Annotated in this window: 211 protein-coding genes, 1 pseudogene and 2 riboswitches (2 of these 214 only partly in view); of the genes and pseudogenes, 87 read left to right on the top strand and 125 right to left on the bottom strand. The window is 62.9% G+C overall.

The genetic code is table 11. The annotated features are described in order from the left end of the window. A protein-coding gene (locus DIZ22_RS19340) for a response regulator transcription factor (RefSeq protein ID WP_072895389.1) crosses the window boundary here: on the top strand, nt 1-396 show its 3' portion. It extends 246 nt beyond the left edge of the window; 396 of the gene's 642 nt are visible here — the last part of the coding sequence; the start codon falls outside the window, past its left edge; it ends in the stop codon at nt 394-396. A 615-nt stretch (nt 397-1,011) separates the two neighbouring features. Here DIZ22_RS19340 and DIZ22_RS19335 read toward each other — a convergent pair. The 4 genes from DIZ22_RS19335 to DIZ22_RS19320 form a co-directional block, all read right to left on the bottom strand. Continuing rightward, nucleotides 1,012-1,593 (bottom strand): TetR/AcrR family transcriptional regulator, encoded by a 582-nt coding sequence (locus DIZ22_RS19335; protein WP_122928611.1) that lies wholly within the window; start codon nt 1,591-1,593, stop codon nt 1,012-1,014. Continuing rightward, on the bottom strand, nt 1,590-2,054 hold the full coding sequence (locus DIZ22_RS19330) for a DUF1348 family protein (RefSeq protein WP_122928608.1): 465 nt from the start codon (nt 2,052-2,054) through the stop codon (nt 1,590-1,592). The genes DIZ22_RS19335 and DIZ22_RS19330 overlap by 4 nt, the downstream gene beginning before the upstream one ends. Before the next feature lie 439 nt (nt 2,055-2,493). Then, nucleotides 2,494-4,038 carry a cryptochrome/photolyase family protein gene (locus DIZ22_RS19325; RefSeq protein ID WP_122928606.1) on the bottom strand — a complete coding sequence of 515 codons (1,545 nt, stop codon included), beginning with the start codon at nt 4,036-4,038 and terminating at the stop codon, nt 2,494-2,496. Nucleotides 4,039-4,043: 5 nt separating this feature from the next. Next, entirely contained in the window at nt 4,044-4,184 is a 141-nt protein-coding gene (locus tag DIZ22_RS19320; protein ID WP_072895396.1) for a DUF2256 domain-containing protein, read from the bottom strand. A gap of 282 nt (nt 4,185-4,466) precedes the next feature. On the opposite strand from DIZ22_RS19320, the gene DIZ22_RS19315 reads away from it, so the two are divergent. Genes DIZ22_RS19315 through DIZ22_RS19295 form a run of 5 tightly spaced genes read left to right on the top strand, consistent with a single transcriptional unit; the run spans nt 4,467 to nt 8,795 of the window. Beyond that, nucleotides 4,467-4,703, top strand: coding sequence for a phosphopantetheine-binding protein (locus DIZ22_RS19315; protein ID WP_235654635.1), 237 nt, complete (start codon nt 4,467-4,469; stop codon nt 4,701-4,703). Then, the gene (locus tag DIZ22_RS19310; protein WP_072895399.1) at nt 4,703-5,899 is read left to right on the top strand and encodes a beta-ketoacyl-[acyl-carrier-protein] synthase family protein; all 1,197 of its coding nucleotides are present in this window, start codon (nt 4,703-4,705) and stop codon (nt 5,897-5,899) included. Before DIZ22_RS19315 ends, DIZ22_RS19310 begins: the two co-directional genes overlap by 1 nt. Then, entirely contained in the window at nt 5,896-6,975 is a 1,080-nt protein-coding gene (locus DIZ22_RS19305) for a type III polyketide synthase (protein ID WP_072895402.1), read from the top strand. Before DIZ22_RS19310 ends, DIZ22_RS19305 begins: the two co-directional genes overlap by 4 nt. A 3-nt stretch (nt 6,976-6,978) precedes the next feature. Then, nucleotides 6,979-7,680, top strand: coding sequence for a methyltransferase domain-containing protein (locus tag DIZ22_RS19300; RefSeq protein WP_072895405.1), 702 nt, complete (start codon nt 6,979-6,981; stop codon nt 7,678-7,680). Beyond that, nucleotides 7,677-8,795 (top strand): NAD(P)-binding protein, encoded by a 1,119-nt coding sequence (locus DIZ22_RS19295; RefSeq protein ID WP_122928858.1) that lies wholly within the window; start codon nt 7,677-7,679, stop codon nt 8,793-8,795. The genes DIZ22_RS19300 and DIZ22_RS19295 overlap by 4 nt, the downstream gene beginning before the upstream one ends. 180 nt (nt 8,796-8,975) lie before the next feature. Here DIZ22_RS19295 and DIZ22_RS19290 read toward each other — a convergent pair whose 3' ends face one another. After that, entirely contained in the window at nt 8,976-9,383 is a 408-nt protein-coding gene (locus DIZ22_RS19290) for an HIRAN domain-containing protein (RefSeq protein ID WP_161489728.1), read from the bottom strand. A gap of 709 nt (nt 9,384-10,092) precedes the next feature. Here DIZ22_RS19290 and DIZ22_RS19285 point away from each other — a divergent pair. The 4 genes from DIZ22_RS19285 (at nt 10,093) to DIZ22_RS19270 (ending at nt 16,166) form a co-directional block, all read left to right on the top strand. Further along, a complete protein-coding gene (locus DIZ22_RS19285; protein WP_346427737.1) occupies nt 10,093-10,569 on the top strand; it encodes an RNA polymerase sigma factor in 477 nt (158 codons plus the stop codon). Continuing rightward, nucleotides 10,553-11,491 carry a FecR domain-containing protein gene (locus DIZ22_RS19280; RefSeq protein ID WP_122928602.1) on the top strand — a complete coding sequence of 313 codons (939 nt, stop codon included), beginning with the start codon at nt 10,553-10,555 and terminating at the stop codon, nt 11,489-11,491. Before DIZ22_RS19285 ends, DIZ22_RS19280 begins: the two co-directional genes overlap by 17 nt. Before the next feature lie 128 nt (nt 11,492-11,619). Then, nucleotides 11,620-14,529, top strand: a complete 2,910-nt coding sequence (locus DIZ22_RS19275) for a TonB-dependent receptor (protein ID WP_240626780.1) — start codon at nt 11,620-11,622, stop codon at nt 14,527-14,529. Between the two features lie 29 nt (nt 14,530-14,558). Then, nucleotides 14,559-16,166: an FAD-dependent oxidoreductase gene (locus DIZ22_RS19270; RefSeq protein ID WP_122928597.1), complete on the top strand. Its 1,608-nt coding sequence runs from the start codon at nt 14,559-14,561 to the stop codon at nt 16,164-16,166. A gap of 71 nt (nt 16,167-16,237) precedes the next feature. On the opposite strand, the gene DIZ22_RS19265 is transcribed toward DIZ22_RS19270, so the two are convergent. Continuing rightward, nucleotides 16,238-17,725 (bottom strand): phytoene desaturase, encoded by a 1,488-nt coding sequence (locus DIZ22_RS19265; RefSeq protein ID WP_122928857.1) that lies wholly within the window; start codon nt 17,723-17,725, stop codon nt 16,238-16,240. 136 nt (nt 17,726-17,861) lie between these two features. Here DIZ22_RS19265 and ispH point away from each other — a divergent pair, with 136 nt between their 5' ends. Continuing rightward, nucleotides 17,862-19,730 carry a 4-hydroxy-3-methylbut-2-enyl diphosphate reductase gene (gene ispH / locus DIZ22_RS19260; protein WP_122928594.1) on the top strand — a complete coding sequence of 623 codons (1,869 nt, stop codon included), beginning with the start codon at nt 17,862-17,864 and terminating at the stop codon, nt 19,728-19,730. Here ispH and DIZ22_RS19255 read toward each other — a convergent pair. Further along, nucleotides 19,727-20,341 (bottom strand): PAS domain-containing protein, encoded by a 615-nt coding sequence (locus DIZ22_RS19255; protein WP_048939287.1) that lies wholly within the window; start codon nt 20,339-20,341, stop codon nt 19,727-19,729. The genes ispH and DIZ22_RS19255 overlap by 4 nt on opposite strands. 83 nt (nt 20,342-20,424) lie before the next feature. Between DIZ22_RS19255 and folE the strand changes: the two genes are divergently transcribed. The 6 genes from folE to DIZ22_RS21980 all read left to right on the top strand — a co-directional run bounded on the left by folE (nt 20,425) and on the right by DIZ22_RS21980 (nt 24,455). Beyond that, nucleotides 20,425-21,057, top strand: a complete 633-nt coding sequence (gene folE / locus DIZ22_RS19250; RefSeq protein WP_081215307.1) for a GTP cyclohydrolase I FolE — start codon at nt 20,425-20,427, stop codon at nt 21,055-21,057. Nucleotides 21,058-21,334: 277 nt separating this feature from the next. Continuing rightward, the gene (locus DIZ22_RS19245) at nt 21,335-22,018 is read left to right on the top strand and encodes an FAD-dependent oxidoreductase (protein ID WP_235654631.1); all 684 of its coding nucleotides are present in this window, start codon (nt 21,335-21,337) and stop codon (nt 22,016-22,018) included. After that, nucleotides 22,015-22,773: an SDR family NAD(P)-dependent oxidoreductase gene (locus tag DIZ22_RS19240; protein ID WP_122928591.1), complete on the top strand. Its 759-nt coding sequence runs from the start codon at nt 22,015-22,017 to the stop codon at nt 22,771-22,773. The genes DIZ22_RS19245 and DIZ22_RS19240 overlap by 4 nt, the downstream gene beginning before the upstream one ends. 91 nt (nt 22,774-22,864) lie before the next feature. Further along, nucleotides 22,865-23,404, top strand: a complete 540-nt coding sequence (locus DIZ22_RS19235) for a lipocalin family protein (RefSeq protein WP_080993714.1) — start codon at nt 22,865-22,867, stop codon at nt 23,402-23,404. Nucleotides 23,405-23,530: 126 nt separating this feature from the next. Then, nucleotides 23,531-23,932: a hydroxyisourate hydrolase gene (uraH, locus tag DIZ22_RS19230; RefSeq protein ID WP_097385151.1), complete on the top strand. Its 402-nt coding sequence runs from the start codon at nt 23,531-23,533 to the stop codon at nt 23,930-23,932. A gap of 355 nt (nt 23,933-24,287) precedes the next feature. Further along, nucleotides 24,288-24,455 carry a DUF6771 family protein gene (locus tag DIZ22_RS21980; protein WP_164488918.1) on the top strand — a complete coding sequence of 56 codons (168 nt, stop codon included), beginning with the start codon at nt 24,288-24,290 and terminating at the stop codon, nt 24,453-24,455. Between the two features lie 15 nt (nt 24,456-24,470). On the opposite strand, the gene DIZ22_RS19225 is transcribed toward DIZ22_RS21980, so the two are convergent. From DIZ22_RS19225 to DIZ22_RS19185, 9 genes are all read right to left on the bottom strand, one after another. Next, on the bottom strand, nt 24,471-25,400 hold the full coding sequence (locus DIZ22_RS19225) for a HEPN domain-containing protein (protein ID WP_097385786.1): 930 nt from the start codon (nt 25,398-25,400) through the stop codon (nt 24,471-24,473). 54 nt (nt 25,401-25,454) lie between these two features. Beyond that, entirely contained in the window at nt 25,455-25,943 is a 489-nt protein-coding gene (locus tag DIZ22_RS19220) for a MarR family transcriptional regulator (RefSeq protein ID WP_122928589.1), read from the bottom strand. A gap of 88 nt (nt 25,944-26,031) precedes the next feature. After that, nucleotides 26,032-26,493, bottom strand: a complete 462-nt coding sequence (locus tag DIZ22_RS19215) for a hypothetical protein (RefSeq protein ID WP_122928587.1) — start codon at nt 26,491-26,493, stop codon at nt 26,032-26,034. A gap of 49 nt (nt 26,494-26,542) precedes the next feature. Continuing rightward, nucleotides 26,543-26,905: a hypothetical protein gene (locus tag DIZ22_RS19210; RefSeq protein WP_097385785.1), complete on the bottom strand. Its 363-nt coding sequence runs from the start codon at nt 26,903-26,905 to the stop codon at nt 26,543-26,545. A gap of 60 nt (nt 26,906-26,965) precedes the next feature. Then, nucleotides 26,966-27,535: a helix-turn-helix transcriptional regulator gene (locus DIZ22_RS19205; protein WP_004209634.1), complete on the bottom strand. Its 570-nt coding sequence runs from the start codon at nt 27,533-27,535 to the stop codon at nt 26,966-26,968. A 159-nt stretch (nt 27,536-27,694) separates the two neighbouring features. Further along, a complete protein-coding gene (locus DIZ22_RS19200) occupies nt 27,695-28,294 on the bottom strand; it encodes a GntR family transcriptional regulator (protein WP_122928584.1) in 600 nt (199 codons plus the stop codon). Further along, the gene (locus DIZ22_RS19195) at nt 28,291-29,163 is read right to left on the bottom strand and encodes a phytanoyl-CoA dioxygenase family protein (RefSeq protein ID WP_097385149.1); all 873 of its coding nucleotides are present in this window, start codon (nt 29,161-29,163) and stop codon (nt 28,291-28,293) included. The genes DIZ22_RS19200 and DIZ22_RS19195 overlap by 4 nt, the downstream gene beginning before the upstream one ends. Continuing rightward, entirely contained in the window at nt 29,160-29,786 is a 627-nt protein-coding gene (locus DIZ22_RS19190; protein WP_097385148.1) for an acyl-homoserine-lactone synthase, read from the bottom strand. The genes DIZ22_RS19195 and DIZ22_RS19190 overlap by 4 nt, the downstream gene beginning before the upstream one ends. A gap of 114 nt (nt 29,787-29,900) precedes the next feature. Further along, nucleotides 29,901-30,578, bottom strand: a complete 678-nt coding sequence (locus DIZ22_RS19185) for a LuxR family transcriptional regulator (protein WP_235654842.1) — start codon at nt 30,576-30,578, stop codon at nt 29,901-29,903. Here DIZ22_RS19185 and DIZ22_RS22305 point away from each other — a divergent pair. Continuing rightward, on the top strand, nt 30,507-30,866 hold the full coding sequence (locus tag DIZ22_RS22305) for a hypothetical protein (RefSeq protein ID WP_235654846.1): 360 nt from the start codon (nt 30,507-30,509) through the stop codon (nt 30,864-30,866). The genes DIZ22_RS19185 and DIZ22_RS22305 overlap by 72 nt on opposite strands. Nucleotides 30,867-31,978: 1,112 nt before the next feature. Here DIZ22_RS22305 and DIZ22_RS19180 read toward each other — a convergent pair. From DIZ22_RS19180 to DIZ22_RS19170, 3 genes are all read right to left on the bottom strand, one after another. After that, complete coding sequence (locus DIZ22_RS19180) at nt 31,979-32,296, bottom strand: HU family DNA-binding protein (protein WP_164488933.1); 318 nt, start codon at nt 32,294-32,296, stop codon at nt 31,979-31,981. A 54-nt stretch (nt 32,297-32,350) separates the two neighbouring features. Next, entirely contained in the window at nt 32,351-32,530 is a 180-nt protein-coding gene (locus tag DIZ22_RS22300; protein WP_235654630.1) for a hypothetical protein, read from the bottom strand. A 246-nt stretch (nt 32,531-32,776) separates the two neighbouring features. Further along, complete coding sequence (locus DIZ22_RS19170) at nt 32,777-33,211, bottom strand: DUF488 domain-containing protein (protein WP_004209627.1); 435 nt, start codon at nt 33,209-33,211, stop codon at nt 32,777-32,779. A gap of 432 nt (nt 33,212-33,643) precedes the next feature. On the opposite strand from DIZ22_RS19170, the gene DIZ22_RS19165 reads away from it, so the two are divergent. Then, a complete protein-coding gene (locus tag DIZ22_RS19165) occupies nt 33,644-34,252 on the top strand; it encodes a DUF4142 domain-containing protein (protein ID WP_063141878.1) in 609 nt (202 codons plus the stop codon). Between the two features lie 291 nt (nt 34,253-34,543). On the opposite strand, the gene trxC is transcribed toward DIZ22_RS19165, so the two are convergent. Both trxC and DIZ22_RS19155 read right to left on the bottom strand, forming a co-directional pair. Further along, nucleotides 34,544-34,999, bottom strand: a complete 456-nt coding sequence (gene trxC / locus DIZ22_RS19160) for a thioredoxin TrxC (protein WP_080604481.1) — start codon at nt 34,997-34,999, stop codon at nt 34,544-34,546. A gap of 2 nt (nt 35,000-35,001) precedes the next feature. After that, nucleotides 35,002-35,184: a DUF3008 family protein gene (locus DIZ22_RS19155; protein WP_004209625.1), complete on the bottom strand. Its 183-nt coding sequence runs from the start codon at nt 35,182-35,184 to the stop codon at nt 35,002-35,004. Nucleotides 35,185-35,538: 354 nt separating this feature from the next. On the opposite strand from DIZ22_RS19155, the gene DIZ22_RS19150 reads away from it, so the two are divergent. The 14 genes from DIZ22_RS19150 to DIZ22_RS19080 all read left to right on the top strand — a co-directional run bounded on the left by DIZ22_RS19150 (nt 35,539) and on the right by DIZ22_RS19080 (nt 48,074). After that, nucleotides 35,539-35,859 (top strand): DUF736 domain-containing protein, encoded by a 321-nt coding sequence (locus DIZ22_RS19150; RefSeq protein WP_004209624.1) that lies wholly within the window; start codon nt 35,539-35,541, stop codon nt 35,857-35,859. 733 nt (nt 35,860-36,592) lie between these two features. Then, nucleotides 36,593-36,910 carry a DUF736 domain-containing protein gene (locus DIZ22_RS19145; protein WP_072895440.1) on the top strand — a complete coding sequence of 106 codons (318 nt, stop codon included), beginning with the start codon at nt 36,593-36,595 and terminating at the stop codon, nt 36,908-36,910. A 73-nt stretch (nt 36,911-36,983) separates the two neighbouring features. Then, nucleotides 36,984-37,307 (top strand): DUF6499 domain-containing protein, encoded by a 324-nt coding sequence (locus DIZ22_RS22295; protein WP_313039205.1) that lies wholly within the window; start codon nt 36,984-36,986, stop codon nt 37,305-37,307. Beyond that, nucleotides 37,228-37,806, top strand: a complete 579-nt coding sequence (locus tag DIZ22_RS19135; RefSeq protein WP_072895446.1) for a DUF2285 domain-containing protein — start codon at nt 37,228-37,230, stop codon at nt 37,804-37,806. The genes DIZ22_RS22295 and DIZ22_RS19135 overlap by 80 nt, the downstream gene beginning before the upstream one ends. A 129-nt stretch (nt 37,807-37,935) precedes the next feature. Beyond that, a complete protein-coding gene (locus DIZ22_RS19130) occupies nt 37,936-38,199 on the top strand; it encodes a helix-turn-helix domain-containing protein (RefSeq protein ID WP_004209621.1) in 264 nt (87 codons plus the stop codon). 4 nt (nt 38,200-38,203) lie between these two features. Then, complete coding sequence (locus DIZ22_RS19125) at nt 38,204-39,088, top strand: replication initiator protein A (RefSeq protein WP_122928580.1); 885 nt, start codon at nt 38,204-38,206, stop codon at nt 39,086-39,088. A gap of 220 nt (nt 39,089-39,308) precedes the next feature. After that, a complete protein-coding gene (locus tag DIZ22_RS19115; RefSeq protein ID WP_004209619.1) occupies nt 39,309-39,821 on the top strand; it encodes a DUF2840 domain-containing protein in 513 nt (170 codons plus the stop codon). Continuing rightward, nucleotides 39,818-40,408 (top strand): S26 family signal peptidase, encoded by a 591-nt coding sequence (locus tag DIZ22_RS19110; RefSeq protein ID WP_072895456.1) that lies wholly within the window; start codon nt 39,818-39,820, stop codon nt 40,406-40,408. The genes DIZ22_RS19115 and DIZ22_RS19110 overlap by 4 nt, the downstream gene beginning before the upstream one ends. Further along, nucleotides 40,395-40,736 (top strand): DUF736 domain-containing protein, encoded by a 342-nt coding sequence (locus DIZ22_RS19105; protein WP_072895458.1) that lies wholly within the window; start codon nt 40,395-40,397, stop codon nt 40,734-40,736. The genes DIZ22_RS19110 and DIZ22_RS19105 overlap by 14 nt, the downstream gene beginning before the upstream one ends. Then, on the top strand, nt 40,733-41,416 hold the full coding sequence (locus DIZ22_RS19100) for a lytic transglycosylase domain-containing protein (protein ID WP_122928577.1): 684 nt from the start codon (nt 40,733-40,735) through the stop codon (nt 41,414-41,416). Before DIZ22_RS19105 ends, DIZ22_RS19100 begins: the two co-directional genes overlap by 4 nt. 307 nt (nt 41,417-41,723) lie before the next feature. Beyond that, on the top strand, nt 41,724-42,074 hold the full coding sequence (locus tag DIZ22_RS19095; RefSeq protein ID WP_235654629.1) for a hypothetical protein: 351 nt from the start codon (nt 41,724-41,726) through the stop codon (nt 42,072-42,074). Beyond that, entirely contained in the window at nt 42,071-43,933 is a 1,863-nt protein-coding gene (locus tag DIZ22_RS19090; RefSeq protein ID WP_072895467.1) for a type IV secretion system DNA-binding domain-containing protein, read from the top strand. Before DIZ22_RS19095 ends, DIZ22_RS19090 begins: the two co-directional genes overlap by 4 nt. Beyond that, nucleotides 43,933-46,695 carry a MobF family relaxase gene (mobF, locus tag DIZ22_RS19085; RefSeq protein WP_072895503.1) on the top strand — a complete coding sequence of 921 codons (2,763 nt, stop codon included), beginning with the start codon at nt 43,933-43,935 and terminating at the stop codon, nt 46,693-46,695. Before DIZ22_RS19090 ends, mobF begins: the two co-directional genes overlap by 1 nt. A 695-nt stretch (nt 46,696-47,390) precedes the next feature. Continuing rightward, nucleotides 47,391-48,074: a CDP-alcohol phosphatidyltransferase family protein gene (locus DIZ22_RS19080; RefSeq protein ID WP_063141852.1), complete on the top strand. Its 684-nt coding sequence runs from the start codon at nt 47,391-47,393 to the stop codon at nt 48,072-48,074. A gap of 183 nt (nt 48,075-48,257) precedes the next feature. Here DIZ22_RS19080 and DIZ22_RS19075 read toward each other — a convergent pair whose 3' ends face one another. Continuing rightward, the gene (locus tag DIZ22_RS19075; protein WP_063141850.1) at nt 48,258-49,151 is read right to left on the bottom strand and encodes an SDR family oxidoreductase; all 894 of its coding nucleotides are present in this window, start codon (nt 49,149-49,151) and stop codon (nt 48,258-48,260) included. A 394-nt stretch (nt 49,152-49,545) separates the two neighbouring features. Between DIZ22_RS19075 and DIZ22_RS19070 the strand changes: the two genes are divergently transcribed. Together DIZ22_RS19070 and DIZ22_RS19065 are read left to right on the top strand one after the other, a co-directional pair. Continuing rightward, nucleotides 49,546-51,237 carry an FAD/NAD(P)-binding protein gene (locus tag DIZ22_RS19070; RefSeq protein ID WP_122928575.1) on the top strand — a complete coding sequence of 564 codons (1,692 nt, stop codon included), beginning with the start codon at nt 49,546-49,548 and terminating at the stop codon, nt 51,235-51,237. Beyond that, a complete protein-coding gene (locus tag DIZ22_RS19065) occupies nt 51,234-51,734 on the top strand; it encodes a DUF1543 domain-containing protein (RefSeq protein WP_122928572.1) in 501 nt (166 codons plus the stop codon). The genes DIZ22_RS19070 and DIZ22_RS19065 overlap by 4 nt, the downstream gene beginning before the upstream one ends. Nucleotides 51,735-51,794: 60 nt before the next feature. Here the strand turns inward: DIZ22_RS19065 and DIZ22_RS21970 are convergent, their stop codons facing one another. The 3 genes from DIZ22_RS21970 to DIZ22_RS19055 all read right to left on the bottom strand — a co-directional run bounded on the left by DIZ22_RS21970 (nt 51,795) and on the right by DIZ22_RS19055 (nt 53,782). After that, on the bottom strand, nt 51,795-51,971 hold the full coding sequence (locus tag DIZ22_RS21970; RefSeq protein WP_163000303.1) for a hypothetical protein: 177 nt from the start codon (nt 51,969-51,971) through the stop codon (nt 51,795-51,797). A 169-nt stretch (nt 51,972-52,140) separates the two neighbouring features. Next, complete coding sequence (locus DIZ22_RS19060) at nt 52,141-53,337, bottom strand: DUF2252 family protein (protein WP_072895472.1); 1,197 nt, start codon at nt 53,335-53,337, stop codon at nt 52,141-52,143. 190 nt (nt 53,338-53,527) lie between these two features. Then, nucleotides 53,528-53,782: a hypothetical protein gene (locus tag DIZ22_RS19055; protein ID WP_063141512.1), complete on the bottom strand. Its 255-nt coding sequence runs from the start codon at nt 53,780-53,782 to the stop codon at nt 53,528-53,530. Between the two features lie 201 nt (nt 53,783-53,983). On the opposite strand from DIZ22_RS19055, the gene DIZ22_RS19050 reads away from it, so the two are divergent. The 4 genes from DIZ22_RS19050 (at nt 53,984) to DIZ22_RS19035 (ending at nt 58,958) form a co-directional block, all read left to right on the top strand. Further along, nucleotides 53,984-54,259 carry a PadR family transcriptional regulator gene (locus tag DIZ22_RS19050; protein WP_201038990.1) on the top strand — a complete coding sequence of 92 codons (276 nt, stop codon included), beginning with the start codon at nt 53,984-53,986 and terminating at the stop codon, nt 54,257-54,259. A gap of 20 nt (nt 54,260-54,279) precedes the next feature. Beyond that, complete coding sequence (locus tag DIZ22_RS19045; RefSeq protein ID WP_234780522.1) at nt 54,280-55,434, top strand: hypothetical protein; 1,155 nt, start codon at nt 54,280-54,282, stop codon at nt 55,432-55,434. 177 nt (nt 55,435-55,611) lie between these two features. Beyond that, on the top strand, nt 55,612-57,321 hold the full coding sequence (locus DIZ22_RS19040) for a thiamine pyrophosphate-dependent enzyme (protein ID WP_072895478.1): 1,710 nt from the start codon (nt 55,612-55,614) through the stop codon (nt 57,319-57,321). Then, nucleotides 57,318-58,958, top strand: coding sequence for an FMN-binding glutamate synthase family protein (locus tag DIZ22_RS19035; protein ID WP_063141506.1), 1,641 nt, complete (start codon nt 57,318-57,320; stop codon nt 58,956-58,958). Before DIZ22_RS19040 ends, DIZ22_RS19035 begins: the two co-directional genes overlap by 4 nt. 866 nt (nt 58,959-59,824) lie before the next feature. Here DIZ22_RS19035 and DIZ22_RS19030 read toward each other — a convergent pair. The 10 genes from DIZ22_RS19030 to DIZ22_RS18980 form a co-directional block, all read right to left on the bottom strand. Then, nucleotides 59,825-59,971 (bottom strand): lmo0937 family membrane protein, encoded by a 147-nt coding sequence (locus DIZ22_RS19030; RefSeq protein ID WP_004209597.1) that lies wholly within the window; start codon nt 59,969-59,971, stop codon nt 59,825-59,827. Between the two features lie 396 nt (nt 59,972-60,367). Beyond that, nucleotides 60,368-60,853, bottom strand: a complete 486-nt coding sequence (locus tag DIZ22_RS19020; RefSeq protein ID WP_004209592.1) for a hypothetical protein — start codon at nt 60,851-60,853, stop codon at nt 60,368-60,370. 268 nt (nt 60,854-61,121) lie between these two features. After that, a complete protein-coding gene (locus DIZ22_RS19015; RefSeq protein WP_240626777.1) occupies nt 61,122-61,334 on the bottom strand; it encodes a hypothetical protein in 213 nt (70 codons plus the stop codon). 91 nt (nt 61,335-61,425) lie between these two features. Further along, entirely contained in the window at nt 61,426-62,490 is a 1,065-nt protein-coding gene (locus DIZ22_RS19010) for an AI-2E family transporter (protein ID WP_122928570.1), read from the bottom strand. A gap of 115 nt (nt 62,491-62,605) precedes the next feature. Next, complete coding sequence (locus DIZ22_RS19005) at nt 62,606-64,825, bottom strand: amylo-alpha-1,6-glucosidase (RefSeq protein ID WP_122928568.1); 2,220 nt, start codon at nt 64,823-64,825, stop codon at nt 62,606-62,608. Between the two features lie 8 nt (nt 64,826-64,833). Continuing rightward, complete coding sequence (locus tag DIZ22_RS19000; protein WP_122928566.1) at nt 64,834-65,928, bottom strand: glycosyltransferase family 4 protein; 1,095 nt, start codon at nt 65,926-65,928, stop codon at nt 64,834-64,836. 160 nt (nt 65,929-66,088) lie between these two features. Further along, nucleotides 66,089-66,289: a hypothetical protein gene (locus DIZ22_RS18995; protein WP_072894357.1), complete on the bottom strand. Its 201-nt coding sequence runs from the start codon at nt 66,287-66,289 to the stop codon at nt 66,089-66,091. A gap of 57 nt (nt 66,290-66,346) precedes the next feature. Further along, complete coding sequence (locus DIZ22_RS22290; RefSeq protein ID WP_240626851.1) at nt 66,347-66,664, bottom strand: helix-turn-helix domain-containing protein; 318 nt, start codon at nt 66,662-66,664, stop codon at nt 66,347-66,349. A gap of 786 nt (nt 66,665-67,450) precedes the next feature. Then, nucleotides 67,451-67,741, bottom strand: coding sequence for a hypothetical protein (locus DIZ22_RS18985; protein ID WP_010337908.1), 291 nt, complete (start codon nt 67,739-67,741; stop codon nt 67,451-67,453). 58 nt (nt 67,742-67,799) lie between these two features. Beyond that, a complete protein-coding gene (locus tag DIZ22_RS18980) occupies nt 67,800-68,351 on the bottom strand; it encodes a type 1 glutamine amidotransferase domain-containing protein (RefSeq protein ID WP_010337909.1) in 552 nt (183 codons plus the stop codon). 229 nt (nt 68,352-68,580) lie between these two features. Between DIZ22_RS18980 and DIZ22_RS18975 the strand changes: the two genes are divergently transcribed. Further along, nucleotides 68,581-69,231: a sigma-70 family RNA polymerase sigma factor gene (locus DIZ22_RS18975; protein ID WP_010337910.1), complete on the top strand. Its 651-nt coding sequence runs from the start codon at nt 68,581-68,583 to the stop codon at nt 69,229-69,231. 204 nt (nt 69,232-69,435) lie between these two features. Here the strand turns inward: DIZ22_RS18975 and amyA are convergent, their stop codons facing one another. Then, complete coding sequence (amyA, locus tag DIZ22_RS18970) at nt 69,436-70,914, bottom strand: alpha-amylase (RefSeq protein WP_122928563.1); 1,479 nt, start codon at nt 70,912-70,914, stop codon at nt 69,436-69,438. A 242-nt stretch (nt 70,915-71,156) separates the two neighbouring features. Between amyA and DIZ22_RS18965 the strand changes: the two genes are divergently transcribed. Further along, the gene (locus DIZ22_RS18965; RefSeq protein ID WP_004209582.1) at nt 71,157-71,417 is read left to right on the top strand and encodes a hypothetical protein; all 261 of its coding nucleotides are present in this window, start codon (nt 71,157-71,159) and stop codon (nt 71,415-71,417) included. Nucleotides 71,418-71,511: 94 nt separating this feature from the next. Here the strand turns inward: DIZ22_RS18965 and DIZ22_RS18960 are convergent, their stop codons facing one another. The 5 genes from DIZ22_RS18960 to DIZ22_RS18940 form a co-directional block, all read right to left on the bottom strand. Then, nucleotides 71,512-71,865, bottom strand: coding sequence for a response regulator (locus tag DIZ22_RS18960; protein WP_004209581.1), 354 nt, complete (start codon nt 71,863-71,865; stop codon nt 71,512-71,514). Next, nucleotides 71,858-75,283, bottom strand: coding sequence for a chemotaxis protein CheB (locus tag DIZ22_RS18955; RefSeq protein ID WP_276309023.1), 3,426 nt, complete (start codon nt 75,281-75,283; stop codon nt 71,858-71,860). Before DIZ22_RS18955 ends, DIZ22_RS18960 begins: the two co-directional genes overlap by 8 nt. Further along, nucleotides 75,280-75,837, bottom strand: a complete 558-nt coding sequence (locus tag DIZ22_RS18950; RefSeq protein ID WP_063141486.1) for a PAS domain-containing protein — start codon at nt 75,835-75,837, stop codon at nt 75,280-75,282. Before DIZ22_RS18950 ends, DIZ22_RS18955 begins: the two co-directional genes overlap by 4 nt. A gap of 130 nt (nt 75,838-75,967) precedes the next feature. Beyond that, a complete protein-coding gene (locus tag DIZ22_RS18945; RefSeq protein ID WP_004209576.1) occupies nt 75,968-76,462 on the bottom strand; it encodes a nucleoside deaminase in 495 nt (164 codons plus the stop codon). A gap of 182 nt (nt 76,463-76,644) precedes the next feature. Then, entirely contained in the window at nt 76,645-78,789 is a 2,145-nt protein-coding gene (locus tag DIZ22_RS18940) for a catalase (RefSeq protein WP_097385143.1), read from the bottom strand. A gap of 331 nt (nt 78,790-79,120) precedes the next feature. Here DIZ22_RS18940 and DIZ22_RS18935 point away from each other — a divergent pair, with 331 nt between their 5' ends. Next, nucleotides 79,121-80,830, top strand: a complete 1,710-nt coding sequence (locus tag DIZ22_RS18935; protein WP_240626775.1) for an ATP-binding protein — start codon at nt 79,121-79,123, stop codon at nt 80,828-80,830. A 185-nt stretch (nt 80,831-81,015) separates the two neighbouring features. Next, nucleotides 81,016-81,864, top strand: coding sequence for a transglutaminase family protein (locus tag DIZ22_RS18930; protein ID WP_122928558.1), 849 nt, complete (start codon nt 81,016-81,018; stop codon nt 81,862-81,864). A 167-nt stretch (nt 81,865-82,031) separates the two neighbouring features. Here the strand turns inward: DIZ22_RS18930 and DIZ22_RS18925 are convergent, their stop codons facing one another. The 3 genes from DIZ22_RS18925 to DIZ22_RS18915 are packed head-to-tail and all read right to left on the bottom strand — an operon-like array spanning nt 82,032 to nt 85,805. Continuing rightward, complete coding sequence (locus DIZ22_RS18925) at nt 82,032-84,053, bottom strand: M3 family metallopeptidase (protein ID WP_097385140.1); 2,022 nt, start codon at nt 84,051-84,053, stop codon at nt 82,032-82,034. Next, on the bottom strand, nt 84,046-84,861 hold the full coding sequence (locus DIZ22_RS18920) for a transglutaminase family protein (protein ID WP_010336625.1): 816 nt from the start codon (nt 84,859-84,861) through the stop codon (nt 84,046-84,048). Before DIZ22_RS18920 ends, DIZ22_RS18925 begins: the two co-directional genes overlap by 8 nt. Next, nucleotides 84,855-85,805 (bottom strand): transglutaminase family protein, encoded by a 951-nt coding sequence (locus DIZ22_RS18915; RefSeq protein WP_004209569.1) that lies wholly within the window; start codon nt 85,803-85,805, stop codon nt 84,855-84,857. The genes DIZ22_RS18920 and DIZ22_RS18915 overlap by 7 nt, the downstream gene beginning before the upstream one ends. A gap of 32 nt (nt 85,806-85,837) precedes the next feature. Between DIZ22_RS18915 and DIZ22_RS18910 the strand changes: the two genes are divergently transcribed. After that, complete coding sequence (locus DIZ22_RS18910) at nt 85,838-86,596, top strand: N-formylglutamate amidohydrolase (protein ID WP_122928555.1); 759 nt, start codon at nt 85,838-85,840, stop codon at nt 86,594-86,596. A gap of 60 nt (nt 86,597-86,656) precedes the next feature. Here the strand turns inward: DIZ22_RS18910 and DIZ22_RS18905 are convergent, their stop codons facing one another. Next, nucleotides 86,657-86,950, bottom strand: coding sequence for a hypothetical protein (locus tag DIZ22_RS18905; RefSeq protein ID WP_122928553.1), 294 nt, complete (start codon nt 86,948-86,950; stop codon nt 86,657-86,659). Nucleotides 86,951-87,234: 284 nt separating this feature from the next. Further along, complete coding sequence (locus tag DIZ22_RS18900; protein WP_004209566.1) at nt 87,235-87,789, bottom strand: hypothetical protein; 555 nt, start codon at nt 87,787-87,789, stop codon at nt 87,235-87,237. A gap of 465 nt (nt 87,790-88,254) precedes the next feature. On the opposite strand from DIZ22_RS18900, the gene DIZ22_RS18895 reads away from it, so the two are divergent. Further along, complete coding sequence (locus tag DIZ22_RS18895) at nt 88,255-89,955, top strand: GGDEF domain-containing protein (protein WP_063141471.1); 1,701 nt, start codon at nt 88,255-88,257, stop codon at nt 89,953-89,955. Between the two features lie 76 nt (nt 89,956-90,031). Here DIZ22_RS18895 and DIZ22_RS18890 read toward each other — a convergent pair whose 3' ends face one another. Beyond that, a complete protein-coding gene (locus DIZ22_RS18890) occupies nt 90,032-90,241 on the bottom strand; it encodes a hypothetical protein (protein ID WP_081215291.1) in 210 nt (69 codons plus the stop codon). A 265-nt stretch (nt 90,242-90,506) separates the two neighbouring features. On the opposite strand from DIZ22_RS18890, the gene DIZ22_RS18885 reads away from it, so the two are divergent. Then, a complete protein-coding gene (locus DIZ22_RS18885; protein ID WP_122928550.1) occupies nt 90,507-91,226 on the top strand; it encodes a glutathione S-transferase in 720 nt (239 codons plus the stop codon). Nucleotides 91,227-91,235: 9 nt separating this feature from the next. Here DIZ22_RS18885 and DIZ22_RS18880 read toward each other — a convergent pair whose 3' ends face one another. The 9 genes from DIZ22_RS18880 to DIZ22_RS18840 form a co-directional block, all read right to left on the bottom strand. Further along, entirely contained in the window at nt 91,236-92,084 is an 849-nt protein-coding gene (locus tag DIZ22_RS18880; RefSeq protein WP_122928548.1) for a formate/nitrite transporter family protein, read from the bottom strand. Between the two features lie 49 nt (nt 92,085-92,133). Beyond that, on the bottom strand, nt 92,134-93,978 hold the full coding sequence (locus DIZ22_RS18875; protein WP_122928546.1) for an acetyl-CoA hydrolase/transferase C-terminal domain-containing protein: 1,845 nt from the start codon (nt 93,976-93,978) through the stop codon (nt 92,134-92,136). Next, on the bottom strand, nt 93,975-96,068 hold the full coding sequence (locus tag DIZ22_RS18870) for a 3-hydroxyacyl-CoA dehydrogenase NAD-binding domain-containing protein (protein ID WP_240626771.1): 2,094 nt from the start codon (nt 96,066-96,068) through the stop codon (nt 93,975-93,977). The genes DIZ22_RS18875 and DIZ22_RS18870 overlap by 4 nt, the downstream gene beginning before the upstream one ends. 8 nt (nt 96,069-96,076) lie before the next feature. Continuing rightward, complete coding sequence (locus DIZ22_RS18865; protein ID WP_122928543.1) at nt 96,077-97,363, bottom strand: acetyl-CoA C-acetyltransferase; 1,287 nt, start codon at nt 97,361-97,363, stop codon at nt 96,077-96,079. Continuing rightward, nucleotides 97,360-99,606, bottom strand: coding sequence for an acyl-CoA dehydrogenase (locus DIZ22_RS18860; RefSeq protein WP_122928541.1), 2,247 nt, complete (start codon nt 99,604-99,606; stop codon nt 97,360-97,362). The genes DIZ22_RS18865 and DIZ22_RS18860 overlap by 4 nt, the downstream gene beginning before the upstream one ends. Before the next feature lie 183 nt (nt 99,607-99,789). Continuing rightward, nucleotides 99,790-102,750 (bottom strand): PAS domain-containing protein, encoded by a 2,961-nt coding sequence (locus DIZ22_RS18855; protein ID WP_122928539.1) that lies wholly within the window; start codon nt 102,748-102,750, stop codon nt 99,790-99,792. A gap of 33 nt (nt 102,751-102,783) precedes the next feature. Continuing rightward, the gene (locus DIZ22_RS18850; protein WP_010336640.1) at nt 102,784-103,011 is read right to left on the bottom strand and encodes a hypothetical protein; all 228 of its coding nucleotides are present in this window, start codon (nt 103,009-103,011) and stop codon (nt 102,784-102,786) included. A gap of 28 nt (nt 103,012-103,039) precedes the next feature. After that, nucleotides 103,040-104,335 carry a sorbosone dehydrogenase family protein gene (locus DIZ22_RS18845; protein ID WP_122928537.1) on the bottom strand — a complete coding sequence of 432 codons (1,296 nt, stop codon included), beginning with the start codon at nt 104,333-104,335 and terminating at the stop codon, nt 103,040-103,042. After that, entirely contained in the window at nt 104,332-104,760 is a 429-nt protein-coding gene (locus DIZ22_RS18840) for a DUF2231 domain-containing protein (RefSeq protein WP_017503768.1), read from the bottom strand. Before DIZ22_RS18840 ends, DIZ22_RS18845 begins: the two co-directional genes overlap by 4 nt. Nucleotides 104,761-104,946: 186 nt before the next feature. Between DIZ22_RS18840 and coxB the strand changes: the two genes are divergently transcribed. From coxB to DIZ22_RS18815, 5 genes are read left to right on the top strand one after another with little or no spacing between them, the layout of a single operon-like run. Beyond that, nucleotides 104,947-105,915 carry a cytochrome c oxidase subunit II gene (gene coxB, locus DIZ22_RS18835; RefSeq protein ID WP_122928534.1) on the top strand — a complete coding sequence of 323 codons (969 nt, stop codon included), beginning with the start codon at nt 104,947-104,949 and terminating at the stop codon, nt 105,913-105,915. Further along, nucleotides 105,912-108,434: a cbb3-type cytochrome c oxidase subunit I gene (locus tag DIZ22_RS18830; protein ID WP_122928532.1), complete on the top strand. Its 2,523-nt coding sequence runs from the start codon at nt 105,912-105,914 to the stop codon at nt 108,432-108,434. The genes coxB and DIZ22_RS18830 overlap by 4 nt, the downstream gene beginning before the upstream one ends. After that, nucleotides 108,431-108,808 (top strand): hypothetical protein, encoded by a 378-nt coding sequence (locus tag DIZ22_RS18825; RefSeq protein WP_004209549.1) that lies wholly within the window; start codon nt 108,431-108,433, stop codon nt 108,806-108,808. Before DIZ22_RS18830 ends, DIZ22_RS18825 begins: the two co-directional genes overlap by 4 nt. Then, entirely contained in the window at nt 108,805-109,401 is a 597-nt protein-coding gene (locus DIZ22_RS18820; RefSeq protein ID WP_122928529.1) for a cytochrome c oxidase assembly protein, read from the top strand. The genes DIZ22_RS18825 and DIZ22_RS18820 overlap by 4 nt, the downstream gene beginning before the upstream one ends. Continuing rightward, on the top strand, nt 109,398-110,438 hold the full coding sequence (locus DIZ22_RS18815) for a c-type cytochrome (RefSeq protein WP_122928527.1): 1,041 nt from the start codon (nt 109,398-109,400) through the stop codon (nt 110,436-110,438). The genes DIZ22_RS18820 and DIZ22_RS18815 overlap by 4 nt, the downstream gene beginning before the upstream one ends. 200 nt (nt 110,439-110,638) lie before the next feature. Here the strand turns inward: DIZ22_RS18815 and ligD are convergent, their stop codons facing one another. From ligD to DIZ22_RS18795, 3 genes are read right to left on the bottom strand one after another with little or no spacing between them, the layout of a single operon-like run. Continuing rightward, nucleotides 110,639-113,152 carry a DNA ligase D gene (gene ligD / locus DIZ22_RS18805; protein ID WP_122928524.1) on the bottom strand — a complete coding sequence of 838 codons (2,514 nt, stop codon included), beginning with the start codon at nt 113,150-113,152 and terminating at the stop codon, nt 110,639-110,641. After that, nucleotides 113,149-113,625, bottom strand: coding sequence for an MgtC/SapB family protein (locus DIZ22_RS18800; protein ID WP_004209544.1), 477 nt, complete (start codon nt 113,623-113,625; stop codon nt 113,149-113,151). The genes ligD and DIZ22_RS18800 overlap by 4 nt, the downstream gene beginning before the upstream one ends. Further along, nucleotides 113,625-114,509 carry a Ku protein gene (locus DIZ22_RS18795; RefSeq protein ID WP_004209543.1) on the bottom strand — a complete coding sequence of 295 codons (885 nt, stop codon included), beginning with the start codon at nt 114,507-114,509 and terminating at the stop codon, nt 113,625-113,627. The genes DIZ22_RS18800 and DIZ22_RS18795 overlap by 1 nt, the downstream gene beginning before the upstream one ends. 315 nt (nt 114,510-114,824) lie before the next feature. Between DIZ22_RS18795 and DIZ22_RS18790 the strand changes: the two genes are divergently transcribed. Both DIZ22_RS18790 and DIZ22_RS18785 read left to right on the top strand, forming a co-directional pair. Further along, nucleotides 114,825-115,433, top strand: a complete 609-nt coding sequence (locus DIZ22_RS18790) for an NAD(P)H-dependent oxidoreductase (protein WP_122928522.1) — start codon at nt 114,825-114,827, stop codon at nt 115,431-115,433. A 5-nt stretch (nt 115,434-115,438) separates the two neighbouring features. After that, entirely contained in the window at nt 115,439-116,386 is a 948-nt protein-coding gene (locus DIZ22_RS18785; RefSeq protein ID WP_072894286.1) for a cation diffusion facilitator family transporter, read from the top strand. On the opposite strand, the gene DIZ22_RS18780 is transcribed toward DIZ22_RS18785, so the two are convergent. The 3 genes from DIZ22_RS18780 to DIZ22_RS18765 form a co-directional block, all read right to left on the bottom strand. Beyond that, nucleotides 116,383-117,318, bottom strand: a complete 936-nt coding sequence (locus tag DIZ22_RS18780) for a cation transporter (protein WP_072894283.1) — start codon at nt 117,316-117,318, stop codon at nt 116,383-116,385. The genes DIZ22_RS18785 and DIZ22_RS18780 overlap by 4 nt on opposite strands. Next, a complete protein-coding gene (locus DIZ22_RS18775; RefSeq protein WP_072894281.1) occupies nt 117,315-117,761 on the bottom strand; it encodes a hypothetical protein in 447 nt (148 codons plus the stop codon). Before DIZ22_RS18775 ends, DIZ22_RS18780 begins: the two co-directional genes overlap by 4 nt. A 530-nt stretch (nt 117,762-118,291) precedes the next feature. Continuing rightward, nucleotides 118,292-119,530: a site-specific integrase gene (locus DIZ22_RS18765; protein ID WP_004209538.1), complete on the bottom strand. Its 1,239-nt coding sequence runs from the start codon at nt 119,528-119,530 to the stop codon at nt 118,292-118,294. Between the two features lie 536 nt (nt 119,531-120,066). On the opposite strand from DIZ22_RS18765, the pseudogene DIZ22_RS18760 reads away from it, so the two are divergent. Next, nucleotides 120,067-121,314, top strand: a pseudogene (locus DIZ22_RS18760) (MFS transporter); the annotation flags it as partial. Between the two features lie 68 nt (nt 121,315-121,382). On the opposite strand, the gene DIZ22_RS22450 reads toward DIZ22_RS18760, so the two are convergent. The 3 genes from DIZ22_RS22450 to DIZ22_RS18750 are packed head-to-tail and all read right to left on the bottom strand — an operon-like array spanning nt 121,383 to nt 126,057. Further along, nucleotides 121,383-122,375 (bottom strand): nuclease, encoded by a 993-nt coding sequence (locus tag DIZ22_RS22450; RefSeq protein WP_313040002.1) that lies wholly within the window; start codon nt 122,373-122,375, stop codon nt 121,383-121,385. An 8-nt stretch (nt 122,376-122,383) separates the two neighbouring features. Further along, nucleotides 122,384-123,562: a YdcF family protein gene (locus DIZ22_RS18755; protein ID WP_122928519.1), complete on the bottom strand. Its 1,179-nt coding sequence runs from the start codon at nt 123,560-123,562 to the stop codon at nt 122,384-122,386. Then, entirely contained in the window at nt 123,562-126,057 is a 2,496-nt protein-coding gene (locus DIZ22_RS18750; RefSeq protein ID WP_017501016.1) for a TonB-dependent receptor, read from the bottom strand. Before DIZ22_RS18750 ends, DIZ22_RS18755 begins: the two co-directional genes overlap by 1 nt. Before the next feature lie 124 nt (nt 126,058-126,181). Between DIZ22_RS18750 and DIZ22_RS18745 the strand changes: the two genes are divergently transcribed. Beyond that, nucleotides 126,182-127,294, top strand: coding sequence for an ROK family transcriptional regulator (locus DIZ22_RS18745; RefSeq protein WP_048936705.1), 1,113 nt, complete (start codon nt 126,182-126,184; stop codon nt 127,292-127,294). A 100-nt stretch (nt 127,295-127,394) separates the two neighbouring features. Here DIZ22_RS18745 and DIZ22_RS18740 read toward each other — a convergent pair whose 3' ends face one another. The 11 genes from DIZ22_RS18740 to DIZ22_RS18690 form a co-directional block, all read right to left on the bottom strand. Further along, a complete protein-coding gene (locus DIZ22_RS18740) occupies nt 127,395-127,961 on the bottom strand; it encodes a DUF1993 domain-containing protein (RefSeq protein WP_048936706.1) in 567 nt (188 codons plus the stop codon). Nucleotides 127,962-128,026: 65 nt separating this feature from the next. Continuing rightward, nucleotides 128,027-128,419 carry a Dabb family protein gene (locus DIZ22_RS18735; protein WP_048936707.1) on the bottom strand — a complete coding sequence of 131 codons (393 nt, stop codon included), beginning with the start codon at nt 128,417-128,419 and terminating at the stop codon, nt 128,027-128,029. Between the two features lie 85 nt (nt 128,420-128,504). Further along, entirely contained in the window at nt 128,505-129,539 is a 1,035-nt protein-coding gene (locus DIZ22_RS18730) for a LacI family DNA-binding transcriptional regulator (protein WP_048936708.1), read from the bottom strand. A 73-nt stretch (nt 129,540-129,612) separates the two neighbouring features. Further along, a complete protein-coding gene (locus tag DIZ22_RS18725; RefSeq protein ID WP_004209527.1) occupies nt 129,613-131,295 on the bottom strand; it encodes a GMC family oxidoreductase in 1,683 nt (560 codons plus the stop codon). A gap of 43 nt (nt 131,296-131,338) precedes the next feature. Then, entirely contained in the window at nt 131,339-132,187 is an 849-nt protein-coding gene (locus DIZ22_RS18720) for a sugar phosphate isomerase/epimerase (RefSeq protein ID WP_048936709.1), read from the bottom strand. Next, nucleotides 132,184-132,747, bottom strand: coding sequence for a gluconate 2-dehydrogenase subunit 3 family protein (locus tag DIZ22_RS18715; RefSeq protein ID WP_004209525.1), 564 nt, complete (start codon nt 132,745-132,747; stop codon nt 132,184-132,186). The genes DIZ22_RS18720 and DIZ22_RS18715 overlap by 4 nt, the downstream gene beginning before the upstream one ends. After that, the gene (locus DIZ22_RS18710) at nt 132,744-133,595 is read right to left on the bottom strand and encodes a DUF1080 domain-containing protein (RefSeq protein ID WP_122928517.1); all 852 of its coding nucleotides are present in this window, start codon (nt 133,593-133,595) and stop codon (nt 132,744-132,746) included. Before DIZ22_RS18710 ends, DIZ22_RS18715 begins: the two co-directional genes overlap by 4 nt. Before the next feature lie 18 nt (nt 133,596-133,613). Continuing rightward, nucleotides 133,614-134,528 (bottom strand): TIM barrel protein, encoded by a 915-nt coding sequence (locus DIZ22_RS18705; protein WP_122928514.1) that lies wholly within the window; start codon nt 134,526-134,528, stop codon nt 133,614-133,616. Then, complete coding sequence (locus tag DIZ22_RS18700) at nt 134,525-135,817, bottom strand: MFS transporter (protein ID WP_048936712.1); 1,293 nt, start codon at nt 135,815-135,817, stop codon at nt 134,525-134,527. The genes DIZ22_RS18705 and DIZ22_RS18700 overlap by 4 nt, the downstream gene beginning before the upstream one ends. 68 nt (nt 135,818-135,885) lie before the next feature. Next, nucleotides 135,886-136,950 carry a sugar phosphate isomerase/epimerase gene (locus DIZ22_RS18695; protein ID WP_017501007.1) on the bottom strand — a complete coding sequence of 355 codons (1,065 nt, stop codon included), beginning with the start codon at nt 136,948-136,950 and terminating at the stop codon, nt 135,886-135,888. Further along, nucleotides 136,947-137,315 carry a c-type cytochrome gene (locus tag DIZ22_RS18690; protein WP_026109143.1) on the bottom strand — a complete coding sequence of 123 codons (369 nt, stop codon included), beginning with the start codon at nt 137,313-137,315 and terminating at the stop codon, nt 136,947-136,949. The genes DIZ22_RS18695 and DIZ22_RS18690 overlap by 4 nt, the downstream gene beginning before the upstream one ends. A gap of 127 nt (nt 137,316-137,442) precedes the next feature. Between DIZ22_RS18690 and DIZ22_RS18685 the strand changes: the two genes are divergently transcribed. Beyond that, a complete protein-coding gene (locus DIZ22_RS18685; RefSeq protein WP_048936713.1) occupies nt 137,443-138,579 on the top strand; it encodes a Gfo/Idh/MocA family oxidoreductase in 1,137 nt (378 codons plus the stop codon). A 45-nt stretch (nt 138,580-138,624) separates the two neighbouring features. Here DIZ22_RS18685 and DIZ22_RS18680 read toward each other — a convergent pair whose 3' ends face one another. The 7 genes from DIZ22_RS18680 to DIZ22_RS18650 all read right to left on the bottom strand — a co-directional run bounded on the left by DIZ22_RS18680 (nt 138,625) and on the right by DIZ22_RS18650 (nt 148,552). Beyond that, on the bottom strand, nt 138,625-139,770 hold the full coding sequence (locus DIZ22_RS18680; protein ID WP_048936714.1) for a glycoside hydrolase family 43 protein: 1,146 nt from the start codon (nt 139,768-139,770) through the stop codon (nt 138,625-138,627). A gap of 77 nt (nt 139,771-139,847) precedes the next feature. Continuing rightward, the gene (locus tag DIZ22_RS18675; RefSeq protein ID WP_048936715.1) at nt 139,848-140,861 is read right to left on the bottom strand and encodes a cupin-like domain-containing protein; all 1,014 of its coding nucleotides are present in this window, start codon (nt 140,859-140,861) and stop codon (nt 139,848-139,850) included. Further along, nucleotides 140,858-141,568: a SapC family protein gene (locus DIZ22_RS18670; RefSeq protein ID WP_048936716.1), complete on the bottom strand. Its 711-nt coding sequence runs from the start codon at nt 141,566-141,568 to the stop codon at nt 140,858-140,860. Before DIZ22_RS18670 ends, DIZ22_RS18675 begins: the two co-directional genes overlap by 4 nt. A 149-nt stretch (nt 141,569-141,717) precedes the next feature. Further along, the gene (locus tag DIZ22_RS18665; protein ID WP_107917524.1) at nt 141,718-144,744 is read right to left on the bottom strand and encodes a TonB-dependent receptor; all 3,027 of its coding nucleotides are present in this window, start codon (nt 144,742-144,744) and stop codon (nt 141,718-141,720) included. Nucleotides 144,745-145,026: 282 nt separating this feature from the next. Further along, nucleotides 145,027-146,538 (bottom strand): tryptophan halogenase family protein, encoded by a 1,512-nt coding sequence (locus DIZ22_RS18660; protein ID WP_048936854.1) that lies wholly within the window; start codon nt 146,536-146,538, stop codon nt 145,027-145,029. 47 nt (nt 146,539-146,585) lie between these two features. Next, nucleotides 146,586-147,887, bottom strand: coding sequence for a cation:proton antiporter (locus DIZ22_RS18655; protein ID WP_048936718.1), 1,302 nt, complete (start codon nt 147,885-147,887; stop codon nt 146,586-146,588). 125 nt (nt 147,888-148,012) lie between these two features. Then, nucleotides 148,013-148,552, bottom strand: a complete 540-nt coding sequence (locus DIZ22_RS18650; protein WP_048936719.1) for a molybdenum cofactor guanylyltransferase — start codon at nt 148,550-148,552, stop codon at nt 148,013-148,015. A gap of 72 nt (nt 148,553-148,624) precedes the next feature. Here DIZ22_RS18650 and DIZ22_RS18645 point away from each other — a divergent pair, with 72 nt between their 5' ends. Together DIZ22_RS18645 and DIZ22_RS18640 are read left to right on the top strand one after the other, a co-directional pair. Continuing rightward, nucleotides 148,625-149,836, top strand: a complete 1,212-nt coding sequence (locus DIZ22_RS18645; protein WP_080993524.1) for a cupin domain-containing protein — start codon at nt 148,625-148,627, stop codon at nt 149,834-149,836. Beyond that, nucleotides 149,824-150,390, top strand: coding sequence for a pseudouridine synthase (locus DIZ22_RS18640; protein WP_010336407.1), 567 nt, complete (start codon nt 149,824-149,826; stop codon nt 150,388-150,390). Before DIZ22_RS18645 ends, DIZ22_RS18640 begins: the two co-directional genes overlap by 13 nt. A gap of 868 nt (nt 150,391-151,258) precedes the next feature. Here DIZ22_RS18640 and DIZ22_RS18630 read toward each other — a convergent pair. Further along, on the bottom strand, nt 151,259-151,579 hold the full coding sequence (locus DIZ22_RS18630) for a hypothetical protein (protein WP_048936720.1): 321 nt from the start codon (nt 151,577-151,579) through the stop codon (nt 151,259-151,261). A gap of 271 nt (nt 151,580-151,850) precedes the next feature. Between DIZ22_RS18630 and DIZ22_RS18625 the strand changes: the two genes are divergently transcribed. Next, nucleotides 151,851-153,695: an ABC transporter ATP-binding protein/permease gene (locus DIZ22_RS18625; RefSeq protein ID WP_048936721.1), complete on the top strand. Its 1,845-nt coding sequence runs from the start codon at nt 151,851-151,853 to the stop codon at nt 153,693-153,695. Nucleotides 153,696-153,699: 4 nt separating this feature from the next. Here the strand turns inward: DIZ22_RS18625 and bluB are convergent, their stop codons facing one another. From bluB to phhA, 11 genes are all read right to left on the bottom strand, one after another. Next, nucleotides 153,700-154,335, bottom strand: coding sequence for a 5,6-dimethylbenzimidazole synthase (bluB, locus tag DIZ22_RS18620; protein WP_048936722.1), 636 nt, complete (start codon nt 154,333-154,335; stop codon nt 153,700-153,702). After that, the gene (gene cobO / locus DIZ22_RS18615; RefSeq protein ID WP_048936723.1) at nt 154,335-154,940 is read right to left on the bottom strand and encodes a cob(I)yrinic acid a,c-diamide adenosyltransferase; all 606 of its coding nucleotides are present in this window, start codon (nt 154,938-154,940) and stop codon (nt 154,335-154,337) included. The genes bluB and cobO overlap by 1 nt, the downstream gene beginning before the upstream one ends. A 2-nt stretch (nt 154,941-154,942) precedes the next feature. Then, on the bottom strand, nt 154,943-158,662 hold the full coding sequence (gene cobN, locus DIZ22_RS18610) for a cobaltochelatase subunit CobN (RefSeq protein WP_048936724.1): 3,720 nt from the start codon (nt 158,660-158,662) through the stop codon (nt 154,943-154,945). Continuing rightward, nucleotides 158,662-159,714 (bottom strand): cobalamin biosynthesis protein CobW, encoded by a 1,053-nt coding sequence (gene cobW / locus DIZ22_RS18605; RefSeq protein WP_037519491.1) that lies wholly within the window; start codon nt 159,712-159,714, stop codon nt 158,662-158,664. Before cobW ends, cobN begins: the two co-directional genes overlap by 1 nt. A 176-nt stretch (nt 159,715-159,890) precedes the next feature. Beyond that, nucleotides 159,891-160,133: riboswitch (cobalamin riboswitch) on the bottom strand. A gap of 30 nt (nt 160,134-160,163) precedes the next feature. After that, nucleotides 160,164-160,541, bottom strand: coding sequence for a Rieske (2Fe-2S) protein (locus DIZ22_RS18600; RefSeq protein WP_048936725.1), 378 nt, complete (start codon nt 160,539-160,541; stop codon nt 160,164-160,166). Beyond that, entirely contained in the window at nt 160,538-161,182 is a 645-nt protein-coding gene (gene maiA / locus DIZ22_RS18595) for a maleylacetoacetate isomerase (RefSeq protein WP_048936856.1), read from the bottom strand. Before maiA ends, DIZ22_RS18600 begins: the two co-directional genes overlap by 4 nt. Continuing rightward, nucleotides 161,179-162,471, bottom strand: a complete 1,293-nt coding sequence (fahA, locus tag DIZ22_RS18590; protein WP_048936726.1) for a fumarylacetoacetase — start codon at nt 162,469-162,471, stop codon at nt 161,179-161,181. Before fahA ends, maiA begins: the two co-directional genes overlap by 4 nt. Continuing rightward, nucleotides 162,468-163,784: a homogentisate 1,2-dioxygenase gene (gene hmgA / locus DIZ22_RS18585; protein WP_048936727.1), complete on the bottom strand. Its 1,317-nt coding sequence runs from the start codon at nt 163,782-163,784 to the stop codon at nt 162,468-162,470. Before hmgA ends, fahA begins: the two co-directional genes overlap by 4 nt. Next, nucleotides 163,777-164,817: a 4-hydroxyphenylpyruvate dioxygenase gene (gene hppD / locus DIZ22_RS18580; protein WP_048936728.1), complete on the bottom strand. Its 1,041-nt coding sequence runs from the start codon at nt 164,815-164,817 to the stop codon at nt 163,777-163,779. Before hppD ends, hmgA begins: the two co-directional genes overlap by 8 nt. 10 nt (nt 164,818-164,827) lie before the next feature. Further along, entirely contained in the window at nt 164,828-166,039 is a 1,212-nt protein-coding gene (locus tag DIZ22_RS18575) for an amino acid aminotransferase (RefSeq protein ID WP_048936729.1), read from the bottom strand. Beyond that, entirely contained in the window at nt 166,036-166,902 is an 867-nt protein-coding gene (gene phhA, locus DIZ22_RS18570) for a phenylalanine 4-monooxygenase (RefSeq protein WP_048936730.1), read from the bottom strand. The genes DIZ22_RS18575 and phhA overlap by 4 nt, the downstream gene beginning before the upstream one ends. Nucleotides 166,903-166,996: 94 nt before the next feature. Between phhA and DIZ22_RS18565 the strand changes: the two genes are divergently transcribed. Further along, entirely contained in the window at nt 166,997-167,482 is a 486-nt protein-coding gene (locus DIZ22_RS18565; protein WP_004209492.1) for an Lrp/AsnC family transcriptional regulator, read from the top strand. A 42-nt stretch (nt 167,483-167,524) separates the two neighbouring features. Here the strand turns inward: DIZ22_RS18565 and DIZ22_RS18560 are convergent, their stop codons facing one another. Together DIZ22_RS18560 and DIZ22_RS18555 are read right to left on the bottom strand one after the other, a co-directional pair. Beyond that, on the bottom strand, nt 167,525-168,511 hold the full coding sequence (locus DIZ22_RS18560; RefSeq protein WP_048936731.1) for a transketolase C-terminal domain-containing protein: 987 nt from the start codon (nt 168,509-168,511) through the stop codon (nt 167,525-167,527). Next, nucleotides 168,508-169,503: a thiamine pyrophosphate-dependent dehydrogenase E1 component subunit alpha gene (locus DIZ22_RS18555; RefSeq protein ID WP_026108932.1), complete on the bottom strand. Its 996-nt coding sequence runs from the start codon at nt 169,501-169,503 to the stop codon at nt 168,508-168,510. Before DIZ22_RS18555 ends, DIZ22_RS18560 begins: the two co-directional genes overlap by 4 nt. Nucleotides 169,504-169,707: 204 nt before the next feature. Between DIZ22_RS18555 and DIZ22_RS18550 the strand changes: the two genes are divergently transcribed. After that, nucleotides 169,708-170,715 (top strand): NAD(P)-dependent alcohol dehydrogenase, encoded by a 1,008-nt coding sequence (locus DIZ22_RS18550; RefSeq protein WP_048936732.1) that lies wholly within the window; start codon nt 169,708-169,710, stop codon nt 170,713-170,715. 16 nt (nt 170,716-170,731) lie between these two features. Beyond that, a complete protein-coding gene (locus DIZ22_RS18545) occupies nt 170,732-171,031 on the top strand; it encodes a hypothetical protein (protein ID WP_004209488.1) in 300 nt (99 codons plus the stop codon). Between the two features lie 130 nt (nt 171,032-171,161). On the opposite strand, the gene DIZ22_RS18540 is transcribed toward DIZ22_RS18545, so the two are convergent. Beyond that, complete coding sequence (locus DIZ22_RS18540; protein ID WP_122928512.1) at nt 171,162-172,850, bottom strand: FAD-dependent oxidoreductase; 1,689 nt, start codon at nt 172,848-172,850, stop codon at nt 171,162-171,164. Nucleotides 172,851-172,984: 134 nt separating this feature from the next. On the opposite strand from DIZ22_RS18540, the gene DIZ22_RS18535 reads away from it, so the two are divergent. Then, complete coding sequence (locus DIZ22_RS18535) at nt 172,985-173,785, top strand: enoyl-CoA hydratase/isomerase family protein (protein ID WP_048936734.1); 801 nt, start codon at nt 172,985-172,987, stop codon at nt 173,783-173,785. A 142-nt stretch (nt 173,786-173,927) separates the two neighbouring features. On the opposite strand, the gene DIZ22_RS18530 is transcribed toward DIZ22_RS18535, so the two are convergent. The 7 genes from DIZ22_RS18530 to DIZ22_RS18500 form a co-directional block, all read right to left on the bottom strand. Then, nucleotides 173,928-175,031 carry a Gfo/Idh/MocA family oxidoreductase gene (locus DIZ22_RS18530; protein WP_048936735.1) on the bottom strand — a complete coding sequence of 368 codons (1,104 nt, stop codon included), beginning with the start codon at nt 175,029-175,031 and terminating at the stop codon, nt 173,928-173,930. 1 nt (nt 175,032) lies between these two features. Then, on the bottom strand, nt 175,033-175,263 hold the full coding sequence (locus DIZ22_RS18525) for a biotin/lipoyl-containing protein (protein ID WP_004209482.1): 231 nt from the start codon (nt 175,261-175,263) through the stop codon (nt 175,033-175,035). Between the two features lie 118 nt (nt 175,264-175,381). Continuing rightward, nucleotides 175,382-176,035, bottom strand: coding sequence for a carboxymuconolactone decarboxylase family protein (locus tag DIZ22_RS18520; protein ID WP_004209481.1), 654 nt, complete (start codon nt 176,033-176,035; stop codon nt 175,382-175,384). 22 nt (nt 176,036-176,057) lie between these two features. Then, nucleotides 176,058-176,360 (bottom strand): DUF1330 domain-containing protein, encoded by a 303-nt coding sequence (locus tag DIZ22_RS18515; protein WP_037508193.1) that lies wholly within the window; start codon nt 176,358-176,360, stop codon nt 176,058-176,060. Between the two features lie 17 nt (nt 176,361-176,377). Next, nucleotides 176,378-177,727: an MFS transporter gene (locus DIZ22_RS18510; protein WP_235654623.1), complete on the bottom strand. Its 1,350-nt coding sequence runs from the start codon at nt 177,725-177,727 to the stop codon at nt 176,378-176,380. 161 nt (nt 177,728-177,888) lie between these two features. Then, nucleotides 177,889-179,307: an acyl-CoA reductase gene (locus DIZ22_RS18505; RefSeq protein ID WP_048936738.1), complete on the bottom strand. Its 1,419-nt coding sequence runs from the start codon at nt 179,305-179,307 to the stop codon at nt 177,889-177,891. Then, nucleotides 179,304-180,689: a hypothetical protein gene (locus tag DIZ22_RS18500; RefSeq protein WP_234415683.1), complete on the bottom strand. Its 1,386-nt coding sequence runs from the start codon at nt 180,687-180,689 to the stop codon at nt 179,304-179,306. Before DIZ22_RS18500 ends, DIZ22_RS18505 begins: the two co-directional genes overlap by 4 nt. Nucleotides 180,690-180,758: 69 nt before the next feature. On the opposite strand from DIZ22_RS18500, the gene DIZ22_RS18495 reads away from it, so the two are divergent. Genes DIZ22_RS18495 through DIZ22_RS18485 form a run of 3 tightly spaced genes read left to right on the top strand, consistent with a single transcriptional unit; the run spans nt 180,759 to nt 183,549 of the window. After that, entirely contained in the window at nt 180,759-181,412 is a 654-nt protein-coding gene (locus tag DIZ22_RS18495; protein ID WP_234415684.1) for a TetR/AcrR family transcriptional regulator, read from the top strand. 50 nt (nt 181,413-181,462) lie between these two features. Then, on the top strand, nt 181,463-182,689 hold the full coding sequence (locus DIZ22_RS18490) for an MFS transporter (RefSeq protein WP_048936740.1): 1,227 nt from the start codon (nt 181,463-181,465) through the stop codon (nt 182,687-182,689). Further along, the gene (locus tag DIZ22_RS18485; protein WP_048936741.1) at nt 182,686-183,549 is read left to right on the top strand and encodes an SDR family NAD(P)-dependent oxidoreductase; all 864 of its coding nucleotides are present in this window, start codon (nt 182,686-182,688) and stop codon (nt 183,547-183,549) included. The genes DIZ22_RS18490 and DIZ22_RS18485 overlap by 4 nt, the downstream gene beginning before the upstream one ends. 98 nt (nt 183,550-183,647) lie before the next feature. Here the strand turns inward: DIZ22_RS18485 and DIZ22_RS18480 are convergent, their stop codons facing one another. The 4 genes from DIZ22_RS18480 to DIZ22_RS18465 all read right to left on the bottom strand — a co-directional run bounded on the left by DIZ22_RS18480 (nt 183,648) and on the right by DIZ22_RS18465 (nt 189,637). Then, nucleotides 183,648-184,583, bottom strand: a complete 936-nt coding sequence (locus DIZ22_RS18480) for an SDR family NAD(P)-dependent oxidoreductase (protein WP_107917525.1) — start codon at nt 184,581-184,583, stop codon at nt 183,648-183,650. A 2-nt stretch (nt 184,584-184,585) separates the two neighbouring features. Beyond that, the gene (locus DIZ22_RS18475) at nt 184,586-185,623 is read right to left on the bottom strand and encodes a dihydrodipicolinate reductase (RefSeq protein WP_048936858.1); all 1,038 of its coding nucleotides are present in this window, start codon (nt 185,621-185,623) and stop codon (nt 184,586-184,588) included. A 26-nt stretch (nt 185,624-185,649) separates the two neighbouring features. Continuing rightward, on the bottom strand, nt 185,650-187,839 hold the full coding sequence (locus DIZ22_RS18470) for a TonB-dependent receptor (protein WP_048936743.1): 2,190 nt from the start codon (nt 187,837-187,839) through the stop codon (nt 185,650-185,652). A gap of 133 nt (nt 187,840-187,972) precedes the next feature. Continuing rightward, nucleotides 187,973-189,637, bottom strand: a complete 1,665-nt coding sequence (locus DIZ22_RS18465) for an MFS transporter (protein WP_048936744.1) — start codon at nt 189,635-189,637, stop codon at nt 187,973-187,975. A gap of 160 nt (nt 189,638-189,797) precedes the next feature. On the opposite strand from DIZ22_RS18465, the gene DIZ22_RS18460 reads away from it, so the two are divergent. Both DIZ22_RS18460 and DIZ22_RS18455 read left to right on the top strand, forming a co-directional pair. Next, nucleotides 189,798-191,054 carry an acetyl-CoA C-acetyltransferase gene (locus tag DIZ22_RS18460; protein ID WP_048936745.1) on the top strand — a complete coding sequence of 419 codons (1,257 nt, stop codon included), beginning with the start codon at nt 189,798-189,800 and terminating at the stop codon, nt 191,052-191,054. 82 nt (nt 191,055-191,136) lie between these two features. Continuing rightward, nucleotides 191,137-191,601, top strand: a complete 465-nt coding sequence (locus DIZ22_RS18455; RefSeq protein WP_004209468.1) for a MarR family transcriptional regulator — start codon at nt 191,137-191,139, stop codon at nt 191,599-191,601. A 114-nt stretch (nt 191,602-191,715) separates the two neighbouring features. On the opposite strand, the gene DIZ22_RS18450 is transcribed toward DIZ22_RS18455, so the two are convergent. Together DIZ22_RS18450 and DIZ22_RS18445 are read right to left on the bottom strand one after the other, a co-directional pair. Continuing rightward, the gene (locus DIZ22_RS18450) at nt 191,716-192,018 is read right to left on the bottom strand and encodes a hypothetical protein (RefSeq protein ID WP_004209466.1); all 303 of its coding nucleotides are present in this window, start codon (nt 192,016-192,018) and stop codon (nt 191,716-191,718) included. Nucleotides 192,019-192,216: 198 nt separating this feature from the next. Continuing rightward, nucleotides 192,217-193,008 (bottom strand): SDR family oxidoreductase, encoded by a 792-nt coding sequence (locus DIZ22_RS18445; RefSeq protein ID WP_048936746.1) that lies wholly within the window; start codon nt 193,006-193,008, stop codon nt 192,217-192,219. Nucleotides 193,009-193,227: 219 nt separating this feature from the next. On the opposite strand from DIZ22_RS18445, the gene DIZ22_RS18440 reads away from it, so the two are divergent. The 5 genes from DIZ22_RS18440 to DIZ22_RS18420 are packed head-to-tail and all read left to right on the top strand — an operon-like array spanning nt 193,228 to nt 198,832. Next, nucleotides 193,228-194,454 (top strand): CoA transferase, encoded by a 1,227-nt coding sequence (locus DIZ22_RS18440; protein ID WP_048936859.1) that lies wholly within the window; start codon nt 193,228-193,230, stop codon nt 194,452-194,454. Between the two features lie 36 nt (nt 194,455-194,490). After that, on the top strand, nt 194,491-194,781 hold the full coding sequence (locus tag DIZ22_RS18435) for a hypothetical protein (protein ID WP_122928510.1): 291 nt from the start codon (nt 194,491-194,493) through the stop codon (nt 194,779-194,781). Between the two features lie 10 nt (nt 194,782-194,791). Next, on the top strand, nt 194,792-196,288 hold the full coding sequence (locus tag DIZ22_RS18430; RefSeq protein WP_048936748.1) for an AMP-binding protein: 1,497 nt from the start codon (nt 194,792-194,794) through the stop codon (nt 196,286-196,288). A gap of 1 nt (nt 196,289) precedes the next feature. Then, nucleotides 196,290-197,444 carry a CoA transferase gene (locus tag DIZ22_RS18425; protein WP_048936749.1) on the top strand — a complete coding sequence of 385 codons (1,155 nt, stop codon included), beginning with the start codon at nt 196,290-196,292 and terminating at the stop codon, nt 197,442-197,444. Next, nucleotides 197,438-198,832 (top strand): amidohydrolase family protein, encoded by a 1,395-nt coding sequence (locus tag DIZ22_RS18420; protein WP_048936750.1) that lies wholly within the window; start codon nt 197,438-197,440, stop codon nt 198,830-198,832. Before DIZ22_RS18425 ends, DIZ22_RS18420 begins: the two co-directional genes overlap by 7 nt. Here the strand turns inward: DIZ22_RS18420 and DIZ22_RS18415 are convergent. Continuing rightward, nucleotides 198,794-199,741: an enoyl-CoA hydratase/isomerase family protein gene (locus tag DIZ22_RS18415; RefSeq protein ID WP_048936751.1), complete on the bottom strand. Its 948-nt coding sequence runs from the start codon at nt 199,739-199,741 to the stop codon at nt 198,794-198,796. The genes DIZ22_RS18420 and DIZ22_RS18415 overlap by 39 nt on opposite strands. A gap of 73 nt (nt 199,742-199,814) precedes the next feature. Here DIZ22_RS18415 and DIZ22_RS18410 point away from each other — a divergent pair, with 73 nt between their 5' ends. The 3 genes from DIZ22_RS18410 to DIZ22_RS18400 all read left to right on the top strand — a co-directional run bounded on the left by DIZ22_RS18410 (nt 199,815) and on the right by DIZ22_RS18400 (nt 203,009). Continuing rightward, nucleotides 199,815-200,798 (top strand): AMP-binding protein, encoded by a 984-nt coding sequence (locus DIZ22_RS18410; protein WP_122928508.1) that lies wholly within the window; start codon nt 199,815-199,817, stop codon nt 200,796-200,798. A gap of 77 nt (nt 200,799-200,875) precedes the next feature. Continuing rightward, nucleotides 200,876-201,742 (top strand): helix-turn-helix domain-containing protein, encoded by an 867-nt coding sequence (locus DIZ22_RS18405; RefSeq protein ID WP_004209457.1) that lies wholly within the window; start codon nt 200,876-200,878, stop codon nt 201,740-201,742. Next, nucleotides 201,735-203,009: an amidohydrolase family protein gene (locus tag DIZ22_RS18400; protein WP_037508167.1), complete on the top strand. Its 1,275-nt coding sequence runs from the start codon at nt 201,735-201,737 to the stop codon at nt 203,007-203,009. The genes DIZ22_RS18405 and DIZ22_RS18400 overlap by 8 nt, the downstream gene beginning before the upstream one ends. Nucleotides 203,010-203,175: 166 nt before the next feature. Here the strand turns inward: DIZ22_RS18400 and DIZ22_RS18395 are convergent, their stop codons facing one another. From DIZ22_RS18395 to DIZ22_RS18375, 5 genes are all read right to left on the bottom strand, one after another. After that, the gene (locus tag DIZ22_RS18395; RefSeq protein ID WP_048936753.1) at nt 203,176-204,537 is read right to left on the bottom strand and encodes an aromatic ring-hydroxylating dioxygenase subunit alpha; all 1,362 of its coding nucleotides are present in this window, start codon (nt 204,535-204,537) and stop codon (nt 203,176-203,178) included. A 74-nt stretch (nt 204,538-204,611) separates the two neighbouring features. After that, nucleotides 204,612-205,391: an enoyl-CoA hydratase-related protein gene (locus DIZ22_RS18390; RefSeq protein WP_048936754.1), complete on the bottom strand. Its 780-nt coding sequence runs from the start codon at nt 205,389-205,391 to the stop codon at nt 204,612-204,614. Then, nucleotides 205,391-206,638 carry an acetyl-CoA hydrolase/transferase C-terminal domain-containing protein gene (locus DIZ22_RS18385; RefSeq protein ID WP_048936755.1) on the bottom strand — a complete coding sequence of 416 codons (1,248 nt, stop codon included), beginning with the start codon at nt 206,636-206,638 and terminating at the stop codon, nt 205,391-205,393. Before DIZ22_RS18385 ends, DIZ22_RS18390 begins: the two co-directional genes overlap by 1 nt. Further along, entirely contained in the window at nt 206,635-207,516 is an 882-nt protein-coding gene (locus DIZ22_RS18380; protein ID WP_048936756.1) for a CoA ester lyase, read from the bottom strand. The genes DIZ22_RS18385 and DIZ22_RS18380 overlap by 4 nt, the downstream gene beginning before the upstream one ends. Nucleotides 207,517-207,526: 10 nt before the next feature. Next, nucleotides 207,527-208,693: an acyl-CoA dehydrogenase family protein gene (locus DIZ22_RS18375; RefSeq protein ID WP_048936757.1), complete on the bottom strand. Its 1,167-nt coding sequence runs from the start codon at nt 208,691-208,693 to the stop codon at nt 207,527-207,529. Between the two features lie 164 nt (nt 208,694-208,857). On the opposite strand from DIZ22_RS18375, the gene DIZ22_RS18370 reads away from it, so the two are divergent. The 3 genes from DIZ22_RS18370 (at nt 208,858) to DIZ22_RS18360 (ending at nt 212,447) form a co-directional block, all read left to right on the top strand. Continuing rightward, nucleotides 208,858-210,021, top strand: a complete 1,164-nt coding sequence (locus tag DIZ22_RS18370; RefSeq protein WP_048936860.1) for a CoA transferase — start codon at nt 208,858-208,860, stop codon at nt 210,019-210,021. A 103-nt stretch (nt 210,022-210,124) separates the two neighbouring features. Further along, on the top strand, nt 210,125-211,507 hold the full coding sequence (locus tag DIZ22_RS18365; protein WP_048936758.1) for an aromatic ring-hydroxylating dioxygenase subunit alpha: 1,383 nt from the start codon (nt 210,125-210,127) through the stop codon (nt 211,505-211,507). 19 nt (nt 211,508-211,526) lie between these two features. After that, nucleotides 211,527-212,447 carry a TIGR03619 family F420-dependent LLM class oxidoreductase gene (locus DIZ22_RS18360; RefSeq protein WP_122928506.1) on the top strand — a complete coding sequence of 307 codons (921 nt, stop codon included), beginning with the start codon at nt 211,527-211,529 and terminating at the stop codon, nt 212,445-212,447. A gap of 70 nt (nt 212,448-212,517) precedes the next feature. Here the strand turns inward: DIZ22_RS18360 and DIZ22_RS18355 are convergent, their stop codons facing one another. Beyond that, nucleotides 212,518-213,432 (bottom strand): acyl-CoA dehydrogenase family protein, encoded by a 915-nt coding sequence (locus DIZ22_RS18355; RefSeq protein WP_122928504.1) that lies wholly within the window; start codon nt 213,430-213,432, stop codon nt 212,518-212,520. Then, entirely contained in the window at nt 213,432-214,577 is a 1,146-nt protein-coding gene (locus DIZ22_RS18350; RefSeq protein ID WP_048936761.1) for an acyl-CoA dehydrogenase family protein, read from the bottom strand. The genes DIZ22_RS18355 and DIZ22_RS18350 overlap by 1 nt, the downstream gene beginning before the upstream one ends. A 140-nt stretch (nt 214,578-214,717) precedes the next feature. Between DIZ22_RS18350 and DIZ22_RS18345 the strand changes: the two genes are divergently transcribed. The 4 genes from DIZ22_RS18345 to DIZ22_RS18325 all read left to right on the top strand — a co-directional run bounded on the left by DIZ22_RS18345 (nt 214,718) and on the right by DIZ22_RS18325 (nt 219,613). After that, complete coding sequence (locus DIZ22_RS18345) at nt 214,718-215,032, top strand: non-heme iron oxygenase ferredoxin subunit (protein ID WP_052076579.1); 315 nt, start codon at nt 214,718-214,720, stop codon at nt 215,030-215,032. Between the two features lie 238 nt (nt 215,033-215,270). Then, nucleotides 215,271-216,479, top strand: a complete 1,209-nt coding sequence (locus DIZ22_RS18335; protein ID WP_048936763.1) for an acyl-CoA dehydrogenase family protein — start codon at nt 215,271-215,273, stop codon at nt 216,477-216,479. Continuing rightward, complete coding sequence (locus DIZ22_RS18330; protein WP_048936764.1) at nt 216,476-217,456, top strand: acyl-CoA dehydrogenase family protein; 981 nt, start codon at nt 216,476-216,478, stop codon at nt 217,454-217,456. Before DIZ22_RS18335 ends, DIZ22_RS18330 begins: the two co-directional genes overlap by 4 nt. Nucleotides 217,457-217,480: 24 nt before the next feature. Next, nucleotides 217,481-219,613, top strand: coding sequence for a PKD domain-containing protein (locus DIZ22_RS18325; RefSeq protein WP_122928502.1), 2,133 nt, complete (start codon nt 217,481-217,483; stop codon nt 219,611-219,613). 40 nt (nt 219,614-219,653) lie between these two features. On the opposite strand, the gene DIZ22_RS18320 is transcribed toward DIZ22_RS18325, so the two are convergent. Beyond that, nucleotides 219,654-220,196 (bottom strand): hypothetical protein, encoded by a 543-nt coding sequence (locus tag DIZ22_RS18320; protein ID WP_048936765.1) that lies wholly within the window; start codon nt 220,194-220,196, stop codon nt 219,654-219,656. Between the two features lie 145 nt (nt 220,197-220,341). On the opposite strand from DIZ22_RS18320, the gene DIZ22_RS18315 reads away from it, so the two are divergent. Together DIZ22_RS18315 and DIZ22_RS18310 are read left to right on the top strand one after the other, a co-directional pair. Next, nucleotides 220,342-220,785 (top strand): hypothetical protein, encoded by a 444-nt coding sequence (locus DIZ22_RS18315; RefSeq protein WP_048936766.1) that lies wholly within the window; start codon nt 220,342-220,344, stop codon nt 220,783-220,785. 141 nt (nt 220,786-220,926) lie between these two features. Next, on the top strand, nt 220,927-221,586 hold the full coding sequence (locus tag DIZ22_RS18310) for a hypothetical protein (protein WP_004209437.1): 660 nt from the start codon (nt 220,927-220,929) through the stop codon (nt 221,584-221,586). Nucleotides 221,587-221,614: 28 nt separating this feature from the next. Here the strand turns inward: DIZ22_RS18310 and DIZ22_RS18305 are convergent, their stop codons facing one another. The 5 genes from DIZ22_RS18305 to thiC form a co-directional block, all read right to left on the bottom strand. After that, nucleotides 221,615-222,016, bottom strand: coding sequence for a hypothetical protein (locus DIZ22_RS18305; protein WP_048936767.1), 402 nt, complete (start codon nt 222,014-222,016; stop codon nt 221,615-221,617). Nucleotides 222,017-222,284: 268 nt separating this feature from the next. Continuing rightward, on the bottom strand, nt 222,285-222,533 hold the full coding sequence (locus DIZ22_RS18300) for a hypothetical protein (RefSeq protein WP_048936768.1): 249 nt from the start codon (nt 222,531-222,533) through the stop codon (nt 222,285-222,287). Between the two features lie 194 nt (nt 222,534-222,727). Next, complete coding sequence (locus DIZ22_RS18295) at nt 222,728-222,994, bottom strand: DUF2442 domain-containing protein (RefSeq protein ID WP_004209434.1); 267 nt, start codon at nt 222,992-222,994, stop codon at nt 222,728-222,730. Next, complete coding sequence (locus DIZ22_RS18290) at nt 222,978-223,211, bottom strand: DUF4160 domain-containing protein (RefSeq protein ID WP_010335477.1); 234 nt, start codon at nt 223,209-223,211, stop codon at nt 222,978-222,980. The genes DIZ22_RS18295 and DIZ22_RS18290 overlap by 17 nt, the downstream gene beginning before the upstream one ends. Nucleotides 223,212-223,305: 94 nt before the next feature. Further along, a complete protein-coding gene (gene thiC, locus DIZ22_RS18285; protein ID WP_048936769.1) occupies nt 223,306-225,201 on the bottom strand; it encodes a phosphomethylpyrimidine synthase ThiC in 1,896 nt (631 codons plus the stop codon). Nucleotides 225,202-225,256: 55 nt separating this feature from the next. Further along, a riboswitch (TPP riboswitch) is annotated at nt 225,257-225,364 on the bottom strand. Between the two features lie 109 nt (nt 225,365-225,473). Between thiC and DIZ22_RS18280 the strand changes: the two genes are divergently transcribed. Then, a complete protein-coding gene (locus tag DIZ22_RS18280) occupies nt 225,474-225,758 on the top strand; it encodes a hypothetical protein (RefSeq protein WP_234415687.1) in 285 nt (94 codons plus the stop codon). Nucleotides 225,759-225,780: 22 nt separating this feature from the next. After that, nucleotides 225,781-227,792 carry the 5' portion of a prolyl oligopeptidase family serine peptidase gene (locus DIZ22_RS18275; protein ID WP_048936770.1) on the top strand. Its footprint extends 85 nt past the window's final position, so only the first 2,012 of its 2,097 coding nucleotides appear in the window; its start codon is at nt 225,781-225,783; the stop codon falls past the right edge of the window.

Genomic DNA, 227,792 nt, shown 5'->3' with positions numbered 1-227,792 from the left:
ATGTTCACTCTGCAACGTAGCAAAACCACAATTGCCAGCGCCCTGAGTGCAGGCTGCAAAGCGTATTTCTCAAAAATTGAAGGGCCGTCGGTTTGGCAGCAGGCGATGGACCATGCCCTTAAAGGCGAACCCTTCTTTTCAGGAGAAGCGAGCGAGTTCCTGGTCGAGCACGTGCTGGACGAAAGCGTAATCCCGCTGCGGCGGCTTACCCCGCGACAGCGTCAGATTGTTCAGCAGATCGCTGAAGGGCGGCGAAACACGGAAATCGCTGAAGTTTTGGGCATGAGCGTCAAAACCGTGGAGGCACATCGCCTGGAAGCGATGAAACGCCTCGACTTACGAAATGTGGCAGACCTTGTTCGATATGCGATTCGCAATTCCATCATTGAACCATGATCAACGCTAGCTCACCGAAATTCCGTCCCTCAGGGCAGTAGAAAGCTGAGTGTAGAAGGCTTCCTGGACATGTAGCAGCTAAGGGATCAGCCGCCGTCGCTTCAGCTCCATTAAAGCGCCTTTTTGCCGTGGGGTTAGGCACTCCCAGCCAGTAACCCCAGTCAGCTCAAAAAACAAAACATCGGCGCTATACAAAATGGCTTCAGCTTCGGCGTAAATATAATCTCGAAGATCATATCTTCTGCGCTTTTCGCCGTGCACCATTATCTCCTTCATCGACTACAGGGAGAGGCTAAGCCGCTCGTCGACGCAATGAGATCGGGAATTATACTTAATTTGGATTAATTTTTCGCCGAGGCTCACGCCATTGACGTAATCGCGACGGCATGCCTTTTGCCTTCAATAGCTGACCTCCCTCTCTCGGAGACTCTCACCCGGCCGCCAATTGGCCGAAATGGGTCGACTTCGGAACTGGAAACCGGACCTGCAAACCGTAATGATACTGATCTGCAGTCGGCTGGTTTGGGCGTTAATGTTTGAATATTTAGGCTACCTGGCAGACAATATCAGGAAATTTGAAACGAACCGCCCGAATGTCGGGCAACTTCGAGAATCTCAGCCGTAGCGGACGATCGCATCGAGCAAGATCGACCGGAGGCGATGAACGATCCGCTGAAAGCTCGCGTCATCACCAAGCGCCCGCGCCAGGACGATTGCACCCTGTATACCCGATACTGCCTGTTCAGCGAGATCCACGGACATCGCTGGCGGAACCTTTGCCACTTCGAGGCAGTGGGCCAGGGCCGAGATCCATCTAGCGAAATAATCTTTCACCTTCACCGCGAAGGCTTCGCCAGAGGAATTAAGCCCAAGACAACCGACGACGCATACCCGCCTCCCAGAGCGGAAATAGGCGGTCACGTCGTCGAACATGGCCGTGACAGCCGCAGCTGGATCAGAAACACTCTCGAGCGGCGAGAAAATCGCGTCAGCGAACCAACCGTCGATGTTCTCAAGGACCGCCTCCATCATCTCTTCCTTGCCGCGGGGGAAGAAGTTGTAGAGGCTCCCTTTACCAAGGCCCGTTGCCTTCGACAAAGAGGCCAAGGTCGCGCCCTCGAAGCCATGCTCGCGGAATGCTTCTGCCAACGCCGGCAGCGCACTTTCACGATCAGTGAGGGCGCGCTTGGTACTCAAAGCCCGAGGTCGCTCAGCGAAGCGTGGTCATCGGGACGGCGGCCGAGGGGCCAGAAGAACAGCCGCTCCGATTCCTTGATCGGCATTTCGTTGATGCTGGCGTGGCGGTTCGACATGAGTCCGTCTTCGGCAAAGAGCCAGTTTTCGTTTCCGTAGGCGCGGAACCACTGCCCGGCGTCATCCCGATACTCGTAGGCATAGCGCACGGCAATACGGTTGCCGGTGAACGCCCACAGCTCCTTGATAAGCCGGTATTCGTGTTCCTTGTTCCACTTGCGCTCAAGGAAGGCCTGCGCCTCCTGACGACTGGTTGCGAACTCGACGCGATTACGCCAGCGGGTGTGGAGGGTGTAGGCCAGAGCCAACTTGGCGGCGTCGCGGGTGTTCCAGCCATCTTCGGCCAGACGGACCTTCTCGACAGCGCTTTCGTGGGTGAACGGGGGCAGAGGGGGACGGGACATTTGATTTCCTTTCGGGATGTGAATGGTCTTGCCAAGCGCCAGGGCCGCAATTGCCGCAGCAGGAAGGGCAGCTATGAAGTGTGGCGTTCACTCGACTCCCCTTTTGAAGTTTTGACTTGTACCTATCGGTACAATCTTTGACCTTTCGGTACAAGTCATTTTTCTCGCGGTAAATCGGCATCCGGTCCATCGCCCCGAAAACGCTGCATTTTCAGATTTTGCGGTGTGGAAAGCGTGCGCCGAATGTGGTCGACACCGGACGGCATACGCCGCGATTCAGGGCTCAAGCCTATGATCAGTGGGGACGATGACAGACCCTCAGTTGGGGCAATGGCCCCGCAAACGGGGCACATTCATTAGAAACCGGCCGGCCACAGTGATTTGCTACGCGCCACCAACGAACCCCTGCTCGTGAAAGGCTGCGCCATCATCCGTTAACTCAATATGACTCTTCGCCCTCGAGATCGAGCCGGCGAAAAAAGGCGGCCGCCTGCTCCAAGGTCGCATGCTGGTCCTGATCTGATTGCCGATCCCAGTTGCGGTACGGCATCGCCAGTCTTCGATTGCCGCCGAGTTTATCTCGATGGCGGATGAGGAAATCCCAATAGAGCGCGTTGAACGGGCATGCATCGTACCCGATCCGCTCCTTGACGTTATATCGACAGTTGCCGCAGTAATCTGACATTCGGTTGATGTACGCGCCCGACGAAATATAAGGTTTTGATCCGAGAAGCCCGCCATCGCCGAATTGGCTCATACCCAATGTATTAGGCAGCTCAACCCACTCATAGGCATCGATATAAACTTCAAGGTACCACAGGTGGACCTGCCGGGGATCGGCGCCGATCAGCAACGCGAAATTGCCCGTCACCATCAACCGCTGGATATGATGTGCATGCGCGGTCGCGAGCGTCTGTCCAATCGTTTCCGACAGGCAATGCATGTCGGTGTCGGCGTTCCAGTACCAGCTCGGAAGTGTCCGGCTGTGCTCCAGGAAATTGCGATCGACATAGCCAGGTCCTTCCCGCCAATAGATGCCGCGCATGTACTCACGCCATCCGATGATCTGGCGGATATAGCCCTCAACCGAATTTAGCGGTGCGGTGCCGCTGCGATGTGCTGCTTCGGCGCGTCGGCACAAGTCGAGAGGATCGAGCAGCCCCGAGTTGATATAGGGTGACAGAATAGAGTGCCAGAGGAACCGCTCACCGGTCAGCATCGCGTCTTCATAGTCGCCGAATTGCGGCAGCGCGTTCGCGAAAAAATTGTCGGCTTGTCGCTGCGCATCTGCGGCGGTCACAGCATAGTCGAAAGCTTGAAGATCGCCAGGATGGTCTGCGAACCGATCGTTCACCAGCCCGATGACGTCGCGGGTGATCTGGTCCGGCTTGAAACGGAGCGGGCGCGGCATCAGCAGGTCGGCCTGAGCAGGCTTGCGATTGTCCTTATCGAAATTCCAGCGCTCTCCAACCGGCTTGCCATCGTCCATCAACAGACCGGTCTTCCGGCGCATTTCTCGATAGAAAAATTCCATTTTAAGGTCGCGCCGGCCGGTCGCCCATGCATCGAACTCGCCGTGCGAGCATATGAAGCGTGTATCCGGACAAATATCGACTGGCAGACCGAACAGCGTCTGCCAGCTTTCTAGCATGGCGGCCACGCGCCATTCACCCGCTTCGGTGACGACGATCCGTTCAACCCGGTGCCGCTGGATCGCGCGCGCAATCTCACCGGTAAAATTGCCGCTGTTTTCAGGGTCGTCCAATCGCACATAGTCGACGCGCCAGCCAGCGGCCTCGAGCGCTAGAACATGATGCCGCATCGCGGACAAGATATAGGCGAGCTTAATTTTGTGGTGCCGGACATATGTCGTCTCTTCTACGACCTCCATCATAAGTATGACGGCATCGCCGGGCACTACCGCACGCAGCGAAGACAGATTGAGCGACAGTTGATCGCCCAACACGGGAATGAGCGTTGTCATAACCGCTACTTTTCCCCCAAGCAGCGGCAGCGCTGTGAACAGAATTTAACCTCATCCCAATCGCGGGCCCACTTCTTGCGCCACGCGAACGGACGCTGGCAGGAGATGCATATTTTGGTGGGCAAGGTCGACTTGTGATGGGGCATGTCACGCAAACGCACCACAAGCCGATCGGAGCCAATTCGCAATCGGGCGGTAACTTGCATTGGCGAGCGCCGGATTGGCAGCTTTCCGCCCCACACGGCGGGACAGTCGGAATTTTTCGGTCTCTTCATCTTAAGCGAAAATCGAGCGCTTTGCGACTGCCAAGGATTCTTGTTCGCCGATTTGGTCAAGCTGACTTATCTACTGCGCGAGATGCGCTTGACGGGCCGGTCTTCCATCCGCAAGTTGCACGGCGACAGGGGTGTCCGGCGGAGAGCAATTGAATGTCGATCAGCCCAGATGCCATCCTCGACATCTTCGAGACCGAGACCGGCCTCCCTCGCGACAAACTCCGCCCTGAAGCGACCTTGGCAGAACTCGACATTGCCTCGCTCGACCTTGTCAGCATTGCCTTCGAAGTCGAAGATAAATTGGGGGTCGAGATAAGAACGGACGACCTCAAGCCCGACATGACCGTCGGCGCGCTGATCGAGCAGATCCAGCTTCTGCGTTCGGCCTGATGGGAGAAGCTGTCGTCCTCACCGGCATGGGCTGTATCAGCGGCCTGGGTGTCGGAGTGGCGAGAAACTGGTCGCGAACGCTCGCCGGAGAGAGCGCGATCCGACCGATCGAACGGAATGGAATTACCGGCGTAGCTGCTTGGATCGCGACACAGGACAAGCCAGATCCAGCAGTCTGGCGCCGTTTCGGACGGCTCGATCCACTGTCGCTATTTGCGTTGGTTGCCGCAACGGAAGCCGTGGCACAGGCAGGCCTTGAAGGCCATTGTGTGCTGGAGGACCGAACGGCCATCCTGCTGGGCTGTGGCAGCGGCGGCAACGCAACGATCGACGAGGCATATGAGCGCCTCTATGCCCATCAGTCAAAGGTCCATCCCCAGACCATCCCGTCCTCAATGATCTCCGCGCCGGCGTCTCATGTGGCGATGGCGCTGGGCGTGCATGGCCCGACCTTCGTCCTGGGCAGTGCCTGCGCCTCATCCGCCCATGCCATTGGAGAAGCAATGCACATGATCCGTTCTGGTCGGGTGGACGTTGCCATAGCGGGGGGAACCGAAGCTTGTCTGACGCCAGGATCATGGACGGCATGGTCGGCGCTCGGCGTGCTGGCATCCGACACATGCCGCCCTTTCTCCCGCGATCGGCGCGGCATGGTGCTGGGAGAGGGAGCCGCAATATTGGTGCTGGAAAGCGAAGCGCATGCCCGGTCGCGAGGCGCAACGATCTTTGGCGAATTGGTCGGCTATGGCGCCAGCAGTGATGCCGCCCATATCACAGCACCCGACCGCGAGGGCATCATACGCGCTATCCGGGCTGCATATGCGGATGCAGATGTCGATCCCGCTTCGCCTGCGCTGATCTCTACCCATGGCACGGGAACGCTGCTCAACGATGCGTCAGAGGCACAAGCGTTGCACGCCTTCTATGGCGCTGGCCTCAAAGCGCATCGTGCCGTAGCGACCAAATCCAGTCATGGTCATATGATTGGAGCGACCGGCGCGATGGAATTCCTGCTTGGAATGGTGGCGCTTCGCGAGGGATGGGTTCCCCCTGTCCTCCATCATCTAGGCCCAGACGATAGCTGCGACATGGTGCCATTGGCATTGGAAGCGGAGAAGATCGGCCAGCGGCTGCTCGTGTCGAACAGTTTCGCCTTCGGCGGCCTCAACGCGGTGCTCATCGGACGATTGGCATGACGGCGGTTGCACACATCAACGCCATCGGCACTGCCAAGCCGCCGCACGAGGTCCATGACGCCTTCGTTCGTTTCGTTGCAGGTCGCATAGAAGCCCCCAAGACGCGACGGCTGTTCGAACGCATGGTGGAGCGTGCAGGCATAGAACAGCGTTTCTCCTATCTCGAGCCCGTCACGCTCGATGATGGAACGATCACGGATAGCGACGGCTTTTACGGTCCCGAGGAATGGCCCGGCACAGACGCGCGCATGGCTCGCTACGAGCGCGACGCTCCGCGTCTTGGCCTGGCCGCCATCAGCGCCTTGGGTGATGCGCTTGACCCTGGCTCGGTGACCCATCTGGTGGTCGCCTCCTGTACCGGCTTCATGGCCCCGGGCCTTGATCAGCGGATCGCTGCGGCGCTCGGTCTCCACCCTGGTGTGGAGCGGACCGTGGTGGGCTTCATGGGGTGCTATGCCGCCGTCAATTCGTTGCGGCTGGCACATCATATCGTTCGCTCGGAGCCGGCTGCGCGCGTACTCGTGCTGACGCTGGAATTGTGTACGCTACATTTCCAGAAGACACTCGATCTGGAGCGGCTTTTAGCGATGCTGCTGTTCGGCGATGGCGCAGCTGTCGCGCTCGTGAGTGCCAAGCCTCATGGCCTTGCGCTTGATGATTTTCGTGCAACTACCTTGCCCGGCTCAGCAGAAGCAATCCAGTGGACGATCCGCAATCAGGGTTTCGACATGCACCTGGGCGGCGAGGTCCCGGGGCATATCGGGAATGCGTTGCGGCAGGAGATGAAGCGGAACGACGCCGATGGGCTTCTAAGGGGACAAAAAGATTATGATCTCTGGGCCGTTCATGCCGGTGGCCGATCCATCCTCGATGCGGTGGAGCAGGCACTGGAACTGTCGCCCGATGCACTGGACGCCTCGCGCACGATTTTGCGGGAGCAGGGCAACATGTCTTCCGCCACATTGATGTTCGTGCTGGCGCGCATGCTGGCAGAGCAAGGGGACGCGCGCGGCATCGCCATGGCATTTGGACCAGGATTGGCCGCCGAGAGCTTCCGCTTCACGCGGCTTGGTTGATCCATGGTCGACCTCTCCGCGCGATCTGGTCAACTGGAGTGGATGGACGGTGATAATGTGCCGGCAGAGCAGTTCGCCGCTTGTCTCACCGATCTGGCCAGAGTCAACACTGTCACCCTCGCCCGGCCGCCGACGCTAGGTTTCGTGGCGCAGGCGCTGGAAAAGACGTCGCCGGGTCATGTCCTGACACTGGTGGATATAGGCTATGGCGCGGGAGACATGCTGCGCGCCATTCGCCGCCTGGCCGAGAGCAAGAGACGGGCGATCCGCCTGATCGGCATCGACATCAACCCGCGTAGCCTGCCCGCTGCCCGGACCGACACGCCAGCGGAAATGGCGATCGAATATCGAACCGGCGACGCGATGGCGATGGATGAGCCGATCGACCTCATCATCAGTTCGCTCGTCACGCACCATATGAGCAATGAGGAAATCATATGCTTCCTTCGCTGGATGGAAAATCGAGCGCGGGTCGGCTGGTTCGTGAACGACCTGCATCGCCATGCGCTGCCTTATCATGGCTTTCGCCTGCTTTCGGCGGCAATGCGCTGGCATGCCTTCGTACGACATGACGGGCCACTATCCATCGCCCGCTCTTTTCGTCACGAGGATTGGCTGGGGTTGCTGGAGCAGGCAGATCTTGCAGACAAGGCCACGCTCCGCTGGCATTTCCCTTTCCGGTATTGCGTGTCGCGCTGGCAGTGAAGGCAGATGCGCTGATCGTGGGCGGCGGACTGTCCGGGGCTGCAGCGGCAATCTGCATCGCTCGGGCGGGCCGATCCGTCCATCTACTGGAATCGCAGGAGGGCATTCACCACAAGGCGTGCGGCGAATTTCTGTCCATAGAGGCGCAACAGCATCTGCAGCATATCGGCCTCGACCTCGACGTTCTGGGCGCCTCCCAAGTGCGCTTCATGCGGCTGGTGACGAACGGCGGGATAGCCGAGGCCCGTCTTCCGTTCGTGGCGCGAGGCCTTAGCCGGTCGCGGTTGGACGAGGCGCTGATCGACATGGCTGCCAAGTCCGGGGCATATATAGAGCGGCCGGTCCGGGCGCTTGATCTTCTGCCGGGCGGCATACGCACGAATGTTGGCGAGCGGCACGGTCGTGCCATTTTGCTGGCGACCGGCAAGATCAGTCTGCGCACCTTGCCAAAGATGGTGCCCGAAAATGCGCATGTTGGTTTCAAGATGCACTGGCGCCTGCCTGGAGCCGCGCTCGCCCGACTTGAAGAGTTGATCGAATTGACACTCTTCCCCGATGGCTATGCAGGTCTCCAATTGGTGGAGGGTGGCATCGCGAACCTCTGCCTTGTCCTGCGGCGGGAACGACTGACGGCGCTGGGCGGAAGATGGGAGGATGTTCTGGCAATGATCGCGCCGCTTTCGCCAGGCCTTCGCGCGGTTGCCGATGGGGAGCCTTTACTCGCCCGACCTGTAACCATCGCCAATCTACCCTATGGCCGCATTCACGCATCAGACGATGCTGAAGACATTTATCGGGTGGGTGACCAGGCCGCAATGACGGCCTCGCTCACAGGTGATGGTATGGCCATCGCATTACGCAGCGGCTGGCTTGCGGCGCAATCCATTCTCGCAGGACAGCCCGCGCCAATCTATCATGAAAGGCTGCGGGCGATGGTCGGGCCGCAGATTCGGCGAGGTATGGTCTTGCAACGTCTTGCCGAAAAACACTGGTTATCTGGTGCGGCCGTTGGCGTGCTTCGTGCGTGCCCCGCCCTGTTACGCTGGATGGTCAAAGTGACCCGTTTGCCAGAAGCGAAGGCTGATGCGACGCTTCGGTCTCACCGTCAATTGTAAGAGGATGATTAAACCGTAAGAGGATGATTAAACCGTAAGAGGATGATTAAACCGGTAGTGAAGCCCTAATGTCGGCAGGACAATGCTACGTCTGCCGACGATCGCTTTCGGACATCCGGTTTTCACCCATCAGTCTGATCAAGCGGCTTTCGTAGCGCCCCGCCGTCGCGCCATCATTCATCACTCGAACAATCGACCTGTTCGCTGATAAAACCAATCCAGGATGACCGTACGCTTCGGCGGCTCGCCATGTATGGACGTGATCAAAGCGTACAGCGTATAGCCTCTGGGCGGCATCGCTCCGGCGACCCAGCTTCCCAGCGGCAAATAGCCTATCTGGTGACCTTCCTGGTTCCAGACCATGATCGCGCATGGATTAATCGGGTTACCCGGCTCAGTTATCAATGCGACGCTTTGACCGACCGAGCAGCGCGCGATCGCATCCTGAAAGTAGCTTTCGCCTACTATGGAAATCGGCTTTATATCGTGCGCACTGCGGACATTATGAGCGCTTTTCAATCCCGATCTCCGTTGTTTTCTCTCTCCACCGATGCCTCTCACGGCGGATCGCAGCGTTTTAATGGACATCCTACCTCCCGCCATCGATCGCGCTATTTGAAGGGGCGCGCGGTGATAGGCTCGTGGGGAGATGGCCGACATACTCGAAGATTTCTTGCGTGTCAGCGTGCAGGAAAGATCGCGATGGCGCTTGGGAATGTGGTTCGCCCGTCGCACCAGTCGGATATATAGCTGGCGGGCCTAGCGCGCACGCAGCCAGTCGCAAGAGCCCAGACCGGTGTAGGGTGTTCTTCGCCATTTTGGTCCTTGCCAACAGCGTCAAATCCAAGCGTCGCGCCAATTTGGTCTGCATCATGCCACCGGGAATAATCATCTTTGGCACGGCCCTAATGAATCATGCTTCCAGAGTGCGGCAATCGGGATATGTCCGATAGTTACCGCAATTTATCGGATTATCATCTCCCTTTGCAATTCATTGATCTCACATCAGCGCTTGGAACCTAAAATCCGCTGAAAGAAGCGAAAAAATCCCATCGGGTGGCAGCGAAGGATCGGGATAGTCAGTCAGTTTTTGCGGAGATTGTTCGAGTATGTGCACCTATCGGCGCGTATCCGTTTCTCCGCCACAAAATTGCTTTAACCGTGACGGAAATGCCTCTTCCATGGCTCTTGGCAACGAGAGAGGAGAGAAATTACGGAACGCGACGCGCTTGCCAGATGGGTAGCACGGGAAATTCTGCCCCATGAACGTGACCTGCGGAGCTGGTTGCGGCGGCGTGTGCTTGCGGCGGCCGATGTGGAGGATATTGTGCAGGAATGCTATTGCCGTCTGGCCCAACTGCCTGATGTTGCGCATGTTGCCGTGCCGCGCGCCTATCTTTTCACGGTGGCGCGACACATATTGCAACGACAGGTGGAGCGGGCGCGGGTGGTTCGCATCGAGACTGCGTCCGGCATTGATGGTTGGGAAGAGGAAGGTGATCCTCTGACGCCCGAGCGCTTCGTGCAGGGACGCCAGGAATTGGCCAGGGTACAGGCGGCGCTCGCACAGCTGTCCGATCGTGCCCGCCGTATCTTCATCATGCGCAGGGTCGAGGGCTTGAGCCAGAAGATGATTGCCCAGACGCTGGGCGTCAGCGAAACCATTGTCGAGAATGAGGCGAGCCGCGGCTTGAGAACCATTCTTCGCACATTGACCGAGCCCGAACAGGAACAGCCTTCGAGCAGCGGAGGTGTCCATGCGCGAAAGCATTGACGAGGCAGCTGCCAACTGGGCCATGCGCCATCCCTTGGATGCGCATCAGCAGGCCGCTCTTGACGCATGGCTCGCACAGGACCGGCTCCATGCCGGGGCGCTGCTGCGTGCGCAGGCTGCCCTGGCCCTGGTGGAGGAAGCGCTTGTTGCCGACGCCGGGCCGGAGCACGGCTCCCATTGGACGCGGCGTCGATGGATGGCGGCCGGGGTCGGTGGTGCCATGGCGGCGGCGATTGCAGGCATGGTCGGGTTTTCGCGCTGGACGGGGGAGCATATCGCGACCGAGCGCGGTGAAATTCGGCGTCTTCCGCTCGAGGATGGTTCGGTCGCAACGATCGACAGTGGTAGCGACCTGCGGGTTGCCCTCGACGAGGAAAGCCGGCGCGTCACGCTGGCAAAAGGCCAAGCCTGGTTTCAGGTTGCAAAGGACCGGCGGCGTCCCTTCATCGTCGATGCCGGCATCGCGCAGGCAAGGGCGATCGGCACGGCCTTTTCCGTCAGTCGGACCGAAAATGGCGTGCAGATTGCCGTGACCGAGGGGATCGTGGCAACCTGGGCCCGTAACGGGGCAGGGGCGATGACCATCCTCAAGGCCGGGGATTTTGCGACCTTCGAGCGGGGGGCGCTGGTTCCCGCCACTGGCAATTCACCGCAGGCGATAGAGAGGTCGCTCGCCTGGCGAGCAGGTGAAATCGCGCTCGAAGGGGACACATTGTCTGACGCCATTGCCCGGTTCAACCGCTACAACAAGCAGCAATTGGTGCTGTCCGACCCAAGCCTTGCCAATGAGAAGCTCGTCGGCCTGTTCCGGATCGACAATCCGGCAGGTTTTGCGCGAACCTTGGTCGTTTCCCTCGATATTTCGGTAACGACGACGGCAGAGGAAATTCGCCTTTCGCGAAAAAAGATCGCAGGCCGCTGACGGAAAACCGACCCGCCCGTCTCTTGATGATCGAGAGCGCACCAGAAAACAGGGCGCCAGACAGGGGAGGATGTATGAGAGCTTCGCGCGCCCATTTTCTTGCGGCTTCAGCCAGCCTGGCCTGGAGTATGGCTTCGCCTGCGGAGGCGGCGGCCCAGATCCGGCGATTCGATATCCCCGCGCAACCGGCGCGCACCGGCATCCCGCTCTTTGCCAGACAGGCGGGTATCGAAATATTGGTGTCGGCACCCACAGCTGAAAGCGTTACCATTTCCGGTGTCAAAGGGGCGATGGATGTGTCGCAGGCGCTTCAGCGCCTGCTTGCAGGCACGGATCTCGTCATGGTCAGGGTCGGCAGCGCCATCGTGCTCAAGCGAGGCAAGGCCGGTCCGACCCCGGCAGCCGCTTTCACCATGATGCCGGCAGGCGAGCCCGATCCACAGGAGCATGAAACGGCGGGCGTAGCACCAGATAATATTGGCTCTTCCGACAATCAGGCGGCGCAGGACATCATCGTCACCGGCATTCGCGGCTCGTTGCAGCAGTCGATCAATGTGAAGCGCCGCGCCAGCAACATCGTCGATGTCATCACGGCGCAGGATATCGGCAAGCTGCCTGACCAGAATGTCGCTGAATCCATGAGCCGCATCACCGGCGTCCAGATCACCCGGCGCGAAGGGGATGGTTCCAACTTCACCGTCCGCGGCATTTCCCAGAACCGTCTGGAAATCAACGGCCGCACCTTCCTGGGACCGGGTGCAGGGGGCAGTGCGTCGCTTGAATCGATCAGTCCGGAAATCATCGGCAGCATCGTCGTTTCGAAGTCTCCCACCGCCGACATGCCCGAAGGGGCGCTCGGCGCGACCGTGAACCTGAAGACCAAGCGTCCGCTCGACCTTGACGACCTTGTCATCAGCGGGCGGCTTCAGGGTGCCTATACCGACCAGGCCGATCATCTTGGTTACCGAGGCTCTGCCCTTGTCTCGAAGAATTTCGACGATCGCTTCGGCGTCCTTGCCAGCATCGCCTATTCCAACACCCATACCCAGGGACAGTCATTCGATTCCGGCGGCTGGACCCGTACCGATGCCATCGACGGCGATGGTGACGGCGTCGACGATCCCGGCCTCTTCCGGCCGAATCGTTTCATGGCGCGCATCTATGATCGGCGGGAGCAGCGCCTGACGCTCAACAGTTCGCTGCAGTTTCGTCCTGCCGACAATTGGGAGATCATTCTCGACGGCACTTATTCCCGGCTGAAACGGGAACGCAACAGCGCCAATTACCAGATTCTCTTCAATAATAATGACGTCGATGCCGTCGCTGACGAACATGGCACGGTTGTCAGCGGCACCTTCACCGGCGTGACGCTGCGGCCGCTCATCTATGACGAGCCGACCGAGTTCCGATCCACCAATCTTGGTTTCTCCACCAAATATGATGGTGATGTCGTGACGATGTCGGCGGACGCTTCCTACAGCAAGGGCAAGGGCACGGATGGTGGCCCTGGCGCATCCTTCACCTATGTGGTGGTCCCGCGTGCCGGCAATGTCACCAATGCGAGCTATGATTTCTCGAGTGGTGGCCCGGTACCCAACCTCTCGCTCGACACCAATTTCGACCGTAATGATCCGGCGCAATATCAGCTGGCATCGATCTTCGATGGTGACAATATCACCAACAACAGCGGCTATGACAGCCGTGTCGATTTCGACATCCGCACCGATTGGGGCTTGCTCAGCTCGATCCAGGTCGGCTCGCGCTACGAGAAGATCAAATTTTATTCGGAATCGCCACAGAGCGTCCCCTCCGCGGCAAGCCTGCTGGCCGTTGGTGACAAGAATGGCGATGGCATCATCACCGTCGATGAGATGCCGGGACTCAATTATGACAATAGCATGAGCAGCTTCTTTCCCGGAGCCTCGGGCGATTTTCCACGCGACTTGCTGACCGGGACCGTGGACAAGGATGTTGCACGCGATGCATTTGGCCTGCCGATCCCTCGTGCCGACACGATCCCGCTTGGTCGCGTGTCGATCCGCGACGTGGATCAGGACACGCTCGCCTTCTATGTCCGGGCCAATTTCAAGAGCGAGGTCGGATCAATGCCGATCACCGGCAATGCGGGAGTGCGCTATATTAGTATCGAGCGCATATCCTCGGGCTATCTGTCGGATACACAGGCAACCGCGTCGAAATCGCGCTTCGACTATTGGTTGCCGAGCGCCAACCTCTCGCTCGAGCTGTCTCCCAGCCTCATGTTCCGCGCTGCCGCTGCCAAGGTGGTCGCGCGTCCCAGCCTCAACGATGTCGGGGTGAGCTTCATTCCATTCATCGTCGCCCGCACGGGATCGCGTGGCAATCCCGCCCTGCGGCCGTTCCAGGCAACGCAATATGATGCCACACTGGAATGGTATTTTGCGCCGTCCAGTGCGCTGACGCTGGCGGGATTCTACAAGGACGTCAGTTCCTTCACCATCAACACGACCCGGCCCGAATTCGTGCCCGGCCTGTCGACGGGGCCGGACGACCTGTTCCAGATTACCCAGCCGGTCAATGGCAAGTCGGGTACCATCAAGGGATTCGAACTGGCCTATCAGCACGCGCTGCGTTTCCTGCCGGCGCCCTTCGACAATCTCGGCATCCAGGCCAATTATACCTTCGTCGACAGCAAGACGCCGCTGGTAGACGAGGCGACCCAACGCGGCCTGCCATTGCCGGGCCTGTCGAAGCATAGCTATAATCTCATCGGCTATTATGAGGACGAGCTGCTGTCCTTCCGGGTCGCCTATATCCACCGAAGCAAATATCTGCAGGGGCAGGGCAGCGCCGCATCGGGCGGCAGCTCCTATATGCAGGCCAGGGGGCAACTCGACGCTTCGGCCCAGATCAACCTCACCAAGACCGTCCGCCTGACGGCTGAGGCCATCAATCTCACCCGGTCCGTCGAACGGCAATATCTCCAGGATCCGGCGCGCCTGCTCAGTTCGCTGCGAGAGGACCGCCGTTTCTTCTTCGGCGTGGCGGCGACTTTCTGATGGCTGGCAGGATCAAGGCGCTTCGCCCCATGCTCGCCGCGGCGCTTCTGCTGGCCGGCGCGACCGACGCCAGCACGGTTGCCCAAACACCGGCGGATATCGTGATATATGGCTGCACCTCGGCCGGCGTCATTGCGGCGGTCGAGGCACGGCGGCTGGGCCGGTCGGTGCTTCTCGTCTGTCGCGACGCCTATGTCGGCGGCATGACGACCAATGGCCTGGGCTGGTCGGACACCGGCAATCATCGCGCCATTGGTGGCCTCTCGCTCGAATTTTATCGGCGGGTGAAGCGTCATTATGATGATCCGGCTGCCTGGACCTTTGCCAGGCGTCCGGAGAACGCCGAGAATTTCGTCAATGACGATGCGATGTGGCAATTCGAGCCCAAGGTGGCTGAGGAGATTTACGAGGCCTGGCTGAAGGAGGCCGGTGTTAATGTCGTTCGATCCCAGCCGATCGATCGGCGGGACGGGGCCGTGGAGGTGCGAGCCGGTCGGGTTGTCGCCTTCCGTTCCGGGACCGGTCGTCGTTTTGCCGGCCGTGTCTTCATTGATGCCAGCTATGAAGGCGATCTGATGGCAGGGGCAGGGGTGGGCTTTGCGGTCGGGCGCGAAGCCAATGCCACCTATGGCGAGACGCTGAACGGCGTCCAGATGGCCAACACGACCAACCATCAGTTTACCCTGGACGTCGATCCCTATGTCATCCCCGGCAAGCCGGGCAGCGGCCTGCTGCCGCGGGTGACGGCAGATCCGATCGCGCCGGACGGCACCGGCGACCATCGCATACAAGCCTATACATTCCGCATGTGCCTGACCGACGTGCCTGCCAACCGCACGCCTTTTCCCAGGCCGCGCCATTACGATCCGCGCCAATATGCGTTGCTCAAACGCTATATGGATGCGGGCTATCGCGACTTTTTCCGCAAATTCGATCGCATTCCCAACGGCAAGACCGACACCAACAATTTCGGTGCCTTCTCCTTCGATGATATCGGCATGAATTACCGCTATCCCGAGGGGACCGACACCGAACGGGCTGCCATCATCCAGGAGCATGTGGACTATCAGCAGGGACTGCTGTGGTTCATGGCAAACGATCCTGGCGTGCCGGCCGAGACGCGCACGGAGATGGCGCGCTGGGGCCTGTGCAAGGATGAATTCACGGCCAATGGCAACTGGCCGCGGGAAGTTTATGTGCGCGAAGCGCGGCGCATGGTTTCGGACTTTGTCATGGCCGAACCGCATCTGCGCGGCACGAAGGCGACGCCCCGGCCGGTCGGCATGGGATCATATAATATGGACTCGCACAATGTCCGGCGGATCGTCGATGCAAGAGGCTTTGCGCGCAACGAAGGGAATATCGAGGTCAGCCCGGAACGCGCCTATCCGATCAGCTATGATGCGATCATCCCGAAGCGCCAGGAAGCAACCAACCTGCTGGTCCCGGTCGCCTTGTCGGCATCGCACATTGCCTATGGCTCGATCCGAATGGAGCCTGTCTTCATGATCCTTGGCCAATCGGCCGCTGCTGCTGCATCCATCGCGATCCGGGAGGGCAGGAGCGTGCAGGATGTCGATTACGGGATGCTGAAACAGCAATTATTGTCCGAGCAGCAGATCTTGGCGCTGGACTGATAACGGATCATCCATAGAGCCTGAGCGATAGAGCTCTGTAGGCCTATAGAACAGCAATGTTCATACGGGCCTCAGGGCCTCCCGGTTTGCATCATGAGCCCTGCAGTCGCTTTGGCACTTCCGACAACGCCTGGGATGCCCGCGCCGGGATGGGTACCTGCTCCTACCAGGAAAAGATTTTCAAATCGGTCATCACGATTATGTGCTCGAAACCAGGCGCTCTGCGTCAGCACCGGTTCCAGACTGAACGCGCTACCAAGATGAGCGTCCAAATCCCTTTGGAAATCTTCCGGCGTATAGTGAAAGCAGATTTCGATCCGATCCTCGATATCGGGGATCAACAGGTCGCGAATGCGGCCTATGATGATTTGGCGATAGCGGTCGCCCTCCTCCGCCCAATTGACTGGCGCAGCGCCCAAATGCGGCACAGGGGCGAGCGCGTACAAGACCGATTTGCCGGCAGGAGCCACGCTTGCGTCACTGGCTCCGGGATTATGCAAATAGATTGACGGGTCCTTCGGCAAGCGGCCCCCCTTGTAAATGTCGTCCAATAAGGGACCGTAGCGATCGGAAAAAAGAATCGAGTGGTGCGCGATTTTTGGAAAATTTCCCTTAATTCCCATATGTAAAACAAAAAGACTGGGAGAAAATCGCTTAGCTTCGAGTGAATGCCTTTTCCTCAATGCGTGAGAAGACCCGACGATCATTTTATAGGTGCTGACAACATCCGCGTTGGAGGCGATCTGATCTGCATGAATGCGACGTCCAGCCTGCGTGATCACGCCAGTTACGCGACGCCCTTTATGTAAAATTTCCCGTACCGGTTCATTCAGCATGAGCGTTCCGCCCAATCGCTCAAAAAGCGCCACCATCCCATCGATGAGTGCGTTGGTGCCGCCAGTCGTCCACCATATTCCTCCCTCCCGCTCCAAGTGGTGGATGAGGGCGTAGATGCCACTCGTGCTCATCGGATTCCCCCCGACCAGCAAAGTGTGGAATGACAGGGCCTGGCGTAGCTTTTCGTTCCCCACGAAGCTCGATACGATTGCATAGACAGACCGCCATGCTTTGTGCCGGGCAAGGGCGGGTGCCGCTTTCAACATGCTCTTGAAATCAAGAAATGGGACAGCACCCAGCTTCACGTAGCCCTCCTGGTAAACTGACCGCGCATAGTCCAGAAACCGGCGGTAGCCTTCGATGTCTTTCGCATCCAGCTTGGCAATCTCTTTTTCCAACAGCGCGTCATCATTGGAATAATCGAACTGTGTGCCATCGTTCCAGACAAGCCTATAAAAGGGGCTCACCGGCTTGAGGGTCACATCCTCATCCATTCGATTGCCTGAAAGCATCCATAATTCTTCCAGGCAGGCCGGATCGGTAATCACGGTCGGACCGGCGTCGAATATGTAACCTTCTCTTTCCCAGCGATAGGCTCGCCCGCCTGGGCGATCGCGTGCCTCAATAAGCGTCGTGCCGATACCGGCACTTTGCAAGCGGATTGCAAGCGCAAGTCCCCCAAAGCCTGATCCGATGACGATTGCAGAAGGCTTTGATGACATCATGTATCGCCTTGGTTTGAGGAATGCTGGTTCAAGGCATCGCTATGGAATTGGTGGAGTGCCACAACCTGTCCAAAGGGGAGTATGGTATTCAAAGCCAAAAACTGAAAATATGTCAGATAGATAGGATGAGGCGATGATCAGCGCACCAGACGATAGAGAAGATCAGGCTTTTTCTCCTGGGCCCAGACGGGTGCTGTTGGCCAATCCGCGTGGCTTTTGCGCTGGCGTACGACGTGCGATTGCAGCCGTTGAGGACGCGCTGCATGTCCATGGTGCTCCTGTCTATGTGCGCCATGCGATCGTGCACAACCGAAGGGTGCTAAAGCAGCTTGAGGAATTAGGCGCCGTTTTTGTCGAGGATGTGAGCGAAATCCCTCAAGGCGCAGTCACGATATTGTCCGCGCATGGAAGTGCAGCCGCCGTGAAAGCGCAGGCGGATCAACGTGGTTTGCGCGTCGTGGATGCCATTTGCCCTTTGGTCGCAAAAATTCATTCCGAGGTCGCTCAATGGAATTCGCAAGGCCGCCACGTCTTGCTCATCGGCCATGCGGACCATCCCGAGATAATCGGAACCACTGGACAATTGCCCCGTGACGCCATTTCGATAGTAGCGGATCTGGCCAGTGTCAGCGCCCTCCCCCTGCCAGATGAAACGCCAGTAGCTTACGCCGTCCAGACGACCTTTTCAGTCGCCGATTCAGCACGATTGATCGAGGCGATAGAGGCTCGATTCTCCAATTGCGTCGGTCCGCGTTCAAGCGATATCTGCTATGCAACCACAAACCGGCAATCTGCTGTGACGCAAATAGCGCCGCGTTGCGATATCATGTTGATTGTTGGAGATCCCACATCTTCGAATGCGCGCCGACTGGTCGAAGCGGCGCTGGCGGCTGATTGTCCGCAGGCATTTCTGATCGAAGATGCTGAAGATTTGGCTCATATTCCTCTGGCGAAAGCCTCTACAATAGGGTTGAGCGCAGCCGCATCCGCCCCGGACGAGGCGATTGAAGAAATATGTTCCTGGCTCGATGGCCTTGGCTTCTTGCGCGAGGAAATGGCTGGACCGGAAGAATCAATCCGATTTCGACCCATTTCAGTGGTAACGACCGAGCAAGCCCCTCCGCATCTGCCCAAGATTCTGGCTGATGATCGTGCAGCAGTCGACACGGTGCTGATGGATGCGATCGGTGACTGTCCCACACGCAATATTCGTCTCGCCGACGCGATGCGCTACGCTGCTACGGCAGGAGGAAAGCGTTTTAGAGCCGCTCTTGCCCTGGCTGTGGCTGAAATGTTGGGGGGTGACCGGGGTTCGGCACTGCGTGTCGCTGCGGCAATTGAGTGCGTTCATGCTCAGTCCCTCGTCCACGACGATTTGCCCTGCATGGACGATGACGATCTTCGGCGAGGACGACCTACCGTTCATCGTCGGTTCGACGAGGCCACAGCGGTCCTGGCGGGCGATGCTCTGCTGGCGCTGGCCTTTGAAATTCTCTCTGATCCGCGCACCCATGCCGATGCGGCCGTGCGCAGCGAACTTGTTCTGGGCCTTGCGAAATGCATCGGTCAGGACGGACTTGCCGGCGGTCAGATGATGGATCTGTATACCGAAGCAGATCTTTCACGAGAAGGGCTCATCGATTGCCTCAATCGGAAAACTGGCGCACTTGTGCGGTTCGCAGTGGAAGCAGGCATGTTGCTGGGCCGAAGCAATGCGCAAACGCGCAGCGCGTTAAAGTCCTATGCTACTGACCTCGGCCTTCTTTTCCAGCTCAGGGACGACCTCCTCGATTCTGAGGGCGATGCAGCCATTGTCGGAAAGGCCGTAAACAAGGACAAAGATAAAAGCCGGGGGACCGGCGTCACGGTCCTGGGAGCAAAAACTACAGCTCTTGAAGTGGAAGCGCTCCTGCGCGCATGCGATAGCGCTCTGGAGCCGTTTGGCATAAGCGCTGCCCGATTGAGGACTTTGGCCCGGTTCGCTGCGCGGCGCGACCTCTAGAGGCCAGCTTCTATCGCAATCCGGATTGCCTCTGCCACCGACCGCACTTCCAAAGTTCGAAGAACGGCAGCGCGGTGCATCTTAACCGTCCGCTCGGTAACCCCCAGCTCGAACGCGATTTGTTTGTTGAGGCGCCCTTGGGCAAGCGCCTCGATTATTTGACGCTGACGGCCACTAAGATTTTCAATTCGCATGCGTGCCTGCTGATGGCGGCTGACCGGCCGATCGTCGATGGCCATCTGAGAACCCAGAAAGAATTCCAGTTCGCCTTCGTCATCGAAAAGCGGCGCAACCATTACAGCGTTGCGAAAAGGGGTGCCGTTTTTACGGTAATTAATCAGTTCGACCATGACAGGTCGCACCTGGGCTACAGCGTCGCGCAACATCTCCGTCTGCTCGGCCTCGGTTCCGGCACCGCGCAGGAACCGGCAGTTTCGGCCTATGACCTCTTCTTGGGAGTAGCCCGTCAACTCAACAAAGGCAGGATTGCAGGCCACGATAGGATTGTCGGCGCGCCGAGGATCGCTGACCACGGCCGCTACCTGGCTGTTGCAAATCAGAGAATTGGGATCCGATATTCTGGTCACTGCAACTCCTTCCCATTTGGTCATATCGCAGAGCCCTGTTCAGTTGACTAGCATGTCCTCTTCGCATCGCTTGCAAGGGGCAGGCGGCCAGTTATTCGAGAGCTGTCATGAATTTCGTTACTGCCGGGTTCGTCCCTATCGATGAGGATAGCTCGAAAAGCGGTCCAGAGCCTCTCTCAGCTCCCCAAGAAGTTCACGATGCTATCCGAACGCTTCTGCGATGGACGGGCGACGATCCTGATCGTGAAGGCCTTCGAGATACGCCTGCGCGCGTGACGCGTGCATGGAAAGAATATTGCAACGGATATGAGATCGATCCAGCCACCTATCTTTCTCGCACGTTCGATGAGGTAGGAGGATATGATGAAATAGTCCTCTTGCGTGACATTCCTTTCCAGTCCCACTGTGAGCATCATCTTGCGCCAATCACGGGAACCGCCTCGATAGCCTACCTTCCCAAGGACAGGGTCGTAGGCATATCCAAATTGGCCCGTGTTCTGAACGGATATGCCCGGCGCCTCCAGGTCCAGGAGCGCCTTACCGCTCAAATTGCGGACTGTATCTGGAACAATCTCAAGCCCCATGGGGTCGCTGTCATCATCAAGGCAAGTCATGGTTGCATGACCGGCCGCGGTGTACGTACCCATGGCGTAACGATGACGACGAGCAAGATGCTCGGCTGCTTCCGCGATGATCCCACAAGCCGTAGGGAGATCATGACACTCATGCAGTCTCAATAAAATGCCTCGCATTGGCATCATCGGGGCTGGCATTGCAGGATTGGCCTGCGCAGGACGGCTGCGTCATTGCGGTGAAATCATGCTCGTCGACAAGGGGCATCGTCCCGGTGGCAGGCTCACAACGGTCGCAATTGGATCATCATCATGGGATTTAGGAGCGCCTTGGTTCACGGCAAGGGATCCCCGATTCCGAACTGAAGTCGGGCGTTGGCGAAAGGCTGGCTGGGTTGCGCGTTGGAGCGACGGCCCAGGGAATGCGATGGTAGGCGTGCCTGCAATGGCCACCTTGGTTCGCGAGCAAAGCCGGCGTTTTGACGTCCATTTTGAGTTCCGGGTTCAATCTCTTGTCAGGGAAGATGCCGGTTGGATGATCCAGGCAGAGGGAGATTGCGTAGGTCCATTCGACACGGTGGTGATCGCCGTTCCGGCTGAGCAGGCGGCACCACTGCTGTCTCTTCACGATCTCGAAGCTGCGCGCGAGGCCGCGTCTGTTAGATCCTCACCTTGCTGGGCGGTTATGGTCGAATTTCCGCATCAACTGGATGTACCAACGCCGTTCGCTACCAACGTCGATATTTTCTCGATGGTTGCATGCAACAGGTCCAAACCTGAAAGGGGTGATGGTGAATGTTGGATATTGCACGCCAACAGCCACTGGTCCCAGGATCATCTGGAATGGTCGCCGCCTGAGGTTGCCGCGTATCTTCTCGACGCCTTTGCGCGACTTTTCCAGATCAGGCTCCCTGCCCCCACATTTTTGAAGGCCCATCGCTGGCGGTTCTCGCAGCCCTATGCGCAGTCGAGCAGGATCATCTGGAATCCAGGCATAGGCTTGGGCGCATGTGGAGACTGGTGTCATTCACCGACGGTCGAGGGCGCATGGCTTTCGGGCGTCCTGCTCGCTGACGCAATGCTGTCGCAACCGATCGATGCTAGCGTCAATGGAGCCGTCGAACGATGAGCGCTTTGCAAAATGAGACAGGCAAATATCTGGCCCGGCCCGCAACGGCGGCGATATTCGGCGCGAGTGGCGCGATCGGCCAGGCCGTTGCGCTCAGTCTCGCGCAAGGTGGTCGGTTCAGTTCGGTCCACACCGGCTCGCGAAAAGGTCGATCTGTTCCAGCCCCGAACTGCGTGCCCTTCAGCTTCGACCTGGAGAGTGAGGCGTCGATTGTGGCGGCAGCAGCAACTCTGCCAAGCTCGCTCGACCTGATATTTGTCTGCACCGGCATGTTGCACGATCAGGCGGCGGCAATCGCTCCGGAAAAGACGATGCGTGCCTTGGACGCCAAAGCACTCGCGCGAAGCTATTTGATAAATGCTATCGGCCCCGCTCTCATCGCCAAACATGTCCTGCCACGGCTTGCGAAAGATCGACGCGCCATCTTCGCTGTGCTTTCAGCAAAGGTCGGGTCGATCGGCGATAACCGGCTTGGCGGTTGGCATGCCTATCGGGCAAGCAAGGCAGCACTGAACATGATGATCCGAAATTTCGCGATCGAGATGGGTCGGACACATCCCCAGGCCATCGCCGCTGCCCTCCATCCCGGCACCGTAAGGAGCGCCCTTTCCGCTCCCTTCACCGCCCGCATTTCGACCGGAAAAATCTTCACGCCGGAATATGCTGCGGAGCGGCTGCTCGATGTGCTCGATGGGCTTACACCGCAAGACAGTGGCGGGCTGTTCGCGTGGAACGGAGTCCGGCTGCCAGACTAAAGTGGTACGAGCGGCGCGTCTCCCTCCTTCACGGAAACATCCAACATTCGGTGCGTATAGCAGGCAAATTCCAACATATCGTGAAAGCAAGATGCATAGAAAATTGATTATCGGCAGCCTGCTGGCTGCCACGACTCTACTAGGCGCATGCGCGCTCATCCAGCGGCCCGGACCAGTCGGTAACGTTAATGTACCCGCCCCCGCCAAAGCCGTCGACCTCGCACAGTATATGGGGCTCTGGTTCGAGCAATTCAGATATGAGGCACCTTTTCAGAAGGACATGGACGGCGTCACAGCCAACTATGTGATGAATCCGGACGGCACCGTCCGGGTCGTCAACCGTGGACGCCGGGGATCGAAATGGAAGGAATCGGTCGGCAAGGCCAAGCTGGTCGAGGGTAGCGGCAACGCCAAGCTCAAGGTATCATTCTTCGGCCCATTCTATGGCAACTATTGGGTGCTGGATCATGGCGATGACTATAGCTGGTCTATCGTCGGAGAACCCAGCGGCCGCTATCTGTGGGTACTGACCCGTGACCAACATCCTTCGGACCAGATGAAAACCGAGCTTGCCGAGCGCGTCAAACGGTTGGGATATGACTGGAATCTGGTACGCATCACCCGCCAATGATGGCGCGTTTCGGCATTTCTCATAGCGGGAACTGGACGCACTCAGCCCGCTTTGAGCATCGGGCGGGAGGACGTGAGCCAAATGGACGTATGTTGGAAAAGAGCATCGCTTTTCGGGGAGGTCACCATGAAACTAGCTACCTTGGCCGTATTCGCCTCAATCTATGGGTGCAGCGTCTTCCCGGCCACCGCCGCTGAAATTTCCACGCATGTGCTCGACCTTGCACGTGGCACCGGCGGCAAGGGCGTGCCTGTTGCACTGTCCAAGCGCTCGGCGGATGGCGTCTGGCAGCAAGTGGCCAAATCAACGACGGATGCCAATGGTCGTGTTCGTAGCTTCGACGATGGCGGCCTGTTCGACACGGGCGTCTACCGCCTTGAATTCGATATGTCGAAATATCCCGATGAGTCTGCAAATCCCTTCTTTCCTGAAATTGTCCTGACCTTCCGCGTTGCCGACAAAGAGGGCCATTATCATGTCCCGGTGGTAGTCAGCCCTTATGGATACTCGACTTACCGGGGCAACTAATGTGCAGGGAGCGAAGCTCTTGAGATCCGCGGTCGAAGCCAGTTGGCCAAACCGTCGATGATGTGCAGCTGAGGGTTTTAGAGCCAGTACCTATCGGCCTGCGCTTTCTCTCAGTCACCAGTCGGCTAGCGCAAAGGACAGCCAATCGGCGCATATTGAGTGCAATCTTCTTTCCGCTGCAGGGACATGACGTTGAGACATCGGGGATAGCAAAGGCAAGAAGCGCGGTATCCGTGTCCGGCGGCGGCCCAGTCACTATAGTGGATCATGTTTTTTGCACCCGCATCGCCGCGCCCCACGGATGTGTGAGACCGATGCGTTGCCTCGATAGCCAAGGCCCGGCATAGGCGCGCATATGAGTGAATTCGTACAGGCCGCCATTCTCGCCGTGATCAAACGCGCCCCGATCTGGATCCGGCAGGATCTGACATCGAAGGATTTAGGCGCCCGTGTCCGTGCGGAGGAGTCGCTCGCCATGATCATTGCCGACGCCATCCGCAAGCAAGGCGAACAGCCCAAATGATCAGGTCCTGGATGTTCAGGCGATAACGCCGGCAGTCCGTTTCAACTCGGCTATCCGTTCAGCGCAGACTTCATGCACCACACGGCCCAGATCCTCGACCTGTCTGCCAAGCCAGCTGAGTTCCGCTTCGCTGATCTTGTAATGCTTGGAATAGCGGGCCTTCACATAAGCCTCTTTGAGCTTTTCCCAGCGTGCCTGATCGATGCGCCGCTCGCGCGGCCAGACATCGACCAGCCGGCGATCCAGCCGCTCTGCCTGTGTGCGCAGGAATCCGATATTATGGACATGGGGCGTGTAGAAGGTCGTGACCAGAAGGATGCAGTGGTATAGCCGTTCTGTGGCTTGGTGAAGGTCAAAAGCAGCATCCTTGGTGTAGCCCTTTGTGATGTCGAACTTCGCGATCTCGAAGCGCTTCATCGCCGCCGGGAACCACTCCTCGAAATATTCCTGCGCCATGGCAAGCGCCTGGTCGGGCGTCTTTGGCTTGGGAACATGGAGCTCGCTGTCTTCGACCTGATAGAGCGCGATGCCGTCTTCGCGCACGTCCATGAAGAAATAGCGGCCATGGGCCAGACCGTCATTCACCTCCTGCAGCGTATGGACAATGAAATTGACCGGGGTACGGATCGCGTGGGTGATCGCCAGTTCGCGATTGAAGCGGTCCTCGAGCTTGAGCCAATAGTCGACCCGCTCGGTCAGCCGCTTGTCATTGACGATGATGAGAATGTCATAGTCGGACTGATAGCCCTTGGCAGTGTGCGGTTCGTCGACCCATCCGCCCCTGGCATAGCTGCCATAGAGAATGATCTTCTCGATCCGGCCGCGCTTCTTCCAGCCATGGTTGGCGAGCGCCAGCGCATCCTCGAATTCCTCGAAGATGATCCGCACGACCCGTTCGAGCTCGCGCTGTTTGTCGCCGGGCAAATGATCCAGATCGGTCCGCATCATCCTATCCTAGCTTAGTCGGCAGGGCGGCTGCAATGAGGGGCCGGCCGTTCGTCACGATGGCTCTTCACGACGTACGATCTGTTCCAAGATCGCGCGCGCTTCAGTTTGCCAATGGTGCATGGCCGCCAGCGCTGCCGGGGATAGTCTCACCAGCTTGCGGCGGCGATCACGGGGATCGGCAAGCCTTTCAATGACGCCGAGCGCTGCCAGCTTCTTGATCCATCTCTGCGCGGTTGCCGGCGCAATCCCTGCGGCAATTCCTACCGCCGTGACAGAGAGGTCGATCCGTTCAAGGGCGCAGGCATAGATGTCGAGCATGATATCCCATGCCGGTTCAGCCGATTGGACAAGCGCGGCATGATCAGCGCGGCGACGGCGCATCTCGCCGATCGATCGGATGAATCTTGCACCCTTCTCGTCCTCCAAAGGAGTAGGGGCTCGGGGCACGCGCCGCCGCTTGGTGCCGGCTAGCATCCTGGCAGGCTTTCCTGGCGCCGCCATGTTGCCAGGTCGGAGCGCCTTGCGCGGTTGATCGGTCATCTCGCCTTGTTTCCGGCATGACGCAGGTCTGACCTGTGGATAAGTCCGGCTCTTGGCCCGACATGCCGCTGCGCTGGGCTTGTGCCTTTTACCCGGCGTGGTCGGCGGCAGGCCGGCGCGACCAGGCCGGGTCGACGCCATGGCGGCGGAGCCGACTGCGATGCCGCGCGGCGGCAGCCGCCAGGAAAAGCATCTGCGGCACGGCCCAGAAGGCGGTGCTGATCCAGTAGAGGACAGGAACGATCTGCGGATCGAGCAACCGGATGACATGGCCCATCACCGCCAGCAGCTGACAGGCCGTGATCGCCATCGGCCAGTAGCGGCGCGCGAACAGCATGATCGCCCCCAGCGCGATCAGCATGGCGAGATCGACTAGGAAGATCGCCGATTGGAAGCCCTCTGGCGGGGGAGGCGCATGGATGGAAATCATGATCGAGGCGAAAGTGCCTGCAAGAAAAACTCCTGCCGTGAGCCGCTCGGGGCTGCCGCCCCGCACCAGGGCATAGCTGCAGCAGATTGCCGAAAGGATGAGGAAGGCCAGCAGGATCATGGTCGCTTGTCCACATTAAGGCTGGCCTTCCCTCATTTGCAAATCGGGCTCAGGCGGCGGCTGCAAGCGTGGTGACAGGCGCAGGGGGCGCTTTGGCCTGCTGGCAGGGCCAGGTCGGACCGAAGCTTTCGGGCGTGGCCCCGAAACGCCTGGTGATCCGGCCATATTCGGCATGGGCTTCCACGATCGCTCTCCGGCTCTCCATATGGGCATCGATCGCGCGCCGCAGCTGCGCGAGCGCCGGTTCGGCAATGCCCGGCGGAAGACCCTGATCTTCCTGAACCCTGATCGTTGCGATGATGAGCTCGGCGGTCGAGACGATGCCGCTATCGGCAGACTTCTCGGCCAGCTGGATTGCCGCAGCGACGGTCATGATGCCACCATGGAGCGGATGGTCGGTCGGCTTGGACATGCGCATTCTCCTCGCGCCAGTATCGTGGCGCACCTGCTGTGATGCCGGTGTGGGGAAGGCTCAGTGGGAGAGGCGGCGAAGAAAATCGGCAATGCTGAATAGCATGCCTAGGCCAGCGCTGATCGCGAAGAAGCAGAAGCCGATCGCGATCGCGACCGCTAGAGTGAGAAGCGACCGCGTAACCAGCGTCATCCCGTCCGGTCTCGTTCCATCGAGAATTTCCCGCACGAGCAGGCCGAGATTGACCTGCCCGCGAGGCGGGGTGACGGACCGCCTCTCGCCCTCAAGACCATCCTCCGGCCTGGACCGATCGATGGCGTTCTGGGCGTGTGGCACAGCTGCTGCAGGATCGGCCTGATCGGCTAGACCTATCAAATCGCCCCCTATTTTCTCGGGGGCGCTGGTGGTAGATGGCGGCACGATCCGGGCCAGATGCTCGGCATAGAGCAGGGCCGCATGCCGGCGGTCGCGCGCGCCCAGCTTGACGACCGCGTCGCGGATATAGGTGTTGACGGTGCCGGGCCTGATATTGAGGGCGCGGGCAATATCCTCCGAGCTTTTGAGATCGCGCACCATCAGCAGGCATTGGCACTCGCGAGGCGTCAGCCGATCAAATTGCGTCTCGGTCATGCGTGCGTCTGGAACCTCTCGGCCTTCGGGGTGGGGGCATCTTCCCTCAGGCGATATTGCGTTGCAATTCCAAACGCTTTTCCAGCGATGATCGGAGTCGGGATTGGAGACGCGAGGATGATCGTGCCGGCCTTGACCTTGGCCCCGTCGATTGCGCGATCAGCTGTCGCGAACCGCCTGGGCCAATTGCGACGCGATCGCGCGCCGGCGCTCATGATAATGCTCCAGGAGCGCCTTGAGCGCCTGCCATCTCCCGGCGCGCGCAAATTGGTCGATCCGCTCGATTTCGGCTGGGGCGTCGGCCAGCAATTCGGTTTCCATACGGCGATAGGGGCCATGCCGCGCCGCCGCATTGGCGACCGCCCGGTCCAGTTCGCCATTGCCGGCCGCCATGCCGATCGAACCGAACAGGATCGCGCTATGATCCGCGATGCCATTATGGCCATGGGGAATGGTCAGTGCGGCCTGGCTAGCTTCGAGCCGTTGCACCGCGATGCCGAGCAGTATCTGGTGCCAGTCGAGCAACTGGCTGATATCGGCGGCATCGAGACGGGGCACATGGAAGCCGATCCCTGCCGTGGCCTGGACCAGCCGCTCGCCCGAAAGGCGATTGAGACTGTCGCGCACAGGGGTGATGCTGACGCCCAGCTCCAGCGCCAGCTTGGTCGCCTCGAGGCGAAAGCCCGACGGCCAGGCTCCGGCGATAAGCCGCCGGCGCAGCGCATCATAGGTGGGCTCGAGCACGTGGGCCGGACTCATCTCCCTTCTCCACCGCTTTCCAAATACGCGGCCAGCAGCGCCTCCTGATCGGGCCGCAGCGCATCGATCGCACCGACATGGTCGGGCAGATTGTCACCGAGCAGGATCGACGGGCATTGACCTTCATAATTGCCCAGATTGGGGCGATGCTGGGCATAGCCGACCAGCGCCGCAAGTTCGGGACTGAAATGTCTGGCCACTGCAGGCGGATAGGCGAGCCACTGATTCTCATAGGGCTTGAGCCAACCAAGGCAGTATCCGACCACGATGGCACGCCTGGCGCTCTGGCTGATATTGGCGCCTGCACAATGGGCCGTCGAGCCAAGAAAGCAGATCGCGCTGCCCGCCGGGCATTGGGCGACAATGGGTTCCTCCTGTTCAGCCCTGGCCATGCCGGCTTCGCCATGGCTGCCGGGGTAGACAAGTGTCGCGCCATTTTCGCGGGTGAAGGCATCGAGCGGCCAGATCACATTGACAAGATATTCATGCGCCCCCTTGGCACCCTGCCACATGTCATGATCGCGATGCGGCAATTGCTGGGCTTGGCCGGGCAGTATCTCGATCGCCTGCATGACATTGAGCTGGATCCGGTCGCAGGCGGGCTTCAGCACGGCCTCGACCAGGTCCATGACGACCGGGTTGAGGACGAGCGCCTGCGCGTGGCGCGAGCGCTTGAGCAGGCCGCCAAAGCGCCTGGTCCTCTCGCCATAGAAGCGTCCCTGGCAGAGCGGGGTGGCGGCAAAACTGGGTTCAAGATCTGCATTGAGCGCATGGATGACGTCTGGCGGCAGCGCATCCTCGATGACGCAGTAGCCGTCTCGCAGCAGCGTCTCGCGCATGCTAATGTCGCAAGCCTGTAGGCGCATCATGCGCGCCTCCCATGGCGTGGGGCGCTCAGCTGATATTGAAGCGAGGCATGGATCCCCGCCCGTTCAAGCATGGACGGCGTGCTTGCATCGATATGGATGTGCAGGGCGACGAGTAATTGATCTCGATGCCGAACCGGCTGGCCCAGCGCTTCGCATCGCCAGCCGAATGTCGCGACCTGCGCGAACCAGGAGCGCTCGGCGACGCCGGTGTAGGAGCCGATGCCATTGGCCAGGGCATGATCGACAAGCGCGATCACGAGCTGGTTGCGCGCGTCAAGCCGCTCAGCGGCCCTGAGGTCGCGATCAAGGCAGAAACGGGTGATCTCCCGGACATGGTCGCCGGTCGGGACCGGACCAGCGCACAGATGCGGGAAGATGTCCGCGAGGATATGGGGCCGGTTTGTCTGCAGCAGCCGTGTCGAGGCGCGATGATGCAATTCCGTATCGGTCAGCACCAGATATTGCGCGTCTGGCGTGTCGAAATGGTCAACCTCATAGCGGTCGGCCAGGACCGGAAGATCCCATTTGAGCAGGTCGATGAAGACCCGCTTGCGCGCTTCGAACATGGCGCGGAGCACCATATCCTGGTCGATATGCGGGCCCTGGATGATCGGGGATGGCATGTGCTTTTCCTGTCATGATTGAACATGCACGCATGACATCATCGCAGCCCGACCCCGCCTATACCCAGAAAGGGGGATGGCACCGCCGCGCGCATCGCGCGGCGGTGCGGTCGATCAGACCCGCTCGCGCCAGCGGAATATGTCGGAAAAGCTGATCAGCCCGTCGAACAGGGCATAAAGGATGAGCGAGGCGCGGTTGCTCGTATCATAGCGGTCGCGCGCTTCCTTAAGATGCTGGATCACCGTCTCCTTGCTGATGCCCAATATCCGACCGATCTCCCAGTTGGTCTTGCCCCGCGCCGCCCAGAGCACGCAGTCGCGTTGCCGATCGGTGAGGCGCGGTTTCTTGATGGGGCGCCGCCACCCCGACAACCGGCTCGCCTGGGCGATGGCAATGGCGCCCAATATGTCAGCGATGATGAGCATCCTCTCAGGGAGCGGGCGTTCTGTGGCGGTGACGAACGTGCAACTGCCTGTGACCGTACCGGGCAGGTGACGCGGGACGGTGAAGCCGTCGACCATGCCATGTTTGCGCCCGGTCTCGAAGGTGACCCGCTCGATCGGCGTAATCGGTATGAGATGTTCGATTTCGCGCCATCGAAAGCCCGACAAACTGCTTTCGCCGGCTCTTCGGACCGGATCGGTCTGGGCGAGGTTGAAGCCGATATAGATATCCGCCCAGCTGGCCGGGTAGCTGTGCACAAGCATTGATGTGCCCGAATGTCCGCCAAGGCCGACGTCGACGCTGAGGGCAAAGCGGTCAAACCCCAGCGCTATGGCGATCCTGTCCATCGCCTCATGAAGGGCGTCTGCGGACAGGGCACGAAGAATGGTCTTGCTGAGCGACTCTATCTGTTCCTGATTCATGACTTGGGATCTGCGCCCATGCCGGCGGGCCCAACCCGTTACGTCATGAAGGCGCCCTTTTCCTGGCTCGGGCCGTTGGCGACGTCCCTCACGCCGCGCCGCGAGCGTTTCTGTCTGCCTTTGGCTGCAACCTCTGTTCCCGAAGCGGGAGGACTCTCCTGGTCCGTGGCGCAACTCTGCCCGAATGACCGCCGGTTTCAAGATGCTTTGTGACAATGATGTGACAGGCGATCGATGGCGGCTCGGCCATCGCCGGCCAAGCTTCATTTCGCTTTCCCGATCTCGAGCCAGATCTCATGCCTCGCGGTCACGATCCCGGTGGCAAGGAAAGGGGGCTGCGGACGCCGCGCCTGCGCGGCGGCGTAGGTCTGGCCGCTTCCTCTCAAAATCGGGAGTGGCCGGCGCTACCTGCTAGGCGCGTCGCGACCGGTGGCAACCTGCTGCGCAGCTGCTCCATTGCCATTGCGCCCTGACGGTGCCGACGCCCGCTCGAGCGCGCCTTTCCGCTCGCACCCTGCCGCCCCCCCTAATTCCCGCCCTGCCGGTGGTTTGGGCGGGATCAGCACGGCGCGTCACGGCGCCTGCAAGGTCGAGTCGCCTGCCGCTCGTCCAAGATCGACGGCCAGCACAGCCTGATCAAATGGCCATGGGCAGCAAAAACGCTGCCCATGGCTTGACGCGCCCAGAAAAAAATCGCGGCCGCCGCGCGCGGCGGCCTTCCCTCAAGCCATTCTGTTCCCGACCTGATCCCGCATATTTCGCCTTTCCCGACTCGGGCCAGCTATGGTGGCAAAGCACATCGCGGATAAATTTCGATTGCGTCATTATTTCGTGGAAACAATGATCGACCAAGCAGTTATCCCCCTGCAAGTCTCCGCGGCTTGCGCGACCCGACTGGCCCTGCATCAACCGGTGCAGGGTTTTTCGACCCTCTCGGTTGACCTCAGCCTGCCTGCAGTGGGTGGCCGGCTGAGGTTGACTCGATGGCCTCAGGCCATTGCAGATTTTATTCAGATTTTGCTGTTAACAGTCAAATCTATCCAACGGGGCGGCAAGGACTGCGCCAATCTGCTGGATGCCCCGCCTGCCTTTCAGAGCGAAGCGACCTGCCTCAAGGCTGGCGGGGCAAGACCTTATCCCGCTCCAGCCGGAACTGCCCTTGCCTCGCCTCTTGCGAGGTCCAACCTCATCCAGCGCGCGCTGGAACCAGCATTGCCAGCCTTTCGCCGGAAGTCCTATCAGTACGTGCCGATACAGGGCGCGCCGCGATCATCGATTACGGACGAAAACTGTCACGCCGCTTCAAAATGCCGGGGCGCCTGCTATCAGCTGTTGACCTTGTCCTTGAGCGCCTTGGCCGGTTGGAAACCGACCTTGCGCGATGCCGGGATCGTCATCGGCTCGCCCGTCCGGGGATTCTTGCCCTCTCGGGCCGCGCTCTGCTTCACCTTGAACTTGCCGAAGCCTGCAATCGAGACATCTTCGCCCTTGGCTGCTGCGTCCGCAATAACGGCCAAGGCTGCGTCGATAATCTTCTTCACCTCCGATTTGGTGACGCCCTGCTGGACAGCAACGGCTTCGATCAGTTCATTTCCGGTCATGGCATCCTCTTTCGCTGGGGGAGGGAGCGTTTTGCCAAACATGCCAGCGGTGGTCGAGCGCACTTCATACTGATTGCAAAAAATACCGCCGCACTCTCATTTTCTAGCCGGCCGCGCCAATCGCCGCCGATTCTTGCGAACCGCCTTGCGATAATGGGTAACTGATGCGCTCATCATCGCAGGGGCCGAGGCGCCAAGGCTACCGGTCATGAACTTCCACTGGAGCAGCGCTGCTGCCTCCATCTTCTCTCTGACCATCAACTGCGCTTCGGCCATGGCTGAAGCGTTTCCGGACATCAGGCGGGGAAGCCGCATGCCAATGACGGACCAAGCCTCAAGCCCAAGGCTCCAGCAATCAAATGTCAGGGACAGGGATGATGCGGTGCGCATGCCACTATAAGGTCGCCCGTCCGCTGGGGTTCCCGAAATCGAGTAGGATAATCTCTAAAATTCGGCGCCGCACCGGGCCGCCGGAGCTTACGCCACATCGCGCCGGCGGGGTTCTCGCAGCAGATCCGGCCATCAGCCCGGATAGAGGTCGACACGATCAGCCTGTGGCAGGACGGCATCGAGCAGCAAGGTCCGATGGCAGCCTGCCGGATCGCGCTCGAAGCAGAGCAAGGCGGTAGGACGCCCCTTTGCCAGTTCGACCAGTTGCGCTGCCTGGACAATTGCCTCGGGCAGTTCGAGCTGACCTGAATAGATTTCCGCCAGCCGCGCGTGCTGCCTCTTGCGCGCCGCTTCGCGACCTGCCGCAGGGGTCCCAAGTGCCTTGAAACCAACATAGTCGATGCCAGCCTCTCGCAGACCGGCCGCTAGGATATTCTTCGAAAATCCCGGGCGGCGCGACAGGGGTAGGGCCCGTACATCTGCCAGGACTTCAACGCCAGCCGCTCTCAGCGCGTCGATCAGTTGCTCCTGGGTCACCCCCTCATAGCCGATGGTGAAAATCTTCATGGTTGGGAAGCCTCAGCCTTGCCACTATTGAGCGCATCAATTGATCTTGGGACCGGCAAGTTCCTGGCGCATCGCTGGGAGCGCCGTTTTCCTGCAAGGCGGGCTGACGCATGAAAGACAAGCATTCCCTAACGGAAAGTATCCAAGACTTGTCGGATTCCTACAAGGCGACTCGCTTGCAAGCTTGTATCTGCTCATGAGCGACCCGAGGCTTTTAGCCTGCTACTGCCCGCCCGGCGCAAACCGGGCGGGCTTTTATTTTGTCGCGCCATTGAACATGGCATGATCTCTGCTTCGCCTCGGTCTCTTCGTCGGTGAAGCAGTGAGCAGATCGATTTTCCGGGATTTTCAGAACATGCTTTGAATCGCCCCCGTCAGCGGAACGGCGGTCGGCTATCGGACGTTCGAGCGACATCCAAAGAGGAGGATGTCATGAAAAATCATCTGTGGATGAGCGTCGCACCGATAGCGGCCCTCGCGCTTGGTGCTTGCAGCGCGAAAGTGGAAGAAAAGGCCGACAACGCATTGAACGATACCGGCGCCGCCGTTTCAGGGGCCGTCAATTCCACCGGCAACGCAATCGACAATGCCCAGCAGGCTCTCATGCCGACGCCGACGGGCCAGGAATTTGCGGACGCGGCCGCCAAGAGCGACGCCTTCGAGATCGAAGCCGCAAAGCTGGCGGCAACAAATGCCCAATCTCCTGAGGTGAAGGAATTTGCCAGGATGATGGTCGCCGCCCACTCGGATTCGACCGCCAAGATCAAGGCCGCAGCCAAGACGGCCAGTCCCGCGATAACGCCCAATGCCACGCTGACCAAAGATCAGTCGGAGGATCTCGCGGAGTTGAAGGCACTCAAGGGCACTGAGTTCGACAAGGAATATATTGATGGCCAAGTCGATGCCCATGAAGACGCTCTTGAGCTGATGCGCAAATATGCTGCGGACGGCACGATCGCCTCGCTCAAGCAGGCAGCTGGGGAAATAGCGCCTGTGGTCGAAAAGCATCTCTCGAGTGCCAAGGCGCTCGACAAGGACTGACGTGATGCCGCCTTCGCACGCCGTGCATATCTTTTCGGACAATGAAGAGATGGAGTAGCGACATCTCTCCATGGCCTGGGCCTCATGGCCCCTGCCAGCATGTCTGGCGGGGGCCTATTGACGGGGCACAGGACAGGCCCTCGGTAGCAGACATCTACACGGAAGAAATCGGGCGCTGCCGGCTTTGCGTCCAGGCTCTGACCGAGCTGCAGTTTTGTCGACTTTACCCGCCATCAATATCTTCGCCCGCACGGTCTTTATGATAACCGAGGCACAAGTGGATCGCGCCTGTCAGCCCGGACGCAAAGCTTGCCGTGCCCATTGGACAATTGCCTGTACCGGCATTGCGCCTGATTCTCGGGCAATCTCCTTGCCCTTTTTCAAAATCAGCATTGTCGGGATCGTCCGGATAGCATAGCGCGCCGCAATTGCCTGGTCGGCCTGCGTATCGAGCTTGCCGAGCCGCAACCAGGGCTCCAGTTGCGGAGCGGCCGCAGCAAAGGCTGGCGCCATCTGCCGGCAAGGTCCGCACCAGTCTGCCCAGAAATCCACCAGCAACGGGATATCGGATCGCAAGGCGTGCGCATCGAAATTACTGGTGCTTAGTGCGACCGGCGCCGCCGCGAAGAGATCGCCACCGCATTTGCCGCATTTCCCGCCGACACCCAATTTTGACGATGGCACGCGATTGAGCACCGCGCACATCGGGCAGGCAATGATCAGCGCCTGGTTGTCGTTACCGGCCAATGTCAGCCTTTCTTGGCGGGCAGCTTCTTGCGAGCTATGCTCGCAAATTCCTCGAGCTGCTTCTCGGTCATCGATTCTTCCATTTGCTTTGAAGCGCCGCGCAACTTCGATTTGGGTTGATCGCCGCGCTTGGCGGCAAGAGCGGCACCGGCCGCCTTTTGCTGCGCCTTGGAGGTTGCAGGCATATCCTCATCTCCCAACATCAGATAGCCCAGAAACGCATCATCCCTGCATTGGTGCCAGCATGCCGCCCTCCTGTCCCAACAGTCGAACCAGGTCCACTCGCGGGTTCTCAGGACTGCTGTGAGAGTGCCACAGGCTGTGGATCTTGGCTCGGAGCATGGTGAAGGCAGACCTGACGCCATCTGTCTGCCCAGCCCCATTCTCCCTCATCCTGGCCTTGGAGCAGCGTGATTACCTCATGCCGTCAACCCCGCGAGGAGGTTCCCGGATGCCATAGCCATCCGTGACGTCGGTAATCAGCTGCCCCCTGGGCTTGGACATCGGGAATGGTCCCGAGCAGACAAGGAGATCACATCATGGCTACCATCGTCGCGAACCTCATCGTCAAGGGCGATAGCCTTGAAGGCACGCTCGCCACCCTGACCATCAGTGCCCCCATCACCGTTGTGCCCAACGCCCGCAAATCGAAGGAGGCGGAGCCCGATTACCGGATCATCAGCCGCAGCAATGGTTTCGAGCTCGGTGCTGGCTGGAGGAAATTCGCCCAGTCGACCGGTGCCGAATATGTCTCGGTCGTTCTCTCGGCCCCGGAATTCGGGACCATCTACGGCAACATCGCCAATGCGCCGGGGAATGACCCGATGCGCAAGGTCATCATCTGGAATGCACCGGCCTGATCGATGCGTCCCGGTCCGCCATTGGTGGACCGGGGCGTGCCGACTGACAGCCCGGCAATGGATTGTGGTTCGCGGCGCCCTGCCGCCACGCTCTGGTCGTCGGGCAGATGTGCGCTGCGGTGGGAGAGAGCACCTTCCCTCATTGGATAAGGGGTGGCCCCTGACCATTTTGCTGCGCATGGTCGCGATCGCTGCACGTCTCCATACCGGTCGCCTGCTTGTTGCGCTATCATCCTTGCCCTGCCAGCGGTGAGCGCAATCCAGCAGGCAGCGCAAGCCTGCAGAATGATTTGGGGACGGGACAGAGCTGCCGATCCGGTCTGCCGAGATCCTCGTTGCCGGCATCGGCGACAGCTGGGCGCAAGGATTGATGTCCGCCTGATCGAGGACGAGCGCTTGTCAGTCATGGCTTCAGCCGTGCGCGCCGATCCCCGACCCATCCCACATTGCCGATCGTCAAACATGTCCGTTGCCCGTTCGTGCCGCGCCATGGGCCTCTTTCCCTGCGCATCTGCACCAACATCGCCTGCGGCTGGAAGGCTTGCCGCAATGGCGCCGCTCGCAGTTTCTTCCCCGCGGCGCTTCGCGTCGCTCCTCGCGAGCCAAGAAACGGCTGTGGCCCCGTCCTTCGCTTGCGCTGCGGGCCTGACAGCTGCGGCGCCTTCCTGTTGCTGCCCCTCATGCGCATCGAGGCCGCAATGGCGCGGCTCGAGCAACAGAAAAGGACTGGATCATGTCGAAGATCGGCAGCTTCAAGAAGGTCTCGGGCGAATATCGGGGCCAGATCATCACTCTCACACTGCTGGCCAAGTCGGTCCGCATCGTCGAACAGGTCACGACCAGCGAACATGCGCCCACCCACCGCATCTATGCCGGCGAAGCCGAGGTCGGTGCCGGCTGGGTCAAGACCCGCAACGAAGATCGCCCCTTTCTCTCCATCAAACTCGATGATCCCAGCTTCACTGCTCCGATCTTCGCGCAACTTTTCGAGGGCGAGAATGGCGAACATGATCTGGTCTGGAACCGCCCGCCCCGCCGTGGCGCGGACTGACTATGGAAAGGTTCGCTCCCCCAAGGGGGCGAACCGTCCCCATTTGCGGGGATAGCGCCCCCCTGATGATGGAATGGCTGGGCTTTTGCCGCCACGCCAACTTCCCGCCATGGCAGAGCAAACAGGCATGGGTGGCAATGAAGCGGCAGGGCGCCAGCAGCTCGATCTGCCTGGCTTTGCGCAGGAATTTCTCCGCCGCAACCCACGCTACCGCGCCGAATATCATGCGCTTGCCATCCTGCCAGCTGGACAAGCGCCATCGGCGCGGGAGGTGATGGCCCGGCGCTGGGGCCTGAGCTTTCCCCTGTGCCCCCGACATGTTTGCCGCAGCGCAGCCCGCGCTCTGGCATCCGCAGGCGGCGCCGGCGGTCCTCATCCTGGACACCGCGCCGTTTGAGGGCGCGGCTCCTGCTCTCTCCGATTTCGAGGGGCGGCCTGACATTCTGGTCGATCAACTGCTCGAAAACGGGCGTCACATCGTCCTGGCAGACGGCGGCGGTCTGCACCGCCTGTGGCTGCGCCCCGGGCCGGCCGACAGATCACTTGCCTATATGGTCATCAGAGACGACGCGATCGCGCTTCGTCAGGCCATGGTGCGCCGCTTCGAGCGGCGCACGGCGGGCGGCCGCGCCGACCGATCGCCGCCCGGCATTTGCCCCACGTCATTTCAGCGCCAGCGCCTATCCATGCTGCTCGACATACTCGATGCTGCCGGCGCGCGGGACGAAGCCCGGCTGACGACACACGAAATCGCGCGCAGCCATGTCTATGCCCACATGCAGGTGGGGCAGGGCAGCGAATGGAAATCCTCGTCCCAGCGCCGCCGCACCCAGCGCCTCATCGATGAGGCCCGGGCATTGATGGAGGGCGGCTATCGCAGGCTCCTACGCCCCTGAGCGCTACGCGGTGCGACAAAAACCCGGCGATCCAGATAGCCGCTCCACCATGCCGGACGCGCTTCGCCATCCTCCGCCGGACGGTCCGCTGATCTTCGATCCCCGGCCCACCTTCGATGGAGAATGATCATGAGCGCCAATCGCGCCCTGTCCTCGCCGCAATATCTCAGGACACCCGACGCCGCCCTGCATCTCGGCCTCAGCCCGCGTACGCTCGAAAAGCACCGCTGCTATGGCACCGGCCCGGCTTTTCACAAACTCGGTGGGCGCGTCGTCTATACGATCGACGCGCTCGACAGCTGGGCAGCGCTCGGCTTGCGGCGCTCGACCTCCGATCCGGGTTCAGGTGTCTGCCTGCCCGCCCGCCGGTTCGATGGCCCGGTACGGCGCTGAACCGATGGTACATCATAGCGCTCTCACCGTCCGGGACGAGCCGGACCGCGCGCAGCTCGAGCTGTTCCGTTCCATTCCCGGCAATATCCCGCCCCGCGATGCCCAGGATCTGATGGCATGGCCCTTCTTCAGCCTCGCCAAGTCGCCTCGGACCGTGCCGATCGCCTTTGAAATGGGCCAGACCTGGATATCGGTCGAGGCCGTGCATCAGCATGGCATGGCGACGATCTGGGATGCCGACATCCTGATCTGGGCAGCGAGCCAGCTGGTGGAGGCCCGCGACGCCGGCCGGCCGACCTCCCGGCTCATGGCGACCACGCCCTTCGAGATACTCACCTATATCGGACGCGGGACCAGCCGCGACAATTATGACCGATTGAAGGCGGCGCTCGATCGGCTGCAGGCGACCAGTGTCGCGACCTCGATCCGACAACAGCATGAGGGCCGCCGGCACCGCTTTTCCTGGATAAATGAATGGCAGGAGCGGCTCGACGGCAAGGGCCGCCCCCTCGGCATCGAGCTGATCCTGCCAGACTGGTTCTATGCAGCTGTGCTGGATCGTGCGCTCATCCTGACCATCGATCCCGCCTATTTTCGCCTTACAGGAGGTCTCGAGCGCTGGCTCTATCGAATCGTGCGCAAGCATGGCGGCCGACAAGTTGGTGGCTGGAGTTTCGACCTTTCCCATCTGCACGCAAAGTCTGGCGTACTGTCACCCTACAAACGTTTTGCCTTCGAACTGCGGGACATTGTCCGTCGTCAGCCGCTGCCCGGCTATCACCTCCTCATTGACCGGGACAGTGGACGCGAGCGGCTGAGTTTCGCACCGATCGCGCTCAGCGGCTATGAGCGCGCCCTGCGCCGAACCCGTGCGAGCCAGCAGCGATGAGCCGACTTCGCCTCGTCCTATCGGGAACCAGTGGGCTCGTCCTATCAGGAACCCGATCCTCGTCCTATCGGGAACCGGGACCAGCGATAAGCCGCTGGCATCGCGTCCGGAATCCCGCCCCCTCTAACCATGCTAATAGGAAGGAATCTTCCAGATTCCTTCTAACGCGGTGCGCCGCGCGCCTGGTGATCGCATCCCCATGCCGTGAGCGAGACGCAAGATGACGCCAGCACGGGACCGCGCCGGCCCCGGCACAGCCGTGGCGGACAAGAAGCTTCACACCGACATCGAACTTGTCTGGATCGAAAAGCGCATCGAACATTGGATCCGCTTCGGCAACGCAGTGGACGAGACGATCCACTCGCGCTGCACACGCATATTGCGCTTCCCTCCCAACAGTCCTGTCGCATTGGTTCGGTGGTCGGCGAGCGACTATGGCACGATCCGATCGCGCATCGACATCATGTGCACGGTGATACCGGGCGAGGCCTGTTCGACGCTGCCATTCGTCCGCCCGGGCGCGCAAATCTGGCTCAGCATCGAGGGCGGGCCCAAGGTCCAGCTGGTGCTCGAGACAATCGATGCCATCGAAGCGGCCGGCATCGATCCCTGCGCTGTCGTGCCCGAACATTGGAGCCATGTCGCCGACCGGATTGCAGCGGGCGAGCAGCCACGCGCCTACACTGCCGAGCGCCATGTGGCGTGGCGCAAACGCAAGGCGCTCGGACGATGAGCCGGGCTTTCTATCGTCTCGCAACGCTGCTCGCAGCGCCGGGCTTTGCCATCGCCTTTGCCATGATTGCAGTCAGCGGACCCGCGCCACGCCTGCTCTGGAACAGCAGCGCTAGTGCGCCCGTCGGGCTCTATCTCGTCCATGTCGGCGCACGGGCGCGGCGCGGTGCCTTCGTCGCCGTCATGCCGCCGCCACGGCTTGCCGCCTTCATGGTGCGGCGTCGCTATCTAGGCGAAAATGTGCCGCTACTAAAGCGGGTCGCAGCGACGGCCGGTGCCCGTGTCTGCAACGCCCAAGGCATTATCAGCATAAATGGGATCGCCCGCTCGATCGCCCGCGCGCGGGATCGGGAAGGCCGTGCACTTCCGGGCTGGGTTGGGTGCCGCACGCTCGAGAGGGGTGAACTCTTTCTCCTCAATGCGCCGGCCGACAGTTTCGACAGTCGCTATTTCGGTCCGCTTTCCAGCCGGACGGTGATCGGGATCGCGACGCCAATCCTCACGCGCGCCGCGCCCGATGCGCCCTGGCGGTGGCGCCGCGATGCGACAGCCCAGACCGACGAGGAGAAAATCGATGCGTATCGGTAAATTCCGCAAGGTAATCGGCGGCTATGCCGGCCGGCTCCAGACATTGAGCCTCGATCTCGACATCCGCGTCCTGCCCGCCGGGCAGAAGGCAAGCGCGACAGCGCCGGACTGGCATGTCGTCCTTGCACGCGGCGACGCGCGCATCGACGTTGGCTGCGGCTGGACGCGCACCAGCGACAAGGCCGGCCCCTTTATCGCCCTTCTGCTCGATTGCCCGTCTTTCTCTCGTCCACTCCGGGCAAACCTCATGCGCTCCGATCGCAATCCCGCTGACCATGCCTTGCTCTGGTCGCGCAGTCTGCCGCGCCCTAGGGAGGCGCAGCCATGACTGCCAGATCCGCAATCATGCGCCGTCGCCTGCCCTGTTTTCTGCTGGCCGGCCTCCTAGGCTGTGCCATCGCAGCGCCGTCACGCGCCCAAGAGCATGGCCTGATCATCGCCGAAGCCGCGTATCGCTTCGCGCTTCCCGAGGACCTGATCCGCAGCGTCATGGCGGCAGAGAGTGCAGGCGATCTGCGCGCAGCATCGCATGCTGGCGCCATGGGAGTGATGCAGATCATGCCTGCAACCTGGTCTTATCTGAGCAGACGCCACCATCTGGGTAGCTCTCCCTATGAGCCCAGGGCCAACATATTGGCAGGGGCTGCTTATCTGCGCGAAATGATCGACCGCTATGGGGATCTACGCCTTGCTCTGGCGGCCTATAATGCCGGGCCGGGGCGCGTCGACGCCTACCGCAAATATGCCCGTGCCCTGCCCGCCGAGACCATCACCTATGTCGCTCGTGTCACCGAAAGGCGCGAGGCTGATGCCCGCAATATGTTTGTCCCCATGCCGACCGACTGGCGCGCGTCGCGCCTCTTCTCTGGCGGGATCGCCGCGATGAAGCCGCCGGGCGATGGCGCTGCTGCTCGTTCGGCGCTCACCGCTCATTTGCCTGGTGAGGATGGCTTTGTGGATGTGCTGCCGACGATCTTCGTACGGCACTCTACTGGCTCGGCGCGATGAACCATCGTCCTACCGCCCATGTCGCAGTTGCCGGTCGGAGCGCCGCATGGTCGAAGCCGGTCATGCTGGCGAGCGTTGATTGGGGCGCCCATTGGGCAAGGTTCCAGGGCTGCGATGCTCCGCATCGAGCCAGCAATTTTGATACACACCTCACGCACGGGTGCATCGCCCATTTCTGCGGGGTTGACGGGATGCCGATAGCATCTCGCCAAAGGCAACGGCGCGGACATGGCGCAATTGCGCCATTTCTAGCGATGGCAAATAGCATCTCGTCACAGGTAGTGCGATGAGCGCTCGGGCGCAAACCGTGCGGCTCTCTCCAGCCCAGCATCGCATCCTTGCCGAATTCGCCCGGCAGCGCGGCTTGAGCGAATATGCCATGCTCGCTCGGGTCGTGGACCAGGGGCTGATCGCCCTCGTCCAGGGAACAGGCAGCGCGATCGACACCCGCGAGATCGTGACCGAACTTGCAGCGGTCGGCACGCATGTCATCGTCCTCGAGCATATGCTCGACCGCACGCTGTTCACCGCCTGCGCAGCCTATTGCTACGCCCGCAGCGCGGCGAGCGGCGCAGGCAAGAGCGACGAAGTCCTCACCCAGGAGATCCATGCCGCCTATGATCGGCAGCGGCGGCTCGCGCAGGAACATCGATCATGACCCGGCGAGACGATCGCCGCGACCATGCAGACGCCCTGCGCAAGCATCATCTCGGTATCGAGGGCGCGCGCCTCAAGCGGCAGGCCTTGGTGATGCTGGCCTCTATCGCCATCGGCGGACTGTCCTTGCCGACCATCCTGCTGAACAAGGACAGCATGCTGGCCACCGGCACCTATTATTGGGCCAGGACCAAACTCTTGGCCGTATCGGCCTGGAAGGCGGACACGGGAATCGATGTCCACTATCCCGACCATATCGAGGAAGGACGATCGGCCCGCCAGATCATCGCCCATCCCTATTTCCACCACCAAGTGGATCTTCTCTGGGCCTGCATCAAAGGCGGCAGCATGCTGGGCTTTGCTGGCTGGCTCATTGCGCTGATCGCCTTGCGTCATGCGATGGCCCGGCGACGTGAGCGCCTGCTGGCCGATCGCTGGATCGGCGGAACGCAGGTGGCGGACGAGAAGAAACTCGCCAGGCTGACCGGCAGGCAGGCCGATGCCCGCACCCTCTCGATTGGAAAGGTACCAATTCCCACCCGCCTCGAAACCCGTCACATGGCCATGATCGGCACAACCGGGAGCGGCAAGACCACAGCCTTGCGGCAATTGCTCGACGGTATCGAGGCGCGTGGCGAAGCTGCTTTGGTCTATGACACAAGCGGCGAGTTCATCGCACATTATTACGATCCGGCGCGCGGCGATATCATCCTCAATCCGTTCGATGCGCGCTGCGCCTTCTGGTCGCCGTTCGCCGAGATCGCCCATCCCGCCGATGCCGACCGCATCGCCCACCAGTTGATCACCGAAACCGGGAAACATGATAGCGACGTGTGGCTCGATACCAGCCGCATCCTTGTCGCCAACATGATCAGGGCTTTGTGGCGAGAGAAGAATGGCACTCTGTCAAACCTGCTTCATGCCCTGAAAAACCGGACCAGGGATGATCTCAAGCAATGGCTCGCCACCAGTTCATCGGCACGCACCTTTGCCGATGATGCCGACCGGGCAACGGGCAGCGTCCTTTTCATGCTCGCCAAGGCCGCGGACCTTATCCAGTTCCTGCGCGCCGAGGGCGCCAAGGACAATCCCTTTGCCTTTCGCACCTTCTTCAATGGGCTCGATCGGCATTCCGGCGCGCGGCCCTGGATATTCGTGCCGAGAAAGGAGGACTATTTCGAAGCGTCCAAACCCTTGCTCGCCTGTTGGCTGGAATGTGCGGCAAGCGCCGTGCTGGGCCTGCCCCCTTCCGATACACGGCGCATCTGGTTCGTGCTGGATGAACTGGCCGACCTGCCCCGCGTCGACAATCTGGCGCGGCTGCTGCCCGAGGGCCGCAAATTTGGTGCGGCGGTGATATTGACCTTCCAGGCGCTGGGGCAGATGCAGCACCGCTACGGGCCGCAGATCGCCGAGGCCATGCTGGGCTGCTGTAACAGCAAGCTGTTCCTGCAAAGCATCGACAGCGAAACGAGGAAATGGGCCAGCCAGACCATCGGCGAGTGCGAGATGGAAATGCGGACCAAGGCCGACATTCTGGTAGACGGTGATGAGGGCCACCAAATCAGCTTGGGCAAGCGGCGAGAAGTCCGCCCGGCCGTCTTCGAGAGCGAACTGCGCCTTGCGCGGCATGATGGCTATTTGCTGCTGCCCGACGGATTGCCAGTAGCCAAAATCCGGCTGACCGCCGATCATGTCGCGCGGCGCGGCCCCCCACGCCAGCCGCGGCTTATTGAAGCCGATCCGGCGACCATGCTCTGGGGCAAGGCTGCGCCAGCGTCCCCGATATCTCCGGCACCGCCATCTCCAGCAGCGTCGTCACCGCTTTCCACCCAGCCCGAGAGCCAAGGGCCAGTATGATGGTGGCATCGGTATCGGCATTGACCAGCTCGGCGCAGGCGAGCAGCTATTATGAGGCCGATGACTATTATGCCGAGGGCGGTTTGTCGCCCTCCCATTGGCAGGGCCAGGGCGCCGAAGCGCTGGGTCTGTGCGGGGAGGTGGACCGCGACCAGTTCCGTGCCTTGCTGGACGGCAGGATCGGCGATCTGCAGCTCGGCGCCTTTCGGGATGGCGCGCTTCACCACCGTCCCGGCTGGGACGTGACCTTGAGCGCCCCCAAGTCGGTGTCGATCATGGCCCAGGTGGCAGGCGACCGGCGCTTGATTGACGCCCATGGCCATGCCGTGAAAATCGCGATGGCGCATGTCGAACGGCATATGGCCGCGACCCGTGTACGCGACGGCGGCACCGTTGCGCGCGAGGCGACCGGCAATCTGGTCATTGCCAGCTTCCAGCATGGCACCAGCCGTGCCCAGGACCCGCAGCTTCATACCCACAATGTCATCATGAATGCCACGCAGGGTGAAGATGGTGGCTGGCGCAGCCTCGAACCGCGCGCGCTCTACCAGCTGCAAAAGCAGATTGGAGCCATCTATCGACAGGAACTGGCCTTGAAGGTGCGAGAGCTCGGCTATGAGATCGATGCCGGCAAGGAGTCCATGTTCGAGATCAGGGATGTGCCAGCCGGTGTCATTGACGCGTTCAGCACCCGAAGTGCCGAGATCGAGGCAGCGCTTGTCGAAAGGGGAACATCTCGTGATGCCGCCAGCGCTCTGGAGAAGCAGATTGCCGCGCTCGACACGCGCGAGGCCAAAGTCCTCGCCGACCAGACGGGACTTGTTGCGCAATGGCGGGAGAGGGCCGCCAAGACCGGCTTTGGGGCAGAAGTGAGGTCGATGATGGTAAGAGAGGCTCAGGCCAGAATGGCCGATCCTTCTCATCGCGCCAGGATGGCGTTTGAGGGCGAGAATGGCGCAGCCCGCGCTGTCGCCCATGCCGCCGCCAGTCTGGGAGAGCGGCAGTCGCTATTTTCCGAGGCCACGTTGAGACAGGAGGCTGGACGGATCGGGCTGGGCCGGATCGGCTACGAGCAGATCGGGGCCGCAATCGATTTGGCCACGAAGAAGGGGGATTTGCTGGAACGTGTCTATATCGACCGGCGCGGCGCCGAATTTTCCGGGTTCACCACCCGGCAGAATGTCGAGACCGAAACCAGGATGCTGCGGATCGAAGCGGACGGGCGTGGGGGACTTGCCCCAATCGCATCCCCACTTGCGGCCGCAAAGGCGGTTGCCAACGCTGCAGCGCAAGCCGAGCGCGCAGGTTTCGGCTGGAACCCCGATCAGCGCTCTGCCACCCAGAACCTCCTGAACAGTTGCAACCGGATCACGGCTCTGCAGGGCTATGCCGGCACGGCCAAAACCACGACTGTACTGGCGACCTTTGCCTGTGAGGCTGCGGCGCGAGGCGTGTCGATCACCGCACTTGCGCCCACCGCATCAGCGGCGATGGTGCTTGGGCAGGCGCTGGGCACAAATGGCGATACCGTGGCCCGACACCTGTTATCACCGCAGCGTGGCGATATTGGTCGACCTGCCGCGTGGATCGTGGATGAAGCATCCCTGTTGTCGGCTCACGATATGGCGCGACTGTTCGAGCTTGCAGCCAAGCATGATGCCCGCATCCTGCTTGTCGGGGATGTAAAGCAGTTGGGTTCAGTCGAGGCAGGCGCGGCCTTTGCCCAATTGCAGGACGCTGGCATGGAGACCGCCAGGCTGGCCGAGATTGTGCGACAGACCAATGGTGCCACCAAGGAAGCGGTGCTGGCGTCGATCGATGGGGATGCCAGAAAAGCCATGGCAGCGCTGGATCGAGGTGGCGGGCAGGTCATAGAAAACGCGGATCGGAATGAGCGCTTTGCTGCCATCGCCCAGCGATATGCCGCGCTCGACAAGACAGGACGTGCCCGCACCATCATCATCGAGCCGTCGCGCGAAGGGCGCGATGTGCTGACCGCAGACATTCGCACCGCCCTCGCTCGATCGGAGATATTGACCGGTCCCGCCGTTGCCGTGGAAAGCCTCACCAACAAGGGGCTCACCCGAGCCGATGCGCGCGCTCCGCTGAGTTACGACAAGGGCGACGTCGTCAGCTTCACTCGTGACTATGCCGATAAGGGGGTGGCGCGGGGAGAAGCCTATCGCGTCGAGAGCATAGATCCGGTCAAGGCTGCCATCACGCTCAGGGCCGAGGATGGGCGCGCGGTGGACTGGCGCCTGCGGCAATGGGGGGCAGGTCATGCTCAGGCTTTCTTGGCCCAGTCGATCGACCTCAAGGCCGGCGATACGATCCGGTTCACCCGCAATGACCGCGAGACGGGGCGGGTGAATGGCGCCCGTGCGCAAGTCCTTGCGGTTGATCAAGAGGCGCGCACCGCCACGGTCCAGACTGGACGAGGGAAGATCGAAACGCTCCATCTCGATTCCGCCCGCGACCGGCATATTGCCCATGCCTATGTCGATACCGCCTTTGCGGCGCAGGGCAGGACCGCCGACCACGTCATCATCCATGCCGACAGCAGAGCGACCAACCTGGTCGATCAGAAGTCCTTCTATGTAGGGATCTCCCGAGCAAAGCTGTCCGCCACCATATACACTAATGATCGCGACAGGCTCGTGGCTGCGATCGGTGAGCGGACCGGCCAAGTTCAGACGGCCATATTTCAGGCCAAGGCCCCGGCACTTGCAGCTGGCGCTAGGAAAGACGCTGGTCTGGGATGAGGCTGGGCCTTCATCCTGGCAGGGTAAAAAGTGGCGGCATCAAACAATTCGATTGGTTCGCGCCGGGCAGCGTTCCCGCCTAGAAGTGGACCAACCGCTGTAGGGGGCCGGCGCCGGGCGCCCCGGCAAACAGCGATCGACGGTCGGGAGCGGACGGTCGGAGATCAGTGTCGCCTCGATCGTGAAACCAATTGCGCGCGCGCTTTGTTTGTTTCGACGATGAGTCGAAAAAGGATATCGATGATGCCCACGACACCTAAAACTACCGACGGTCCAGAGGACACCGGCGCTGGCGAGCGCACCAACCGGAAGGCCGCCCAGAAGGTCTCGCCGGGAGATAGTAGCGCAACGATCGCTGGGGAAGGGCTCGGAAGCCCTGCCATACGTACCACAGACATCGACGAGCCCGACGCCCCGGCTCCGACTAGTGATCGTCCAGATAGAGGTCCGAGCGGTGCCGCGACAGCAGGAAGATTCCCAGATAATTTGCCCAAAAAGTCGCGAAGCTAAACCCGAGCGTGATTGCAGTGACGGGTAGATAGCGGACTGTTTCCAATTCTCCCTAAGCAAACTTGAAGAGGCGCTGGGAACAACGGAATCGGTCGCAAGCTGCCATCAGGCATATGCCTTGGAAGTGACGGGAGGTATCGCCATTCTCACATTGCCCAGTGAGGCTCATGGCTTCATAAGGGACTATGACAATTCCCCTAAAGAATTTAGCAGCCCTTTCCCGCATCCAAGAGAATTGGCTTGCCGCGAAAGAGCGGAAATTGCTGAACTGGTTATGCGCTCAAATGCCGCAGTACGTCACCCCCGATCGCCTGACGGCCTTGGGCATGTTCGGTGCATGTTTGATTTTCATAGGCTATGTGGCAAGCAATCTACACACATCGTGGCTGTCGCTCGCCATTGTTGGTTATGTCGTCCAATGGTTTGGGGATTCAATGGACGGGAGCATCGCTCGCTTTCGCCGCATTGAGCGTCCTTCCTATGGCTATTTCATCGATCATAGTTGCGATGGGCTTGCGACCCTACTCATCCTTGCCGGCATCGGCCTCAGTCCGTTCGTCACCATGGACATCGCGATGGTGGCGCTTGCTGGATATTTGCTGCTCTCGATCCACGCCTATCTTGCTGCGCGCGTGCTAGGAGAGTTCAAGCTGTCATATCTCGCAGCGGGCCCGACCGAATTGAGATTGATGCTTATCGCGCTCACGCTGATGATGATGGTTTTGGGTTCTGGTCCAGGATATTTTGGGCGCCTGTCGGGCTTCGACCTGTTTGTCGGGGCAGCAGGCTTTATTCTTATTCTTCTTTTCGTCATTCAGACCTTGACCACGGGCCGGCGGCTGGCGCGCTCCGAGCGCTGGGAAGGGTGAAAAGCAGCGTCTCAGGGGCGATGGCGGATTGCAGATTTAGAAACCGTAGCATGAACGACGCAAATGGTCGCTTCCCTTCCAGCTGGTTTCCGGCAACGCCCAAGGCAATACATTCCATGAAGGCACGTTCCCGGATATTCACTGCCATAACGGCCCCACAGTGATGCGGGGCCGTTATTTGCATCACGCGATACCGGCACCTCCCGTCACACCATAGACTTCGCCCGTGATATAACTGCCCTCCTGCGAGGCAAGCAGCACATAAACGGGCGCAATCTCGACTGGCTGGCCAGGACGACCGAACTGGCTCTGCTCGCCGAACTGTCTGACCTTTTCCTGCGGCTGCCCCCCGCTGGGCTGCAGCACGGTCCAGAATGGACCGGGCGCCACCACATTGGCGCGGATGCCCTTCTCGATCAACTGCTTTGCCAGCGCCTTGGTATAGGCGACGATGCCGGCTTTGGTCGTGGCATAGTCCAGGAGAATGGCCGACGGCTCATAGGCTTGCACCGAGGCGGTGGTGATCACGGATGCGCCAGCAGGTAGATGAGGAACCGCCGCCTGCGTGATCCAATGCATGGCATAGAGATTGGTCTTGAGCGTACGGTCGAAATCTTCCGAGCTCACGGCTGTCACATCATCGCGATATTGTTGATGACCAGCATTGATGACGAGGATGTCGAGGCCGCCTAGGCCAGAGAGCGTTTCATCGACAAGTTTGCGGCACCAGCTCTCATCGGTGATGTCGCCCGGTAGCGCCACGGCCGTGCGCCCTTCAGCCTCGATGAGGGCGACCACTGCCTTTGCGTCAGCTTCTTCACTTGGAAGATAGGAGATGGCGACATCGGCGCCTTCTCGCGCAAAGGCAATGGCTGCAGCCCGGCCGATGCCGCTATCGCCACCGGTAACGAGCGCCTTGCGGCCCTTGAGCTTTCCTGAACCGACATAGCTGTCCTCGCCATGATCAGGCTTTGGATCCATGTTTGCTGCGATGCCGGGGACCGGTTGCGGCTGCTCTGGAAATGGCGGCTTGGGATATTGCGCGCGCGGGTCCTGCATGGTGAGACGCTCTGCCATGTTCGCTCCTTGCTGAGTGGAATGATGGACATTGTCCGGGTTGCCTCCTGAGGCGACAGGGCAATTTACGAGCCGCAAGGGCATCTGGTTCCAGTGAATGAGCTGCGTAGACCGATCGGCGGGAGCAGTTGCGATGGCGGCGGCGCGCGCCTTTAAACGATGGTAGAGTTCATATCGGCGCAAGACGCGCATGCTAGATGCATCATCCGTGGTGAAAACGGCGTTCAGCTGAGGCGATCTGTCGTGGCGGAGGGCGGGAGGCCGGGCTTTGAGGTCCTGTTCTGCGAGCTCATACGGTGCCGATACCGCGTGGCGCTAACAGGAAAAGAGCTTAATTCGCATCAACTATGGCAGTTACCATGGCACTCAATGGCGCCACGGGAATTGCACTGACATGGCTACCGCAATCGCTTTCGTCGGCGCAGGTCCGACCACCATCTATACGTTGAACGCGCTGATTGAAGCCCTAGGCAATTTACCAGGCCGGCCTGACGCCAATATCACCATATTTGAACTGCAATCCCAGCCAGGTCTGGGCACCCCATATCGGCCAGGCTGGAATGATCCCGCCATGCTGTCCAACATTGCGAGCGTCGAAATTCCGCCTCTGGCAGAAACGTTGATCGATTGGCTCGGCCGCCAGGATGAGGATCGGCTTCGTGCACTCGGCATTGATCGATCAGGCGTCGACGAACGGGCTTTTTACCCGCGGGTAGCGCTCGGCCGGTTCTTTCTCGACCAGTTCACCCAACTGGTCGAGCGCGCCCGTTTGAAGGGGATCGACGTTCATGTCCGCGCGCGAACCAAGGTAGTCGACATTGAAGTTGAAGGAGACAGCCTGAAGCTGATGATCGCCCCTGCCCGCTTGCCCCAGTCAATCGAGTGGTTTGATTATGTCGTCCTGGCGACTGGGCATCAGTGGCCCGAAGAGCCCGAAGTGCGACCCGGCTATTATCTGAGCCCATGGCCGGCAAGCGCGCTTCAGCGGATTTCCGCTACAAAGGTTGGGCTGCGCGGAAGCTCACTGACGGCCATTGATGCCGCGGTGGCTCTGGCTGTCGCCCACGGTCAGTTCGAATGCCGGAACGGCGGAGCTTTGACATATCGGTCAAAGCCCGGCCATGAAAAGCTTCAGATAACGATGATGTCGCGCAAGGGCCTGCTTCCGGAAGCTGATTTCTACCATACCATCCCCTACATACCGCTTTCGATCTGCACGGAAGCAGCGATCACAAGCCTGATCGAGGATGGAGAAGGCGATATTCTCCGTCGAGCCTACGCGCTTTTCCGGCAGGAGCTGCAGGAGGCTGACCCGGATTATGCGAAACGCATCATGCTTGCAGACCTCGCGCCCGAACAGTTTTCGGATCGCTATTTTGGAGAGCGCGCCAACGTCGATCCATTTGAGTGGGCAGCGACCAACCTGGCAGAAGCCAAGCGCAACTTCGCCAAGGAAGTCACCGTTCCATGGCGCTATGCCATCTTGCGGATGCATGAGGTGATGGCACTGATCGTTCCGCACCTTGATGAAGATGAACTCGAGCGGTTTGACCGCTTTCTAAAGCCGATATTCATCGACGACTATGCAACAGTGCCACACCTTTCCATCGAACGCCTGATAGCACTACATCAGGCAAAAAAATTGGATGTGAAGGCATTGGGAGAAAATTACAGAATCGATAGTCATCAAGCCGATTCCGGTGTGCATGTGTTGATTGATGGCGAAGATGACCATTACCCTGTGTTCATCGAAGCAACCGGACAGCGTCCACTCGATGTTGACGCATTCCCCTTCCCAACCTTGATCGAACAAGAAATCGTCCAAAATGCCGCAGACACGCAAGGCTGCAGCGTCAAAGGTGTCGCAATCGACGAGCGCTATCATCCTGTCTCTGACGACCCGGCGGCGCGACGCATATTCTGTCTAAGCCTGCCTTTCATTCTTGGTCGCCATCCCTTTGTCCAGGGCATCACCAGCTCCCATGAAATGGGGATGGTAGTCGGCGCCGACCTGGCTTGCGCGATCGCGATACGCCCATCGCGATCGCCTGTACGATCCGAGCACCAGCCCGGAGCACTGATATGAAGCTTTTTGCGATATATGTGGGCGGCGAACATCCCAGGGCCCATATCGAAATCCACGATATGCGGTTTGTCGTCGCTGATACGATCACGGACACCCATGCAGCATTGCGGGAGCAATGGTGGGGCACGCCAGGCACGCTGCACATAGACTGCTGGGCTGTGATCGATCATGCCGATGGCTACAATGTCACTTTGCGCCCCGAGCGATGGACGGGCGCCGAGAGGCTATATTATGTCAATCTGGGAGGGTATGACCCGACCGACTTCGCGGAGCAGCATCGCAACATGTTCGTCGTGGCAACCAGCCTGTCGCGGGCGAAGGCAAAGGCGATCGACGCCGTGGCTGGATGGAAGGACGCCCATCGTGACGACATGTATGAGGCGGAGCAGGCTTTCGCGCTCGACACGATGGTCGGGGAGCAGCTCCACATCCATTTGACGCCGAGCCTGCCAGCCCGCCCGTTAAAATTCAAATGCAGCTACAAACCGCTAAAATAGAGGCACTCCAATGAAAATCGCCGCCCCTGCCCGGGGCGGCGATTTTCGCGCGGAGGACCGTCAGTCGCCGGTGCCGGGCTTGTCGGTCTTGGGTGGCTTGCCATCTTCCATCCTACCTTCGTTGCGAAGGTCGCGACCCTCCTGGGCCTTCTTCTGGCTTTCAGGCGATTTGCCATGCTCGAAAGCTTCTTCCTTCACGTAGCCGGCGGCTTCCTTGGCCTTGCCTTCAATGCTCATGATACTCTCCAATCTGCTCGAGACAAATATTGTCCCGCCAGAAGGACAATCCCTAGCCAAGAGGGGCGTTCCCGGTCGCCGCTGTCGCTTTAATCTCGATCAGTGTGATTTTACTGAGCGCAGTCGGCACGTCCGCACGGCTGAGCATCCTTCCCAGGCTAAAGATGTCTCAGCGCGCCAGCGCATAAATGCGACAATGGTCGAGATAGCCTGCTTCATGTCGCGCCGCCAAGGCAACTACGGCCCGCCACAACCAGGATGGCGCGTCCATGCCTTTTGACCGGCCGTTGCGCAAAGTCGTGAGCCATGTGCGGCGTGTCGCTTTGTCCATTTGTCGAGCATGGGCTTTTCCCACAACGAAGGCGAGATATCGCGCGGCTTTTAGGGCCTCGCCCCGAGAAAATTGTTCTGCCTCGATCTTGAGGTCTTGCGGCATCAGTTCGCGAACGAAGATCGAATGTCCAAGCATCCTTGCTGTGGCCATGCGCTCGCCCAGATGCGGAGACAAGGCGCGTGCTGCTGCCAGCACGCGTTCAGCAGGATCATCCGGCATGCAGGCTCCGGACGCGATCGGCGCGACAGGTTGAACAGCTTCCTTGAGATCGACCAGCGCATGATCGGTGCGCTTTTTTCCTTCCAAGGTGACGACCGCGGCAAACCGCAGAAGGCCAAGCGAACTGCAACCCTTCATCCAATAGGCAGCGTCCGCCATGATAGGTGTGCGTTCTTTCCCGCGATGATCGAGAGACAGGATCATCGCGCTGACAGGCGGATGGATCACGACATCGCGCAGGGCCGCATATTCCTTTTCATCGAGCGGCCAAAATCGCTTGCCAAGAGGAATACAGGGTTCAATCGCCTCCAGCCGCTCTTTGGCCAGATGACGCCATTTGCGGTTGAGAGCACGGCGGCGAACCGTGCGCACCGCATCAGGTTCCTGCTGGGCCTCCCGCTCGTCCTGGTCCGGGTCGGAAAAGGCTTCGGCGTAGCCCGCAATCATCTCTTCCAGCATGCGAGCGGTGATTACGCCTGGAAGATCGGAACCGCGCGCCGCAGTCGCAAGTGACAGACCAAGGCGGATGAGATCATGGGCGGGATTGCCGATGACTGCCTGATCAAGATCGCGTATCTGGATCGCGACATTGCCGTCGCTATCCGCTAACGGACCAAGATTGCCAAGATGGCAGTCCCCGCAGATCCAGATCGCGGGCCCTTCCGGGACGATCCGGGCAAGCCTGCTATCTTCCAGCCATTCGTAGAAACGTGCAGTGTTGCCCCGCACATAAGCATGGGCCGACCGTGCCATTTTGAGGTCACGACGGGCATGGAGATAGGGAATGCGTTCTGCAGGTGCGAATGGCTTCATTGAGACATGAACGAGCAACAATTTGTGCCGTTCCGTTAGCTTTTGCGATGGGCTTTTCAAGCTGGGCCGGTGACTGGCATGAGGGCTGTAACATGCCTTGCTGCACAAAATGATGGATCGGATGCTGCTCTGGCCAAGCTCTCCGGAAACCTGGTCAGCCGCAGCGACAGGTCTTGTGCGAGGCCGGCGATCAGCAGCCCGACTTGCGCGCGAAAGCGAGGAGCGTTTCTGCGACAATCATGCGCGCGTCACCTTCTATTGCCAGGCTTTTCGGGTCGAGGCTGTGATTCAGTTCACAATTGAGATGCGCTTGGGCAGCGCCTTCCAAATCGAGGGACAATCCCTGCAATCGCGCCATGTTGATGGCAAATTCAAGCGTAGTCTGCGCCAGCTTGGTGGCGGCGACGGATTGCAGTCTGAGCGCGTAAGCTTCTTCTTCCGTCATGCCTTTTCCTGCTCAGATGGTGCGAAAAGCCTGTCATCAATTCCGTTTGGAGAACCTAGTGGGACGATTGGCAATCGGTCAATCTCAAGCAACATTATGGCGTGCTTCCATGCTACATTCCGATGGAAGCTTGACAATAAATCTATATAGGTAGATTTATTCATCATGCCTCGAACACGTTCCTTGTCCTCTCACGCCCGGATGGTACTTGCCGTCCTGCTCGATGCCGATGGCCAATGGTCGCACGGTTATGAATTGGCGCGCCGCGCTGATGTGAAATCCGGCACACTCTATCCGCTCCTCATCCGCCTGGAAGCTCAGGGACATCTGGAAGCAGAATGGCAGCAGCCAGTTGAAGCGGGCCGCCCGCCACGGCACGCCTACCGGTTGACGGCGAGCGGTGTGCAGCTTGCCCGCGCCAATCCTCCCGGTCATCCGGTCACAACTGCCGTGCGCAGCCGGCAGGCAACCATATGAGCATAGGGCTTCGTCGCCGCTTGATCGATCTGGCCTGTCGTGCGCTGCAAGCTACGCTGCCCACGCCTTTGCAGCCATGGGGATGGGCGATCCGTTGCGAAGCCGCTGCCATCCCGGATGACAGCAAGGCTCTCTTATTCACGCTCGGTAGCCTATGTGGGCTCATGCCGCGTGCGGTCGCATCGCGCCTGCTGACCATCTTCGCCTCGCCTGTTGGTGACCATGTTTCCCGTCCGGAAGGATTGATCATCATGCATATCGTCAACGCCGCTACACGTCGTCCCCGTGCGCTGGGCATCGTCTGTCTGACCAGCGCTGTCCTGCTCGGCACTGCCTATATGGCGATCGCCGGCGCGCCGATGCGCTATCTTGGGGTGAATCTGGGCGCCTTGATCATCGGCTTGACTCTGCTGCTGCTGCTGGAACGCGCGGCCCGATCGGGGCAAGGTTGGACGGACGGGGCAAACCTCATGATGGCAGGCGCATTGTTGGCAACAGCTCTTTTCGGCTCCCAAGCCGATGGAATAGCGCGCTGGGTTTATTGGGGAGGATTGGCGATGCAGCCAAGTCTGATCCTCTTGCCGACAATGCTCGTCGCATTTTCGCGTTTTCGAAACGTCCCCGCGACTGTCAGCATCGTCGCGGCTGCGGTCGCAATGGCGCTTCAGCCCGATCGCGCGATGGCGGCGATGCTCGTGATCTGCCTAACCGCGCTTGCAGTCATGCGCCCCGATCGACATGTGTGCACCGCACTTGCTGCCAGCGCCGCGAGCTTTGCGGCAACGCTGATCCGTGCCGACAGACTGCCCGCAGTACCCTATGTCGATCAGATTCTCTATTCATCGTTCGACCTTCATGCCGTTGCGGGACTGGCGGTATTGGGCGGCTTGATGCTGCTCGTCGTCCCTTCAGTCATTGGTTGGCGCCGGGCTGCCCAGAGCCGCGCAATCTATGTCGCATTCGGCGCCGTCTGGTTCGCCGCGATCCTGGCGGCTGCCCTGGGCAATTATCCGACGCCGGTTGTGGGCTATGGCGGTAGCGCCATCATCGGCTATGCGCTGAGCCTGCTGGCGCTGCCGAAATTCTCCAGTGCCAACGCCCTGGCTACTGCCCCCAAGTGCGGCGCTATCGATGATATGCCCACGGATGGCCCGTTGAGCGTCGCGCTTGCCTGATGGCGTGTGGCGCTTCTATCGGCTCGCAGCTGACGAGGGGCAGCCCGTTGTAACGGAAAGAGGTGCCAGGCAGCCACCAGACGACCGAGCGCCGTTCAACATAACTCATTTGTAACGGAACATGGGTGCCGCTCGCCGCTTACCCCTGCATCTCAAGATGCTATCGGGGAACAGTTCATGACCACAGTGGCGCAGGTAATCGTGGAGACGCTCGCGGCAGCCGGGGCTAGGCGATGCTACGGCGTCCCGGGCGACACCCTCAACCATGTGACTGATGCCATCCGCAAAAGCGACATTCGCTGGGTTCATGTGCGCCACGAGGAGGCGGGCGGATTTGCAGCGGGGGCAGACTCGATGCTGACCGGCGAATTGGCCCTGTGTGCGGGCTCCTGCGGCCCCGGCAGTCTCCACTTCATCAATGGCCTGTTCGAATCCCACCGCAATCGCGCGCCCGTGGTCCTGATTGCCAGCCAGATCGTTCGCGATGAGCTGGGCTTCGACTTCCCACAGGAGGTCGACTTCCGGTCAATCTACCAGAGCTGCAGCGTATTCTGTGAAGAGATCAGGACGCCCGCACAGGCACGGCGCAAGACCGCGATGGCAGCCCAGGCCGCTCTGGCGAAGAAAGGGGTGGCGGTACTGATCGTGCCTGCGGATGTCTCGAGCGCCAAGGCCCCCGACGAGCCACCCTTTGCGGTTCATCCCGCCCGTCCGCTCATACGCCCGACCGATGCGGATATCGACCGCATCGCCGCTAAGATCGCCAAGGGCAAGAAGATCGCCATCTACGGTGGATCGGGTTGCGAGGGCGCCCATGATCAGATCATTGCCTTGGCGCAAGCGCTCCAGGCACCGGTCGCCCATACCTCGCGCGCCAAGGATTTCCTGGAGCATGACAATGCATTCAATGTCGGGATGACCGGCATATTCGGCGGTGAGGCGGGCTATCATGCGCTGATGGCCTGCGACACGCTGCTGCTGCTGGGCTGCGATTTTGCCTGGCGGCAATTTTATCCCGAAAAGGCAACTATCATCCAGGTCGACATAGATGGTAGCCATCTGGGACGACGCCATCCTGTCGACCTTGGCGTCGTGGGCGATGTTGCTGCAACGATCGAAGCGCTGCTGCCACGCATAGCATCGCGTAGCGAACGCGCGTTTCTCAACGAATGCCTAGCTCATCGTGCCCGAACGGTTGAGGATGAGGCCAAGCATGCGACCATCGGCAAAGGTGGGGCAATTCATCCCCAATATCTCACCGAGATGATTTCACGGCATGCGCCCGCCGACAGCATCTACACCGCCGATGGTGGATCGCCGATGGTATGGTGCCTGCGCCATGTCGCGGCCACCGGGCACAATCGCACCGTCATCAGCCTGAGCCATGGCACAATGGCCAATGCGATGCCTCAGGCCCTGGGCGCCAAGGCGGCGTTCCCCGACCGGACCGTGATATCCTTGTCGGGCGATGGCGGCATCGCCATGCTGTTGGGCGACCTGCTGACCGCAGTGCAGGAGAAGCTGCCGATCAAGGTCGCGGTGTTCAATAATGGTGCACTCGATTTCGTCGAAATCGAGCAGAAGGTGGAAGGCCTGCTGGAGGCCTATACCGACCTCGTCAATCCTGATTTTGCGCGCGTGGCCGAGGCGATGGGTCTATGGGGCCGGCGCGTTGAACAAGCCGACCAGCTTGAAGGGGCCGTAAAGGACTGGCTCGCCGCGCCCGGACCGGCTCTGCTGGATGTGGTCACGGATCGGTTCGAACTGGTCATGCCGCCCAAGGTCGAAGTGGGGCAAGTTGCGGGCATGGCGCTCTATTCGGCCAAGGCGGTGCTGAACGGACGCGGTCGCGATGTGGTCGGGCTGATCCGAAATCTTCTCTCGTGAGCGAAAGACCCAATCTGGTCGCGGCATTGACCCGCGACCGTCCGCTGTCCCGAAACCTGCTGCTGCTGATCGGGCTAGTCGGCACGATTGGAGCGCTGGCCATTGGCTGGCATCATCGCCATGCGCTGTGGCTGTTGCTTGTGCTCGCGCCGATCCTGGTCCTGGCGTTGACCGATCTGTTCCAGTCGCATCATAGTCTGCGTCGAAACTATCCCGCCTCCGCCCGCTTCCGCTGGTTCTTCGAATGGTTGCGTCCATTTGCCAGGGCCTATTTCGCCGAAAGCGATCTGGATGGGCGACCCTACAGCCATGATGAACGGGCGCTCGTCTACGCTCGCGCCAAGGGCGAGGTGGATGCCCATCCATTCGGCACCGAACTCGACGTCTATTCCGACGAATATGAGTGGCTCGCTCATTCGATCGCACCGTCGCGTGACGCCCCCAGAGAGACGCGGGTCCATGTCGGCACGGATCAATGCAGTCGGCCTTATCAGGCGGCGCGCCTCAATATTTCGGCAATGAGCTTCGGCGCACTCGGCAGCAATGCTATCGAGGCGCTCAACCTCGGCGCAAAGATCGGTGCTTTCTATCACGACACTGGAGAAGGCGGCCTGTCGCCCTATCATCTCAAACATGGCGGTGACATCGTCTGGGAAATAGGGTCGGGCTATTTCGGCTGCCGAGACCGACAAGGCCAGTTTGATCCAAGCCATTTCGCTGATAGGGCCGCCCATGACGCAGTGAAGATGACGGAGATCAAGCTGAGCCAGGGCGCCAAGCCCGGTCATGGCGGACTATTGCCAGCGGCCAAGGTGACGCGCGAAATCGCCGAGACCCGCGACGTGCCCATGGGCGAAGATTGCCTCTCCCCCGCTGGGCACAGCGCCTTTTCTACGCCGATCCAGCTCGTCGAATTTGCTGGAAGGATGCGCGAACTTTCTGGCGGCAAACCGGTCGGGATCAAATTGTGCGTAGGCTATCCCCATGAACTTTTCGCTGTGGTGAAGGCGATGATCGAGACCGGCATCCTGATCGACTTCATCGTGATTGACGGCGCCGAGGGTGGCACGGGGGCAGCTCCCACCGAATTGTCGGACCGGGTCGGCATGCCGCTGCGCGAGGGACTGATGCTTGCGCGCAACGCACTTGTCGGTACAAATCTCAAGGGAAAGATCAGACTGGCGGCGTCAGGCAAGATTAGTTCGGGCGCGGGGATCGCGATGAATGCGGCTCTGGGCGCAGACTGGTGCAATGCGGCGCGAGCCTTCATGTTCTCGCTCGGCTGCGTTCAGTCCATGCGCTGCCATACCGACACCTGTCCAACCGGCGTGGCGACGCAGTCACCGGCCCGTCAGAGAGGGCTGGTGATTCCCGAGAAGGCGGAACGTGTCGCCCGGTTCCAGCAATCCACCCTGTCGGCACTGCATGATATCGTCGTTGCATGCGGCCTCGATTCCCCTGACGAGTTTACGCCGGACGGATTGCGCCAGCGGATCAGTGCCGTTGAGATGCGTTCCTTCGATGAACTTTATCCTTTCGTTGAGCCTGGGGAACTGCTCGATGGCGCTCGCGATCCGCGTCTTGCGCGCTGGTGGGCACAGGCTGATGCAACCTCGTTCAAGAGGCAAATAGACTGATCGATGGTCGGCAAGCCCGGCTCGGTCTGGCCTTAGATTGCGTTCACCCGAAAGCATTCGCCCGCGGCTGCACGAGCCACTATTTCCGGTGTCTCGCGCTGATCGTCGACGGACGAAACATATCCGCGAAAGCCGAGAAAGAAGCGAAGTCTAGCAAAAGCGAGCTACCCAACCGGGAGGGCTTTCCACAAGCTGGGTAGACTAAGCGAGGCGTCAGCGCGCATATGTCAGTTTAGAGAGCGCGGAAGACGACCCGGCAGCCTATCGATCGCTATCTTCTTAAAACTGAGTAATCGACTCATTGATTGCGACTTGAGCCATCGAAAAATGGAGTATATTCTTTGCCTTGCAACCGCATGGTCACTGGATTGTTATGAAGAAAATATCTGGAAAAAGAAGGTAGGCATGCCACACAAGGATGTTCAAGTCAGGAAGGCTGATAATGGATTGGCGAATATTGCGAAATCCGATCCTGCGCCAGGCCTTGATCGTGCCGCTGAGAAATCATGCGCTACTTCCAAGCCCGCGCGCCGAATTCTGACACTGCCGTTCGCAACGAATTAGCAACGGAGCGGCCTGTCCAGGTGCTGCACGCAGACATCATCTGGCATGATCCGGCCATCGAAATGCCGGCAGCACGCTTTCGGGTTAGCTGCTAGCTCTCAGGTAGCAAGCACTTGTGTAGAACTGACCATGCAGAGAAATGATAGATCGGCGTCATTATGGCCAAGCTTTCCGATCGGTCAGAGATATTGGTGATCGGGCCTCCTGCCGTTGATGAATGTTGGGGGCGTCGGTTGCTCGCACCTAGCCCCACCAACATTCCGCTGGTTCACATCGCTGATTTTGAGCGCCCGGCTTTCCAATCAGGCTCGTCTTCCGGTCACGAACTGATAGACCAGAACGATTACGGCCAGAACCAGGAGTAGATGGATCAGGCCACCGCCGACCGGAATGACGAACGCGCCCAGAACCCAGAGAACGAGAAGGACTAGAAGAATTGTCCACAACATAGAGGCGTTCCTTTTTTATCGAGCAGAAAATTTCCAACCAGAAATCATCTTAGCCCACGCGCGAACAGGAGAGCCGTTAACAGAATGGCGCCACCCATGGCGACATGTTGGCCGGTTAAAGCTCGGGACGAAATATTGTCGTCCGACCGCTGCAGTTCTTCGGCGTCCGCGAAAATGGCCAGGTGCGGCAATGGAGTGGGTCGCGCCTCAACAAAGTGCATTAAGGGGGAAAATTGCATCAAGCCGGTCTCCTCGAAGCAATGAACGCTCAAAGATCTGAAATGGTCCAATCCGTTAGCAAACTTCGTAACGGTGAAGGATGTCAGGCTACAGACAGATGATGTGCCGATTTGCTCTGGTCTCTTGGCATTGCACGTTGCGGTGAGGAGCCGCCTTTTACGGTGAATATATTCTGCTGCCGGTGACCGGATCATATTCGGGCGGCGGCAGGCTGCTGATTCGATCCAGCATGCTCTGACTTGGCGAGACGCAACAAATATCCCAGATCTGCCCGACAGGATAAGCGCCTACCGCGAGGAAATCCCGACTCTGCTTGACTGCGCGGTGGCCGGTTCCGGCCGGCAGCATCAGCGCATCGCCGGCCGCCACCGCAATTTCAAATCCGGCCGATCCTCCAAGCGCGAGAGTGGCATGACCCGAGGCCATTCCAAGCACTTCATGCGCAGTCGAGTGATAATGGTCATAATCATAGATCTTGTCACGCCACTCAGGCAGCCAGCCATGGCTCGCAAATCGTGCCTCGAAGGCCTTGGCCAGATCCGTCCTCTCGCTTGGCTCCACGCCGAGGTACAGCCCGACCGGGATGGCGGAATTATTGGGCACCCAACCATCTCGCGAGAAAAGGATCGACTTAAAGATCATGCCTTTTCCTTAATGTTTTCAATGGACGAGTTCGACCGACAATGGCTCATATCGCAGCCCCCTCCCAAACTGCGGCGACGGGTTGCACAGTCGCGCTGCGAGGGGCCTGCATCCAATGGCTTTGCAAGCCGTAATTTTCATCTCGTGGGCGATCGATAGGGCCGCAGATTTCGGTTCAAGTTTTTTCCGCGATTCGCGTCTGCAAGGACAGCATCGCGAACGACCGGAGCATGCGGGAGAGAGAGATCGTGGCAGGCTTCCAGTCGCCTCAAAGGGCCATCTCGACAATATCCAGGCGATTGTCCTGCGCGTAGATCATCGCAGCCTGCAGGGCGTCCATGCGCGAGGCATAACCTCTGTTGTCGAGATTGAGGACTGGATCGCAAGGTCGCCCGCTCTCGGCGGTGATATGCCAGCGGCCCTTTTCCTGCCTGATCGCAACATATTTGAACATCATCGAAGATCCTGCAAGGCGCGCCATTGGTTCGCCGACAATGCGGCAATCGCCGTTTCGTTCCCCCCGGGTCGATCTTGCGTTCATGGAGGCTATGCGGAATCCAACAATTCCCTGTTCAGTCTCGCGTGGAAGCGGCTTTCTGCTCTGCCAATATATCCCATCCCGTCAGGAAGAAGGCCGCAGCAATCGGCCCAACCACGATGCCGCTGAGCCCAAGTGTTTCGATACCGCCGAGGGTTGTCACCAATATGAGCCAATCCGGCAGACCGGTATTTCGACCTACGAGCATGGGCCGTAGGAGATTGTCGACAAGACCGATCACAAAGACGCCGGAAGCAACCACGATGACGGCCTGCCAAAAATCGCCCGTAGCAAGGAGATAGGTCGCTACCGGCAGCCATATTATCGCAGGTCCGATCGCTGGTAGCAGGGCGGCAATCGCCATCAGCACCCCCCATAGAAGGGCGGCAGGCATGCCTACTATCCAGAAAGTTGCTGCGCCCAGCATGCCTTGCGCCAGGGCGACAATTCCCGATCCCTTTATGGTCGCGCGCACGACGATCACGAAGCGGGTTGCAATCCGATGGGCAATGGTCGGTTCAAGTGGCAGTCTTGTGATGATCTGCGATGCTAACGCCTCCCCATCGCGCAGGAGAAAGAAACTCACATAGAGACCCACCCCAAAGGAAAGCACGAAAGCTGCTGCGTCCGCGCCTATGGTCAATGCGCGCCGCGTCAATATGCTCGCGCTGTTGCTCAATGCCTGAGAGATCTTGGCTTGTGCCCGCTCAAACGTGCCAAAACCGGCGTTCTCCACCCAATGCTGCAACCGCATCGGCAAAGCAGCATGCACCTGACCGAAATAGGTCGCAAAGTCGATCTGGCCACTTCTGATCTTTGCGTAGACGCCGCTTGCCTGCTCGATCACGAGACTCCCGATTATCAAGGCCGGCATGATGACAGCTATGATAATGATGAGCAGCGTCAACGCCGCCGCCATGTTGCGTCGCCCGCGACAGTCGAACAGGATACGTCTGTAAAGCGGCTGAAAGAGCAAGGCCGCCAGAGCAGCCCACAATAATGCCGAGATGAAACCGGAAACAATCAGACCCAGCCCGAGCGTCGAGATGGCGATGAAGAGGATCAATCCTCCATTGTCGATACGCTCGCGCGAAATCATCCAAATTCCGATCGTTTATTGCTGATGTGCTGAGCGGGACCAGCGCCCTGTGCGTGGATGCAATAGTCGGCCGCTGCTATCCGGCTCAGCTGTGCGCGGTCCCAGGACTGGCTCATCACGCTATACTGACGATCCTCACCTGACTGTTCCGATGCTGCGGTTTGACGACCACCGTATCTCCCAGCCGCTCAAGCATGATATCCGCCTCAGCCAGGCCCAATGGCAACGCCTTTATGAAAAGGCGGTCGAGAAATGTCGGCAAGGTGGGTTGGCGGAAAATGATTCCGCTGGACGAGACGTCGAACGACAGTCCAAGACTGGCCTGGATCAGCGATAGCGGGGCCGCCGCCGACCATGCCTGGGGGCTGCAAGCGACCGGATAAAAGGTCGGCCCTTGGGAGCGTCGTCGCGGGAAACCGCAGAACAGTTCAGGCAGCCGCATGAGATCGACATAGGTTGCAGCGGCGAAGAGCCCCTCGAATATCTGCGCCGCCTGACGCTGAAAGCCATATCGCGAAAAGCCTGCGGCAATCAGCGCATTGTCGTGCGGCCAGATGGAGCCATTATGATAGCTCATGGGATTGTAGCGTTTTTCGGTCGACGCGATCGTCCTGACGCCCCAGCCGGAAAATGAGGCGGGCGCCATCAAGGTTGCCACCACCATGGGCGCGCGCTCTGGCCGAGCCAGGCCCGTGTAAAGGACATGGCCTGCGTTGGAGGAACGAACCCGACAGGGCTGCTTTTGTCCATCGAGCGCGAGCACATATGTTCCCAGTTCCGCGTCGAAGAACGACGCGTCGAAACGCTGCTGGAGATCGACAGCCCGGGCAAGATAGGTTTCCGAGCGATCCTGATCGCCCATCGCACGATAGATGAGGCTTGCCGCTTGCCACGCGCCATAAACATAGGCTTGAACTTCAGCCAAAGCGATCGGGCCTCTGGCGATGCTGCCATCGGCATGGAAGATGGAATCATGGCTGTCCTTCCAGCCTTGGTTCTGCAGGCCCTGATCCGTCAGGCGTCCATATTCAACGAAGCCGTCGCCATCGCGATCGCCATGAGTGTCGATCCATCGCAATCCAGCCTCGATATTGGGTAACAACCCAGCGAGATATTCAAGGTCCCCGGTGCGCTCCAGATAGGCGCCGGCCAGCATGACGAAAAGCGGCGTGGAATCGATGCTGCCATAATAATGACGGAAAGGCACCTCCCCCAGCTCGGCCATTTCGCCGTGACGTACTTCGTGCAGAATTTTGCCTGGCTCGGCATCAGCGGCCGGGTCGAAATCCGTCGCTTGATGCGCAGCGAGATATCCCAGCACGCCTCGGCTGATGGCCGGGTCCATCCAGATCGTCTGAAGGGCAGTGATCAGGGCATCCCTGCCGAAAACGGTGCTGAACCAAGGGATGCCCGCATAGGGATAAGGCCCAAATTCTGTATCGGTGGAGAGCATCGAGATGTCGGAAACCGAACGCCGCGAAACGGCATTGAACAGGTCATTGGACGATTGCATCGAAGCACGCCGGCGTCGCGCATGCTGAAGCGCACGCATGGCCTCGCGCAGGGATTTTAGAAACAGCTTGGGCAGGGGTTGATCGACCTCATTTTTATGTTCGCAGGAGATACGCGCGAATAATGTGGATCGACTGCCTGGGGCAACAGTGACTTCAAATAGCGCCTGCTCCGCCGTTAGTTGCGCGGGTGCGGGATCAAAATGGAGATGTGTCGAGCGTTCAAGGTCATCGCGTCCTTGATAGCCCAGCAGGACATCGGCGTCTCCGACCTGCGGCTCGTGCATGGTGCCGCGGCGCAATCTGGTCATGCCACGTATCTCGAACAGATCCGCGAAATCGGAAGCGAAGGACAGACCCACCGACACCCGCCGCTCTACAATGTCGAAATTGCGCACAATGATGCGTTCATAGATTGCGCCGTCCCATAGAAAGCGGCTGCGACGCAGATGGATCAGGTCATGCTCCACCTCTACGCGCCCGTCCTCTCCAAGGAAGTCCGGGTTGGCCAGATCACAGGTCAACATCGCATTGTCGTCCCGCAGCGCCGAACTCAGCAGGATCGGGCGCATGCCATTGACCGTAAGGTATAAGTGCGAAAGATGGCGCGTATCGCGATGGTAGAAACCCTCGGGACTACCAGGCCCGGATATGGCGTCGCCGCTATGATCAAAGACAGCAAAACTGTCTCCATGCTTGAGTGTGCGTGGGCGACGTTCATGCAACGAGGCGGTCGCAGGAATGAAGAACTGGGTTTGCGCCTGCGACAACGCCTGTCCCCCTGCAATGCCCGAAACCCCTGGCTGCGGTTGGGTCTGCGACATGGCGGCTCCTATGCGACGATCTGCAATTCCGATTCTTCGCCGCGCCGGCGACGCAGCCAGGCTGCGTCGGTGCGCGCACCGGGCAGTCGATGATATAACGCGGCATAATCGGCAGCCATCCTGTCAGCCGTGAACCGTGCGTCGAATACGCCGCGCACCATTTTGCGCTCGAGGTGACGAATTTGTTTCACCGCTTCGACAGCCTCGTCTTCGCTGTCGACGATGAAACCCGAGCGCCCATCCTCTATGACCTCCGGAACCGATCCGCAGCGGAAGGCGATGACCGGCGTTCCGCAAGCCATGGCTTCGATCATCACCAATCCAAAAGGCTCAGGCCAGTCGATCGGAAACAGCAAGGCGCTCGCACCACCGAGGAAATCGGCTTTCTGTCGCTCGTTGATCTCACCGATGAAGCGAATATTGGGATATAGTTTGACAAGAGGCGCGATCTCTTCCTCCCAATAGGCGCGATCGACCGCGTCGATTTTCGCCGCAATTCGCAACTCCATGCCGGCTCGGGCTGCGATGCGAATAGCGCGGTCCGGTCTCTTCTCGGGCGAGATACGCCCGAGAAAGGCGAGATAACCTTCATTTTCGCCAAGGCTGGGGGTGAGAAGGTTGGCCGGGAGACCGTGGTAGATGGTCGCGCCCCAATTGACCGGGGGCATGGGTTGCCGTTGATGATCAGAGATCGAAACCAGGCAGTGATCGCCAAAGCAGCGATAGAATGGCGGCAGATCAGGCAGGTCCAGCCGACCATGTAATGTCGTCACGGTGCGTCCAATAAAATCCTGGATCATTGGCAGATGCAGAAGATCTATATGGAAATGGAGCGCATCAAACTCGTCCGCCCGTTGCCGCACTGCATCAAGCATCATCATATGATAGGGGATCGTGTCGACGATGCCCGGGGTCAGTCGCAGCGCCGCCGGCGTGATCGGAACAAGCTCGGCCGAAGTCTGCGAATCGCCGCTGGCGAACAGGGTCACGTCGTGCCCCTGATCCACCAAAGCTTCGGTGAGATAGGAGACGATCCGTTCGGTACCCCCGTAAAGCTTGGGCGGTACACTTTCAGCCAGGGGAGCGATTTGAGCGATCTTCATGCGGCTATCCTCTAACGGAGATAGGCCTCGTCCCCCCCTCAGCACACGAGCCGCAAAGTAAAGCCGCATGGATGGTTAAAGTTGCATTGCGGAAACAATAAAATAAAGAGCAAACCCGAAACGATATGAAATATTGATCTAAATTAATAAGATTTTATCTTTAGTCTTCCGCAAAATCTTCAGTTTGTCCTTTTTCCAGCTGTTCGCGTGCCAGTTCTGCGGCCCGCAACAGGGAATGACCCGTCCCCTCCGCTGCACTGGCTGTCAGCGTTATTGCGATGCCGTTAGGACCATCAAGCATGATCAATCCAGCGTGGGCTGAGGCAATGCCAGCTTCTTCATGAATACCCGGGGTTGGCATATCTTCTTCGCTCCTTCTCCAGGCCCCGACAACGACAGGCTGGCAAGGGCGGTTCCGTCAATTCTGCTCTTCGAGGAAAAGGTAAGCAGGATCAAATTCGCCCAACCGCTCCAGGCCTTTTCGATCGCGAATTTCAACATCATGGCGATGCATCGCCAGGAGGTTGCGGTCTTTGAGATCCCGCAGCATCCGGTTCATATGAACGGACGTAATGCCGCACGCCTCTCCCAGATCGGCCTGCGTCATCGGAAGGGTGAAATGCGATCCATCGCTTCGACCGATCGCGCGCAATCTCGCTTCCGTCTCGCAGAAGAAATGGCTGACCCTCGCGATCGCGTCGAGACGGCCGAGGCGAAATATCCATTCGCGATGCATCGCAGCATCAAGGAGCGTGCTGAACCAAAGCAATTTCGTGAGCGCCGGGCGCGTCGCAACAAGGTGATCGAGCGCAACATGGGGCACCAACGCTACCCGACAGGCGGTCAAGGTCGCGAGGTCATGATCAAGATGACCAAGCGGGTAGCCATGAAGGTCGACGAAGTCGCCGGCCACATGCACTGCAACAAGCTGCCGTTCTCCCTGCCGGTCATCCATGTATCGGCACATCACGCCTTCGAGGAGATAGGTGCTTGTGGTGATATTTTGATCGCGAGAGATGAAGGTCTTGCGAGGAGGCAGGTTTCGCACGTCAGCTACCGCAGCTTCAAGCGCTTCGAGATCCTGGGCACTCAGGAGGTCACGCCTTCGACCTCGCAGAAAGTCGGCAAACACCATCATCATGTCCAGCATTGCAAAAATGGATGAGCAACGCATTCGCACATCACCCGACAAGGGTCGAGTGCTAAGCATCACTCACGCTTCGCACAAGCGATCCTGCCGATATCCGAGCGAACCGGATCGCTGTCGCCGCGGTCAAAAGGTCACCGGTGCATCACGCGGGAGTCGCATCGAAAGCCAGACACTAAAAACCCTGCATCTTTCGATGCAGGGCTAGGGGGGCCGCAAGTCAATGACTTACCGCATGATAACTTCTCAATGTCCGATTTGTATCCGAAGAAATGCGCTCACTCGAAATTTTCTGGTCAAGCTGCACGCAGGCAGTCACACCTTCCCTAAAGATCGCGCTGCCTTGGTAATTCGCAAGCTCCAGCGCGTCTCTCTTCAGGAGGCGTCCGGACTCCCGCTATCAGTCCGCTTTCGCGTATGTTTGTAGCTCACCGCAGGGCTATTCGTCGCCATGGATGGTTTTGTCCTGCAGGCAGATTGCGCATTTTGCGCCACCGTTTTTTCAAAGGTCCGCTTGAGCAGCCAACCCACCGCAAAGGTGACTGTCGCAGTGACAGCGGCACGCGCTGCGGTTTCCGCAATTCCGATCTTCACCGCGTCCTGCATCGCCTCATCACGGGACTGGCCAAATGCCCGACCCTGAATGGCCTTTTTACGAAAAATCATCGACCCTCACCCTGTTGAAAAATTGGCGGCCGCTGTCCGCCGCCGTTCCAGAAAACGTTCAACGCGATGACGCGTTTGCAAATGCGTCGACGAGTGCAGCACAAAATGCCGGCAGATCATCAGGACTGCGACTGGTGATACACTGACCGTCGATCACGACTTCCTCATCCACCCAATGACCGCCGGCATTTTCGATGTCCGTCCTGATCGAAGGATAAGAGGTAAGCGAATGACCGGGGGCTATCTTGGCTTCGATCAAAAGCCAGGGCGCATGACAAATAGCCCCGATCGGTTTGCCCGCATCGAAAATTGCCTCGACAAAGGATATCGCTTCGCGGCTGGCACGCAATTTGTCAGCACCCACACTGCCACCGGGAATGACCAGGCCATCGAAAGATGCAGGATCTGCTTCAGAGAAGGTCATGTCGACGGCATATTCGCCACCCGGATCAAGATCATGAACATTGGTGCGTGCCTGGCCAGATTGAAGGCCGATCACTTGAACGCGCGCACCCGCCCTCTTCAAGGCGTTCATCGGCTCCAGAAATTCGACTTCTTCCGTACCGCGCGGAGCGATGAGAAGGGCGATCGTGCGGTCGCTGAGCGACATGGCGACTCCTTTGGAAATAGTTTTTCTGACTGGGTTAGATGAGGGGGTAACGGCCAGAGGCCCTGCAGGATCCGATCGCCCCGTAAACATGCGCTTCGCACCGGCTTGCCATGGCCGACAGGCGGCTGGCGCAGAGGCGGACAGGTCTTCGCCCGCCGACCCCAGCGGAACAGATCGTCAACCACCCCGTTATCAGACACAGCGCTACATCATCGTCACGAAGGGTCTTATGACGGCAACGCAAATCGCCGAGACTCCGCACAAGCTGACTGACACAGCATTCAAGCGGGAACTCACGCTGGTCCTGCCGCAACTCAGAGCTTTTGCCCGCAGTCTGTGTGGCGATCGCGATCTTGCCGACGACCTGGTTCAGGAAACCATGCTGAAATCCTGGAACGCGCGGGGGCGGTTCATACCCGGCACCAATTTTCGTGCATGGACGTTCACTATCCTTCGCAATCACTATTTCAGCCTCAGCCGGCGCAGCAAATTTGTCGGGGCGTGGGACGATCTTGTCGCAGACAGACTACTTGCCGCGCCCGCGGAACAGTTGCAGATTGTCGAGCTATCCGATGTCGTGCGCGCTCTTGCGCAGGTTCCCGTCCCTCAACGTGAGGCACTCATATTGGTCGGGGCGGGTGGCTTTTCCTACGAGGAAGCCGCGACTATCATGGGCACTGCGATCGGCACGGTCAAAAGCCGCGTTGCTCGTGCTCGCACGGCGCTCGAAGCTTTGATCAACGATGGCCAATTAGCCCAGTCCCGATCGGAATTCGAAGCTGATGAGAATGTGACAAACCTGTTTTCTGTCATCGATGCCATTGAAGATCGGCAGCCGGCTGGAGAGCCGGGTGAGGCTATGACCCGTCTCGTTGCCTGAAGGGCTGCATTCACTTGGCCGGGCGATGCAGAACGCGCTTATCCGTCTGCGACGACTCGCCAGAGTTACGCTGACCGCCATCGCGCCAGTCCTGAACCGGCGCCGCCAGCCTCTCGGTTCGTTCGAGATGCACCTTGTCCTGTATTTAAAGAAATAGGCTGCCAGAAGAGCCGAAGGCCAAGAAGGCAAATTCCGGAAATTGCGTTATGTGCGAACCCAAAGACTGATCGAGCCGCCGGGCACCTTAAGGATGATGCTTCCCTTTTCATCAGCGATTATCTCTTCACCATGATGGCCCAGAAAATCATGGAAAGATGCCCCTGCATGCTCCGGTCCGAGCTGGACCGATTTGCTCGCCTCTTCGCCATTTGACACAAGCAGGACACATCCTGGCTGATCCTGGGTGCCATGGCGTATGACACCGACACAATGTGGATCATCAAACAGATCGCTTTGCGGTCCATGGGCATAGAGTTGCCGTGCTCTGAGCAACTGAGGCAGACATGCCACCGGCTCGATGACGATCTCATGCGCGTGCCCATCGCCACCTTGATCGGCATATCGTGCGCCGAAAAGATCGGGATAGAAGATGCATGGGGTGCCCTGTTCGCGGATCAGGATCAAGGCATAGGCCAGGGGTTTGAACCAATCCTCCACGGGTGCTTCAAGAGCCTGGAGCGGTTGGGTGTCGTGATTGCCGACGATCGTTACCGCATGATCCGGGGCGGCATGCAGCAGCGAACCATCGAAGATCGTTCGCAGGTCAAAATCGCCGCCGGCTCGGGCCGCATCGTGAAAACGATGGAGAAGGCCGACATCGAAAAGCATGAGTTGTCGATCGACCATGTCCAGATATGCTTGCAGGACCGTCATGTCGGGATGCCAATATTCGGCGACGACAAACAGCGCGTCGCCGACGCTTTCGCGCATGTGCCCTACCCAATCGCGGAAAAACCATGCAGGGATATGCTTGGCTGCATCGAGACGGAATCCGTCACAAGGCAGTTGATCAGCCAGCCATCTGCCCCAATATTTGAGCTCTTCATAGACCGCCCGGTTCCGAAACTCGACGTCTGATCCCATCAGATAGTCAAAATTGCCCTTTTCGTCGTCGACCTCGATATTCCATTCCCCATCACCATATTCATTGACGAGCCGGAACACGCCATCTTCATCCGGTTCTTCAATATGGTCGACGCCGGTGAAGCATCTGGCATCCCAGACAAACTCTGAATAGCGCCCCTGGCGTCCAGGGAAAACGTAGCGGGTCCAGGCGCGAGCCTGGAATGCTTGGTCTTCCACTTCGTCCCGATTATCGGGATTGGCCCTGCGAACATGGACCGTTTCCATCTCGTCCGCGCCCATTTTATGATTGAAGACAACGTCATGAATGACGCCAACGCCAACGTCGTGCAGCGCATGCGCCGCCTGTTCCAGCGCGGCGCGATCACCATATTTGGTGGCTATGGATCCTTTTTGATCGAATTCGCCCAGGTCAAAAAGATCATAGCTGTCATAGCCTACGGAATAGCCGCCTGCAGCCCCTTTATAGGCCGGGGGTAGCCAGACGTCCGTCACACCCAACTCCTTGAGATCCTCCGCTTTTTGAGCGACCTCGTCCCAGAGCTGGCCTCCATCAGGATAGTACCAGTGGAAAAACTGAAGCAGCGTGCGTCCGGCCATGAAAGCTCCCGTTCCAACATAAGTCGCTGCCGCTAAACGAGCGCATGGGACAGGAGTTGCAGAGTCCTAATTGCTTGCCGATTTTGCGCGGGGCGCTTCGCGACGGCTGCACAAATTCGAGCCATAGAAAGCGTGTGCCGCTTGCTCATGATTCCCGTTTGGGGGCTGCAAGAGGAGAAAATCCGGAACCACGTCGCTCCACGGGAGATTAGAGCGACTATGGAGAAGTGAGAGGAAGCATCATGTGGATATTCATCCTGGCTATCGCGGCAGCCGCGCAGCCGCAGGCCACGACTATGCAAGGCAATGGTCACCACGCGAATGATGCGCGGCGCACGCAGGAGGAGCAGTCCAAAAACCAGCCGATCCACGGTCAGGAGGCGCAGCCCGACGACCGCGCCCTGGGCGAACGGTCGGGACCTGAGGAGGATCGGAATGCTGACGGAGCCTTGATGCCCGGCGCGCCAGGAACGAACAATCCGACCATCCCCGACGACGCCTGAAAATCTCCGCCTTCAGGGACATCTTGCGACGGCCTGAGGCGCGTGGTCAGGTGCTGCGCGGAAATGGTGGCGGAGCGCTACGCAAAAATTGGGCTCATTCGGCGAGCAGCTCGAGTATCGTATCTCTCAGGGCCGCGGGCGAACAGGGCTTCTCGCACACCGCAGCCTTGGAATAGCGCCGCTTGAGATCCGAGGCGTCGGCATGCCCGGAATGGAATATGATTGGAACGCCCGCTTTTTCGAGCAAATCAGCCGCCGGAAAGACCTCGCCATCCTGCAAACGCACGTCGAGCACAGCGCAGGACGGCAGTTGCGCAGTGACCGCCGCGACAGCATCCTTAACAGAGATGTAGGGGCCGTCGACCGAAAAGCCCTGAGCTTCAATGATGTCCTGTACATCGAAGGCAACCAGGAGCTCGTCTTCAACCAGCATGATCGTCTTAGGCATCGGCCAGAACCTTGTCCGGCAGGGTAAGGCTTATCGTGAACATGTCGTCGCTAATATCTCTTTCCACATGCCCGCCCAATTGTCGGGATGATGTCTGGACCAGCAGGGTGCCAAATCCGCTCCCAACGTCGCCATCCTCGCTCAGTGCGTCCCGGCGCGTTTCGCTCCACGTCAACTGGAGATCATGGTCAAGTTTCCAAACGATGTTCAATCTCCCATCGGAGGCCCCCAGAGCCCCATATTTGACCGAATTGGTCGCCCATTCATGCAGCATCAACGCCAGGGACGAGAGGCAGGAACGCGCGATGAGGATTTCAGGTCCACTGATCGAGATTGCTGCATGATCCCGATAGGGTTCGATGGTTGTCCGAACCAACTCTTCCAGATTGATGGCCTGTACTTCCCCCGTTGGCGAAGCAAGGGAATGCGCACGTCCCAAGGCTGCAATACGCTCCCTCAGATCGGCGGCGTAGGCACGCACATCATCATGAATCCGCGCCCCAGCGGAGACCATTCCGCCCACGATCGCGAAAAGATTCTTCACGCGATGATTCATTTCGCGCAGCATCAGTTCACGCGTCTCGGCGAGCATATATTCCGACGTTACATCGATAGAGACGCCGACCAGATGACGGACTGACCCATCGCTCACGATCCTGCCGAAACTCTTGATGCGACGCGTTTGGCCGTTCTCGACGACGCGATAGCTCGCTTCGAAATCGCCCCCTTGCGCGACAACTTCCGCCAATGCTGCATCGAAAGCTTCACGGTCGTCGGGATGCAGTCGCGCCAGGCGCCGGTCACCATCGGTCGAAGCGATGTCGGGCGCTATTCCCAGGATGGAACGCCCATGGTCGTCGATGATCGCCTCACCCGTGTCGACATTATATTCCCATGTTGCAACGCCGCCGGCCCGAATGGCCATACCAAGGCGCTCACGTTCGGCCGCAAGATCGCGCTCGAGAGACAATGCGTCAGTGATGTCCGTAAGGACGAGCGTCGCGCCGTCCGTTGATCCGCTCTGGGTTCTGTAAGGCAATGTTCGAAGCGAAAGGGTTCTCGCGCCATCGCGGGTCGTGACACGCCTCTGGATCACAGGATGCCCCTCTGACACGGACCGTGCATCATCAAGATAGAGCGTCCCTACAAGGCGTGACGTGACATCCTCCAATGGTCGTCCGCGGTCGCTGGGCTGAAGCGGGAAAAGCGCCGTCGCAGCTTCGGTATAGCTTCTGATCTGAAGTTTTCCATCGAGCACAATCACTGCCAGATCGGTCGACTCGAAGAAATTTCGAAGGTCGGAATTTGCAACAGTCAGCTGGTCAACTTTTGATTTCAGCTCATCATTTACGGTTGTGAGCTCCTCGTTGGTGGACTGAAGCTCCTCATTCATCGACATCATTTCTTCGTTGGAACTTTTCAGTTCCTCATTCGCCGTCTCCAATTCTTCGACAGCGGTACGCAGGCGGTGCCGCGTGACACGAAGCTCGTCCTCCAATGCATCGAGATGATCATCGCTTGCGTCCAGTTCGCCGACATCCTGATCAAGCGCCGGGCGGAAAGGTGCGGTGTCGCGGAAAACGAAAAGTAGCGTGCCATCGGTCAGTGGATCGCAGATGACATCGATCTGCTGCATGCCATATTCGGACATGACCTCCACATCACGCGCAACGACCCGCTTTCGACTGTCGCGCGCCTCGCGCAGTAGCGGCCCAAGAACGTTGCGAAGCCCAGCACGGGCAAGACCAATCGCGCTCGAGCCTCCCGTCCGTGTGACCGGAAAATCAAAATAGCGGCCGAGCCGACCATAGGCAGAGATTATGGCGCCATCCTGATCTAGCACGAGACTAGCGGGCGTATAACGCTCGACGAGGCGACGGACCGCTATGGTCTCATCGCTTGCCGACCGACCCGACGGCCTGTTGCCGGAACCTGTTGCGGGTTGATCGCGAAGCCTGCCGCCACCCGGCAGATCGATCGGATAATTGGGTGGCCCAGGCGCGCGTTGGAAAAGGCGCGCCTGTTGATCGATCGCGGGGAAGAGATGCTCGAATCTCCCGACACTTTCGGACGGTCCAAGAAACAGATATCCATTTGGCCGAACAGCATAATGCAGGATCGGCATGACCGTCTGCTGCAGCCGATCATCGAAATAGATGAGAAGATTGCGACAGGAGACCAGATCGATGCGCGAGAAGGGCGGATCCTTGACCAGGCTATGACTGGAGAAGCGGATCATGTCCCGCAATTGGGGAACGATCGTGAACCTTTCTGCGTGAGGGATCGCATATTGCTCGCGCAGCGCCAGCGGAATATCTGCAAGCGCAGACGCAGGATATACTCCTTCGCGCGCAATCTGCAGCATCTGCTCATCAATATCCGTAGCGAAGATCTGCACGGATGCCGGCAGAATATTTCGTTTGCGAGCAGCTTCGGCGAAGAGCATCGCAATGCTGTAGGCTTCCTCGCCAGAGGAGCAGCCTGGAACCCATACCCTGATTTCCTCACCATCGGCCTGATCGACCAGCGGCTCGATAACCGTGATCCTCAGACGCTCGAACAGATCTGCGTCCCGGAAAAATCGGGTGACGTTGATCAGGAGATCACGAAACAGCGCTTCACATTCGTCCCTGTCGCTTTTTATCCGCGAAAGATAGCTGTGGCCCGACGTGATCCCCAGCACATGCATGCGCCGTTCGACCCTCCTGATAAGGGTCGTGCGCTTGTAACCCGAAAAATCATGGCCCACCGCAGTCCGCAGAGTCTTGCACAGATCATCGACATGATCGGCGACCAGCGCAGCTTCCCGTTCGGGTGCTTCGGCCGTGGCACGGTGCTGGAAAAATCCTTCCAGACATTGAATTATCTCGCTTGGACGTTTGACGAAATCGACCAGTCCGGTTCCCACAGCAGACAGCGGCATGCCATCATATTTTGCCGTTTCAGGATCCTGCACGACACACAGCCCGCCATTTTCCTTCACGGCACGCAAGCCCATGGTCCCGTCAGCGCCGGTACCTGAAAGTATGACGCAGGCGGCGTCCGCCTGCTTGTCCGACGCCAGGGAGATGAAGAAATCATCTATCGGTCTGCGAAGACCGCGGGGCTGCGCGAAGTCGGTCAGTTCCAACATGCCCTGCCGTATGACTAGGCCGCGACCGGGAGGGATGATGTAAACCTTGTCCGCCTCTATCTGCTCACCACCCTCGCACTGGAGAACTTCCAGGGTCGTGTGGCGGTCCAGCAATTGCGCCAGCATGCTCTCATGATTGGGATCAAGATGCTGAACGATGACGAAGGACATGCCGGTCTGGCCACGGGCTGACGCCAGCATTTCGCGCAGGGCCTCAAGCCCGCCCGCCGAAGCGCCGATGCCCACGATCGGCAACCGGCTGGGGTTAGCTGTCTCACCGCTCAAAGGAAATCGCCATTGTCCAGATCGGACAGTATGAGCTTGGCCTGCGCTATGGTGGCCACCGTATTCGCGATTGTCATCAGCGAACCTTCAACCACGATCCCGCTTTCCGCGAGGACCGGACTCAATCGGTCAAGCGTACGCTCAAGGTCGAGATCATAATCCGCCAGTCGATCCGGCTGGGTGCGACTGACATCGAATTGAGACGCAAAAATATAGCGCACCTGGCCCGACTGAGCGCGAAGTTTCGTCATGTAGAGAAGATTGACGAAGGGGCGCCCGTCCTTCCGGAAATTGACGATGGACGTCCGCACGTTCGCCTGCCCATCGTCCTGGAGGAAAGACCGTATCTGCGCGCGGGCCTCTTCATTCCGGCTGCGTCCCTGCAAGAACCTGCAATTGCGGCCGACGATCTCGCTCGTCGCATAGCCGGTAAGGTTCCTGAAGCCCTCATTCGTCAACAGCAGCTCATGATCGCCCTCTGCGCGGCCGAGCGACAAAGCCACAGGCGAGCTGTCAAAATAGGTTGCCAGCTGCTCTGGGAGGATTGCGCGCATCAGAACTCCATAAGTTGATCCGCACGCACAACGCCCGGCCCTTTCATCGGCTCCGCGATACCCTTGGCTTATCGTCGAAACAAGCCGACCCGATTGAGCCATGCCGCCATCTGGGCAGAAAATGATGATGTTATAGGTTGGCCTGTTCCTCCTCCGAAAGATCTGCGTCAGGCGGGTAGTAAAGTTCAGCGCATTCCGCGCGCAGGCATCCCCCCTCTATCGAGATATCATCGCGATAGGCTTCTGCTACGAAATCCAGCGTGTCGACATGCCTTGCCTCGAAATACATCTGATGAACATCATGCCTTCCAGCGCCGTAAACGACCCTTCCGACCTTTGCCCAGATCGATGCCATCGTGCACATTCCACATGGCTGAAGCGTCGAATAAAGCGTTGCGCCGCGCAGCTCCATGTCACCGCTATTCTCGCAACCGCGTCTGATCGCCATCATTTCTGCATGGGCTGTCGCGTCGGGCAACTCCTGAGTCTGATTGCGTTCGCCGGCTATCATCCTCCCATCCAGCACGATCACGCAGCCCAGAGGGGAGGTTGAAGGATCTGACCCTTTTGAACGCGCAATCGCGATAGCCTCGCGCATCCATGCTTCGTCTTCGGGCTGAATCATTTGGTCCTCCTCGTCCTGACACGTTCCTCAGGACTGCTAAGATGTTGGCGCCGCGCACCGACCTCATGTCGGCGCCAGCTGCTTTGGATGTGCAAACGAAATGAATCTGTCGTCCCGGACAGCTCAGCACAGAATTGTCCGCATGCGCACTAATGGCGCGCATGCGGACTTATTAGCTGATCTCAGGCGAGATCGCGGATTTTCGGCTCTCGCGCCCAGTGCCGCTTGGGGCCCTTGTCCAGCAGCATCTCGTTTGGAATGACGCCATCGTCCTTTTCCACCCCCGCTTTGTCGAGGATGATCTGCGTGCCGGGGCAATGGGCGATGGTCTTGCAGTGGCCATAGGCGTCCATGAACCATTGGACCGCAGCGCCTTGCTTCGACAATATTTCCGCGCTTTGCGGCATCAGCACGGAGGCAATCGCATCGAACAGCACGGAGGGCGAGCCATCGAGCTTGCCGTCCGCTTCGAGCGTTCCGCCCTTGACCTTGAGGGGACCAATTTTGGGCGCAACCAGAAAGACGCTGCCGCCTGCTTTCTCCACGCCCGTCTTGAGCTTCTCTACCATCGCCTTGTCGGAGCCTTCGGCAAACAGAATTCCGACCTTGCGGCCGGCGAAGCCATCCTTGGCATTCTTCTGGATAGAAAGAGCGTCGGAGATGGGCATCTCCACAAGGTCTCGGGCTGCTGGCGCCTTTTCAGGCAGAGCGATCGACAGCCCGTCGGCGACTCGTTGCGCCAGATCCTCGTCAATGTTGCGCAGACGCGAGAGAACCCGAAGCCGCACATGAGGCATCACCACCTTCGACAACTCGAAGACAATGGCCGATGCGATGTGCGCCTGTTCATTCTGGGTCTGCGACAGATAGAACATCCGCGCCTGACTATAATGATCGGCAAATGTTTCGGCACGTATCCGCATCTTGTCAGTGGGATCGTTGCGTTCTCCATTATCGCTAAAGGATGTGAAGCCGGTTTCGGGCGCAACGCGTGGACCACTATCCTCGCCAGCCTCGTTCAGGCTGTTCGGCTCGTAATTGGCGCGCCCCTTTGGGACCAGCGTCTGCATCAACCCGTCGCGCTGCATATTGTGGAAGGGGCATTTGGGCGCATTGATCGGGATCTGATGGAAGTTGGTCGTTCCCAAACGCGACTTTTGCGTATCGAGATAAGAGAAAAGCCGCCCCTGCAGCAGGGGGTCATTCGTGAAGTCGATGCCTGGAATGACGTTGCTGGGCAGGAAGGCCACCTGCTCTGTCTCGGCAAAGAAATTGTCGACATTGCGATTGAGTGTGAGGCGCCCGATGATCTCGACAGGAATATCCTCTTCCGGGATCAGCTTGGTTGCATCCAGCACATCATAGGGCTGTTCTGCCGCCCAAGCCTCATCGAAAATCTGCACGCCCAGGTCCCAGGCGGGATAATCGCCGCTGGCAATGGCTTCGTACAGATCGCGGCGATGAAAATCGGGGTCGGCGCCTGCCGTCTTGACAGCCTCGTCCCAGACCTGGGACGCAACGCCCAGAACCGGCTTCCAGTGGAACTTCACGAACTTGCCGTCGCCATCTTGATTGATGAAGCGGAAGCTGTGGACGCCAAATCCTTCCATCATCCGCAGCGAACGAGGAATGGCCCGATCGGACATGGCCCACATGATCATGTGCATGCTCTCGGGCATGAGCGATACAAAATCCCAGAACGTGTCATGGGCGCTCGCAGCCTGGGGATAGCCCCGATCCGCTTCCATTTTCACCGAATGGATCAGGTCAGGAAATTTCATGGCATCCTGAATGAAGAATACCGGGATGTTGTTGCCGACCAGATCCCAATTGCCGGCTTCCGTGTAGAATTTCACAGCAAAGCCGCGCACATCGCGCGGCGTATCAACGGATCCCGCGCCACCGGCCACAGTCGAGAAACGAACGAACACAGGGCAGCTCGCACCCTTCTTCTGGAAAATGCTCGCTTTGGTCACATCGGGAATGGCCTTGGTGCACTCGAAAATCCCATGGGCGCCAGAGCCGCGTGCATGGACTATCCGTTCAGGGATGCGTTCATGGTCAAAATGGAAGATTTTTTCGCGCAGGACGAAATCTTCCAGCAGCGTGGGACCGCGAGCGCCCGCCTTCAGACTATTCTGATTGTCTGCGATCCGATGCCCGAAATTGTCTGTCAGGGCATCACCGGAGCGCTCATCCTGCAACCTCTGCTGCGTCTCCCCGCCTTCTCCGACCATCGTCTCATAATCGGGACTTCCAGCTCCGGGCTGGTGATCGGCAAGACCATTTTCCAGAGCAGCCTCACTCTTGGGACCCGAAGCGGCCATATCAACTCTCCCTGACGCGCATGATAGGCTGCGATTGTCGCAGCAGACAGACCTCTAACCGGAAGCGGGAGGCTGGGTTCCGGCGGGAGGCGAGAAGATGCCCAGGACCAATCTGGATCAATATGATTCTTCCGTAGCGACCGCGCGGCACTGGGACGCGTGATGTCTGCGGCCAGAACTCACCGGAACTTTTCGTGCATATGCCTCTTTTGGCGTGAAGCGCGGCCGATGATGGCGGCATGGGAGCCATAATGACTGTCACTGAGGGCCGCAGATATTGCCGCGTGGGTCGCAAGTTCAGGGCCCGGCCAGGGAGCCATCCGATATCGAGTTGCTTCACGCGATCAGCGTTACGCTCATCGCCGAGAATGATCGGTTCGAACTCTATGGCAAGATCGTGGAGGCCGCTGTTGCCATCACCGGCTCCCAGTTCGGGACGATGCAACTCCTTTGCCCCGCCGATGACCCTTCGGGACATGGGGGGCAACTCCAGTTGCTGGCGCACAGAGGTCTGCCGGCAGAAGCGGTCGGGTTCTGGCAGTGGGTCAGTCCAGCAGCCTACAGCAGTTGCACGCTAGCCCTGAAAATGGGTCAGCGCGCCATTGTTCCTGATTTCGAGAAATGGGCCGATATCGCCGGGACTGCCGACCTCGATGCGTTTCGCGCCGCGGGCATCCGCTCGGCTCAGACAACGCCGCTTCTCTCGCGCACCGGCCGCTTGCTCGGCATGATCTCCACCCATTGGGATCGTCCGCATCATCCTTCCGAGCGGGACCTGCGTCTGCTCGATATCCTCGCCCGGCAGGCCGCAGACCTTCTGGAGCGGACCATCGCGGAAGAACAGCTGCGCCTGCTCAATGACACGCTGGAGGCGCGTGTCGAGGAGCGTTCGCGCGAACTGTCCTCGGCTCAGGATCAGCTTCGGCAACTTCAGAAGATGGAAGCGATCGGGCAACTGACAGGCGGTGTTGCGCACGATTTCAACAATCTTCTCACCATCATCCGTGGGTCGGCCGACCTTCTCGCGACCCGCGAGCTGCCGCGCGAGAAGCAGAAGAAATATATAGATGCCATCTCGGAGACCGCGGACCGTGCGGCGAAACTGACGAGCCAGCTTCTCGCTTTTGCGCGCCGCCAGGCCCTTCGACCAGAGACGTTCAATGCCGCGCGCAAGGTTGAAGCCGTTGCGGATATGCTTCGAACGGTCGTGGGTTCGCGCATTGCCCTTGTTGTCGACCTGATCTGCACCTCCTGTTTTGTCGAAGTCGATGCGAGCCAGTTCGAAACCGCGTTGATCAACATGGCGGTGAACGCACGCGACGCGATGAACGGAGAGGGACGGATTACCCTTTCGGTTGAAGCGGCAGGATCAATCCCGGCCCGCGGCGGCCTCGCGGCTGCCAGGGGCGATTTCGTCAGGATTTCCGTGACGGATGAGGGCACGGGCATGAGCGAAGGGCAGATAGAACATATATTCGAGCCATTCTTCACGACCAAGGAAGTGGGCAAGGGTACGGGTTTGGGACTGAGCCAGGTCTATGGCTTTATCAAACAGTCCGGTGGCGAGATCGACGTTGCAAGTCGGTTGGGTATCGGGACGACGTTCAGCCTCTATCTGCCGCGGGCTGCCGCGCCACATTCCCTGGAGGATGTCACGCCGTCAGGACGTTGCGCCATCCAGCATGCGAATATTCTGATCGTCGAGGATAATGAGCCGGTCGGAGACTTCGCTTCGCAGCTCCTCGAGGATCTTGGTTACAAGACGTGGCGTGCGGCCAATGCTCCTGAGGCGATCGCGGTGCTTGAGCGTTCGCACGCCAATATCGATATCGTTTTTTCAGATGTCGTCATGCCTGGGATCGATGGTCTGGAGCTTGGGCGTCAGATCCGGGCGCGCTGGCCGGAAATCCCCGTGGTGCTCACCAGTGGCTATAGCCATGTCCTGGCTGATGATAGCCGCCATGGCTTTCCACTTCTGCACAAACCCTATTCGGTGAATGAACTGTCCCGACTGTTGGGAGAGATATGCATCGGCGAATAACGAAAGCATCAGGCGGTAATATAGCCCCTGCGCGGATACCAATTATTGCAAATATAATTGAATAGATCATCTTTTGATCAAATAATGAAGGTTTAACATTTGTCGGATGATTTCTGGACAAAGAAACCATCGAATGACCTGTAGATTTTCATGTCTAGATCGCGCCTCGAATTGGAAAGGCAGTTATGCTCATTCGTGCTGGCTATGAACTGGTCCTGGAAACCGGTGCTCCTACGCCGTTAATTTCCCTCCTCACGATCCGACCGTCTAGGTTTCCCGATCTTTGTACCCCACACAGGATCAGGACAGGCGCGCCGATCCCGACCCATGATTACCGTGACAGCTTTGGCAATATCTGCACACGCATGACCCTGCCGGCAGGGCGCACTACCCTGTCATGTGACTTCACCATTGCCGATAGCGGCCTGCACGATCGCCAAAGTCCATCGGCAGTCCAGCATGAAGTTCGGGATTTGCCCTCGGACGTCCTTATCTATCTCATGGGAAGCCGTTATTGCGAGACCGATCTCCTCTGCCAGAAAGCCTGGTATCATTTCGGCCATATCGCGCCCGGGTGGCAGCGTGTGCAGTCCATTGTCGATTTCGTGCACCAACATCTGACCTATGGATATCAATATGCGCGATGCACCAGAACCGCTTGGGAGGCATATAATGAGCGGGTTGGCGTATGCCGGGACTTTGCCCATCTTGCAGTGGCCCTATGCCGGTGCATGAACATTCCGGCACGATATTGCAGCGGATATCTTGGCGATATCGGCGTCGATCCGGTTGATGTCCCAATGGATTTCCACGCCTGGTTCGAAGTGTATCTGGGTGGTGAGTGGCACAGTTTCGATGCGCGGCATCATGTCCCTCGCATAGGGCGCATCCTGATGGCGTGCGGACGCGACGCAGCCGATACCGCTTTGACCACGGCGTTCGGTCCGATGCGACTGGCCTCGTTCAAGGTTCATACTGATGAGGTGATCCAGACCGGACAGCATGTCGACACCTCGCTGACCATCGCCGCCTGACAAGGTCCCTCGATGGGTCTGCTACCCTTGCATGAGGACATGCAGCCCGCTTCTGTCCGTTATGCGATCACCATGAATGCCATGTGCAGCGCGGCGGTTGGCGAAAGGCGTAACTGGCCGCAACCCGTGGTTCACTCTTGGCAAATCAGCTTGCGCGCTAGGGGCGTTCAGGCGTCGAGAAGATGCCTTGCTCGCATCAAGGCCGTTCCGTCGGGCGCGCGTCCCAGGAAGGCCCGGAAAGACTCCAAGGGATCGCGGCTATTTCCTGCAGCGAGTATCTCTTCGCGGAACCGCGATGCGAGACGGGGGTCAAAAATATCACCGGTTGCGACAAAAGCCTCAAATGCGTCGGCATCCAATGCTTCGGACCAGGCATAGCTATAATAGGCAGCCGAATAGCCACCATCAAAGATATGCGTGAAATAGGGAAAGCGATGGCGCAACCCGACCGCGCGGGGCATTGCGAGCGCATCAAGCTGCGCCTCGACAAATGCGCGAGGATCGATCTGCGCGTGCGGTTTCTGGTGGATGGCAAGGTCCAGCAATGCGCAGCCGATCAATTCCACGGTGGCAAAGCCCTGACCATAAGCCTCCGCCTCGCGAATGGCGCTGATCAGATCGTCCGGCATCCCAAGACCGGCGAGCACCTGCGGGCTGACAATCCAGTTCTCCATGAACTTGCTGGGAAACTCCACGAAGTCGCGGGCAACCGCAGTTCCGGATTGGCTGGGGTAGGTGACCCGTGAAAGAAGCCCATGCAATGCATGGCCAAATTCATGAAACAAGGTGCGCGCCTCATCAATCGAAAGGCGGGTCGCACCCCGGTCGGGTGGCGGAGCAGCAGCGAAATTGGCGACCAGATAGACGATCGGGCGCACGTCGCCATCCATCGCTTCTTGCACCCGCAGGCTTCCCATCCAAGCGCCACCATGTTTTTCCGGGCGGGCCAGATAGTCGGTGAAGAGCAGACCCACAATGCTCCCGTTGCTCTCCTTCACTTCCCAGGCCCAGACGTCCGGATGATAGCCTTCTATGTCCGCACGCCTGTAGAAGCTCAGGCCATAAAGTCGGCCGGCTGTGTCGAATGCTGCCTGCCGCACCGCATCGAGCCGCAAATGCTCCGCAGCTGCCGCAGTATCGAGCGCGTAACGGGTGCGTCGTACCTGTTCCGCGTAAAAGCGCCAGTCCCAGGGCGCGAGGCGGAAATCGCCGCCCTCCGCATCGATCAATGCCTGCAGTTCAGCAGCTTCCTGCGCTGCGCGCCGTTTGCCCGGCGCCCACAGCTGGCGCATCAGCGCGCTCGCTGCTGCCGGATCATGCGCCATGCTGTCGGCCAGCGCATAATGCGCATGGTCGGCATAGCCCAGCAGGACCGCCCTCTCCCTGCGCAACGCGAGCATTTCGGCGATGATGGGCCAATTATCATGTTGGTCGCCGTCGCAACGGGCGGTGAAGGCCCGCCATAGGGCCTCGCGCAAGTCGCGCCTCTTCGAAAAGGTCAGAAATGCCTCCAGGTCGGTGCGATCGAGCGTTATGTGATAACGGTCTTGCACCCCCTTCGCTGCTGCTCGCGCCGCAGCCGCCTCGCATATTGCGCTCGGCAGTCCCTCAAGCTCATTCTTCTCCAGATCGAGCACCCAGGCATTTGTTGCGGCAAGCACATTCTGCCCGAATTGAACTGCTAGGGCAGACAGGCGAGCCTCGATAGCGGCAAAGCGGTCCTTGCCAGCCCTCGTCAACGCTGCGCCGCCTCTAAGGAAGCTTGCATAGCTATCCTCCACGAGGCGGACCTGTTCCGGGGTGAGGCCGCTCTCGTGCCGTGAAGCATGGACTGCGAAGACGCGCGCTGCCAATTGGTCGTTATGGCTTATGGCGACGGCATGCGCGCTAAGTCGCGCCGAAATCTCACCTTCCGCCTCGCGGATGGCCAGCGTGCCCTTCGCCGAGGACAGGGCCCAGAACAACCGCCGGACGCGCGCGAGCGGCTCGCCCGACCGTTCCAGTGCGGCAATCGTATTTTCGAAGGTCGCGGGCGCGACCTGCTCGCAAATCGCATCAAGTTCAGCCTTATGCCAGGCGATGCTGGTCGTGACCGCGCGAAGGAACTGGTCATCGCCTATCCGCGCAAAAGGTGGCGCGCCAAGCGGGCCAGTCCAGGGTTGGAGAAGCGGGTCGCTTTGCTCAGTCAAGGGCGGTTACTTCCTGGGTGTGCACCTGAAATCGCACCAGCTTTGCCGGGCCAAAAGCGGTCGTCAAGGCTACGTCGGTGGCGTCGCGCCCGCGCGCCATCAGGATCCGGCCGATACGCGGGCGATTATGGCGCGCATCATGGGTATACCAAGCGCCATCGATATAGACATCGAACCATGCGCTGAAATCCATCGGAGCATCTACCGGAGGCACGCCGATGTCGCCGAGATAACCGGTGCAATAGCGAGCGGGAATATTCATGCAGCGGCACAAGGTTATGGCGAGATGGGCGAAGTCACGGCACACGCCCTTTCGCTCCTGATAGCCATTCCAGGCGGTCTTGTCGGCGCGCGCATGCTGATAGCCAAATTCAATATGATGATGCACGAAGCCCACGATCGCCTCCACCCTTTCCCGCGCGCTGGCCAGATGACCAAATTGAGCCCATGCCACGTCCATCAGACGGTCGGTTTCGCAATAGCGGCTGCCCAGAAGAAAGGGCATGACGGCATCTGGAAGCTCTTCCACCGGCATCTGAGGACCACTGGGCGAGCGCTGGTCGGGATCTCCGCTATCCTCGATCACAAAGTCGCATGACAAGCGCACATTGCCCGGTGGGATGGTGAGCCGGGTGGCGACATTGCCGAACCCGTCCTCGAATTGATAAAGCGGAATGTCGGGCGCCGCTATCAGCCGCTGCGGCGTTCGCAGATCCTGATGGCGCGATGGATGCAGGCTGAGCATGGCCATCATCGCCGTCCGGTTCTCGGTCGAGAATTCGATATCATAGCCGCACCGGATCAGCATGTCGGGTTCGTTTCCTGATTGCCGGCAAGCCGGCTGTTGATGGCGCCATGGCCGGAGAGGGAGAATGGTTCTGGATCGGCACGACTGACGTTGACGCTCACATCCATCCCCAGAAAGCTTGCAGGCAGGCCGAACCAGGTGCCCGACAACGGTAGCGCCTGATACGGGTCGCGTGCGATCGCCACGCGGATCAAGCCGCGATTGCCGATGATCCCATTTGTCGGATCGAATTCCACCCAGCCAGATCCGGGCAGGAAGATACGGACCCAGGCGTGGGTGTTGCCGCCACCGACCAGCCCTTCGGTGCGCGATGGATTATAGACATAGCCCGACACGAAGCGGGCGGCGAAGCCCAGCGCCCTGACAGCCTCAATCATCAGCACGGCGAAGTCACGGCAGGTCCCCTGCCGCTTGCGCAACGTCTCCATAGGAGATTGGGTGCCCTTTTCATGTCGTGGCACATAGGTGAAGTCACGCTGGATGCCTGTCGCTATCCGCGTCAGGAGATCGATGGTCGCTGTATCACCATGATTGCTGACGAAACCTCTGGCCCAATTGTCGACGATCCGCTCGGGATCGAGATGGTTTCGTTCGATCGACCGCAACAGATCGGGCATGTCTTCCGATGAATAGGTGAAGGGGAAAAGCCGGGCATAGGGTTCGACGTCGACCTGCTGCTGCGTCAAGGGCGCATGCTCTAGCGTAACCGCGCTCGCGACTTTCAGCTGCGACGTGCGTTTGTCGAACAGAGCAATTGCCACGGAATTTCCGAACACATCATGCAGCCAGCGCAATTCACAAGGTTGGGGATCGATATCGAGCCGCGCGCGGAGCAGTCGCTGGTCGAAGGCCTCGCGCGGCCGCATCATGATGCGATGTTCGCCCAGCGACACCGACTGCTGATAGCGATAAGTCGTCACATGTTCGATTGTGAGCAACGGCATGAAAGGAAGTTCCCAATGGGCAGGGAGAAACCATGAATCTACTGGTGCCAGCCGATCCCGCGCCCTTCACCGTCATCAACGCGAACGGCTCCTCCCCGTTCCTCCTGACCGGAGATCATGCAGGGCTGGCAATTCCTTCGGCCCTGGGTGATCTTGGCGTAGGCCCGGCCGATTGGTCTCGGCATATCGCAATCGACATAGGCGTGAGAGAGATGGGGCTGGAACTGGCGCGTCTCCTCGATGCCCCTTTCATCTTCCAGAATTATTCGCGATTGGTGATCGACTGTAATCGCGATCCCGCGCGCGACGACGCGATACCTGCGTCGTCCGATGGGACCGATATCGGTGGAAATCAGGGTTTGACTGAAACCGACAGGCTGGCGCGTGTCGCCTCCATCCATGCTCCATATCATTCCGGCATTTCAGAAATGATCTCAGCTCGGCTGGCAGCGGGGCAGGAGACAATCCTGCTGGCGCTCCATAGTTTCACCCCGATACTGGACGAGATGAGGCGCCCCTGGTCGGTGGGCGTCTTGCACGCCGCCGGCCGGATCGATTTTGCGATTTGCCTGTTGGACGCGCTACGCCGGTTGCCGATCAAGGTGGGCGACAATGCTCCCTATGCCATGGATGAAACCGATTACAGCATGCCCTTCCACGCCCTTTCAAACGACCTTCGCTACGCTGAAATCGAGGTCAGGCAGGACCTTATTTCCCAAGGCGAGGGGCAATCCTTCTGGGCGGCGCAACTGCGCGATGCGATGGAAGAGGCCTGGCAGCGGCTCACATAGAATATGCTGATACAATGGTGAGCGCATCGCCTCGCGCTGTTCAAAAGACGTCATAGGCCATCAGGCGTTGACGGCGACCAGAAGACCCTGTTCCTGACCCGAAGCCGCTTCGTCCGACATTGTTACGATGCCCCGCCACCACTCGATGCCCGGACTGCGGAACATGGCAAGGCTACCCGTTCTGGGGCGCGCATTCCAGTGGACGCCGTCAAACGCATAACGCCAATAGGAATCGCAGTTGAGAGGTACATGCCAGACTGCAGGCTCTTCGCTCGCGCAGTCTGCGTGCAGGATACGAAGCTCGCTCGGCACATCCCGACGGCTGCCATCGGGGAAGCGAACCTCGATCGTCATGCACAAGCCTCCAAAATCCTGCAAAGAGCGCAGTAGCCCACGCAAAACGCCTTGATATTCAACGGGTTCATGGTGCGGGAAGAAAATCTCCAGATCATGTGAATGAGCCCGGCACATTCTGGCTGAATGGGAGAACGGGCCCGCTGTAGTTGCCCGCTCTACCCCATGGCAGCGCCCATCTTCCACTCAAGGCGCATGCGGCCCAGAAGCGGCTGCGCGATCAGCCTGTGCGTCCCGGGGGAAGGCCATGTCTTATTCCTTCCCCTGGAACTGTGTGGTAATTTTCAGAAGTGGAAAATGACGCCAGCCATGGGACGGAAACTGTCCCAATCATAGGTGTCGACCTGCACGCGCAGGCGCACGCCGCTGCTGCCAGTGACCCCGCCGAGGCCGATCTCCTTTGGCCCCACTTCGACACCCGCACCGTACATCCAGTCCTTCTCGTCGGGCCAGCCGCCTTTGCCATTGACCCACTGATAGCCGGCCGAGGCGTAGATCAAACCGCTCTCGCCTGCGCGGGCGCCTACACGGCCCTTCACGCCATATTCCCAGTCGATGTCGCTAAAGCCCTTCGAGGCGTTCCCTTCCACCCCGACGAACACCGGCCCGAGCGGCACATTCACGCCCGCGATGCCGCTGATCAGGGCGCCGTTCATGATCGTCTCGCCCGGAACGCTGCCGAACTCGGTCCCGCGGTCGAAAGTGTGATAACCGCCGAGAATGCCGACATAGGGTTCAATACCGAAGGCTTTGCTGCCATCGGGTGCGGTGTCGTCCTGAGCCATGGCAGCAGTCGGCAGTGCCAGGCAGCCCAGCAATGGGAGAATGATCTTCTTCATGATGTACGTCCCTGTTTGATTATGTCCACGAGGCTCAAACTAAAGGGCATGCACCGGGGTTGCCGCGTGCGAAAACAATAATGCTTATGTTGCAATTTTGACACTATCAGGGCGCGTTCGCCAAGGTCTATTGAGGCAGAAGACATGGATGGAGCAGCATTCGAAATATTTATTTCGATATCGTCATGGATTTAGCGGCGGGATTTTCATGAAGCCGTCCGCCGCAACATGATGACCTTTCTTTTTAACTTGGATTAAATTTCTTGTTTTGTGATTGTGAGATGTTTTTCCGCCTCCGTCAGTCCATGGTGAGCGTTGACGCGAGCCGGGCGGATCGCTGCCCGCAAGTGAGCCAGTGGCCATGCGCCCAGTATATTCACGCATTTTCATGCTAGAGGGGCCGCGATGAATGCGCGGATCCTGACCAGGGGACTATCCCGACATAGGCTTGCGATTAGCTGCGCCATGTTCTCGATCGCACTGTTGATCCTGGGCGGGGCTCAGCCTGCGCGCGCTGAATTGCTACGCATTGGCGATCCTCTATGTCACGCAGTGAGCCGATCGATCGCCCCTGACGACACGCGCCCCTCCCATTTTGTCTGCAATGGCGATCCTGATGGCTATCAGAAGGGCACATTGTGGCTCCATGCCGCCTTGCCCCAGGGCTCGCGCGATCATGAGGATCTGTCGCTGATCATCCACAGCTCTCGATTTGATCGGCTGGTCGTGCGCTTCATCTATCGTGACGGTGCCGTCGAGCAGCAACATGTCCGGAGCGGCAATTTCGGGACCTATTGGAGAGCTGGCGGCCAACTCGCGTTCCGCGCGCCCTATCGCGACGTTCCTGTCGTGGCCTACACCTTGAGATTTGACAAAGTGGCGAGCGCGCATCTCCTGCGGATGAGGCTTGTCAAGCGCGGTGAAGAAGCCACCCAGACAACTGGCCTGGCTACCTTGACCGGTGCTGCGCTCGTTCTGCTGATTGTGGGCGCGATTTATAACGCCTCGCTGGCTCTTGCCGTTCGTCAGCAACATGCCGGCTGGCAGGCTGCATGGGCATTCTGCATGGTCATATGGGGGGCGTGCTGGTCGCAACTTCATCTGTTCTTCTTTCCCTCCATGGCGGGCGCGGTATCGGCGCAAATCTGCACTGGTCTCTCCTGTCTCGCCATCACGCTCGCCACTTTGAGCGCCGTCACTGCTCTTGAAAAACAGCATCTCGATACGGGGTTGAGGCGCACAGCGCTGGGCCTCACCGCAAGCGTGTGCGCATTGGGCATCCCGCTTTCGCTGATGCGTTCGGGGCCGTTCGACATGCTCGGCAATCTGCTGGGGCTCCTGGTCCTGGCCAATCTAGCGGCGGTCGCATCCTGTATCGGCCAGGCATGGCGACGGGGAAGCAGAGCGGCGCGGAGCCTGGGTGGGGCCTGGGCGCTGCCAATGATCGTCCTTGCGTCGACCAGCTTCTTCGATGCGGACGCCATGTTCTGGGGCGGTGGGTCGCAAATTCTGGTCCTGTTCGCAGCGGCCTGGCAAACATTGTGGCTCTCCGCTGCCGCTTCGCGTGCTCATGCCCGGTTGCGGATGGAACGAGACGTCGCGCGGCTCGCAGAGGCTAAGGCCCATGAGCTTGCCCGCCGCGACGTTCTGACAGGGCTGCCAAACCGACGGGGTTTCATGGAAAGAACCGGCAGGATGCTTGAAGGCTTGCCTGTATCAGGCGCGCTGGTCGCTTTGCTTCTGATCGACGTCGATTGGTTCAAGTCGATCAACGATGTCTATGGTCATGAGGCTGGCGATCACGTTCTGGCAGCTATGGGTCGCTGCATCGCGCAGCATGAAAACTCCTCCTGTGCCGTATGTCGTCTGGGCGGGGAGGAGTTTGCGATGATGGTCACAGGAGCTGAAGTTGGGAACATCGAGCAATTTGCACAAACCCTGCGCGGAACCTTGGCCGATCTGAGCCATGGCGACATCATCGGCAATCGCATGGTGACGGTGAGTATCGGTGTGACGGCCTCGGCATGCCGCGTTGACTTTGGCACGCTCTACCGGCTGGCAGATGAAGCGCTTTACGAGGCAAAACGTGGGGGGCGCGATCAGATCGCAATCCGCCTGGGTGAGTGGGCGGGCGCTCGCCGAAATGACAGATCGCTTTTCGCCTGACGGGGTTGCAGCGGGTTGAGGTGTCCCGGCCCGGCAACGCCTCGCCTTTGGCGCGCGCCGGGCTGGCGACCATATCTCAGAACAGAGGCCGGTCCGGCTCGAAATTCCACAGTCGAGGCCGGTTAGAAGCATCGCGCTGCTCACGTGCGCCGCCACCGGCACGGCGCCGCATTTCTGCAAAAATTATCTGGTCGTCACTGGTATGGCGCTCGCTTTGAATGAGAAGAAAGGCTTCCATCAGCTCCCCCTCATCCCATTGCCGAACCGAACCTATTTCATTCGACATGCGTCCCAAGCTCCCTGCGCAACTGCACTATCTCTGGCGGAGAAGACCTTCTTTGAGGCTATGTCCCCCATCGAAGCTTCGGTCTCATCGCTTGGCTGCCCCCCGAAACTGCTGCTGGAAACTGCTGATAGCTCATATTGGAGAACGCGAACTCCGCCACTGTGTTCCTGTGCACCATTACAGCCCGGAGGTTGCCAGCAAGATTCCCATGGCAACCAATATGCCCAGGAAAGCCTTCTGGCAGAAGCACGGACGTAAAGGAGGGATGAGGGTGAAGAAGGACTTCGAGCTCTATTATTGGCCATTGCCATTCCGCGGACAGTTCATCCGGGCCGCGCTTGCCTTTGCGGGCAAGAGCTGGAACGAACATGATGAGGGTGAGATCGCCGCGCTGATGCAAATGGCTCTGGAGGATCAGCCGGTGCCCTTCATGGGACCACCCCTCCTGGTTGATAATGAAACCGGATTTGCCTTGTCTCAGATGCCAGCAATCATGGTCTATCTGGCAGAGCGTCTTGACCTTGTGCATGGCGGTACCCGCGAACGCGCCTTGACGGTCAAGCTCGTCAATGACGCAAATGATATCATTGACGAACTGACGCTGGATGGCGGCCGGCAGATGTGGACGGAGGATCGATGGGCCAGCTTTATTCCTCGGCTTGTCAAATGGATGCGCATCTGGGAGGCTGTCGGCACAAGCAACGGCCTTGAAGCTGGAAAGGGTTTCATGCTCGGCACCGCAAAACCGGATCTGGCCGATATCGTGACCGTGACATTATGGGGCACCATGGCCAGCCGCTTCGGCGCAATCGCTGCCATGCTCTCCCAACATGCGCCTGCAACGATGGGTCTGGTCCAGCGTCTGCGCGCTCATCCTGCCCTGGCGAGGCTCGAGGCAAGAAGCGTGACGCGCTATGGCGAGGCCTATTGCGGCGGGGAAATCGAGAAGTCTCTGCGCGCAGTTCTGCCTGACAGCGACGGTTGAAACCGAACGCTATCCCCCTTCGGTAAGGTCGCTTCGCATCTGCCCATGGGCCAGGACCGCGAACAGGCCGCTACCACCGATGATGTTGCCAATGAGTGCAGGCAGAGAGAAGCCGAACCAGGCCTGCTGGAAACTGACCTCGCCGCTCAACCAGAGGAAGCTGATCTGGGAAGAACCGGTGACGACATGCGAAAAGCCGCCAAGGCCGATGACATAGGTCAGAAGGAAGATCACCCAGAATTCGCTGCCTTTGGCATTGGGCAGGGCCCAGGCAATCGCGGCCATGATGAAGCCCGCCGGAATGCCGAGCATCAGGGTTTTCGACCAGTCCTGCCATTCGAGCTTGGCGAGAATATCGAGCGCCACGATGCGCTGTTCATGCGTGATGATGATCTCACCGGCCATCAGCGCGCTTACGAGCGTGACGCCGACAAGATTCCCCGCCAGCACGCAGGCCCACAGGCGCACCAGACGGCCCAGATTGCTAAGGCTCGGACGGGTCGCGACCGGCAGCACCGCTGTGACCGTGCTTTCGGTAAAGAGCTGGAGCCGCCCCATGATCACGATCAGATATCCGACCGGATAGCCCAGCAGGTAGATGAGGGGCGCCCAGTCCGTGTCGGGCAGCCTTGCCCGCAGGAACAGTTCGGACATGAGCGACAGGGTGATAGCGAGGCCGGCGGCCAGGCCGGAAAGCATGAGTGCGAGGATCGGTCGATCCAGCTCTTCCTCACCCTGGAGCCGCACGACCTCATGGACGACCTTTGCCGAACCCGTACTACGCTCCTCGACATGGGCGGCCTCTTCTGCGTCAAGATCGGGGTGCGGGCTATCCTTGCCGTCCTTCATCTGCTCCATTCCCCTGTCTGTCGAAGCGACGCCTGGCCCGGTCGCCTCTTTCCTGTCCTTACTGTCCGGCACTGCGCAAGGCTCCCAGGATGAGCGCGCGATAGCTATGCTCCCTGACGCCATGGGGCGCATCCAGCCCCATGCGCTCGAGTGCGGCCAATTCCGCTTCGTCGGGCTGACCACTGCGCAGGCCGCGGGCAATCAGGGCGGCCAGTTGGGCGGGCCTGGTCGCATGGTCTGCCAGATATTGCATTACCGGCAGCAGCCGCTGCTCGATCTGCGTAAAGTCCGTGCCGAACGGGAAGGACGCAAATGTCTCCTTGGGCATGGCCGCGCTGATCCGCTCGGGCAGATTATCCCTGTACGCTTCGGGAATGTCCCAGTCGGGCGCTATCTTGCCCGCGGACCGGGCCTTTTCCACAAGTTCGCCCTGAAAGCGGCTGTCGGCGATGGCGATCAGGCGCTGGATGACCTGCTCATCGCTTTGGCCGCGCAGGTCCGCCACGCCATATTCGGTCACGACCATATCGCGCAAATGGCGCGGGATGGTTTCATGGCCATAGCTCCAGACGATATTGGACTGGGTCTCGCCCTTGTGACGCCGGGTGGCAGGCAGGGTGATGATCGAACGCGCGCCGTCGAGTTCGAGCGCCTGCGCGACGAAATTATACTGCCCGCCCACGCCGCTGACGACCTGGCCATCTTCAAGTCCGTCCGAGATCGTGGCGCCCAGCAGCGTGACCATCATGGCGCTGTTGACGAAGCGGGCCTTGTGCCGGGCCTTTCGCTTGGCCGCTTCGTTGCCGAACAGCGCATTGATATAGCTGATCTCACGCATATGGATGCGATCGCGCAGATCCTCATCCATGTCCCGTAACGCGGCGTAGAAGCTGCGCGGGCCAACGAAAAAGCCGCCATGCACGATCGCGCCATCGACTTCACGCTTGATGATGCCGGCCCTTATGAGATCGAGGAAACAATCGACCAGCATCTCGGTCGGCGCATATAAGCCTTCCTCAAACGGGCCCATTTCCCATGGCTTGGGAGCGCCCAGCCGGTCAAGCGTTGCGCGATAGGCATCCGGCCGTTCCTGCCGGAGGATCAGACTGTGGGCGATCGCGTCGCCGATCGCGCCGATGCCGATCTGAAGCGAGCCACCATCGGCTATCAGCGCGGCCACATGGGCTCCGATGGCGTGCTGGGCAGGGCTTACGGGCTGCCGTGGCGGCCCGAAGAGGGGAAAGCGTGTCTGCGCGCTGTCGAGAATGATTGCGAACCGGTCGGACGGGATTTCGGCCGGACCGCGCATGAAGGGCAATTCGTCATTGACCTGACCGATCAGGGCAAAATCGGCCCGGCCCCGATCGCGCTCGGCAAGCAGGTCGAGGGTCATGTCGCTATTGCAGCTCAGGCTATAGCTGTTTCCCCGTCGCGCCACGATCTGCGCCACGACATTGACGCCCTGGTCGATCAGATAACGCATCGCATGGGTATAGTTGGCTGCAATATAGTGGCGCTGTGCATCTCCATTGCCGAGCCGGCTGCCGGCCTGGAAGAAAAATTCATTCACCTCGATATTCGCCGGCATCTCGCCCGCACGCTGCGCCTGCGCATAAGCAAAGCGCGGATATCCGCCCATTGTCCGCTCGAACACGGGCTCGAGGAAACGACGCTCGAGATCCGTGCCAAGCGAGGGCTGCTCGAGCGTGAGCGCCGTGAAGATACGCAGCCTGATGGCGCGATCAGCGCTGGCACGGGCGAAGAGGGCATTGACGATGTGAGGCGCCTTGCCCAGGCCCAATGGCAGGCCAAGGACGATATGCCCGTCAGTGCGCGCGATGATGCGGTTGGCGACCTCCTCTGCCGAACCAAGTTCGAGAGGACCGGTCCCGCCGGTCCTCATTGCAGCATGTCCCAGCCCGGATCGGGCCGGAACCGCTCGCCATGGGCTTCGCGCAGCCCTTCCAGCACCGCTTTGACTTCGCCAATCCCGCGTGCGTGGGCATAATGGAGCGGTCCGCCGCGGAAAGGCGCAAATCCGGTGCCGAAGATCATGGCAGCGTCGATGATGTCTGGATCGTCGGTCACCTGCTCGCGCAGGGTCGCGGCGGCCATGTTGAGCATCGGCATGATGAGCCGGTCCGCCATCTCCGGCGGGGGCTGCGGGGCGCTGTTCTTGACCGCATGGCCGTCCTTCCAGGCATATATGCCTTTCCCGGCTTTCCGGCCCAACTGACCCGCCGAGACCTTGTCTGCCAACCATTGCGGCGTGGCAGGCATGGGCCAGTCCAGTTCTCGCTTGAGCATGGCGGCAACCGCAAGGCCGATATCGAGGCCGACCTGATCTGCAAGTTCCAGCGGGCCCATGGGCATGCCGAAATCCATTGCCGCCCTGTCGATCGTCTCGGGCGCGATGCCCTCGTCCATCATCGTCATCGCCTCGACCAGATAGGGGGTAAGGATCCGGTTGACGATGAAGCCGGGGGCGCTACGGGCCGGGGCCGGCAGCTTGCCGATGATGCCGGTAAAGGCTCTTGCGCTGGCCTCAACCTGCGGATCGACGCCGTCATGGCTGATGACCTCGACCAGATCGAGCCGCGACACGGGATTGAAGAAATGGATGCCGACCAGCCGCTCGGGATGGCGTAGTCCGTCGCGCAATTCCTCCAGAGGAATGGAGGAGGTGTTGGTCGCCAGGATCGCACCATCCTTCATGCGTGGCTCGGCGCTCGCATAGAGGGTGCGCTTGAGATCGGCCTTTTCCGGGGCAGCCTCGATCAGGATGTCGGCTTTTGCGATCCCCGCACCATCCAGGTCAGGGATCAACCGATCCAGCGCATCGCGCACCTTGAGCCGATCTCCATGGGCGAGCTTTTCATACAGTTTCGCAGCTCGGTTAAGGGCCGCGCCAATCGGCTCGGGCTTCACGTCGGAGATGCTGGTGGGCAGGCCACGCCACGCGCACCAGGCCGCGATGTCCCCACCCATCGCGCCCGCGCCGATGACATGGACATGGGCGATCGTCTTTTCACCTGGCCCCGCCAGTCCCTTGAGCTTCTGGCGCAGGAAGAAAGCGCGGATGAGATTTTGCGCGCTATTGCTCATCATGAGATGTGCGAAGGAAGTGATCTCCGCCTGTTTCATCGCCTCCTGGTCGCCACCATGGGTCTCCCACAGGTCGATGAGCGCATGGGGCGCGGGATAATGGGCCAGGGGTGCCCTGGCTTCAGCTTGGCTGCGCATCTGCCGCGCCGCCAGATGGCGGACTGGCGCGGCGTCCTTCAGGCGATCCAGCAATGCCTGCCGGCCCTGGTCCATCTCTCCTGCAACCGCTCCCATGATGGCGGCGTGGACGTGGCGTTCAGGGATGACCGCATCGACCAGCCCCATGTCTTTGGCGCGCCCGGCATCGATGGACTTGCCGGTCAGCATCAGTTCCATCGCCGCGATCGGGTCGCATAAATGGGTGAAGCGTGCCGTGCCGCCGAGCCCCGGATGCAGGCCAAGCTGCACTTCGGGGAAGCCGAGCCTTGTCCCTTCGATGGCAATGCGCTGATGGCACGCCAGCGCGACCTCAAGGCCGCCACCCATCGCATAGCCGTGGATGACCGCAATGGTTGGAAAGGTCAGCGCTTCGAGACGGTCGACGATCGCATGCGCGGCGGCGATCCGGTCGCGCACCATCGCCTCGTCGCGCATGTCACGAAACTCGCCGATATCCGCGCCGGCAAGAAAGCCCTGTTTCTTGCCTGATCGAACGACCAGCGCCTTGGGCGCTCGGTCGGCGATCATGTCGAGTATATGGCCAAGCTCTTCTAGCACGGCCTGGGACAGAAGATTGGTGTCCGTTCCCTGCTGATCGAGAATAGCCCAGCCAATGTCATGGGCATCGCGCGTGAAGCTCCAGTGATGCAAGGCCTCCGCGCGATGGGGCGCGGGACCGGTCTCCAGATCGCGATCGGCAAGAAAGGACCAGACAGGATCGTTCATCATGGCCTCCTTCACAGCCGTTCGATCAACATGGCGCCGCCCTGGCCGCCGCCGATACATTCGGTGGCGATGCCGCGCCTCAGCCCAAACCGCTCCATCGCCTGAACCAGATGCAGTGCGATCCGCGTGCCACTCGTGCCCACCGGGTGCCCCAGGGAAATCGCGCCGCCATCGACATTGAGGCGCGAGGGATCGATTCGCCCGGCCGCCCCCTCAAGGCCCAATATGGTGCGACAGAATGCTTCGTCCTCCCATGCCGCAAGGCATGCCAGCACCTGTGCAGCGAAGGCTTCATTCAATTCCCACAGGTCGATATCTGCCAATCCATGACCGTTGCGCTTGAGGAGTGCCGTCGAGGCGAGCACCGGACCCAGGCCCATGATGGCTGGATCAAGCGCCGACCACTGGCTGTCGACGATCCGCGCACGGGGCATAAGGCCATGGCGCTCGACCGCCTCTTGCGAGGCGAGGATGGTCCAGCAGGCGCCGTCGCTGATCTGCGAACTATTGCCCGCAGTGACCTTCCCATAAGGGCGCTCGAAAACCGGCTTCAGCGTCGCGAGCTTTTCTGTGCTGCTGTCGGGCCGCACCCCATCATCCTGGGAATATACGGTTCCATCCCTGGCAAAAGCAGGAAGAAGTTCCCCCTCCAGCCATCCCTCCGCCTGCGCCCTGGCAAGACGCTTGTGGCTTTCGACGGCATAAGCGTCCGCCTCCGCCCTCGATATGGAGAAGAGGTGCGCCAATATTTCGGCGGTCTGGCCCATGCCAAGATCGGTGATGGGATCAGTGAGGCCGCGTTCCAGTCCGATGATGGGCTTGAGGAAGTCGGGACGAAATCCGCTGGCCGCTTTCAGCGAGGCCAAGGGGCTGGTCTTGTCGCCCTGCATCGCGGCGAACCATTGGACGGCATCCTGGCGAAACACGAGCGGGGCGTGACTGAGCGCCTCAGCACCGCCCGCCAGGATGAGGTCGCTGCCGCCATCGGCGATATAGCGGTAGGCAGTGTCCATCGACTGCATGCCCGAACCGCAATTGATCTGAACGGTAAAGGCGGTCGTCTGCGTCCCGCAGCCCAGACGCAGTGCAGCGACGCGCGCCGGATTGGCCTCATCTGCGATGACGTTGACGCACCCCAATATGACCTGATCGAAGTCCGTGGGGGCAAATTTCTGCCTTAGCAGAAGGGGGCGCCCACATTGTACCGCCAGGTCAACAGGCGTGAACGGGCCGGGGCCGCCACGCGCTTTGAGAAAGGGCGTGCGGGCGCCATCGACAATGTAGACCGGCCGGCTCATTCGGCGGCCTGCGCCAGATCCGATGCAGCGGGATTGCGCCGCAGATCTTCGGGCGCGAAATCATCGACGGCGATGACGTCCGCGACCGCGCGATCTGCCTCTTGGAGCTGCGCCAGTTCTGCGCTCGACAGCAGGCCGCGTTCGCGCGCCTTGGCCCAATCCTTAATCCGCGCCTTGCGCAGCCGGTCGTGGATCGGCTGGGTATCGACCATCAGGCGGAAGGCTTCGGTCAGGCGGGCGACAGGTTCTTCCGGACCGCCGATGAACACATTGTCGATTAGCCGTTCGCGCGCTGGGCAGGGTTCCAGGATGATCTGCGCGCACTGACGGATGGTCCGGTCCGTCGGGCCATGACGACGCCGGCCAAAGGGGAGGATGAACAGGCGCAGCATCCAGCCGACAGGCCGCGCGGGGAAATTCTCGATGATCTCGACGAACCTTTGCTCGATCGTGGCAAAGCCGCTGTCCATGCACCAGGCGAGCAGGGGAAAATCATCATCCTGGCGCCCTTCATCCTCCCAGCGCTTGAGCGCGCCGGACAGAAGATAGAGTTCGGACAGGATGTCACCCAGCCGGGCGGACAGGAGTTCGCGCCGCTTGAGCTCGCCGCCCAGGGTCAGGAAGGCAATGTCGGATATGAAGGCAAAGGCCGCGGCATAGCGGCTCATCTGGCGATAATAGCGGGTCGCGCGCCCGGCCCTGGGCGCTGGCGCAAACAGGCCGCCGGTCCAGTTGCGCGCGAAGGCCCGGATCGCGGTCTTGAGCGCGTGGCCGACATGCTTCCACAGCACATCGTCGAACTGCGCCAGCGCCCGCCCGCGATCGGCATCTGCGACCGCGCGGATTTCCTTGAGCAGATAGGGATGGGAGCGGATCGCGCCCTGGCCGAACACCATCAGGCTGCGGGTGAGGATATTGGCGCCCTCGACCGTGATGCCTACCGGGATCGCGCGATACTGGTTGCCGAGATAATTATTGGGTCCGTCGATCACGCCCTTGCCGCCATGCACATCCATTGCGTCGTTGATGACGGTCCGCATGCGTTCGGTCGCATGCAGCTTGAGGATCGAGGAAATGACGGCGGGATGGTTCCCCTGATCGAGCCCCGCGCAGGTCAGGCGGCGCGCGCCATCGAGCAGATAGGCATTGGCCGCGATCCGTGCCAGCCGCTCCTGTATCCCCTCGAACTTGCCGATCGGCAGGTTGAACTGGGAGCGGACCCGCGCATAGGCGCCGGTTGTATGGGCAGCAAAGGCGCCGGCAGCAGCAGACAGGGAGGGCAGGGAAATGCCCCGGCCCGCCGCCAGCGCGCTCATCAGCATTTTCCATCCCTGGCCGACGCGATCCGGGCCGCCGATGATGTTGTCGAGCGGGATGAACACATCATGGCCCTCATTGGGGCCGTTCTGGAAACTCTGCATCGAGGGGATATGCCGGCGCCCGATCGACACGCCGGGAAGGTCGGTGGGGACCAGCGCGACGGTGATGCCGATCTCGTCCTGCCCGCCCAGCAGATGGTCGGGATCGCGCAGCTTGAAGGCGAGGCCCAGCAATGTCGCGACCGGACCCAGGGTGATATAGCGCTTGCGCCAGTTGAGGCGGATGCCCACCACCTCCTCGCCGTCCCACTGACCCTTGCAGATGACGCCTTCGTCGACCATCGCCGCCGCATCGGAGCCGGCTTCCGGGCTCGTCAGGCCGAAAGCGGGAATTTCGCGACCATCCGCCAGCCGCCGCAGCCAGTGGTGCTGTTGTTCCTTGGTTCCAAAACGCAGGATGAGTTCGCCCGGGCCCAGGCTGTTGGGGACCATTGTAGTGACGGCCGCGGACACGGATCGGGTCGCGATCTTGCGGACAATCTCGCTATGGGCGAAATTGGAAAAACCAAGGCCGCCATATTCCTCGGGAATGATGATGCCGAAGAATTTTTCCTGCTTGAGATAGTCCCAGGCTTCCTGCGACAGGTCGTGCGTTTCCCAGGTCATGCGCCAGTCGTCGATCATGCCGCACAGCTGTTCGACAGGGCCATTCATGAAGGCCTGCTCCGCGTCGGTCAGCCGGGCGGGCGGCACGGCAAGGAGCTGATCCCAATCCGGATTGCCGGTAAACAGGGCCGCGTCCCACCAGCTGTTGCCAGCCTCGATCGCTTCGTTCTCCGTAGCGGAAAGAGCGGGCAGGGCTGCCTCGACGAGGGAGAAGATCGGGCGGGTCAGGATTTCACGGCGGGCGTTGGCAAGCATCATCTCTGTCCTTTTTGCTTGCCCCATGAACGCGGAAGACCCCGTACATGATCCGTCGCGGCCTGAAGCCTTGCCTGAACCTCAGCCGCAAAATGTCGTCAGGCCGACCGCCGGTCGTACCGCAAGATTGACGATGTCTTGATATTGGAGGCGGCGCAGTGCTCGGTCGATTGCCGCCTCGCGGGATCAGGGCAGCATATCGCCAATCCGCTTTGCCAATGCGTCCATCGCGAACGGCTTGGTGACGAGCGCCATATTGGGCGCGAGCTGGCCATTGCCGATGACGGCATTTTCAGCATAGCCGGTAATGAACAGGACCTTGAGATCCGGCAGGAGGCTGAGTGCGGCATCGGCCACCTGTCGACCGTTCATCCCGCCGGGCAAGCCCACATCCGTGATCAGCAGGTCGATTGCCACGCCATTTTGTAACAGCCGCATGGCGCCTGGGCCGTCCATCGCTTCCTGCACATCATAGCCCAGTTCCTGCGCTATCTCGACAACGAGGAGCCGAACCGTGGGTTCATCATCGACCACCAGGATCGTGCCGCGTCGTGATTCATTGCTGGCCGCCTGCTCACTCAGCGATGGAATGACTGTCGCGTCCTCGCTTTCCTCGTCTTCCATGAAGTGGCGGGGCAGATAGAGGCACATGGTCGTGCCCGTACCGATCTCGCTATAGATCCGCACATGGCCGCCGGACTGACGTGCGAATCCATAGATCATCGATAGGCCAAGCCCAGTGCCTTCACCCAGCGGCTTGGTCGTGAAAAAGGGATCGAAGGCGCGGGAAATCACCTCTGGCGTCATGCCCGTGCCGGTGTCGGTCACGCAGATCGAGACATATTGACCCGGTTCCAGATCACGCTCGCGCGCGGCCGTGTCGTCCAGCCACTTGTTTGCAGTCTCGATCGTGATGCGTCCCCCGTCCGGCATTGCGTCGCGCGCATTGATGCAGAGGTTGAGCAGCGCATTTTCAAGCTGGTTGGGATCGACCAGGGTTGTCCAGATACCGGCCTTGCCGACGGTCTCGACCTCTATCTGTGGTCCCACCGTGCGCCGGATGAGCTCTTCCAGATCGAAGATCAGCCGGTTGGAATTGACCGGTTTGGGATCAAGCGTCTGCCTGCGGGAGAAGGCGAGCAGGCGGTGGGTGAGCGCAGCGGCGCGGCGCACGGCGCCCTGGGCTGCGACAGAATATTTGTCGATCTCGCCGACCCGGCCCTGCGCGATACGTATCTGCATCATTTCCAGGGCCCCGGAAATGCCCGTCAGCAGATTGTTGAAATCATGGGCAAGGCCACCCGTCAACTGGCCGACCGCTTCCATCTTCTGCGACTGGCGCAGGGCGTCCTCAGCCCTGTCGCGCTCGGCCGTCTTGGTCTCGACCTCCTCGATGAGCCTGCGACGATCCTCCTCGAGCTGGCGCTCGACAGCCTTGCGAGCTGACATGTCCTGCATCGCCCCGACCATACGCAGCGGCTCGCCGGCAGGCGTACGCAGAACATAGCCGCGATCAAGCACATCGGCATAGCTGCCGTCGCTGCGGGCAAAGCGATATTCGTCGGTCCAGTCAGTCCCCTCGCCATCGATCACCGCGTGAATGCTGTCATTGATCCGATGCCGGTCATCCGGGTGGATATGGTCCAGCCACCACTCGCCGGTCGGTTCGACATCTTCGAGCCTGTGCCCATAGGCATGCTCAAGGGCGATGTTCCAGGTCACATGATCGTCGCTGAAGTTCCAGTCCCATACCGCATCATTGGTGGCCCGTCCGGCAAGACGCAGCCGCTCCTCGACCTCCCGCAAACTGGCCTGCGCCTGGCGATCGGCGGTGACGTCCTGCACGGTACCGATAAGGCGAATCGGGGCCTGGCCCTCGAACATTGCCAGGCCCTGAGCATGGATATGTCGTTCGATCCCATCCTCGATCCCGACGGTCCGATACTCGGTGTCGAAAATGCCGCTGCCGGTCGGATCGAGCGCGGCGCGCACCGCTGTGTCGGCCCCTTCGCGATCCTCGGGATGCAGGCCCGCCAGAAAGGCGGTTTCATAGCTGACGGGGGCACCGGGATGCAGGCCAAAAAGGGCACGACAGCGATCGTCCCATTCAAGCTGTCCGGTTTGCGGCCAATAGTCGAACTGACCAAGGCGGGCCGCGCGTGTCGCGAGTTCCAGCTTTTCCCGGCTTGTGGCCAGAGCTTCGCGCGAAAGATGCGAGGCCGTTACATCGGTGGCCGTGCCGAACCACTCAAGGATATTGCCGTCATCGTCGAGGATGGGGACGGCGCGGGACGCTGTCCAGCCGATGGTGCCATCAGCCTGACGTACGCGATGCTCCAGCATGAAGGGCGCCCTGGCTTCGATGGCGCGGGCGATCGCGTCCATCACGATGGAATGGTCATCCGTTGGAACATAGAGTTCAAGCCAGCGAACAGATGGTGCTTGCGTGTCGACGAGGAAACCACGTCCGTCGAGGTGGCGCATTTCCTGCCAGTCGGCGCTCATCTGATAGATTGCGTCGGAGGTCGCGCTTACCAATGCGCTGAAACGCGCTTCGCTTTTCTCCAGCCTTGCCCGTTTTTCCTCGATCCTGCGGGCGTCCGTAAACTTTTGCGTCACATCCACCGCGATATCGAGAACGCCGACGATATCGCCTGCGTCGTCGCACAACGGACTGTAGCAGAAGGTCCACCATGTATCCTCGGCATCACCATTGCGGGTCATGACGAGGTGCATGTCCTCGACCGAAACCGTCTCGCCGCCAAGGGCTCTATCGATCAGGGGCGAGAGCTCGGACCAGATCTCGGGCCAGACATCGCACATCGATTGGCCAAGTGCTGCGGGGTGACGAGCTCCCAAAAAGGGCGCATAGGCATCATTGTAGAGGAATATCTGCGCCTGCCCCCACATGATGAACATCGGAAAATCCGAGGCGAGCGCGAGCGCGACCGTGGTTCGCAGCGAAATTGGCCAGTCGGCCTTGGCTCCCAGTGCCGTTTTTTCCCACGGGAAAGAGGCTATCCGTGCTCTGAGCGAATCCGCGTGCGTGGGCGCCGGAGAAAAAATGGAGGCCATGACTTGGGGATAGACGGACTTCGCCATCCTGTCATCGTGCACGACGGCGTTCCTTCCATCCATTTGGCGCATTTAACCTGATATTTCCGTTATTGCTCGACGGCTTCAGTCCTGGGGGGCGGCCGATCCTGCGCGGTTATCGCTGTTAACCTCATCCGCGCCGGTCTTGTCGGCCCTGAAATAGCCGATCGCAACCACGATGAGCAGAACCGCGATGACGAGCGCGAGGCTGGTCACCAGGATCGACCGGGTCACAGTCGTTCGCGATCCGCTGCGTGCCTCGACTTTCGAGAGATGGGTCACCGTTTCGCCGTCTTCCTGTCGTTTCTCCATTTTCTCTCTCCTTGCCCTTTGTCTCATGTCAGCGACGGGTTGGGGCTATCCTCCAGACGCTGTTGGACAGGTCATCGGCGACCAGGAGCGCGCCATGGACCGGATCATAGCTTACGCCCACCGGACGTCCGCGCGCATGTCCATCCTTGATGAACCCGGTCAGGAAGTCCTGGGGCTTGCCGGCGGGCCGACCATCGGCGAATGGGATGAATACCACCTTGTAGCCGGCCAGATCCTGTCTGTTCCAGCTGCCATGCTGTCCGACGAAGGCGCCCTGCGCATAGGCGGGGCCAAGACCTCCGCCGGTTGCGAAGCTGATGCCGAGCGCCGCGACATGGGATCCCAGGGCATAATCGGGCCGGATCGCGCGTCGCACCATATCGGGCTGCTGCGGACGCACCCGCGGATCGACATTCTGTCCCCAATAGCTGTAGGGCCAGCCATAAAAGGCCCTGGGGCGAACCGCAGTCATATAATCGGGCGCCAGTTGCGGTCCGAGCTCATCGCGTTCGTTCACCACGGCCCAGAGCCGGCGCGTCTGCGGCTCAACTGCAAGTGCCGTCGGATTGCGGATGCCCGAGGCATAGGTGCGATGCATGCCGGACTGACGATCAACCTCCCAGATGACGGCGCGATCTTCCTCCACCGCCATGCCGCGTTCGCCGACATTGCTGTTGGAGCCGATACCGACATAGAGTTTCGATCCGTCCGGGCCGGCTGCCAGCGACTTGGTCCAGTGATGGTTTATGCGCGAGGGCAATCTGGTCACTTCGACGCCCGGCGTGGTGATGCGCGTCTCGCCCTCGCGATAGGGAAAGCGCAGCAGCGCGTCCTGTGTCGCGACATAGAGCTGGCCCTCGACCAGGGCGAGGCCATAGGGCGCATTCAATCCGGTGATGAGCGCACTGCGCAATTCGGCGCGGCCATCGCCATCGGCATCGCGCAGCAGGGTGACGCGATTGCCACCCTTGACCGATGTCTTACCCATGGCCTTGATCTGGGTCGCGATGACATCTTTGGGCCGCAGCGCGGGGGCCGAACCGCCCGACCCTTCCGCCACCAGAATGTCGCCATTGGGCAGCACCAGCATCTGGCGCGGGATGGCGAGCCCCGTGGCAAAGGCCGTCACGCTAAAGCCGGCCGGTGCCGTCGGATTCTCATTCCCCCAGCCAGTGGGCGTCGCGATTTTCATCGGCGGCAGCAATGTCTGGCGCTGATCGGGCAGGCCCGGCCGGCCGCCGGTCTGGTCAAGGCCGGGCTGGCTGCGCCCGCAGGCGGCAAGCGCCAGGAGACCGGCGCCCAGGATGAAGGCACGCACGATCATGGCCGAACCTCCCGATAACCCGCGAAGGCCACCCAACCGGCGGCAAGGGCAGCCAGGCTGCTGAGGATGGAGAGGATGAGGCCGATGGTCCCGACTGAACTCCAGCCGTCGCGGCTATGCTGAAAGGCGTTGATGAGCCCGCAGACCCACATCAGCGCCAACAGCAGCAGATAAAGGCCATGCTGCCGGCGTGCAGGCCCTTTGGCACGCGTTAGCGCGATCAAGGCCCATAGCAGTACCAGCCCACCGCCGATCAGCGCGCCGGTGATCAGCCAGGCCGAAAAGTTGCTCCACTGGATTTCGGCGCTGTTGAGATAGGTGATGTCCGACAGCAGGGCAGCGGGAAACAGGGCGACCGGCCAGGCGAGCAGCAGGCCGTGAAGCGGATGGAGCAGGGGCCGGGTGCGCGGCGGGGCGCTGGGCAAGACAGGTCTCCTTGTCGAAGGAAGAACGATCCCTCGCCAATGCGCCGGCTGGCTTTTGGTTTCGCCGACACCGGCAATTCATCCACTTGTTACGAAACAGAAATGTTTGAACCGGATGCCGCTTCGCGTGTTGGCACGTAAGACGCTGCACATAGGATGCGGCGCAAAAGGGGTGACGCGGGCGCAATGCGCAATCCATGGCTCTGGACCATTTTACTGCTCGGCCTTGGCGCCTGCAATGCGCAGCAGTCGGCCCTCCATGTCTTCGGCGCCGAAGCACGGCAGGTGCGCGAGATGGCGATCCTGTTGACCATCGGCGCGGCGATCATCGTGACGGTCATGGTCCTCATCTATGTTCGTGCGCTTCGCGCTCCGGAAGGGGCGCTCAGCCATCGTAGCGGCATGCGGATCATCCTGTGGCTGGGCGCCATCGGCCCGGCCCTGATCCTTGGCGCGCTGCTTCTCTATGCGTTGCCTGCCATGCGCCCGCGCGAGACAGCGCCTGGCGACCTCACCATTCGGGTCGAGGGCGAGCAATTCTGGTGGCGGGTCGCTTATGGGGCATCACGCGCGGGACCTGGACTTGTTTCTGCCAATGAGATCCGCCTTCCCGTGGGGCGGACGGTGATCCTTGAACTCGGCGCGCAGGACGTGATCCACAGTTTCTGGATTCCCGGTCTTGCCGGGAAGATGGACATGATCCCCGGACGGACCAACAGGCTGGTCGTGCGCGCCGAAAAGGCCGGCCGCTTCCGGGGCGTTTGCGCGGAATTTTGCGGCCTGTCGCACGCGCTAATGGCCTTCGACGTGATCGCGATGAACCCAGCGGATTTTGACGCATGGCTGGCGGGCGCGCGCGGCGCCGGCAAGGGCCTGGTCCCATCGAGGGGCCAGTCCCTCTTCGATGCGCATGGCTGCGGCGCCTGCCATGCCATCCGGGGAACCGCGCATGATGTGGCAATCGGGCCTGACCTTAGCCGTTTTGGACAGAGGCGGACGCTGGGTGCCGGGATGTTGCCACCGACCACCGCCAATATCGCCGCCTTCATCCGTGCGCCCCAGATCGCAAAGCCAGGCGCGCGCATGCCCGCCTATCCCCAGCTGTCCGAGCAGGAGGCCATTGCCATTGCCCATTATCTCGAGGGGCTGAAATGAGCCTCCACGATCAGGATGACCCGGCGCTCCGCGCGGCGCAGGAAGAAAGGCTGCGCGCGGTGTGGGCGCCGCCCAGGGGAATCTTCCTGCGCTGGACCGACTGCAACAATAATCGCGTCGGTGTCTGGTATGTGCTGACCGCCTTTGGCTTCATGCTCTTTGCCGGCGTGCTCGCGCTCATCATGCGCACCCAGCTTGCCGTGCCCGACAATGATCTGGTTGGGCCTGGTACCTTCAACCAGCTCTTCACCCTGCACGGCTCGATGATGATGTTTCTCTTCGCCGTGCCGATGTTCGAGGCGGTGTCGATCATCCTGCTGCCGCAATTGCTGGGCGCGCGCGACCTTCCATTTCCCCGCCTGTCGGCCTTTGGCTACTGGTCCTTCCTGATCGGCGGGCTGTTCGTCGGGGGATCGATCTTCTTCAATGCCGCCCCTGACGGCGGCTGGTTCATGTATCCACCGCTGACCACCCGGACCGACCTGTCGGGGCTCGGAGCCGATATCTGGATGCTCGGTCTTTCGTTCATCGAGGTGTCGTCGGTCGCCGCCGCAGTTGAACTGATCGTCGGCGTGCTCAAATGTCGACCGCCGGGCATGCGGCTCAATCTCATGCCGCTATATGCCTGGTACATACTGGTCGTGGCGGTGATGATCCTCTTTGCCTTTCCGCCGCTCATCGCCGGCGACATATTGTTCGAAATGGAAAGGCTGCTCGACTGGCCCTTCTTCGATGCGCGCCGGGGCGGGGATCCGCTCCTGTGGCAGCATCTGTTCTGGATCTTCGGTCATCCCGAAGTCTACATCATATTCCTGCCCTCGATCGCGCTGTTCGCGATGCTGGTGCCGACCTTCGCCAACCGCCATCTGCTGGGCTATCCGTGGATCGTGCTGGCGGCTGTGGGCACCGCATTCCTGTCCTTCGGACTTTGGGTCCACCACATGTTCACCACCGGGCTGCCGAAGATCAGCCTGGCCTTCTTCTCGGCCGCCTCCGAAGCCGTGGCCATTCCGACCGGCGTCCAGATCTTCGTGTTCATAGCGACGCTGTGGGCAGGGCGGGTCACCTGGTCCACACCCCTTCTCTATGCGACCGGCAGCCTCGCCATTTTCGTGATCGGTGGTCTTACCGGCGTGATGGTGGCAGTCGCACCGTTCGACTGGCAGGCGCATGACAGCTATTTCGTCGTCGCCCATCTCCATTATGTGCTGATCGGCGGCACGCTGATGCCGCTTTTTGCCGGCCTCTATTATTATTGGCCTTTGGTGACGGGCAAGAAGCTGTCCGACCGGCTTGGCCGGGTCGCTTTCTGGATGCTGTTTGTCGGTGCCAACCTGACCTTCTTCCCGATGCATCTTTCCGGGTTGATGGGCATGCCGCGCCGCGTCTTCACCTATCCGGCCGAACTGGGGCTGGGCGGGCTCAACATGGCTTCCACCCTGGGGGCCTGGCTGTTCGCCGCGGGGGTGGCGGTGATATGCATCGATCTTAGCCTCTCGCCACGCCGGGTTCGGGCCGTCCGCAATCCCTGGAATGCGGGCACCCTGGAATGGCTCGCCCATCCCGAGGACGAGGACTGGGGCATAAGGTCGGTGCCAATGATCGAGAGCCGCTATCCGATCTGGGACCAGACAGATTTCGTGCGCAAGGTGGATGAGGGCCGCTTCTTCCTGCCCGATGCAGAGGAAGGGCGACGCGAGACGATCGTCACGAGCGTCCTTGATGCCCGGCCACTGGCAGTGATCCGCCTGGGAACCCCGAGCATCAAGCCCATGCTGACGGCGTTCGCGCTCGGCGGGGTCTTCATCCTCACAACCTATCATCTCTATTGGGCTGCGCTCGTCAGTGGCGTTGCCACACTCGCTATGGCGCTGTGGTGGCTCTGGACCGGAACGGCCGAAATTCCCGAAAAGTCCTGCAAGCCGATCGGCCACGGCCTTGAGCTGCCGCTGTACCTCTCCGGGCCATCGGCGCCAGGCTGGTGGGCGATGTTCATCACGATGATGGCCGATGCGACCGCGTTTTCCGGGCTGGTCTTCGGCTATTTCTTCTTCTGGACCCGCCATGCCGATTTCCCGCCGGTCGCTCTGGCGGACGGTCCCGGCATGGCCTGGCCCATGCTCGCATTGTTCTTGGGCATCGCAAGCTGGCTGCTGACGCTAGGCGCGCGCGAGGTGCATGCCCGCAAGCATGTCGGCATGGCACGGCTCTGCCTCATGGTCGCGCTACCACTCAGCCTTGCCGGAGTCGGGGCAGGGCTGGCCGGCCCCTGGACGCATGGCATGGACCCGCAGGCGCACAGCTATCCTGCAATCGTGTGGACGCTCGCCATCTGGGCCGCGGCCCATGCGGGCGTTGCCGTCATCATGCAGGGCTATGCACTCGCGCGCAGTCTCGCCGGGCGCATGGACCCGGTGCATGACGCGGACCTGCGCAACGTCACCGTCTACATGCATTTCTATGCGCTGACCGCGATCGTCACCTATGCGACGATCGGCCTGTTCCCGCAGGTCACATGAGCGAGCGAGGCAAATGGCATGAGCGGCTCAAGGTCACGCTCTGGACGCTGATCGTGCCGCCAGCGATCTGGGCGGGTCATTTCCTGGCGTCCTATCTCTGGGCGGCCATCTCCTGTGCCAAGGCCGGGCGCTTTGCCAGTTTTCCGCTGCTGTTCGTCATCGGCACGATGCTTGCGCTGCTGATGATCGGGCTTTCGGGATGGATCGCCTGGGCGCAGGCCCGCCTGCCGGGCAATCCGCCGCCCCATGAGGACTCGACCCGGATCGACCGGCTCCGTTTCCTGGCCAAGTCGACCTTGCTCCTGGCAGGGCTGAGCTTCGTCGGGGTGCTGTTCACGGCGCTTCCGGTCATCTTCCTGCGGGACTGCCGATGAAAGGTGCCGCACTTGCCGCCGGCCTCGCGCTGGTACCGATCGGCTGGATCCTGGCTGTGCTGCCGCTTGGCATGACTGGCCACATGGCAGGCCATATGATTGCCGTGGCGATTGCAGCGCCTTTTCTTGCCCTTGGCCTGTCTCAAGGGCGGCTTGATCCTGCGCGTCTCTGGCCCGGCCTCGCAAGCCCGATGGCGATGATGTTGGTGGAACTTGTCACGGTCTGGCTCTGGCACCTGCCGGCCCTTCGCGCGGCGACAATGACGTCCCTGCCTCTGCTCGGGCTCGAGCAGTTCTGTTTCCTTGGCGCAGGTCTGCTGCTCTGGTCATCGGTGCTCCGCGCCGATCATCGGGCCGCTGGCCTCGGTGCCCTGTTGTTGACATCGATGCATATGACCCTGCTTGGTGTCCTGATCGGCCTGGCGCCACGGCCTCTCTACGCGGCGGCGGATCATCATCATCTGGCCGGCATGGACCCGCTGATCGACCAGCAACTGAGCGGTGTCCTCATGCTGCTGGTTGGCGGGGCCAGCTATTTCATCGGTGGTCTTGTCCTGTTGGCGAGCCTCCTGCGCCAGAGGGGGGCGGCATGATCCTTCGCATCAGCTTGAAGCGCGCAATTGTCGCGTTGCTCGGACTTGGGGTTCTCGGCATGCTGTTCGCCTGGTCCGGGGCCATGCAGATTTCCGCGTCGTCGGGCCATTGGCGTATTACCGACTGGTTCCTTCACTGGACGATGCGCAATTCCGTGCGGACTTATGCCTGGCTGGACGCACCGCCCGATCCGCTCGACGATGAGGGCCTGGTCAGTGCAGCGGGGCATTTTCGTCAGGCCTGCCAGGTCTGTCATGGCGCGCCGGGTGTGCGTCCATCACCCGTGATGCAGCAGGCAACTCCGCCAGCGCCTGATCTTGCCCGGACGGCAGGGGAATGGCGGGATCGCGAATTATTCTGGATCATCCGGCATGGCGTCAAATTCACCGGCATGCCGGCCTGGGCGGCGGCTGATCGACCGGACGAAGTAAGGCGCATGACCGCTTTCGTCCGGCGCTTGCCGCATATGACGGCGGCGCAATATCAAGCGCTGACCCAGGCTGGCGAGGAGGGACGTCTGCCCGGCGTTGCTCCGGCAACCTTGTCGGCATGCACAAGCTGCCATGGCGTCGATGGTCGGGGGAGGGAGCAATCCGATATTCCGGTCCTGGCTGGGCAGAGCGCGGCCTATCTGGTCGCCAGCATGCGCCAATATGCGTCGGGGAAGCGCAGCAGTGCGGTCATGCAGACGGCGCTGGCAACGACCGGGCGCGAGGACATGGCGAGGCTGGCGACCTATTTCTCTGCGATGCCCGGGCTGGCGAATATTGCCACCACACGCAGTTCACCGGGGCTGGATCGTTTTGGCCAGCCCCTGCCGGCCTGCAGCAATTGTCATGCAGTCGGCAAGGCAGCGCCCATCCTTGCCGGGCAGAAGCCAAGCTATCTTGCTGCGCGCCTGCGGCTTTGGCAGCAAGACGATAATGTCATCGACGCGCGACTGCCGCCGGACACCATGGCGATGATAGCAAGACGTATCAAGGTCGATAAGATCGATGAACTGGCACGGACCGTGGCGCAGTCCGGTTCGGACTAAGGGGCTATCGCCCGATTAGGCGTGCATGTTGACCCAGATGAAAGCCAGGATGGCTGCAACGATGAATGCGAAGACGAGGTAGAGCGCAAGGCGACTGGTGGCCTTGCGGGCAGGACGCTCCTTGTGATGGGGCATTATGATCCTTTCATGCTGATCTTCTCCCAACAACGCATGGCGGGGTTCATGGTGCCCGAAACGGATCATAGATCGGGCAGGGTCTGCGCAGCGAAGCCCCAGCCTTTGAGCTTCCCCGCGCGCTCCCTCAATATTTCGGCATCTCCAATGTCGTAGGGATGGGCGTCCTGCAAATCGTTCAATTCGTCCCAGTCGACCGGTATGGCTACAGGCGCGCCGGCGCGTGCGCGCGCCGAGTAGGGGAGGATGGCGGTGCTGCCGCGCTGATTGCGCAGCCAGTCGATGAATATGCGATCCTTGCGCTTGGCCTTGCTCATCGTGGCGACAAAGCGATCGGGTTCTGCCGCGCTCAAGGCCTGGGCGAAACGGGCGGCGAAATCCTTATGTGCGTCCCAGTCGTGGGTGGGGCTGAGGGGGACGACGACATGGACCCCCTTCCCTCCCGACAGCATGGCGAAGGAGATCAGACCGATGTCGCGCAGATGATCGCGAATATCCTTTGCCGCTTCACGCACCCGTGCAAAATCCATACCCTCGTCGGGATCAAGATCGAAGATCATGCGATCGGGCTTCTCGACGGCATCGGCACGGCTCGCCCAGCCATGAAATTCAATCGTACCCATCTGGACGCAAGCGATCAGGCCTTCGGCATCGTCGACATAGAGATAATCTTCCGAGCCGCCGTCTTTCTCGCGGATCGCAACATGGCGGACATGGTCGCCAAAGGCGCCGCTGTCATGTTTCTGGAAAAAGCATTTCTTCGCGCGGCCCTGGGGGCATCGCACAAGACTGATCGGCCGATTGGCGGCGAAAGGTAGCATCAGCGGGGCGATCCGCGCGTAATAATCGGCCAACTCCCCTTTGGTCTGCCCGCTCTCCGGGAAAATCACGCGCGCGCGATTGCTGATCCTGATGGCTGTGGCCGAAGGAGGCGTTGGGGCCGCTTTTTCGGGCTTGACCGTCTTTGCCAACTTGTCGCTTCGTAGCCCCAGAAAACTGCCATGTCGCACGAGACCCTCCCTTGTGAACTCGGCAAAACCGACTTCCGCAACGAGCTTGGGTTTGACCCATTGGACGCCGCGCGCTTGGGCGGCGGAAATGATGATCTGCGACGTGCCGGTCGCAATCGGACTCATGGCCTCGGCCAGGTCGGTCATTGTGGCGGCATCGAAACCAGTGCCGACCTTGCCCTTATAGACCAGTGCACCGCCTTCATGCTGCGCCAGTAGCAGGGAGGAGAAGGCACGCCCTTTTACCTTGCTACGGGTCCAGCCGACGATCACGAATTCCTGCCGACGAGTGCATTTGACCTTCACCCAGGCGCGTGTCCGTCCGCTGCGATAGGGCGCATCGACGCGCTTTGCGATAATGCCTTCCTGCCCGGCCTGACAAAGCGATCGGTAGAGCTTCTCGCCCGAGCCGATCAGGTGATCGGCAACGTGGATCGGTTGTTCTGCATCCGCCAATAAGGCTTCGAGCCGCTCCTTTCGCTCGATTGCGGGGAGAGACTTCAAATCCATGCCGTCAAGTGAAAGAAGATCAAAAGCGAAGAAATGGAACGGCGTGTCGGCTCGCTCCGCGCCATGGCCCCGTTTCAACACCGCCTGCAGCGCCGAAAAACTGGGATTGCCGTCAGCGTCAAAGGCGATGATCTCGCCGTCGATCAATGCAGGCGGGAGGTCGAGCGCTTTTATGGCTGCAGCCAAAGGACCAAATTTGTCCGTCCAGTCCAGGCCGCTGCGCGTATATATTTTTATCGCTTCGCCACTGACTGCAACGAGCGCGCGATATCCGTCATATTTGATCTCGTGCAGCCATTCGTTGCCGACCGGTACATGGTCGACCAAAGTTGCAAGCTGCGGCTTGATGAAGCGCGGCATAGCCTCCGTTCTGGCGATCGCCTTCACCTTCGTCCTGCCGATCTTTGCATTATGCGCGTTTGCCGCCTGCATCCTATCCGTGAATGTCTTGCCCCTTGCGCCTTTCAATGACTGCGTGCCGGCGATGTCCGCGGCGATTTGCGCCATCGAGCGGTCAGTCAGAACACTTGTCAGTGCGCGCTCGACCAGATCGCCATTCCGGCGGGCTTCGCCATCCTCAATCTTGCGGAGCAGCCAATTCTCGCGCTTTTCGCCCGCGCGCCCCTTCATCCGCACCAGCAGCCATTCCCCCTTCATCCGTTCGCCATGCAGGATGAAATGGAGATGGCCATCCTCTATATCCTTCGCGCTCTTTCCCGGGATCGGTTCCCACCAACCGCGGTCCCAGAGCATCACACTGCCGCCCCCATATTCGCCCTTGGGAATATTACCCTCGAAACTGCCATAGCTCAGAGGATGATCTTCGGTGCGGACAGCAAGCCGCTTGTCATCGGGATCCAGGCTCGGCCCCTTGGTGACGGCCCAGCTCTTGAGCACGCCATCGACTTCCAGCCGGAAGTCCCAGTGCAGCCTTGTGGCGGCATGTTTCTGGACAACGAAACTGTTACCGCCTTTCTTTGCCATCTTGCCTTCAGGCTCGCTGGTGCGATTGAAGTCCCGTTTGGCATTATAGGAGGCAAGGGGATTGATCCGGCTCATTCGCCCTGTCGCTCCTCGGACGCGAGCCAGCGCCGTTCCACAAATCCCAGCAGGCTGAGCATGAGGACCGCGACGAGAGTGGCACTGGCGACCAGGGGCCAGAGGGCAGCGCCGGAAGCGATTCCAATCATCGACGCCAGCCAGATATGGGCTGCCGTGGTCAGATTCTTGATCTCACCCTTGCTGAATATGATGAGGCCAGTCGCTATGATGCCCGAAAATGCGGCAGAAGCTTCGAAGACCCGCAGGGGATCTATATTTCCCTCGCCTTGCAACTGATTGTGCAGCGCGATTGCGCAGACAGTCATGAGGGCGCTGGTGAAGCAGATGAGGCCATGGGTGCGTAGCCCCGCTGCATGGCCGCGTATCTGTCGGTCGAGCCCCAAAAGCAGGCCGAGCAGAGCAGCAATGCTCAGGCGCAGCATGACCGGCCCGTCGATAAGGTGGAGCGGGGTATCGGGATTCAGCGTCATCACGCGCTTTTGCGCTTGGCTGCAGTCGCACGTCTATTGCCAGTGTCTGTCGCCGAACCGCTTTTCGACCTCTTCTTCGTCGCTGGGGTGCGAGCCGTTTCTCCTGCTGACTTCTTGAGCGCCGCCATCAGGTCGATGACATTGCCGCCCTTGCGCGCCGGCTCATCGTCCACCTCTTCTATTATCCGCTTCCCCTTGGCCTTTTTCTTCTTTTCGATCAGGCGATGGAGCGCATCGACATAGCGATCGCGAAACTCTTCCGGCTTGAAGGGCGCCGTTCGCTTGTCGATGATGCTGGTAGCAAGATCGAGCATGTCCTCATCCACCGTATCGGCAGGCAAACCTCGGAAATATGTCTGCGCCTTGGTTACCTCGTCGGCATAGCGCAGAACTTCCATGACCAGCCCCCGTCCACAGGGTTTGATCGATACCAGCTGTTCCCGTCCACGGACCGACAATTGGCCAAGTCCGACCTTCTTTGCCTTTCGCAGCGCATCCCGCAGCACGGCATAGGCCTCTTCTGCGAGGTCATCGGCGGGTACGACGAAATAGGGCTTCTCATAATAAAGAACGTCGATCGCATCGGCCTCGACGAACTGGACGAGGTCGAGGGTCTTGCGGCTCTCAATCTTGACCGCTTCGATTTCCTCCTGTTCGAGCAGCACATAATTGCCTTTTGAAAGCTCGAACCCCTTGAGGATCTCATCTCGGTCGACGGGCCCCACGCCGCTCACGACCTTTTCATAATGAATGGGTTTGCCGGTTGGCTCGTGAATCTGACGAAAGCTGACCGCCGCACCCGATTTGGTTGCGGGATAGACTTCGACCGGGATGGACACCAGTGCCAGCTTGATCTGGCCCTGCCAAAATGCGCGTGCAGCCATGTGCGACCTCCCCGATGAGAGCGTGCAATCGGCAAGTTGGTTCCGTGATAGCCTCCAACAGAAAGCCGACAGCACAGTTTCGCCATTCCCATGGGGTGGCAAGGCAAATCAATCATCTTCATGTTGCTACCATCTGGCACCGGCACCTGATCGGGGCGTGTCGCTGAACTTTCGTGCACGCGGAAGTTGCACAGCAGCGGCATCGCTCAGCCAATTCTCCCTCGATCCGCAGAACCCATTACGCGCCCAGGTGTTCTTTCCGCGAAGAAGGGATGGGCGCGTTCTGCTGATCCTGGCCCCTCAAGGAGATGACACATGCCGCTCAAGGCGCTGGCGCTTAACTGCACGCTCAAGGCGGACTCCCGCCAGGAGAGTTCGACCGACGCGATGATCGCCGTGTTGACGAGGGCCTTCAGCAAGAATGATGTGACGGTCAGCGAAACGGTCCGGGTTGCAGCCCTCGACATCAGGCCAGGCGTCAGCTCCAACGAAGGGGATGGCGATGCGTGGCCGGGACTGCGCGAGAAGATACTCGCTCATGACATTGTGATCTTCGGAGGACCGATCTGGATGGGGCAGATCAGCAGCACCGCCAAACGCGTCCTGGAAAGAATGGATGCCTTCCTCTCTGAAACCGACGATGAGGGTCGGATGCCGAGCTATGGGAAGGTCGCTGTCGCAGCAATCGTGGGTAATGAAGATGGCGCCCACTTCTGCTCCGCTCAGCTGTTCCAGGCTTTGAACGATGTGGGCTGGACGATCCCCGCTGTTGCGGCCTGCTATTGGGTCGGCGAAGCGATGGGGTCGGTCGATTTCAAGGATCTCGGCGAGACGCCGGAGGCGGTAATGAAGACGGCGGAAATGGTCGCCGGCAATGCCGCGCATCTCGCAAGCCTGCTTCAGTCCAGCCCTTATCCAGGCTGAACGCGATGGCCGGTCTGTCACGCCAAATCCGCGAGAATATCGTCCTCTACGGCGCGCTTTTCGCCAATGTCGGGATAGCGGTCGCCAAGTTCGCGGCGGCAGCGATCAGTGGCTCTTCTTCCATGCTGACCGAGGGTGTCCACTCGCTGGTCGATAGCGGAAATCAGGTTCTGCTGCTCTATGGTCAGGCAAAGGCGAGACGTCCCGCCGACGCCACCCATCCCTTCGGCTATGGCCGCGAACTCTATTTCTGGGCCTTCGTCGTCGCGATCCTGATCTTTGCCGTCGGCGCGGGCGTTTCGATCTACGAGGGCTGGTTGCACATCGCCGAACCTGAGCCCTTGCGTGATCCGACGATCAATTATGTGGTGCTGGGTGTCGCTGTGCTGCTTGAAGGAACAAGCTGGTTCATTGCGGTGCGCGAATTCAACGGCAAGCGCGGTGCCAGCAGTTGGTGGCAATCGATCCGCCGATCCAAGGATCCCGCCGGGTTCATTGTCCTGTTCGAGGACAGCGCTGCGCTGATCGGCCTCGCCATTGCAGGCATCGGCGTCTGGGCCAGCCACTATTTCGCAAATCCACGGATTGACGGTTTTGCATCGATTGCCATTGGTCTCATTCTGGCTGGCGTCGCTATTCTGCTTGCGCGCGAAGCCAAGGGCCTGTTGATCGGCGAAAGCGCCGACCCGGCGATCATTTCGGTTCTATGGACCATTCTCGCCAAGCGGTCGCAGATTAGTGCGGTCAATCATGTCCGTACGATCCATACCGCGCCTGATGCCGTTTTCGTAGCGATCAGTGCTGATTTCGTCGACGATCTGCCGATGGGAGATGCAGAGCGTCTGATCGAGGATATTGAACGCGAAATGAAGGCTTGCGTCCCCGATCTGACGTCCATTTACATCCGGCCGGAAAAGCAGTCGGATGCTGTGCGACAAACACCGCCGGCCTAATTTCCTTCCTCGCGTCCAACAGGCGGGATGAAGCTCACCTGTGCCAACCGCCACGCCCTGTCCTCACCCTCCGGCCAATAATGGCGCGGGTGACGGCATTCGCCCGGTGGATGCGTGTCATGCACTTCGGCGCGAATAAGGCGGCCGGTTTCCCGCAGCCGTATCGTGGCACCGGGAAATTCAGCGCTGAGGCGATCACACAGGCTTTGCGCATCATCCGAAAGATCAGTGCTGGAAAGCGCTCTTGGCGCACCATCGACCAGTTCTGCCGTGGAAGAGCGCAACGCCTTGATACCGTCATTAAGGACATCGAGCGAAATGATTGCTGCTGCCAACGCGTCAGCCCACCACCAGCCAAGCCCCAGCCCAATGACACCGGCGAGCCCCGCCGCCCCGGTCAGCCAATTGGCCTTGTTCATGAGTGCGTCGGTATGCAGCAGCTTGTCGTTGAGAGCCTGCGCCAGCGGAAGCTCCTTCCGGCCGATGAAGAGCGGCGGGATGAGGGAGTAGATCTGGGCGGCGATCATCAGCCATCCCAACCAGATATCATGCCCCAGAATGACGATCGATCCGACGGTCGCGTGCTCCTGCGAGCCCAGCGCCATCATCGCATTGTAGAGGAGCAGCGCGCCGACGGCAGTCAGTGCAACAGCCGCCACAAAGAAACCAAGGCCGTTGACCCGCTCGAAACCGAAAGGAAAGCGGCGCGATCGATGGGCGCGACGCTCCATATGCGCGGCGATCAGGAACATGACAGGCGGAACCAGGCCCAGCGTGTCCTCTATCCACGCGGTCTTCATCGTCTGGCTCTGACCAAGCACTAGGCCCATCGTCACGATGATGGTTAGAGTCCAGAAGATGTTCCAATATTCCAGGCGCACCGCCCGCGCCATCGTCTCGCGCAGTTCATCGGGAAGACTTGTATCGCTCATTTGTCGCGCGCCTCCTGCGAAATCGCGCGGCTCGCACGCTCGACTGTCATGATCCACCGGTTCTCGCCGTTGCGCATGGCCGCCTTGAGTTGCAGCGGCGCGTCTTTCGTTCCTGTCGTCGAGAGAGGCGGACCAAATGCCACATCCATTGCCCAGGGGCTCTCGGCCGAAAAACGTCCGATCACCAGGTCAAGCGTACCGTCGTCAAGCTGCTGGAAAAGTGCTTCGCCCGCGCCTGGCCGCCATTGTGCCTTCGCGCCGGTTCGCCGCTCGATTTCATGTACCAGCGTCCGGACTTGTGCGGCTTCGTGCACAGTGGGATCGGCGAGTGCGACCGTGAAGCTTCGTCGCTCAGCAATCCGCTTCGATGTGCCGGCCGGATCGCGAGGCAATATATCGCATGCGGCGAGGAGAGAAACGGCAAGGATTATCGCGCGCTTCATTGTTCGCGCGTCCTGTGATCGATGCGAATGTGGAGGCGGCAGGAATGAAATTCATTGCGAGCCCGGTCGACTGTGCCAGCCCGCCAGGCCTGGATCATCTGTGCAGTGAGAGTGGCATCGGGGATATTGTCGCCGCCACAGTCCTGCGCTTTCCTGGGCCGCGCCCTGAGCGAGCTTGCGTCGAGGGCCGCGGCTCCGCGCGTCGAAGCACAAACGAAGGCAATCGAAGAGCGATTGATGATTGGGGATGCTAACTGGGCGGTTTCCGTCCTGCCGCTGAATAAGGCTGCGCTTTGCGGGACCAAAGCATCGCGCGTCTGGGCATCTGCCTCTTTCATATGTCTCACCGCCTGGGATGATCCGGCTCGCCTACTCGGCACGAAGAGGCCACCATCACATTCTTCGGAATAGTTGCAGGCTGATAACGTCTGGTAGCGAAAAAGAGCCATCGCTCTGGCGTAGATGCTTCGCTGAAAAACGGCCGACCTCGTATAAGGGGCTTATCTCCATGGCATGATGGTGGAGGGCGATCATCTGCACCCTCGCAAAAGTTCATCGATATACTCGGCTACCGCCGTTGCGGCCGCGCGCAGCGGCTCGTCGATATGGATGTAGCGCTGCGTGACGCCGCGGGACGCGTGTCCCAGCAGTGCCGCAATCGTGAGTTCGGAGTAGCCAAGCCCGCCTGCGACACTTGCGAAAGTGTGGCGCAAGACATGCGGTGTCACGCCTTCGAGTCCTGCTCGATGGCAAATTCTATCCAAGACCCGCACTATGCCGATGAAGTGGCCTTCTCCCCAATCGGCTGGGAAGAAATATCGCGAACCCGAATCGGCCTGCGCCGAAAGAAGCTGGAGAGCAGGCTGACCTATCACGCGTCGTTGCGCCCCCGTTTTTGTCGTCCTGAAGTGAATCGCGCTCTCCTCATCAAGGAGCCAGTCGCGCTCAAGACTGAGTGCTTCGAGCCGACGAAAGCCAGTCAGCAACAGCAATCGGATCACGGCTATCCCGGTAGGATGCTCGTCATCTGCCTCAGCTTCTCTGAGCGCTATGCCGAGTTTCCTGATCTCAGCCTGAGAGAGCCACCTCATTTTGGGCGTGCTCGCAATTCTGCGAATGCCCCTCGCGGGATTTTTTTCGATTTCGCCAAGTCGCACGGCATGTTCGAAAATCGAGTGAAGCGTAGACATGCAGCGCGAGGCTACGCCTTCGCCGCCTTTGGTGGCTCCCCCCCGACTGCCCACCCTGGGCTTGGAGGTCGCACCAGCAGCGATGTCGGCTTGGGCGCCTTCGATATCACCGAGCTTCAATGTGGCAATTATTCTGTGGCCTAGCAACGGGCGGATGTGGGCATCGACACGACTTCGATCCATCGTCAGAGTGGATGCCTTGATCGGTTTGCGGCTTCTGCCGATGATTTTGCCGGCTGAGGCTCGCTCAAGGTACCAGTCACAAATCTGGTCTACAGTATAGCCCTGCCCGCTCGACCGGGCATCCTCGACAGGGTCTCGCCCATTGGCGACATCGCCGAGGATGATGCGAGCCTGCCGCCTGGCTTCCTCCACGGTCATCAACCCGAACCGACCGATCACCTTTCGACGGCTCTGTCCGTTCGGCAAACGGTACTGAACGACGAAACTTCGCCGGCTCTGGCCGATAGAAACACCGAAGCCACGCAGCTCGCTGTCCCATAGAAGATGATTCGAACCCTTGACCCCATCTTTCGAAGGTTTCTGAGCTTCGATGAGCGTTTTTGTGATTTTCGCCATGATTTCAGTCGCCTGCCAAATGACCCAAAAATCTGCTTACTTTTTCCGGATTTCGACCTGAATTTGCTTATTTTATAAGTCCTGGAGGTCAAATCCGAGCGTAGGGCAGGATAACACTGACGAATCCCGATCGCAAATAAACGGCAGAAATGCGTGCTTTTTGCTGTTTTAGGGTAAAATCGAAAAAGACAGAAAATACGCTTCGGGCGAATTGCCAAGGTTGGGGTCGAGGGTTCGAATCCCTTCGCCCGCTCCAGTATTCCCAGAAATCGATACGATAATCACCCTTCGGGGGCAGCAAGGCCGCGTTGTCACATGCGCTTTCCTGCTGCGGCCACGCGGCCCTGATCCGCCTGTGGCCCGCCCTGTCGCGTGGTCCAGGGCTGCCAATGGCGATAAGCCACCGGCCCCATTCCCAACGCCTTTGTCGCACAAATGAAAGAATGCGCTTCTAGGCGCGACGCATTCCGCAATTCCCCGTGCGGTCACGACCATCAGGGGCGATCGAGGTGATCTGGACACGGGACGATGGCCGCATGCTGGCCTATGCCTCCGGCAATTTCGGCAAGGCACTGGTTTTCAGCGGCGCGGATCTGACGATATTGTTCCTGCTGAGCGACGTGCTGAACCTTGGCGCGACGACGGCGGGATGGCTGATGCTCGCCGCGCTGTGCGGCGACCTGATCTTCGATCTGCTGGCGGCGCGGCTGACGATCCGCCTGCGGCATGTCGGCAAGGGCTATCGCTGGATGGTGGCGGTCGCAGCAACACCCTGCGCGATCGCCTTCGCCCTGCTCTATGCCATGCCCTTGCTTGGCGCCCGACAGCTATGGATGCTGGCCATGGCCTTGCTGATATTCCGGGGCGCCTATGCCATCATCGACGTGCCGCACAATGCGCTGATGGCGCAGGTGACCAGCGACAGCAGCGCGCGCGGCCGTGTTTCGGGCTATCGACTGCTGTTCAGTACGGCGAGCGCGCTGATTGTCGCGACCTTGTTGACGCCGCTGGTGCAAGATGCGGGCAATACCCGGTCCTTCGATCGGCTGGCGCTCACCGGCGCGGCGACGGGCGCCATCTTTGCCCTGACGATGATCCTGTGCGCATGGACCTGCGGCGGCGAGCCAAGCGGTGGTGCGGCCCGCACCGCCCGGCAAAGCGCAAGGCAGGACGGCATCGACATCCCGTTTCGCGACCCGATGGTCGTGGCACTGGCTCTTCTGGCCCTGCTCACCGGATTTGCCGCACCGGCATTCGGACGCTCCCTGCTCTATATCGGCAGCTATGTCGTCCGCCGCCCCGATCTTGTCGCGACCTTGCTGCTGGCCGTGACGATCGGCCAATTCGCAGGCGTGATCCTGTGGACCGCGATGACCAGACGTTTCAGCAAGAGCGCCCTGCTCGCCATGGGACATGGGGTCAGCATCATCGGGCTGGCGGGTTTCGCCGCCTGCCTGTCCTGGCCACCTGCCCTGGCCATCTGTGCGGCGGTGATCGGCGTCGGCCTCGCCAGCATGTTCATGCTGCCATGGGGGCTGCTGGCCGATGCCGTCGATGTGGTGGAATGGCGCCATGGCAGGCGCTTCGAGACGGGCCTGTTCGCCTTCTATCTCGTCGTGGTCAAGGCAAGCGGTGCCGCCTTCTCAAGTCTGACCGGCTGGACACTTGGCCTGCTGGGCTATGTGCCGGGGCAGGCACAGACTGCGGCAGTCCAGGCCGGCATGCTCGGCCTGGGACTGGGCGTTCCTGTCCTTGGCAGCCTTTGCGCGATCTTCCTGATGCGGCGCTTCGACCTTGGCCATGCCCGCCATGCCCGGCTGCTCGCAGCGCTGGCATGGCGGGAGGCACGCGATCAGTCGGGCGCCGATCCGGTTTCCGGGTTGAAGCGCGGGTTGGAGAAATCGAGCGGCGCGGGCACGACCCTGGCCGGCGGGCTGGCGCTTTCCGCCCAGGCGCGGCAGAGCATGTCGCGCAGCATGCCAGCGCCGGCAGCCGTCCGTTCATAGACGAGGGCGCGCACATCCTTGTCGGCGAAGTCGGCAAAGCCGTCCCGCTTTTCGAGCTGATAGACATATTCCATCCGATCGCCGGCCTGATCCAGGAAGGCGAGAATCGCGTCGAACATGTCGCCCTCGCGATGACCGGGCGCGCCGATGCGCGGCGCGATGTCGGCCACGGTCAGCTTCATGCCATCGACGAACTGGCTTTCGAAGCGGCCATGGATACTGCGATCGCGGGTGTAACCGCCGGGATTGTCGCCGCGCCAGCCGTCCGAATGGATCGAGTCATGCAGCGGCTGGGCGCCGTCACCGATATAATGGCCAAGGCGGATCGTCTGGAAGGCGCAATGCTGGGCCGGGACGGATATGTCGCCCCCTTCGGCCTGCGCCTTGCGGACATGGCGCATGCAGACGACGAGCCGGTCATAGGCCTCAATCGCGGCATAGGGCAAAGTGCCGGTCCAGCGGACATTGGTGCGCGCGGCGGTCGCCGGATCGCTGTCCTTGATCGTCTCATAGCGTTTGTAGAGCGCCAGGATGAATTCGTAGCGCGAGCGCGGGATCGGCTTCACGAAGCGGAACTGCTCGCGGAACCAGCCATGATTGGGGTCTTCCTCCATCTTGGAGAAATTCTCCGAATCCCCGCGCCAGCTGTCGGGCAGCGAGGCGGAGGCGGCGATATAGTCGGTATAGGCCTTGAGGAAGACGGGACCGTCCTGCGGGATGGCATCGAGCGCGGCGCGATCGATCACTTCATGGGCGGTGCCGCCCCAGGCCATGGCGGCGCCGGGGCTGAACGCCAGCGCACCGAGCGCCAGGGCCAAGGTCAGTTTACGTGTCATCATGCCTCCCTTCAGGGGTCGAGCGGATCGCGCGGATCGACCCGCGCGGACAGGCGCGACGGGCGAAACAGCAATTCGGTGGGGGTCAGGCGCGCGCCGATGGCACCGGGCTGATAGCCCAGTTCCTTGTCGTTGCGCTGCACGAACAGCGGATTTTCGATCATCGCGCTCTGCCCCGGATTGCAGACGATCAGCGTATCCTTGTCCAGCGGCGCCGCCATCGTCATCAGCAGGCGGGTGGCGTTGCGCAAATTGGTGGTGGTGTGCCGGGCATAGGGTTCGATGATGATGGCATCGGCGGGCACGCCATAGCGCTCGATCAGTGCCTGGCGCATCTCTTGCGCCTCGGCGAAGCGGGTCGCGCGCGGATGGGCACGGCCGCCGGTCAGGATCAGGAAAGGCGCATCACCATCGGCAAAGCGGTTGGCGGCGAGGCGCAGATGATATTTGCCGAAGGGGCTGACCGCCATGCCGTCGACTTCCGGGCCGACGCCGGTGACGATCAGCGCGCTGTAGCGATAGCGTTTCCAGTCGATATTTTTGGCCCGCGCCATGGCGGGGGCGTTGAGGCCGCCGGTTAGCGGCTCGAAGCCGATCGCGTCGGTGCGGTCGCTGACGTCGAGCAGCGCAAGGGCATAGTCGATGCTTGAATCCAGCGCCTGGGCCGATCCCTTGCGCGGCGTCTGCGCGATCCAGGCGGCGGCGCGCAGCCTGGCCTGACGCTCGCGGGGATCGATCGTGCCGGCGCCGTCGATATCGGGATAGGCGGGCACCTGCCCCAGCGCATAGCTGCGCAGGATGGCGTTGATCCCCTCCACCTCGCGGCGGATCTGCGCACCGGCACCATCGTCCGCGACCGGCACGTCACGCAGCGACAGCGCAGCCTGCACCATCAGGGCGATTTCGGTCGGGGTCCAGATATGGGCCTGTGCCACGCAATCGACATCGCCGGCACACGCCGTGCGGCGATCTTCGCGGGCATGGAGCAGCGCATCCATGTCCGGCCGGGCGCGGAAGGCGGCAAGGGCGGCCGGATCGTGTCCAAGGGCGTCCAGCACGGGAAAGAGGCGCCGCGACAGCGCCTCCGTCACGGCGTCGCGCGCCGCCCCGGCCAGAGCCGGGGCGGGCGTGATCGCCACCGCCGCCATCGTCATCAACGACGCCGCAACGCGGCCGAGGCGGCGGGCCATCACCAGGACTTGCTGATGACGAGGCGGAAGTTGCGGCCGAAGATCGGGCGACCATAGATCGCCTCGGCACTGCCCTGACCGCTCAGCGAGTCGGTGCGGGTATTGCCTTCGGTCAGGCCATGGGCGTTGAACAGATTGTCACCCACAATCTGTGCCTGCCAGCTGCCATGGCGCGCCGTGATGCCCGCGCCGATCGTACCATAGGCCGGCAGCGCGGTGTTGTTGTAGAGGTCGACATAGCGCTTGCCCATATAGGTGTAGCGCCCATAGACCGACACGTCGGTGTCGCCCGTCTGGAAGTCGAAGCTGGGACGGATATTGCCGTAGACCTTGGGCTGGCGGACGATCTGGTTGCCTTCGGCCTGTTCCGGATCGGCGCCGGTCGAGCTTTCGAAATTCTTGTATTTGGGATCGCTGATGGTGAGCGCACCATTGAGCGAGAACCAGTTGGTCAGCGCCAGCTTGCCGTCGAATTCGACGCCCTTCACCTGCGCCTCGCCGATGAAGGGCACGTTGACATCGTTCCGGCCCGTGGTCGGATCATAGGCCAGGAAGCTGGCGTTCAACGGATCGAAATTGGTGTAGAAGCCGGTGACGTAGAGATAGGAGCGGCCGAAGGCGAGCTTGAGGCCGGCCTCGAACTGATCGGCCTTGGTGGTGATGATGGTCGGGTTGATGCTCATCACCGTCTGGACGTTGGGCGGCGTTTCGAGGTGCGATGCGCGGCCATAGATGCCGACATGGCTGGAGAAGTCGTAATTGGCGCCGACCGTCCAGTTGGTGACGTTGGGCTTCAGTTTCTGGTTCAGGATCACGCCGGTGAAGGCGCGGGTGCTGTCGTCCGCCAGGGTGCTGGAGTCGCCCAGATTGGCCGCCTCGGTCAGCGCGGCCCAGCCCTTGTAGCTGTAGCGTTCGTGACGGATGCCGGCGTCGATGCGCAGGCCCGGCACGATTTCCCAGGTGTCGTTGGCGAAGACGGCGAACATCTTGGCGTCGCTGTCGCCCTGATTGAGGGTGGCGGCATAGTTGAGCACGCCATTGTCGGTGACGCGGCCGATTTCCGCGCCGGCGGCATTATAGGCGACCAGGTCCAGCGTGCGCGGCTTGCCGGCCACTTCGATCAGGTAATTCTGATAGAGGGTGCGGCTGTCCTCGCCATAGAAGCTGCCATAGAGGCCGAGCTTGAGGTCATGGGTGCCAAAGCCGGTCTCGAACTTCTTGGCGACCGACAGATTGGCCTGGGCCGAATAGAATTTCGAGTGGATGTCGCGATACTGGCCCTGCATCACCAGGCCCGACGCCGCATAGGGATCATAGACGGTGTTGGTGCCCGCCAGCGTATAGCCGAAATGGTCGACCGCACCGAAAGCCGTCGTGGCGCGGGCGAGATAGCCGGCGGCGAAGGCGTTGCCGTCGGCCGGGTTGGTGGTCGAGTAGAAGGCGCTGAAATCGAGCTTGCCCTGGGTATAGCCGGCCTTGGCCGAGACCAGCCAGCCGTCGAAATCGCCATCATATTGGGCGCCGAAATTGACCATCTGCATATGGCGGCCATCCGACAGGTCGCCGGTGCGGCTCTGGATCTGGCCGGTGCCGTCGCGATATTTGAGGTTCACATGGCGCAGCGCCGGCGAATTCATCGTGCCGTCGAAATAGTCGATATATTTGTCGAGCGAGACGCTGGGATCGCGCGGGTCGGAGATCGGGATCGGCAGATAGAAGACGTTGTGGTCGTTCACATAGTTGAGGTTCAGCTTGATCGAGCCATTGTCGAAATCATGCTTGATATTGGCGCGCAGCTGGCCGCCCTTGTCATTGGCGAAGCCATTGTCGCGATAACCGTCATGATAGCGGATGAAGCCGCCGATCGCATAATAGGTGTCGTTGCCGAGCGGGCCGGCCTGATAGGCGTCGAGGCGATAGAGGCCGGTGTCGCCGAGCGTGACCTGGGCCTTGCCGCGCGCTTCGTCGCTGCCGGTGACGGTGATCGCGTTGATGATCGCGCCCGAATAGCTGGCATAGACCGGGGCCGGGCCGCCGCGCACGACTTCCACATGGTCGGTCATCAGATCCTGCTTCAGGATCGCGTCGCCGCGGAAGAAGACGCCGTCATTCTCATGGAACAGCGGCAGGCCGTCCTGCTGAAAGCTGACGAAGCCGCCATCATTGGGCAGGCCGCGGATGCGGTAGATATTCTGCACTTCGCCGCCGGTGATTTCGGTCTGGAAGCCGGGCAGCTGGCCGATCAGGTCGGCGAAATTGACAGGCGCGATCTTCTCGACATCCTCGGCCGAGATGGTGTTGATCGCATAGGATACGTCGAAGCGGCGCTGGGCGCGAGTGGAGCCGGTCACGATGATGTCGTTGGGGCCGTTGCCGGCATCGGCAGCCGCTTCAGCGGCGGGCGCGGCGTCGGCGGCGGCCTGCGCCAGGGCAGGCGTGGTGATGGTGCAAAGCGCGGCAAGCGCCGTGCCGGAGGCAAGGAAAGTCTTGAGCATGATGCGTCCCCTCTGAATTGGTCGGGGCGCCTCTGGCCGTGCGATATGACATTTTTAATTATTGTTGTGAAAATAAATAAATCCCCATAACCGGTCGTCGCTTTCACCGATAGCGGGATCGATCATGCTATTTCCCACCCTGGACAAGGACCAGCGGCGCATCCTCCAGATGCTGCGCAAGTCGGGGCCACTGTCCCGTTCCGCGCTGGCATCCGCGCTGGAAATCAGCGGAACCGCCCTCACCCGCCTGTCGCGCGACCTGATCGGGCTCAATCTGGTGGAGGAAGTGCCTAGCGCGGAAGCACAGGGCCGCGGGCGCCCGGCCATTCCCCTGCGGCTGGCCGGCCATGGCGGCTATGCGGTCGGCGCGACGGCGCACAAGGGCTTCATCGACATCGCCCTGGTCGATTTCACCGGCGCCACCATCGCCACCCATCATGAGGCCGTCGCACCGATCGATCCCCAGGGTTTTGCCCGCAAGGTGCGGCGCATGACGCATGAACTGGTGGACCGGCACGGCCTGCTGGGACGCCGCATGCTGGGCCTGGGCGTGGCGGTGCCAGGACCATCCCTGTCGCCGGCCGGCGATCGGTGGAGCGTCGTCGACGTCCTGCCCAATTGGCGCGATGCGCCGCTGCGCGACATATTGTCCGCCGAAATGGGCTGGCCGCTGTGGATCGAGAATGACGCCAATGCCGCAGCGATCGCCGAATATTATCTGGGTGGCCTGCTGCGCGATTTCGGCACGATCGTCGTGCTGCTGCTGGGCTTCGGCATTGGCGCCGGCGTCATTGTCGACGGGCGCCTGATGCGCGGTCAATATGGCGTCGCGGGCGAGATTGGCTGCCTGTTTCCAGGGCATCTGCCGCGTCCCAGCCCGCTGGATCTGCTGGCGATGCTCCGCAGCAATGGTTGCGACCTATCCTCGGTCGCGGACATTGATTTCCATGCTGCCGACCAGGCACCGACGATCGACATCTGGCTGGACCGGGCGGCCGAGCAATTGCAGATGGTCAGCAACACGGCCTTCGCCTGGCTCGATCCAGGGGCGATCGTGCTGGCCGGCACCTTGCCATCGACCATCCTGCAGGGGCTGGCCGATCGCCTGCATCAGGCGGACCTCGTCACCACGGTCCATCATCGCCGCCCGCCGGTCAGAATATCGAACCTGCATGGATCGCCGATCACCTTCGGCGCGGCCCTGCTGCCGATCCATGCCCTGTCTGCCGAGACATAGGATCGGCGTCGCGCCGGTGATGAACGGCAATGCCGAAAACGGGCCACGACGCGGCTCCATGGCCATGAACCACAGCGTGCGCTGCCGCCGCTATGTCACCTCATTGCGCAGGCAGGGTGCCGGGCCGCAAATAGGGGAACATGTGGGCCACATAATCAACCTTGCCCAGGTCCACGCCCTGTGCCCGCAGGATCGCGTAGGCGGTCATGATGTGGAAGTAGAATTGCGGCAACGCCCAGTCGCGGACAAATTGGCCGGCGGTGAGGTCGAAGATCATGCCCTGCGGCAGTGCATGGGCGATCGGCGCAGCCGGATCGATGGACGGCGCATCCGCCGCAAGGCTTTCCACGATCGCAATCGTCTCGGCTATTCTTGCCTGCGCATCGGCGATCGATCCGGGATTCTCGCCCGCGTTGCGGCCTTCATCGAGCAACTGCCCGACCAGCGGCGGGAAGGCTTCGCCGCGCAACCGGTACATGCCCTCCTGCGCCTGGACGCAGGCGAAGCGGATCTGGGTCGACAGCGGGAACATATCCGGCGCCAGCCGCGCGCCCGGCAATGTTTCGGCCATGCCATCCTGCGTCCCGGCCTCGGCCTTGGCCAGCCAGGCCGACAAAGCGCCCAGCATCTGGACATAGGTGGGAGCAAGAATATCCGGCAGAATCATGATCTTCTCTCGTTCAGACTGATGAGCGACCCTAGCGCGGGTCGGGCCGCCTTGCGATGCCTGGCTCAGCGATCCGGCACGACCTGCATGTCGTAGACCACGACCTTCTGCCACAGATGCTCGCAGGATTTGACGAAGGCCTGATGGATTTCGTGGTCCTGATAGACTTTCTGGTCGACCGCATTGTCGAAGACCATCAGTTCCGACACGTCGAAGGAGGAATCGACCACATCGCGCTTTTCGGTGCTGGCGGGCACGCCGATCTGCAGGTCGCGGATCACGGGGATCGCGCGCAACGTGCGCAGGCCGGCGATCAACTGGTCGCGATCGGCCTGGTTGCCCGGCCGCTTCAGCCAGAAGAAGACATGATGAACCAGTTTCGCCTGAACCGGGGTCGCGGCCTGTGCGGAGGCCTGTGTCGAGGACAGGGCCATGCCTGCGCCGCCCAATGCCATCATCGCCGCCAATTCCCTTCTGCTCGTTTCCATGATGCTCTGTCCCCTCTCGCTGAAAGGGCGGCGATCCGCGCCACCCGGTGAAGCCCTAAGTGCTGGCCGGCGCGATCGATGCGCGCTGCACCAGTTGATGGTCGAATATCTCGTCGCTGACGCGCATCCCGCCCTTGCCGAGCGCGCCGATCAGGCATTGGGTGGCGCGAAAGGCCATGTCCTCGACCGGCTGGCGGATCACGGTCAGCGGCGGCCAGACGCGCGAGGCAAGGATGGTGTCGTCGAACCCGGTGACGCTCAGATCATGGGGCAGGGTCAGCCCCATCTGTCCGGCCTGGGCGATGACGCCCGCCGCCAGATCGTCGCTGCTGCACAGGATCGCGGTCGGCCGGTCGGGCCGGGCGAGCAGCGCCTGTGCCGCCGCCATGCCGGACGCATGGTCGAATGCGCTATGCTCGACGATCAGGCTATCGTCCACGCGCAGGCCGGCGTCCTGGAGGGCGGCGTAGAAGCCGTCGAGCCGGGCCGCGACCACGCTGTAATGATCGGGGCCGGCGACATAGGCGATGTGGCGATGGCCATCGGCGATGACACGCCGGGTCAACGCTTCCATCGCCGCCTGATTGTCGATCCGCACCGTCGATATGCCCGATAGCGGCGTGCCGGTGGCGATCGCGGCGAAGGGCACGCCGAGCGCCGGCAATATCGCCGATCCGCTCAACTGTTCGGCAAAGGGCGGGATCAGCAGCAGTGCGTCGGCGCCGCTGCGCACCAGTTCCTGGGCGATGCGTTCGGCCTCGTCCAGCGTCACGCCATCGCCGTCGCGCAGGATCAGTTGCAGCCCATTGGCATTGGTCGCGCGCAGCGATCCGACCAGCACGGCATCGAGAAAGGGCGTGCGCCGGTTGCTGTAGATGAGGCCCACCGTTGTCGCCCGCGCCTTGGCCAGGCGACGGGCGGCCAGATTGGGCACATAGCCCAGTTCCGCGATCGCCGCCTGCACCGTCGCGACCGTGGTCGCGCTGGCCCGGCCGGCGCCGTTGATGACGTTGGATACCGTCATCGCCGACACGCCGGCCCGTTCCGCCACGGCGCGGATCGTCACGCCATTTTCCCGCCGCCGGGCCATCAGAAGCTCATCCTCATGGCCCCTGATAGCCGGTTTTGCGGCGCAGCACAGCGTCGGGAGTGGGCCGCCCCTGTCAGACCCGGCCTGCCTTCATTTCCTTGACCGCATGGTCGACCGCGCGGGCAGTCAGCGCCATGAAGGTCAGCGACGGATTGACGCAGGAGATGGAGGCCATCTGCGCGCCGTCGGTGACGAACAGATTGCTGGCATCATGCGCCTGGCTCCACTGGTTGAGCACCGATGCGCGCGGATCGGCACCCATGCGCGCGCCGCCCATTTCGTGGATGGCATCGCCCGGCACATGTTCGCGAACCGAACTGGTGACGTTGGTCAGGCCCGCCGCACGCAGCATCTTTTCGCCCTGTTCGCGGGCATCGGCCATCATCCGCATCTCATTGTCGCGGAAGGTGACGTTGAACTGCATCAGCGGCATGCCGAACCGGTCGGTCTTGTCGGGGCTCAGCGCGACATAATTATCCTCATAGGGCAGGCATTCGCCAAAGGCACCCATCTGGAATTTCCAGCCGCCATATTTGCGCATGCCCTGCTTCATCGACGCGCCGAAGCCGACCGGCTTGGACGGCTCGCGATAGGCGCCACCCTGATAGCCATAGCCGCGCTTGAAGCCGACATCCTCGCTGTCGCCATTGTTGCGGAAGCGCGGGACATAGATGGCGCCGGGGCGCCGGCCATATTCGATGAACTCCTCCATGCCGGGGATGTCGCCCTTCACGCCGACGCGGAAGATATGGTCCATGACATAGCGGCCCAGCGTCCCGCTGCTGTCGAAATGGCTCTTGCCGCTGCCCGCCGGGCGCGAGTTCATCAGGATCTGGGTCGAGGCCAGGGCTGACGCGCACAGGAACACAAGCCGCGCGGTCACGGTTTCGGCCTGCCCGGTCTTGGCATCGACGAAGCGCACGCCGCTGACCTTCTTGGTCGCCGGATCATAATCGAGGTTGGTGACGACCGCGTCGGACCGCAAGGTCAGCCGCCCGGTCGCCCGCGCAGCCGGCAGGGTGACCGCCTGGGTCGAGAAATAGGCGCCGAAGGAGCAGCCATTGCCGCACTGGTTGCGCAGCTGGCATTTGGTGCGGTTCTGCTCGGGCTTGTCCTCGGTCATGTTGGAAAGGCGCGCATTGATCATCTTGCGGCCGGGGAATTGCGTTTCCAGCCGCTGCTTCATCCATTTTTCCGCGATGTTCATCGGCATCGGCGGCTGGAATTCGCTGTCGGGCAGATAGGCCAGATTCTCGCGCGATCCCGATACGCCGATATATTTTTCGACATAGCTGTACCAGGGGACCAGATCCTCATAGCGGATCGGCCAGTCACCGCCGATGCCCTCGCGCTTGTTCGCCTCGAAATCGGCCGGGCTCCAGCGGAAGCTCCAGCGGCCCCAGATCAGCGACTTGCCGCCGACCGCCGCGGGGCGGATCCAGTAGAATTTGCTGCCAGCGCCATAATCATAGGGGTTCAGGCGGTCATTATTGTAGAAGGCCTGATTGCTGGGCGCGACATAGCCATGCTGGGCGATGAAATAATCGCTCTGCTTGAGCGGGTCGGGCATGATGTTGCGGGCGGGCACCTCATAGGCGGGCTTGCCGTCATAGGTATAATCCTCGCCATGTTCGACCATATGGCCGCGGTCGAGCATCAGCACCCGCAGCCCCTTTTCCGTCAGTTCCTTGGCGGCCCAACCGCCGCTGATGCCCGAACCGATGACGATCGCATCGTACCTGTCTGTCGAAGCCATGATGTCCTCTCCTGGAGTTTTCTGTCTTGAGGCAGGCTAGTGGTCAGAAGCGCAGCGCGCGCAGCGTCTGGAAGCTCTTGGTGATGTCGGGAATATAGGGCGCGGGCGCCTGGTCATTCTCGACATAGAAATGCTGGACGCCGGCGATGGCGTTGAGCTTGAAGATCGCGGCGAAATCGACCGTGCCGCTGCCGACCGAGGTCATGCTGCGGTCCGCGCGCATATCCTTCACATGATAGGAATAGATGCGGCCGGCCAGGCTGCGGATCAGCGCCTGCGGATCCTGCCCGGCATAGATCGCCCAGTAGAGATCCAGTTCGATCTTCACCAATTCGGGGTCGCACGCCTTCACCAGCTGGTCGAACAGGCTGACGCCATCCGGCTTGGTGGTGAATTCGAAATCATGATTATGATAGGCAAAGCCCAGGCCCGCGGCCTTGAGCTGCGCACCGAAGCGGTTGATGTTGACCAGCGCGGCCTTCCACGCCTCCGCATTGCGATATTTGTCGACCATATAGGGCAGGACGACGGTGCCCGCGCCCAGCGTCTTCGCCATCGCCACGCTGGCGTCGAACTTGTCGAGCAGCGCGTCATAGCCGATGTGCAGCGACGGGCAGGTGAGGCCCAGCCGGTCCATCGTGCTGCGCAGCAGCTTGTGATCCATGGCGTCATAGCCGCCACCGCCAAATTCGACCTCGCGATAGCCGACCTTGGCAACCTTCTCCAAGGTGGCGACCGGATCGGCGGCGAACAGCTCGCGCACGGTGTAGAGTTGCAGGCCGATGCTTGCGATCTTGCCGGAGGCCCTGACGGCCTGCGCGGCGAAGGGGGAGGCGGCGAGGGCGGCCAGGCCGCCGGCGCCCAGCATCATGGAACGACGGTTGAGGTTCATGCGGAATAGACCTTGTTGACCTGGGAATAGGGGAAGGCGCCGTTATATTCGCCCGGCACCGGCAGATACTCGCGTTCCTGGGTGATCCCGATCTCGGACGTGTAATAGCCCACGATCACCATCTGCCGGAACGCCTCGAAAAACTCCTCGCCCTTGGGAATCTGGTCGTTCATCGCCAGGGTCAGCAGCGCGTCATGCTGCGCCGCCGATGCCTTGGTCGCGGGGATCTTGTAATCCTGCCAGCTGCGCGCATCGATTTCGGCAAGACCGGCGATGATCGGATCGCGATCCTCCGCCACCGACCAGTCGGCCAGCAATTTCTCGATATAGGCGGGGACGCCGGCCTCGATCGCGCCGGGCGTGTCGGTCGCCGGCAATATCCGTTCGCACAGCGCGGTCATCAGCGCCCGCTGATCGGGCGTGAACAGTTGCAGGCTGGGCGCGCCCTGGTCGATCACGCCAGCGGCCGGCATCACCCCGGCGGCGCGCGCCAGCGGCGCGAACAGCCCGGCGCCGAACATGGCGACCATGCCCGCCAGCGCATGTCTGCGGTCCATCATTGTCCTGCTCCCTTCAGATCCTGTGCGATGGCTTCGTCCGGCAGCGGCCGGACCCAGATGTTGCGGAAGGACACGGGGCTGTCATGATCCTGCAACTGGATCGGCGCCTTGTCCCCATGGGCCTGATATTGGGCGATCGACCGCCATTTGGTGGTGCCCAGCATCGCCTGATGATTCTGCACCAGCACGCCGTTCAGCAGGGCGGTGACATAGGCCGGCCGGACCAGGCTGCCATCGGCGGCAAAGCGCGGCCGTTCGAATATGATGTCATAGCTCTGCCATTCGCCCGGCTGGCGCGACGGGTTCACCAGCGGCGGCTTCCAGGCATAGACCGCGCCGACCGTGCCGTCGGCATAGGTCGGGTTCTGATAGCCATCCAGGATCTGCACTTCATAGCGCTGCATGAACCAGATGCCGCTATTGCCGCGATCCTGCGAGCTTTTGGTTGGCGGATTGGGCGAGCGGAATTCCAGATGCAACTGGACGTCGCCAAATTCCTGCTTGGAAATCAGATTGTTTTCGCCGCCGCTCTGGCTGCGGGGCGGGATGGTCATGATCCCCTTTTCCACAGTCCAGGGACCGCGCTCGCCGCGCCATGCGTCGAGCGACTTGCCGTCGAAGAGGATGGTTGCGTCGGACGGCGCGCCGCCGGGCTGTGCCGCCGGGGTGACGACGGTGGGGGCGGGGCGATCGGGATCATGGACGTGCCAGTTGCTACCGGGCAGGATCGGCGTATCCTTGAAACCCAGCTTGCCAGGCTTGTCTTGCGCCTGCGCCGCTGTGCCCACCAGCAGAGCCGTGGCCAGCGCGATACCCGTCCCTGCAAAGCCAGTCGGGATGATTTTCATCCTCGTCCTCCTCTCATCTTATATTTGGTCGATGGCGCGATAGGCGGCCACCAGCCGGTCCTCGCCCTCGCGTCCGGCCAGCGAATTGCCATGTTCCATGCCGATCACGCCGCCATAGTTGCGGCCCCGCAGCCAGCGCACGATATTGGCGTAGTTGATCTCGCCGGTGCTCGGTTCCTTGCGCCCCGGATTGTCGCCGAACTGGATATAGCCGACCTCCGCCCAGCAGGCCTCCAGCGTCGGGATCAGGTTCCCGGACTGGATCTGCTCATGATAGAGGTCCGCCAATATCTTGACGCCCGGACTGTTGGCGCCGCGCGCCACCGCATAGCCCTGGGCGATCGACTGCATATAGACGCCGGGATGGTTGGTCCGCGTATTGAGCGGCTCCATCACCAGCGTCAGGCCGTGCGGCGCGACGATGTCGCCGGCGCGGCGCATGCAATCGATGATGCGGCCGGTCTGGATATCCTGCGGCACCTTGCGGTCCATGAAGCCGGTGACGACGGTCGCATGTTTCGCGTTCAGCCGCTTGGCGACCTCCACCGATGTGCGGATATCGGCCAGGAAGGCTTCGCGTTCGGCATCGTCATTGCTGCCCAGCAGCGGGCGGAACTCCGCCCATTTGGGCATGCTGGCAACGAACACGCCCATGGTCATGCCGCGCTGCGCCAGCGCTCTGGCCATGGCTTCCTGCTGCTCGACCGGACGCTTGCGCGCTTCATTATCCTCCCAGGCGCGAAAGCCCTGGTCGGCGGCATAGGCGATCTGCTCCAGCAATCCGCCCCGGCTGGCAAAGCTGCCTTCATGCGGGGCGTAGCCGAGCGAGAAGCGGGCGGCATTGGAGGATCCCTTGCCGGCCGCAGCGGCGATGGCGGGGGTGGCGGCTGCGGCGACGCCGGCGGCGATCAGGTGTCTGCGCGACAGCTTCATGCCACGGCCTCCGCCCGGCGACCGGCGCGCCGGTCGGACAGCCAGATCAGCCCGAAGACGACCAGCAGGATCAGCGGCACGAAGGCGAGGCGGGCGAAGGATTGCGACGCCGCCGCATCCTCCACCGCACGCAGAGCCGGTCCGGTCAGGCGGGTGAAGGCTTCCGGCCCGCCGGCCAGTTCCACCTTGGCCTGGTCGAACATCTCGCCCAGCCGCGGCAGCACGAAGAAGCTGGCAAGCGCGCCGGCCGAGCCGACAAGCCCTAGCGCCCAGGCGTCACCGCGCGGATAACGTTCGGCCACCGACGCCAGCATCGTCGGCCACATCGCGCATACGCCCAGGCCCCAGACGGTGGAGGCGAGGATGGCGGAGGCGGGCGACTGCGCCTGCGACAGCATGAACAGGCCGATCGCGGCGAGCAGGCTGGACACCCAGAGCAGGCCGGGGTTGGACAGGCGGCCGGCGATCCGGCCGGCAAAATGGCGGAACACGAACATCAGCGCGCTGACATAGACCAGCAGCAAAATGCCGCGCATGCCGACCCGGTTGCTGAGCGCGACGTCGAGCCACTGGCCCGGCGCCAGTTCGGACGAGGCGGTCAGGAACATCGCACCGAACCAGATGAAGAAGCTGGGGCGGCGGACCACCTCCAGCATCATGTCCTTCATCGCCCGGCTGCCGGCGGTGGCGGGCGGCGCGGGGAAGCGGGTGGTGGAGGCGATCAATACGACGCCGATGGCCGGGATATAAGCCAGCGCCATGATCGCCTGCCAGGGAAGCGCCGAGGCGAGGAACACGCCGGCAAGGCCGCCGACGATCAGCCCGCCGGGATACCAGGCGTGCAGCACGTTGAGGCGATGGGTCGTATCCTCGAGATAGAGGCGGGCGGTCAGCGGATTGATCGACGCTTCGGCAAAGCCCCAGCCGATGCCCGACAGCAGCATGCCCAGCCATACGAGGTGATAGACGGTCATGCCGGTCGCCATGCTGCCCGCACCCACGATCAGCGTCGTGCCGATCAGGAAGGCGATACCGCAGCCGATCAGCACGCGGCGGATGCCGATCGTGTCGAGAAAGGCGCTGACGACGAAGACGGTGATGGAAAAGCCCAGGAAGGCCGATCCCAGCGCCGCGCCGATCATCTCGCCGGCCGCGATCGGGGCGATCGGGTCGATCCATTCCGCCTTCAGGCTGCTCGCCACCGCAGCGCGGAGCGATGCGCTCATCGAGGCGGTGAACAGCGCCAGGACGCTCAGCCAGAAAAGTCTGTGCCGGTTAATCGCCGTCATGTCGGCTCCTCTCCCTTTGGTCCCGCCGGCCTTCCGGTCGGGACATGTGTCGATCGTCGGTTGCGGCGTCAGCTGAGCCCCAGCCAGCGCCGGTTGTTGGCGGGATCACCGCCCCCTGCGAAATCGTCGAAGGCCCGTTCGGGCCGGCGGATCATGTGCGCCTCGATGAAGGGCGCGCCTTCGCGTGCGCCATCCTCGGGATGCTTCAGGCAGCATTCCCATTCCAGCACCGCCCAGCCATCATAGCCATATTGGGTCAAGCGCGAGAATATGCCGGTGAAGTCGACCTGGCCGTCGCCCAGCGAGCGGAAGCGGCCGGGCCGGTCGATCCAGTCGGCATAGCCGCCATAGACGCCCGCGCGACCGGTCGGGTTGAACTCCGCATCCTTGACGTGGAACATCCGGATGCGGTCATGATAGATGTCGATGAACTGCAGATAGTCCATCGCCTGCAGCACGAAATGGCTGGGATCATAGAGGATATTGGCGCGCTTGTGGCCGCCGACCGCATCCAGGAAGCGCTCGAAGGTCAGGCCGTCATGCAGATCCTCGCCCGGATGCAGTTCGTAGCAAAGGTCGATCCCCTGTTCCTCGAACGCGTCCAGGATCGGGCGCCAGCGCTTCCCCAGTTCGGCGAACGCCTCTTCCACCAGACCCGCCGGCCGCTGCGGCCAGGGATAGACGAAGGGCCAGGCCAGAGCGCCGGAGAAGGTCGCATGCGCCTTCAGCCCCAGTCGCCGGCTGGCCACCGCCGCCAGCTTCAGCTGCTCGACCGCCCAGGCCTGCCGCTCGGCCGGCTTGCCGCGCAGTTCGGCCGGCGCGAACGCGTCGAAGGCGGCATCATAGGCGGGGTGGACCGCGACCAACTGGCCCTGCAAATGGGTCGACAGTTCCGAAATCTCGACCCCGGCCTCGCGGCAGCGACCGATCAGATCGTCACAATAATCCTGGCTTTCCGCCGCCAGCTTGAGGTCCATGCAGCGCGGATCATTGCTGGGCACCTGAATGCCCTTGTAGCCCGCCTGCGCCATCCAGCGCGCGGCATTGTCCAGATTGTCAAACGGGGCGGCATCGCCCATGAACTGCGCCAAGAAGATGGCCGGGCCGCGCATCGCGCCCTTCGCCGCCGTCATTTCACGCTCTTGAGATAGGTGATGATCGCGGCGCGCTTGGCCGGATCGGGCGTGGAAATGGGCATGCGGCTGCCGGGCACCTTCTTGGTCGGCGCGGCGAGATATTCGTCCAGCGCCTTCTCGTCCCATTTCAGCTTCGATGCCTTGAGCGCGGGGGAATAGTTGAAGCCGGCCAGAGTGCCGGCGGTGCGGCCGACGACGCCGACCAGATTGGGGCCAAGGCCGCTCTTGCCGCCGGGCTGCACGCTGTGACAGGCGCGGCAGGCGTTGAAGGCCGGCGGCGCCGCTGGTGCGGTCTGCGCCTGGCTCGACATGGCGGGGATCATCACTGCGCCCGTTGCGAGCGCTACCAGGCCGAAGCCCATTACCCTTTGCACCCTCGACTCTCCGTCTTGTCTGTGGCTTTTATTTACCGGTAAACTGTTCCAATATGATCGGAAGATCAAGAGGCAGAATGAACGGTCTGTCGACTAATGGGAAAGAGGGATGAGGATGACAGGAAAAGCGTTGCGTCTGGGCATGGTCGGCGGTGGCGAAGGCGCCTTTATCGGGGCGATCCACCGCGCTGCCGCGGCACTGGATGGTGATTGGCGACTGGTGGCCGGCGCCTTCAGCGGCGACACGGATCGCAACCGGCGCTCGGGCGAGGCACTGGGAATCGACCCGGCGCGCACCTATGATTCGCTCGACGCGCTGCTGGCGGGCGAACAGGCGCTGCCGGCGGACGAGCGGATCGACGCTCTGTCGATCGTGACGCCCAATCATCTCCACGCGCCGATGGCGATCGCCGCGCTTGACGCGGGCTTCCATGTCTTCTGCGAAAAGCCGATGGCGCTCGATCTGGCTGAAGCGCGCCAGATCGCCGCCGCCGCCGAACGCTCCGGCCGGCATTTCGGCCTCGCCTTCACCTATAGCGGCTATCCGCTGGTGGAAGAGGCGCGGGCGCGCGTCGCGCGCGGTGATTTCGGCAAGATCAGGCTGGTGCAGGTCGAATATTCGCAAGGCTGGCTCAGCCAGGCGATCGACCGCGACGGCAACAAGCAGGCCGAATGGCGCACCGATCCGGCCCGTGCGGGCCTGGGCGGCTGTCTAGGCGACATCGGCACCCATGCCTTTCACCTGGCCGAACATGTGTCGGGCCTGCGCGTCAGCGAAATCTGCGCCGACCTCAGCATCCATGTCGAGGGGCGTCGGCTCGACGACGACGTCAATGTGCTGCTGCGCCTCGACAATGGCGCGCGCGGCATCCTCAAGGCGTCTCAAGTTGCGGCCGGCGACGAAAATGGCCTGAAGCTGCGCATCCATGGCGAACATGGCGGGCTGGAATGGGCGCAGATGGCGCCCAACACGCTGACCCTGCGCTGGCTGGATCGGCCCACCGAAGTGCTGCGCGCGGCCGGACCGGGCCTGCTGCCCTCGACCCTGCCGCTGCTGCGCACGCCCAGCGGCCATCCCGAAGGCTATATCGAGGCGTTCGCCAATCTCTACCGCGCCTTCGCCACGTGTATCCGGGGCGGCGAAGCCTGGTTCCCGTCGGTCGGCGACGGTCTGCAAACCATGGGCTTTGTCGAAACCGTCATCGCCAATGCGGCGGGCGACGCCAAATGGACCACGCTGCCCGGCGCATGACATGAAAGGGGAAGCGCGACATGATCGCCGCGCTTCCCTTCGCCCTCAGTGCGCCGCGCCCTTCTTGGGCAGCAGCGGATTGATCGTCTGGATGCTGCCATCGGCATTGTAGCGCAGTTCCGTCACCTTGACGTTGCGCAGGCGAGTCTGGCCCGACAACTGGCTATCGGCATAGAAGAGCCAGGACTTGCCGCCCCATTCGACGATCGAATGGTGGGTGGTCCAGCCTTCGACCGGCTCCAGGATGCGGCCCTTGTAGGTGAAGGGGCCATAAGGGGAATCGCCGACGGCATAGACCAGATAATGGGTGTCGCCGGTCGAATAGCTGAAATAATATTTGCCATCATGCTTGTGCATCCATGACGCCTCGAAGAAGCGGCGATCATGGTCGCCACCCAGCAGCGGCTTGCCCTTGTCGTCCAGGATCTGGATCTCGCGCGGGGTTTCGGCAAATTCCAGCATGTCGCCGTTCAACCTGGCGACGCGCGGCGCGATCGCCGGCTTGTCATCCTGCTTCAGGTCGGTCTTCGACCCGTCCGGATCATATTTCCCGCCGATATTGCGCTGCAACTGGCCGCCCCAGATGCCGCCGAAATAAATATAGCTCTGCCCGTCGGCGTCGGTGAAGACGGCCGGATCGATCGAATAGCTGCCCTTGATCGGCTGTGGCTGCGCCTTGAACGGCCCCATCGGATCCTTGGACGTGGCGACGCCGATGCGGAAGGCGCCTTCCTTGTCCTTGGCCGGGAAGTAGAGATAATAGGTGCCATTCTTGTAGGCCGCGTCGGGCGCCCACATTTGCTTGTCGGCCCAGGGCACATCCTTGACGTCCAGCGCCACCGGCCCGACCGTCACCGGCCCGCCGATCTTGTCCATCGACAGGACATGATAGTCACGCATTTCGAAATGGCTGCCCAGGTCATCCTCGGGCGTCGGCCCGTCAATGTCGTGGCTGGGATAGACATAGATCTTGCCGTTCCACACATGGGCGGACGGATCGGCGGTGTAGATGTCGCTGACCAGCGGCTGGGACAGATATTCGGACGCATCGCGCTTGCCGCTCGCGGCATTGTCGGCCGCCTGCTCGGTCTTCTGTTCGCCCTTCTGTTCCGGCGCCTGCTGGCAGGCGGCGAGCGCCAGTCCCAGGGCCAGCGGCCATGCGTGCAGGCACATTCTGCGCTTGATCGTCATATCATCCTCTCCTTGCGATTTGCGCAATTGATAGCGTTATCATAAATCGCGTGCAACGCTCGATTGGCGCCGCCCTTTCAGCGGTTGAGGCGCTGCATCACCATCGCCCGCAGGCGTCGCGCCTCCAGCGGCGTCAGCGGCGCCAACGGTCCCTGGGCATGATCGGGCAGATGGTCGCGCGCGTCCTGCGCCGGTCCGAACAGATAATGGTCGAACAGCGCGCGCCAGGCCATGCGCTCGGCGTCCGGCCGCTCGCGGATGCTGAGCAGCCCGTGCAGCAGCGTCGCCATCGGCGTGTCGATGAAGTCGGGCACGGCGTCCCACCAATAGTTCATCATGATGTTGAAGCCGTCGCGCGCCTCGACCTGATGCCACCAGAGCGCCGGGTAGAAGAGCGCGTCGCCCGGCTCCAGTTCGGCCACCTCACCGGCCGCCAGCGCCTGCGCAAAGCGCGGATAACGGGCCAGATCGGGCGCGGCCGGATCGACCATGCTGACCACCTGGCCGCCGGGCGTCGGCGACAGCGGGCCGGGATAGAGATTGCCGACCTGATCGGGCGGAAAAAGGGTGAAGCGGCGCCGCCCGACCAGGCAACAGGCCAGATTGTGCGAGCTGTCATAATGGGTCGCGGCGACCGTGCGGTTGCCGATCCAAAGGCTGACGGTCGGCACCGCCGCACCGAACAGGCCGGGCAGGTCATGGTCGGCACGCAGGCCGGGGAAATAGCGGTCGACATCGGTCGACCCGATATAGATGGCCGGGCCCTCGCCACTGGCATCCGCCCGGATTCTGTCGAGATAATGGGGCAGCGGCGCCTGCCCGCGATCGAAATTGAAGCCGGTCAGCTCATCATTGTAGAAGAAGCGGCCCCCGGCACCCCGCGCCCCGACATAGCCGGTGACCGGCGCGCCGCCATAATCGGCGAGCAATCGGTCCATCGCCGCCTGCGCCGACAGCCGCCCGGCAGCGACCAGCGGCCAGCCATCGACCAGTCCGCCGATCACGACCGGCCTCTGCGCCGCCATCAGATCGTCGAGCCAGCCAGGCGTCAGGTCGCTGGCGGCAATCCGCCGGGTCTGGTGCAGCGTCACGCCGCCTGCCGCGCCCGCTTGCGCAGGATCAGATCCTCGATATTGGCGAGCGAGGAGCGGATCGCATAGGCCAGTTGCAACAGGCCCGCCTGATGCAGCGCCTGCAGCGTCGGACCATCCAGCGCCTCCAGCCGATCGGCATCGATGGTGAAGCGACCGGCAATGTCATAGCGCTGCGCGTCATCGATCGCGATGTCCAGTGCGATCGGCGCCAGCAGCCCGGCCTGTTCGAACGCGGTGAACATCGGCGCGCTCAGGCCATGGCCTTCATGGATGGTGCGCAGCGCATCGGCGACATGGTCCAGATAGGGCGCGTTGCCGCCATGGGGCAGGAACAGCGCTTCGCCCGCCGCGCCGACGCGCGGATCGTCGAGGTCGACATGGATCACCGGATGATCTTCGCCGTCGCGTTGCTGCATGCCGATCAGGAAAGGGCCGCGCCGATGGACGGCGGGCACATAGCGTGCGGTCCAGCCCCCGGCGTCGAGAAACAGATTTTCGTCGCGATCGAACCCCAGCAGCGCGGTGAGCTGCCAGATGCCCTGGCCATCACGCTGGATCAGGATCGGATATTCCCGCTGGATCGCGTCGATCTCGGTCGGGAAGATCAGGGTCTGGTTGACGGCATCCCCGAAGGCGGCGCCATTGCCCGGTGCGACCCGAAGCGCGGCATGGGTGATGGGATCGAGTATCATCGTGCTGGTCATGGAATATCCGGCGTGCCGCATGAACGGGCGGCCATAGTAGGGCGTCGGCGGCGCAGGAAAAGCCCTTTGCGTGGCCCGCCTCGATGCCGTCCGCCCGACGCAATTGTGAAAGTCGGGGCCGCCCGGCAGGACGGCCCCGGCTCACCCCCTTAGAAGCGGAAGCGCCCACCCAGCAGGAAGCGACGGTCCAGTTCCTGCGCATACCACAGGTTGCTCTTGTCGCGGCCATAGGTGCGGATGTCGCTCTCGGTCAGGTTGATCGCCTCGAACGAGACGGCAAACTGTTCCGACACATCCCAGCTGATGTTGAGATCAAGCTGGCCGAACGGGCGCACGAACACCGGGTTGCGATCACCGCCGCCACGGTTGGCCGACTGCAGGAACTTGTCGCGCCAGTTATAGGCGAGACGGGCCGACAGGCCGTTCTTGTCATAGATCAGCGTGGCGTTGGCGGTATCCGACAGGCCGACCAGCGCGAACTGGTCCTCGCTTGGATCGGCGCCGACATCGATGCCGACGTCACCCCGGACCAGCGTATAGGCCGCCGACACACCGAAACCGGTATTGCCGAAGAAATGCTGGGCGGCGAGTTCGAAGCCCCAGATCTTGCCCTGCCGGTTGTTGATCGGCTGCGTGACCTCGAAGTCGTAGAGCGGGTCATTGGCGTCCGGCGTCAGGTCGACTTCGGTCAGCACCTGGTCGATGAAGGCCTGGCTGAGCGCCCCGTTCGAATAGTTCGCCTGGAACTGCTGCGACGCGGCATCGATATTGCCCTGCTGCTGCAGCAATGCCGTCATCGTGAACAGATTGACGTCGCTCGGGTCAGCCCCCAGCCGCTTGAGTTCAGCCAGTGCCGTGCCCGATCGCGATCCCGCCGCGCCCGAACTGACATCGCGCAGCCCGAACAGGTTGCGTGTCGTCTGGCCGGTGCCGACGAAATTCTGCACCCGCTTTTCGAACACGCCCGCCGAGATGTAGCTCGACGGCTTGTAATACCATTCGAACGACAGATCGAGATTGTCGGAAATCAGCGGCGACAGGCGAGCATTGCCGGTCGAGCCAGTGGCAAAGCCACCGAGCGCGATCGGCCGCGGCGGGGTGCCGACCGAGCTTGCCACGAACAGATTGCCATAATCGGGCCGGGCAATGGTCTTGCTGAACGAGAAGCGGCCGATGAAATTCTTCGCCAGCTCGATCTGGAAGTCCATCGCGGGCAGGAAGTTGTTGTAATTGCCGCTGTCCGAAACCGGCTGGACCTCATCCGACACCACCAGGGTGAAGTCGTTGTCCGATACCCAGTTGATCGCCTGCGGCACCGCCACCAGCGAAGTCGAGCGCACCTTGGTCCGTTCGTAACGTGCGCCGACCACCAGCGATGCCGGACGGCCCGCCAGTTCGCCCTTCCAGGTCAACTGGCCATAGGCGGACCAGATATCCTCCTTGACCCGGTTATCTTCCTGCTGGGTGATGCCGATCGCATTGCCGCGCTGGGCATAATAAGGCGACAGCGCATTATAGAGATCGACGGCGCTGCCCTGGAAGGCGGTCAGCGTCGCGCCCTGGCCCTTGGCATCGAAATTGTCGAACTTGCAGACCAGGCAATATTCCTGCAGCACGCCCGGCGCGACCGATGCGATATCGCCGACATTGCTGATGCCCCAGTCGCCCAGCGTCTGCTGCGTCTGGGTGCGGGTCTGGCGCATCTTGGACGTGCGGTAATTGGCGCCGACATCGAAGCGGCTGCCGCCATCATCCAGTTCCCAGCCCAGGTCGGCGCGGATCTCGTTGAGCCGCTGGCGCTGCGCCGAGGACACGGTGCGGCCCATCTGCGACCCCAGATCACCCAGATCCAGCACGCCATTATTATTGCCGCGCAGGGCATCGTTGATGGTGATCGACTGGACCGGGATGACGCCGCTGAAATCGGCCGACTGCGACGCCACGATCGGCGCGCCCAGGCCCACCAGCGTCGAACTGACGCCATTGGGATTGTCCGGCGAGCTTTGCGCCAGGCCGGTATGGCCGTCGATCGACAGGGTGACGCGGTCGTTGATTTCCCATTTGGCGTTCAGGCCATAATCCTGCAGCCGGTTGCGCACGCCGCGTTCGGCCTGTTCGAAGGCCGCGTCCTTCACGCCTGCGATATTCTCCTGCAGATAGCTGGTCGTGGCGACCACCGGATTGCCGTCAAACTCCACCTGGGCGAAGGGCCGGTTGAACCAGTTGCCCTGGCTGGCGCGCTGTTCCCGCTGCTTGTTCTGGGCGAACAAAGCGTCGGCGGTGAAGGTCAGCGTCTCGGTCGGTCGGAATTGCATGACCGCCGATCCGTTGATGCGCTCGCGCGAGCCCTGCGAATAATAATAGCTGCTGTCATTGGGCACCGACACCAAAGTGTTGGGGTCGGTCGGCGCGTTGCTGATCTGGGTATTGGCGTTGACGAAGCCATTGGCCGGATCGGCGAACTGGCTGTAGCGACGGATGTTCCAGTTGTTGACGGTCGCGCCGCGGGTCGAGAAATTGCGCTTCTGGTAGCTGCCGAAGATCGACACGCCGAACACTTCATTCTCGTCGCGCCAGCTCAGCAGGCCCGATGCTTCGGGCGTGATCTTGGCCGGATCGCTCAGGCTCTTCTCGACGCTGGTGTCATAGAGCGCCTTGACGCCGATCGTGCCGCTGAAGCCCGCCTCGCGCGCGTCGAGCGGCTTGCGGGTGATCACGTTGATCGACGCGCCGATACCACCCGACGGGATCGCCGCACGGCCAGTCTTGTAGACTTCCAGCGTGCTGACGCCTTCCGACGCCAGATTACCGAAATCGAAGGAGCGGCTGGTGCCCGACGAATAGTCGGCATTCTGGTCGCCGCCGACGGAGGTGACATTGGCCGATGGCAGCGCGCGCCCGTTCAGCGTCACCAGGTTGAAGCCGCCGCCAAAGCCGCGGACTGTGACCTGAGACCCTTCGCCATTGACGCGATCGATCGACACGCCGGTGATACGCTGCAGCGATTCCGCCAGGTTGGTGTCGGGGAACTTGCCGATATCTTCGGCCGAAATGGCATCGACCACACCGCTCGAATTGCGCTTGATGTCGATCGCGCGATCAAGGCTGGCACGCACGCCGGTGACGATGATGTCGGCTTCGGCATTCTGGACGGCGGCGTCCTGCGCCTGCGCCATTGTTGGTGTAACGCTATACGTTAGCGCTATCAGAGACGCGCAACGCATGAATCTGGAATATGGTAAACCCATTTCAGAATCCTCCCTTTTTTAACAGCTCGCCCACATCGAGCCTTATTGGACGTTCATGCTAGCCTAATGGTCAGCGTTGTCAATTATGATGCTGTGATCGGTTAAAGTCCCTAAGGGTTTGATTTACAGATTTATATTTGACTGAAAATAATAGATTTTTATGTTTTATTGTGCATTGCAAAAAATAGTCTACCGATGCGCATTTTTTGACTAGGCCAATTCTGCAGGGCAATAGCGACGCAGAAATTCGCGATGGCTGGGCATCTCCGCGACGACCCCCGCAATGTCCTTGCGCATCCGCGCGAGTTCCTCGCGCAGCTGCGGTTCGGGCATCATCGCCGCGACATGATGATAGCCGCGCGGGTGCATGCGCTGACCCAGCAACACCGACGACCAGCTGTCGACGCGGAACAGCTCATGCCCCAATTGATAGGCGCGGCCATTTTCCTGCCACAGCGCCAGCCTTTCCTTCAGGCTGTCGGGTATCTCCATCGTCCGGCAATGATCCCAGAAGGGGGAATCGTCGCGCTGGGTCACATGATAGTGAAGGATGATGAAGTCGCGGATATTCTCGAATTCCAGCCGTGACTTGCGGTTGAAATGGTCGAGCAGCGCGTCGTCGAACCCGTGGAAGGGGAAATCCTCGATCAGCCGCGTCACCGCCGCCATCATCAGGTGGATGCTGGTCGATTCGAGCGGCTCGATGAAGCCGCCGGCTAGTCCCAGGCCAACGCAGTTCTTGTGCCAGGCCCTGGTCCGCGTGCCGGTCTTGAACCGCACCAGCCACGGGTCGACGATCGGCTCCCCCTCGATCTCCGCCAGCAGCCGGGCATGCGCCTCGTCGTCGGACATGAAATCGCTGGCGAAGACGAAGCCGTTGCCGTCGCGATGCTGCAGCGGGATGCGCCAACGCCAGCCCGCCTCATGCGCGATTGCCGAAGTATAGGGCTGGGCCGGACCGTCGGAGGTGGACTGGACCGCGACCGCGCGGTCGGTGCGGATCCACTGGCCCCAATCCTCGAAGCCGACACCCAGCGCCTCGCTCAGCAACAGCGATCGAAAGCCGGTGCAGTCGATGAACAGGTCACCCTCGATCCGCGTGCCCGATTCCAGCACCAGCGCCGCGATATGGCCGCTCTCGGGCGTCAGTTCGACATTGCGGATCTTGCCTTCGACCCGCTTCACCCCCGCCGGCTCGGCCAGGCTGCGCAGGAAGCGGGCATAGCGCGCCGCGTCGATATGATAGGCGTAGCTGGGCGCGACCGAACTGCTGAGCGACATGCGATTGGCCTCGCCCGCCATCCACTCCAGGCAATATTCGCCCAGCTCGCCGCCAAAGCCCTGCGCCCTGGCATGCAGCCAGAAATGATGGAAATCGGCCATCCAGCTCCATTGCAGCCCGATCGTGCCAAACGGGTGGATATAGCGGTCGCCGACCTGCCCCCAATTCTTGAACTCGATGCCCAGCTTCACCGTCGCCTGCGCCTCGGCCATGAAGCGGTCTTCGCGAATCTTCATCAGTTGGTGGAAGCCGCGGAAGGTCGGCACGGTGGATTCGCCCACGCCGATGGTGCCGATCGCGTCGGATTCGACCAGTATGATGTCGATCAGCGGTCCCAGATGGCGGACCAGCGCGGTCGCCGTCACCCAGCCGGCAGTGCCGCCGCCGGCGACGACAACCCGCTTCACCACCCGGTCGGACGTCGGAAAATCTGCATGCATGTCGGTCAATCCAGCGGAAGGAAAAACAGGATGGGGCGCCGCATCGGTCAGGCAGCACCGGGCGTGGCGACGGCGCGCGCGGTGGGGTCATCGTCCGGCCCGTCGGCAATCGGGCCGCCCAGCCGCTTCCGACGCGCCAGCCGGTCGATCGCCGGAACCGTCATCATCGTCGTCACGATCGTCATCAGCGCCAGCATCGCGAACAGTTCCGGCCCGATGATGCCGCGCTGCAGGCCGATATTGATGACCAGCAATTCCATCAGCCCGCGCGCATTCATCAGCGCGCCGACGGCGAGCGCGGTGACATTGTCGTGCCCGGTCAGCCGCGCCGCCGCCCAGCAGGCGCCCCCCTTGGCCAGGATCGATGCCGCCAGGATCGCCAGCGCGACCAGCGCCAGCGACAGGCTGCTAACCATCGTCACCTGCGTATTGAGGCCGGAAACGGTGAAGAAGATCGGCACCAGCAGACCGATGGTCGTCGGTTCCAGCCTGCGGGCCAGCCCCTGCGACAGGATGCCACGCGGCATCGCCACCCCCAGCAGGAAGCCGCCGAACACGGCATGCAGCCCGGCCATGTCCATCGCCCAGGCGCAACCGCCGAACAGCAGCAGCACGACCAGCAGCATGGCCGGCGTGACCCGCCCTTCCCGCTCTGCCCAGCGAGCGAGCGGCGCCAGCAGCCGGCTCCCCAGGAACAGCATGACGATCGCGAACAGCCCGCCGCCGCCCAGCGCCCGGACCGCGATCATCCCGTCCGCGCCGATGCAGGCAAGCAGGATCGCCAGGATCGACCAGGCGATCGCATCGTCGATCGCCCCGGCCGACAGCGCCAGCGCGGCCAGCGGCGTGCCGCCCAGCCCCCGTTCGCGGATGATCCGCGCCAGCACGGGAAAGGCGGTGATGGAAATGGCGACGCCGATGAACAGGGTCGCCTCGAACCGCGTGACCGTCGGCCCAAACAGCCCCATGGCCGACAGCCAGGGGGTCAGCGCCACCGCGCCCAGGAAGGGCGCGATGATGCCGCACAGCGAAACCGCAACGGCGCTGCCCGCCTGAAGATGGAAATGCGCGCGGCGAAAGCCGAGGCCGACGAGGAACATGTAGAGACCGATGCCGGCCTGCGCGACGAACTGCAGCAGCGGCCGGGTCTCGATCGGGAAGAGCAGCGCCTGGGCCTGCGGCGCCAGCCAGCCGAGCAGCGAGGGACCAAGCAGGATGCCCGCGATCATGTCGCCGATCACCCGTGGCTGGCGCAGGAGCCGACCGACCAGCCAGCCGGACAGGCGACAGGCGCCAAGAATGACGACCATCTGCACCGCCAACGCCGCGCCGACATGGACCAGATCCATGCACCCCTCCTTGCCCCTGTCCGGTGCATGGGAATCCCCGTTCCCCGCATCCGACGCGCCGGACAATGGCAGGATGGCGCGGGGGGACAAGTGTTTTTCGCACCCCGCCGCAAAAAATGGGAGCGCTACCCCCGATCGCGCCCGATCGCGGCCAGATCATCGGGCCGGTTGATGTTGGGCAGGATCAGCCCCGGCAGCGTCACGGTGCGCGCACCAATCCGCGCCAGCCATCCCCGGATCGACCGGTTGTTATCCTCCGCCAGATGCGCGTCCAGTTCGGGCGCCAGCGCGGCCGGCCACCAGCCGAGCAGTTGCTGCCCGTCGAGGACCGCCGCCCGCTCGCCGATCAGCAACGCGGGCAGGTCGGCCGGATAGAAGGGCATGTCGCAGCCACTGGTCAGCACGCCGTCAAAGCCGTGGGCCTGGGCATGATGCAGCGCGGCGTTGAGGCCGCCCAGCGGCCCCATGTCCGGCCCCGGCCGGTCGGGCAGGCTGAGATAGGCTTCCTCGGTCCGGCCACAGATCGCGATCGCGGCGACATGGGGAGAGAGCGCGTCGATCGCATGGTCGATCAGACGCCGGCCGTCGAGCAGCGCCGCCGCCTTGTCGCTGCCGAAGCGGGTCGCGCGTCCGCCCGCCATTATCGCCCCCAACAGCCTGGCCATGCCCGCCCCTCCTGCCGATCCGGTCCCGTCTGCTTTGACATTGGCAGGGCACAGGGGCAAGGGTTCGCGCCGATGGCAGGCGCGCGCCGCGCGCCGCCCCTTCCCGGCGAGACCCCGATGCATCTGCATGATTTCGATATCGACCTGTTCCTGCGCGACTATTGGCAGCAAAAGCCGCTGCTGATCCGCAATCCCTGGGCGCAATGGACCAACCCGCTGGCGCCCGAGGAACTGGCGGGCCTCGCCTGCGAGGAGGGCGTCGAGTCGCGGCTGGTGGTGCAGGCGGACGGCGACTGGACGATGGAACAGGGGCCGCTGGCCGAAGATCGCTTCGCGTCGCTCGGCGCCAGCCCCTGGACCCTGCTGGTGCAGGCGGTCGATCATCAGGTGCCCGATGTCGCCGCGCTGATCGCCCCGTTCCGCTTCATCCCCGACTGGCGGATCGACGATGTCATGGTCAGCTATGCCAGCGACGGCGGCGGCGTCGGCCCGCATTTCGATCAATATGACGTCTTCCTGATCCAGGGCGCGGGCCGCCGCCGCTGGCGCATCGGCCAGGCGTGCGACGATAGCAGCCCGCTGCGCCCCCATGCCGACCTGCGCCTGCTGGCCGAATTCGACGCAACCGACGAATGGGTGCTGGAGCCTGGCGACATCCTCTACGTCCCGCCCGGCATCGCCCATGATGGTGTCGCGGTGGGCGATGATTGCATGACCTATTCGGTCGGCTTTCGCGCGCCGGCGCGCAGCGAACTGATCGAGGGCTGGACCGATCGCCTGCTCGAAGGGCTGGGCGAGGATGATCGCTATGCCGACCCCGCCTTGGCGCGCCAGGCCAATCCCGGCGAGATCGCGCCAGCCGCATTGGCCCGGTTGCAGGCAATGGTGCTGGAACAGCTGGCCGACCCGGCCGGCTTTGCCCGCTGGTTCGGCGAATATAGCAGCACCCGCAAATATCCCGAGATCGACTGGTCGCCCGAAGCGGCGATCGACGCCGCATCCATGCAGGCGCTGGTGGCGGAAGGCGCCCCCCTGCGCCGCAATCCGGCCAGCCGCTTCGCCTTCGTCCGGGCGGAAGACGCCATATTGCTGTTCGTCGATGGCGCATCGCATGACTGCACCGGCGCCAGCGCGGCGCTGGCGCAGCAATTGTGCGCGGACGAGACGCTGGAGATCGACCCGGCGCTGGCCGACGACGATGCCGCGATCGCCCTGCTGGTGCTGCTCCACAATCAGGGCAGCATCGCGTTCGAGGATGAGGAGGACGACGCGTGGGACGACTGATCCTCCTCAACAAGCCCTATGGCGTGCTCTGCCAGTTCAGCGATGAGCGCACCGGCCCGCCGCGCCCGACCCTGGCCGACTATGTCGACCAGCCCGGCGTCTATCCCGCCGGCCGGCTCGACCTCGACAGCGAGGGGCTGTTGCTGCTGACCGATGATGGCCGGTTGCAGGCGCGCATCGCCGACCCGCGCTTCAAGATGCCCAAAACCTATCTGGTCCAGGTGGAGGGCGACCCCGACGATGCGCCGCTGGCGGCGCTGCGGCGCGGCGTGCAGCTCAAGGACGGCATGACCCTGCCGGCGGAGGTCGAGCGGATCGACGATCCCGCGCTGTGGCCGCGCGACCCGCCGGTGCGCTTCCGCAAGAGCGTGCCCGATTGCTGGCTGCGCCTCACCATCCGCGAAGGCCGCAATCGCCAGGTCCGCCGCATGACTGCGGCGGTCGGCCTGCCGACCCTGCGCCTGGTCCGCTGGCGCATTGGCGACTGGACGATCGACGACATCGCGCCGGGCACCTGGCGGGAGGCGCCGGCGATCCTGCGCCAGGGCCGGTAGAAGACGCCTCTCCCGAAGTTCACAGTGTAAACGGGCTTTCGGGGCCTTTTGCGCCGGTTTTGCCTCTGCGACGCGCCGGTCGCGCATCCATGACGCGTCACCTCCAACAGGGGGCGGGTCCGCGCACCGCGCCCGGATCGCCCCCGCCGCGCGCCGCCGACGCCACACCCACGCACCGGTTGCGCGCCGGGCAAGCGCCGGATGGAGAAGACGGGGTGACGAAGGAACGCGCTGTCGCATCGCCAAGGGTAGACCAGAGACAGGGCGAATAGGAAAGCGGTGGGCGATGGCGCCCACCCGTGCGACCGGATCAAGTCCGGCGCGACATTGCTGAGGATGAGCGGAAGCAACTATCTCCCGTCATTGATGGCTGACGGCCCAATACTGCCCTCTCCGTCGTCGTCATCCCGGACTTGATCCGGAATCCATTCAGCAATCCCAATCTGGCGCAGTGCAGAATGGCTCCTGACTTTCGTCAGGATGACGCCTGTGGGGATTGGCAGGCTTCGACCAGATGCGGCTGTAAATTCCTCCCCTGCAAGGTTCGGCAGAGGCACTCGACTCTGCCGAAGGGGACCACGAAGTGGTGGAGGGGTGTCACGCTATCGAGAGGGCGACACCCCTCCGTCTGGCCTTCGGCCAGTTCAAGGGAGACACGGGTCTCCCTTGAACTGCCCTTGCAGGGGAGGATGGTCTGAAAACGACCAGAATCTGACGTTTCCCACTCTCCTCCCTTCCAGGGAGGGGCCGGGGGTGGGTGCGCCGCGCAGCGGCGGTCTACGATCGATAGGGCAGAAGCTCGCTACGCTCGCAACCCACCCCAACCCCTCCCTGGAAGGGAGGGGCTATGCCTTGTTCCAACCCCATATCACCCGTCCCGCTCGCGCGCCTTGACCTTGCGGACCTCGGCCAGCTGGCCCATCAAAATCGTCAGCGCGTCGCGTTCCGCCTGTGGCAGATCCTTGGTCTCGAAATGGCGGATCAGCACTTCGAGCGCGTCGCCGATCCGGCCGATCTGCCGGCCATAGCTGCCGACCTCGTTCAGCACCGTGCGCTCTATGTCCGGGCGTGCCGTCTGGCCGAGCGCGATATTGATGAGACCGACCTGGCCGCCGCTCTGCGTCCAGGTCAGGGGATTGATCGCCTGCCACAATCTTTCGGGGGCCAATGCTACGCTGAAGGGTTCCATGCCGTGCTCCTTGTCGGCGAAGGATGACGGAGGCGAAGCCTGCCATGGCCGCCGCATCGGGGCAAGATGCTGTCCTACAGCAGCCCGCTTTGCTATTCTTGCCACCTAGTCCCCGACTTTTCGATAGGATCGGCGGGGCGCAAGAAAATGTCAGAATGTGCGGGAAATATGCGAAGTTAAGCGGATGATCTCCAACAAGGGACGCTTTTGCGTGGCCGGCCGGATGGCCGCGCCACTGGATTGCCGCCCGTCATGCCCTAAATAGCGACAAATGCCCCCAGCCACGCCCGATTCCACGCCCCTTCCGCCCGCCTGGGCCACGCTGCGGCGCTTCATCCCCTATCTCTGGCCGGCCGATGCGCCGGCGCTGCGGCGCCGTGTCGCGGTGGCGCTGGGGCTCGTCGCGCTGGCCAAGGTCGTAACCCTCGCCATGCCCTTCGCCTATAAGGGCGCGATCGACCGGATGGCGCCGGGGCTGGAGCCGGCCGCCGGCCTCGCCATGGCGCTGGTGGTGGCCTATGCCGGCGCGCGCTTTGGCGGCGTGTTGTTCGACAATCTGCGCAACGCCATTTTCGAGAAGGTCGGGCAGGAAGCGGGTCGGCGCCTGGCCGACGATGTCTTCGTCCATCTCCACCGGCTGTCGCTGCGCTTCCATCTCGACCGGCGCACCGGCGCCGTCACCAAGATCGTCGAGCGCGGCACGAAAAGCATCGACACGATGCTCTATTTCCTGCTGTTCAACATCGCGCCGACGGTACTGGAACTGCTCGCCGTCTGCGCCATCTTCCTGGTGAAGTTCGGTCCCGGCCTGGTCTCCGCTACGCTGGCCATGGTCGCTCTCTATATCTGGTTCACCCGGCTCGTCACCGAATGGCGCAACCAGCTGCGTCGCGACATGGTGGACATGGACACCAGCGCCGTCGCCCATGCCGTCGACAGCCTGCTCAATTTCGAGACGGTCAAATATTTTGGCGCCGAGGAGCGCGAGGCCCGGCGCTACGGCAACGCCATGCGCCGCTATGCGAAGGCGGCGGTAAAGTCGGAAAACAGCCTCGCCTGGCTCAATATCGGTCAGTCGCTGATCACCAACCTGATGATGGGCGGGGCGATGGCCTATACCGTCTGGGGCTGGAGCCGGGGGCAGTTCTCCACTGGCGACGTGGTGCTGGTGAACACCCTCCTGTCGCAGCTGTTCCGCCCGCTCGACCTGCTCGGCATGGTCTATCGCACCATCCGCCAGGGCCTGATCGACATGGAGGCGATGTACAAGCTGATCGATACCGAGACCGAAGTTGCCGACGTGCCTGGTGCCCCGGCGCTGCAGGTTGCGGGCGGCGCCGTCCGCTTCGACGCTGTCCGCTTCGGCTATGATCCCGAGCGCGAGATCCTCCATGGCGTCAGCTTCGCGGTGCCGGCGGGCAAGACGCTGGCCATCGTCGGTCCCTCGGGCGCGGGCAAGTCGACCATCGCCCGCATCCTGTTCCGCTTCTACGATATCCAGGGCGGCACCGTGTCGATCGACGGGCAGGACATCTCCGCCGTGACGCAGGCATCGCTGCGCGCCGCGATCGGCATCGTGCCGCAGGACATGGTCCTGTTCAACGACACGGTCGGCTATAATATCGGCTATGGCCGCGAAGGCGCGAGTCAGGATGAGATCGAGGCCGCAGCCAAGGCGGCGTCGATCCATGATTTCATCATGAGCCTGCCGCAGGGCTATGACACCCGCGTCGGCGAACGCGGCCTCAAGCTGTCGGGCGGCGAGAAACAGCGCGTCGCCATCGCCCGCACCCTGCTGAAAGACCCGCCGCTACTGGTGCTGGACGAGGCGACCAGCGCGCTCGACAGCCGCACCGAGACCGAGATCCAGACCGTGCTGCGCGACATCAGCCGCAAGCGCACGACATTGGTGGTGGCCCATCGCCTGTCGACCGTGGTCGATGCCGACGAGATCATCGTGCTGGACGCCGGCCGCATCGTCGAGCGCGGCCGCCATGCCGATCTGGTCCGCGCCGACGGTCTCTACGCCACCATGTGGGCGCGCCAGGCGACCGAACGCGACGACATGCCCGAAGAGCCGGGGATCGAGGACATGTTCGAGGTCGCCCCGCAATAAATGGTCAGCACTCGCTGATCTGCGCCAGCGGATCGAGCCGGGCCTGCCAGCCGAGCCGGTCCAGTTCGGGCGTGTCGGCGACCGCTTCGGGATGGCCCAGGCATAGCAGGGCGGCGAAGGTCCAGTCGTCGGGCACTGCCAGCGCCCGCGCGACGAAGGCCGGGTCGAGGATCGATACCCAGCCGAGCGCCAGCCCGCGCGCCCGCGCCGCCAGCCACAGCGTGTGGATCGCCAGCACCACCGAATGGAGCCGGGTCTGCGGCATGGTCGCCGCGCCCAGCCCCGCGCCGGCCGATGTCGCATCGTCGCAGAAGACCGCGATGATCTCCGGCGCCTCGCCCAGACCATGCAGCTTCAGCGCACGATAGGCGTCATGCCGGGTCGCGTCGGCGATCTGGCTGGTGGCCCGCTCCCGCTCGGCATCGACATGATCAGCCAGTGTCGCGCGCAGCGTTGGCGTCCTTACCCGAACGAAGCGCCAGGGCTGGCTGTTGCCGACCGAGGGCGCCAGTTGCGCCAGCGTCAGCAGCTCCAGCACCATCGCCTCGTCCAGCGGATCGGTGCGGAAATGGCGCACGTCGCGGCGCCAGGTCAGCAGGTCGGTCAGCGTCGCGCAGAAATCGGGATCGAAGGCCTGCATCAATATTCGATGCCGGCCTGCGCCTTCACCCCGCTGCGGAAGGGATGCTTGATCATGGTCATCTCGGTCACCAGGTCGGCCGCCTCGATCAGCGCCTCGGGCGCATTGCGGCCGGTGACGACGACATGTTTCATGTCGTCCTTGGCGGTCAGCACCGCCAGCACCTCGTCCAGCGGCAGATAGTCGTAGCGCAGCACGATATTGAGCTCATCGGCCAGCACCATCGCATAATCGGGGTCGGCGACCATGCGCTTCACCTCGTCCCACGCCTCACGCGCCAGCGCGATGTCGCGGCTGCGATCCTGGGTGTTCCAGGTGAAGCCCTCGCCCATCGGCTTGAATTCGACCTGTTCGGGGAAGGCATCGAACACCGCCTTCTCGCCGGTGGTCATCGCGCCCTTCACGAACTGGACCACGCCGACCTTCTTGCCATGGCCGATCATGCGGACGACCATGCCCAGCGCCGCCGTGGTCTTGCCCTTGCCCTTGCCGGTATGGACGATCAGCAGCCCCTTTTCCTGGGTCTTGGTCGCCATGATCTTGTCATGGGCAGCCTGCTTCTTCTTCATTTTTTCCGCATGCTGTTCGTCGGTGCGTTCGACCATCGTCACTCTCCAGAAAGCTCGGCGAGCAGCATGCCCGCGCTGTTGGACTTGGATTTCCACAGACCGCGTTCCAGCGCCTCGGCCAGCCGGGCGGCGGTCTCGCGCAGGGCGGCGGGATTGGCGTCGGCCATGAAGGCGCGCACGGCCTCATCCTCGATGAAGGCGGCGTGGACGGCGTCGAAATGATGATCGCGTACCGCATGGGTGGTGGCGGCGAAGGCGAAGAGATAGTCGACCGAGGCGACGATCTCGAACGCGCCCTTGTAACCATGGCGCATGACGCCGGCGATCCATTTGGGGTTGGTGACGCGGGCGCGGACGATGCGGCCGATCTCGTCCTCCAGCGTGCGGATCACCGGCCGTTCCGGGCGGCTATGGTCATTATGATAGCTGAGCGGCTTGGCACCTTTAAGATGCTCGATGGCGGCGGCGATGCCCCCTTCGAACTGATAATAATCGTCGCTGTCGAGCAAGTCATGCTCGCGATTATCCTGGTTCTGGACGACCGCGTCGGCCTGGGCCAGGCGGGTGGCGAACAGGCTGCGTTCGCTGTCGCCCTCCACCCCTGCGCCATAGGCATAGCCGCCCCAGTCGAGATAGACGTCCGCCAGATCGGCGCGGCTGTGCCAGATCTTCTCGTCGATCATCGCCTGCAGTCCCGCGCCATAGGCGCCGGGTTTCGATCCGAACACGCGGGCACCGGCGCGGCGCGCGGCCTCCGCCGCATCGGCACCGTCCGCCACCAGCGCCGCCTGTTCGGCGCGATGCCGGGCGGCGGCGGGGTTATCCTCGTCCGGCTCATCGAGCGCCATCACCGCGCGGGCGGCGCTGTCGATAAGGTCGATCTGTTCGGGAAAGGCGTCGCGGAAGAAGCCTGAGACGCGCAAGGTCACGTCGACGCGCGGCCGACCCAACTCGGCCAGCGTCATCATCTCGAAGCCGACGACCCGCCCCGAACTCCATTCCCAGCGCGGCCGCACCCCCATCAGCGCCAGCGCCTGCGCAATATCATCGCCGCCGGTGCGCATGTTCGCCGTGCCCCAGGCGGACAGGGCGATGGCACGGGGATAGTCGCCCTCGCGCTGGAGATAATCGTCGACCAGCAATTGCGCCGATCGCTGGCCCAGATCCCAGGCGACCGCGGTCGGCACCGCGCGGGTATCGACCGAAAAGAAATTGCGCCCGGTCGGCAGCACGTCGGGCCGGCCGCGCGTCGGCGCGCCCGATGGCCCCGGCAGCACGAACCGCCCGTCGAGTCCCGCCAGCAGGGCCGCCGCCTCGCGCGGGCCACAGGCATCGACGCGCGGCGCCAGATCATCGGCGATCGCCGCCAGCACGGCGGCGCTAGCCGGGCCGACCGGCGCCGCGCCGTCGACCAGCGCCGCCGCCAGCAGTTCCAGCCGCTCGACCATGTCCCCATATGTGCGCCAGGCATCTGTGGATAAGTCGGCCAGCGCCGCCGGACGCGGCCCATGCCATGGCGCCCCCAGCACGCAATCGAGCGGATCGAAACCCAGCCCCAGATCATCGGCCAGCGCCCGCAGCAGCGACGCCTGCCCCGGATGCTCCAGGCCACGCGGGGTGCGCGCCAGCGCGATCAGCAGGTCGCGTCGCAGCCGCCCTTGCGGCGAAGCGGTGAAGACATGCAGCCCGTCGCGGATCTGCAATTCCTTCAGCTCACACAGATAATTGTCGATCGCGGCGAGCGCGTCGTCATCGTCGCCGGCGGCGCCGGCATCCTTGTCCAGCCCCTGGCTGCGGGCGAGGTCGATGATATCGCGGCGCAGCCGGTCGAGCCGGCGCGGGTCCATGCCAGCGGCAAGATAATATTCGTCCACCAGCGCTTCCAGCTGCTTGAGCGGCCCATAGCTTTCCGCCCGCGTCAGCGGCGGGGTCAGATGGTCGAGGATGACGGCGCCGATGCGGCGCTTGGCCTGTGTCCCCTCGCCCGGATCATTGACGATGAAGGGATAGAGTTGCGGCACCGGCCCGGCGCAGATTTCGGGGAAGCAGTCGGCCGAAAGCGACACCGCCTTGCCCGGCAGCCATTCCAGATTGCCATGCTTGCCGACATGGACCAGCGCCTGCGCGCCGAAGTCCTGCGCCAGCCAGACATGAAAGGCGAGATAGGCGTGGGGCGGCGGCAGCGCGGGGTCATGATAGCTGCTCTTGGGATCGATATTATAGCCGCGCGCCGGCTGCACCGCGATCGCGACATGGCCAAAGCGATGGACGGCAAGGCGAAACGCTCCGTCGCGCACGAAGGGATCGGCTTCCGGCGGTCCCCAGCGATCGACCATGGCGTCACGCGCGCTGTCGGGCAGAGCGGCAAGGGCCGCGCGATAGATATCGAGCGACAGGCGGACCTCGCCCGGCCGATCCAGCGACGCCCGATCATTGGTGACGCCGCCGGTCATCAGCCGCATCAGCGCGGCGCCGTCGCGCGGGGCGTCGCCGATCGCATAGCCGGCCTCACCCAGCCGGCACAGGATCGCGGCGGCGCTGGCCGGCGTGTCGAGACCCACGCCATTGCCGATCCGCCCATCGCGATTGGGATAATTGGCCAGCACCAGCGCGACCCGGCGCTCGGCCGGCGCAGTGCGGCGCAGTGCCGCCCAGTTGCGCGCCAGATCGGCGACGAAGGCGACCCGGTCGGGTGCCACGCGCGGTACGACGATGCCACACTGGGTGCGTTCATCGAACCGCTCGGCCGCCTTGAAGGCGACGGCGCGGGTGAAGAGGCGCCCGTCCACTTCCGGCAGGGCGACATTCATCGCCAGGTCGCGCGGGCCAAGGCCACGGGCGGACCCGCGCCAGCTGCCTTCCTCGACCCCGGCAAAGGCGGTCTGCAGGATCGAGCAGTCGGCCTGTTCCAAGATGCCCGGCACGCGCGGCTCGGACGACGACGAGGCGGCGAAGCTGGTCGCATTGACGATGATGTCGGGCGCGATGTCGGCCAGCAGCCCGCCGAGCCAGTCGCGCACGAACGGCTCGCGCAGCGCGCGGACATGCACGGCGGCAACGTTGAAGTCGCGCGCGCCAAGGGCCGCGACCATCGCATCGACCGCGCTCAGCGTGCCGGCGACCACCAAAGCGCGGTAGAAGATCAGCAGCGCCACCGGCCGCCCCTCGACCCAGGTCGCGCGCAGTTCCGCCACGCCGGGCCGGTCATGGCCGGGCAAATAGAGGCCCGCGTCGGCGATCGGCAGCGGATGATTGGGGTCGCCCGCATCCGCGCCGGTCAGCCGGGCGGCGCAGCGCAGGAAGGACAAAGCATTGGCGGTGCCGCCCTGGCGCAGATAGTCCCGCAACTGCTCGCGCATCGCCGCCGGCACGGTGGAGGCGAGGTCCAGCGCGGGATCGCCCTCGCGCCCGTCGGCGATCGCGGCGAAGGCGATGCCGCGTTCGCGCGCGACCTGCGCAATCTCGTCCACGCCATAGGGCCAATAGCTTTTGCCGCCGAGCAGGATGACGCAGACGAAGCGCGCCTTGGCGATCACCTTCTCGACATAGAGATCGACCGAATAGGGATGTTTGAGCTGCAGCAGATTGGCCAGCCGCACGGTCGGCGCGTCATCGGGCAGGCGCGCGGCGGCGGCGGCGAAACAGGCCAGGTCGCTGTCCGCCACGGTCAGGATGACGATGTCGCCGGGCGGCTGGTCGAGGTCGATCGCCTCCTCGCCGTCGCTGATCGTTCCCGGCGTGGCGGACAGAAGATGCATCAGCCGAGCACGGCCTGGATGTCGGCCTCGATCGCGGCGCGGTCCAGCCCCTTCTGGCCGATCACCACCAGCTGGGTGCGGCGCGCTTCCTGCGGCTGCCAGGGACGGTCGAAGAAATGCTGGATGCGCGGGCCGACCGCCTGCACGACGAGCCGCATCGGCTTGCCCGCGACCGCGACCATGCCCTTGACGCGCAGCACGTCATGGGTGGCGATCAGCGCGGACAGCGCCTCCACCAGCGTGTCGGGATCGACAACCGCATCGCCGCCGACGACGAAGCTGTCGAAATCATCATGGTCATGATCCTCGCCCTCCGCCTCATGGTGCGAGGGCCGGGCGTCGAGATCATCCTCCGCCGCCGCGACGATGCCCAGCAGCGCGCCGATATCGACCGCACCATGGGCGGCGCGGACGATCTTTACGCCGGGCCGCGTCTCGGCATCGACCTGCGCCTCGACCGCGGCCAGCGTGTCGGCATCGACCAGGTCGCTCTTGTTCAGCACCACCATATCGGCACAGGCGAGCTGATCCTCGAACAATTCCTCCAGCGGGCTGTCATGGTCCAGATTGGGATCGGCGGCACGCGCGGCGGCCAGCGCCGCCTCGTCGGTGGCAAAGCGACCGGCAGCGACCGCATCGGCGTCGATCAGCGCGACCACCCCGTCCACCGTGGCGCGGGTGCGGATGTCGGGCCACTGGAAGGCCTTGACCAGCGGCTTGGGCAGGGCCAGCCCCGACGTCTCGATGATGATATGGTCGGGCGGGCTCGGCCGGTCGAGCAGCGCGGTCATGGTCGGCAGGAAATCGTCGGCCACGGTGCAGCAGATGCAGCCATTGGCCAGCTCGACAATATCCTCTTCCGGGCAGGCGGCGTCGTTGCAGCCCTTCACCAGTTCGCCGTCGACGCCGACATCGCCAAATTCGTTGATGATGAGGGCCAGGCGGCGCCCCTTCGCATTTTCCAGCAGGTGGCGGATCAGCGTGGTCTTGCCCGCGCCCAGGAAGCCGGTGATGACGGTGGTCGGAATCTTGGCAGATGCAGTGTTGGCCATGACAAATACTCGCGCGCCGGAGCAACCGGGGCGGGAGCGAACCGGGCGCGAACGCACGGCCGGCCGGCATCGCGGACGGGCGCTTGTTCGCCCGCAGATGCGTGACCGCGCGGCTCCAGCCGCCAACCTGTCGCTCAGACGGAACACCGTGCCCCGGCCATCCCCTGGACCAAAGCAAGAGCGACCTAAACGCTGGCAGGTCTCCTGGCTTGCGGGTCATAGCGGGAGGAACGGCCTTCCCAGGCCTCGCATGATTTAGCGTCCGGCCCAGTGGCTGCTAATCCCGCATCGGGGACAGCCTTGTTCATCACGCTCGCCGCTCACAGTTGCAGGGACAGCTGCGGACTTGGATGCCATGGCATCCGCACCGCCTTCCCATTTTAAGCCCCCGTGGGGGCACCGGCGCGATCATGTCGGGACGATGCGAAGCGCCGTCCCTGGGCCGGTTCCTAGTCGCTTTGGGCAGCGGTGACAATCCAGCCATCGGCCATGGCGAGCGGCCAGGGCGTAAGGCGCTGGCCGACACAAGGGCCGCCGACGCAGGCGCCATCGTCGCGGCGGAACAGGGCGCCGTGCCAGCTACATCTTATATGGCTGCCATCCGGGGTCAGATAATCATCGAGCTGCTGCGCGAGCGGCAGGCCGGCATGGGGGCATTGATCGACAAAGCCGGCGACATGATCGCCATCCCGCACGGCAAAGCCATGGAAGCGGCCGGCGCGCATCTGCAGCACGAAATTGCGCGCCTTGCCATCGGCGATCTGCGCGATCGGGCAGAGGCGCACACCCGCCGGCGTCGCGAACAGGCGCGTGTCACTGACGCTCATATGTCAGAGTCGGGCTGGCGATCGGGGTGCGCGGCGGCAAAGGCGGGGAGCGCGCATGCCGCCGCGTCCACGGCGCACAGCCGCGGAAAGGGCGTCAGGTCGACGCCGAAGCGCCGGGCATTGTAGAGCTGGGGCACGATATGGCAGTCGGCGAAGCTGGGGCGGTCCCCGAACGCATAGGTGCCGCCGTGACGGGCGATCAGCGTTTCGAGCGCGGCGAAGCCCTCGCCGGTCCAGCGGCCGATCCAGGCGCGGACCTGATTCTCGCTGGCACCAAAATCCTGCCGCAGCGCCTGCAACACGCGCAGATTGCCGAGCGGATGGATATCGCAGGCGATGATGCCGGCCATGGCACGGACGATCGCGGCATCGCCGGGGTCGGCGGGCAGCAAGGACGGCTGCGGCCAGCGCGCTTCGATCCATTCCAGGATCGCGCCGCTCTGCGTCAGCACGCTGTCGCCATCGACCAGTGCGGGCACCAGCCCCTGCGGCGCCAGCGCCTGATAGTCGGGTGCCCGCTGCGCACCGCTGCGCAGGTCATGGGCGACCTGCGCATAGTCGACACCCTTCAGGGCCAGCGCGATCCGCACGCGATAGCTCGCGCTTGACCGCCAATAGCCATGAAGGGTGAGGTCGCTCATCGCGCCGGCACGATCATCGCGCGGCATTCGCCAAAGCCGATCGACACATGGCCGGGGGCCGACGCGGTGGCGCGCAATGTCACCTCGTCGCCATCCTCCAGGAAGCTGCGCGTCTCGCCCGATGGCAGGCTGATCGGCTCGCGGCCGCCGCTGCTGATTTCCATCAGGCTGCCATAGCCATCGCGCGTCGGGGCGGAGATGGTGCCGCTGCCCAGCAGGTCGCCCGGCATCAGGTTGCAGCCATTGGAGGCATGATGGGTGACGATCTGGCTGACGGTCCAGTACATGTTGCTCGCCGGCCCCTGGCTGAGCCGCATCGACGGCTGGCCCGCGTCGCGCATCGCCTGGGTGGAGAGATACACTTCCAAGGTCAGCGCCAGCGCGCCATGGGCCTGATCGTCGGCATCGCTGAGGTAAGGCAGCGGCGCGGGATCGCCTTCCGGCCGGGGCGGCTGGGCGATGCGGAACGGCGCCAGCGCCTCGGGCGTCACCACCCAGGGCGAGATGGTCGAATGGAAATTCTTGGCCAGGAAGGGCCCGAGCGGCTGATATTCCCACGCCTGGAAATCGCGCGCCGACCAGTCGTTGAGCAGGCAGAAGCCGGCGACATGATCGGCCGCCTCGCTGATGGGGATCGGGCTGCCCAGATCATTGCCGGCGCCGATCCACACGCCCAGTTCCAGCTCATAGTCGAGCCGGGCAGTCGGGCCGACCACAGGCACTTCGGCCTCGGGCGGCTTGCGCTGGCCGCGCGGACGGACCAACGGATCGCCCGACGGGCGAATCGAGGACGCCCGGCCATGATAGCCGATCGGCACATATTTATAATTGGGCAGCAACGGATTGTCGGGCCGGAACTGGCGGCCGATATTGTTGGCGTGATGGATGCCGACATAGAAGTCGCTATAGTCGCCGATCCGCGCCGGCAGGTGCAGCGTGCAGTCTGCGGCCCGGTGCAGCAGCGGCTCGACCGCCGGGCGATGGGCCGGGTCCGACAGCAATATGCTGATCCGGCGGCGCAGGGCGACCCGCTCCGCCACCGGCAGCGCCATCAGCGCATTGAGCTGATCTTCCAGCAGCGGCGCGCAGTCGATCAGCCCGGCACTGACGCAGGCGGCCAGGTCCAATATCGCGTCGCCGATCGCGACACCGGCGCGCGGCGAAGCTCCTGCGGGCGAAAACAGGCCATAAGGCAGATTCTGGATCGGGAAGTCGCCATGATCCTGCGCGCTGTCGACCCAGCTGGTGCGGGCGGGATCATGGGTCTCGTCTATGTGCCAATAGCTCATGGGGTCTCGTTCATCGGGGGAAGCTGGGCCTTGCGGAAGCCGGACCAGCACTCATCATAATCGGGCTGCAGCAGCGGGCTTTCCATCGCCCAGCGCGTGGGACGCAGCACCATCCGGCTTTCGAACATGAAGGCCATGGTGTCGGCGATGCGCTGAGGTGCCAGGTCGGCAGCGATCGCCTTGTCATAGCTCGCGCGGTCGGGGCCATGGCCGGCCATGCCATTGTGCAGCGACGCGCCGCCGGGCGCGAAACCGCCCGCCTTGGCATCATATTCGCCATGGATCAGCCCCATCAGCTCGCTCATCACATTGCGGTGGAACCAGGGCGGCCGGAACGTGTCCTCCGCCACCATCCAGCGCGGCGGGAAGATGACGAAATCGATATTGGCGGTGCCCGGCGTCTCGCTGGGCGAGGTCAGCACCGTGAAAATCGAGGGATCGGGATGGTCGAAACTGACCGTGTTGATCGTGTTGAAACGGGTGAGGTCATAGTGCAGCGGCGTCAGATTGCCGTGCCAGGCGACGACATCGAACGGGCTATGGTCCAGCATGGTTATCCACAGGCGGCCCATGAACTTCTGTATCAGGGCGAATGGCCGCTCGACATCCTCATAGGCCGCGACCGGCGCCTCGAAATCGCGGGGATTGGCGAGGCCATTGGCGCCGATCGGCCCCAGATCGGGCAATCGGAAGGGCGCGCCGTAATTTTCGCAGACATAGCCCCGCGCCGCGCCTTCGATCAGCTCGACCCGGAAGCGGACACCGCGCGGGATCAGCGCAATCTGCAACGGCGCGACGTCGATCACGCCCAACTCGGTGACGATGCGCAGCGCGCCCTGCTGCGGCACGATCAGCATCTCGCCATCTGCGCAGACGAAGGCGCGATCGACCATCGAGGCGGTCACGGCGTAGAGATGCACGGCGCAGCCTTGCCCGGCCGCGACATCGCCATTGCCGGCATAGCTGGTGAGGCTGTCGATGAAATCGACGTCATCCGCAGGCAGCGGCAGCGGGTTCCAGCGCAGCCGGTTGGGTGAGGGCGGCACTTCGTCGAACGGCGCGCTGCGCAGCAAGGCTGCAGCATCATAAGGCGCGAAGGATGGATGCGATGCCGCCGGCCGCATGCGATAGAGCCAGCTGCGCCGGTTCTCCGATCGTGGCGCGGTGAAGGCGGTGCCGGACAATTGCTCGGCATAGAGGCCATAGGGCACGCGCTGGGGCGAATTGCGCCCCATCGGCAGCGCGCCTTCCACCGCCTCGGTCGAAAAATGATTGCCGAAGCCGCTCATCATCCGGGGCGGCGCATCATTCATTGACGGTGATCACGCCGCGACGGATCTGGTCCAGCTCGATCGATTCATAGAGGGCTTGGAAATTGCCATTGCCAAAGCCTTCATTGCCCTTGCGCTGGATGATCTCGAAGAAGATCGGGCCGAACATCGTCTCGGTGAATATCTGCAGCAAGATGCCCTCCTCGCCGACATTGCCGTCGATCAGAATGCGGTTGCGCTTCAGACGTTCCAGATCCTCGCCATGGCCCGGCACGCGCTGGTCGACCAGCTCATAATAGGTCTCGATCGTGTCCTGCAGCCGCACCCCACGCGCGCGCAGCCGCTCGACCGTGTCATAGATATTGGCGGTGGTGAGAGCGATATGCTGGATGCCCTCGCCATTATAGTCGCGGATGAACTCCTCGATCTGGCTCTTGTCGTCCTGGCTCTCGTTCAGGGGAATGCGGATCGCCTTGTCCGGGGCGATCATCGCCTGGCTGAACAGGCCGGTCGCCTTGCCCTTGATATCGAAATATTTCTGCTCCTCGAAGCCGAAGAGGGTGCGGTAAAATTCGCTCCACACCCGCATCTGGCCGCGCTTCACATTGTGGGTCAGATGGTCGAGCAGGTCGAGGCCGACATTGTTGCGCGCTTCGGCTTCCCGCCAGCCGGGGAACTCGGCCCAGTCGGCATAGGGATCGCCGCCATCGGGCATGAAATAGAGATAGGATCCGCCAATCCCCTGGATCACGGTGTCATTCTCGTCCGTCGGCTTGCCACCATGGTCGAGCGCCCAGCGCAGCGCCGCATCGGGATCGGCAACGCGAAAGGCCATGGCGCTGGCCGAGGGGCCATGTTCGCCACGGAACGCAGCGACCCGCCCGGCATCGTCGCGATTGAGCATCAGGTTGATCCGCCCCTGCTTGTAGCGGGTGATATTCTTGGACGGGTGGCGGTGGGTCGCGGTGAAGCCCAGCTGCTCGAACTGCGCGGCCATCTTCTCGGGCTCGGGCGAGGTGAATTCGACGAACTCGAAGCCGTTGAGGCCCAGCGGGTTGGCGGGATCGATGGTCATGACGGGGTCCTCAGGCAGAAGGCAGATGCGGCGAAAGGCCGGCAACGAAGGCGGGGATGGTGTCGAGCCGCAGCCCGGCGATGTTGATGCGGCCATTGCCGGCCATGTAGATGCCATGGTCGGCGCGCATCGCGGCGACGGCGGCGGCGCTGACCGGTAGCATCGCGAACATGCCGCGCTGGCCGGCAATGGCGGCCAGCTGCGGATGGGCCGCGGCCAGCGCAGCGCGCAGCGCATTGATGCGGGTGCGCATCTGGTCCAGCTCGCTCATCCATTCGGCGCGCATCGCCGGCCGTTCCAGGATGGTGCGCACGATCGCCGCGCCATGATCGGGCGGCATCGACCAGATGCCGCGCGCCAGCGCGACGATGTTGGAGAAGGCCAGCGCGGTCAGCGCGGCATTCGCCCCCTGCACCCACAGCACGCCCACCCGCTCGCGATAGAGGCCGAAATTCTTGTCGCAGCTATAGGCGACCAGCGCATCGGGCACGGCGGCCAGCATCTGCCGCGTGGCAGCGGCGTCCGCCTCCAGCCCGTCGCCCAGACCCTGATAGGCGAGGTCGATGAACGGGATCAGGCCCCGCGCCGCGCACAGATCGGCGATCGCCGCCCATTGATCGGCGCTGAAATCGACGCCGGTCGGATTATGGCAGCAGCCATGGAGCAGCAGCACGTCGCCGGCCTGCGCAGCGGCCAGATCGGCAAGCATCGCGTCGAAATCGACCGCGCCGGCACCATCCAGGAAACGGTGCGAGGCCAGCGTCAGCCCGGCCTCGCGGAAGATCGGCGCATGATTGGGCCAGGTCGGATCGCCGATCCACACGGTGGCACCGGCGCGGGCGCGGGCGATGAGGTCGGCGCCCAGCCGCAGCGCGCCGGTGCCGCCCGGCGTCTGCACCCCGGCGATTCGGTCGGACCCGGCAAGCGGGCCAAAGACGATGGCGGCGAGCAGATCGACAAAGCCCGTGTCGCCCTCCGGCCCCAGATAGGATTTGCTGCCCTGCTCAGCCAGCAGCAGCGCTTCGGCGGCCTTCACCGCGCGCATCACCGGGGTCGCGCCCGCCTCGTCGCGATAGACGCCGACGCCCAGGTCGATCTTGTCGGTGCGCGGATCGGCGCGATATTGCGCGATCAGCCCCAGCAGCGCGTCGGGCGCCTGGCGATCGAGCGCACCGAACAGGGACCGGCCGGGCGCCGGGGCAAGAAGGGTCGTGTCTGTCATAGAACCTCAGAAGCGCGGGCACGGGCATAGGCCTGGGTGCCACGGGTGTAGATGATGTCGGTGTCGGTGATCGCGTCGGTGGCGAAATCGGGCTGCCCCGCCAGTTGCGCATAAAGCGGGGCGAAGTCGGTCTCGACCGTCTGGCGCAGCAGATCCTCGAAACTGTCGATGACGAAATAGCTCTGCTGGTAATCGTCGATCCGATAGCGGGTGCGCATCAGCCGCCTGAGATCGAAGCCGAGCCGATTGGGCGAGGGATCGTCGAGCGCGAAGACGGATTCGCCATAGGAGGAGACGATGCCCGCGCCATAGAGGCGCAGCCCCTCGGGCCGGCGAATGAGGCCGAACTCGACCGTGTACCAGTAGAGCCGGGCCAGCCGCTCGATCGCACCCAGGTCGGCGGCGCGCAGGCCACCCTGGCCATAGGCCTGCATATAGTCGGCGAAGACCGGGTTCGCAAGCAGCGGCACATGGCCGAAGACATCGTGGAAAATGTCCGGCTCCTGCAGATAATCGATCTGGTCGGGGGTGCGGATGAAGCGGCCGGCGACGAAGCGGCGATTGGCCAGATGCTCGAAGAAGATCCGATCCGGCACCAGCCCCGGCACGGCGACCACCTGCCAGCCGGTCGCCCGCATCAGCCGATCGGACAGCTCCTCGAAATTGGGGATGCCGGGGCGGTTGATGCGCAATATGTCGAGCCCGGCCATGAACTCGGGCACCACCCGGTCGGGCAGCATGGCGGACTGGCGCGCGAACAGCCTGTCCCACATCGCATGTTCAGCCGCGCTGTAGAGGTCCCACGCCTGCGGGATCGTCCAGTCGGCCGCAGCGCCTGTGGGCGGATCAAGCTCCTCTACCATCACGCCAATCTCTCACAGAGTCGGCGTAATTGCCTTTCAATCGGGCAGGATTTATGAAGGATTTTGGGAAATCAATTCACAGATCGGCGATATCATGAACAAATCCGTCAATCTCGATGCACTCGACCGCCGCATCGTCGCAGAGCTTCAGCGCGACGCCTCGCTCAGCAATGCGGACCTCGCCGAACGGGTCGGCAGCACCGCCCCGTCCTGCTGGCGGCGGATCCGGGCGCTGGAGGAGATGGGCGTGCTCAAGGGCGCAGTGCGCCTCGCCGATGCGGAGAAGCTGGGTCATGCCGTCAACATTTTGTGCAGCGTGCGGATGAAGAGCCACACCAGCGAAAGCGTCGATGCCTTCCACGCCTTTGTCGAGGCGCATCCGCAGATCATGGAATGCTACCTCATGTCAGGCGAATGGGACTATCTGATGCGGGTCGTGGCCTCCGACGTCGCCGATTATGAGCATTTCCTGATGCGCAACCTGCTCAAACACCCCTCGGTCGGCGGCGCCTCCTCCCACTTCGCCCTGTCGGTGACGAAATTCACCACGGTGCTGCCGGTGGGGGAAGCTGGACGGTAGGAAGAAAGCGGCCGGATTACTGCCCCGGCCGCCTTCCGATCTTCAGGCCATCAGCGCCTTTACCGCGTCGGCCACGCGCTCGGGCGAGACGATATAGGCGTCCTCCAGCACCTTGGCGAAGGGCACCGGCGACTTGGGCGCGCCCAGCCGGCGGACCGGGGCCTTCAACTGGCCGAACAGTTCCTCGGCAATGGTCGAGGCGATCTCGCCGCCCGGACCGAAGTCGCGCACGGCTTCATGCACCACCAGCGCCCGGCCGGTCTTGGCGACCGAGGCCAGCACCGCTTCCCGGTCCCAGGGCGATACGGTGCGCAGATCGACCAGCTCGACCGAAATGCCCGCCTCCGCCAGTGCCGACAATGCGGCCTGGCAGCGCAGCAGCTGCGACGACCAGGAGACGATGGTGATGTCGCTGCCTTCCTGCACGATTCGCGCCTTGCCGAGCGGGATCGGCGTCGCGACCTCATCTACCTCGCCCGGAATGAACAGGCTGCCGGCGGATTCGATGAAGATGCAGGGATCGGGGTCCTGGATGCAGGACAAGAGCAGCCCCTTGTAATCGGCCGGGGTCGAGGGCGCGACCACCTTGATGCCGGCGGTGTGGGCGAACCAGCCTTCCAGATGGTCGGCATGCTGGCCGGCGGTCTGCCAGCCCGCGCCGGTCAGGGTGCGGATGGTGATCGGCACCGTGCTCTGCCCGCCCGACATGAAGCGCAGCTTGGCGGCATGGTTGAAGATCATGTCCATGGCGACAGTGGTGAAGTTCATCAGCATGATCTCCGCCACCGGCTTGTAGCCGGCCAGCGCCGCGCCGATCGCCGCGCCGATGATCGCCTGTTCGGAAATCGGCGTCGATTTGACGCGATCGTCGCCGAAGCGGGTCGAGAGGCCAGCGGTCGCGCCGGTGACGCCGCCGCCCTCGCGGTCGGCGACATCCTCGCCCAGCACCAGCACCTTGTCATCCTCCGCCATCGCCTGGGCGAGCGCCGAATTGACGGCCTGGAGCGAGTTCATCTTCTTGGCCGTCATGCGGGCATCTCCTGGGCAAACACATCGCGGCGCAGTTCGTCGACCGACGGCAGCGGGCTCGCCAGCCCGAATTCCTGGGCGTCCTCGACCTCGGCCTCGATCTTCGCCTGCATCTCGGCCAGCTGATCCTCGGTCGCGTGGCCCTGTGCCACCAGCCATGCCTTGAAGGCGGGCAGCGGATCCTTGGCGATCGCCGCGGCCTTCTCCTCCTTGGTCATATATTTGTCGTCGTCGCCCAGGACGTGGCCCAGGAAGCGGAAGGTCTTGCATTCCAGCAGGGTCGGCCCTTCGCCCTCGCGGGCGCGGGTGATCGCTTCATGCGCGGCGGCATACATGGCGAGCGGATCATTGCCGTCGACGGTATGGCCGGGCATGCCGTAGCCGATCGCGCGCTTGGCGATGAAGTCGACCGAAGTGCCGTTCTCGTAGCGCGTATGTTCGGCAAAGCCGTTATTCTGGCACACGAAGATCACCGGCAGCTTCCACACCGATGCCAGGTTCAGCGCCTCGTGGAAGGCGCCGATGTTGGATGCGCCGTCGCCGAAATAGGCAATCGTCACCCGCTTCGATCCATCCAGCTTCGCCGCCCAGGCAAGGCCATTGGCGATCGGCATGGAGGAGCCGACGATGCCGGTCGTCACCATCACCCCGGTTTCGGGATGGGTAAGGTGCATCGGCCCGCCCTTGCCCTTGCAGGTGCCATCGACACGCCCGGCGATCTCCGCCCAGAGCGGACGCAGCGGCATGTCCTTCGCCACCATGTCGTGGATGCCGCGATAGATGGTGCAGATCTTGTCGTCGTCGGTCAGCAGCGACGAGATGGTCGCGGGGATCACTTCCTGCCCACGCGCCGAATAATAGGGCATGACCAGCCGCCCCAGGCGGATGGTCTTGCGGATCGCGTCGTCATTGCGCTCGATCCGGATCATGCGGCGGTAGATGTCCACCAGCGCTTCCTGGCTCGGCGCCGGGGCGTTGCTCAACTCTGCCATGGGTTCCTCGATGGCTATGGAATGTGCCCCCTGCATTGGCTGTCGGGCATCGGGGGTCAACTCGCCCCGGCGATATGTGCCCCCACGGCCCAAAAGGCGCGAAAATGCGTCGCTTTTCCGCGCGATTTCGCTCCACCGATATGCGGCCGGCGATGCTTGCAATGCGGTCCGATCGGCTCAAGCTGGCAGCAGGGAGAGCGCGCGATGACGAACATGCTGACCGCCGTCGCCAGGGGCGGCGAAGGGATTGAGGGGATCGCGATCCACAGCGTGCCGATCCCGGTTGCGGGCCCCGGCGAGGCGCTGGTGCGGCTCAAGGCAGCGACGCTCAATTTCCGCGACCTGATCATCGCCCGCGGCATGATGGCGGGGCTTGCCAAGGAACCCGACTATGTCCCCCTGTCCTGCGCCACCGGCGAGGTGGTCGCGGTCGGCGAGGGCGTATCGCATGTGAAGCCGGGCGACCGGGTCAACCCGATCTTCGCCCTGGGCTGGCTGGAGGGACGACAGCCGAGCATGGCGATGCTGGGCGGCAGCGCTGACGGCGTCGCCCGTCAATATGCGGCCTTTCCGGCCGAGAGCCTGTGCATCGTGCCGGATGCGCTCGGCGATCTGGAGGCGGCGACTTTGACCTGCGCCGGCCTCACCGCCTGGAACGCGCTGTTCCTGCCCCGCCCGATCCAGCGGGGCGAATGGATATTGTGCCAAGGCACCGGCGGCGTATCGATCGCGGCGCTGCAATTCGCCAAGGCGGCCGGCGCCCATGTCGCCATCACCTCCTCCTCCGATGCCAAGCTGGCGCGCGCCCGCGCGCTGGGCGCCGACATCAGCATCAATTATCGGACCGATCCCGACTGGCCGGCGGCGATCCGCCAGGCGCTGGGCGGACGCGGTGTCGACATCGTCGTCGATGTGGTCGGCGCCAGCCAGGTGGAAACCGCCGCATCGCTGCTCAACCCCGGCGGGGTGATCGCCGCGATCGGCATGCTGGGGTCCGATTTCAGCTGGCACCTCGCCGATGTCGGCGGCCATCCGGTCGCCCGCATCTCGGTCGGCAACCGCGCCGAGCATGAGGCCATGATGGCCTTTTGCGCGCAACATCGCATCCGGCCGGTGGTCGATGCGGTCTATGATCTCACCCGTCTGGCCGATGCCTGCCGCCATCTGGAAAGCGGCCAATTTTTCGGCAAGATCGGGATAAACCTACTCTAAATTCTGGAACGGACGCATGGACAAGAATGAAAAGGCGCGCGAGGCGGCCGAGCGCGTGCTGCAACTGGAGGCAGAGCTGGAGGCGGAGGGCGACGCCCGGACCGGCGGCGACGAACTCGCCCATTCGCGCGCGGTGCTGCACCAATGGGTCGATACGGTGGTCGCGGTCGTGGCCTCGCCGGGGGTCGGCCGCGTGACGCTGATCCACGCCGATGGCGGCCAGACCAAGATTGCTTCGCCCAGCCTGCCCTTCCTGCTCTCGCGTCCGGCCCGGTTCGATGCGCAGGATGAAAATTCTCCGCCCGACGCGGGTTGAAAGCAGCGGACGGCTTCCTATCTGTGAATGGTCCCGGCCAGCCCCCTCAGGCCGAGACATCTTACCAGGCCCCCGGCGCACTCCCCCCGCGTCGGGGGCAATGGTTTTCCGGGGCTATTCCCTTCCTGCGTTACTGATTGTCCAGCCCCGCCGCATGGCGCGCGGCGATATAGCCGAACACCATCGACGGTCCGATGCTGGCGCCCGCCGCGACATAGACATTGCCCATCACCGATGCGGTGGTGACGCCGGTGGCATAGAGGCCGGGGATCGGCGCGCCTGCGCCATCGACCACCCGCCCGCGTTCATCGGTGACGACGCCGCCATAGGTGCTGACATCGCCCGGCACGACCGGCACGGCGTAAAAAGGCCCCTTCTCGATCGAGCCCATGGAGCGCTCCGCGGAAAAGGGATCGCCCACGAAGCCGCAATTGTCATAGGCGCGCGCGCCGCGATCATAGTCCCCATCCTTGCCGGCAGCGACGAAGCCGTTCCAGCGTGCCACCGTCGCGGCCAGGGTGGCGGGATCGGCGCCGATGCTGGTCGCCAGCCCCTCGATCGTGTCGGCGCTGTGCAGATAGCCGCTTTCGACCCAGCCTTCGGGAATCGCCTTGTCGATGAAGCGGCCGGCAACGGCATAGAGTTCGACATATTGACGGTCCAGGATCGCCCAGCTGGGCACCGCCGGCACCACCGCGTTCCGCCGGACCATCGTCTCGCAATAAAGCTCGTAACTGCCCCCTTCGTTCATGAAGCGGGTGCCGCCCTGATCGACCAATATGGCGTGCGGCTTGCCAGTCATCGACTGGGCGCCGGGCGCGACATAGCCCTTGTCCCAGCCGGGCGCGGGGGTCAGCTGATAGCCGACCATCTGATCCATCTGCGCCAGCCGGCCGCCGATCCGCTCCAGTTCCTGCTGCATCTCGCCGGTGTCGCCCTCAGGCGTCTGCGACCATTCGGCGCGGGTGCCGGGCATGTAGCGGTCGCGCATCGCCTGATTGCGGGCAAAGCCGCCGGCATTGACCAGCACGCCCAGCCGCGCGCCGATCCGCCAGGGCTTGCCGTCCTTCACCGTGACGACGCCGGTGGCGATCCCCTCCTGCACGACGATCTCGCTTACCGGCGTATCGGTGCGGACATCGGCGCCGGCGGCCAGCACGGCTTTCAGCATCCGCCCCTGCAGCGCGGCCCCGGCGGTGGTATATTTGCGGCCCAACAGCTTGTCGCGAATGGTGCGCAACGCGATCTTCGCCATCAGCTTGCCCGATGCCTTGTTGGTCCGGCGATGGCCCTGCGCCTCCATCCCCTCGACCAGCGTGACGTTGAATTCGGCAAAGCCCTGGCGCAGCCGGTCGGCCCAGTCGCCCAGTTCCTTGCGGTTGAAGGGCCTGGCCACCACGGTGCGCGACGTCTTGCAGCCACCGGGCTGCTCATCATAATAATCCGGCCAGAAGGTCGAACCGCGTTGCAGCGCGATCCCCTGATCCACCAGAAAATCGACCGCGCGCGGCGCCTGCGTCACATAGGCCAGCCTTTTCTCGCGTGAAGTGCCCGGCGCCGGATGGCCATCGAGCGCCTGCAGCGCGTCGAGATAGGTCATCGCTGCCTCGGCACTGTCCGCCTCGCCATCGGCTGCCATGAAACGGTTGGCGGGAATCCACATGACGCCGCCCGACTTGGCGGTGGTGCCGCCGATCTTGTCGGTCTTTTCCAGGATGACGACCGACTTGCCGGCCTGGCACATGACCAGCGCCGAACTCATCGACCCGGCGCCGCTGCCCACGACCACCCAGTCGAATATCTCGTCGAACCCGTCCATGCGCCGCTCTCCCTTTTCTGTGCGTCCGGGCTATCGTGCCGGGGCGATGATGGGGAGGGCGCAGCCACGCTCATCGCCACGGCGACGTTCGCGCTGCGCGGCGCCATGCTAGAGCAGGCCGCAAGGAGAGACGCATGAGCCATGACCTGCCCGATTATCGCACCATCCTGCTGGAGCGGCGGGGGCGCCTATTGGTGATGACGCTCAACCGGCCGGAAGCACTGAACGCGGTCAATCTCGACCTGCATGACGAACTGCCCGAGGCACTGGCCTTTGCCGGGCGCGACAATGGGTCGGACGTGGTGGTGCTGACCGGCGCGGGCCGCGCCTTCTCCGCTGGTGGCGACATCGCCCATATGGAGCATAATGCCGCCAATCCGCATCTGTTCGATCATGAGGCGCGGCAGGCGAAGCGGATCGTCTCCGCCCTGCTCGACATCGAAAAGCCGGTGGTGTGCCGGATGAACGGCCATGCCGTGGGGCTGGGCGCGTCGATCGCCTTGCTGTGCGACATCATCTTTGCCGCCGAGGGGGCGAAGATCGGCGACCCGCATGTCGGCATCGGCCTGGTCGCCGGCGATGGCGGCGCGGTCATCTGGGCGCAGCGGATCGGCCTTGCCAAGGCGAAGGAATATCTGCTGACCGGCGAATTGCTGAGCGCGGCCAAGGCGGCGGAGATCGGCCTCATCAACCATTGCCTGCCGGCCGATCAGCTGGACGGGGCGGTCGATGCCTTCTGCGCCAAACTGCTGGCCGGGGCGCCCAATGCGATCCGCTGGACCAAGATATTGACCAACATGGAATTGAAGCGGATCGCCGGCGCCGTGATGGAAGCCGGCATCGCCTATGAATCGCTCAGCGTCCGCACCGCCGATCATCGCGAGGGCATCGCCGCGCTGAAAGAGAAGCGGACACCGAAATTTACAGGGCGATAGAAGGCCACTGATCGATGCGTAGGCGACAGCCTTCTTCATACCGTCATCCCAGCGAAGGCTGGGATCTCTCTTTTCTTTCAAGCCCATCGCAAAAAGAAGAGAGATGCCAGCCTTCGCTGGCATGACGAACGGTGGTGGCGCGTCAGATAATATCCGCCACGCGCACCCAGCGGCGTTCGGCGCTGGAGATGCGGATCGCTTCCTGGATGCGTTCGACCTCGAGCGCGCGGGCGAAGTCCGGGGCTGCGGCGCCGCCACCTTGGATCGCATCCACCATGGCCTGCATCGACAGCGCCATCGGGTAGCTGGGCTGGGGCTCGCTCTGCCAGTCGAGGGCGATGCCGGGCGTCGTCTTGAACGCGTCAGCCAGCGCCACATCCTCCAGCGTGCCGCCCAGTTGCCCCGCGCGCAGCGTGCAGTCGCGCGCGGTCGGGAAAGTGGGCGAAGTGGAGACCATCCGGCCCTTGTCGCCGAACAGGTCGAGCAGGAAACCGTCGTGCAGCGCCATGCTCCAGCTGATCTGCATCTGCAGCACCAGCCCGCTTTCGAAGCGCAGGATGACATTGGCGAGATCGGTGGTTTCGGGCGTGATGGTGTCGCCGTCCGGGAAGGTCCAGCGCTTGAGTATCTGGCTGTCGTCGGCGACCAGTTCGGCGATCGGACCGAGCAGGTGGAGCAGCAGATAGAGCGCATGGCTGCCATTGTTGCGCACCGCCGACACACCCTGCCCGGCCTGCGCGAACCAGTTATAGGGGAACAGCTTGTTGGGCTGGTTGAACAGCGAGATGTTGAAATGACAGGTGCCGCCGAGCGGCGGGCCGATATGGCCATCGTCCAGCATCGCCTTCATCTGCCGCAGGGCGGGCAGATATTGCGAGAAGGCGTCGACCACGCCGATGCTGGTGCCGCCTTGCCAGGCCGTGTTGATCGCCTTGCCCCCGGCCCAGTCGGGGGCGTGGGGGCTGGCATTATAGACATGTTTGCCATGGGCGAGCGCGGCCAGCACCATCGGCAGGCGGACGCTGGGCCGGGTGCCGAGGTCGACAATGTCGATGTCGGGATCGGCGCACATCTCCTGCGCATTCCAGAAGGCGCGCGGCAGGCCGAGCCGCTGCTGCGCGGCGCGAGCCGTCTCCTCGCGCGAGGTGCAGATCGCCGTTACCTCGACGCCGGGAATGGCGCGCCAGGCAGGCAGATGCGCGAAGGCGCCCCAGGCGGCGCTGACGATGCCGACGCGCAGCACCATCTTATTCGATCGTGCCCAGAACGGTGCCGACCTCATAGGTTTCGCCCGGCTGGGCGATGATGCGCAGCGTGCCGCTGGCCGGGGCCTCGACCTCGTTCGCCGACTTGTCGGCTTCCAGCAGATAGAGCGGCTGGCCCTCGGTAACGGTCGCGCCGTCTTCGGCCAGCCATTCGGCAATCTGCGCCTCGGTCATGGAAAAGCCGATCTTGGGCAGCAGGATGTCGGTGGCCATGGTGTGTCCCCTTTGAAACAGCGAATATCTGTTCCCCTGCTATCGCGCCTTTGCCGGCGGACAATGCGCAAAAGCGGCCCGCCGCCGCCATATCACCGGCGCGATAGAAGGGCGGGGATCAGTAACCGCGCGTGTCGGTCCAATTGTCACTTTCGCCCGGCTTGAAGGTCTTGCCCGGCGTCCTGCCCGATCCGGTCTTGAGGTCGAAGCCGATCGGGTCGGCCCCACCCTCGATGCCGACGCCGAAGGAGGAGAGCGCCCAACTGGTCATGACATAATGGCCGATCGAAAAGACCAGATCCATCTTCTGCCGCGTGTCGAAATGAGCGCCCAGCCCGTCCCAGGTGGCATCGCTGATCTTGCCATCCTCGATCAGTTCGTCGACCGAGCGCAGCACCAGCGCATCTTGCTCCGCCCAGTCGCCGCCTTCGGGAAAATCGCGGATCGCGCCGATTTCCTCCAGCGTGATGCCGGCGTTGAGCGCATAGCCGACATGATTATGCCACTCATAGGCCGAGTTCACCCGCCAGGCGACGCGCAGGATCAGCAGTTCGAGCGCACGCGTCGACAGGCTGTTCGCCATCAGCAGATGCTTGCCCCAGATATTATAGACCTTCCCCAGCGGCGGATGGTTGGCCATCACCATCATGACATTGGTCTTGGACCCTTCCTCCCAGGCATTGGGTTCGCCCCAGAAGGCGAAAACCTCGCGCGCGTCGTCGGTCCACTGGTCGCGCGGCAGATGGGAAATACGGGGGGTGATGTCGGTCATGATGCGTCCTTGATGGAGAATCTCAAAGTCCCTCGACCAGCAGCACGCGATAGGGCGCTGCCTTCATCCGATAGGGCAAGGCCGCCTGATATTCGGCGCTGTCATACCAGGCGCGGGCCTTGGCGGCGTCGGGAAATTCCAGGATGATCGCGCCGTCCGCGCCGTCGCCTTCCAGCAATTGCTGCGCGCCATAAACGGCGAGCGGACGGATGCCGTAATGGGCGACGAAGGTCGCGGCATTGGCGCGGTTCATCGCGCTATAGGTATCCATCGCTTCCTGATCGGCGATCGGGCCTTCGCGGGTGACGATCATATAGGCGGGCATCGGCAGCGTTCCTCGCGTCAGTGGATGGCGGCGGGCATAACGCTGCGGTCCCAGCCGCCGGCCGCGGCGAAATCCTTGCGGCAACTGCGGCTGGCGAACCAGGCGAGGATGGTGCTGGGAATGCCGACCAGCAGCGCCCAGCGCATCGCCATGCCGAGCGAATCCTCGCCATAGACCGGGCGCAGCGCATCGCTGAGCGCGCCCACCAGCACCGGTCCGCCACCCAGGCCGACGACCTGGATCGACACCATCAGCACCGCGATCGCAGTGGCGCGCGAGCGCGAGGGCACCAGCCCCGCCACCACCGCCATCAGCGGCGCGGCGGAGAGGCCGCCCAGCAGCATGTTGAGGCCATAGAGCGGGAAGACCCGCTCGCCCGGACCGGTGAGGATCATCCAGCCTATCGCGGTGGCGCAGGCGCCCGACAACATCAGGATCCAGACATACCAGCGCATATCCCGGCGGCCGAGATAGTCGGCCAGCGGTCCGCCCAGCGTATGACCGATGGCTGAGCCGAAAAAGAGCGCGCCGCCCATCTGCAACCCGGCCTGGCTGGCCGGCATGCCATGGGTCCGTTCCATGAAGGCCGGCGCCCAGCTGATGAAGCCCATGGTCAGCAGCGCATTGAGCGACGCGGCGGCAATCAGCGGCGGCAGGGTGCGGATGGCCAGCAATTCGCGCGCAGTCTGGAGGAAGGGCACGGGCCGCGCCTGCTCGGCCGAGGCACCGTCGGCCAGGCCCGATCGGCTGTCGCGCAGGGTGAACCAGACGATCGGCGCCAGGATGAAGCCGGGGATGGAGGCGAAGATCAGCGTCTCGCGCCAGCCATAGGCCTGCACCGCCCAGCCGCCGACGGCCGGGCCGAGGAAGGTTCCGAGCGAGGCGCCGAGCAGGAAGATGGACAGCGCGGTCGCGCGCTGGCGGATCGGGAAAAGATCGGCAATCCAGGCCTGGGACGGCGGGGTGAAGCCGCCTTCGCCAAGGCCGATGCCGGCGCGGCCGATCAGCAATATCCAGAAGCTCTTCGCCAGACCGCAGACGATGACGGCGGCGCTCCACACCGTGGCGGCGATGGCGACGATCTTGCGTTTCGACCAGCCATCGGCCAGCCGCGCCAGCGGGATGATGGCGAGGATATAGACGATCGCGATGATCATGTCCTTGGCCATGCCGATCGCGGCGTCGGACAGGCCCAGTTCGTGGCGGATCGGCTCCACCATCACCACCATCAGATAGCGTTCGCCCTGAACCGAAGCCGACACCAGCACCATCAGCAGCAGGAAATAGGCGCGATAGGCCATGGAGGGCAGCGCTTCGGGCGGCGTGACGGCGGAAGCCGTGTCGAAATGCGGGTCGCTGTCTGCCATGCGCTTGTCCTCACCTGTTGCGGCGCGGTCGTGGCGCGCGACGATCATGCGGCTGGAGCCGTCTTGTCCGGACAGGATTTGAAACCGGTTCGACGCGGGAGGCAATGCGGGCGGGAAAGGATCGCTTGCGCGATGGCCGTTCCCCGCCCGGCCAGAGAGGATCAGGCGTCCTCGTCGCTCATCCAGTGGACGAAGCGCTGCAGCGGCAACATGCCGTCATGAGCGCCGCCCATCACATGCTTGGCCGCGCCGCCGAGCCGGACCACGCGCTGCGCCCCGGCGCTGGCGAGGCGATCGCGCAGTGCCAGCTTTGCCGCGGGCGGATAGATGCCGATCGTCTGGGTCGCGACATTCACATGGCGGACCGCCGCATCGAGCGAGGCGACATGGACGACATTGGCGGTCTTGTTGCTCGGATGGAAATCGACCGGCTCGTCGGTCAGGATGACGAGGCCCCGGCCGTCCGGCTTGCCCCAGACTTTGGTGTCGTCGCCCATCAGGGTCAGCATCTCGATCTCGTCGCGCACCTCGACCGGCAGCGGATGCGCTACCGCCGAGGCGGTTTCGCGATCCAGGCCGAGCTTTTCCTGCAACTTGGCGCAGAAGGCCTCCACCCCGGCCCGGTCGCCCTCGACGAAGATGAAGCGGCTGGCGAGGCAGGCTTCCTGATTCATCGTCGCGACGTCGGTGGCGGCGGCATCGGCGACATCCTCGATGACGGCGGGATCGAACCCTTCCGGTCCGATCATCGAGATTGATGTCTTGGGATCGAACGACACCATCTGGATGCCGGGGCCGAGATATTTGATGACATTCTTGATCGCGTCGCCGCCGCCCCAGGCGACGATCTTGTCGAAATATTGCGGGCGATAGAGCGTCCCTTCGATCCGCTCGTCGCCGCCGCGCCAATAGACCGCCGACATGGAGCGGACGACCGGATGATTAGGATCGACATCGGCCATGGTGCGCAGCATCGCGACGCAGGTGAAGGGGTCGCTCGACGGCATCTTGAAGACGTTGACCGCCTTCACCAGCGCGCCCTGCGCGATTGAGGAGATGCAGCCGGTGGGCGAATTGCCGGCCAGCATATGCACCATGCGCGGCGGAAAGGCGCGCAGTGCGCCCCGATTGCCGTGCATGTCGGTGCGTTCCACCCAGCGGTCGAGCGCGGCGGGATCAAGGAAGCTTGATTCGATGCTGCAGCGCAGCCCCTCGGGCGTCAGGAAATGCTTGGCCCGGCGGAACAGATTTTCCACCACCCGGCGCGGCAGCGGATTGACCTTGACCGTATGTTCCAGCGCCGCCTGCAAATAGGGATTGGTCTCGAAATCCATCCGCTGCCCGGCCTCAACCAGGAAATCGATGATCTCGCTGACCGGCACGTCGAGCAGCGGCGGCAGTTCGGATCGCGGCGCGACCAGCGCATTGAGGTCGATCTGCGGCGTCGCGAAATCGACGCCCAGGTCGCGCGAGCGATGGCGCACCGCCCCGCCCTCGACCAGTTTGCCGCGCACGAAATGATCGACGCGGATCGGTTCGGCCGCCGTTCCGACCGGGGCCGTCTGTTCCAGCACGCTCATGCCACACCTCGCACATAGGCATCGACGGTGCCCGCGCAGCCGATCTTGTCGTCGCCGTCCAGATCGGCATAGCGGGCGATAGTGTCGCGAATGGATGGCCCGCTATTGCCGCAGGCACAGGGGCTGTAGTCGACCGATATCCGGTCGCCGGTGATGACCCCGCCCCAGCGGCCGTCGAGCGACAGGTCGAAGAAGGCGGCCCGACCCTCGACCTCGCCATCATGATCATGCTCGATCAGCGCATCGCCATCCTTGTCCAGGATCATCGGCACGATCCAGGGCGGCACATGATAACGCCCGCCCTCACGGCATTTGGGCATGCCGCTGTTGAGTTCCTGCATCGAATAATTCTGGAAGTGCCGGCCTTCGGGAATGTTGAAGGTTTCATGCACGAACTGCTGATAATCGTCCGGCAGTTGCGCGCGCTTCAGGCCGCCGCCGATATAGATGCAGTTGTCGGGGTTGAAATCCTTGGCGCTATAGCCGCGCTCCCGCACCGCCTTGGCGACATGGTAGAGTGCGTTCCACATGCCCGCGATATAGAGTTTGTCGGCGCGATGCTCGATCATCGCATCGGCGGCGATATGGACGGCGGCGTCCATCGCCTCCTGCCGGAAACGCGACGTTTCCTCGAACTCGGCAATGTCGCCAGGCAGCGCGCTGCCGTCCGCCATCGCCTTGCGCAGCACGACCATGCGGGTCAGCGAGCCGACGGTGATCGGCGGCACCGGATATTGGAACATTTCCTTGGCGGGATCGCCAAAGGCCTCGCGCTGCGCCTCCCCGATAATCTCGTTCTTGGGCACCTTGGCGACCGGGGCCAGGCCCATGATGCGGCGGTCCTGCGCCGGCTGCACGCCCGATCCCCAGGCAAAGACATTGACGGTATCGACCTTCGACCAGTCCATGTCCGCCAGCGACGCGATCAGCATCGCCGACTTGCCGGTGGTGCCGCTGGAGCAGGAGACATAGTGGCCCGCCGCCTGCAACCGGGCGATCCAGTCGTCGACATCGGTGATGCCGTCCAAATCGATGTCGATCACGGGATGGGCGGAAATGGTATTGAGCCACTGGGTCAGCTTGTCCCAGCGCTGCTGCATCAGCCAGTTTTCAGGATAGCTCTTGTACGCCGTGTGCGGGAACAGCAGCTTCACCGCATCGTCAAGCGAGGTCACTTCGCCGATCCCCGCTTCCCGCGCGCGGTGGCCGAGCAGGCGGATGCCGTCCTTCTTCTCCTGAAACCGTTCATTCAGCGCCGCGATCTGCGCGTCGCGCAATTCGGCGTGGGGAATGTTGAATCGATAGTCCGAACTGACCAGTCCGGTGAGGCGATCGGCCTGCGCGCCCATATCCTGCTCCTTGCCCTTGTGGCTCCAGTGCATTAATAACACCTGATGCGTTTCATTATGCATGATTCGCAAAAGGCGGCAAGGGCCATAATGATGCTGGTCATGGACACACCGATTTCAGACCCCCGCCCCGCCGCCGGGCGCCCGACCCGCGAGCAGGCACAGGCGCGCCAGGCCGAAATGCTCGACGCGGCGCTCGACATGTTCCTCGACAAGGGGTTCGAGCTGACGACGATGGAGGCGGTGGCCGCCGCCGTCGGCATGACCAAGCGCACCATCTATGCCCGCTATCCCGACAAGGCGGCCCTGTTCATGGCGGCGGTCGGTCGCGCGATCACCCGCACCGCCACGCCGCGCGCCGCGCTGGAGGCGATCGCCGGCGACGATCTGGAAACCATATTGGTCGCGATCGCCCGGCTGCGCATCGCGGACCTGTCGACGCCCGAGGGCGTCCGGCTGCGGCGGATCATCACCACCGAATCCTATCGCTTCCCCGACCTGCTGATGCTGTCCTACAGCCAGGGCGCCCAGCCGGTTCACGACCATCTGGCCGACCTGCTGCGCCGCCATGATAGCGCCGGGGCGATTTGCGTGGACCGGCCGGACATGGCAGCCAGCCTGTTCATGACGATGGTGCTGGGCGGGCCGATCCGGCTGGTGGGATCGCCCCAGCCGATGAGCGCCGCCGAGGTGGACGACTGGGTGCGGGCCGCCGTGCGCCTGTTCCTGAACGGCATAAGGACCAGATCGGACTAGTAACCCGGACCACCCGCAAGAGGGGGCCGGCACCAGATGAGGAGAGGGATATGGGATCGGCCTATTGGGGCGAATTGCGGACGCATTGGCGGCCCCTGCTCGCCGCGACGATGGGACTGGGCTTCGGCATCGGCCTGTCCGCCTATACGATGAGCTTGTTCGCGCCGAAGATGATCGGCGAGTTTGGCTGGGAGAAATCCCAATTCGCGCTGCTCGGCAGTTTCGGCCTGCTGATGCTGATCATGCAGCCGATCACCGGGCGGCTGACCGACCGCTTCGGCGTCCGCGCTGTATCCGCCGTCGGCGTGCTGGCCGGGCCACTCGCTTATCTGGGCTTTGCCTTCCAGCCCGGCAGCATCCGCGCCTTCTTTGCCGTCGCCGTGCTGCAGATCATCCTGGGCACGCTGACCACATCGCCGGTCTATACCCGCATCGTCGCCGAACGGTTCGAGCGGGCACGTGGCCTGGCCTTCTCGATCGTGATGACCGGCCCGCCGCTGGTCGGGGCGGTGATCGCCCCGCTGCTCGGCGGCTTCATCGAAAGCCAGGGCTGGCGCAACGGCTATCTGCTGATGGGCGGCGTAACCCTGGTCTTCGGGCTGATCGCCGTGCTGCTGACGCCCGCCCATATCGGCGTGCATCCCCATGAGGAGGCCGACGAACAGGCTGGGCCAGCGCCCGTCGGCAGCCGCGTCATCTTCCGCAATCCCGCCTTCTGGGTGCTGATCGTCGGCATGGTGCTGGTCAATTTCCCGCAGGGCCTCGCCTCGGCCCAGATGAAGCTGGTGCTGATGGACAGCGGCGCCGCGTCGCAGACCGCGACCTGGCTGATTTCCATCTATGCGATCGGCGTGCTGCTCGGCCGCTTCGCCTGCGGCCTGTCGCTCGACCGGATGCCGCCGCACCATGTCGCCGCGCTGGCGCTGGCGATGCCGGCGATCGGCATGGCGCTGATGGCCTCGCCGCTGGATGCGACCATCGTCCTCGCCCTCTCCGTCGCGATGATGGGGCTGGCGCAGGGGGCGGAGGGCGACATTGCCGCCTATCTCGTCTCGCGCCGTTTTGGCCTGGGCGTGTTCAGCCTGGTCATGGGCTTCGTCGGCGCGGCGATCGCGGGCGGGGCGGCGCTGGGTTCGCTGACGCTCAGCCTCACCCTGAGCATCTGGGGCAGCTATGCGCCGTTCCTCGCGCTCAGCGCCTGCATCACTTTGGCTGGTGCCGCCCTGTTCCTGACCCTGGGACGCCGTCCCCCCACCATGGAGCCCGTCTACGCATGAGCGACACCCAACGCACCGCGATCGTCACCGGCGCCAGCGCCGGCGTCGGCAAGGAAGCCGCCCGCGCCCTGCTGCAACAGGACTGGCGGGTGATCGGCGTGGGGCGTGATGCCGCACGCTGTGCCGCGGCGGAGGCCGATCTCAGGGCCGATGCCGACGGCGATTTCACGATGCTGCGCGCCGATCTGTCCTCCATGGCCGATACCGCGCGGGTCGCGCAGGAGATTGCGGCAAGCGCCCCGGAAATCGACGCGCTGCTCAACAATGCCGGCGGCGTGGTGGCGGAACGGACGATCACGCCCGAAGGGTTCGAGGCAACCTTTGCCTCCAACCATCTCGCCCCCTTCCTGCTGACGCAGAAATTGCTGCCCAATCTGCGCGCCACCGCCACCAGGCGGGGGCCGGGCGCGGTGCGCGTGATCGCCGTGTCCTCGACTGGGCATGAACAGAGCCAGGGCATCCAGTGGGATGACCTCAGCTTCGCCGACAATTTCGTCGGCGGCGCGGCCTATTGCCATGCGAAGCTCGCCAATATCCTGTTCACCCGCGAACTGGCCCGCCGCGTCGCCGATGACGGCATCGTCGCTCACGCCATGCATCCCGGCGTCGTCGCCAGCAATTTCGCCAGCCACTGCGACGCGCCGATGCAGGCCTATATGGAATCGATCCTCGACCGATCGGTCACGCCGGCGCAGGCCGCCGACACATTGGTCTGGCTCGCCAGTGCCGAGGAGCCGGGGCGCAGCAACGGCCGCTATTTCCATCAGCGCGCGGAACTGACGCCATCGGCGGCCGCGCAGGATGATACGCAGGCGCTGAAGCTGTGGCAGTTCAGCGAAGCGATGGTGGCGGGTTACTAGAGCATCCTCCGATTAGGTTGGATCGGAGGATGCTCTAATTTCCTTTGGTTTGCCCCATTCTGCGAGTCGTCGGCTGTTCCAGCCGACTTCAGAATGCTCTAGCCCCGCCCCTCGGCCACGATGCGGAACTCGTCGAAAATATCGACCGGGATGGCATAGCCGGCGCCATCGTCGCGGATCATGTCGATATGGGCGGCGACGTCCTCGGCGGTCGGCGGCGCGTCCAGCCCATGGTCCCATCCCCTGGTCGCGCCGACGAACACCCGCGCGATCCGGCCGCCGAGCGCGGAATAGATGCTGTGGGTCGACGTGCAGCGCTCATGCGCCAACCAGGCGACGAGGCCGGCGGTGAAGCGTGGATCGAAGCTGGGGCCAAGCGCCCGGCCCCAGGGATTATGGCCCAGCATCCCCTCGCTCATCCCGGCCGACATGCGGCTGGCGGCATTGGGCATCACCGCATTGCAGAGGATGCCGTGCGGCCGCCCTTCCTCCGCCAGATTGTGCATCAGCCCCATGACGCCGCCCTTGGCCGCGCCATAGGCGGACAGTTGGCCCATGCCCAGCATCCCGCCGCCCGATGTGGTGAGCACCAGCCGGCCACCGCCCTGCGCCCGCATATGCGGCCAGGCGGCACGCGCGACATTGAAGGAACCGCGCACATGGACGGCGAGCAGCGCGTCGAGATCGGCCGCCATCAGATCCTCGACCGGTGCAAAGCGCATATTGCCGGCATTGGCGATCACCGCGTCAATCCGGCCGAAGCGGGCGATGGCGAGATCGATCATCGCCTGCGCGCCGTCGGGCGACGACACATCATCGCCATTGGCGATCGCGACGCCGCCCGCCGCAACGATTTCCGCCACGACGGCGTCGGCCATGGTCGAGGATGCCCCCTCCCCCGTTACCGATCCGCCCAGATCATTGACGATGACCGCGCCGCCGCGCGCGGCAATGTCCAGCGCATAGGCGCGGCCCAGGCCCCCGCCCGCCCCGGTGATGAGGATGGTGCGGCCGGTAAAGTCGATCCTGTCCATGCTCATCCCAGTTGCGCGATGATCTGCGGCAGGTCGGCGGTGGTGCGGATACCCGGCGGCGCATCGCACACGGCCGCAATGGCATTCACCGCGCGATGGGCGGTCAGGCCCGGCGTGAAGGCGGCATAATCTTCCGGCGCGACCGGGAAGCTGATGTGGACGTCGAGCGGCGTGTCGCCCTGCACCTGGATACGCCAGCCGGACTCGCGCAATTCCCAGTCGGGGCGGTCGATGTCGCGGGTGCAATACCAGTTGGCGCGGAAGCGCAGCACGGCCTTGTCGCCCTGCATCCCCGATATGGTGATGCGCTGGGCGCCGACGGTGCCGGCGGCGATCGTGCCGGCCGCAATCGTCACATCGCGGGTCGCCGCCGCCATTTCGCCGAACGCTTCCCACCGGTCGACCGCAATGCCCGCGGCGTCGGCCAACTGGGCGAGCGACCCCGCAAAATCATGCTTCACATAATCGACCTTGCGCTGGTCGAACGCGGTCGGCGCGACGCCATAGCCCATGATGTTGAACAGCAGATCGGGCGAATCCCGACTTTCCATGTCGGCGAACTCGTCGATCGTCAGGCAGTCATGCCGGCGCGAGAGCGAGAGCAAGGGAATGGTCAGCGCCTCGGTCACGAAGCCGGGGCTGGAGCCGGTGCTGTAGATCGAGCTGTTGCCGGCCTGGCAGGCCGCCTCGATCCGGGCGCAGACATCCGGGTCCATGGAGGCAGGATGATGGAAATCGCCGCGCGTGGTGACGACATTCTTGCCCGATGCCAGCAGCCGGCACAGTTCGTCGATGTCGGTTCCCTGCCGCATATAGAGGACGCAGTCGGCCGGGTTGGCGACCAGCGCGTCGACATCGCTGGTGGCAGTGATGCCCTGCGGCGCGGTGCCGGCGAGCATACCGGCATCCTGCCCCGCCTTGGCCGCCGAACTGACCCACAGACCGGCCAGCTCCAGCCCCGGATGCTCGATCACCGCGCGCAGGGCGCGGCCGCCGATATTGCCGGTGGCCCACTGGATCACCCGATAGTGCTTGCCCATCGCCATCCTCTCCCTTGCCGTGCCGATCAGAATTTGACGCCGGCCTGGACGCCCCAGGTCGCGGGCGCGCTCCAGACATTGCCGATGCCGAAATTATTGCTGAGCACCTGGGTGCGGTAACGGCTGTCGGTGACATTGTCGCCGAAGACGGCCAGCGAGAAGCGGTCGCTGGCGTCGGTCCATTCCGCGCGCAGCGCCAGCACCTCATAACCCTTCTGCGCGAACTGGGTGCCGGACGGGCCGAAATAGAATTTCGAGGTGTAATAGAGATTGCCCGACAGGGCGAGCGACCCGCCCGCCAGATCGAGCGTGTAGCGCGCCCCGACATTGCCGGTGAAGTCGGGCGTGCGCTGCATATGCACGTCGTTGAGCTGGGTCGGCACGACGACGAAGCTGATGCCCTGCGCCGCGCAACTGGCGAGCGTGCAGCGCGTATAGATCGGCGCATCCTCGAAATTGGTGTAGCGCGCATGGGTATAGGCGGCGCCGACATTGAACTGGAACCGGTCGGTCAGCCGGTAGGAGAGCTGGCCTTCCAGACCATAGATTTCCGACGAGGCGGCGTTGATGATCTGGGCCGAGGGCGGGTTGCCGCGATAGAGCGACACCTGCAGATTCTTGTAATCATAATAATAGGCCGACAGATCGACCGACAGGCGCCGGTCATCATATTTGAAGCCCGCTTCAAAGGCGTCGATATCCTCCGGCGCGACCTTGTTGCCGGTATTGCCGCCGACGTCGAGAATGCCCGACTTATAGCCCTTGCTATAGGATGCGTAGACGCTCGACTCCTCGCTGGGCTTGTAGCGCAGCACCGCGCGCGGCGTGAACTTGTTGCCCTTGAGGTCCGGCACATAGGTGCGCACGCCGGAGAAGGGGATGATGTAATAGGCGTCGCCGATCCTGTCGTGGCTGTAGCGCCCGCCCACCGTCAGGAACAGGTCGGGCGTGAAGGCATATGTGAGGTCGGCAAAGGCGGCATAGGATTTGCTGTTGGTGCCCGAACCGCCCAGCGCAATGCTGGCAAGCGGATCGCCGGCGGTCGGCGTGCCGACCCGCGTGCCCCATCGGTCCTTGTTGTTGAAGTAGAAGAGGCCCGCGGTCCATTGCAGCGGCCCACCCGGCTTCGAGGTCAGCAGCAATTCCTGCGATACGGTCTGGCTGCGCACCGGAATATGCAGCAGGAAGATGTTCGCCGCCGTGCTGTCCAGATCCTCGACGATCAGCGAATTTTCATCGCGATACTGGGTGTAGGAGGTAAGGTCGGCAAAGCCCAGATCCGCCTTCAGCGTGCCCTGGATCACGTCATTGTTCGACAGGAACTCGGTCGGGCCGCCGGTCGCCACTTCATCATGTTTGGCGGCGTAGAGGCTGGGCGGCAGGTTGGTGCCCGCGCCGCCAATATCGTCGCCGACATAGATATTGGTGTTGAGCAGGGTCGGATCATCGGTGTCGCTATGGGTATAGCGCAGCAGCAGCGACACGGAATCGCTGAGGTCCGCCTTGATCCCGGTGCGCACCGACCAGTTGCTGTAGCGCCCGTCCCGGTCGCTGCCGGTGGTGATATTGTGGACGAAACCGTTGCCGCGCCGGAACAGTGCCTCGACATCCATCGCCACATCCTGGACCACGCCGAAGGTGGCATAGCCCTGCACCGCCAGACTGTTGAAGCGGCCATAGCTGACCTTGAACTCGCCCGCGCCGTCGCTGCTGGGATCGGCCGTGGTCAGCAGGATCGCGCCGCCGGTGGTGTTGCGGCCGAACAGCGTGCCCTGCGGCCCTTTCAGCACCTGCACGCTTTTCAGGCTCATCAGCTGGAAATCGGCGGCCAGCGGGTTGGGCGAATAGAAGCCGTCGACATAGATACCGACATTGGCGCCGCCGCCCGAGCTGGCGACCGCCGTGCCGACACCGCGAATGGTCGGTTGGACGAAGGCGGCCGCGCTGTCGAAGCGCAGCGCCGGGGTGACGGTGGCGATGTCGGTGAGTTGGCTGGCGCCGGCGCTGGTCAGCTGATCCTGGGTGACGGTGGTAATGCTGATCGGCACGTCGCGCGACAATTCGGCACGGCGCTGGGCGGTGACGATGATCAGATCCTGGTCATTCTGGGCCGGCGGCGGCGCCGCCTCCTGCGCGACGGCCAGGTGCGACACGGTGGCCAGCAGCATGGCCGCGCCAATGCCCGACGAACGAATAAGCGTCTTCCGATGGATCATCCCTTGCCTCCCATGATCGGTGCCGGTGGTCCGGCCTTCCCTATGGGCGGCATGATAAGGCCGAGAACCGCGGTCTCGCGCGCAGATAAGCGGCTGGCGGCTGACTCATCGCCTCGGCGTTGCCGCGCCGCGTTCAGGGGCCAAGATATCCAATCGTATCCTGTCGCGGATCGGGCGAGTCCGCGCGCCAGCGGACCGATCCGAATGGCCGCTCCAGCCGCCGCCGCACCCGCACCTCGCCAGCCTTGCGGTCGAAGGCGCGCGCCACCTGCTGCGCCAGCTTGTCGGCCTGGGTGAAACGATCGCGCATATGGAGATAATCGCCCCAGGTCGGACACTGATAGCGCTCGGTCCACAGTGCGGGATTGGCGATGTCGCGCGCGATCGACCAGTTGAAGCCGCCATTGCGCATCCGCGTGCGCTGCACCTCCACCATCGCCGCATAGAAATCGCGCGCCTGGTCCGGATCGACATCATAGTCGATCTCGATGATGACCGGGCCGGAGCGACGGGTGAGCGCCATGCCGACTTCCGGTTCGCCCGCGATGATGAAGGGCTCGACATCCGCCTCGCTGGTTTCGGGCAGTGGTAGCAGCCAGCCCACGAGCGGCAGAATGGCCAGTGCCAGCCCCGATCCATAGAGGGCGATGTCGACCGACCAGCTTTGCGCCACCAGCCCCCAGAGCAGCGCACCAATCGCGATGCCGCCGGTCAGCGCCGAGGAGAAGAGCGACAAGGCCCGCGCCGTCACCCAGCGCGGCGCCGACAGCTGCACCGCAACATTGAACAGGGCGATGGTCAGGATATTGGCGCCCCCCGCGACCAGCAACGCCAGGCAGGTGAGCGGCACATGGCGGCTGACCCCGACCAGCGCAAGCGCGAGGCCGCTGACCAGCGCCAGCACGGCGGTGGTCCGCTGCGTTCCGAAGCGATCGCGGCATCGCCCGACCAACAGTGCCCCCAGCACGGCCCCCACCCCGCTGGCGCCCAGCAACAGACCATAGATGCTGGCATCGCCGCCCAGCAGATCCTTCGCCACCAATGGCGCGAGCGCGGACGCCGACGCGCCGGCCAGTCCGAACAGGAAAGCGCGCAGCAGCACCGTGCGGATCGCCCCAGCGTGCAGCGCATAGCGCATGCCCGACACCATCGCCCGGTGGAATTGCTCGGGCGGCAGGCGCGCAGGAACATGACGCCGCTGCCAGACGAAGAAGGCGAGGAAGAGCGGCAGATAGCAGATGGCGTTGATCGCGAAGGCGGCATGGGCGCCGGCCGCCAGCACGATGATGCCGCCCAGCGCCGGGCCGAAGCTGCGCGCGACATTATAGCTGATCGTGCCGAGCGCGACGGCGGCCGGCAGCAGGCGCGGCCCGACCTGTTCGCTGATCGACGCCTGCCAGGCCGGCGAATAGAGCGCGACGCCTGCCCCGATCAGCGAACAGAAGGCGAGCAGCATCCAGGGCGAACTGTGCCCGGTCCAGGCCAGGAAGGTCAGCAGCGCGGCACAGGCCATGGAAAAGGCCAGACCGCTCATCGCGATCCGCCGGCGGTCGAACATGTCGGCAAAGGCGCCGGCGGGCAATGTCACCAGCATCAGCGGCAGCATCAGCGCAGTCTGGACCAGCGCGACCATGCTGGGCGATGCGCTCATCCGCGTCATTTCCCATGCCGCGCCGACACCCAGGATCAGTTGGCCGAAATTGGAGAGAAGGCTGGCGGTCCAGATGCGGCGGAACACCGGTTCGCGCAGCGGCGCGAAGCTGCCGCCCGTCGCCTGCGCGACTTCGCCTTGCGCCATTCGTCTCTCTCCTCATCATCTGCATGCCCAGCCTGCACCAGCCGGGCGACGCAGGCCAATCCGCGCGCGATCAATCGCCTGTGCGATTGGGGGCCGTCCCGCTTCCATGCGATAGGATGCGAGAGCCGCGCCTGCGGCAAAAGAGACCGGGAGAAGATGCTTGACCGACGCCTATATCATTGATGCCGTCCGCACCCCGCGCAGCATCGGCAAGATGGGCAAGGGCGCGCTGTCGCACATGCACCCGCAGCATATTGCGGTGGCGGTGCTGAAGGCGCTGAAGGATCGCAACAATCTGAACACCGCCGATGTCGACGACATCATCTGGGGCACCAGCGCGCAGATGGGGCTGCAGGGCGGCGACCTTGGCCGGATGGCGGCGCTCGATGCGGGCTATGACGTCAAGGCGTCGGGGGTGACGCTGGATCGCTTCTGCGGCAGCGGCCTCACCGCCACCAACCTGGCCGCAGCGCAGATCATGTCGGGGATGGAGGATCTGGTGATCGCCGGCGGGACCGAGATGATGTCCTATGTCACCTGGTATGGCCAGTCGCTGCGCGAAGCGGGCGTGAAGGCCGCTGGCGGCCTTGGCACCGGCAATATGCGGTTGCAGGACAAGCATCCCCAGTCGAACCAGGGCGTCGCCGCCGATGCGATCGCCGCGATGGAAGGGATCACGCGTGAAGAGCTGGATGCCTTTGGCGCCGAAAGCCAGCGCCGCGCCGGCATCGCGCTCAGGGAAGGTCGCTTCGCCCGGTCGACCGTGCCGGTGCATGACGAGGATGGCAGCGTGGTGCTGGACCATGAGGAATATCCCCGCCCCGACACCACCGCCGAGCAGCTTGCCGGGCTGAAACCCGCCTTCGCCGCGTTCATGGACATGCCCTCGCGCCAGGATGGGCCGACCTTCCGCCAGCTCATCAACCAGAAATATCCCGATCTGGCGATCGAGCCGCTGCATCATGCCGGCACCTCGTCCGGCGTGGTCGATGGCGCGGCCGCGATCCTGCTGGCCTCTAAAGCCTATGCCGACGTCCATGGGCTGAAGCCCCGCGCCCGCATCGTCGCGACCGCCAATGTCGGTGACGATCCGACGCTGATGCTGAACGCGCCGGTCCCGGCCGCGCGCAAGGTGCTGGCCAAGGCCGGCCTGACCGTGGCCGACATCGACGTGTTCGAGGTCAATGAAGCCTTCGCCGTGGTGACGGAGAAATTCATCCGCGATCTGGGCGTCGACCGCGCCAAGCTCAATCCCAATGGCGGCGCGATCGCGCTCGGCCACCCGATCGGCGCGACCGGGGCGGTGCTGATCGGCACCGCGCTCGACGAGCTGGAGCGCAGCGGCGGTCGCTATGCCCTGATCACCATGTGCGCGGCTGGGGGCATGGCGCCCGCGATCATCATCGAACGTGTCTGATCGGATCGTCCGGCCGCCGCGCTGCGCCGAACAGGAGGAGGCTGCTTTCGTTTCGCCGCGATGGCGCTATGCTGCGCGCACAATGGAAAGCCTGCAGGACAAGACACTCGCCGACAACCCGCCGGCGCTGATGCGCAACGCGACGATGAAGCTGACGATCATCGCGCGTCAGCTGCGCGCACATTTCGACCAGAGCGTGGTGCGACTGGGCGTCACCCGCTCGCAATGGACGGTGATCGCGGCGGTCGCGCGCTATCCCGGCACGACCCAGCGCCATATCGCCAATCTGCTGGAAATGGCCGAGGCATCGGCCGGACGGCTGATCGACCGGCTCTGCGCTGACGGCCTGCTGGAGCGGCGGCAGAAGGATGATGATCGGCGCGCCCATGCCGTATTCCTGACCGAGCGCGGCCAGGCGATCACCATGCAGCTGTCGGGCATCGCGCAGGAGAATGAGGAGGTCGCCTTTGCCGGCTTCTCGGCCGAGGATTTGAAGCGCCTCAACAGCCTGCTCGACACGATTTCGGAAAATATCGTCAAGCCCTGAAGGCCGCCGCCGTCCCGGCGCCCCACCCTTCCCGGACATAAAAAAGGGCCGCCCTGTGATGGGGCGGCCCATTCGCTATCGGCCGGCGCAGGGGAGGCCGCGCCCGGCGATCTCTTAGTGCGCGGTCAGCAGATCCTTCTTCGACAAGCTGGTGGTCAGCTTGCCGTCGGCGGCGGTCAGGCTGGACGCCGGCACGTTCACCATCTTGCCGTTGAGGATGATCTGCGCATTGCCATCCGCAGCGACGCGATAGATGGCGGCCAGACGATCGCCGCTGGCGGTGTAGAGCATCTTGCCCTTGTAGTCGGCGGCGGCAGTGGCCGCGCTGATCTGGACGGCTTCGCCAGCGGCAGCGACCTGCGGCAGGGCGGCAGCGGCGAGGGAGAGCGACAGGGCGATCTTGGCGAAACGAGTCATGGCACAACCTCTTCAACTAAAACTGGTCGGGGAGATATACCCCCTTAACACTAAGCTAGGTTAGCTATTGTCTGCGATAATGTCAACCTAGCTTAGTATTTATTTTTGCATGTGCGAACAGCGGCTTGGACAGGCAGACAAAAGGCCGCGTCCATATGGAACGCGGCCTTTTCGCCCAAGGAACGCAGCGCCGGAGATTCAGCGCGGCGGAAAGCGAATCGCGCCGTCGATGCGGAACAGCTGGGCATTGATGTAGCTGTTGCGCGTGATCTCCAGCGCCAGCCCGGCAAATTCCTCGGGCTTTCCAAGACGCTTGGGGAAGGGGACGCTGTTGTTCAGGCTTTCGTACATGGCCGGGTTCATATCCTTGAAGCGCAGCATCGGCGGCGTCGCAAAGATACCCGGCATGATCGCATTGACGCGAATCCCCAGCTCCATCAGGTCGCGCGCCATCGGCAGCACCATGCCGTTCACCCCGGCCTTGAGCGAGCCATAGGCGACCTGGCCGACCTGCCCATCCTGCGCCGCAGCACTGGAGGTTAACAGGATGCTGCCCCGCTCGCCATCCTCCAGCGGGTCGAGCGCCGCCATGCCGAGCGCCGCGATCGAGGCAATGCGATAGCTGGCGACCAGCACGCCTTCGGCCGAGATCGCATAATCCTGCGTTGACATGCGCTTGAAGCCGCCGGTCTCCTTGTCCTTCGACACGGTCTTGCCGCCCTTCGACACGACCGCGCAATGGACCAGGATGCGTTCCTGTCCCTGCGCCGCCCGCGCCGCCTCAAAACCGGCGAGCACGCTGTCTTCCGACATGATGTCGACCTTGCAGAAAGTCGCGCCGACCTCCGCCGCGATCGCCTGGCCGCTATCCTCGTTGATATCGAAGATCGCGACCTTCACGCCGGCTTCGCGCAGCGCCCGCACCGTCGCCAGCCCCAGGCCCGACGCGCCGCCGGTCACCACTGCGGACAGGGAAGAGTCGAGTTTCATGGCATGTCTCCCACATCTGTTTTCGGACCGGCTATGGCACAGCGGCAAGGCGGCTCAAGCCATGGCCCGGCCGACGCCGGCAATATCGCTGCGGCGCTAGGGGGCCGGGGCGCATCGCGATAGCGATAGCAGGCCCGGCGGACTTGCGGCGACCGGCGCAGCTTCTACCCTTTCCCCAACAGGTCGCATCATGCGGCGAATGAGGGGATGGCTGATTTTATGACCCAGGTGATGAAGGGGGTGCGCGTTCTGGAAGTGGCGCAGTTCACCTATGTGCCGGCTGCCGGCGCGATCCTGGCCGACTGGGGCGCGGACGTCATCAAGATTGAACATCCGGTGCGCGGTGACACGCAGCGCGGGTTCCTGAACATGGGCGGGGTGCAGCTCGATCCACTGCGCCATACCCTGTTCGAGCATCCCAATCGCGGCAAGCGCAGTGTCGGCATCGACCTGTCGACGGAGGAAGGCCAGGCCGTGCTTTATGAGCTGGCCAAGAGCGCCGACGTATTCCTGACCAACTATCTTCCCCAGGTGCGGCAGAAGAACAAGTTCGACGTCGAGCATATCCGCGCGGTCAATCCGAACATCATCTATGCCCGTGGCAGCGCGCTGGGCAACAAGGGGCCGGAGCGCGAGGTCGGCGGCTTCGACGGCACCTGCTTCTGGTCGCGCAGCGGCGTCGCCCATGCGATGACGCCCGAGGAACTGCCCGGCCCGCTGACCCAGGGCATTCCCGCCTTTGGCGATTCCATCGGCGGCATGTTCATTGCCGGCGGCATTTCCGGCGCGCTGTTCCACCGCGAAAGGACCGGCGAGGCGGTCGAGCTGGACGTCTCGCTGCTGTCGAGCGCCTGGTGGGCGTCGGGCGCGCTGATCGCGCAGGTAATGGAGACCGACATCCTCACCCGCAACGGCATGCCGAGTTCCGGCGGATCGCTGCGCAACCCCTTCATGGGCAATTTCCGCACCTCGGACGGCGGCACGATCAACCTGTGCATGGTCAGCCCCACCGGCCTGATCGCCGACACCTTCGCCCATGTCGGTGTGCCCGAGGCAGCGGACGATCCGCGTTTCAAGGATGTGCTGGCGCTGATCGAGAATGCCGGCGCGGCAAGCGACATATTGGTCAAGGCTTTCGGGGCGAAGCCCTTCGCCTATTGGCGCGAGCATCTGAAGACGATGAAGGGCCAATGGGCGCCGATCCAGAGCTTCAAGGATCTGCTGACCGACGAGCAGGCGATCGCCAACGACATGATCATCGAGGTCGAAGGCGCCGATGGCGGCGCACCGCTGCGGCTGGTGCGCGGCCCGGTGCAGTTTGACGGCCAGCCGGTGCAGACCAGCCGGTCGCCCCAGGCATCGGAACATACCGAACTGGTGCTGATGGAACTGGGCGTCGAGTGGGACCAGATTGAACAATGGAAGGCCAGCGGCGCTATCGCCTGAAGGGGCGACGTCGGGGGGCTGGAAGGCAGGAATGATATGAAACCGGGTACGAAACTGAAAAGCGCGGTGTGCGACACCGAAGTGATGGTGATCCGCAGCGGTGCCGGCACGATCGAATGCGGCGGCAGCGCCATGGGCGAGGCCAAGCCGGAGACGGTCGGCACCCCCGCCACCGATTTCAGCGCGGGCACGCTGATGGGCAAGCGCTATGTCGATCCGGCCGGCAATTTCGAATTGCTGTGCGTCAAGCGGGGCAAGGGTTCGCTGTCGGTCGACGGCGTGGCGCTGAGCCCCAAGGACGCCAAGCCCCTGCCCGCTTCGGACTGACGCCCATCCCATGAACATCGCCCTGTTCCTTGAAATGGCGGCCGATGCCGCGCCCGACCGCATCGGCCTGGTCTGTGACGGCCAGCGCTGGAGCTATGCCCGGCTGCTGGCCGGCGCGCGCGGCGCCGCCGCGCTGATCCGGGACAGTGGCTGCAGCCATGTCGCGCTGCTGGACGAGAGCAGCGAGGCGGCGGCGATGGCGCTGTTCGGCGCGGCGATTGCCGGCGTGCCCTATGTGCCGCTCAACTATCGGCTGGCCGACGCGGACCTGGGCGCGCTGCTGGCACGGATCACGCCGGCGCTGATCGTCGGCGATGTCGCACGGGTCGGGCGGCTCTGCTCCTCGGCCGACAACAAGGTGCTGGCGCGCGCCGATTTCGTGACCGCTGCGCTGGACGCTGCGGCCGATGCACCGATCGACGCGGACGAGGGCGATGGCGTCGCCATCCAGCTGTTCACCAGCGGCACGACCGCCGCGCCCAAGGCGGCGATCCTGCGCCACGCCAATCTGGTTTCCTATATATTGGGCACGGTCGAGTTCGGCGCCGCGCCGGAAGAGGATGCCGCGCTGGTCAGCGTGCCGCCCTATCATATCGCCGGCATCGCCGCCCTGCTCAGCTCTATCTATGCGCTGCGCCGCATCCTGCTGCTCCCCGCCTTCGATCCGGCCGCCTGGCTGGACCTGGCGGCGGGCGAGCGGGCGAGCAATGCCTTTGTAGTGCCGACCATGTTGTCGCGCATCATCGAGACGGTCGACAAGGGTGTCCGCCCCGACCTCAGCAATCTGCGCGCGGTCGCCTATGGCGGCGGCAAGATGCCGCTGGAGCTGATCCAGCGCGCGCTCGACCTGTTTCCCGATACCGGCTTCACCAATGCCTATGGCCTGACCGAGACCAGTTCGACGGTCGCCCTGCTGGGGCCGGACGAGCATCGCGCCGCCCATGTCGCGACCGATCCCGCCGCCCGTGCTCGGCTGGCGTCGGTCGGCCGGCCGCTGCCGACGGTCGAGATCGAGATTCGCGACGAGGATGGCCGTTGCCTGCCCGCCGGCGAGCCGGGCGAAATCTATGTTCGCGGCGACCAGGTGTCGGGCGAATATCGCGAGCGCAGCGCGCTCGACGCCGATGGCTGGTTTCCCACCCGCGACGCCGGCTATATCGATGCCGAAGGCTATCTCTTCCTGTCGGGCCGCGCCGACGATGTGATCGTGCGCGGCGGTGAGAATATCTCGCCCGGCGAGATCGAGGATGTGATGCTGGCCCTGCCCGCCATCGCCGAGGCGGCGGCGGTCGCCATCCCGTCCGCCGAATGGGGCGAGGCGGTCGGCCTGATCGTGGTCGTGCGCGACGGGCATGCGGCGCCGGCCGACGAGGAACTGAAGCAGGTCATCCGCGCCCGGTTGCGTTCTTCGCGAGTGCCCGAACGCGTGCTCTTTGCTAAGAGCCTGCCCTATAATGAAATGGGCAAGCTCCTCCGCCGGGAAATCAAGAAGCTGTTCGCAGCCTGACATGGCTCTCGCCCTGCCGCTTGCCGGCTGGGCCGAGATGCAACTGGAGGCGATCCGGGCGCTGGCGGGAACGCCGGCGCTGGATGGTTTAAGCGGCGCGCAATTGCTGGGCGAACGGGCGGCGCTGAATGGCTTTTCCATACCGGGGCGGCGTTCGGCCGGTGGGGGATGCCGGCTCTACGACACGATCGACGGACAGGTTGCGCTGACCCTAGCACGGGCCGACGACCGGGACCTGATGCCGGCCCTGTTCGGTGATGCTAGCATCGAAAGTGACAGCGATATTGTCACGGCTTTCGCTACTGCGCGGATGGCGGAGATCGTGGCCCAGGGGCGCCAGCTCGGCCTTGCGATCGCGGCGATCGATGAGGTGCCGGCCAGCCCGGCCTGCCGGCTGACGATGACAGGGGGTGCGCGGCCGAAGCGCGACCGCCCGCCGCTGGTGATCGACCTGTCGGCGCTGTGGGCCGGGCCACTGGCGGGGCATCTGCTGGGGCTGGCCGGCGCGCAGGTCGTCAAGGTGGAGAGCCGCAACCGGCCCGACCGGATGCGCGCTGGCGATCCGCTGCTGTTCGCGCGGCTGAACCAGTATAAGGCCAATGTCGCGATCGACCTGCGCGACGCGGAGGATCGGGCGGCGCTGATCGCGCTGATCCGCCGGGCCGACATGGTGATCGCCGCCGCCCGGCCCCGCGCGCTGGCGCAACTGGGGATCGATGCCGATGCGCTGGTGCGCGACGTGCCGGGGCTGGTCTGGGTGACGATCACCGGCCATGGCGCGGAGGGCGACGCCGCCCAATGGATCGGCTTTGGCGATGATTGCAGCGTCGCCGGCGGCCTCAGCGCCGCGCTGCGACAGGCAAGCGGACGGATCGGTTTTGGCGGCGATGCCTGCGCCGACCCGCTGACCGGGCTCCATGCGGCGCGGCAGGCGTTGGCGCAATGGCATGAAGGCACGGGCGCGCATCTGCTGCTGTCGATGAGCGCCGTGGTGGCCGAGGCGATCGGCTGGGAACGGGCGCGCGACGACGCGGGCTTCACCGCGACGCTGCAACGCTGGGCCGCCGCCGAGGGCCTTGCCTTTCCTGCCGTTGCGTCGCGAACCACGGGACCGGTTGCGGCGCTGGGGCAGGATAATGAGGCCTGGCTATGCTGATCCGCGACGCCGAACTATGGGGCGTGGGCCGGGCCGACCTGCGTATCGCCGATGGGCAGATCGCGGCGATCGGCGCGCTGGCCCCTCTGCCCGGCGAAGCGGTGATGGATGCGTGCGGCGGCGCCCTTCTGCCCGGCCTGCACGACCATCATATCCATCTTGCCGCACATGCCGTCGCCCGTGCCTCCCTGCCCTGCGGACCGCCGGCCGTGACCAGCGAAGCCGATCTGGCCGCCGCGCTGGCGCAGCCGGGCGAGGGCTGGCTGCGCGGCATCGGCTATCATGAGAGCGTCGCCGGCCTGCCCGATGCACTGACGATCGACCGGTGGCAGGCGGACCGGCCGGTGCGCATCCAGCATCGGTCGGGGCGGATGTGGCTGCTCAACAGCCGGGCATTGGATCTGCTGCTGGCACTGGACGCCCCGCCGCCGGGGCTGGAGCGGATCGACGGGCGCTGGACCGGACGCTTGTTCGACGAGGATGGCTGGCTGCGCCGGGTGCTGGGCGGCACGCCGCCGGCCCTCGACACGGTGGGGCGCGAACTGGCCCGCCATGGCGTCACCGGCGTTACCGACATGTCGCCGGGCAATGACGGCGCGAGCCTTGCCTGGTTCGCCGCCGAGCGCGCGACCGGGCACCTGCCGCAGCATCTGGTTGCCGCCGGCACGCTGGCGCTGGGGGATGCGCCGCCGCCGGCCGGCATCGCGGTCGGCCCGGCCAAGCTGCACCTGCATGAAAATGCCCTGCCCGACTTCGACCAGTGCGTCGCCTTCCTGCGCGCCGCGCATGAGCAGGGGCGAGCGATCGCCAGCCATTGCACGACCGAGACCGAACTGGTCTTCACCCTCGCCGCGCTGGCACAGGCCGGCGCGCGGCCGGGCGACCGGATCGAACATGCCGGAATCACCCCCGATGCGCTGCTGGAGCAGATGGTCGAGCTTGGCGTGCAGGTGGTGAGCCAGCCGCATTTCATCGCCGAGCGCGGCGATCACTATCTGCGCGATGTCGAACCGCGCGAGCGGCCCTTGCTCTATCGGTTGGACGCCTTCGCCCGCGCCGGGCTGGTGCTGGCAGCGGGCAGCGACGCGCCCTATGGCGTCGCCGATCCCTGGGCGGCGATGCGCGCGGCGGTGTCGCGCAGGACGGAGAGTGGCGCGGTCATCGGGCAGGACGAGGCGCTGACGCCCGAAGCGGCGCTGGCCCTCTATCTCGCCGATCCGCTGGATCTGCGCCGGCAACGCAGCATGGTCGTCGGCGCGCCGGCCGACCTATGCCTGCTGGATCGTCCCTGGGCGCAGGCACGGGACCGCCTGCGGGCGGAGGATGTGGCGATGACGTGGATCGCCGGATCAGTCGTCCATGATGGCATCGACCAGACCCCAGCCTAGCGCCGTGCGGGCGTTGATCCGCTTGCCCGACAGGATCATCAGCGCCGTGCGCTGACGCCCGATCCGGCGACTGAGCGAGACGCAGCCGCCTGCGCCAGGAATGATCCCCATCGCCAGTTCGGGCAGATGGAACCAGGCGTCGGCGCTGGCTGTGATGTGCCCGGCAAAGGCCGCCATTTCCAGGCCAGAGCCGACACAGCCACCCTGCACATGGACCGACAGCCGATCGGCGCATCCCAGCAGCGCATGGGCCGGCAATGTCTGCATCCTTATGTCATGCGCGGTCGCCGGATCACGCGTGGTGCCAAATTCGCCGAGGTCCGCGCCGGTGCAGAAGCTGCGGCCCGCGCCGCGCAGGCTGACATGGCTGATATCGGGATCGAACGCGGCAATGTCGAACGCCGCGCGCAGCCCGTCGCGCAGATCGCGGTCGATGGCATTATGGGCATCGGGCCGATCGATCAGGATCGCCAGCCGGTCGCCGTCCCGATCGACCTTGATTGCGCCGGGCGACTGCACCGGCGCGGGGACTTGCGCGGCCAGCCAGCGGGCATGGCCGGCACTGCCCTGAAGCAGGCCATAAGCGAGCGATTCCGCGACCAGCGCCTGGGCCGGATCCAGCCCGTCGATCAGCCGCAGCAATTGCACCAGCACCCGCGCCGCTTCGGGCTGGGCCATGATCTGCTGCGTGATCGCACCGAGCGAGACCGGCAGTTCGATCAGCGCATCAAGCCGGGGCGCGAGCGGGTGCGTCGGATCGCCGATCCCCAGCAGCGGAAAGGGTGGCAGGTGCAACGGCGCATCGCTGCGCGGCGCGCGGTCGAGATCGACCAGCCCATAGGGCTGCGCATCCCCGGTCCAAGGAAGGGTCAGGCCATCGGGGTCGATCAGGGCGGCAGGGCCGGACATGGGTGGCAGGGTAGGACCGGGCCGAAGCGCGGCAAAGGCGGACGCAGCACTGATCGCCAGGGCGTTGCGGACAATGGCTGACCAGCGCCGCGCCCTGCCGCAATATCGCGCCATGGAGACGGATCACCCCAGTCTGCGCGCGCTCGCCGCCGCCGCCCTGCAACGGCCCGCCGATCAGGCAGCGATCCTTTATGAGGACGAATGGATCGCTTGGGGAGCGCTGCGCGCAGTAGCCGAAGAGATCGATGCGGCAATGGATGCCAGCGGCATTGCGGCGGATGCCCCGGTCGCCTTCGTCGCGCGCAATCGGCCGGCGGCGCTCGCCGCGCTGCTGGGCCTGATCGCGCAGGAGCGGACGATCCGCATGATCTATGCCTTTCAGTCGGACGCCGCGATCGCCCGCGACCTGACGCGCATGGCGCCCGCCGCGCTGGTCGCCTTTGCCGAGGATATCGGGCCGGAGATTCGCGCGGTGCTGACCGCCGCGCTCCATGCCGAATGGAGATCTCGCAAGATCGGGTCGGTCGGCCGCGCCATGCCGGGTGTTGAGCTACGCGTCGTCGATCCAGACAGTGGCGTCCCGCTACCACCCGACACCGAAGGTCTGCTGGAAGTCATTGCGCCGCGAATCGGCCCGGAATGGATCCGCACGTCCGACATCGCGCTGATCGATGCCGATGATTTCCTGTTCCTGCGCGGCCGGGCGGACGGGGCGATCATCCGCGGCGGCTTCAAATTGCTGCCCGAGTCGATCGAACGCACGCTGATGCTGCACCCCGCCGTCGCCGAAGCGGCGGTGACAGGCATGGCGGATCACCGGCTGGGGCAAGTGCCGGCGGCCGCGATCCGGCTTCACGCCGATTTTGCTGCACCTGCGATCGCAGCATTGGAAACGCATGTGCGCCAGCATCTTCCTGCCACCCATGTTCCGGTAAAATGGCTGTTCGTCAGGGACTTGCCGCGCACGGCCTCGCTCAAGACCGATCGCCGCGCGCTGCAGGCGCTGTTTGCGAATATGTCGCCGGAAACGCAGAATGAGACAGAGAATATCACATAAACGAGGGCGTCTCATTTTTTGTTGACAGCTTCCCGGCGTTAGTGAACAACCATGTTCAATAACGAAGGAGAGGAACCATGGCTCTGATCGAGTCCCATAAGCCGAGGGTAGCCAAGACCGAGTCCAACAAGGCGAAGATCGCCAAGCGCGTGGTCGAGGTACTGGAATTTTTCGACGAGGATCATCCGCAGGCGACGGTGATGGACATTGTCCGTCGCTTCGACCGCCCGCAGTCGAGCACGTCCGAATTGCTGTCTAGCCTGGTCGACCTGGGCCTGCTCCACAAGGATCCGGGTTCGCGCGCCTATTCGCCGACCCCGCGCGCCGCGATGCTGGGTGCCGCGATCCAGCCGCGCATGGTGCGCGATGGCGTCCTCAACGGCCTGATCGATCGCCTGTCGGCCCAGACCGGCCTTGGCATTGCCGTGTTCGGCATGGTCGGCCTCAACATCCAGATCGTTCACTGGCGCGCCGGTAAGAAGGCGCTGCGCACCTCGGCCAATAACGGGCTGGCCGGTGGCCGCCAGGAACGGCTGACCGACTCCGCCGCCGGTCTGCTGATGCTGTCGACCGTGCAGCAGCCGCGCCGCGACGGCCTGATCCGTCGCCTCAATGCCGAAGCGCCGCAGGAGCGCAAGTTTGTCTTCGCCGACGTCGCCGGCCAGGTGCAGCGCTGCCGTGACGAAGGGCATATCAGCGGTTTTGCCGGCTTTGGCTCGATCGCCGACGTCACCGCCATGCTGCTGCCCCACATGCCCGACGGCCAGCCGCTGGCGATCGGCTTCGTCTATGAACCCTCCGACCAGATCGACGCCGCCGGCCTGCAGCGCACGCTCAGCGAAGCGGTCCGCCGCTCGGTCGAGGAACAGTCGCCGGCCGCCTCCGTCCAGCCGATCTTCGAATCCGCCAGCTGGCAGGGCGCGCTGGAGGTGAAGCATGGCTGATGTGAAGGACAAGGACGTCGCCGACGCCCAGGCCGCGCGCAAATATTGGTCGGCCGAAGGCTATACCGAAGGCGGCGTCATCCGCGAGGTCGACTATAGCACCCAGTCGGGCGGGCTCGACCCGTCGCTGGCCGGCATCAAGATCGTCGATACCGACACCCATATCACCGAGGCGCCCGACCTCTTCACTTCGCGCGCGCCGGCCAAGTACAAGGCCAAGGTGCCCTATGTGAAGCAGGACGCCGACGGCGTCGAACGCTGGTATGTGGGCGACCGCAATTTCGGATCGATGGGCGGCAACGTCATCCGCGCCGACAACAACAAGCTGCTCGGCCGTCTTGCCTTCCCCAAGCTGGCGCAGGCGCATCCGGGTGGCCATCTGATCAAGGAACGGCTGCAGGCGATGGACGATATGGGCATCTATGCCCAGATCGGCTTCCAGAATTCGGGCGTGACCCAGGCCGGATCGCTGATGTCGCTGGGCGATCCCGATCTCGCGGTCGCGATCATCCAGATGTATAATGACGCATCGGCCGAATATCAGCAGGTGTCGGGCGAACGCATCTTCAACATGGCCCATCTGCCCTTCTGGGACCAGAAGGCGATGGAGGCCGAAGCGCGGCGCTGCGTCGACATGGGCCTGCGCGGCTTCGTGCTGCCCGATACGCCCGAGCGCGTCGGCGTGCCCAGCTTCCTGCATGATTATTGGACCCCCTTCCTGGAAATGTGCGAGGCCGAAGGCCTGCCGCTCAATTTCCACCTCAATGCGGCGATCGACCCCAATACGCTGACCTGGGACGGCTTCGGCTTTGAACAGACGCTGTCGGTTGTCGCGACCATGTTCTCGATCGGCAATGCCGCGACGCTGGGCAACTGGATGGTATCGGGCCGGCTCGACCGTCATCCCAAGCTGAAGATCGGCCTGATCGAGAGCGGCGCAGGCTGGGTGCCCTTCGCGATCGAGGCGCTGGAGCATCAGTTCGACGAAATGCTGCCGAGCAAGGTCGGCCTGCTCAACAAGCGGCCTTGGGAATATTTCCGCGACCATTTCTGGGTCACCTTCTGGTTCGAGAAGGTCGCGCCCAAGCTGCTGCTGGAAACGATCGGCGTCGACAAGGTCATGTTCGAAACCGACTTCCCGCACCCGACCTCGCTCTATCCGGGCGTGCAGGCGCATCTGACCGATGTGCTGGGCGGCTACGACTTCGCAGTGAAGAAGAAGGTGCTGCAGGACAATGCGGTGAACCTCTACAAGCTGCCCTTCTGAGGGGCGCAATCAGGATGAAAACGGAAAGGGGCGCTCCTGCCGGGAGCGCCCCTTTCCATTGGAGGGCGGTCGTCGAAGACAGTCATTGGTGAAAATGGAGACGCGAAAGCGCTCCGCCGCCAGACAGATGATCGGCGGCGAAGGGCCATGATCGCGGCAATGTCGGTCAGTCCAGCGGCTTTGGTGCGCCAGTCCCCATGTAGCGGGACAGGTTATAGTGCAGGCTGGCTACCGCCCGCTCCATATAGGGGTTGGGCTGGGTGCCGCGGAAGCCGACATTCTTCATGCCCTGCTGCACCGCCTGCATATTGGTGAAATCCTGTTGCAGCACCGGCGGCCATTGCTCCGCGCTGGTATATTCCCATTCGGTCGCGGGGGTTTCCGCGTCCGGGAAGAGTTCATAAACCGCCGCCTCGAAAATGCACTTGTCCGGATCCGCGCCATAGGGGCGGGCGGAGTAGCAGAGCATGTTGTTGACGGCATGGCCGATCTGGAAATTGGGGAAGATCTGCCAGGCGGTGCCGCTCTTGGCGGTATGGGCGGGTTCGACCACCGGCCAGAAGACACCGCGCCGTTCATCGTCGGCGCGGGCGGTGGCGAGCCAGTGCTGTAGCACCTGCGGCGCGGGGGTGCCCTCGGGCAGTTCGTCCTTCAAGCGTTGGGCGGCGGCGACCAAAGTCATGGTGGTGTTGGTATTGGCATTTTCCCAGGTGAAAAGCTGCATTTCCGCGGTCGACAGGCGCGGGTCTTCGCCTGAACCGATGCGCAGCTTGGCCTGGTTCTCGTCCATATTCTTGGGCGCTTCATAGCCGATATTGGTGTGCAGCCCATGTTTGCGCGCCCAGCCGCGAAATTCGCCGAAGGCGTTGAATTCGGGATGGGTTGTCTGGACATGATAGGTCTCGCTGAACGCCTCCATCGCGACCTTCCAGTTGCAGTCGAAGATGATCCATTTGCGCCAGCGATAGCGCATATTCTGGAGGCCGAAGGGATCGAGCATGTCGGGCACCACGCCCAGATATTCAGCGAGCGGGCCGCAATCGGGATCGAGATTGATCCAGGCCCAGCCGCCCCATGTGTCGACGCTGACCTTGCCAAGCGCGGTGCGCTGCGCCGTCAGCTTGCCCTGCCAGTCATCGGCATGGTTGGCGAAGGTGCATTGGCCCTGGCGGTCGAAGGTCCAGCCATGAAAGCCGCAGATGATCGACTTGCGGTTGCCGCGCGCGTTGCGCTGGCCTGCGGGCGTGTCGATCAGGCGGCGGCCGCGATGCGGGCAGACATTATGATAGGCGCTCAGCTCATCCGGCCCGGTGCGCATGATGATGACCGAGTCTTCGAGAATGTCATAGGTGACGAAATCGCCAACCTCGGGAATATCCTCCAGCCGGGCCGCCTGCAGCCAGACCTTGCGCCACAGCCGGTCCTGCTCGGCGCGGGCATAGTCCTTCGACACATAGGCTTCGACCGGGACGACGACCGGCTCGATCAGATCCTCGCCGGGCGTGCCGATGCTGCTGATCTCGTTCATGGCCTATTCCTTCTCCATTTCACCCTTTTGCCATGCCCGCGTCACCCGGACTTGACGATTTCAGACAGTCGGACTCAGCGCCCGGTCCATTGCGGCGTGCGTTTTTCGGCAAAGGCGCGCGGTCCTTCCTGCGCGTCCTCGCTATGATAAGTATATTCGGAGGCGGCGCGGGCAGCCTGTAGCGCGGCGGCGCGGCCCATCTCGGTCGCCAGCATCACCGTGTCGCGCCCGGCCTTCACCGACAAGGGCGCACCCTCCAAAATCTCCGCGGCCAGATCGAGCGCCGCCTGCATCAGCGCTTCCGGCTCGGCCAAGCGATTGACCAGGCCGATCTCGTAGGCTCGGCTCGCGGTGATCGGTTTGCCGGTCAGGATGATCTCCATCATGATCCGCTGCGGGATCATGTGGATGAGCGGCGCGGCCCAGGGCGAGCTGCGCCCGACCTTCACCTCGGTAATGGCGAAGCGCGCGGCCGTGCTGGCAACGCACAGGTCGCAGGCCTGGGCGATCATCCAGCCGCCGGCAAAAGCCACACCATTCACCGCCGCGATCGTCGGCTTGCTGAGTTCTATACTGTCATAGGGCAGCGGGAACATGGCGCGCGGCGGCACGGTCATGCCGGTGTCGACCATTTCCTTGAGGTCGCCGCCCGCGCAGAAGGCCTTGTCGCCCGCGCCGGTCAGGATGGCGACGCGCAGCGCCGGATCATGTTCGAACCGGTCCCAGGCGGCGCGCAGCCCTTCGCGCACGTCGCGGCTCAGGGCATTGCGCTGGTCGGGGCGGTTGATGGTGAGGATGGCGATGCCGTCGGGCCGCGCCTCGAACAGGACAGGATCGGTTGAAGCGTCGGGCATCAATACCCCCTCTGCTGGATGATATGGGCCGACCGCTCCAGCTCCTCGCGGAAGATGGGGTCGGCGATGGCGATCAGGCGGCGAGTGCGTTCGGCCAGCGTCTGCCCTTTCAGTTCCGCCGCGCCATATTCGGTGACGATGATGTCGATATCGCTGCGTGCGGTGGTGACGGGGCCGGACAAGGCTGGCACGATCTTGCTCAAACTGCCGCCCTTGGCCGAGGCGGACAAAGCGATGATCGAGCAGCCGCCGGGCGAGCGGGCGCCGGCGCGGACGAAATCGACCTGGCCGCCGGTGCCGCCCAGATAGGCCGCGCCCGACTGTTCGGCATTGACTTGGCCGGTCAGGTCCACCTCCAGTGCGCTGTTGATGGTGACGAGGCGGGATAAGCGCCCCAGCACGGCGGCATCATGGGTGTAGCTGGTCGCGCACATGCGGATGGCCGGGTTGTTATGCGCCCAGTCATAGAGGCGGCGGGTGCCGATCAGCGCGCCGTTGATCGAGACGCCGGTGTCGATTTCCTTGCGGGCGTTGGTCAGCACGCCGGCCTCCGCCAGGTCCACCAGCCCGTCGCCCAGCATGCCCGAATGGACGCCCAGGTCGCGCCGGTCGCCCAGCAGTCGCAATATCGCGTCGGGCACCGCGCCGACCCCGGTCTGGATCACCGATCCGTCGCCGATATAGGCGGCGCAGTGGCGGGCGATCGCCTCGTCGGTCTCGCTGATTGTCGCGGGCGCCACCTCGACCGGCGGGCGCGACACGGGGATGGCGACGTCGATCGCCGAGGCCGGGATCAGCTCGCCCGGCACATAGGGCACGGCTTCGTTGATCTCCGCGATCACCACCCGCGCCTTGTCCACGGCGGCGCGGACATAGTCGCCGATCAGGCCGCAGCTATGGTGGCCGTTGGCGTCGGCCGGGCTGAGCTGGATCATCGCCACGTCGCAGCCGATGATGCCGGCCGTGATCATCGGCGCGACCTGGCTGACATGGACGGGGATGACCTGCAGCTTGCCGGCTTTCGTCATCGATCGCAGCGCGCCGATCGCGCCCATGGAGGAAAGGCGGAAACTGTCGGCGCTTTCGGGGGTGAAGAGCCCCGAGAAGCTGGTGGCGATGAAGGCGGACAGGTCGCCGATCCGCGCACCCTGCTCGATCAGCGCGCTGACCAGGCTGACCGGCTCGCCACAGGCCTGGCCAAAGACGATGCGGTCGCCGCGCCGCAGATAGGGGGTGAGGTCGATCACGACGCCCCCGCCTGGCGCAGCAACTGCTCGGCGCGGCTGAGATAGGGCCGGTCGAGCATCCCGCCCTTGTAGCCGATCGCGCCGACGCCGGGATTGGCGGCGAAGATGTCGACGATCGCCTGGGCTTCGGCGATCTCCTCTTCGGTCGGGGTGAAGGCCGCGTTGATGACATCGACCTGCGCCGGGTGGATCGCCAGCATGCCGCGATAGCCGTCGCGCCGCACCTTTTCGGCGCGTGCCTTCAGCCCGTCGAAGTCGCGGAAATCGCCCTGGATCGTCTCGATCGCGGTGACGCCGGCGGTGGCGGCGCCCAGCAGGCACATGGAGCGCGCCAGTTCATAGGTGAAGCCATAGCTGCCATCGGCATTGCGGTTGGAACTCGCACCGATCGAGTCGGCCAGATCCTCCGCGCCCCAGGTCAGCGCCACCACGCGCGGCGCGCCCTTGTAATCGCCGGTATGGAACATGGCTTCGGCCGTTTCGGTGACCAGCACGATCAGCGGGGTCGATCCCCGTTCGATGCCATGCGCCGCCTCGAACGCGGTCAGATAATGGTCGAGCAATTCGACATCCTGCCGGCCATAGACTTTGGGCAGCATGATGCCGCCCGGCCGCGCCGGCATGATCGCGGCGAGATCGTCGAGCGTATAGGGGCCGTCGAGCGGATTGACCCGGACCCACAGCCGCTCGCGCCCTTCCGGCCTGGCGGCGAGGAAATCATGCACCATCTGGCGGGCGAGCGGCTTGTTCTCGGTCGCGACCGCATCCTCCAGGTCGAACAGCGCGATGTCGGCGGCGCTGTCCGCTGCCTTGGCCATTTTCTTCTCGCTGTCGCCCGGCGCGAACAGCCAGGAGCGCATCTTGATCGGCAGCGTCATCGTTTTCGCCTCAATAGGATTTGGGCAATTCCAGCACCTTTTCGGCGATGAAATTGAGGATCATGTGGGGGCTGACCGGGGCCGTGCGCGGGATCAGCACTTCGCGCAGCAGCCGTTCGACATGATATTCCTGGGCATATCCCATGCCGCCCAGCGTCAGCATCGCGGTATGGCAGGCCTCGAACGCGGATTCGGCGGCGAGATATTTGCCGCTGTTCGCCTCCACGCCGCATTCCTCGCCCTTGTCGAACAGGGTGGCGGCCTTCATCACCATCAGGTTCGCCGCCTCCAGCTGCATCCAGCATTTGGCGAGCGGATGCTGGATCCCCTGATTCATTCCGATCGGCCGGTCGAAGACGATGCGTTCGCGGGCATAGCGGGCGGCGCGCTGGATCGCGTTGCGACCGATGCCGATCGCTTCGGCGCCCAGCAGGATGCGCTCCGGGTTCAGCCCCTTGAGGATGATCCTGAAGCCCTGACCTTCCTCGCCGATCCGATCCTCCTCGGGGATGAAGAGGTCGTTGATGAACAGCATGTTGGAGCCGACCGCGTGGCGGCCCATCTTGGGGATCAGCTGATGCTCGATCCTGTCACGATCGAGTTTGGTGAAGAAGAGCGACAGGCCCTGCGTCTTGTTCTTCACTTCATCGAGCGGGGTGGTGCGGGCGAGCAGCATCATCCGGTCGGCGACATGGGCGTTGGTGATCCAGATCTTCTCGCCATTGACGCGATAGCCGCGCTCGACCCGTTCGGCTCTGGTCTTGAGCTTGGTGGTGTCGAGCCCGGTATTGGGCTCGGTCACGGCAAAGCACATCTTCTCCGCGCCCGAGATGATCGGCGGGATCATCCGCTGCTGCTGCTCGGCCGTGCCGAACAGGGCGATCGGCTCCAGGCTGAAGACCGGGCCGTGGATGCTGGACGCCGCCGTCATGCCGCCGCCCGCTTCCGCCACCGCCTGCACCATGATCGCGGCCTCGGTGATGCCCAGGCCCGCGCCGCCGCTGGCTTCGGGCATGGCGATGCCCAGCCAGCCGGCGTCGGCCATCGCCCGGTGGAAATCGAACGGGAAGACGGCATCCCTGTCCCGTTCCAGCCAATAATCGTCGGGGAACTGGGCACAGAGCTGGAACACCGCGTCGCGGATGTTCCTCTGGTCTTCGGTCAGGGCAAAATCCACGTCTCAGGGGGCCTTCTGCTGGCGTCTGGATGATCGCCTGCGGGTATCATCCGGCCTCCCGCGCGCACAATCGGGCGGCCCCACATATCGGTGGGGCGAAGGGGTTGCGCGTGGATTTCGCCGCGCCCTTGGCCTAGCCCCAAGGCAGTTATGGGGAGAGGATGATGGACGCGACGCACATGCCGAAAGGGCCGCTGGCCGGGATCCGCGTGGTGGACCTGACGGCGATGGTATTCGGCCCCTATGCGACCCAGATCATGGCCGACATGGGCGCCGACGTGATCAAGATCGAACCGCCGGCGGGCGATGCCACGCGCTACATCAATGCCGGGCCGACGCCCGAGCTGGGCGGCGTCTTCACCAACGTCAATCGCGGCAAGCGCAGCCTGGTGCTGGACCTGCGGCAGGAGGCGGACAAGGCGACGCTGCGCGCGCTGATCGCCACCGCCGATGTCTTCATCCATTCGATGCGCGGCAAGGCGATCGCCAAGCTGGGCTTCGACTATCAGGCGGTGAAGGCGATCAAGCCCGACATCGTCTACACCAATTGCTATGGCTATAGCCGACGCGGGCCGAACGGCGACAAGCCCGCCTATGACGACACGATCCAGGCCGAATGCGGCATCCCGCATCTGCAACAGCTGATGACCGGCAAGCCCGATTTCATGGCAACGATCATCGCCGACAAGGTGGCGGGCCTCACTGGCCTTTATGCGACGATGATGGCGCTGTTCCACCGTGAACGCACCGGCGAGGGGCAGGAGGTGGAAGTCTCCATGTTCGAGACCATGGCGTCCTTCATGCTCACCGAACATGCGAGCGGCATGCTGTTCGAGCCGCCGCTAGGGCCGGCCCATTATCACCGCGTCGTCGCCCGCAACCGCAAGCCCTATGCGACCAAGGACGGCCATGTCGCCGCGCTGGTCTATAATGACAAGCATTGGAACGCCTTCGTCGCGGCGGTGAACCCGCCCTGGGCGACCGAGGAGTTCGACACGCTGGCCAAGCGCGCAAAGCAGATCGACCGGGTCTATGGCCTGCTCGGCGAAACCTTCGCCGAGCGGACGACGCAGGAATGGCTTGAGTTGTTGGAGGCGCTGCATATCCCCGCCGCGCCGCTGCGCACCACGGACGAACTGTTCGACAATGCGCATCTCAACGCGATCGGCTTTTTCGAGACGGTGGAGACGCCGCAAGGGCCGGTGCGCTTCCCCGGCGTGCCGACCTGGTTCTCGCAGACTCCCGGTCGGGTCGCGGGCGGCGCGCCGGAACTGGGCGCGCATAGTCGCGAAGTGCTGGACGAACTGGGCGCAGCCGTCCATCGGTAGGGCGATGGGTTGGGGCGCTGCCTTGGCGCTCCCCGGCCCGCCCTATACCACTTCATCCAAGCAAGAAATCTGGGTGAGGCATGGCATGGTTGAGGCTGCTGAAATGACGCGCGCGGGCTTCCCGCTGGAAATCAGCGATCCCGAGCGCATTCCCACGGCACGCTATTATGACGCGGATTTCTATCGCCGCGAATGCGAGGAATTGTGGCCCCATGTCTGGCAGATGGCCTGCCGCGTGGAGCAGGTGCCCGAGGTCGGCGACTGGATCGAATATAGCAATCTGGGCAAGTCCGTCATCATCGTGCGGACCAAGGACGGGATCAGCGCCTTTCATAATGCCTGCCGCCATCGCGGCGTGCCGCTGACCGAGGGCAGCCATGGCAATTGCAAGGGCAAGGGCTTCATCTGCCCCTTCCATGGCTGGCGCTGGAATATCGAGGGCAAGAATACCTTCGTCTATGGCCGGCACATGTTCTCCGAGCATCAGCTGGACGAGCAGGATCTGGCCCTGCGCCCGTGCCGCACCGAGATCGAGATGGGCTGCGTCTTCATCAATTTCGACGATGACGCGCCCTCGCTGCGCGAACAGCTCGGCCCGCTCGCGGTGGGGCTCGACGCCTATAATGCCGACAAGATGCGCGCCGAATGGTGTTTCGGCACGGTGCTGCCGGCCAATTGGAAGGTCGCGATGGAAGCCTTCATGGAAGGCTATCATGTCATGCGCACCCATCCGCAGCTGCAGCAGAAGGTGCCGATCCTCTACAACATGATGTACGGCATGGACACCGGCGGGATTGGCGTGCCGATCAATCCCAACCGGTCGATGAAGGAAAATATCGTCGACCAGGTCGACCATATGCAGCTGCTGAGCGAGGGCATGGCCGGCATGTGCCATGCCAAGGATGTCGCGGTCGCCCGCACGCTGATCGACGTCGAACTGCCCGAAGACCCGCAACAGGCGATCATGCACTGGTTCGGCATGGTCAATCATTGCGTGACCCAGGCCGGGCAGGCACGCGGCGAACCCACGCCCGATCTCAACAAGCTGGCGGTGGAAACCCCGGTCAAGTCGGTGGAGTTCATCTTCCCCAACTATTTCCTGCTGCCCTTCCTCTCCAGCATGGCGGCCTATCGCATCCGCCCGCTCGGCCCGGAAAGCTGCATGTTCGAGCTATGGTCGCTGACCCATTTCGCCGAGGGGCAAGAGCCGCCGGTGGTGATGGAGCCGGTAATGCTGCCTTATGACAGCGATCAGTTCCCGATGATCCCGCGTCAGGATTATTCCAACATCCCGCTGCAGCAGAAGGGGCTGCATGCCGAGGGTTTCGACTTCATGCGCCTGTCCAAGGTGATCGAGGGGCTGATCAGCAATTATCAGCGGATCATCGACGGCTATATCCGGCATGAACCCATGGACAAGCTGAGCGCCGCGACGCAGAAGCTGGCCGGCAATTTCGACGGGCCGGTGCTCGACCTGGGCTTCTGAGCCGGCGGGAGGCGGGGTCATGAAATTCGCCTTCGGCATGCCGCGGCTGATCGAGCTGAAGGCGACGATGCAGCCCTGGGAATTGTCGGTCACTGGGGCGGACCAGACGCGGCTGGCCAGGCGGGCCGATGAACTCGGCTATGACATGATCAGCGTGCCGGAACATTTCCTGATCCCGCGCGCCCATGTCGACCTGTCGGGGCCGCATCATTTCCATGCCTATGCGGCGATGGGCTATTATGCTGGCGCGACCAGCCGCATCCGCATCAACAGCTCGATCGCGATCCTGCCGCTGCAGCATCCCGCGATCACCGCCAAGGCGCTGTCGACGATCGATTGGCTGTCGGGCGGTCGGGCGATGGTGACCTTTGGCGCGGGCTGGTTGGAGCAGGAGTTCGACTTGCTCGGCGTCCCCTTCCACCAGCGCGGGCGAATGTGCGACGAATATCTGGCTGCGATCGTCGAGCTGTGGACCAGCGATGATCCGCAATTCGAGGGCGAGTTCGTCTCTTTCCACGATGTCGCCTTTGCCCCGCGCCCGGTGCAGCAACCGCATCTGCCGATCTGGATGGGCGGGGAGGCCGACGCCGTGCTCAGGCGCGCCGCCCGTCATGCCAGCGGCTGGTGGCCCTATCTGACGAAACCCGAGGATATCCCGGCCAAGATCGACTTCATCAAGTCGCAGCCCGGCTATGACGGCCGGCCGTTCGACGTGATGTACGGCTTTGCCACCAGCCGGGTCGGCGAGGGGCATGCCGTGGTCGATGATCCGCGCGCCCGGCCGGGTATGACCGCACCGGAGATCATCGACCGGCTCGGCTGGTTCGCGACGCTGGGCGTCACCATGAGTTCGGTGCCGATCCCGGCGGTGCGCAGCATCAGCGAATATGAGGATTATGCCCGCTGGGTGATCGAGGAGATCAAGCCCAAGCTGGGCTAGAGCCTGATCGTCTGAGGTGAAAGCGCACCGCGCTTTCACCGATGGCGTGAATCAGGCTCTCTCAAGGATTCTAACCCCAGAGCGCATCGGCCGCGGCGAGCGCCTGGCCGCCACGCCCGCCCAGTTCGCCGATCAGCGCCTTGAGCCGATAGGTCCACAGGTGTAGCGGATGTTCCAGCGTCATGCCCATGGCGCCGAGGAACTGGTGGAAATCATAGACGCTGGTCCGCGCCGATTCCTGCACGTGCAGCGCCGCCAGCGCTGCGTCGCCGGCATCGAGCGTGGCCGCCGCCTTCATCGCCAGCCAGTAGAGGCCGTTGGCGCGCACCTGCGCCTCGGCCAGGCGATGGCGCAGCGCCTGGAAGGTGGCGAGCGGGCGGCCGAACTGCTGGCGATCGGTGACATAGGTGCTTGTGCTGTCGAGCGCGGCAGCGAGCAGGCCCGCCGCCTCCGCCGCCAGCGCCACGCGCCAGCGGGTACGGACATCGTCGGCCGACACGGCATGATCGGTAAGATCGTCCGGCTGGGCGATCAGGCTGCCCATCGGATAGGCGTAGAGGGCTTCGGGTTCGGCCCGGACATGGTCGGGGCCGGCGATGAAGCTGCGCACCCGGTCCGGTCCGACCAGCAGCACCGTCGCGCCGGGGGCGAGGAAGCGGACCGGACGATGCGCCTTCCCCTCCTCCATCAGGCAGAGCGGGCGCGACGTCGCGTCGCCCAGCAGCGGACGGATGAGGGCGCTGGCCGCTGCCTCCATCGTCTGGGGCAGGCGTGCCAGCCGCTCGACCACCAAGGCGGCGCTGATCGCGCCCAGATCGGGATCGAAACCGATGTCGAGGAAGCCGCCTTCGGCGAGGTCGCGGTCCAGCGCCTCGCTGCTGAGGGCAAAGCCCGCCTCATGCAGCGTCGCGCCGGCATAGGGCCGGGTCAACGTGTCGATCGCGTCGAGGATTGCGATCTGGTCGTCGGTAAGGGACAGGTCCATCAGCGCGGCTCCCGCGGCAGTTTGAGCACATCACTGGCGATGATGTTGAGCTGGATCTCCGCCGCGCCGGCGGCGATGCCCGCGACGATCCCGCGCTGATGATGCATTTTGAGATAGGGGTGGGCGTCGGCCAGTGCCTGCGGCAGATATTCGACGATGAATTCGCATACCCGCCGTTCGGCCATCACCGTGGCGAAACGGGCGGAGCTGGATTCGGCGCCGATCACCTCGCCCCGGCAGCGGCGGTCGACGATCGCATAGCTGGCCATCCGTGCCGCTTCGCACAGGGCGGCGGCATGGGCGGCCTCGATCCGCACCGCCTCGCCGGCAAATTCGCCCTGCGTCTGGAGCAGCGCCACCGCCCGGTCGAGCGCGGCGCGGGCGAGGGCATAGCGGGGAATGCCGAGCCGCTCATTGGTGAGCGAATAGCCGATGATTTCCCAGGCCTGGCCTTCCGCACCCAGCCGCGCCTCAACCGGCACGACGACATCGTCGAAGAAGACTTCGTGAATATCGCCTTCGCCGATCAGCGAGGGGATTTGCCGCACGGTGATGCCGGGCGTGTCCATCGGCACCAGCAGGATGGAAATGCCCTGCTTGCGATCGTCGCTGGTGCGGCAGACCAGGAAGCAGGTGTCGGCAAGGCCCGCATAGCTGGTCCAGATCTTCTGCCCCGACACGCGATAGACATCGCCGTCGCGGGTCGCGCGGGTGCGCAGCGAGGCGAGGTCGGAGCCGGATCCGGGTTCGGAAAAGCCCTGGCACCACAGCGCCCGGCCGCCGGTGATGGCGGGCAGATAGCGCGCCTTCTGCGCGTCCGAGCCGTAGCGGATCAATGTCGGCCCGACCCAGTTGACGTTCATATATTGGCCGCCGCGCGGTTCGCCCGCGATCCACATTTCCTCGGCCAATATGGTCTGATGCCAGGGGTCGAGGCCCTGGCCGCCAATCTCCCTGGTCCAGTGCGGGGTCAGCAGGCCTTCGTCGGCCAGGCGCCCGCAAAAGGTGCGGGCATAGTCAGTCAGCGCCGGGGAGGCCGGGCCATGTTGCGAGAAACGTTCCCAATCCTGCGGCAGCGTCGCGGCGAGAAAGTCGCGCAACCGCTGGCGAAAAGCCTCTTCTTCCTGCGTCCATTCAAAATCCATTGGTCCACGCATCCCCTGCCGAACAGGGATGCGATACTGAAGAGCAGCGCGCCGCAACAGGGCGGCGGGCAAGAGAACGCCCCGGTGATGGGCGTGGGCCGGGCCTTGCCGCGCTCCACCGGCTTGGGCAGCTTTCGGGCATGAGCGAGCGCGATTTCAAAATGGCAGCCTCCCTGGATGAGGTGCCGCTGGGCAAGACCAAAAGCGTGACCATCGACGGACGGACTATCCTGTTGTGCAACAGCGACGGGCAGATTCATGCCATCGCCGCGCTCTGTTCCCATGCCGACGAACCGCTCGCCTGCGGTCGTATTCGCCTGGGCTGGATCGCCTGCCCGGCGCATGGCGCCCGGTTCGACCTGGAGACCGGCGCGCCGCTGACCGGCCCGGCGAGCGAACCGATCGCCACCTATCCGGTCCGCATCGTCGACGACATGATCGAGGTGGCGATCTAGCCCTGTTCCCTTTTCGTCATCCTGACGGAGGTCAGGATCCATTTGGCACTACGGTTGAGAGCGAGCGCTGAATGGATCCCGGATCAAGTCCGGGATGACGGAGGAGGTGGTTGCGTCGTTGCGTGTCCGATCGAAGGAAGGGCTTACCAGCCATCGCCTTGGGGATATCGCCGGCCGCCATCTTGCGGGGGGCGGCGCAATTGGGCCTAGCGTCGGGGATGAGAGGAACCGGAACGGGATGGAGGGGCAGGCTTTGACCGATGCGCTCGACAGGCTGCGGCAGGAAGTGCGCCAGTGGCTGGCCGACAATGCGCCGCACGGCTGGCGCGAGCGCAGCAGCAGCGAGGCCGCCTTCCTGCAGATCCAGCGCGACTGGTTCGCCAAGCTGGTCGAGGGCGGCTATGCCGTGCCGCACTGGCCGGCCCAATGGCCGGGCGGCGGCCGCTCGCTTGCCGAACAGAAGATCCTCTATGAGGAACTGGCGCGCGCCGATACACCGCGCCTGCTGCTGTCCTTCATGTCGACCTATCATGCCGCCTGCACCCTGTTTGAATGGGCGAGCGAGGCGCAGCAGGCGCTGCTGATCCCGCGCATCCTGGCGGGCGAAATCTGGTGCCAGGGCTTTTCCGAACCCAATGCCGGATCGGACCTTGCCAATGTTCGCACCCGCGCCGAGCGGGTCGGCGACCATTATGTGGTCAATGGGCAGAAGCTCTGGTCGACCATGGGCCAGTTCGCTGACAAATGCCTGTTGCTGGTGCGCACCAGCAATGACGGGCCGAAACAGGCCGGCCTCACCTATCTGCTGCTCGACCTCAAGGCACCGGGCGTCACCGCGCGGCCGATCCATCAGATACATGGCGACGAGGAATTTGCCGAGCTGTTCCTCGACAATGTCGAGATTCCCGTCGCGGACCGGCTGGGCGCGGAAGGCCAGGGCTGGGCCGTGGCGCAATCCACCCTCTCGTCCGAACGCGGCCTGACCCTCTTGGAACTGAGCGCCCGGCTGCGTGGCGCCTTGTGGCGGCTCGGCGACCTGATCCGCGCGCAGGGCCGGCAGGACGATCAGGGCATAGTCCGCGACTTCGGCCGGTTGAGCGCCAAGGTGGATGCGACCTGCGCCGTCGCCGACCAGTTCCTCGCCAACCGCATCGCCGGGATCGAGCGGGTCGGCGACGCGTCGATCGTCAAGCTGTCCTACTCCCGCACGCTGCGAGAGTTCACATCGCTCGGGATTCGGCTGGGCGGCATAGAGGCGCAATATCACAGCCCGATCACCTTTGGCGGCGGCATGGAGACCGGCAACTGGATGGCCGATTTCATGAACAGCTATGCCTGGACCATCGCCGGCGGCAGTGACGAGGTGCAACGCAACATCATCGCGGAACGACTGGTGGGCATGCCGCGCGAACCCAAGAGCTGGACGCTGAAGGAGGGCGCGGCATGACCATGACCCGCGCGGAAGTGCAGGATGCGGCCGACAAGGCGTTCGGCCAGAGCGAGCTTGCCCCGGATGCGGCGCAGAGCTGGGCGCTGATCGCCGAGATGGGCTGGCTGATGATGGGCGTGCCGGAGGATCTGGGCGGCCTTGGCCTCGGCCGCGAGGCGGCGGGCGTCATCCATCAGCGCATGGGCAAGGCGCTGGTGCCCGGCCCCGTGCTGGCGCAGATGCTGACGATCGAGGCGCTGGCGGCGGCCGATGATCTGCCCGAGCGCGACGCGCTGATCGCCGACGCCATGGCCGGCGAGGTGATGACCGCATCGCTGGCGGGTGGGCTGGACGGCGCCGACCGGCTGACCTGCGTGCCCGATGCCGATACCGCCAGCCATATTTTGCACGTCACCGACGATCGGGTGGCACTGGTGCCGGCCGAGCAGGTTGCCGTCACCTATCGCGCCGGATGGGACAAGAGCCGTCGCCTGTTCGATGTCGTCCTTGAAGGCACGGGCCTTACCTTGGCAGAGGGCGATGCCGCCCGCGCGCTGGCCGATCGGATCGAGGCGCTGCGCCTCTTCTGCCTGGCGGGCGACAGCCTGGGCGGCGCGGAGGCGGCGCTGGCGATGACCGTCGCCTATCTCGAAACGCGGCAGCAGTTCGATCGGCCGCTGGCGCTGTTCCAGGCGCTCAAGCATCGCGTCGCCGACATGCGGACGCAACTGACCGCCGCCGACGCCCTGTTCTGGAGCCGGGCGCAGCAGGCCGACGTCGATATCATCGCCCTGGGCGCGCTCAAGGCGCTGGCCTGCGCCGTCTATCGACTGGTCGCGGAAGAGGCGATCCAGCTCCATGGCGGCATTGGCCTCACCATGGAGCATCCCTGTCACCTGTTCCTGAAGCGCGCGATGCTGAATGGCGCGCTCGGCGGCGATGCGGATCATTGGGACGAACAAATGGGCAGGGCGGCGCTGGAGGCTGCAGCCTGAACCGGCAAAAAGGGAGAGGAAGCGATGCGTCGATCGATTGCAATGGGCATGACAGCCCTGTCAGCGCTACTGATGGCCGGCATGGCGGGGGCGCAGCAGGGCAGCGCACCTGCCGGGCCTGCAAGCGCCGCCGAAGACCCGCTCTTCACCCAGCCCTATATCGACATCGACGAATGGCGCGATGCGCCGGTGCGGCACCGCTATGTCCATGGCGGGTTCAAGGGGACGGAGACCCGTTTCTCCTTCTATTTCCCCGACAAGGCGCACTATCAGGGCCGCTTCTTCCAGCATATCACGCCGGTCCCGGATGACGAGAATCTGGCGCAGAAGCTGACCGATGGCGAGGAAAATTATATCGGCTTTTCGATCGCGTCGGGCGGCTATTATGTCGAGACCAATGGCGGCGGCCGCGACCAGGTGGGCATGCCGGGCAAGCCCAATGACTTCACCATCGCCGCCTATCGCGCCAATGCTGCATCGGCCCGCTATTCGCGCGTCGTCGCGCAGCAGATGTACGGCGGCAAGCGCCCCTATGGCTATGCCTTTGGCGGCAGCGGCGGCGGCTTCCGCACCGTCGGCTCGATCGAGAATACCACCGGCGTGTGGGACGGCGTCGTCCCCTATGTGCTGGGATCGCCGATGGCGCCGCCCAACATGTTCTCCGTGCGGATGCGCGCGATGCGGGTGCTCAATGACAAATTCCCGCAGATATTGGACGCGGTCGAGCCGGGCGGCTCGGGCGATCCTTATGCCGGGCTAACGCCGCAGCAGGCGTCGGTGTTGCGCGAGGTGACGGCGATGGGTTTCCCGACGCCCAGCTGGTTCGGCTGGAAGACGATGGGCATCCACGGCTTTGCCGCCCTCTATGGCGGGATGGTGATGGCCGATGCCGGCTATTTCACCGATTTCTGGACCAAGCCGGGCTATCTCGGCCATGATGATCCCAAGAGTTTCGAGGGCTATCGGCTGCAGCATGATGCGACCATCGCTGCACCGATCAGCGCGGCGCAGGCGGCGGACCTGAAGCTCGACACCCGCATCACCGACGGCGCGGCCAATGTCGACAATGCCTTTGCCGCGCTACAGGGTCGGGCGGCACAGCGTATCGTCGCCTTCCGCCTGTCGAGCCCGCCACCCGCCACCTATTTCGTCGGCGGCGACCTGATCGTCGGGTCGGGCGCGGCGCAGGGCAAGCGGCTGACGATCAACCGCATCGCTGGCGATGTCGTGATTCTGGGCGTGGTGGACGATGCCGTGGTCGACCTGCTGAAGGCTGGCGACAAGGTGCGGGTCGACAACAGCAATTTCCTCGCTGCCGAAACCTATCACTGGCATCAGGTGCCGCCGGCCGACGCCGGCTATCCGGTCTGGGATCAGTTTCGCGGGGCCGATGGCAAGCCGCTCTATCCCCAGCGACCCTTCTTGCTCGGCCAGCTTTTCACTGCGGCGACCACCGGCAAGCCGTTGGGCCAGCCACCGATGACCGGGCAGTTCCGGGGCAAGATGATCCTGGTCGAAAATCTGTGGGATCGCGAAGCCATGCCTTGGCAGGGCGACTGGTATCGCCAGCGGGTGATCGCTGCGCAGGGCGCGAGCGCCGACCAGAATTTCCGCATCTGGTTCACCGATCATGCGCTGCACGGCGACAGCAGCCATCAGGAAGACCCGACCCGCACGGTCAGCTATCTGGGCATGCTGGAACAGGCGCTGCGCGACCTGTCCGCCTGGGTGGAAAAGGGCGTCGCCCCGCCCGCCAACACTGCCTATCGCATCGATAATGGCCAGGTGATCGTGCCGGCCGATGCGGCGGTGCGCGGCGGGATCCAGCCGGTCGCCAGCGTCACCGCCAATGGCGGCGCGAAAGCCGTCGTGAAGCCGGGCGCTGCCGTGACTTTCCGCGCGACCATCAGCGTACCGCCGGGCACCGGTCGGATCGTGTCGGCGGAATGGGATTTTGACGGCAGCGGCGCCTTTGCCGAAAAGGCGAAGCTGCCCGCCGGATCGGGCAACGGCCTGACCCTGACCACGCGCCACAGCTTCGCCGCGCCCGGCACCTATTTCCCCGCGCTGCGCATCGCGTCGGAGCGCAAGGGCGACGCCGCCACACCCTATGCCCGCATCCAGAATCTGGGCCGGGTGCGGGTCGTCGTCCAATAGCGGCAGAGGCGGCGCCGCATCATGTGGCGCCCCTGTCCCGTCAGTTCGACACGTCAGGGCATTGGCCCGGACGCTTTTCTTCCTTGCCGGCCTTGAACCAGCGGGTCGATTGGGCATCGACGGCCTCGTCATAATAGCAGACCTCGGCCGTGCCGCTGGCCGGATCAACCAGGGTCAGCCATTGGTGCGGGCCGCAATTATGGGTCTCGCACGACCAGGCCGCGACCTTGCCGTCGACGGTCGCGATCGGCGAAGCGGGGCCGCCCTCTTCCAGCACCCATTTGCGCACCGCCTTGTCCGCGACCGCCGCCTTCACCGCCGCGACCACGGCGGGATCGTCATTCCAGCTATGGGCGCCGACCTTGTCGAAGGGATATTTGCCGACATAATGGCTGAAGGCGTCCCCTGTGGAAGCGGCGGCATTGGTCGCGTTGGCGGCGTTCGCCATGGCATTTTCGACCGCGTTGACCGCATTGTCGGCGGCATTGTCGGCCGGGCTGCTCTTCTGACCGCTGCAGGCGGCCAGCCCGGCAGACAGGAGGACGGGCAGGGTCAGGACGGTCCAGAGGCGGTGGCGGGTCATCGGCGGTCCTTTGCGCGGTAGGGATGACCCCATGGTGGGGCGGGACGCGGCAGCGAGCAAGCGCGATTGCGCCACGGGCGCGGAAATTGGCGGCTGATCCGTCTGTAGGGGCAGATGATCTTCGATTGCGAAAGGCCCCTGCCCGATGCGTTCCCCCCCTGCCCTGATCCTGCTCGCCAGCCTGGCCGCCGCGCCCGCCACCGCCCAGACCGCGGCACCCGCCGACGGCCCGTTGAAGGTGGAAAATTACTACCGCGTCAAATGGGGCGGGATGGGCCAGTTCCTGACCACCTATCACAAGCAGCATGAAGCGTTGCTGCGCGAGATGATGCGGCAGGGCTATATCAGCGAAGTCACGGTCGAGATGCCCTTCACCCATATGGGCGGCAGCACGCGGTGGGACGTGCGCACCACCATCGTCTACAAGCATGGCGCCGACGGCGTGGGCGCTGGCGAAGCATACAAGGCGGCGATGGCGGCGGCCAAGGCGCGGATGTTCCCCGACAAGGCGGCGTTCGATGCCGAGGAGGCCAAGCGCATGGCGGTGACGGAAGATCATTGGGACGTGGTGCTGGAACCCGCGCCATAAGGATCGGCAGGCCATTTGGGGGCATCGCTGCGGTGGACCGTGAAGCTGTCGCGATTCATGGGTCAAATGCCCCCTTTTCCTTTGCCCGAAGCCACGCCATGTTGGGCGGAGTAAAGTGCATCGCGGGAGGCAGGCAAACGCATGTTCGGCGCATTGTGGAATCGAATCTTCGGCAAGACCAACGCCCCCGAGCAAGAACCCGCCCTTCCCCCCTATGATCCGCTCGCCGCGCTGCGCGACCAGGTCTGGCGCGACGTCGCCGGGGGATTTCATGACGATGACGCGATCCTGACCGCCGCCCACGACACGTTCGTCGAGGAACTGCCCGGCCCGACCCTGCGCCGCGAGGCATCGGCCGCGCTGCGTCAGGCGCTGGCCGAGCATAATGCCGCCGAAAAGGCCTGGCCCGACATGACCGATTGCGACCGGCTGGACGCGGCCTTTGCTGCGCTGGAGGCGGAGGGCGTGATCGCGCGGCAGAATTTCACCTGCTGCGGCAGTTGCGGCGCGATCGAGATCTGGGACGAGATCGAGGAAGCGATCGGCGAAGGGCGTCCGGCCGAGGGCTATGCCTTTTTCCACATGCAGGACACCGAGGCGGCGGTGGAGGGCGAGGCGCTCTACCTCAATTACGGTGCCTGCGCAGCGGGCGAGGCGGCGGCGCTCGACATCGGCCGGCGGATCGCCGCCCAGCTCGACGCGCATGATCTGGCGGTCGACTGGGACGGCAGCTGGAGCATGCGCATCCAGGTGGTGCTCGACTGGAAGAAGCGCCGCACCCTGCGCATGCTGGAAGCCTGAACCGGCGGCGCCTGCTGCGCGTCGACCGTCACCATATCGCGATGCTCGGATGGAAGCCGCCCTCCTGCCCGCTATGGGTGGCATGCATGTTGATGCGCGTCGGCACGAAGCTGGAGCCGCGATATTCGGGTATGATCCTCAACTGATCGACCAGCCCCTCACGGGTGAAGCGCTGTAGCGTGCCGCTAATCTGGTCGAGCGCGGCGCCCGCTTCGGGTGGGACATAGCTGATATTCGCCTTGCGCCTCGGCCCGCCCAGACGGATCGGGAAGAGATAGATGCGCACCAGCGCCCCGGTCGCCACCAGCGCCTCCGCCTGTTCGCGCGTGGTGACGTGGGCAAAATCGGGCTTGGCGGCTGCCGGATCGGGCACGCCGACGATGATCGCGGCGAGCAGCAGCGGCAATAACGAAGCGAGACGATGAACCATGGACTTCCTCCCCTGAGGACGAATCATGTTCGTTATTTGTTCTCATATTTTCCGTGATCCCGCAAGGCGGCACGGACGAAGGGCGCAGGGTCACGCCCGAAGTTCACAGCGTTATCGGCCTTTTCGGGCGATTTGCGCCGCTTTTGCACCGGCCGCGCGTCACCCACGCGCCTGCTCTGCATCAGAACGCGCCACCGGGGCGACGCATAACGCGCCCATGATGCCCCGGTGACGCGACAGCTTTGCACCTGTTCTGCACCGATATGCCTCAGCGCCGCGTCGCGGCCTGGGGGCGAAGCTGGGTGGCGATCGGGTCGGCCATCGCCTGGGCATGGAGCGCCAGCGCGTTGCCCCAGTCCCGGTCGAAGGCCGTGCCGGCGAGGCGACGGCGCAGGCGATGCGCGCTGGACGGCGACATGCCGACCATGCGCGCGGCCTGCGCCACGCTGCCGCTTTGGTAGAGGGCGGTCAGGAAGGTCCGCTGCCGGACCGGGGTCCAGCGGGCGGGGGTGAAGATGGCCGGCGCGGGCTGCGCGGGCGGGGATGGACTGTGTCATTCCCCAGGGTAGATCAGAGGATCGCCGTGTAGGACAGGGGATATTGGCGGAACCGAAGCGCTAGTTCGCCCACACGCATAATATGACGCGATCTTCACACATGATCCGCTCGGCCAGCAGCATTGCTGCCGCAAACTCGGCATAGTCTGAAGGCTTACCGAGCATGGTGTACCGGCGCAGGCGCTCCCCGGAGCAATCCTTCCGTGCTGAGATCCTCGTCAATATCCGGCCAATGAATGCCATAGCCACCACCGGCGACTTCCCAAACGGCACGCTGATCGGGTGTCGCGCTGGCAAGGCGTGGATACCAGGCAAGGGGGACAGAGATGGTCCGACCGTCCATCAGGTCGACGATCAGGCTATCCGCATCGCAGCGAACATCGGCAACACGTTCGTCGGTGATCCTAGCCGAAATATTCATGCCAAGCCTCCAGCAGGCGCGCCCGATGGGCCTCCACCATCGTGATTATGCCATTTATCTCCTGGCGACGAAAGCCGGTGTTCCTTGCGAGGGATATAGGGTCTAGCCAGACCTTGATCGAAGCACCGCCCTTGTCGACATGGACATGGGGCGGTTCATTGGGTTCGTGGCTGTAGAAATAGAAGCGATAGCCATCGAGGCGCAAGATGGTCGGCATCGGTCACGGTTCCCCATAGGATGCCGAACCATCTATAATGAAGCGGTGAGCGGATCACCCGGTAAAATCGAGAAAGTTACCGGGTGCCAAAGCCTCAATCATGCTCCCTGCCGCCGGCGCCCATATAGAGTTCGCTGCCGGTTTCCTTGAAGAGTTTGCTCATCTCTTCCATGCCTTTCAACGCGGCGGCCTTGCTGGCTTCGGCGACTTCCGCGCCGGTGAGACCGGCTTCTAGGAAACCGTCAGCGGGCTGGTTCTTCTTGGCGGCAAAGTCGCGCACTTCCTGTGTGATCTTCATCGAGCAGAATTTGGGGCCGCACATCGAGCAGAAATGCGCGCTCTTGGCGCCTTCGGCCGGGAGCGTCTGGTCATGATATTGTTCGGCGGTGTCGGGGTCCAGGGACAGGTTGAACTGGTCGCGCCAGCGGAACTCGAAACGCGCGCGGCTGAGCGCGTCGTCGCGGACCTTGGCGGCCGGATGCCCCTTGGCAAGGTCGGCGGCGTGGGCGGCAAGCTTGTAGGTAACGACGCCGACCTTCACATCATCGCGGTCGGGCAGGCCCAGATGCTCCTTGGGCGTGACGTAGCAGAGCATCGCCGTGCCATACCAGCCGATCTGCGCCGCGCCGATGCCGCTGGTGATATGGTCATAGCCCGGCGCGATGTCGGTGGTGAGCGGCCCGAGCGTATAGAAGGGCGCTTCGCCGCAGACCTGCAACTGCTTTTCCATATTCTCCTTGATCTTGTGCATGGGCACATGGCCCGGCCCTTCGATCATCACCTGCACATCCTGTTTCCAGGCGCGGTGGGTCAGTTCGCCCAGCGTGTAGAGTTCGGAGAATTGCGCTTCGTCGTTTGCGTCGGCGATCGAGCCGGGGCGCAGGCCGTCGCCCAGGGAATAGGCGATGTCATAGGCCTTCATGATCTCCGTGATCTCGTCGAAATGATCGTAGAGGAAGCTCTCCTTGTGGTGCGCCAGGCACCATTTCGCCATGATCGATCCGCCGCGCGAGACGATGCCGGTGACGCGCTTCGCCGCCATCGGGATATAGGCGAGGCGGACGCCCGCATGGATGGTGAAATAGTCGACGCCCTGTTCGGCCTGTTCGATGAGCGTGTCGCGGAAAATGTCCCAGGTCAGGTCTTCGGCGATGCCGCCGACCTTTTCGAGCGCCTGATAGATGGGGACGGTGCCGATCGGCACGGGCGAGTTGCGGATGATCCATTCGCGCGTGTCGTGGATGTTGCGGCCGGTCGACAGGTCCATCACCGTGTCGGCGCCCCAGCGGATCGACCAGACCAGCTTGTCGACTTCGGAGGCGACATCGGAGGCGACCGCCGAGTTGCCGATATTGGCGTTGATCTTCACCAGGAAATTGCGGCCGATCGCCATCGGCTCGGATTCCGGGTGGTTGATGTTCGACGGGATGATCGCGCGGCCACGGGCGACTTCATCGCGCACGAATTCCGGCGTCACATAATCGGGGATCGACGCGCCCCAGCTTTCGCCGTCGCGGACATATTCGGCGAGGCGGGCGCGGCCGAGATTCTCGCGCTCGGCGACATATTCCATTTCCGGGGTGATGATGCCGCGGCGGGCATAATGCATCTGGGAAACGTTGGCGCCGGGCTTGGCGCGCAACGGGCGCTTCACCACGTTCGGGAAGGGCTGGACGCCGCCCGAACGGTCCGGCCCTTTCAGGCCATTATCCTCCGGCTTGATCTCGCGCGCGTCATATTCCTCGACATCGCCGCGATCGCGGATCCAGTCGCGGCGAAGCTGCTGGAGGCCGGCCATGATGTCGATATGCGTATCCGGATCGGTATAAGGGCCGGAGGTGTCATAGACGCGGACCGGCGGCTCGCCGCTGCCCGGCTCCAGATGAATCTCGCGCATGGCGACCTTGCGCGGGCCGACATGAATCTTCTTCGAGCCGCGAATGGGCCCGGTCGTGACGCGCATTTCGGTGCGGGCGGGGACATCTGCCATATTGTCTCTCTCCTTCAGGCGGAGAGAGAGTGCGGGTGGTGTCACGGGATGAGTGGCACGACGCGCTTCCCTCCCTACGCCAGTGTCAACTGGATCAGGTTCAGCGGGTCGCGGCCACAAAGCCGCCTCTCAACCGTCTGCGGACGGTCCCCCGGGGATATGGGCAATGGATAGCGCAAGCGCGGCGGCAGGGGAAGCCCCTCGCGAGCCGATCGCCTTGCGCCGGGGCGATGGAGACCATAACTGGAAGAATATCCAGCAAGAGGCCGATCGTGCAGAACAGCGCCCCACCCCATCCCGATTCCGAGAAGGCCCGGCGCAAGGCGTTGCGGCACGAGATGCGGATGGTGGCGGTACGGCCGCGGCGCTGGGGGCTGTGGCTGCTGACGCTGGGGGCGCTGCTGCTGATCCTGCCCTCGGCCTTTGGCGTCCACAGCCTGATGGGCTGGTCACCGATGCTGCTGGGGCTGATCGCCTGTGCCGCGTCGCTGCCCTTGCTGGTGGCGGGCGCGGTGTTGCGGCGGCGCTATCTGAAGGGCCAGCTCGCGCGGGATTGAGGACAACAAAGGGGGGGGCGCAATGAAGAGGTTTTTGACGATGGTTTCTGCTGCCTTGCTGACCGGCGCTGGCGCGCCCGCCCCCGCTCCGGCCGACGATCCGTTCGTCTGGCTGGAGGACTGGACCGGGCCGCGCGCGATGCAGTGGGTGGAGGCAGAGAACAAGGCGACCGTCGCCACGCTGCAGGGCGATCCGCGTTATGCCGGCTATTTCAAAGACGCGCTGGCGATCGCATCGGCCAAGGACCGGATCGCGATGCCGATGCTGATCCATGGCCGCATCTATAATTTCTGGCGCGATGCCGACCATCCGCAGGGCGTATGGCGCTATACGTCCGAGGCCGATTATGCGTCGGCGTCGCCGAGCTGGACGACCGTGCTGGACCTGGATGCGCTGTCCAAGGCGGAAGGCAGGAAATGGGTTTGGAAGGGCGCAGTGATCCTCGACCCCGAGGAACGGATCGCGCTGCTGGCGCTATCGGATGGCGGCGAGGATGCGGTGCGGCTGCGCGAGTTCGACCTGGTCGACGGCACATTCGTGCCGGGCGGGTTCGACATTCCCAACGCCAAGCAGAATGCGGTGTGGCTGGACAAGGATACGCTCCTCCTGTCGCGCGACTGGGGGGCGGACAGCCTGACCAAGTCGGGCTATCCCTTTGTCGTCAAGACGCTGAAGCGCGGGCAGAAGCTGGACGACGCGCAGGAAGTGTTTCGCGGCGCGGCGAGCGACCAGCTTATGTCGATGCCCATCCTGCTGAGCGATGGGCAGGGCAATCGGGCCGCCTTCCTGTTTCGCGGCGTCACCTTCTTCGGCAACGAGACCTGGTTGCTGACGGCGCAGGGGACGAAGCGGCTGGCGCTGCCGGCCAAAAGCCAGTTGCAGGGCATGGTCGACGGGCAGGTGCTGATCCAGACCAGCGAGGAATGGACTAGCGGCGGCGTGACCGTGCCGGCGGGCGCGCTGGCGAGCGTGGCGCTGAAAGCCTTGCAGGATGGCGGCGTGCTGACCCCCGAAATCCTGTTCGCGCCGACGCCGCGCCAGTCGATCGACGGGGTGGTGGCGACGAAGAATCGGGTCGTGCTGAGCCTCAACGACAATGTGCGCGGGCGGGTGCGGGTCTATGCGCGCGGGGCCACGGGATGGACCGCGCAGCCGGTCGACCTGCCCGACAACGCGACGATCAGCACGGTCGCCGCATCCGACAAGAGCGACCAGGTCTATCTGAGCGTCGCGGGCTTCCTGGCGCCGACGACATTGTGGGCGATGGACGCGGCCGACCCGAAGCCGGTACAGGTCAAGGCGATGCCGGCGCGGTTCGATGCGGCGGGCCTTGTGGTCGAACAATTTGAGGCGACGTCCACCGACGGAACCAAAATTCCCTATTTCATCGTCCACAAGAAGGGGATGACGCCCGACGGCAGCACGCCGACGATCATGACCGCCTATGGCGGCTTCGAGGTGCCGATGACGCCCAGCTATGCCGCGATCACCGGCAAGCTGTGGCTGGAGCGGGGCAATAGTTTCGTGCTGGCCAATATCCGCGGCGGCGGCGAGTTCGGCCCGGCCTGGCATGAGGCGGGCCTCAAGACCAAGCGCCAGATCATCTATGATGATTTCGCGGCGGTGGCGCAGGATATCTTTGCGCGCAAACTGTCCAGCCCGCAGAAATTCGGCATTTATGGCGGGTCCAATGGCGGGCTGTTGATGGGGGTGGAGTTCAACCAGCATCCCGAGCTGTGGAACGGGGTGGTGATCCAGGTGCCGCTGCTCGACATGATCCGCTATGAACAGATCGCCGCCGGCGCATCCTGGGTCGATGAATATGGCAGCGTGTCGGTGCCGGAGGAGAAGGCGTTCCTCGAGACAATCTCGCCCTATGCCAATATCCGCAAGGATGTGGCCTATCCCACGCCCTATATCTGGACCACGACCAAGGACGACCGGGTCGGGCCGCAGCATGCGCGCAAGTTCGCCGCGCGGTTGAAGGACTATGGCCTGCCCTATCTCTTCTACGAGGACACCGCCGGCGGCCA

The sequence above is a fragment of the Sphingobium sp. LF-16 genome, assembly GCF_003711185.1.
GTDB lineage: Bacteria > Pseudomonadota > Alphaproteobacteria > Sphingomonadales > Sphingomonadaceae > Sphingobium > Sphingobium yanoikuyae_A.
Note: the sequence above shows the minus strand (reverse complement) of the source record. Positions and strands in the feature narration are given on the sequence as shown.

Coding starts and splice junctions, on each gene's coding strand:
- DIZ22_RS19330 (WP_122928608.1), bottom strand. CDS start 2,054: ATGTCCCGTCCCCCTCTGCCCCCGTTCACCCACGAAAGCGCTGTCGAG.
- DIZ22_RS19325 (WP_122928606.1), bottom strand. CDS start 4,038: ATGACAACGCTCATTCCCGTGTTGGGCGATCAACTGTCGCTCAATCTG.
- DIZ22_RS19320 (WP_072895396.1), bottom strand. CDS start 4,184: ATGCCCCATCACAAGTCGACCTTGCCCACCAAAATATGCATCTCCTGC.
- DIZ22_RS19315 (WP_235654635.1), top strand. CDS start 4,467: ATGTCGATCAGCCCAGATGCCATCCTCGACATCTTCGAGACCGAGACC.
- DIZ22_RS19310 (WP_072895399.1), top strand. CDS start 4,703: ATGGGAGAAGCTGTCGTCCTCACCGGCATGGGCTGTATCAGCGGCCTG.
- DIZ22_RS19305 (WP_072895402.1), top strand. CDS start 5,896: ATGACGGCGGTTGCACACATCAACGCCATCGGCACTGCCAAGCCGCCG.
- DIZ22_RS19300 (WP_072895405.1), top strand. CDS start 6,979: ATGGTCGACCTCTCCGCGCGATCTGGTCAACTGGAGTGGATGGACGGT.
- DIZ22_RS19290 (WP_161489728.1), bottom strand. CDS start 9,383: ATGTCCATTAAAACGCTGCGATCCGCCGTGAGAGGCATCGGTGGAGAG.
- DIZ22_RS19280 (WP_122928602.1), top strand. CDS start 10,553: ATGCGCGAAAGCATTGACGAGGCAGCTGCCAACTGGGCCATGCGCCAT.
- DIZ22_RS19275 (WP_240626780.1), top strand. CDS start 11,620: ATGGCTTCGCCTGCGGAGGCGGCGGCCCAGATCCGGCGATTCGATATC.
- DIZ22_RS19270 (WP_122928597.1), top strand. CDS start 14,559: ATGCTCGCCGCGGCGCTTCTGCTGGCCGGCGCGACCGACGCCAGCACG.
- DIZ22_RS19265 (WP_122928857.1), bottom strand. CDS start 17,725: ATGTCATCAAAGCCTTCTGCAATCGTCATCGGATCAGGCTTTGGGGGA.
- ispH (WP_122928594.1), top strand. CDS start 17,862: ATGATCAGCGCACCAGACGATAGAGAAGATCAGGCTTTTTCTCCTGGG.
- DIZ22_RS19255 (WP_048939287.1), bottom strand. CDS start 20,341: ATGACCAAATGGGAAGGAGTTGCAGTGACCAGAATATCGGATCCCAAT.
- folE (WP_081215307.1), top strand. CDS start 20,425: ATGAATTTCGTTACTGCCGGGTTCGTCCCTATCGATGAGGATAGCTCG.
- DIZ22_RS19245 (WP_235654631.1), top strand. CDS start 21,335: ATGGCCACCTTGGTTCGCGAGCAAAGCCGGCGTTTTGACGTCCATTTT.
- DIZ22_RS19240 (WP_122928591.1), top strand. CDS start 22,015: ATGAGCGCTTTGCAAAATGAGACAGGCAAATATCTGGCCCGGCCCGCA.
- DIZ22_RS19235 (WP_080993714.1), top strand. CDS start 22,865: ATGCATAGAAAATTGATTATCGGCAGCCTGCTGGCTGCCACGACTCTA.
- uraH (WP_097385151.1), top strand. CDS start 23,531: ATGAAACTAGCTACCTTGGCCGTATTCGCCTCAATCTATGGGTGCAGC.
- DIZ22_RS21980 (WP_164488918.1), top strand. CDS start 24,288: ATGAGTGAATTCGTACAGGCCGCCATTCTCGCCGTGATCAAACGCGCC.
- DIZ22_RS19225 (WP_097385786.1), bottom strand. CDS start 25,400: ATGCGGACCGATCTGGATCATTTGCCCGGCGACAAACAGCGCGAGCTC.
- DIZ22_RS19220 (WP_122928589.1), bottom strand. CDS start 25,943: ATGACCGATCAACCGCGCAAGGCGCTCCGACCTGGCAACATGGCGGCG.
- DIZ22_RS19215 (WP_122928587.1), bottom strand. CDS start 26,493: ATGATCCTGCTGGCCTTCCTCATCCTTTCGGCAATCTGCTGCAGCTAT.
- DIZ22_RS19210 (WP_097385785.1), bottom strand. CDS start 26,905: ATGTCCAAGCCGACCGACCATCCGCTCCATGGTGGCATCATGACCGTC.
- DIZ22_RS19205 (WP_004209634.1), bottom strand. CDS start 27,535: ATGACCGAGACGCAATTTGATCGGCTGACGCCTCGCGAGTGCCAATGC.
- DIZ22_RS19200 (WP_122928584.1), bottom strand. CDS start 28,294: ATGAGTCCGGCCCACGTGCTCGAGCCCACCTATGATGCGCTGCGCCGG.
- DIZ22_RS19195 (WP_097385149.1), bottom strand. CDS start 29,163: ATGATGCGCCTACAGGCTTGCGACATTAGCATGCGCGAGACGCTGCTG.
- DIZ22_RS19190 (WP_097385148.1), bottom strand. CDS start 29,786: ATGCCATCCCCGATCATCCAGGGCCCGCATATCGACCAGGATATGGTG.
- DIZ22_RS22305 (WP_235654846.1), top strand. CDS start 30,507: ATGTCCGCCAAGGCCGACGTCGACGCTGAGGGCAAAGCGGTCAAACCC.
- DIZ22_RS19185 (WP_235654842.1), bottom strand. CDS start 30,578: ATGGACAGGATCGCCATAGCGCTGGGGTTTGACCGCTTTGCCCTCAGC.
- DIZ22_RS19180 (WP_164488933.1), bottom strand. CDS start 32,296: ATGTTTGGCAAAACGCTCCCTCCCCCAGCGAAAGAGGATGCCATGACC.
- DIZ22_RS22300 (WP_235654630.1), bottom strand. CDS start 32,530: ATGGCCGAAGCGCAGTTGATGGTCAGAGAGAAGATGGAGGCAGCAGCG.
- DIZ22_RS19170 (WP_004209627.1), bottom strand. CDS start 33,211: ATGAAGATTTTCACCATCGGCTATGAGGGGGTGACCCAGGAGCAACTG.
- DIZ22_RS19165 (WP_063141878.1), top strand. CDS start 33,644: ATGAAAAATCATCTGTGGATGAGCGTCGCACCGATAGCGGCCCTCGCG.
- DIZ22_RS19155 (WP_004209625.1), bottom strand. CDS start 35,184: ATGCCTGCAACCTCCAAGGCGCAGCAAAAGGCGGCCGGTGCCGCTCTT.
- DIZ22_RS19150 (WP_004209624.1), top strand. CDS start 35,539: ATGGCTACCATCGTCGCGAACCTCATCGTCAAGGGCGATAGCCTTGAA.
- DIZ22_RS19145 (WP_072895440.1), top strand. CDS start 36,593: ATGTCGAAGATCGGCAGCTTCAAGAAGGTCTCGGGCGAATATCGGGGC.
- DIZ22_RS22295 (WP_313039205.1), top strand. CDS start 36,984: ATGGCTGGGCTTTTGCCGCCACGCCAACTTCCCGCCATGGCAGAGCAA.
- DIZ22_RS19135 (WP_072895446.1), top strand. CDS start 37,228: ATGTTTGCCGCAGCGCAGCCCGCGCTCTGGCATCCGCAGGCGGCGCCG.
- DIZ22_RS19130 (WP_004209621.1), top strand. CDS start 37,936: ATGAGCGCCAATCGCGCCCTGTCCTCGCCGCAATATCTCAGGACACCC.
- DIZ22_RS19125 (WP_122928580.1), top strand. CDS start 38,204: ATGGTACATCATAGCGCTCTCACCGTCCGGGACGAGCCGGACCGCGCG.
- DIZ22_RS19115 (WP_004209619.1), top strand. CDS start 39,309: ATGACGCCAGCACGGGACCGCGCCGGCCCCGGCACAGCCGTGGCGGAC.
- DIZ22_RS19110 (WP_072895456.1), top strand. CDS start 39,818: ATGAGCCGGGCTTTCTATCGTCTCGCAACGCTGCTCGCAGCGCCGGGC.
- DIZ22_RS19105 (WP_072895458.1), top strand. CDS start 40,395: ATGCGTATCGGTAAATTCCGCAAGGTAATCGGCGGCTATGCCGGCCGG.
- DIZ22_RS19100 (WP_122928577.1), top strand. CDS start 40,733: ATGACTGCCAGATCCGCAATCATGCGCCGTCGCCTGCCCTGTTTTCTG.
- DIZ22_RS19090 (WP_072895467.1), top strand. CDS start 42,071: ATGACCCGGCGAGACGATCGCCGCGACCATGCAGACGCCCTGCGCAAG.
- mobF (WP_072895503.1), top strand. CDS start 43,933: ATGGTGGCATCGGTATCGGCATTGACCAGCTCGGCGCAGGCGAGCAGC.
- DIZ22_RS19080 (WP_063141852.1), top strand. CDS start 47,391: ATGACAATTCCCCTAAAGAATTTAGCAGCCCTTTCCCGCATCCAAGAG.
- DIZ22_RS19075 (WP_063141850.1), bottom strand. CDS start 49,151: ATGGCAGAGCGTCTCACCATGCAGGACCCGCGCGCGCAATATCCCAAG.
- DIZ22_RS19070 (WP_122928575.1), top strand. CDS start 49,546: ATGGCTACCGCAATCGCTTTCGTCGGCGCAGGTCCGACCACCATCTAT.
- DIZ22_RS19065 (WP_122928572.1), top strand. CDS start 51,234: ATGAAGCTTTTTGCGATATATGTGGGCGGCGAACATCCCAGGGCCCAT.
- DIZ22_RS21970 (WP_163000303.1), bottom strand. CDS start 51,971: ATGAGCATTGAAGGCAAGGCCAAGGAAGCCGCCGGCTACGTGAAGGAA.
- DIZ22_RS19060 (WP_072895472.1), bottom strand. CDS start 53,337: ATGAAGCCATTCGCACCTGCAGAACGCATTCCCTATCTCCATGCCCGT.
- DIZ22_RS19055 (WP_063141512.1), bottom strand. CDS start 53,782: ATGACGGAAGAAGAAGCTTACGCGCTCAGACTGCAATCCGTCGCCGCC.
- DIZ22_RS19050 (WP_201038990.1), top strand. CDS start 53,984: ATGGTACTTGCCGTCCTGCTCGATGCCGATGGCCAATGGTCGCACGGT.
- DIZ22_RS19040 (WP_072895478.1), top strand. CDS start 55,612: ATGACCACAGTGGCGCAGGTAATCGTGGAGACGCTCGCGGCAGCCGGG.
- DIZ22_RS19030 (WP_004209597.1), bottom strand. CDS start 59,971: ATGTTGTGGACAATTCTTCTAGTCCTTCTCGTTCTCTGGGTTCTGGGC.
- DIZ22_RS19020 (WP_004209592.1), bottom strand. CDS start 60,853: ATGATCTTTAAGTCGATCCTTTTCTCGCGAGATGGTTGGGTGCCCAAT.
- DIZ22_RS19015 (WP_240626777.1), bottom strand. CDS start 61,334: ATGGCGCGCCTTGCAGGATCTTCGATGATGTTCAAATATGTTGCGATC.
- DIZ22_RS19010 (WP_122928570.1), bottom strand. CDS start 62,490: ATGATTTCGCGCGAGCGTATCGACAATGGAGGATTGATCCTCTTCATC.
- DIZ22_RS19005 (WP_122928568.1), bottom strand. CDS start 64,825: ATGTCGCAGACCCAACCGCAGCCAGGGGTTTCGGGCATTGCAGGGGGA.
- DIZ22_RS19000 (WP_122928566.1), bottom strand. CDS start 65,928: ATGAAGATCGCTCAAATCGCTCCCCTGGCTGAAAGTGTACCGCCCAAG.
- DIZ22_RS18995 (WP_072894357.1), bottom strand. CDS start 66,289: ATGCCAACCCCGGGTATTCATGAAGAAGCTGGCATTGCCTCAGCCCAC.
- DIZ22_RS22290 (WP_240626851.1), bottom strand. CDS start 66,664: ATGCATCGCGAATGGATATTTCGCCTCGGCCGTCTCGACGCGATCGCG.
- DIZ22_RS18985 (WP_010337908.1), bottom strand. CDS start 67,741: ATGATTTTTCGTAAAAAGGCCATTCAGGGTCGGGCATTTGGCCAGTCC.
- DIZ22_RS18980 (WP_010337909.1), bottom strand. CDS start 68,351: ATGTCGCTCAGCGACCGCACGATCGCCCTTCTCATCGCTCCGCGCGGT.
- DIZ22_RS18975 (WP_010337910.1), top strand. CDS start 68,581: ATGACGGCAACGCAAATCGCCGAGACTCCGCACAAGCTGACTGACACA.
- amyA (WP_122928563.1), bottom strand. CDS start 70,914: ATGGCCGGACGCACGCTGCTTCAGTTTTTCCACTGGTACTATCCTGAT.
- DIZ22_RS18965 (WP_004209582.1), top strand. CDS start 71,157: ATGTGGATATTCATCCTGGCTATCGCGGCAGCCGCGCAGCCGCAGGCC.
- DIZ22_RS18960 (WP_004209581.1), bottom strand. CDS start 71,865: ATGCCTAAGACGATCATGCTGGTTGAAGACGAGCTCCTGGTTGCCTTC.
- DIZ22_RS18950 (WP_063141486.1), bottom strand. CDS start 75,837: ATGCGCGCAATCCTCCCAGAGCAGCTGGCAACCTATTTTGACAGCTCG.
- DIZ22_RS18945 (WP_004209576.1), bottom strand. CDS start 76,462: ATGATTCAGCCCGAAGACGAAGCATGGATGCGCGAGGCTATCGCGATT.
- DIZ22_RS18940 (WP_097385143.1), bottom strand. CDS start 78,789: ATGGCCGCTTCGGGTCCCAAGAGTGAGGCTGCTCTGGAAAATGGTCTT.
- DIZ22_RS18930 (WP_122928558.1), top strand. CDS start 81,016: ATGCTCATTCGTGCTGGCTATGAACTGGTCCTGGAAACCGGTGCTCCT.
- DIZ22_RS18920 (WP_010336625.1), bottom strand. CDS start 84,861: ATGCTGATCCGGTGCGGCTATGATATCGAATTCTCGACCGAGAACCGG.
- DIZ22_RS18915 (WP_004209569.1), bottom strand. CDS start 85,805: ATGCCGTTGCTCACAATCGAACATGTGACGACTTATCGCTATCAGCAG.
- DIZ22_RS18910 (WP_122928555.1), top strand. CDS start 85,838: ATGAATCTACTGGTGCCAGCCGATCCCGCGCCCTTCACCGTCATCAAC.
- DIZ22_RS18905 (WP_122928553.1), bottom strand. CDS start 86,950: ATGACGATCGAGGTTCGCTTCCCCGATGGCAGCCGTCGGGATGTGCCG.
- DIZ22_RS18900 (WP_004209566.1), bottom strand. CDS start 87,789: ATGAAGAAGATCATTCTCCCATTGCTGGGCTGCCTGGCACTGCCGACT.
- DIZ22_RS18895 (WP_063141471.1), top strand. CDS start 88,255: ATGTTCTCGATCGCACTGTTGATCCTGGGCGGGGCTCAGCCTGCGCGC.
- DIZ22_RS18890 (WP_081215291.1), bottom strand. CDS start 90,241: ATGTCGAATGAAATAGGTTCGGTTCGGCAATGGGATGAGGGGGAGCTG.
- DIZ22_RS18885 (WP_122928550.1), top strand. CDS start 90,507: ATGAGGGTGAAGAAGGACTTCGAGCTCTATTATTGGCCATTGCCATTC.
- DIZ22_RS18880 (WP_122928548.1), bottom strand. CDS start 92,084: ATGGAGCAGATGAAGGACGGCAAGGATAGCCCGCACCCCGATCTTGAC.
- DIZ22_RS18875 (WP_122928546.1), bottom strand. CDS start 93,978: ATGAGGACCGGCGGGACCGGTCCTCTCGAACTTGGTTCGGCAGAGGAG.
- DIZ22_RS18870 (WP_240626771.1), bottom strand. CDS start 96,068: ATGATGAACGATCCTGTCTGGTCCTTTCTTGCCGATCGCGATCTGGAG.
- DIZ22_RS18865 (WP_122928543.1), bottom strand. CDS start 97,363: ATGAGCCGGCCGGTCTACATTGTCGATGGCGCCCGCACGCCCTTTCTC.
- DIZ22_RS18860 (WP_122928541.1), bottom strand. CDS start 99,606: ATGATGCTTGCCAACGCCCGCCGTGAAATCCTGACCCGCCCGATCTTC.
- DIZ22_RS18855 (WP_122928539.1), bottom strand. CDS start 102,750: ATGCGCCAAATGGATGGAAGGAACGCCGTCGTGCACGATGACAGGATG.
- DIZ22_RS18850 (WP_010336640.1), bottom strand. CDS start 103,011: ATGGAGAAACGACAGGAAGACGGCGAAACGGTGACCCATCTCTCGAAA.
- DIZ22_RS18845 (WP_122928537.1), bottom strand. CDS start 104,335: ATGATCGTGCGTGCCTTCATCCTGGGCGCCGGTCTCCTGGCGCTTGCC.
- coxB (WP_122928534.1), top strand. CDS start 104,947: ATGCGCAATCCATGGCTCTGGACCATTTTACTGCTCGGCCTTGGCGCC.
- DIZ22_RS18830 (WP_122928532.1), top strand. CDS start 105,912: ATGAGCCTCCACGATCAGGATGACCCGGCGCTCCGCGCGGCGCAGGAA.
- DIZ22_RS18825 (WP_004209549.1), top strand. CDS start 108,431: ATGAGCGAGCGAGGCAAATGGCATGAGCGGCTCAAGGTCACGCTCTGG.
- DIZ22_RS18820 (WP_122928529.1), top strand. CDS start 108,805: ATGAAAGGTGCCGCACTTGCCGCCGGCCTCGCGCTGGTACCGATCGGC.
- DIZ22_RS18815 (WP_122928527.1), top strand. CDS start 109,398: ATGATCCTTCGCATCAGCTTGAAGCGCGCAATTGTCGCGTTGCTCGGA.
- ligD (WP_122928524.1), bottom strand. CDS start 113,152: ATGAGCCGGATCAATCCCCTTGCCTCCTATAATGCCAAACGGGACTTC.
- DIZ22_RS18800 (WP_004209544.1), bottom strand. CDS start 113,625: ATGACGCTGAATCCCGATACCCCGCTCCACCTTATCGACGGGCCGGTC.
- DIZ22_RS18795 (WP_004209543.1), bottom strand. CDS start 114,509: ATGGCTGCACGCGCATTTTGGCAGGGCCAGATCAAGCTGGCACTGGTG.
- DIZ22_RS18790 (WP_122928522.1), top strand. CDS start 114,825: ATGCCGCTCAAGGCGCTGGCGCTTAACTGCACGCTCAAGGCGGACTCC.
- DIZ22_RS18785 (WP_072894286.1), top strand. CDS start 115,439: ATGGCCGGTCTGTCACGCCAAATCCGCGAGAATATCGTCCTCTACGGC.
- DIZ22_RS18780 (WP_072894283.1), bottom strand. CDS start 117,318: ATGAGCGATACAAGTCTTCCCGATGAACTGCGCGAGACGATGGCGCGG.
- DIZ22_RS18775 (WP_072894281.1), bottom strand. CDS start 117,761: ATGAAGCGCGCGATAATCCTTGCCGTTTCTCTCCTCGCCGCATGCGAT.
- DIZ22_RS18765 (WP_004209538.1), bottom strand. CDS start 119,530: ATGGCGAAAATCACAAAAACGCTCATCGAAGCTCAGAAACCTTCGAAA.
- DIZ22_RS22450 (WP_313040002.1), bottom strand. CDS start 122,375: ATGATGACACGTAAACTGACCTTGGCCCTGGCGCTCGGTGCGCTGGCG.
- DIZ22_RS18755 (WP_122928519.1), bottom strand. CDS start 123,562: ATGGCCCGCCGCCTCGGCCGCGTTGCGGCGTCGTTGATGACGATGGCG.
- DIZ22_RS18750 (WP_017501016.1), bottom strand. CDS start 126,057: ATGCTCAAGACTTTCCTTGCCTCCGGCACGGCGCTTGCCGCGCTTTGC.
- DIZ22_RS18745 (WP_048936705.1), top strand. CDS start 126,182: ATGCTATTTCCCACCCTGGACAAGGACCAGCGGCGCATCCTCCAGATG.
- DIZ22_RS18740 (WP_048936706.1), bottom strand. CDS start 127,961: ATGATTCTGCCGGATATTCTTGCTCCCACCTATGTCCAGATGCTGGGC.
- DIZ22_RS18735 (WP_048936707.1), bottom strand. CDS start 128,419: ATGATGGCATTGGGCGGCGCAGGCATGGCCCTGTCCTCGACACAGGCC.
- DIZ22_RS18730 (WP_048936708.1), bottom strand. CDS start 129,539: ATGGCCCGGCGGCGGGAAAATGGCGTGACGATCCGCGCCGTGGCGGAA.
- DIZ22_RS18725 (WP_004209527.1), bottom strand. CDS start 131,295: ATGGCTTCGACAGACAGGTACGATGCGATCGTCATCGGTTCGGGCATC.
- DIZ22_RS18720 (WP_048936709.1), bottom strand. CDS start 132,187: ATGAACCTCAACCGTCGTTCCATGATGCTGGGCGCCGGCGGCCTGGCC.
- DIZ22_RS18715 (WP_004209525.1), bottom strand. CDS start 132,747: ATGATGGACCGCAGACATGCGCTGGCGGGCATGGTCGCCATGTTCGGC.
- DIZ22_RS18710 (WP_122928517.1), bottom strand. CDS start 133,595: ATGAAAATCATCCCGACTGGCTTTGCAGGGACGGGTATCGCGCTGGCC.
- DIZ22_RS18705 (WP_122928514.1), bottom strand. CDS start 134,528: ATGAAGCTGTCGCGCAGACACCTGATCGCCGCCGGCGTCGCCGCAGCC.
- DIZ22_RS18700 (WP_048936712.1), bottom strand. CDS start 135,817: ATGACGGCGATTAACCGGCACAGACTTTTCTGGCTGAGCGTCCTGGCG.
- DIZ22_RS18695 (WP_017501007.1), bottom strand. CDS start 136,950: ATGACGGCGGCGAAGGGCGCGATGCGCGGCCCGGCCATCTTCTTGGCG.
- DIZ22_RS18690 (WP_026109143.1), bottom strand. CDS start 137,315: ATGGGCTTCGGCCTGGTAGCGCTCGCAACGGGCGCAGTGATGATCCCC.
- DIZ22_RS18685 (WP_048936713.1), top strand. CDS start 137,443: ATGACAGGAAAAGCGTTGCGTCTGGGCATGGTCGGCGGTGGCGAAGGC.
- DIZ22_RS18680 (WP_048936714.1), bottom strand. CDS start 139,770: ATGACGATCAAGCGCAGAATGTGCCTGCACGCATGGCCGCTGGCCCTG.
- DIZ22_RS18670 (WP_048936716.1), bottom strand. CDS start 141,568: ATGACCAGCACGATGATACTCGATCCCATCACCCATGCCGCGCTTCGG.
- DIZ22_RS18665 (WP_107917524.1), bottom strand. CDS start 144,744: ATGGCGCAGGCGCAGGACGCCGCCGTCCAGAATGCCGAAGCCGACATC.
- DIZ22_RS18660 (WP_048936854.1), bottom strand. CDS start 146,538: ATGCATGCAGATTTTCCGACGTCCGACCGGGTGGTGAAGCGGGTTGTC.
- DIZ22_RS18655 (WP_048936718.1), bottom strand. CDS start 147,887: ATGGATCTGGTCCATGTCGGCGCGGCGTTGGCGGTGCAGATGGTCGTC.
- DIZ22_RS18650 (WP_048936719.1), bottom strand. CDS start 148,552: ATGGCCAGGCTGTTGGGGGCGATAATGGCGGGCGGACGCGCGACCCGC.
- DIZ22_RS18645 (WP_080993524.1), top strand. CDS start 148,625: ATGGCAGGCGCGCGCCGCGCGCCGCCCCTTCCCGGCGAGACCCCGATG.
- DIZ22_RS18630 (WP_048936720.1), bottom strand. CDS start 151,579: ATGGAACCCTTCAGCGTAGCATTGGCCCCCGAAAGATTGTGGCAGGCG.
- DIZ22_RS18625 (WP_048936721.1), top strand. CDS start 151,851: ATGCCCCCAGCCACGCCCGATTCCACGCCCCTTCCGCCCGCCTGGGCC.
- bluB (WP_048936722.1), bottom strand. CDS start 154,335: ATGCAGGCCTTCGATCCCGATTTCTGCGCGACGCTGACCGACCTGCTG.
- cobO (WP_048936723.1), bottom strand. CDS start 154,940: ATGGTCGAACGCACCGACGAACAGCATGCGGAAAAAATGAAGAAGAAG.
- cobN (WP_048936724.1), bottom strand. CDS start 158,662: ATGCATCTTCTGTCCGCCACGCCGGGAACGATCAGCGACGGCGAGGAG.
- cobW (WP_037519491.1), bottom strand. CDS start 159,714: ATGGCCAACACTGCATCTGCCAAGATTCCGACCACCGTCATCACCGGC.
- DIZ22_RS18600 (WP_048936725.1), bottom strand. CDS start 160,541: ATGAGCGTCAGTGACACGCGCCTGTTCGCGACGCCGGCGGGTGTGCGC.
- maiA (WP_048936856.1), bottom strand. CDS start 161,182: ATGAGCGACCTCACCCTTCATGGCTATTGGCGGTCAAGCGCGAGCTAT.
- fahA (WP_048936726.1), bottom strand. CDS start 162,471: ATGAGCTATTGGCACATAGACGAGACCCATGATCCCGCCCGCACCAGC.
- hmgA (WP_048936727.1), bottom strand. CDS start 163,784: ATGAATGATGCGCCGCCCCGGATGATGAGCGGCTTCGGCAATCATTTT.
- hppD (WP_048936728.1), bottom strand. CDS start 164,817: ATGACCATCGATCCCGCCAACCCGCTGGGCCTCAACGGCTTCGAGTTC.
- DIZ22_RS18575 (WP_048936729.1), bottom strand. CDS start 166,039: ATGACAGACACGACCCTTCTTGCCCCGGCGCCCGGCCGGTCCCTGTTC.
- phhA (WP_048936730.1), bottom strand. CDS start 166,902: ATGGTAGAGGAGCTTGATCCGCCCACAGGCGCTGCGGCCGACTGGACG.
- DIZ22_RS18565 (WP_004209492.1), top strand. CDS start 166,997: ATGAACAAATCCGTCAATCTCGATGCACTCGACCGCCGCATCGTCGCA.
- DIZ22_RS18560 (WP_048936731.1), bottom strand. CDS start 168,511: ATGACGGCCAAGAAGATGAACTCGCTCCAGGCCGTCAATTCGGCGCTC.
- DIZ22_RS18555 (WP_026108932.1), bottom strand. CDS start 169,503: ATGGCAGAGTTGAGCAACGCCCCGGCGCCGAGCCAGGAAGCGCTGGTG.
- DIZ22_RS18550 (WP_048936732.1), top strand. CDS start 169,708: ATGACGAACATGCTGACCGCCGTCGCCAGGGGCGGCGAAGGGATTGAG.
- DIZ22_RS18545 (WP_004209488.1), top strand. CDS start 170,732: ATGGACAAGAATGAAAAGGCGCGCGAGGCGGCCGAGCGCGTGCTGCAA.
- DIZ22_RS18540 (WP_122928512.1), bottom strand. CDS start 172,850: ATGGACGGGTTCGACGAGATATTCGACTGGGTGGTCGTGGGCAGCGGC.
- DIZ22_RS18535 (WP_048936734.1), top strand. CDS start 172,985: ATGAGCCATGACCTGCCCGATTATCGCACCATCCTGCTGGAGCGGCGG.
- DIZ22_RS18530 (WP_048936735.1), bottom strand. CDS start 175,031: ATGGTGCTGCGCGTCGGCATCGTCAGCGCCGCCTGGGGCGCCTTCGCG.
- DIZ22_RS18525 (WP_004209482.1), bottom strand. CDS start 175,263: ATGGCCACCGACATCCTGCTGCCCAAGATCGGCTTTTCCATGACCGAG.
- DIZ22_RS18520 (WP_004209481.1), bottom strand. CDS start 176,035: ATGACCGACATCACCCCCCGTATTTCCCATCTGCCGCGCGACCAGTGG.
- DIZ22_RS18515 (WP_037508193.1), bottom strand. CDS start 176,360: ATGCCCGCCTATATGATCGTCACCCGCGAAGGCCCGATCGCCGATCAG.
- DIZ22_RS18510 (WP_235654623.1), bottom strand. CDS start 177,727: ATGGCAGACAGCGACCCGCATTTCGACACGGCTTCCGCCGTCACGCCG.
- DIZ22_RS18505 (WP_048936738.1), bottom strand. CDS start 179,307: ATGAGCGTGCTGGAACAGACGGCCCCGGTCGGAACGGCGGCCGAACCG.
- DIZ22_RS18500 (WP_234415683.1), bottom strand. CDS start 180,689: ATGCACTGGAGCCACAAGGGCAAGGAGCAGGATATGGGCGCGCAGGCC.
- DIZ22_RS18495 (WP_234415684.1), top strand. CDS start 180,759: ATGGACACACCGATTTCAGACCCCCGCCCCGCCGCCGGGCGCCCGACC.
- DIZ22_RS18490 (WP_048936740.1), top strand. CDS start 181,463: ATGGGATCGGCCTATTGGGGCGAATTGCGGACGCATTGGCGGCCCCTG.
- DIZ22_RS18485 (WP_048936741.1), top strand. CDS start 182,686: ATGAGCGACACCCAACGCACCGCGATCGTCACCGGCGCCAGCGCCGGC.
- DIZ22_RS18480 (WP_107917525.1), bottom strand. CDS start 184,583: ATGGACAGGATCGACTTTACCGGCCGCACCATCCTCATCACCGGGGCG.
- DIZ22_RS18475 (WP_048936858.1), bottom strand. CDS start 185,623: ATGGGCAAGCACTATCGGGTGATCCAGTGGGCCACCGGCAATATCGGC.
- DIZ22_RS18470 (WP_048936743.1), bottom strand. CDS start 187,839: ATGATCCATCGGAAGACGCTTATTCGTTCGTCGGGCATTGGCGCGGCC.
- DIZ22_RS18465 (WP_048936744.1), bottom strand. CDS start 189,637: ATGGCGCAAGGCGAAGTCGCGCAGGCGACGGGCGGCAGCTTCGCGCCG.
- DIZ22_RS18455 (WP_004209468.1), top strand. CDS start 191,137: ATGGAAAGCCTGCAGGACAAGACACTCGCCGACAACCCGCCGGCGCTG.
- DIZ22_RS18450 (WP_004209466.1), bottom strand. CDS start 192,018: ATGACTCGTTTCGCCAAGATCGCCCTGTCGCTCTCCCTCGCCGCTGCC.
- DIZ22_RS18445 (WP_048936746.1), bottom strand. CDS start 193,008: ATGAAACTCGACTCTTCCCTGTCCGCAGTGGTGACCGGCGGCGCGTCG.
- DIZ22_RS18440 (WP_048936859.1), top strand. CDS start 193,228: ATGACCCAGGTGATGAAGGGGGTGCGCGTTCTGGAAGTGGCGCAGTTC.
- DIZ22_RS18435 (WP_122928510.1), top strand. CDS start 194,491: ATGAAACCGGGTACGAAACTGAAAAGCGCGGTGTGCGACACCGAAGTG.
- DIZ22_RS18430 (WP_048936748.1), top strand. CDS start 194,792: ATGAACATCGCCCTGTTCCTTGAAATGGCGGCCGATGCCGCGCCCGAC.
- DIZ22_RS18425 (WP_048936749.1), top strand. CDS start 196,290: ATGGCTCTCGCCCTGCCGCTTGCCGGCTGGGCCGAGATGCAACTGGAG.
- DIZ22_RS18420 (WP_048936750.1), top strand. CDS start 197,438: ATGCTGATCCGCGACGCCGAACTATGGGGCGTGGGCCGGGCCGACCTG.
- DIZ22_RS18415 (WP_048936751.1), bottom strand. CDS start 199,741: ATGTCCGGCCCTGCCGCCCTGATCGACCCCGATGGCCTGACCCTTCCT.
- DIZ22_RS18410 (WP_122928508.1), top strand. CDS start 199,815: ATGGCTGACCAGCGCCGCGCCCTGCCGCAATATCGCGCCATGGAGACG.
- DIZ22_RS18405 (WP_004209457.1), top strand. CDS start 200,876: ATGGCTCTGATCGAGTCCCATAAGCCGAGGGTAGCCAAGACCGAGTCC.
- DIZ22_RS18400 (WP_037508167.1), top strand. CDS start 201,735: ATGGCTGATGTGAAGGACAAGGACGTCGCCGACGCCCAGGCCGCGCGC.
- DIZ22_RS18395 (WP_048936753.1), bottom strand. CDS start 204,537: ATGAACGAGATCAGCAGCATCGGCACGCCCGGCGAGGATCTGATCGAG.
- DIZ22_RS18390 (WP_048936754.1), bottom strand. CDS start 205,391: ATGCCCGACGCTTCAACCGATCCTGTCCTGTTCGAGGCGCGGCCCGAC.
- DIZ22_RS18380 (WP_048936756.1), bottom strand. CDS start 207,516: ATGACGCTGCCGATCAAGATGCGCTCCTGGCTGTTCGCGCCGGGCGAC.
- DIZ22_RS18370 (WP_048936860.1), top strand. CDS start 208,858: ATGGACGCGACGCACATGCCGAAAGGGCCGCTGGCCGGGATCCGCGTG.
- DIZ22_RS18365 (WP_048936758.1), top strand. CDS start 210,125: ATGACGCGCGCGGGCTTCCCGCTGGAAATCAGCGATCCCGAGCGCATT.
- DIZ22_RS18360 (WP_122928506.1), top strand. CDS start 211,527: ATGAAATTCGCCTTCGGCATGCCGCGGCTGATCGAGCTGAAGGCGACG.
- DIZ22_RS18355 (WP_122928504.1), bottom strand. CDS start 213,432: ATGGACCTGTCCCTTACCGACGACCAGATCGCAATCCTCGACGCGATC.
- DIZ22_RS18350 (WP_048936761.1), bottom strand. CDS start 214,577: ATGGATTTTGAATGGACGCAGGAAGAAGAGGCTTTTCGCCAGCGGTTG.
- DIZ22_RS18345 (WP_052076579.1), top strand. CDS start 214,718: ATGAGCGAGCGCGATTTCAAAATGGCAGCCTCCCTGGATGAGGTGCCG.
- DIZ22_RS18335 (WP_048936763.1), top strand. CDS start 215,271: ATGGAGGGGCAGGCTTTGACCGATGCGCTCGACAGGCTGCGGCAGGAA.
- DIZ22_RS18330 (WP_048936764.1), top strand. CDS start 216,476: ATGACCATGACCCGCGCGGAAGTGCAGGATGCGGCCGACAAGGCGTTC.
- DIZ22_RS18325 (WP_122928502.1), top strand. CDS start 217,481: ATGCGTCGATCGATTGCAATGGGCATGACAGCCCTGTCAGCGCTACTG.
- DIZ22_RS18320 (WP_048936765.1), bottom strand. CDS start 220,196: ATGACCCGCCACCGCCTCTGGACCGTCCTGACCCTGCCCGTCCTCCTG.
- DIZ22_RS18315 (WP_048936766.1), top strand. CDS start 220,342: ATGCGTTCCCCCCCTGCCCTGATCCTGCTCGCCAGCCTGGCCGCCGCG.
- DIZ22_RS18310 (WP_004209437.1), top strand. CDS start 220,927: ATGTTCGGCGCATTGTGGAATCGAATCTTCGGCAAGACCAACGCCCCC.
- DIZ22_RS18305 (WP_048936767.1), bottom strand. CDS start 222,016: ATGGTTCATCGTCTCGCTTCGTTATTGCCGCTGCTGCTCGCCGCGATC.
- DIZ22_RS18295 (WP_004209434.1), bottom strand. CDS start 222,994: ATGAATATTTCGGCTAGGATCACCGACGAACGTGTTGCCGATGTTCGC.
- DIZ22_RS18290 (WP_010335477.1), bottom strand. CDS start 223,211: ATGCCGACCATCTTGCGCCTCGATGGCTATCGCTTCTATTTCTACAGC.
- thiC (WP_048936769.1), bottom strand. CDS start 225,201: ATGGCAGATGTCCCCGCCCGCACCGAAATGCGCGTCACGACCGGGCCC.